The organism is Fastidiosibacter lacustris (assembly GCF_003428155.1).
Classification (GTDB): Bacteria; Pseudomonadota; Gammaproteobacteria; order Francisellales; family Francisellaceae; genus Caedibacter; species Caedibacter lacustris.
The window spans coordinates 57672-256557 of the sequence record NZ_QLIR01000001.1 but is presented as its reverse complement, the minus strand read 5'-3'; the positions used below and the strand labels follow the sequence as shown (position 1 = coordinate 256557).

The 198886-nt window shown below is 37.0% G+C and carries 204 protein-coding genes, 3 tRNA genes and 1 pseudogene (1 of these 208 running past the window's edge); 73 read left to right on the top strand and 135 right to left on the bottom strand.

What is annotated here, in order from left to right; translation table 11 throughout:
- Positions 1-105: 105 nt before the first annotated feature.
- From cas1 to DNJ77_RS01265, 7 genes are all read right to left on the bottom strand, one after another.
- Positions 106-774, bottom strand: a complete 669-nt coding sequence (gene cas1, locus DNJ77_RS01290; protein WP_116963184.1) for a CRISPR-associated endonuclease Cas1 — start codon at positions 772-774, stop codon at positions 106-108.
- A gap of 3 nt (positions 775-777) precedes the next feature.
- Positions 778-1392: a CRISPR-associated protein Cas4 gene (gene cas4 / locus DNJ77_RS01285; RefSeq protein WP_116963183.1), complete on the bottom strand. Its 615-nt coding sequence runs from the start codon at positions 1390-1392 to the stop codon at positions 778-780.
- A 7-nt stretch (positions 1393-1399) separates the two neighbouring features.
- On the bottom strand, positions 1400-2269 hold the full coding sequence (gene cas7c, locus DNJ77_RS01280) for a type I-C CRISPR-associated protein Cas7/Csd2 (RefSeq protein WP_116963182.1): 870 nt from the start codon (positions 2267-2269) through the stop codon (positions 1400-1402).
- Positions 2270-4096: a type I-C CRISPR-associated protein Cas8c/Csd1 gene (gene cas8c, locus DNJ77_RS01275; protein WP_116963181.1), complete on the bottom strand. Its 1827-nt coding sequence runs from the start codon at positions 4094-4096 to the stop codon at positions 2270-2272.
- Positions 4093-4773: a type I-C CRISPR-associated protein Cas5c gene (gene cas5c, locus DNJ77_RS01270; RefSeq protein WP_116963180.1), complete on the bottom strand. Its 681-nt coding sequence runs from the start codon at positions 4771-4773 to the stop codon at positions 4093-4095. Before cas5c ends, cas8c begins: the two co-directional genes overlap by 4 nt.
- Before the next feature lie 356 nt (positions 4774-5129).
- Positions 5130-5801 (bottom strand): hypothetical protein, encoded by a 672-nt coding sequence (locus DNJ77_RS10025; RefSeq protein WP_420810602.1) that lies wholly within the window; start codon positions 5799-5801, stop codon positions 5130-5132.
- On the bottom strand, positions 5797-7407 hold the full coding sequence (locus tag DNJ77_RS01265) for a CRISPR-associated endonuclease Cas3'' (protein WP_204723348.1): 1611 nt from the start codon (positions 7405-7407) through the stop codon (positions 5797-5799). The genes DNJ77_RS10025 and DNJ77_RS01265 overlap by 5 nt, the downstream gene beginning before the upstream one ends.
- Before the next feature lie 225 nt (positions 7408-7632).
- Between DNJ77_RS01265 and DNJ77_RS01260 the strand changes: the two genes are divergently transcribed.
- The 3 genes from DNJ77_RS01260 (at position 7633) to DNJ77_RS01250 (ending at position 11056) form a co-directional block, all read left to right on the top strand.
- The gene (locus DNJ77_RS01260) at positions 7633-8259 is read left to right on the top strand and encodes an IMPACT family protein (protein WP_116963179.1); all 627 of its coding nucleotides are present in this window, start codon (positions 7633-7635) and stop codon (positions 8257-8259) included.
- A 202-nt stretch (positions 8260-8461) separates the two neighbouring features.
- Positions 8462-8761, top strand: coding sequence for an ArsR/SmtB family transcription factor (locus DNJ77_RS01255; protein WP_116963178.1), 300 nt, complete (start codon positions 8462-8464; stop codon positions 8759-8761).
- A gap of 21 nt (positions 8762-8782) precedes the next feature.
- Positions 8783-11056 (top strand): heavy metal translocating P-type ATPase, encoded by a 2274-nt coding sequence (locus DNJ77_RS01250; RefSeq protein ID WP_239986708.1) that lies wholly within the window; start codon positions 8783-8785, stop codon positions 11054-11056.
- 2 nt (positions 11057-11058) lie between these two features.
- Here the strand turns inward: DNJ77_RS01250 and DNJ77_RS01245 are convergent, their stop codons facing one another.
- The 7 genes from DNJ77_RS01245 to DNJ77_RS01215 all read right to left on the bottom strand — a co-directional run bounded on the left by DNJ77_RS01245 (position 11059) and on the right by DNJ77_RS01215 (position 19956).
- Positions 11059-12006 (bottom strand): acetyl-CoA carboxylase carboxyltransferase subunit alpha, encoded by a 948-nt coding sequence (locus DNJ77_RS01245; RefSeq protein ID WP_116963177.1) that lies wholly within the window; start codon positions 12004-12006, stop codon positions 11059-11061.
- 13 nt (positions 12007-12019) lie between these two features.
- Complete coding sequence (locus tag DNJ77_RS01240) at positions 12020-13312, bottom strand: MFS transporter (RefSeq protein ID WP_116963176.1); 1293 nt, start codon at positions 13310-13312, stop codon at positions 12020-12022.
- 86 nt (positions 13313-13398) lie between these two features.
- Positions 13399-14055, bottom strand: coding sequence for a Holliday junction branch migration protein RuvA (gene ruvA, locus DNJ77_RS01235; protein ID WP_116963175.1), 657 nt, complete (start codon positions 14053-14055; stop codon positions 13399-13401).
- The gene (ruvC, locus tag DNJ77_RS01230) at positions 14052-14567 is read right to left on the bottom strand and encodes a crossover junction endodeoxyribonuclease RuvC (protein WP_116963174.1); all 516 of its coding nucleotides are present in this window, start codon (positions 14565-14567) and stop codon (positions 14052-14054) included. The genes ruvA and ruvC overlap by 4 nt, the downstream gene beginning before the upstream one ends.
- Complete coding sequence (locus DNJ77_RS01225; protein WP_116963173.1) at positions 14564-15316, bottom strand: YebC/PmpR family DNA-binding transcriptional regulator; 753 nt, start codon at positions 15314-15316, stop codon at positions 14564-14566. The genes ruvC and DNJ77_RS01225 overlap by 4 nt, the downstream gene beginning before the upstream one ends.
- A gap of 69 nt (positions 15317-15385) precedes the next feature.
- Positions 15386-18868 (bottom strand): DNA polymerase III subunit alpha, encoded by a 3483-nt coding sequence (gene dnaE / locus DNJ77_RS01220; RefSeq protein ID WP_116963172.1) that lies wholly within the window; start codon positions 18866-18868, stop codon positions 15386-15388.
- A gap of 23 nt (positions 18869-18891) precedes the next feature.
- Positions 18892-19956 (bottom strand): aminoglycoside phosphotransferase family protein, encoded by a 1065-nt coding sequence (locus tag DNJ77_RS01215; RefSeq protein WP_116963171.1) that lies wholly within the window; start codon positions 19954-19956, stop codon positions 18892-18894.
- Positions 19957-20061: 105 nt separating this feature from the next.
- Between DNJ77_RS01215 and DNJ77_RS01210 the strand changes: the two genes are divergently transcribed.
- The 10 genes from DNJ77_RS01210 to DNJ77_RS01165 all read left to right on the top strand — a co-directional run bounded on the left by DNJ77_RS01210 (position 20062) and on the right by DNJ77_RS01165 (position 31870).
- A complete protein-coding gene (locus DNJ77_RS01210; RefSeq protein WP_116963170.1) occupies positions 20062-22683 on the top strand; it encodes an LPS-assembly protein LptD in 2622 nt (873 codons plus the stop codon).
- Positions 22684-22759: 76 nt separating this feature from the next.
- On the top strand, positions 22760-24148 hold the full coding sequence (locus DNJ77_RS01205) for a peptidylprolyl isomerase (protein WP_116963169.1): 1389 nt from the start codon (positions 22760-22762) through the stop codon (positions 24146-24148).
- 2 nt (positions 24149-24150) lie between these two features.
- Positions 24151-24942 (top strand): 16S rRNA (adenine(1518)-N(6)/adenine(1519)-N(6))-dimethyltransferase RsmA, encoded by a 792-nt coding sequence (rsmA, locus tag DNJ77_RS01200; RefSeq protein ID WP_116963168.1) that lies wholly within the window; start codon positions 24151-24153, stop codon positions 24940-24942.
- Complete coding sequence (locus DNJ77_RS01195; RefSeq protein WP_116963167.1) at positions 24927-25757, top strand: symmetrical bis(5'-nucleosyl)-tetraphosphatase; 831 nt, start codon at positions 24927-24929, stop codon at positions 25755-25757. The genes rsmA and DNJ77_RS01195 overlap by 16 nt, the downstream gene beginning before the upstream one ends.
- Position 25758: 1 nt before the next feature.
- Positions 25759-26205 (top strand): type II 3-dehydroquinate dehydratase, encoded by a 447-nt coding sequence (gene aroQ / locus DNJ77_RS01190; RefSeq protein WP_116963166.1) that lies wholly within the window; start codon positions 25759-25761, stop codon positions 26203-26205.
- A 144-nt stretch (positions 26206-26349) separates the two neighbouring features.
- Entirely contained in the window at positions 26350-26826 is a 477-nt protein-coding gene (gene accB / locus DNJ77_RS01185) for an acetyl-CoA carboxylase biotin carboxyl carrier protein (RefSeq protein WP_116963165.1), read from the top strand.
- Between the two features lie 110 nt (positions 26827-26936).
- A complete protein-coding gene (accC, locus tag DNJ77_RS01180; RefSeq protein WP_116963164.1) occupies positions 26937-28286 on the top strand; it encodes an acetyl-CoA carboxylase biotin carboxylase subunit in 1350 nt (449 codons plus the stop codon).
- 5 nt (positions 28287-28291) lie between these two features.
- Positions 28292-29182, top strand: coding sequence for a 50S ribosomal protein L11 methyltransferase (gene prmA, locus DNJ77_RS01175; RefSeq protein ID WP_116963163.1), 891 nt, complete (start codon positions 28292-28294; stop codon positions 29180-29182).
- Between the two features lie 258 nt (positions 29183-29440).
- Positions 29441-30922, top strand: a complete 1482-nt coding sequence (locus DNJ77_RS01170) for an oligopeptide:H+ symporter (RefSeq protein ID WP_420810598.1) — start codon at positions 29441-29443, stop codon at positions 30920-30922.
- Positions 30923-31012: 90 nt separating this feature from the next.
- Positions 31013-31870, top strand: a complete 858-nt coding sequence (locus DNJ77_RS01165; protein WP_116963161.1) for a mechanosensitive ion channel family protein — start codon at positions 31013-31015, stop codon at positions 31868-31870.
- Positions 31871-31902: 32 nt separating this feature from the next.
- Here the strand turns inward: DNJ77_RS01165 and DNJ77_RS01160 are convergent, their stop codons facing one another.
- A complete protein-coding gene (locus tag DNJ77_RS01160) occupies positions 31903-32343 on the bottom strand; it encodes a ferritin-like domain-containing protein (protein WP_116963160.1) in 441 nt (146 codons plus the stop codon).
- 802 nt (positions 32344-33145) lie between these two features.
- On the opposite strand from DNJ77_RS01160, the gene DNJ77_RS01155 reads away from it, so the two are divergent.
- Positions 33146-34021 (top strand): LysR family transcriptional regulator, encoded by an 876-nt coding sequence (locus DNJ77_RS01155; protein WP_116963159.1) that lies wholly within the window; start codon positions 33146-33148, stop codon positions 34019-34021.
- A gap of 90 nt (positions 34022-34111) precedes the next feature.
- Here DNJ77_RS01155 and mutT read toward each other — a convergent pair whose 3' ends face one another.
- Positions 34112-34525, bottom strand: coding sequence for an 8-oxo-dGTP diphosphatase MutT (mutT, locus tag DNJ77_RS01150; RefSeq protein WP_116963158.1), 414 nt, complete (start codon positions 34523-34525; stop codon positions 34112-34114).
- 31 nt (positions 34526-34556) lie between these two features.
- Here mutT and DNJ77_RS01145 point away from each other — a divergent pair, with 31 nt between their 5' ends.
- Positions 34557-35129: a YqgE/AlgH family protein gene (locus DNJ77_RS01145; protein WP_157966534.1), complete on the top strand. Its 573-nt coding sequence runs from the start codon at positions 34557-34559 to the stop codon at positions 35127-35129.
- On the top strand, positions 35122-35529 hold the full coding sequence (gene ruvX, locus DNJ77_RS01140) for a Holliday junction resolvase RuvX (RefSeq protein WP_239986705.1): 408 nt from the start codon (positions 35122-35124) through the stop codon (positions 35527-35529). The genes DNJ77_RS01145 and ruvX overlap by 8 nt, the downstream gene beginning before the upstream one ends.
- A 103-nt stretch (positions 35530-35632) precedes the next feature.
- Here ruvX and DNJ77_RS01135 read toward each other — a convergent pair whose 3' ends face one another.
- Entirely contained in the window at positions 35633-35941 is a 309-nt protein-coding gene (locus tag DNJ77_RS01135) for a hypothetical protein (RefSeq protein ID WP_116963155.1), read from the bottom strand.
- A gap of 208 nt (positions 35942-36149) precedes the next feature.
- On the opposite strand from DNJ77_RS01135, the gene purH reads away from it, so the two are divergent.
- The 3 genes from purH to hslR all read left to right on the top strand — a co-directional run bounded on the left by purH (position 36150) and on the right by hslR (position 40009).
- Positions 36150-37721, top strand: coding sequence for a bifunctional phosphoribosylaminoimidazolecarboxamide formyltransferase/IMP cyclohydrolase (gene purH, locus DNJ77_RS01130; protein ID WP_204723347.1), 1572 nt, complete (start codon positions 36150-36152; stop codon positions 37719-37721).
- Positions 37722-38160: 439 nt separating this feature from the next.
- Positions 38161-39522, top strand: a complete 1362-nt coding sequence (gene gorA / locus DNJ77_RS01125) for a glutathione-disulfide reductase (protein ID WP_116963153.1) — start codon at positions 38161-38163, stop codon at positions 39520-39522.
- Positions 39523-39625: 103 nt separating this feature from the next.
- On the top strand, positions 39626-40009 hold the full coding sequence (gene hslR / locus DNJ77_RS01120; RefSeq protein WP_116963152.1) for a ribosome-associated heat shock protein Hsp15: 384 nt from the start codon (positions 39626-39628) through the stop codon (positions 40007-40009).
- Between the two features lie 60 nt (positions 40010-40069).
- Here hslR and DNJ77_RS01115 read toward each other — a convergent pair whose 3' ends face one another.
- The 8 genes from DNJ77_RS01115 to tyrS all read right to left on the bottom strand — a co-directional run bounded on the left by DNJ77_RS01115 (position 40070) and on the right by tyrS (position 47164).
- On the bottom strand, positions 40070-41758 hold the full coding sequence (locus DNJ77_RS01115; RefSeq protein ID WP_239986703.1) for a peptidoglycan D,D-transpeptidase FtsI family protein: 1689 nt from the start codon (positions 41756-41758) through the stop codon (positions 40070-40072).
- Positions 41751-42077: a cell division protein FtsL gene (gene ftsL, locus DNJ77_RS01110; protein ID WP_116963151.1), complete on the bottom strand. Its 327-nt coding sequence runs from the start codon at positions 42075-42077 to the stop codon at positions 41751-41753. The genes DNJ77_RS01115 and ftsL overlap by 8 nt, the downstream gene beginning before the upstream one ends.
- Before the next feature lies 1 nt (position 42078).
- Positions 42079-43014 carry a 16S rRNA (cytosine(1402)-N(4))-methyltransferase RsmH gene (rsmH, locus tag DNJ77_RS01105; protein ID WP_116963150.1) on the bottom strand — a complete coding sequence of 312 codons (936 nt, stop codon included), beginning with the start codon at positions 43012-43014 and terminating at the stop codon, positions 42079-42081.
- Complete coding sequence (gene trpA, locus DNJ77_RS01100; protein WP_116963149.1) at positions 42992-43795, bottom strand: tryptophan synthase subunit alpha; 804 nt, start codon at positions 43793-43795, stop codon at positions 42992-42994. The genes rsmH and trpA overlap by 23 nt, the downstream gene beginning before the upstream one ends.
- Positions 43788-44969 (bottom strand): tryptophan synthase subunit beta, encoded by a 1182-nt coding sequence (gene trpB / locus DNJ77_RS01095; RefSeq protein ID WP_116963148.1) that lies wholly within the window; start codon positions 44967-44969, stop codon positions 43788-43790. The genes trpA and trpB overlap by 8 nt, the downstream gene beginning before the upstream one ends.
- A gap of 124 nt (positions 44970-45093) precedes the next feature.
- Positions 45094-45666 (bottom strand): hypothetical protein, encoded by a 573-nt coding sequence (locus DNJ77_RS01090; protein WP_157966533.1) that lies wholly within the window; start codon positions 45664-45666, stop codon positions 45094-45096.
- A gap of 78 nt (positions 45667-45744) precedes the next feature.
- The gene (locus tag DNJ77_RS01085; RefSeq protein ID WP_116963146.1) at positions 45745-45942 is read right to left on the bottom strand and encodes a hypothetical protein; all 198 of its coding nucleotides are present in this window, start codon (positions 45940-45942) and stop codon (positions 45745-45747) included.
- A 19-nt stretch (positions 45943-45961) separates the two neighbouring features.
- Positions 45962-47164 carry a tyrosine--tRNA ligase gene (gene tyrS / locus DNJ77_RS01080; RefSeq protein ID WP_116963194.1) on the bottom strand — a complete coding sequence of 401 codons (1203 nt, stop codon included), beginning with the start codon at positions 47162-47164 and terminating at the stop codon, positions 45962-45964.
- Between the two features lie 208 nt (positions 47165-47372).
- On the opposite strand from tyrS, the gene DNJ77_RS01075 reads away from it, so the two are divergent.
- Both DNJ77_RS01075 and mutS read left to right on the top strand, forming a co-directional pair.
- Positions 47373-47633, top strand: a complete 261-nt coding sequence (locus DNJ77_RS01075; RefSeq protein ID WP_116963145.1) for a hypothetical protein — start codon at positions 47373-47375, stop codon at positions 47631-47633.
- 131 nt (positions 47634-47764) lie between these two features.
- A complete protein-coding gene (gene mutS / locus DNJ77_RS01070; protein WP_116963144.1) occupies positions 47765-50377 on the top strand; it encodes a DNA mismatch repair protein MutS in 2613 nt (870 codons plus the stop codon).
- An 85-nt stretch (positions 50378-50462) separates the two neighbouring features.
- Here mutS and mdh read toward each other — a convergent pair whose 3' ends face one another.
- A complete protein-coding gene (gene mdh / locus DNJ77_RS01065) occupies positions 50463-51416 on the bottom strand; it encodes a malate dehydrogenase (RefSeq protein WP_116963143.1) in 954 nt (317 codons plus the stop codon).
- Positions 51417-52064: 648 nt separating this feature from the next.
- On the opposite strand from mdh, the gene DNJ77_RS01060 reads away from it, so the two are divergent.
- The 3 genes from DNJ77_RS01060 (at position 52065) to DNJ77_RS01050 (ending at position 54394) form a co-directional block, all read left to right on the top strand.
- The gene (locus DNJ77_RS01060; RefSeq protein WP_116963142.1) at positions 52065-52358 is read left to right on the top strand and encodes a helix-turn-helix domain-containing protein; all 294 of its coding nucleotides are present in this window, start codon (positions 52065-52067) and stop codon (positions 52356-52358) included.
- A gap of 281 nt (positions 52359-52639) precedes the next feature.
- Positions 52640-53230 (top strand): TetR/AcrR family transcriptional regulator, encoded by a 591-nt coding sequence (locus tag DNJ77_RS01055; RefSeq protein ID WP_116963141.1) that lies wholly within the window; start codon positions 52640-52642, stop codon positions 53228-53230.
- A 228-nt stretch (positions 53231-53458) separates the two neighbouring features.
- Positions 53459-54394 (top strand): NmrA family NAD(P)-binding protein, encoded by a 936-nt coding sequence (locus DNJ77_RS01050; protein ID WP_157966532.1) that lies wholly within the window; start codon positions 53459-53461, stop codon positions 54392-54394.
- 386 nt (positions 54395-54780) lie between these two features.
- Here the strand turns inward: DNJ77_RS01050 and ppa are convergent, their stop codons facing one another.
- A complete protein-coding gene (gene ppa / locus DNJ77_RS01045) occupies positions 54781-55308 on the bottom strand; it encodes an inorganic diphosphatase (RefSeq protein ID WP_116963139.1) in 528 nt (175 codons plus the stop codon).
- Between the two features lie 91 nt (positions 55309-55399).
- Between ppa and DNJ77_RS01040 the strand changes: the two genes are divergently transcribed.
- The 3 genes from DNJ77_RS01040 (at position 55400) to DNJ77_RS01030 (ending at position 57545) form a co-directional block, all read left to right on the top strand.
- On the top strand, positions 55400-56212 hold the full coding sequence (locus DNJ77_RS01040) for a sulfite exporter TauE/SafE family protein (RefSeq protein ID WP_116963138.1): 813 nt from the start codon (positions 55400-55402) through the stop codon (positions 56210-56212).
- Between the two features lie 124 nt (positions 56213-56336).
- Entirely contained in the window at positions 56337-56702 is a 366-nt protein-coding gene (locus DNJ77_RS01035; protein WP_116963137.1) for a phosphomannose isomerase type II C-terminal cupin domain, read from the top strand.
- A gap of 87 nt (positions 56703-56789) precedes the next feature.
- Positions 56790-57545, top strand: coding sequence for a CDP-alcohol phosphatidyltransferase family protein (locus tag DNJ77_RS01030; protein ID WP_116963136.1), 756 nt, complete (start codon positions 56790-56792; stop codon positions 57543-57545).
- A 57-nt stretch (positions 57546-57602) separates the two neighbouring features.
- Here DNJ77_RS01030 and argS read toward each other — a convergent pair whose 3' ends face one another.
- Positions 57603-59348, bottom strand: coding sequence for an arginine--tRNA ligase (gene argS, locus DNJ77_RS01025; protein WP_192877920.1), 1746 nt, complete (start codon positions 59346-59348; stop codon positions 57603-57605).
- 246 nt (positions 59349-59594) lie between these two features.
- Between argS and DNJ77_RS01020 the strand changes: the two genes are divergently transcribed.
- Complete coding sequence (locus DNJ77_RS01020; RefSeq protein ID WP_116963134.1) at positions 59595-60326, top strand: tRNA threonylcarbamoyladenosine dehydratase; 732 nt, start codon at positions 59595-59597, stop codon at positions 60324-60326.
- Positions 60327-60376: 50 nt separating this feature from the next.
- Here DNJ77_RS01020 and DNJ77_RS01015 read toward each other — a convergent pair whose 3' ends face one another.
- A complete protein-coding gene (locus DNJ77_RS01015) occupies positions 60377-61855 on the bottom strand; it encodes a peptide MFS transporter (protein ID WP_192877919.1) in 1479 nt (492 codons plus the stop codon).
- A gap of 234 nt (positions 61856-62089) precedes the next feature.
- On the opposite strand from DNJ77_RS01015, the gene DNJ77_RS09890 reads away from it, so the two are divergent.
- Entirely contained in the window at positions 62090-62263 is a 174-nt protein-coding gene (locus tag DNJ77_RS09890; protein WP_157966531.1) for a hypothetical protein, read from the top strand.
- Positions 62264-62900: 637 nt separating this feature from the next.
- Positions 62901-66737: a hypothetical protein gene (locus DNJ77_RS01010; RefSeq protein ID WP_157966530.1), complete on the top strand. Its 3837-nt coding sequence runs from the start codon at positions 62901-62903 to the stop codon at positions 66735-66737.
- 71 nt (positions 66738-66808) lie between these two features.
- On the opposite strand, the gene orn is transcribed toward DNJ77_RS01010, so the two are convergent.
- Both orn and efp read right to left on the bottom strand, forming a co-directional pair.
- Positions 66809-67378, bottom strand: coding sequence for an oligoribonuclease (orn, locus tag DNJ77_RS01005; RefSeq protein WP_275667738.1), 570 nt, complete (start codon positions 67376-67378; stop codon positions 66809-66811).
- A gap of 2 nt (positions 67379-67380) precedes the next feature.
- Entirely contained in the window at positions 67381-67950 is a 570-nt protein-coding gene (gene efp / locus DNJ77_RS01000) for an elongation factor P (RefSeq protein WP_116963131.1), read from the bottom strand.
- A gap of 50 nt (positions 67951-68000) precedes the next feature.
- Between efp and epmB the strand changes: the two genes are divergently transcribed.
- Both epmB and DNJ77_RS00990 read left to right on the top strand, forming a co-directional pair.
- Positions 68001-69023, top strand: coding sequence for an EF-P beta-lysylation protein EpmB (gene epmB, locus DNJ77_RS00995; RefSeq protein WP_239986702.1), 1023 nt, complete (start codon positions 68001-68003; stop codon positions 69021-69023).
- 92 nt (positions 69024-69115) lie between these two features.
- On the top strand, positions 69116-69655 hold the full coding sequence (locus DNJ77_RS00990) for a chorismate mutase (protein ID WP_116963129.1): 540 nt from the start codon (positions 69116-69118) through the stop codon (positions 69653-69655).
- On the opposite strand, the gene waaF is transcribed toward DNJ77_RS00990, so the two are convergent.
- From waaF to rfaD, 5 genes are all read right to left on the bottom strand, one after another.
- Positions 69612-70643: a lipopolysaccharide heptosyltransferase II gene (gene waaF / locus DNJ77_RS00985; protein WP_116963128.1), complete on the bottom strand. Its 1032-nt coding sequence runs from the start codon at positions 70641-70643 to the stop codon at positions 69612-69614. The two genes, DNJ77_RS00990 and waaF, sit on opposite strands and share 44 nt — an antisense overlap.
- Positions 70636-70830 (bottom strand): zinc-finger domain-containing protein, encoded by a 195-nt coding sequence (locus DNJ77_RS00980; protein WP_116963127.1) that lies wholly within the window; start codon positions 70828-70830, stop codon positions 70636-70638. Before DNJ77_RS00980 ends, waaF begins: the two co-directional genes overlap by 8 nt.
- A 98-nt stretch (positions 70831-70928) precedes the next feature.
- The gene (locus tag DNJ77_RS00975) at positions 70929-71813 is read right to left on the bottom strand and encodes a polyprenyl synthetase family protein (RefSeq protein ID WP_116963126.1); all 885 of its coding nucleotides are present in this window, start codon (positions 71811-71813) and stop codon (positions 70929-70931) included.
- The gene (gene waaA / locus DNJ77_RS00970; protein WP_116963125.1) at positions 71807-73084 is read right to left on the bottom strand and encodes a lipid IV(A) 3-deoxy-D-manno-octulosonic acid transferase; all 1278 of its coding nucleotides are present in this window, start codon (positions 73082-73084) and stop codon (positions 71807-71809) included. Before waaA ends, DNJ77_RS00975 begins: the two co-directional genes overlap by 7 nt.
- The gene (rfaD, locus tag DNJ77_RS00965; protein WP_116963124.1) at positions 73081-74067 is read right to left on the bottom strand and encodes an ADP-glyceromanno-heptose 6-epimerase; all 987 of its coding nucleotides are present in this window, start codon (positions 74065-74067) and stop codon (positions 73081-73083) included. The genes waaA and rfaD overlap by 4 nt, the downstream gene beginning before the upstream one ends.
- A gap of 180 nt (positions 74068-74247) precedes the next feature.
- Here rfaD and ppk2 point away from each other — a divergent pair, with 180 nt between their 5' ends.
- Together ppk2 and DNJ77_RS00955 are read left to right on the top strand one after the other, a co-directional pair.
- Entirely contained in the window at positions 74248-75066 is an 819-nt protein-coding gene (ppk2, locus tag DNJ77_RS00960; RefSeq protein ID WP_116963192.1) for a polyphosphate kinase 2, read from the top strand.
- A 56-nt stretch (positions 75067-75122) separates the two neighbouring features.
- Positions 75123-75199, top strand: a tRNA-Ile gene (locus DNJ77_RS00955).
- Between the two features lie 141 nt (positions 75200-75340).
- On the opposite strand, the gene hemB is transcribed toward DNJ77_RS00955, so the two are convergent.
- From hemB to DNJ77_RS00930, 5 genes are read right to left on the bottom strand one after another with little or no spacing between them, the layout of a single operon-like run.
- Positions 75341-76309, bottom strand: coding sequence for a porphobilinogen synthase (gene hemB, locus DNJ77_RS00950; RefSeq protein WP_116963123.1), 969 nt, complete (start codon positions 76307-76309; stop codon positions 75341-75343).
- 12 nt (positions 76310-76321) lie between these two features.
- The gene (yhbY, locus tag DNJ77_RS00945) at positions 76322-76600 is read right to left on the bottom strand and encodes a ribosome assembly RNA-binding protein YhbY (protein WP_116963122.1); all 279 of its coding nucleotides are present in this window, start codon (positions 76598-76600) and stop codon (positions 76322-76324) included.
- Between the two features lie 21 nt (positions 76601-76621).
- Positions 76622-77548 carry a DNA polymerase III subunit delta' C-terminal domain-containing protein gene (locus DNJ77_RS00940; protein WP_116963121.1) on the bottom strand — a complete coding sequence of 309 codons (927 nt, stop codon included), beginning with the start codon at positions 77546-77548 and terminating at the stop codon, positions 76622-76624.
- A 6-nt stretch (positions 77549-77554) separates the two neighbouring features.
- Positions 77555-78553 carry a protease SohB gene (sohB, locus tag DNJ77_RS00935; RefSeq protein WP_116963120.1) on the bottom strand — a complete coding sequence of 333 codons (999 nt, stop codon included), beginning with the start codon at positions 78551-78553 and terminating at the stop codon, positions 77555-77557.
- A gap of 10 nt (positions 78554-78563) precedes the next feature.
- Positions 78564-79175: a glutathione S-transferase N-terminal domain-containing protein gene (locus tag DNJ77_RS00930; protein ID WP_116963119.1), complete on the bottom strand. Its 612-nt coding sequence runs from the start codon at positions 79173-79175 to the stop codon at positions 78564-78566.
- A gap of 178 nt (positions 79176-79353) precedes the next feature.
- Here DNJ77_RS00930 and DNJ77_RS00925 point away from each other — a divergent pair, with 178 nt between their 5' ends.
- From DNJ77_RS00925 to topA, 3 genes are all read left to right on the top strand, one after another.
- Positions 79354-80544, top strand: a complete 1191-nt coding sequence (locus DNJ77_RS00925) for a NupC/NupG family nucleoside CNT transporter (RefSeq protein WP_116963118.1) — start codon at positions 79354-79356, stop codon at positions 80542-80544.
- A gap of 172 nt (positions 80545-80716) precedes the next feature.
- Positions 80717-84052 (top strand): beta-ketoacyl-ACP synthase 3, encoded by a 3336-nt coding sequence (locus tag DNJ77_RS00920; RefSeq protein ID WP_116963117.1) that lies wholly within the window; start codon positions 80717-80719, stop codon positions 84050-84052.
- Between the two features lie 154 nt (positions 84053-84206).
- Positions 84207-86525, top strand: coding sequence for a type I DNA topoisomerase (gene topA, locus DNJ77_RS00915; protein WP_116963116.1), 2319 nt, complete (start codon positions 84207-84209; stop codon positions 86523-86525).
- On the opposite strand, the gene DNJ77_RS00910 is transcribed toward topA, so the two are convergent.
- Both DNJ77_RS00910 and DNJ77_RS10195 read right to left on the bottom strand, forming a co-directional pair.
- The gene (locus DNJ77_RS00910) at positions 86488-86643 is read right to left on the bottom strand and encodes a DNA cytosine methyltransferase (protein ID WP_116963115.1); all 156 of its coding nucleotides are present in this window, start codon (positions 86641-86643) and stop codon (positions 86488-86490) included. The two genes, topA and DNJ77_RS00910, sit on opposite strands and share 38 nt — an antisense overlap.
- Complete coding sequence (locus tag DNJ77_RS10195) at positions 86630-86767, bottom strand: HaeIII family restriction endonuclease (protein ID WP_204723350.1); 138 nt, start codon at positions 86765-86767, stop codon at positions 86630-86632. The genes DNJ77_RS00910 and DNJ77_RS10195 overlap by 14 nt, the downstream gene beginning before the upstream one ends.
- A gap of 314 nt (positions 86768-87081) precedes the next feature.
- On the opposite strand from DNJ77_RS10195, the gene trxA reads away from it, so the two are divergent.
- The 7 genes from trxA to DNJ77_RS00870 all read left to right on the top strand — a co-directional run bounded on the left by trxA (position 87082) and on the right by DNJ77_RS00870 (position 93920).
- Positions 87082-87405 carry a thioredoxin gene (trxA, locus tag DNJ77_RS00900; protein ID WP_116963114.1) on the top strand — a complete coding sequence of 108 codons (324 nt, stop codon included), beginning with the start codon at positions 87082-87084 and terminating at the stop codon, positions 87403-87405.
- A 63-nt stretch (positions 87406-87468) separates the two neighbouring features.
- Positions 87469-88728 carry a transcription termination factor Rho gene (gene rho / locus DNJ77_RS00895; protein WP_116963113.1) on the top strand — a complete coding sequence of 420 codons (1260 nt, stop codon included), beginning with the start codon at positions 87469-87471 and terminating at the stop codon, positions 88726-88728.
- Between the two features lie 151 nt (positions 88729-88879).
- Complete coding sequence (locus DNJ77_RS00890) at positions 88880-90751, top strand: APC family permease (RefSeq protein ID WP_116963112.1); 1872 nt, start codon at positions 88880-88882, stop codon at positions 90749-90751.
- An 86-nt stretch (positions 90752-90837) separates the two neighbouring features.
- Complete coding sequence (locus tag DNJ77_RS00885) at positions 90838-91461, top strand: RnfABCDGE type electron transport complex subunit B (RefSeq protein ID WP_116963111.1); 624 nt, start codon at positions 90838-90840, stop codon at positions 91459-91461.
- Between the two features lie 10 nt (positions 91462-91471).
- Complete coding sequence (nth, locus tag DNJ77_RS00880; protein ID WP_116963110.1) at positions 91472-92110, top strand: endonuclease III; 639 nt, start codon at positions 91472-91474, stop codon at positions 92108-92110.
- The gene (locus tag DNJ77_RS00875; protein ID WP_116963109.1) at positions 92107-92541 is read left to right on the top strand and encodes a DUF1841 family protein; all 435 of its coding nucleotides are present in this window, start codon (positions 92107-92109) and stop codon (positions 92539-92541) included. Before nth ends, DNJ77_RS00875 begins: the two co-directional genes overlap by 4 nt.
- A 251-nt stretch (positions 92542-92792) precedes the next feature.
- Positions 92793-93920: a tyrosine-type recombinase/integrase gene (locus DNJ77_RS00870; RefSeq protein WP_192877918.1), complete on the top strand. Its 1128-nt coding sequence runs from the start codon at positions 92793-92795 to the stop codon at positions 93918-93920.
- A gap of 26 nt (positions 93921-93946) precedes the next feature.
- On the opposite strand, the gene DNJ77_RS00865 is transcribed toward DNJ77_RS00870, so the two are convergent.
- The 15 genes from DNJ77_RS00865 to DNJ77_RS00795 form a co-directional block, all read right to left on the bottom strand.
- Positions 93947-94933: a phage late control D family protein gene (locus tag DNJ77_RS00865; RefSeq protein WP_116963107.1), complete on the bottom strand. Its 987-nt coding sequence runs from the start codon at positions 94931-94933 to the stop codon at positions 93947-93949.
- Positions 94927-95127 (bottom strand): tail protein X, encoded by a 201-nt coding sequence (locus tag DNJ77_RS00860; protein ID WP_116963106.1) that lies wholly within the window; start codon positions 95125-95127, stop codon positions 94927-94929. The genes DNJ77_RS00865 and DNJ77_RS00860 overlap by 7 nt, the downstream gene beginning before the upstream one ends.
- Before the next feature lie 19 nt (positions 95128-95146).
- Positions 95147-96190 carry an STAS-like domain-containing protein gene (locus tag DNJ77_RS00855; RefSeq protein ID WP_192877917.1) on the bottom strand — a complete coding sequence of 348 codons (1044 nt, stop codon included), beginning with the start codon at positions 96188-96190 and terminating at the stop codon, positions 95147-95149.
- A gap of 74 nt (positions 96191-96264) precedes the next feature.
- Positions 96265-96681, bottom strand: coding sequence for a phage tail protein (locus DNJ77_RS00850; protein ID WP_116963104.1), 417 nt, complete (start codon positions 96679-96681; stop codon positions 96265-96267).
- Between the two features lie 2 nt (positions 96682-96683).
- Complete coding sequence (locus tag DNJ77_RS00845) at positions 96684-98543, bottom strand: phage tail tape measure protein (RefSeq protein WP_116963103.1); 1860 nt, start codon at positions 98541-98543, stop codon at positions 96684-96686.
- Between the two features lie 138 nt (positions 98544-98681).
- Positions 98682-98948, bottom strand: a complete 267-nt coding sequence (locus tag DNJ77_RS00840; RefSeq protein WP_116963102.1) for a phage tail assembly protein — start codon at positions 98946-98948, stop codon at positions 98682-98684.
- A 124-nt stretch (positions 98949-99072) separates the two neighbouring features.
- Positions 99073-99570, bottom strand: coding sequence for a phage major tail tube protein (locus tag DNJ77_RS00835; RefSeq protein WP_116963101.1), 498 nt, complete (start codon positions 99568-99570; stop codon positions 99073-99075).
- A 29-nt stretch (positions 99571-99599) separates the two neighbouring features.
- Positions 99600-100748 (bottom strand): phage tail sheath C-terminal domain-containing protein, encoded by a 1149-nt coding sequence (locus DNJ77_RS00830; protein WP_116963100.1) that lies wholly within the window; start codon positions 100746-100748, stop codon positions 99600-99602.
- A 35-nt stretch (positions 100749-100783) separates the two neighbouring features.
- A complete protein-coding gene (locus DNJ77_RS00825) occupies positions 100784-101023 on the bottom strand; it encodes a hypothetical protein (RefSeq protein WP_116963099.1) in 240 nt (79 codons plus the stop codon).
- Positions 101020-101343, bottom strand: a complete 324-nt coding sequence (locus tag DNJ77_RS00820; RefSeq protein WP_116963098.1) for a hypothetical protein — start codon at positions 101341-101343, stop codon at positions 101020-101022. Before DNJ77_RS00820 ends, DNJ77_RS00825 begins: the two co-directional genes overlap by 4 nt.
- An 80-nt stretch (positions 101344-101423) precedes the next feature.
- A complete protein-coding gene (locus tag DNJ77_RS00815) occupies positions 101424-101939 on the bottom strand; it encodes a hypothetical protein (RefSeq protein WP_116963097.1) in 516 nt (171 codons plus the stop codon).
- Positions 101936-103027, bottom strand: a complete 1092-nt coding sequence (locus DNJ77_RS00810) for a hypothetical protein (RefSeq protein ID WP_116963096.1) — start codon at positions 103025-103027, stop codon at positions 101936-101938. The genes DNJ77_RS00815 and DNJ77_RS00810 overlap by 4 nt, the downstream gene beginning before the upstream one ends.
- A gap of 23 nt (positions 103028-103050) precedes the next feature.
- A complete protein-coding gene (locus tag DNJ77_RS00805; protein WP_116963095.1) occupies positions 103051-103620 on the bottom strand; it encodes a phage tail protein I in 570 nt (189 codons plus the stop codon).
- Positions 103617-104465, bottom strand: a complete 849-nt coding sequence (locus DNJ77_RS00800) for a baseplate assembly protein (protein ID WP_116963094.1) — start codon at positions 104463-104465, stop codon at positions 103617-103619. The genes DNJ77_RS00805 and DNJ77_RS00800 overlap by 4 nt, the downstream gene beginning before the upstream one ends.
- Entirely contained in the window at positions 104462-104797 is a 336-nt protein-coding gene (locus tag DNJ77_RS00795) for a GPW/gp25 family protein (RefSeq protein ID WP_116963093.1), read from the bottom strand. The genes DNJ77_RS00800 and DNJ77_RS00795 overlap by 4 nt, the downstream gene beginning before the upstream one ends.
- Before the next feature lie 231 nt (positions 104798-105028).
- On the opposite strand from DNJ77_RS00795, the gene DNJ77_RS00790 reads away from it, so the two are divergent.
- Together DNJ77_RS00790 and DNJ77_RS00785 are read left to right on the top strand one after the other, a co-directional pair.
- Complete coding sequence (locus tag DNJ77_RS00790; RefSeq protein ID WP_116963092.1) at positions 105029-105352, top strand: hypothetical protein; 324 nt, start codon at positions 105029-105031, stop codon at positions 105350-105352.
- Between the two features lie 12 nt (positions 105353-105364).
- Positions 105365-105634: a hypothetical protein gene (locus tag DNJ77_RS00785; RefSeq protein ID WP_116963079.1), complete on the top strand. Its 270-nt coding sequence runs from the start codon at positions 105365-105367 to the stop codon at positions 105632-105634.
- Positions 105635-105816: 182 nt separating this feature from the next.
- On the opposite strand, the gene DNJ77_RS00780 is transcribed toward DNJ77_RS00785, so the two are convergent.
- The 8 genes from DNJ77_RS00780 to DNJ77_RS00745 are packed head-to-tail and all read right to left on the bottom strand — an operon-like array spanning position 105817 to position 111648.
- The gene (locus DNJ77_RS00780) at positions 105817-106524 is read right to left on the bottom strand and encodes a phage baseplate assembly protein V (protein WP_116963091.1); all 708 of its coding nucleotides are present in this window, start codon (positions 106522-106524) and stop codon (positions 105817-105819) included.
- Between the two features lie 2 nt (positions 106525-106526).
- Positions 106527-107009: a hypothetical protein gene (locus DNJ77_RS00775; RefSeq protein WP_116963090.1), complete on the bottom strand. Its 483-nt coding sequence runs from the start codon at positions 107007-107009 to the stop codon at positions 106527-106529.
- The gene (locus tag DNJ77_RS00770; protein WP_116963089.1) at positions 107009-107512 is read right to left on the bottom strand and encodes a hypothetical protein; all 504 of its coding nucleotides are present in this window, start codon (positions 107510-107512) and stop codon (positions 107009-107011) included. The genes DNJ77_RS00775 and DNJ77_RS00770 overlap by 1 nt, the downstream gene beginning before the upstream one ends.
- The gene (locus tag DNJ77_RS00765) at positions 107493-107813 is read right to left on the bottom strand and encodes a hypothetical protein (protein WP_116963088.1); all 321 of its coding nucleotides are present in this window, start codon (positions 107811-107813) and stop codon (positions 107493-107495) included. Before DNJ77_RS00765 ends, DNJ77_RS00770 begins: the two co-directional genes overlap by 20 nt.
- Positions 107814-107816: 3 nt before the next feature.
- Entirely contained in the window at positions 107817-108038 is a 222-nt protein-coding gene (locus DNJ77_RS00760) for a hypothetical protein (RefSeq protein WP_116963087.1), read from the bottom strand.
- 10 nt (positions 108039-108048) lie between these two features.
- Complete coding sequence (locus tag DNJ77_RS00755; RefSeq protein WP_116963086.1) at positions 108049-109950, bottom strand: phage major capsid protein; 1902 nt, start codon at positions 109948-109950, stop codon at positions 108049-108051.
- A complete protein-coding gene (locus DNJ77_RS00750) occupies positions 109925-111400 on the bottom strand; it encodes a phage portal protein (RefSeq protein WP_116963085.1) in 1476 nt (491 codons plus the stop codon). Before DNJ77_RS00750 ends, DNJ77_RS00755 begins: the two co-directional genes overlap by 26 nt.
- Positions 111400-111648 carry a hypothetical protein gene (locus tag DNJ77_RS00745; protein WP_116963084.1) on the bottom strand — a complete coding sequence of 83 codons (249 nt, stop codon included), beginning with the start codon at positions 111646-111648 and terminating at the stop codon, positions 111400-111402. Before DNJ77_RS00745 ends, DNJ77_RS00750 begins: the two co-directional genes overlap by 1 nt.
- A gap of 225 nt (positions 111649-111873) precedes the next feature.
- On the opposite strand from DNJ77_RS00745, the gene DNJ77_RS00740 reads away from it, so the two are divergent.
- From DNJ77_RS00740 to DNJ77_RS00715, 6 genes are all read left to right on the top strand, one after another.
- Positions 111874-112332 carry a hypothetical protein gene (locus DNJ77_RS00740; protein ID WP_116963083.1) on the top strand — a complete coding sequence of 153 codons (459 nt, stop codon included), beginning with the start codon at positions 111874-111876 and terminating at the stop codon, positions 112330-112332.
- Positions 112333-112557: 225 nt separating this feature from the next.
- The gene (locus DNJ77_RS00735; RefSeq protein ID WP_116963082.1) at positions 112558-113070 is read left to right on the top strand and encodes a hypothetical protein; all 513 of its coding nucleotides are present in this window, start codon (positions 112558-112560) and stop codon (positions 113068-113070) included.
- Between the two features lies 1 nt (position 113071).
- The gene (locus tag DNJ77_RS00730) at positions 113072-113320 is read left to right on the top strand and encodes a hypothetical protein (protein ID WP_116963081.1); all 249 of its coding nucleotides are present in this window, start codon (positions 113072-113074) and stop codon (positions 113318-113320) included.
- 183 nt (positions 113321-113503) lie between these two features.
- Positions 113504-113764 (top strand): hypothetical protein, encoded by a 261-nt coding sequence (locus DNJ77_RS00725; protein ID WP_116963080.1) that lies wholly within the window; start codon positions 113504-113506, stop codon positions 113762-113764.
- Positions 113765-113776: 12 nt separating this feature from the next.
- On the top strand, positions 113777-114046 hold the full coding sequence (locus DNJ77_RS00720; RefSeq protein ID WP_116963079.1) for a hypothetical protein: 270 nt from the start codon (positions 113777-113779) through the stop codon (positions 114044-114046).
- Positions 114047-114408: 362 nt separating this feature from the next.
- Positions 114409-114693, top strand: coding sequence for a hypothetical protein (locus tag DNJ77_RS00715; RefSeq protein ID WP_116963078.1), 285 nt, complete (start codon positions 114409-114411; stop codon positions 114691-114693).
- Between the two features lie 33 nt (positions 114694-114726).
- Here DNJ77_RS00715 and DNJ77_RS00710 read toward each other — a convergent pair whose 3' ends face one another.
- From DNJ77_RS00710 to DNJ77_RS00625, 18 genes are all read right to left on the bottom strand, one after another.
- The gene (locus DNJ77_RS00710; protein ID WP_116963077.1) at positions 114727-116568 is read right to left on the bottom strand and encodes a phage terminase large subunit family protein; all 1842 of its coding nucleotides are present in this window, start codon (positions 116566-116568) and stop codon (positions 114727-114729) included.
- Entirely contained in the window at positions 116531-116854 is a 324-nt protein-coding gene (locus DNJ77_RS00705) for a hypothetical protein (protein ID WP_116963076.1), read from the bottom strand. Before DNJ77_RS00705 ends, DNJ77_RS00710 begins: the two co-directional genes overlap by 38 nt.
- Complete coding sequence (locus DNJ77_RS00700; RefSeq protein WP_116963075.1) at positions 116847-117359, bottom strand: hypothetical protein; 513 nt, start codon at positions 117357-117359, stop codon at positions 116847-116849. Before DNJ77_RS00700 ends, DNJ77_RS00705 begins: the two co-directional genes overlap by 8 nt.
- Position 117360: 1 nt before the next feature.
- Positions 117361-118608: a site-specific DNA-methyltransferase gene (locus DNJ77_RS00695; RefSeq protein WP_204723346.1), complete on the bottom strand. Its 1248-nt coding sequence runs from the start codon at positions 118606-118608 to the stop codon at positions 117361-117363.
- A 266-nt stretch (positions 118609-118874) separates the two neighbouring features.
- A complete protein-coding gene (locus tag DNJ77_RS00690) occupies positions 118875-119288 on the bottom strand; it encodes a hypothetical protein (protein WP_116963074.1) in 414 nt (137 codons plus the stop codon).
- Between the two features lie 19 nt (positions 119289-119307).
- Positions 119308-119727: a hypothetical protein gene (locus DNJ77_RS00685; RefSeq protein ID WP_116963073.1), complete on the bottom strand. Its 420-nt coding sequence runs from the start codon at positions 119725-119727 to the stop codon at positions 119308-119310.
- 31 nt (positions 119728-119758) lie between these two features.
- On the bottom strand, positions 119759-120061 hold the full coding sequence (locus DNJ77_RS00680) for a single stranded DNA-binding domain-containing protein (protein ID WP_116963072.1): 303 nt from the start codon (positions 120059-120061) through the stop codon (positions 119759-119761).
- Positions 120048-120221: a hypothetical protein gene (locus DNJ77_RS09885; protein WP_157966529.1), complete on the bottom strand. Its 174-nt coding sequence runs from the start codon at positions 120219-120221 to the stop codon at positions 120048-120050. Before DNJ77_RS09885 ends, DNJ77_RS00680 begins: the two co-directional genes overlap by 14 nt.
- A 3-nt stretch (positions 120222-120224) precedes the next feature.
- On the bottom strand, positions 120225-120590 hold the full coding sequence (locus DNJ77_RS00675) for a RusA family crossover junction endodeoxyribonuclease (protein WP_116963071.1): 366 nt from the start codon (positions 120588-120590) through the stop codon (positions 120225-120227).
- Positions 120591-120596: 6 nt separating this feature from the next.
- On the bottom strand, positions 120597-121085 hold the full coding sequence (locus DNJ77_RS00670; RefSeq protein ID WP_116963070.1) for a siphovirus Gp157 family protein: 489 nt from the start codon (positions 121083-121085) through the stop codon (positions 120597-120599).
- Entirely contained in the window at positions 121072-121803 is a 732-nt protein-coding gene (locus DNJ77_RS00665) for a RecT family recombinase (protein ID WP_116963069.1), read from the bottom strand. Before DNJ77_RS00665 ends, DNJ77_RS00670 begins: the two co-directional genes overlap by 14 nt.
- Positions 121804-121818: 15 nt before the next feature.
- Positions 121819-122010, bottom strand: a complete 192-nt coding sequence (locus DNJ77_RS00660) for a hypothetical protein (RefSeq protein ID WP_116963068.1) — start codon at positions 122008-122010, stop codon at positions 121819-121821.
- A 168-nt stretch (positions 122011-122178) separates the two neighbouring features.
- Positions 122179-122511 carry a hypothetical protein gene (locus DNJ77_RS00655; protein WP_116963067.1) on the bottom strand — a complete coding sequence of 111 codons (333 nt, stop codon included), beginning with the start codon at positions 122509-122511 and terminating at the stop codon, positions 122179-122181.
- Positions 122512-122580: 69 nt separating this feature from the next.
- Positions 122581-122781, bottom strand: a complete 201-nt coding sequence (locus tag DNJ77_RS00650) for a helix-turn-helix domain-containing protein (RefSeq protein WP_116963066.1) — start codon at positions 122779-122781, stop codon at positions 122581-122583.
- Positions 122782-122986: 205 nt separating this feature from the next.
- Complete coding sequence (locus tag DNJ77_RS00645) at positions 122987-123496, bottom strand: hypothetical protein (RefSeq protein WP_116963065.1); 510 nt, start codon at positions 123494-123496, stop codon at positions 122987-122989.
- Positions 123497-123754: 258 nt separating this feature from the next.
- On the bottom strand, positions 123755-124057 hold the full coding sequence (locus DNJ77_RS00635; protein ID WP_116963063.1) for a helix-turn-helix domain-containing protein: 303 nt from the start codon (positions 124055-124057) through the stop codon (positions 123755-123757).
- Complete coding sequence (locus tag DNJ77_RS00630) at positions 124054-124683, bottom strand: DUF6475 domain-containing protein (RefSeq protein ID WP_116963062.1); 630 nt, start codon at positions 124681-124683, stop codon at positions 124054-124056. The genes DNJ77_RS00635 and DNJ77_RS00630 overlap by 4 nt, the downstream gene beginning before the upstream one ends.
- 14 nt (positions 124684-124697) lie before the next feature.
- Complete coding sequence (locus DNJ77_RS00625) at positions 124698-125528, bottom strand: conserved phage C-terminal domain-containing protein (protein ID WP_116963061.1); 831 nt, start codon at positions 125526-125528, stop codon at positions 124698-124700.
- A gap of 504 nt (positions 125529-126032) precedes the next feature.
- Between DNJ77_RS00625 and DNJ77_RS00620 the strand changes: the two genes are divergently transcribed.
- From DNJ77_RS00620 to DNJ77_RS00610, 3 genes are all read left to right on the top strand, one after another.
- Positions 126033-127364, top strand: coding sequence for a sugar porter family MFS transporter (locus tag DNJ77_RS00620; RefSeq protein ID WP_116963060.1), 1332 nt, complete (start codon positions 126033-126035; stop codon positions 127362-127364).
- Positions 127365-127443: 79 nt separating this feature from the next.
- Positions 127444-128232 carry a helix-turn-helix transcriptional regulator gene (locus tag DNJ77_RS00615; RefSeq protein ID WP_116963059.1) on the top strand — a complete coding sequence of 263 codons (789 nt, stop codon included), beginning with the start codon at positions 127444-127446 and terminating at the stop codon, positions 128230-128232.
- Between the two features lie 9 nt (positions 128233-128241).
- Positions 128242-128925, top strand: a complete 684-nt coding sequence (locus tag DNJ77_RS00610) for a transaldolase family protein (protein WP_116963058.1) — start codon at positions 128242-128244, stop codon at positions 128923-128925.
- On the opposite strand, the gene DNJ77_RS00605 is transcribed toward DNJ77_RS00610, so the two are convergent.
- From DNJ77_RS00605 to grpE, 9 genes and pseudogenes are all read right to left on the bottom strand, one after another.
- The gene (locus DNJ77_RS00605) at positions 128894-129166 is read right to left on the bottom strand and encodes a type II toxin-antitoxin system YafQ family toxin (protein WP_116963057.1); all 273 of its coding nucleotides are present in this window, start codon (positions 129164-129166) and stop codon (positions 128894-128896) included. The genes DNJ77_RS00610 and DNJ77_RS00605 overlap by 32 nt on opposite strands.
- Complete coding sequence (locus DNJ77_RS00600; protein WP_116963056.1) at positions 129159-129389, bottom strand: hypothetical protein; 231 nt, start codon at positions 129387-129389, stop codon at positions 129159-129161. The genes DNJ77_RS00605 and DNJ77_RS00600 overlap by 8 nt, the downstream gene beginning before the upstream one ends.
- A 307-nt stretch (positions 129390-129696) precedes the next feature.
- Positions 129697-130452, bottom strand: a complete 756-nt coding sequence (locus DNJ77_RS00595; protein ID WP_157966528.1) for a hypothetical protein — start codon at positions 130450-130452, stop codon at positions 129697-129699.
- Positions 130453-130758: 306 nt separating this feature from the next.
- Positions 130759-131184, bottom strand: coding sequence for a type II toxin-antitoxin system HicB family antitoxin (locus DNJ77_RS00590; RefSeq protein ID WP_116963054.1), 426 nt, complete (start codon positions 131182-131184; stop codon positions 130759-130761).
- An 8-nt stretch (positions 131185-131192) separates the two neighbouring features.
- Positions 131193-131318: pseudogene (locus tag DNJ77_RS10190) on the bottom strand (type II toxin-antitoxin system HicA family toxin); the annotation flags it as partial.
- A gap of 350 nt (positions 131319-131668) precedes the next feature.
- Positions 131669-131745: transfer RNA gene (locus DNJ77_RS00580), tRNA-Arg, on the bottom strand.
- Positions 131746-131838: 93 nt separating this feature from the next.
- Positions 131839-132954, bottom strand: a complete 1116-nt coding sequence (dnaJ, locus tag DNJ77_RS00575) for a molecular chaperone DnaJ (protein WP_116963052.1) — start codon at positions 132952-132954, stop codon at positions 131839-131841.
- Between the two features lie 89 nt (positions 132955-133043).
- The gene (dnaK, locus tag DNJ77_RS00570; RefSeq protein ID WP_116963051.1) at positions 133044-134987 is read right to left on the bottom strand and encodes a molecular chaperone DnaK; all 1944 of its coding nucleotides are present in this window, start codon (positions 134985-134987) and stop codon (positions 133044-133046) included.
- Between the two features lie 85 nt (positions 134988-135072).
- Positions 135073-135651, bottom strand: a complete 579-nt coding sequence (gene grpE / locus DNJ77_RS00565; RefSeq protein ID WP_116963050.1) for a nucleotide exchange factor GrpE — start codon at positions 135649-135651, stop codon at positions 135073-135075.
- A 325-nt stretch (positions 135652-135976) separates the two neighbouring features.
- On the opposite strand from grpE, the gene mltA reads away from it, so the two are divergent.
- A complete protein-coding gene (gene mltA, locus DNJ77_RS00560) occupies positions 135977-137017 on the top strand; it encodes a murein transglycosylase A (protein WP_239986701.1) in 1041 nt (346 codons plus the stop codon).
- 54 nt (positions 137018-137071) lie between these two features.
- On the opposite strand, the gene DNJ77_RS00555 is transcribed toward mltA, so the two are convergent.
- Both DNJ77_RS00555 and DNJ77_RS00550 read right to left on the bottom strand, forming a co-directional pair.
- Complete coding sequence (locus tag DNJ77_RS00555) at positions 137072-137365, bottom strand: hypothetical protein (protein ID WP_116963048.1); 294 nt, start codon at positions 137363-137365, stop codon at positions 137072-137074.
- Positions 137366-137526: 161 nt separating this feature from the next.
- Positions 137527-138270, bottom strand: coding sequence for a helix-turn-helix transcriptional regulator (locus DNJ77_RS00550; protein ID WP_116963047.1), 744 nt, complete (start codon positions 138268-138270; stop codon positions 137527-137529).
- A gap of 246 nt (positions 138271-138516) precedes the next feature.
- Between DNJ77_RS00550 and DNJ77_RS00545 the strand changes: the two genes are divergently transcribed.
- Genes DNJ77_RS00545 through DNJ77_RS00535 form a run of 3 tightly spaced genes read left to right on the top strand, consistent with a single transcriptional unit; the run spans position 138517 to position 140646 of the window.
- Positions 138517-139440, top strand: a complete 924-nt coding sequence (locus DNJ77_RS00545; RefSeq protein WP_116963046.1) for an ATP-grasp domain-containing protein — start codon at positions 138517-138519, stop codon at positions 139438-139440.
- 35 nt (positions 139441-139475) lie between these two features.
- Positions 139476-139784 (top strand): hypothetical protein, encoded by a 309-nt coding sequence (locus DNJ77_RS00540; RefSeq protein WP_116963045.1) that lies wholly within the window; start codon positions 139476-139478, stop codon positions 139782-139784.
- Positions 139774-140646 (top strand): EamA family transporter, encoded by an 873-nt coding sequence (locus DNJ77_RS00535; RefSeq protein ID WP_116963044.1) that lies wholly within the window; start codon positions 139774-139776, stop codon positions 140644-140646. Before DNJ77_RS00540 ends, DNJ77_RS00535 begins: the two co-directional genes overlap by 11 nt.
- 3 nt (positions 140647-140649) lie before the next feature.
- Here the strand turns inward: DNJ77_RS00535 and DNJ77_RS10140 are convergent, their stop codons facing one another.
- Entirely contained in the window at positions 140650-140778 is a 129-nt protein-coding gene (locus tag DNJ77_RS10140; protein WP_275667736.1) for a hypothetical protein, read from the bottom strand.
- Between the two features lie 115 nt (positions 140779-140893).
- On the opposite strand from DNJ77_RS10140, the gene gcvT reads away from it, so the two are divergent.
- The 4 genes from gcvT (at position 140894) to gcvPB (ending at position 145327) form a co-directional block, all read left to right on the top strand.
- On the top strand, positions 140894-142000 hold the full coding sequence (gene gcvT, locus DNJ77_RS00530; protein ID WP_116963043.1) for a glycine cleavage system aminomethyltransferase GcvT: 1107 nt from the start codon (positions 140894-140896) through the stop codon (positions 141998-142000).
- Positions 142001-142024: 24 nt separating this feature from the next.
- Positions 142025-142408: a glycine cleavage system protein GcvH gene (gene gcvH / locus DNJ77_RS00525; RefSeq protein WP_116963042.1), complete on the top strand. Its 384-nt coding sequence runs from the start codon at positions 142025-142027 to the stop codon at positions 142406-142408.
- Positions 142409-142494: 86 nt separating this feature from the next.
- Entirely contained in the window at positions 142495-143871 is a 1377-nt protein-coding gene (gene gcvPA / locus DNJ77_RS00520) for an aminomethyl-transferring glycine dehydrogenase subunit GcvPA (RefSeq protein WP_116963041.1), read from the top strand.
- A 1-nt stretch (position 143872) separates the two neighbouring features.
- A complete protein-coding gene (gene gcvPB / locus DNJ77_RS00515; protein ID WP_116963040.1) occupies positions 143873-145327 on the top strand; it encodes an aminomethyl-transferring glycine dehydrogenase subunit GcvPB in 1455 nt (484 codons plus the stop codon).
- On the opposite strand, the gene DNJ77_RS00510 is transcribed toward gcvPB, so the two are convergent.
- Entirely contained in the window at positions 145324-146211 is an 888-nt protein-coding gene (locus DNJ77_RS00510) for an NAD(+) kinase (RefSeq protein ID WP_116963039.1), read from the bottom strand. The two genes, gcvPB and DNJ77_RS00510, sit on opposite strands and share 4 nt — an antisense overlap.
- 241 nt (positions 146212-146452) lie before the next feature.
- Here DNJ77_RS00510 and glmU point away from each other — a divergent pair, with 241 nt between their 5' ends.
- The 4 genes from glmU (at position 146453) to DNJ77_RS00490 (ending at position 151852) form a co-directional block, all read left to right on the top strand.
- Positions 146453-147820 carry a bifunctional UDP-N-acetylglucosamine diphosphorylase/glucosamine-1-phosphate N-acetyltransferase GlmU gene (gene glmU, locus DNJ77_RS00505; RefSeq protein WP_116963038.1) on the top strand — a complete coding sequence of 456 codons (1368 nt, stop codon included), beginning with the start codon at positions 146453-146455 and terminating at the stop codon, positions 147818-147820.
- Between the two features lie 32 nt (positions 147821-147852).
- Positions 147853-149700 (top strand): glutamine--fructose-6-phosphate transaminase (isomerizing), encoded by a 1848-nt coding sequence (gene glmS / locus DNJ77_RS00500; protein ID WP_116963037.1) that lies wholly within the window; start codon positions 147853-147855, stop codon positions 149698-149700.
- The gene (gene tsaB / locus DNJ77_RS00495) at positions 149700-150368 is read left to right on the top strand and encodes a tRNA (adenosine(37)-N6)-threonylcarbamoyltransferase complex dimerization subunit type 1 TsaB (RefSeq protein WP_116963036.1); all 669 of its coding nucleotides are present in this window, start codon (positions 149700-149702) and stop codon (positions 150366-150368) included. The genes glmS and tsaB overlap by 1 nt, the downstream gene beginning before the upstream one ends.
- Positions 150369-150433: 65 nt before the next feature.
- Positions 150434-151852, top strand: coding sequence for an exodeoxyribonuclease I (locus tag DNJ77_RS00490; RefSeq protein WP_116963035.1), 1419 nt, complete (start codon positions 150434-150436; stop codon positions 151850-151852).
- A 345-nt stretch (positions 151853-152197) separates the two neighbouring features.
- On the opposite strand, the gene DNJ77_RS00485 is transcribed toward DNJ77_RS00490, so the two are convergent.
- The 5 genes from DNJ77_RS00485 to grxD all read right to left on the bottom strand — a co-directional run bounded on the left by DNJ77_RS00485 (position 152198) and on the right by grxD (position 156763).
- Positions 152198-153469: a cation:dicarboxylate symporter family transporter gene (locus DNJ77_RS00485; RefSeq protein ID WP_116963034.1), complete on the bottom strand. Its 1272-nt coding sequence runs from the start codon at positions 153467-153469 to the stop codon at positions 152198-152200.
- Positions 153470-153648: 179 nt separating this feature from the next.
- Positions 153649-153939, bottom strand: a complete 291-nt coding sequence (rplY, locus tag DNJ77_RS00480) for a 50S ribosomal protein L25 (protein ID WP_116963033.1) — start codon at positions 153937-153939, stop codon at positions 153649-153651.
- Positions 153940-154052: 113 nt separating this feature from the next.
- A complete protein-coding gene (locus DNJ77_RS00475) occupies positions 154053-155003 on the bottom strand; it encodes a ribose-phosphate pyrophosphokinase (RefSeq protein WP_116963032.1) in 951 nt (316 codons plus the stop codon).
- A gap of 349 nt (positions 155004-155352) precedes the next feature.
- Complete coding sequence (locus DNJ77_RS00470) at positions 155353-156321, bottom strand: lipoyl protein ligase domain-containing protein (RefSeq protein ID WP_116963031.1); 969 nt, start codon at positions 156319-156321, stop codon at positions 155353-155355.
- Positions 156322-156424: 103 nt separating this feature from the next.
- Positions 156425-156763: a Grx4 family monothiol glutaredoxin gene (gene grxD / locus DNJ77_RS00465; protein WP_116963030.1), complete on the bottom strand. Its 339-nt coding sequence runs from the start codon at positions 156761-156763 to the stop codon at positions 156425-156427.
- Positions 156764-156872: 109 nt separating this feature from the next.
- Between grxD and DNJ77_RS00460 the strand changes: the two genes are divergently transcribed.
- Positions 156873-157469, top strand: coding sequence for a superoxide dismutase (locus DNJ77_RS00460; RefSeq protein ID WP_116963029.1), 597 nt, complete (start codon positions 156873-156875; stop codon positions 157467-157469).
- Here DNJ77_RS00460 and DNJ77_RS00455 read toward each other — a convergent pair.
- The 4 genes from DNJ77_RS00455 to betA all read right to left on the bottom strand — a co-directional run bounded on the left by DNJ77_RS00455 (position 157462) and on the right by betA (position 162247).
- On the bottom strand, positions 157462-158691 hold the full coding sequence (locus DNJ77_RS00455; protein WP_157966526.1) for a linear amide C-N hydrolase: 1230 nt from the start codon (positions 158689-158691) through the stop codon (positions 157462-157464). The two genes, DNJ77_RS00460 and DNJ77_RS00455, sit on opposite strands and share 8 nt — an antisense overlap.
- A 97-nt stretch (positions 158692-158788) precedes the next feature.
- A complete protein-coding gene (gene ubiA / locus DNJ77_RS00450) occupies positions 158789-159622 on the bottom strand; it encodes a 4-hydroxybenzoate octaprenyltransferase (protein WP_116963027.1) in 834 nt (277 codons plus the stop codon).
- A 9-nt stretch (positions 159623-159631) separates the two neighbouring features.
- Positions 159632-160159, bottom strand: a complete 528-nt coding sequence (locus DNJ77_RS00445) for a chorismate--pyruvate lyase family protein (protein WP_116963026.1) — start codon at positions 160157-160159, stop codon at positions 159632-159634.
- A gap of 384 nt (positions 160160-160543) precedes the next feature.
- Positions 160544-162247, bottom strand: coding sequence for a choline dehydrogenase (betA, locus tag DNJ77_RS00440; protein ID WP_116963025.1), 1704 nt, complete (start codon positions 162245-162247; stop codon positions 160544-160546).
- Positions 162248-162603: 356 nt separating this feature from the next.
- Between betA and dtd the strand changes: the two genes are divergently transcribed.
- Together dtd and tyrA are read left to right on the top strand one after the other, a co-directional pair.
- Positions 162604-163041 (top strand): D-aminoacyl-tRNA deacylase, encoded by a 438-nt coding sequence (gene dtd, locus DNJ77_RS00435; RefSeq protein WP_116963024.1) that lies wholly within the window; start codon positions 162604-162606, stop codon positions 163039-163041.
- A gap of 20 nt (positions 163042-163061) precedes the next feature.
- Positions 163062-163919 carry a bifunctional chorismate mutase/prephenate dehydrogenase gene (gene tyrA / locus DNJ77_RS00430; protein ID WP_116963190.1) on the top strand — a complete coding sequence of 286 codons (858 nt, stop codon included), beginning with the start codon at positions 163062-163064 and terminating at the stop codon, positions 163917-163919.
- An 88-nt stretch (positions 163920-164007) separates the two neighbouring features.
- Here the strand turns inward: tyrA and lptB are convergent, their stop codons facing one another.
- From lptB to DNJ77_RS00310, 24 genes are all read right to left on the bottom strand, one after another.
- A complete protein-coding gene (lptB, locus tag DNJ77_RS00425; protein WP_116963023.1) occupies positions 164008-164748 on the bottom strand; it encodes an LPS export ABC transporter ATP-binding protein in 741 nt (246 codons plus the stop codon).
- Positions 164749-164757: 9 nt separating this feature from the next.
- Positions 164758-165495 carry an LptA/OstA family protein gene (locus DNJ77_RS00420; RefSeq protein WP_157966525.1) on the bottom strand — a complete coding sequence of 246 codons (738 nt, stop codon included), beginning with the start codon at positions 165493-165495 and terminating at the stop codon, positions 164758-164760.
- On the bottom strand, positions 165482-166075 hold the full coding sequence (lptC, locus tag DNJ77_RS00415; RefSeq protein WP_116963021.1) for an LPS export ABC transporter periplasmic protein LptC: 594 nt from the start codon (positions 166073-166075) through the stop codon (positions 165482-165484). Before lptC ends, DNJ77_RS00420 begins: the two co-directional genes overlap by 14 nt.
- Positions 166075-166623: an HAD-IIIA family hydrolase gene (locus tag DNJ77_RS00410; protein ID WP_116963020.1), complete on the bottom strand. Its 549-nt coding sequence runs from the start codon at positions 166621-166623 to the stop codon at positions 166075-166077. The genes lptC and DNJ77_RS00410 overlap by 1 nt, the downstream gene beginning before the upstream one ends.
- Before the next feature lie 107 nt (positions 166624-166730).
- Positions 166731-168149, bottom strand: coding sequence for a coniferyl aldehyde dehydrogenase (locus DNJ77_RS00405; protein ID WP_116963019.1), 1419 nt, complete (start codon positions 168147-168149; stop codon positions 166731-166733).
- Between the two features lie 221 nt (positions 168150-168370).
- Positions 168371-170197 carry a polysaccharide biosynthesis protein gene (locus DNJ77_RS00400; protein WP_116963018.1) on the bottom strand — a complete coding sequence of 609 codons (1827 nt, stop codon included), beginning with the start codon at positions 170195-170197 and terminating at the stop codon, positions 168371-168373.
- 57 nt (positions 170198-170254) lie between these two features.
- Entirely contained in the window at positions 170255-171424 is a 1170-nt protein-coding gene (locus DNJ77_RS00395) for a DegT/DnrJ/EryC1/StrS family aminotransferase (RefSeq protein WP_116963017.1), read from the bottom strand.
- 78 nt (positions 171425-171502) lie between these two features.
- A complete protein-coding gene (locus DNJ77_RS00390; RefSeq protein ID WP_116963016.1) occupies positions 171503-172135 on the bottom strand; it encodes an acetyltransferase in 633 nt (210 codons plus the stop codon).
- On the bottom strand, positions 172122-172745 hold the full coding sequence (locus DNJ77_RS00385) for a sugar transferase (RefSeq protein ID WP_116963015.1): 624 nt from the start codon (positions 172743-172745) through the stop codon (positions 172122-172124). Before DNJ77_RS00385 ends, DNJ77_RS00390 begins: the two co-directional genes overlap by 14 nt.
- An 86-nt stretch (positions 172746-172831) precedes the next feature.
- On the bottom strand, positions 172832-173998 hold the full coding sequence (locus DNJ77_RS00380; protein ID WP_157966524.1) for a glycosyltransferase family 4 protein: 1167 nt from the start codon (positions 173996-173998) through the stop codon (positions 172832-172834).
- Positions 173999-174068: 70 nt separating this feature from the next.
- Positions 174069-175892 (bottom strand): glucosamine 6-phosphate synthetase, encoded by a 1824-nt coding sequence (locus tag DNJ77_RS00375; RefSeq protein ID WP_116963013.1) that lies wholly within the window; start codon positions 175890-175892, stop codon positions 174069-174071.
- A 123-nt stretch (positions 175893-176015) separates the two neighbouring features.
- Entirely contained in the window at positions 176016-177116 is a 1101-nt protein-coding gene (locus DNJ77_RS00370) for a glycosyltransferase (protein ID WP_204723345.1), read from the bottom strand.
- Positions 177117-177139: 23 nt separating this feature from the next.
- Positions 177140-178282, bottom strand: a complete 1143-nt coding sequence (locus tag DNJ77_RS00365) for an N-acetyl sugar amidotransferase (RefSeq protein WP_204723344.1) — start codon at positions 178280-178282, stop codon at positions 177140-177142.
- Positions 178283-178284: 2 nt separating this feature from the next.
- Positions 178285-179049 carry an AglZ/HisF2 family acetamidino modification protein gene (locus tag DNJ77_RS00360; protein WP_116963012.1) on the bottom strand — a complete coding sequence of 255 codons (765 nt, stop codon included), beginning with the start codon at positions 179047-179049 and terminating at the stop codon, positions 178285-178287.
- Positions 179031-179672, bottom strand: a complete 642-nt coding sequence (gene hisH, locus DNJ77_RS00355) for an imidazole glycerol phosphate synthase subunit HisH (protein WP_116963011.1) — start codon at positions 179670-179672, stop codon at positions 179031-179033. Before hisH ends, DNJ77_RS00360 begins: the two co-directional genes overlap by 19 nt.
- A 9-nt stretch (positions 179673-179681) precedes the next feature.
- The gene (locus DNJ77_RS00350; protein WP_157966523.1) at positions 179682-180869 is read right to left on the bottom strand and encodes a hypothetical protein; all 1188 of its coding nucleotides are present in this window, start codon (positions 180867-180869) and stop codon (positions 179682-179684) included.
- Positions 180856-182103, bottom strand: coding sequence for an oligosaccharide flippase family protein (locus DNJ77_RS00345; protein WP_116963009.1), 1248 nt, complete (start codon positions 182101-182103; stop codon positions 180856-180858). Before DNJ77_RS00345 ends, DNJ77_RS00350 begins: the two co-directional genes overlap by 14 nt.
- A 5-nt stretch (positions 182104-182108) precedes the next feature.
- Positions 182109-183167: a DegT/DnrJ/EryC1/StrS family aminotransferase gene (locus DNJ77_RS00340; protein WP_116963008.1), complete on the bottom strand. Its 1059-nt coding sequence runs from the start codon at positions 183165-183167 to the stop codon at positions 182109-182111.
- 18 nt (positions 183168-183185) lie between these two features.
- Positions 183186-183527 (bottom strand): SGNH hydrolase domain-containing protein, encoded by a 342-nt coding sequence (locus tag DNJ77_RS00335; RefSeq protein ID WP_116963007.1) that lies wholly within the window; start codon positions 183525-183527, stop codon positions 183186-183188.
- A 33-nt stretch (positions 183528-183560) separates the two neighbouring features.
- Positions 183561-185162, bottom strand: coding sequence for an acyltransferase family protein (locus tag DNJ77_RS00330; protein ID WP_116963006.1), 1602 nt, complete (start codon positions 185160-185162; stop codon positions 183561-183563).
- On the bottom strand, positions 185159-185740 hold the full coding sequence (locus tag DNJ77_RS00325; protein ID WP_116963005.1) for an acyltransferase: 582 nt from the start codon (positions 185738-185740) through the stop codon (positions 185159-185161). Before DNJ77_RS00325 ends, DNJ77_RS00330 begins: the two co-directional genes overlap by 4 nt.
- Positions 185737-186741, bottom strand: coding sequence for a Gfo/Idh/MocA family oxidoreductase (locus DNJ77_RS00320; protein ID WP_116963004.1), 1005 nt, complete (start codon positions 186739-186741; stop codon positions 185737-185739). Before DNJ77_RS00320 ends, DNJ77_RS00325 begins: the two co-directional genes overlap by 4 nt.
- Before the next feature lie 16 nt (positions 186742-186757).
- Complete coding sequence (locus tag DNJ77_RS00315) at positions 186758-188008, bottom strand: nucleotide sugar dehydrogenase (protein ID WP_116963003.1); 1251 nt, start codon at positions 188006-188008, stop codon at positions 186758-186760.
- A gap of 91 nt (positions 188009-188099) precedes the next feature.
- Positions 188100-189422 carry an RNA-binding domain-containing protein gene (locus DNJ77_RS00310; protein ID WP_116963002.1) on the bottom strand — a complete coding sequence of 441 codons (1323 nt, stop codon included), beginning with the start codon at positions 189420-189422 and terminating at the stop codon, positions 188100-188102.
- A 622-nt stretch (positions 189423-190044) separates the two neighbouring features.
- On the opposite strand from DNJ77_RS00310, the gene DNJ77_RS00305 reads away from it, so the two are divergent.
- Both DNJ77_RS00305 and DNJ77_RS00300 read left to right on the top strand, forming a co-directional pair.
- Positions 190045-190803, top strand: coding sequence for a TSUP family transporter (locus tag DNJ77_RS00305; RefSeq protein WP_116963001.1), 759 nt, complete (start codon positions 190045-190047; stop codon positions 190801-190803).
- A gap of 184 nt (positions 190804-190987) precedes the next feature.
- Positions 190988-192229, top strand: a complete 1242-nt coding sequence (locus tag DNJ77_RS00300) for a pyridoxal phosphate-dependent aminotransferase (protein ID WP_116963000.1) — start codon at positions 190988-190990, stop codon at positions 192227-192229.
- Here DNJ77_RS00300 and ettA read toward each other — a convergent pair.
- Positions 192219-193895, bottom strand: coding sequence for an energy-dependent translational throttle protein EttA (gene ettA, locus DNJ77_RS00295; RefSeq protein ID WP_116962999.1), 1677 nt, complete (start codon positions 193893-193895; stop codon positions 192219-192221). The two genes, DNJ77_RS00300 and ettA, sit on opposite strands and share 11 nt — an antisense overlap.
- A 125-nt stretch (positions 193896-194020) precedes the next feature.
- Here ettA and DNJ77_RS00290 point away from each other — a divergent pair.
- Positions 194021-194098: transfer RNA gene (locus DNJ77_RS00290), tRNA-Val, on the top strand.
- 150 nt (positions 194099-194248) lie between these two features.
- Here DNJ77_RS00290 and trhO read toward each other — a convergent pair.
- From trhO to DNJ77_RS00270, 4 genes are all read right to left on the bottom strand, one after another.
- Positions 194249-195244, bottom strand: a complete 996-nt coding sequence (gene trhO / locus DNJ77_RS00285) for an oxygen-dependent tRNA uridine(34) hydroxylase TrhO (RefSeq protein WP_116962998.1) — start codon at positions 195242-195244, stop codon at positions 194249-194251.
- 456 nt (positions 195245-195700) lie between these two features.
- The gene (gene mutL, locus DNJ77_RS00280; protein ID WP_116962997.1) at positions 195701-197653 is read right to left on the bottom strand and encodes a DNA mismatch repair endonuclease MutL; all 1953 of its coding nucleotides are present in this window, start codon (positions 197651-197653) and stop codon (positions 195701-195703) included.
- Positions 197646-198869, bottom strand: a complete 1224-nt coding sequence (gene coaBC / locus DNJ77_RS00275; RefSeq protein ID WP_116962996.1) for a bifunctional phosphopantothenoylcysteine decarboxylase/phosphopantothenate--cysteine ligase CoaBC — start codon at positions 198867-198869, stop codon at positions 197646-197648. The genes mutL and coaBC overlap by 8 nt, the downstream gene beginning before the upstream one ends.
- 15 nt (positions 198870-198884) lie before the next feature.
- On the bottom strand, positions 198885-198886 hold a 2-nt sliver of the coding sequence (locus DNJ77_RS00270; RefSeq protein ID WP_116962995.1) for an SIMPL domain-containing protein. It continues 697 nt past the right edge of the window; a 2-nt sliver of its 699-nt coding sequence is all that appears in the window; its start codon lies off the right edge, out of view — the gene reads right to left on this strand; the stop codon is cut by the window's right edge — 2 of its three bases fall inside, at positions 198885-198886.

Here is a 198886-nt window from a genome sequence, read left to right as displayed (position 1 = left end):
GCTTTTTTACACCTGTTAAACGACGAAACTCATCTGCTGCTAACTTGTTTATCGTTTCCCATCTCATTGATCATATCCACCTTTAATTTTTAAATAGCTATTTTGCTAGATTAAATACGGTTTGGAAGGAACTCTAATATCATTTCCAACGACACTATATAAAAATGATAGCATAGCATTAACAGGATCCAACGGAGGTCTGCGACTACGTATATCGAAAGTAAAATCAGGTTGTACAGCAGATAAAATCAATTCATTAAAAACACTAAAATACACGGAGGCAGCCTCACCTTCTAAACCTAAATTTGCCTCCAAAGTTTCTGTCTTTTGCAAGCGCCTGATAGTATAACTTATTTGCTCAACTGCATTTTCAACCGCTTTATTTTCCCCATGATTGCGTAACCTGCGATATAATACCGCTCGTGAAGAATTAAGCTTTGCCGCAATTATATTTCTGGCAATAGGTACAGGATCAGTTTCTGCAATTTTATATTGTGCTTTCCTTAACAAGATATTACCACTTTGTGTGCCATGTAAACGCCCAAGAAAACGACCATATTCAGTAAAAAATGCCAAATGGACATTATTCTCACCACAAAATCCCAGCAAAAAAGGTGATACCATAACATTACCAAAGCAATAAATCGCCTGAATTGCATGAATAGGCAACTGCATTGCTTTTTCCTTTTCAACTTCAATGACCAGTGTCTCACGTTCCTTGTGCAAATAAGCGCCTTGTTTGGTGATATAGAGTGTGTTTTGTAATTTTTTCAATGCCTATCCCTCCTGAAAAAGCATGTTCACATATACTTTGCTTTTGTCTTTAAACATAAGTTTTGGGTTACACAAATCGTATAATGAACAGGCATCACACTTTTTCTCATATTTGGCTTTAGGAGTCATCCCACTTTCCAGTAACATCCTTGTTTTTTCAATTATAGTCAGCGTTTCATCACGCAAGCTTTGCGTTAATACAACCTCAATGCGATGCTTTGTCTGCCAATACCACATTGCAACATGATTAATGCTCAGTTTAAGCATCTCCTCAAGGCACAATACTTGCGCACATAACTGAATAAGATCGATATGATCTTGTTTTGGCTTGCCACGTTTATATTCCACTGGAAAACAAATACCTGTTTTAATATCCACTTCAATAAGATCAAGCTTACCAACTAAGCCCAGTTTAGGTGCTGAAACACGCACAGCTCGCTCATAACGAATCCCTTTGCGTGTTTCAGGCACGCCACTATCAACACGCTGATGTAATTGCTGCCCTTGAGCGGTCAACCAATTCTCTGACCACACTTGCTCATTGTGAATAAGCGCACATTGCCTAGGACAAAAGGCATAGTGCTGGAGGGCGGAAAGGGAGATTAATATATCCGACATAACACAGTTAAAAAAGCTCTCTCGCTTCAACTCCTAAAGTCTCTAAGCCTGACGTATCCAAATGAATTACATAATCATCAAATGCACTGGCTGGCGTACCTAATTCACCTTTCACACGCTCAACAGTAACACGATTAAATAACTTGTACGCTGGAGCATTCCCTAGCATATCCTGATGTTTAAATACAATCAACTTACGTGCTGACATCTCACCACGAGCAGCAGAATGATCGTGTTCAAACATCATTTCTAAGGCTTTCCACAATTTACTTAAATCACTTTCAGAAAACCCTGTTTTTTCTGCTAGTTTTGCTGAAATAAAACCATGTACACGATATAAACCATAAGGCACAATATGTTTGCGTCCAATCGTACGTTCTTTTTCTAAATCTTTCTCATTCGTCACCGCCATTCGCGTAATAGAGATCTCCAAAGGAATAATTGGATCAATTGATTTTGCAAATGCTAACTGAAATGGTCCGCGCACCTGACCTGAATTCACTTCCGTTGTCATGACTGCACCAAAAGCGCGAACGTCAAAGAAATTAGCACACATCCAATCAGTAATAGCTTTAGCTTTTTCCTGATCTTTTGGTAACTTTTTAGGTTCTGCTTTAATTTCTAAAGCATCATAAGCTTTCTGATTCTGCTGATTTAATATACTTTTTTCTTGCACATAAATGTCATAGCCAGGCTTATTTTCATTACTAAACTGAATGTAGTTACGGATTTTACGTTTTAAACTGACATCCGTCACTAATCCTTTGCTAGATTCAGGATCAAGACGAGGCATATTTCCTGCATCAGGATCGCCATTTGGATTACCATTAGTGACATCAAAAAAATAAACAAATTCATAACGATGTTGGATAGTCATTTATTCTACTCCTTGTGTTTCATCAATAGACTTAGTTGGATCTTCTTTGTCTTTTGGATCTTCTTTTTCTTTAGAGGGGGTGAACTTTTGCTGATAATAGCCAATCGAAAAACGCCCTTGATTTTCGATAGAAAAATGGCGTGGGAATTCTGTTGGTAATTGTGTCATAATTTGACCAAGCCTATTTTCCAAATAGACTGCTAACTTTGGTTTATCTTTGCGAACTTTAGACAAGTGATGTTTGCTTCCTGATAGTAATCGCGGATAAACTGAATATGGCACAGTTGAGGCTGAAGCATAGTATTTATCAGCAATCGTAGCATTCAACTTATCACCCAAAGCTCTTTCCTGTATATTCTCTAACACGGCAAAAAGCCTGCCAAGCAAATACGCTTGATTGGTATTTGACTCATCTAAACTCATAGGGATCTCCTCTGTTATCAAATTTTTCCTAAATTCTCTTTGCAAAACAGCTTTTACCATAGCAATTCTTAAACCCCCAATATCTCCATCAGCTCTAAATCTAGATAAAATTTGTGCAATAATAGATCTTGGATAACGCTGCCCCGTCAAAATAGAACGCATTAACTCTCCAGCCAAATGTACTGGGACATCATCTATCTTACTTTTCTGCCCTTCACGATGAGGACTTAGCTGTAATAAAAGACGCCAAATAGATGGTGGTGTTTTCCAAGGTAAAGGAGCTAAGGCTAAATCTTGAAAATGCTCAGCAAGTCTTTGCTGAATCTGACCAAAACTAGTTTGTAACCAAAAACGAATCGAAAGACGCGCTGCATTAGGCGTCAATCCCAAAATAAAGAACTGGGTGTCAGGATCAAGCTCAGGATCAATCTCTGCCAAGGGTCGACCTTTAGTAAACTTCTCTAACTCAGCATTCAATTGAACTGTTTCACTGTCATCGGTAGGTGATGGCGGATTAAACCCCATCATAAAGAAAGATTCTACTTTTTTTGCCTGTTCTTCTTTTTTAGCTAATGCCCAGAAAACAACGCTAGTATCACCCAAGCTGATAACTTGATTATTTTCGTCGCGTAATAGGTAGTTTAAGGCAGTCGTATAGGCAAAAGCAGCTTGTACAGAAACTGGTGCATTATCACCTTGTTTCTTGCCAAAAGATTCAAATGATTCTTTATTAAAGGAAACAATCGACACTCCGGAGCTTTGTCCACCAGAGACACCTTTAATTGCTGGGTGCAATCTTGAAATAGGCGTTTGAGTACCTGTTATCAGACACATAGCATCATCAGATGCATCATCTGATTTCAGTTGATTCGCCCAAATTGCCTTAGCCAATTGGGACTCGTGAATGTATTGCCTAACACCATCCAATTGAAATATCACGTTGGCATCCAAAATTTCAGGTGTACACAATGAACTTTCAAATTCTTCTGGTTGCCAATTTTGTAAAAAATTGGACAATGCCTTTAGACCTTTCTCTTCTTGATTTTTTAATAATTTGAGATGATAGCTCTTAAAAGCCTCGAAATTAGGTAGCGATAGCTCAAACGTTGATTCACTTTTTTTGTCTTTTGGCAGTGAGACACCTAAAACATATGCCGTTTTATCCCACAAAAAGTTAGGCTTAATACCTGATGTTCTTTTTTCTGGGCATGGTACGCTCATTAATTTTGCTTTGGGCTTTTTTTCATCGGTGAAATTAGGCACAACATCCACTAACTCCCCTGACTCAGACAGCACTAAAATATAGCCGATTTTTTCTTCACTAAATCCATAAGCAGGTACTTTTGCACCTTTTTCCGTATTCGCCAGTCGATTATAATATTGGGTTAAAGCGGTTAGAATCATTGCACCACCCCCAAAGTTCTAAAAGGCGGAACATCAATCACTCCATTTATTAATTTGGCGCGAAAGAATTTTGGGGTCGCGGCATTGGCAAAATCAATATCATGCAACATCCAACCTAAATCTTTAGTCTCTTGACTTAACTCAGAAAGAGGAAAATCCTCATCCGACTCAATCAACGAAAAATAAGCAGGGAATTCACGATTTCCCAAGCAAGGCTGATGAAAATATTGTCCTTTGCGCGCTCTGCGATTAAATATATCAAGATGCTTGCCAACTGAATCTTCATTACCTACTTTATTAGTTAACTCAAAATGTGCTTCAACCACATAACCAACATCACGCAAAAGTGTCGTTGCTCTTTGTTGACGATTATCTCCATCATCAATCAAAAAATATAAATCTTGAGTACTTTTACGCTTCATTGCACCACTGACTTTAGAGGTAGAAATTTTGCAATTCCCTAACTCGTTTCGCCTAATCGTTTCAAAACGCACAGGTTTTAACACATGAATGCGATCAATCACCCAACAAATCGCGGGTTTCCAGTGAATTGCCTCCAAAATCCCTCTGGCCGCAGATGGCGTAATTACATCATAAGATACGCGCTCCACCTTCATTTCGGGTCTGGTAAAACAAGCATACTCTCCCCACACATGCAGCTTAATACCATAAGCCATCTCTGCCTCCTTATCCACGCACCCGCATGGGGTGCGATCTCATCATTTGATAACAAACAAAAGTTTCAATCCACGCATTCACATGAGATGCGACTACAATCGCAATGAATAGGTGAAAATTCAAAAAAAGAACTTTCCCACCACTACAACTAAAAGTGCAGCAAAACTCCATCCTACAGTTTTTACTGGAAAATGCAGCTGTCCACCAAATTTTAATATCAGCTTCCCACTCTCATTTTTTTCAATATGGATCGCCCAACAATTTTTCATGTTTCACTTCCAGCTGCTTAAACTCCTTAAGAAGGATTCTAAATTCAAACATAAGTTAAGTCAAATATTTTTTCTTTTGATTGTTCTCAAAAGATGGAACTCTCAGCCTTCATAAAAGTTGGATTATCCCAACTGATACCACATTCATCATCATATATATCACGATTGATCAGTACCCAAAACTGTTCTTGAAATCGATAAGGCGCCACCGTTTGTACGGCATTAGTAGCTACCAAACTATCAAACCCTTGCTTTGGAATCTGCACTATATAAGGTTGTAGTTTACGTAATATGCGGCTTACATCATCCGTTACCTCCAACTCTTTCAATAAATGCTCCGCTTCATTATCAAACTGGATAAATACTGGCTGCATACAACTTTCAATCATAAGAAAATCTCTTGCAATATTTTGAAATGGAAAACTCAGTTTTTTTGCATGATTGCTACAGTCTTTTAAAAGCTGTTTTTGATCTAACTCAGCACCTTTGCGCCAGTAGACTTCCGAAAAATAAGTCTTAATTGCTTCCTGCCCCAGCAGATTGTCAAAATTTTGACGCAAAGTTGATCGCATACCAGCCGCTAAACTTTTTAGCTCTGGTGGAACTTGCCAATCTGGTGATTTAAAAATCCAAACGTGGCTGTCTTCTTTTGCCCTTTTACGTTCACGATTACAGCGTCCTGCAGCTTGAGCTATGGAGTCTAAACCTGCCTCAGCACGCATTACATAAGGAAAATCAACATCGACCCCTGCTTCAATTAATGAACTTGAGACAACGCGACAGGTTTTTTTTCTCTTTAAGTCTTTTACGAATGATTTCTAACTTTTTTGTGCGATGTATCGCGCACATGAGTGTAGTCAAATGAAAAATACCTTCTACTTGACGCTCTTTCAATGATTGGAACAACGATTGAGCATGACGACGATTATTGACGATTGTTAAAATTTGCTCATTATCTATCATACGAGCTAAAATTTCATCGTCTGTCAATTCACCTAAATGGCTTATACTAACCAAGCTTAAATCGTCAAATAACTTACTTGGATTAGGGGCAATTTCTCTGACATTAACAAATCCCTTGTCAAAATCTGGTTGACATAAAGCAGGTTGTGTTGCCGTACAAAGAACAACTGAACAATGATAATTTCGAGCTAACTCATCAATTACCGCCATCACAGGGCGCAAAAATTTTAGTGGTAGCGTTTGTGCTTCATCCAAGATAATCACACTTTCTGTAATATTATGCAATTTTCGGCAGCGTGAAGGACGATCCGCAAACAGCGATTCAAAAAATTGAACCGCAGTTGTTACTATCACAGACATATCCCAATTTTCCATCGCCAATTTAAGCTTATCTTGAGTTTCTTCATTTGTAATTGTGCGATCATTAAAATTGCTATGGTGTTCCAAAACGGCAGACTCTCCCAAATCACCAAAAACTTCTCTAAAAACTTTTGCATTCTGTTCGATAATACTGGTAAAAGGAATAACATAGATCACTCGGCGCATGTTATGTGCCAAAGCATGGTCTAAAGCAAACGCCATCGATGTCAGTGTTTTACCACCACCTGTCGGCACGGTTAGACTAAATAATCCTGGAGATAATTGTGCTTTTTTTCTAGCGTTTAAAAGAATTTCATGACGCAATTGATTAACAAAAGTATCTTCACACCCCTCCTGTTTTCTTACCAAATAATCATCCAGTTGAATTTTAAGTTCGTTTAAGTGTGGATATTCACCTCTTAACCAAGGTTTATTTTTAAGTTTTTTGTAAAATCTATCTGTATCGATAAAATCAGCATCGACCAAACAAGAAAAAATCATGCGAATCAAAAAAGCATATTGAAAGCCATGAAAGTCAGTATCTGGATGTAGTTTAATCTTTAGTGTAAGAGATTCTCTTGATGGTAGTTGCAATGCACTTTTCCATGCTAACTCATCCAATACACATAATTCTTTGCCAAAGTTTTGACTTAAGCGATCCTTTAAACAGCTTCTACCATCACCCTCATCTATGCCATTAGCAAGCCCTGCATGGTGTCCCGCGATTGCATAGGCAATTAACTTAAAGAAAGGGAAACCGTTCAACAACTTATCTGGCAAAATTTCTGCTGCAATTTTTGCTCCCGCAGTTGCATGATCAACTTTTCTGCTTGAACCTTCCAAACGTGCTTGAAACTCTTTGGTATATTTTCCTAAGTCATGGAGCAAACCAGCCAAAGCAGCAAGTCCTTCGCAACCAGTATAGCGTGCATTATGCCAAGCTATATCAGCCACCGTTTGCAAATGATCAGATAATAGCTGCCAATCTGATTTGTCCATCAAGTTTCCTGAGTGAGCATAATAATTTCTAATATTTTCCATAATAATCGTTCTACCTATCCTTCTTTAATAAATTGTGACAAATAAACCTTTTCATCACAAATACTTATAAATTTTCCCAATTCAGAAAATACCCTATCTCAAAAAAAATGTAAACTTAATTACAAATAACAACATGAAAAAACAAAATAAAATATTTAGGAATACTTTTAAATTAAGCTAAGATAACCCCTAAAATAACCTACCTTAAATCTTAAAGAAAAAACGTTGGCTTACTCCACCATAGCAGAACCCTTTCAATACGAGATTGAACCAATTAAAAAATCGCGATTTATCGCTTCTTTGCATCCGCTTGACAAAACTCATAAATTGCAGGCTTATTTACAACAAGCACAACAACAGTATCCAAATGCCAATCATCACTGTTGGGCTTATCAGATATTGGATAATAATCTTACTCGTTTTAGTGACGATGGCGAACCTTCTGGTTCTGCTGGCAAACCAATCTTAAATCATATTCAAGGCAAAGCTTTATTTAATGTCGTTATTATTGTTAGTCGTATTTTTGGTGGCACAAAGTTAGGCGTTGGGGGCTTGGTACGAGCTTATGGTCAAGCGGCAAGTGAAGTAATTGCTCATGCACAACTCATTCCGCTTATCGTTACAAAAATCTTTAGTATTAACTATCAATATCACGATACGGCAATGATACAACAAGCACTACATACACTTAAACTCACCCCCATAAAAGAATTTTTCAGCGATAGGGTTAGTGCTGTTTTTGAAGTTGCCGTTGATCAATATAAAATCACATGCCAAACACTAACTAAATTGTGTCACAATCGGATTGACATCGTGACAATTGACAATAAGCCTGATAACAACGCACCATAGTAGTTAAGAATACTTAAACATAATAACAAACAAGCTTTACCACTAAAAAAAATAATTATCATATCAACGATAATTAAATAATTGCTGCTAATACAATTTCGATACTGCCAAATGTCATCTTAATTAAACTCTTCTTTACATCACCTAGTTTTTAACTTAAATTATATAAAAAAAATTTTATATAAAAAATAATGGATTGATCATGTCAGCGATAAAAGATAATGTTTTAACTAAAATTTCTGCTGTTTGCCAACTAATGGGAGATGGCAATAGAATGCGCATTTTATTTATGTGTGCTCAAGAACCAACTGCTGTGAAAACATTTGTAGAAATACTTAACTTATCACAACCTTTAATAAGTCATCATTTACGCTTATTAAAAGAGCAACGTTTAATCAAAGGTGAACGCCAAGGGAAGCAAATATTCTACTCGTTATATGACGATCATGTGCACTGTATTTTAAAAGACATGTATCAACATTGGGCAGAGGAAAATCATTAAAGCAGGGGCAAGGTAATTAAAATGAAGGTCAATAAAATGTTTGAATATAAAATTTATGGTATGGACTGTGCAGATGAAATTGCTGTTATTAAGCGTGAGCTTTTACCATACGTACAAGATGAGTCCCTGCTACAATTTAACCTATTAAAAGGTAAGCTTATCATTTATAACCAAGACAACCGCTTTACTAAAAGCGACATAGAAAAAAAACTCAAAGCTACTGGTTATCGTTTTTCGTGCTGGCTGCAATATCAACAAAGTCACAAAAATAACCACCAAGGGTTTTGGCAAAAACAGCAAAAGACAATATTAACCCTCATATGCGCGATATTTCTAGCAATAGGCTATATCATTCATGGCAGTGAACATGGTTTTTTACACGCGCTTCTAGACAACCATTCTTCTCGTTTTGGGCAACCTATTAGCGCTTTAATATTTTATGCCTTAGCACTTATCATTGGTGGGGTTTATATTTACCCCAAAGCTCTTACCTCCTTAAAACGCATGCGTCCTGACATTAACCTATTAATGACTATCGCAGTCATTGGTGCAATTTTATTAGGACAATGGCTGGAAGCTACAATGATTGTATTTTTATTTTCTATTGCAACTTTACTTGAGTCATGGAGTGTTGATAAAGCGCGTAAAGCTATTCAAGCATTATTAGAAATTAGCCCTGATATCGCCAATGTTTATTGCTCACATCATAAAGACATCGACATTAAACCAGTAGAAGAAGTCAATATTGGTGCCACAATCGTTATTAAACCAGGTGAGCGGATCCCCTTAGATGGGATCATCAAAGAAGGGCAAAGCTTTATTAATCAAGCACCTGTTACAGGAGAGTCACTCCTTGTTTTAAAAAAACCAGGAGATTCGGTATTTGCAGGTAGCTTAAATGAAGATGGTGTACTTTATGTCAAAGTCACCAAGCTTGTTACAGATTCAATGCTTGCCAATATCATTCGCCAAGTTGAATTGGCTCAAGTCAACAAGGCGAAATCTGAAATGTGGGTAGAACGATTTGCCAAATATTACACCCCCATTATGATGCTCTTTGCGGTATTAGTTGCATTTGTTCCACCTTTGTTCTTTTCTGGTAGCTGGTATAACTGGATTTACGAGGCTCTAGTGATTCTCGTCATTGCGTGCCCTTGTGCTTTGGTTATCTCAACTCCAGTTACTATTGTCTCTGGTTTAAGTGCTGCTGCAAGTCACGGTATTTTAGTAAAAGGAGGAAGTTTTTTAGAAATCCCAGCAAAACTCAAAGCTATTGCCTTTGATAAAACAGGGACCATCACAAAAGGTAAACCTGTTATTCAGTCTATTATTAATATTTCCAAAGAGCATTCAGATAATGAACTTTTACAATTAGCCGCAGCTTTAGAAAAAGGGAATAATCACCCATTAGCACATGCAATCTTTACTAAACTTGATGTACTTAAACTTAATCAACCATATACAGCCAACAATGTTCAAATCGTAAAAGGCAAAGCTATTTGTGGAAATATTAACGGACATCAATACTGGATTGGAAGCCATCAGTATTTACACGAAAAAACAGAAATCACCGAAGATCTAAATGACTTTCATGATCAGATTTTACAACTTGAAAAATCTGGTCATTCACTTTTGGTTTTTGCCAATAAGAATCATATTTTGGGTTTATTTGCGGTTGCTGACAGCCTCAAAGAAAATGCTAAATCAACTTTAGCTGAACTTAACCAACTAGGAATTAAAACCGTGCTTTTAACAGGTGATAATAAGGGAGCTGCCGCATTTATTGCCCAAAAAGTACAACTAGATGAGGTATATGCTGAGCTGTTACCACAAGATAAGGTCGATAAAATCAAAGTTTTAAAAGCAAAATATCAAACCGTAGCCATGGTTGGGGATGGTATTAATGATGCTCCAGCATTAGCAAGTGCTGATTTAAGTCTGGCAATGGGTAAAGCAGGAAGTGACGTTGCTATTGAAACCGCCGATATTGCACTTATGTCGGATGATTTAGCAAAGCTACCGTGGCTTATCAAGCATGCCAAAGGCGTTAAAAGCATTATTCAACAAAACATCATTTTCTCCCTAGGACTTAAAGTGATGTTTATGATATTAGCCTTGCTAGAATTAGCTAATATTTGGATGGCAATTGGCGCCGATATGGGGGCATCTTTATTGGTTGTCTTTAACAGTCTAAGATTGTTAAAGTCTAAAAACGATAAACAAGAAGATCAAGGCTATCCTGATTATCTGTATTTATCTACTCAACAACAGAATAAGAGATATTTATGGAAATAAAATTAGCCTTCAAATGCACCAAAAGACATAAGTTTTTGATAACGTCTTTGATAACGCTCTTCATTACTTAAAGCAGTAAGCTCAAATAATAGACGCTGTAAAGTTTCTTTGATTTCACTTGCAGCTGCATCAATATTGCGATGCGCACCACCTAACGGTTCTTTAATGACTTCATCGACAATATTGTGCTCTTTTAAGCGCTTAGCGGTAATACCCATAATCTCAGCAGCATCGGCTGCTTTGTCAGCTGTTTTCCATAAAATCGAAGCACATCCTTCTGGTGAAATCGTTGCAAAATAACTGTATTCAAGCATGACAAGCTTATCACCAACGCCAATTCCTAATGCACCACCCGAACAGCCTTCACCAATTACAACGCAGATAATAGGCACATTGAGTTTAGACATCTCAAGTAAATTACGAGCAATGGCTTCACTTTGACCACGCTCTTCTGCTTTAACACCAGGGTAAGCACCAGGCGTATCAATAAAGGTCACTACCGGCATATTAAACTTTTCAGCAAGTTTCATTAGGCGCAAAGCCTTACGGTATCCCTCAGGGTGCATCATTCCAAAGTTATGTCTAAGTTTATCCTTAGTTTTACGCCCTTTTTCTTGACCGATAACCATAACAGGTCTATCTCCAAGCTTAGCCATACCACCAATCACTGCTTTATCATCAGCAAAAGCACGATCTCCATGCAGCTCTTGAAAGTCGGTAAAAATTTTAGCTAACAAATCTAAAAAATAAGGACGTTCAGGATGGCGTGCCAATTGAATAATTTGCCAATCGGTTAATCCACTATAAATTTTTTTCATTAAGTCTGAAGTTTTGGATTGAAGCTTCTCAATCTCCTGCTGAACATCTTGATTATGTGCACTGGATTTTGCTAAAGCCTCAATTTTTGCTTCAAGCTCTGCAATTGGTTTTTCAAATTCAAGAAACTGCATATTTTCCCTTCTTCTAATCGACTTGACGCTTACAATACGTCTCTTTCACTAACAATGCAAATATAATACTAATGATAAAGCCAATTAGCAAAATCCCCATACCAAAATTAAGTCCAGGGGCTGCCATCGCGTCTAAACCTTTTATTGTATTGAAGTGTGTAGTAAGCATACCAAACAATGGCATGGCAATTACCCCACCCCAAAGCAATGAATTGATCGATACTATGCTTGTCGCAATTGCGTTATTTTTCATTGGGTTTGTCTCACCTACCACAGGATAGGCAACCATTTGTGCACTGGTAACAAAACCAAGTAAGAAAAACAATATAGACAACTGGGTTACGCTTACTGTACAAAACATAATAATGAGAATAATCACCACAGAAAGCATACCTCCTATGATAAGGGGTTGTTTACGACGATTCATACTCTCAGTTAACCATCCCCAAAATGGGTAAGCAAAAATCATGCCTAAGAAGATATAGCCAGTAATAGAACGCGCCTCACTCATATCTACACCATGCGTTTTTATTAAATATTCATTCGACCACATTCCACCCAACATCCAAGTGCCAACGTTGATTGAGCCAACATAAAGCCCACAATACCAATTTTGTGGCTTTGCCAGCACTGTTTTGAGTGTATGCACAATAGATTCGGTTTTGACTGCTATTGTTTGTGCATAACGTTCTGATTGTAATGAAGCTGGTGCATCACGCACAATAGTAAAGATCAATACTGCCAAAAACAATCCAAAAAAACCAATAATGTACAAAGTACCATTTAACCCAAAAGCATCTAATAAATAACCAATTGGCGCTTGTGCTGTATAACCACCTAACATCCCAATTGCAATGATAATACCAATCACAAAACCAAGTCGATTTGCTGGAAACCAATTCGTTGCAATACGCACACATCCAATTAGGCAAAAGCTCGCACCTGCTCCTATCAATAACCGTGAGGCACCCATTACATAAACATTATTAGTCAAAGTCATTATAAAAATACTCATTGCACAAACCAATAAAGCAATAGTAATGGCCAGGCGAGGTGAAAAACGATCTAATACATAAGCTGCGGGGATAAGACCAATAATATTGGTATAAAAATATAAACTTGCAATAAAACTCACACTCACTGGTGTCAACTCAGGATAAGCATCTAGAATTGCCGGTGTTAGAGTATTAAAAGCATTACCTAAACCAAACTCAAAAAAGAAAAAGAACGAAATAATAATCACCACAAACCAAGATCGTGTTAGTGGTAATTGTGAAAGTTTATCTTGATAAGATAAAGCACCCATAGACCCTCCCGATTGAATCAATCTCTATTACTATTACTGAGGGCGACAAATATATCAAAAAAATAGAGTTTTTACTGCCAGTATTTTTATTTTTGAGTTGCCTGTAATGCCAAACGAATAAGTGCCTCTACCGTATCTGCTTGAGATTTTACTTTATGCACATATTTTTCTGCTTCTTTGCGCTTATAACCTAATGCTTCTAGTGCATCTAGCGCTTGATGAATAATTGCACTTTGTTGGTACATCGTTTCGGTTTGGTTACTGACTCCACTTTGCTGCACATTTACCTTCTTATTTAAGTTTAAGTTTCCTGTTGTTAAAGCATCTAATTCCAAGGCAAGTTTATTAATTTTATCTTTTATTTCAATTATTATACGCTCTGCGGTTTTTTTGCCTATACCTGGAACAGTACATAATAAGTCGTGATCTTGCGATTCTATACATTTTACTAAAGTCGAACCATCCATTCCTGATAAAATAGCCAATGCCATTTTTGCACCAATTCCATTGACCTTTATTAATTCCTGAAAGAGTCTTCGATCTGATTTTGTTGCAAAACCATAAAGTTGTTGTATATCTTCTCTTACCACAAAATGGGTATATAAAATGACTTCTTGACCTATATCACTCAATTGATAAATTGAGCTCATCGGCACCCATACTTCATAACCCACACCACAAGCTTCAACCAGAACCATAGGTGGTTGCTTTTCTAACAACTCGCCTCTTATGCGACCAATCACCTTAAGCGTCCTCTTACAATTTTTGTGGCACCAGGAATATAGGTAAGACTGTTGTAACTATGAAAATGACAAATCGCAATAGCTAAAGCATCTGCTGCATCTGCTTGCGGTTTGCTACTTAGCTGCAAAAACGTTTGCACCATATGCTGTACTTGATATTTTGAAGCATTGCCATTTCCCACAACTGCTTGCTTGACTTGCTTTGCGGAATACTCATTGATCGGCAAATTATTATTTGCTAATGTGCACATTGCCACCCCTCGAGCTTGTCCAAGCTTTAAGGCTGCACCTGGATTCTGAAACATAAAAATCTGCTCAATTGCCGCTTCTGTTGGTCGATATGCACTAATGATCTCATGAATGCTGTCTTGAATTTGTTTTAAACGCTCACCTGTATTTTCCTTAGTGATCCGAATACAACCACTGGTAAGGTATAAGCAATCTTTTGCCTGTATTTTTAAAACACCAAAGCCTGTGATCCTTGATCCAGGATCAATACCTAAAATAATCACGAACCCAAGACATCCATAACACTATCAGCAAACTCAGCATTCGTATAAACGCTTTGTACATCATCTAAATCTTCTAAACGATCAATCATGCTTAAAACCTTTTGAGCAATTTCTAGGTCATCTATATTTGACTTCATATCAGCATCCATAGTCACTTCTGCTGAAACTGCTTTTAATCCTTTAACCTGTAATGCCTCGTTAACTTCGAAAAAATCATTTGGATCAGTAATAACATCGATTGAGCCATCATCATAAGTAATGATGTCCAGTGCGCCAGACTCCAATGCCACTTCCATAACGAGATCTTCATTGTAATCTGATTCAAAACTGATGATACCTTTTTTATTAAACATATATGATACTGAACCGTCTGTACCTAAATTCCCCCCTGATTTGCTAAACGCATGACGCACTTCTGCAACCGTTCGATTTCGATTGTCTGTCATACAATCTACAATAACAGCAACTCCAGCAGGTCCATAGCCTTCATAACGAATTTCCTCTAGATTTCCACCCTCTTCCCCACCAGCACCTTTTTTAATTGCGCGATCAATAGTGTCTTTAGTCATGTTATTGCTAAACGCTGTTGCCATAGCTGCACGCAAACGTGGATTGGAGTCTTTATCAGCCCCCCCCATGCGTGCCGCAACTGTAATTTCGCGAATGAGTTTAGTGAAAATTTTGCCACGTTTAGCATCCTCTTTTGCTTTTCTATGCTTTATGTTTGCCCATTTACTATGACCAGCCATATCAACCTCTATATTTTATTACTTAGCTTATTTTGTTGTAAAACTTTTGTATTGTAACACAAAGCTCATTTAAGCGAACAGCGTTAGCTCAATTTGATGTTGTGATAACATGTTTATTTTACCTGTTAGAGCATAGGCACTGATTGCTAACTTATCTACCATAGTCATAAGCTGATAATCACTACCTGTAATTGTCAATTTTACTTTTTTCGTCGCTAAGTTTGATTCGCCTTTACCATTACTTGCCAACAACAATATATCATATAGCACTTTTAGCTTATCTATTGGCAGATTGAAATTTAATGTATTGATAGTCAAATCGACATATTGTTCAATCGGTTGAATATCAAGAGCATTAATCCTTAACTGATCATTGTAACCATCAATACTCACTTCTCCCTCAACAATAACTGTTTGATCGACGCTAATCATGTGTTTCACACTATCGTAAAGGTCACTAAATATGACTAACTCTAAACGCTCATAACCATCATCAATCTGCAACGCTCCCATAAGTTTACCTGACTTTGTTTTACGTTGTGCTATCGAAACAACTACACCAGCAAGTAAAATAGATTCTTTACGTGTTGTTGGAGTAATCCTATTTAATGGTGTCACTTTAAAGTAGTTAAGCCAAAAGCGATCTTCATCGATTAAGTGTCCTGACAAAAACATACCAAGCACAGATTTCTCATAGATAAGCTTATCTTTTATCGTCCAATTAGGAATTTCAACCTTACTTAGATCTTTATTAGATTGAAGATCCTCTATCCCAACCTCATCAAAACCAAATAGATCCAACTGTCCACTACTTTGCATTTGCGTTTTTTGGTCAGCTGATTTCATTGCATCTTCTAGAGTTGCAATAAGCGTTTGCCTATTATTCGCAAATCCATCCATTGCGCCAGCATAAATAAGTGCTTCACATACGCGCTTATTCACCTTACGTAAGTCTACTCTCAAACACAAGTCATATAAATTTTTATATACACCATTTTTAACACGCTCTGTTAAAATCCCGTCAATGGCAGCAAAACCAACACCTTTAACCGCACCTAGCCCATATACCAACTGCTCCTTATTATCTACGGTGAAGTAATAATCGCTGATATTGATATGAGGTAAGACAAGACTTAATTTCATCTTCTGACATTCATTAATAAAGTTGACCACCTTTTCGGTATTATCCATATCAGATGACAAAACTGCCGCCATAAACGCCTGCGGATAATGTGCTTTTAAATATGCCGTTTGATATGATACAAGCGCGTAAGCTGCAGAATGGGACTTGTTAAAACCATATTTAGCAAACTCTTCCATTAAATCAAAAATGGAACTAGCGAGCTTGCGATCAATACCATTTTCAAAGGCCCCTTTTTCAAAAGTTTCACGCTGCTTTGCCATTTCCTCTGGATTTTTTTTACCCATTGCTCGACGCAATAAATCCGCTCCACCTAAAGAATAATTTGCCAAAATTTGCGCAATTTGCATGACCTGTTCTTGGTATAAAATCGTTCCATAAGTCTCTTTTAAAACCTCTTCCAAAGCTGGATGTGGGTAACTTACTCGTTGGCGACCATGCTTACGATTAACAAAGTCATCTACCATCCCAGAACCAAGTGGACCGGGTCGATATAAAGCAACCAATGCAATAATATCTTCAAAACAATCTGGTTTAAGACGCTTAATTAGCTCTTTCATTCCTCGAGATTCAAGCTGGAACACACCCGTTGTTTCGCCATTTTGCAATAATTGAAACGTCTTTTTATCGTTCATTGGAATAAGTACGATGTTTAAATCAGCTTCACCTTGCAAACGTCTTTGTTTATTAGCAATTTTTAACGCATTATCAATAATAGTTAAATTTCTAAGTCCTAAAAAATCGAACTTCACGAGTCCGACATCTTCTACATCTTTTTTATCAAACTGAGTTACAAGCTGTTTTGAACCTTCTTCACAGTAAATCGGTGAAAAATCCGTTACCTTTGATGGGGAGATTACAACTCCTGCTGCATGCTTCCCCACACTTCTGGTAAGCCCTTCTAGTTTAAGTGCAATTTTGATAATTTCATCTGCGGTTTCATCTTGCTGACATAGCTCATATAATGGCGTATCTGGCGCACAAGCATCTTTAAGCTTAATCCCTAAATCATTTGGAATAAGCTTCGCGATTTTATCCACAAAACCATAAGGCTGCGCTAATACACGTCCTACATCACGCACTACTGCTTTTGCTGCCATTGAGCCATAAGTAATAATTTGGGACACGCTCTCACTTCCATACTTTTGTGCTACATATTCAATGACGCTATCGCGACCATCCATACAAAAATCAATATCAAAATCTGGCATTGACACACGTTCAGGGTTTAAAAAACGCTCAAACAGCAACCCATATGGGATAGGGTCAATATCAGTAATTTTAAGTGCATAAGCAACTAGCGATCCTGCACCTGATCCTCGTCCTGGTCCCACAGGGATACCATTATCTTTGGACCATTGAATAAAATCAGCAACAATTAAAAAATAACCTGGAAAACCCATCTGACAAATAACATCAACCTCTAATTGCAAACGTGCTTTATACTTTTTTTTAAGCATTTGTTTTTGTTGTTCACTTTTATCGTGCAAAATAAAATCAAAACGCTCTTCTAATCCTTCATAAGAAACTTTGGCAAAATATTCTGCCTCGGTCATGTTTTGTGGGATTTCAAAACGTGGTAAAACCGCACCACCCAATTTAAACGTCACATTTGCATTCTCAGCAATATAAACAGTATTGGATAAACTCTGTGGAATGTCAGCAAAAAGCTCACACATCTCATCGCTAGATCGCAAATATTGCTTAGTCGTATATTGGCTCTTACGGTTTTGATCCAAGAGTGTATAACCCTGGTAAATCCCCACACGTATCTCATGATCAGAATAATTCTCTTCATCTAAGAAGCGTACATCATTAGTTGCGACAACTGCAATATGTTGGTCTTTTGCCAACTCAATTACACTTTGGATATATCGCTCTTCACCGTCAACTCCTAAGCGTTGCAGTTCAATAAAGAAATTATTTCTAGGGAAGATTTGCATATAAGTATCAAGCAAAGCTAGGACTTCTTTATAATCTTGAGTCATAAGTGCATAACCTAGCTCACCTTTTTGTCCACCGCTTAATACAAAAACTTGAGAGAAATTAAAGCTTGCTAGCTCATTTTTGGGTAATATTGGAATGCCATCTTTACGTGTAGCATTTAAATAAGCATATGAAATAAGTTCAACAATCGTTTGATACCCTGCATTGTCTTTTGCGATGAGAGTTAATGGATGAATCCGTTCATCCACCTGAATATAAATCTCACTACCAAATATTGGTTTAATGCCTTGATCTAATGCTGCTTTATAGAATTTTACAGCAGCGAATAGGTTACACATATCTGTTAATGCAATTGCTGGAAGCTTACGCTGCACGCATTCTGACAACATCGGCTTAATGCGAATGATGCTATCCATAAGCGAATATTCGCTGTGCACTTTTAAATGAACAAAACGCACTGACATAATTATATACTCTACCTTTTAACTTAATATGTTAATATGCTATTTGTATCATCAAATTTAATCGGGTTTACTACTCTATTACTGAGTGCCACAACTTTTTCATAATACACAGGTAAAACGTAACGCTGCCAATCTTCATAAAAAAAGTTAAGCTCTGGGTATTTTACTAAAACCTCATTCACATAAAGTATTACTCGCGGCAGATAAATCAGATAATTTTCCCTCTTATGCTGCAAATCTTGACGTGTAAAAATGCCCAAGCACTTCAAATGCCTCTGCAACCCCATCCAATCAAACCACTTAATAAATGTTGCATAAGAAACTTCCTCTGCTAACCTTTTATCACGCTTTGCTTGATAATAAAAACTCGCTAGCGCTTCATCAATAAAACTCTGTGGCAAACTAACGTAGCAGTCTTTTAATATTGAAACCAAATCATAGGTTATCGGACCATTTACGGCATCTTGAAAATCAATCAAACCTAATTTTTTATCCATATACATAATATTTTTACTGTGAAAATCACGATAAACAAAGACTGTTGGTTGTATTATGGCATAATCAACTAACATTTTTTGTAATTTTTCATAAGGACGTTCTAGTTGCTTTAGCGTTTGCTCATCCAAAGCCAGCCACTGCCAAAACCAAATTTTCATGACATCTAACTCGCTCTTGAATTTCGTTTTCTCATAGTTAGGAAACAAGCTTTTCTCGATTTGCCAGAATTTAGGAATAAGCGTCAATACATCTTGGTAAAATGACAGTGAATGTGAATGCACTTTGTAAAGTACATCATAAAACTGAATATCTCCAAAATCGTCTAATAGTAAAAAACCACCTTCTTGATGATAGGCATAACATTGCGGTGCATTCAAATTGAAATATCTTAAAAGACGTGCCACTCGAAAAAAAGCATCTGGTTTTTCTCGATCAAGAGGGGCATCCATGACAACATAGCTTTTAGCTTGAATCTCAACGCGATAATACTGGCGAAAGCTTGCGTCACCAATAATAGGAATTAAAGTTGGTTCCACTTTTGGGAAAAGTACTTCTAACCACTCTATGATCTGTAAAAATCTCGATTGCACGACTTTTTCCTAGAAATATATCAACAACGCGATAGAATAGCAGTAGTTTTGGCTCAAAGAAACCTAGAAATCCTGACAAATGAGCAAAAGGATAATATTTAATCAATGAAAAAAACAATAAAGTTACATAAAAAGGTTTTACCCTTAGCGATAATTTGCACGCTCCCTACTATGGGTAGCAGCAAGATCACCATTGAAAACCCACTACAAAAATCATGGCAATGTACAGCAAATGGAGATACTTGGAAATGTGTCCAAACCAACAATAACAATGCTGATTTATTTAAAAAAAATATCTTACCTAAAGAAAAAAAGCAGATTATTGCTGATGCTTTAGGCTGGTTACCGTCAACGGACCTAAATAATATTTGTGGGGGTTATTATTATCAATATCCGATTATCAAAGGTCCTTCTAATGAAGCAAAGATCAACGCTCAACAATATCAATATGCCCAAAGTGGTACGATTACTGCTGAAGGCGCGGTTGAAGTTAGAAAAGGAAACCAATATCTCTCAGCAGATAAAGCCGTTTTAACACAAAATGAAGATAAAAAAATCAGTAATGTCAGCCTTACTGGTAATGTTAATTTAAGTCAACCTGGACAGCTTGCCATTGGCTCTCAAGGTAATGCAAATATTACCAATAACACAGCAACCTTAGATGATACTTATTACCTTATTCGTGTACGCCAAAAACCAAGTGGCTCAATGGCAAATTTAGCTTCTGATGAGGTAATAGAAAAAGAAAATAACTTCACAGGTTTTGCTCACGGTCATGCTGATAAGATCATTCAAAATAGCAAAACAAATTATACTTTAAAAAATGCTACTTATACCACTGATAGCCCTTATGGCAATGATTGGATACTCAGTGCAACAACACTTGATTTAGACCGAGAATCAGGACTAGGGACTGCATATAACACTTTATTTTACGCCAAAGACATACCAATTTTATACTGGCCTTATATGACTTTTCCAATTGACAATCGCCGACGCAGCGGATTTTTATATCCTACTGCCGGCTATAACAGCAACTCAGATTATTACCTTTCTACGCCCTTTTACTGGAACACGGCACCTAATTATGATCTGTTATTAACACCAACCATCTATAATCATAAAGGCGTTTTAATCGGTAGCAACTTTCGTTATTTAACTCAAACGCACAATGGTAGTTTAGATATGCAATACATGCCACATGATCGCATTGCTAACACTGATCGTAAAGCGCTTTCTATTACAGATAATGGTCAGTATGGTAGGAATTGGTCAAGCTATTTTAATTATCAATATGTGGGTGATAAAGATTTTTATAATGATTTTGATAGTGACAATATGGGTTTATCAACACAAACTTTATTGAATAGACAAGCACAACTAAACTATAACGATGAAAACTGGAATATCAATGCAATCGTTCAATCTTATGATGTAATTGATGATACCATATATCTTGCCAACCGACCTTATTGGATGATGCCGCAAATCAATGTTAATGTGAGTTACCCAAGCTTATTACCTCATATGAACTTTGAGTGGAATAACCAATTTACTTATTTTTATAAACCGGGTTTAAATAATGTATCCCAAGTTCAAGGACAACGTTACTACAGTGCACCAAAACTCAGCTTTCCTTTTCAAAAAAACTGGGGATTTTTTATCCCATCTATAACCCTATCTGAAACTGCTTATAGCTTACAAAGCAGAAATGCTGCAACTGCGCCTAATTTTAGCCAAAACCAATATCCTGATCAAAACATCATTCGCAGCCTTCCGATTATTAATATTGATACAGGATTATACTTTGATCATAATTTTAGTTTTAATCAGCACAACTACACTCAAACCTTAGAACCTAGACTCTTTTACACCTATATCCCCTATCAAAACCAAAGTAACATTCCACTGTTTGACACTTCTTTAAATAATTTCTCTTATACTTCATTGTTTCAGACAAACGTTTTTACTGGTATTGACCGAATTAATAATGCTAACCAACTCGCATATGCTTTAGAAACATCTGTCAATCACCAAGAAACTGGTGTAAATGTTTTAAGCGCTGGAATTGGACAAATTATTTATTTTGCGAATCGTGAAGTATCATTATGCTCAGGTACAAATGCTAATTGTGCCAACCCAAGCTCAAAAATCCCATTTTATAACACAAACACCTCTGATATAGCTGCATTTTTTAATTATCGGTTTCTGCCACATTGGCAACTCATGACCAATGCAACTTATAATCCACAAAACAACAATATAGACTTACAAACCTATCAAATACAATATATACCAAACGAAAGTCATATTTTTAACATTGGTTACCAAAATATTAAAAATAACTATGCAGCACTCACACCAGAGCAAATTCAAGCAGGTAGTTTACCTGACTCACTATCACAAATTACTTTTTCCACTATCTGGAAACTCAATCCTCATTGGTCAATCACAGGATTGTGGAGTTATGCGTTTAATTCACGCCATACGACTAACATGTTTGCTGGCATTCAATATGATGCCTGCAGTTGGGCAATTCGCTTCTTAGCACAAAGATATGTCAATTCATCTAGTGATCCAAACAATCCCTCTCAAATTACAGGACCTTTAACCAATGCTTTCATTATTCAATTTGAGCTAAAAGGGCTAGGTGGTACTAGCGAAAGTTCACTTGATCAAAGGCTCACTATGATTCCAGGCTATACACCAAAAGCTGGATTTAACTAAAGGCTAGAAAAGCTATTCAATACCTTAGTGAGTAGTATATAATGCCCTCACTAATTAACTTGAGCTAATCTATTTCATGCACTTACGTTCCACATTAAAGTTAGTTTTATGTACAAGTAGCTTAGTTTTAAGCACGTACACATTTGCAGACACACCACCTACTTTATTACAAAAAACTAATTTACAAACAGACCCAGCTACAAAACACCCCATAAAAGGCAAGCATTTAATCAACAAAATCGTTGCGATTGTTAATGATCAAGCAATCACACTTGACCAACTAAACATCGAAGTTGCAAAAACGAAGGCACAATTAGAGGGCAACCCAAATGTGCAGATCCCAGATCAATTAAACTTACAAAGGCAGGTTCTGCAACAGCTTATTAACCAAACCATTGCCTTACAAATGGCAAAAAGGCAAGGCATTATGGTAACGGACGATGAAGTTAACACATCAATTGCCGAAGTTACGATGCAAAATGGCATTACAATGGAACAATTAAAACAAAAGTTAAAAGATGCACACCTTGCCTTTAGCGACTATTATCAAACCGTAAAAGATCAATTGATCATTAATAAACTCCAACAACGAGCTATTGCAAACAAGCTCTACATTTCACCAACTGAAATAGATAAATATATCAAAAAGCATTTTAATAACCACCAAACAGAATATGACGTGCAAAATATTGTCTTGTCCTCGCTTGATAATCGAACCTCACAAGATGAAGATCATATTATTATTCAAGCCAACAAAATCGTTCAATCTATTATTGAAGGGAAAATGAGCTTTAGTGAAGCAGCTAAAAAATATTCACAAGCAGGGAATGCAAACAGCGGTGGTGAACTTGGCTGGAAAACGCTAAACGAATTACCTGTGATTTATAGAGATAAAGTAGAAACACTTCAAAAGGGAGAAATTAGTCAACCATTTATTGCCAATGGTAGTGTGCAAATTATAAAGCTTATTGACAGTAGAGTACCTGACAATGCTAAGCATTTTATCGAAAAATATCACGTCAAACAAATCGTGATCAATCTATCACCTGTTGTCAATGACAATGAGGCCAAAGCAAAGCTTATACGTATACTAAATGCTATAGACAATGGTCAATCTTTTGCTGATCTAGCAAAAGCAAACTCAGATGCAACTAATAATATAGAACAAGGCGGTGATATGGGCTGGATAAGCTTAAGTACTCAAGCACCTGCTTTTGCACAAGCCGTCAAAAATGCCACAGTCAATAAAGTATCCCAGCCTTTTAAGGTCAATAATAGCTGGCAAATTATTGAAGTTTTAGGTGAACGTAAAGAGGATGACACTGAAGCCTATCGAAAAGAACAAGCCATGATGGCGCTTTTTAACGAAAATGCACAACAAGCGCTTAAAACTTGGATACTGTCCTTGCGCGATAGTGCTTATGTTGAAATCGTAGAGCATAATCTAAATCTCCCTGAGGAGTAAGCATGCACAAGGCAAAAAAATCATTGGGTCAAAATTTCTTACAGGATGAACAGATTATTGCCAACATTATTCACCAAGCACATATTACAGAAAAGGATCAAGTTATTGAAATTGGTCCGGGTCTTGGTGCACTAACAAGACATATTTTAGCTATTACCAAAGAAATTCAAGTCATAGAGTTTGATACGGATGTAGTATTACCATTAAAAGCAGCGTGTGCAGCCTATGGTAAATTAAACATTCGCCAACAAGATGTTTTAACCGTTAACTTTAATGATTTTTACCAAGGACAAAAAATCAAACTCATTGGCAACTTGCCTTACAACATCTCCTCCCCACTCCTTTTTCACTTGATTGATTATGCGCAATTTTTCAAAGATATGCACTTTATGCTACAAAAAGAAGTTGTTGATCGTATCGTTGCCTATCCATCTGAAAAAAACTACGGTCGCTTGAGCGTCATGCTACAGTACCATTTTAAATGTGAAGGATTATTTGATGTACCTGCACACGCATTTCATCCAAAGCCAAAAGTTGAATCACGTATTTTACGCCTTACTCCTTATGTTAAACCACCCATCATTGCAAAGAATTATCAACTGTTTTCAGAAATCGTAAAACAAACTTTTCAAATGCGCCGCAAAACACTACGCAATACTTTAAAGGTTCTTGTATGCCGTGAAAAAATGCAAAGCTTACCAATTGATGTGAGCCTGCGCCCTGAAAACCTCAGTGTCAGTGATTTTGTCATGCTAAGTAATTATATCGGAGCACACTCATGCCAAGTTATCTAATTGGAGACGTTCAAGGTTGTTACGATGAGCTTTGTGCACTGTTGCAAAAGATTAAATTTAATCCTAAACAAGATAAACTGATTTTCGCTGGCGATTTAGTTAATCGTGGTCCTAAGTCTTTAGAAGTGCTGCGTCTTGTGAAATCTTTTGCTAAATCCGCCAAAGTTATACTTGGCAACCATGACCTTTACCTTCTAGCTGTAGCTTTTGGTTATTTACCCCTAGGCAAAAAAGATACTTTACAGCAAATATTAAATGCTCCTGACAAAGACGAATTAATGAAATGGCTACGTCATCAACGTTTTTTATACTCACATAAAAAACATATTGTTACCCATGCTGGGATTCCACCCATCTGGTCGTTGAAAAAAGCCAAACACTTAGCGCTAGAGCTTGAATTTGTACTACAAACCGACATGTGCTTTCAGCACTTTATGAGTAACTTATTTGGTAATGAACCTAATCAGTGGAACAATGAGCTTGAAGGAATTAATCGCTGGCGTTGTATTGCAAATTATTTTACTCGCATGCGTTTATGTAATGCTGAGGGTCGCTTAGATTTAAATTTTAAGGGTGAGCTTATGCAAAAGCCAAATGGTTTTGATGCTTGGTTTAATTTTCCTAACCCTAAAATCGATAGTGAATATATACTGATTTTTGGTCACTGGGCAGCACTTAACGGTAAAACTAATAATCCCAGATGTATTAACCTTGATACTGGCTGTGTTTGGGGTGGACAGTTGAGTGCTTATTGTATAGATAACAAAGAGTTTTATCGCGTCGATGCAATGAACTTAATTAAGGAAAATCATTAAAATGGCAAAAATTCTTGTAATTCATGGACCAAACCTAAATTTACTTGGTCAACGTGAAACGGATGTATATGGCACTGCAACATTAAATAGTATTAATCAAAAACTTAGCTCTTTAACAGAAGAGAAAAAAATGAATTGTATTTGTTTTCAATCCAACCATGAAGGTGAAATCGTTGATCAAATCCAACAAGCTCAAGGTAACGTTCATTTTATCATCATCAATCCAGCTGCTTATACACATACCAGTGTTGCTATTCGAGATGCACTGTTAGCGATTCATATCCCATTTATTGAAATACATTTATCAAATCTTTATAAACGCGAACTTTTTCGCCATCATTCTTATCTCTCAGACATTGCTTATGGTGTCATATCAGGGATGGGTGCTCAAGGTTATGAGCTAGCCATGATTGCTGCCATCGACTACTGTCAACATAATTGCATTTAGAAGTTAACTCAAGTAAGGTCATCCTGGTATGTGATAATCTCATCTAAAAAGCAAAACAAACGCGTGACATTTTATGCTTTTATCGTAACAATACTGGGCTGGAAAAGTTTAATTATCATTAAAAGAAAAGGTTAATTAACACAAATGGATATTAAAAAAATAGAACAGCTAATCGCACTTATTGAAAAATCAAACGTGAACGAAATTGAAATTAAAGAGGGTGAAACTTCGATCCGTATCACTGGCATTCAGCCACATCATCATATTGCTATGCACACAATGTCTCCACAAATTATTCATCAAACTCCAACGGTGCAAACTACTCCAACTACTTTAGAAGAAAAAGTGGCTAAACAATCCACTCAAACAGCACCAAGCATACCACAAGGACATCAAGTTAAATCACCGATGGTGGGAACTTTCTATCAATCCCCTTCGCCAGGTGCTGCGCCATTTGTCACCGAAGGACAAACAGTTAAAAAAGGGGATACCCTTTGTATCATTGAAGCGATGAAAATTATGAATCAAATTGAAGCGGAAATAACTGGCACGGTACTTAAGATTTTCGTGAGTGATGGCACACCGGTTGAATACGACCAACCATTGTTTGTTATTGGCTAAGTAAACTTATTTTTTATTATTAAAACCTTGAAGCTTAAAGCTCAATAAAAATTAAGAAACTTATAAATTACTTCATATCGATAAGATAAATAGAAATAAATAGGTCTCATATGATTAAAAAACTCCTTATCGCCAATCGCGGCGAAATTGCACTTAGAATTTTACGCGCTTGTCGAGAGCTTGGGATTAGAACCGTTGCGGTTCATTCGACAACTGATCGGGATTTAATGCACGTTAAACTTGCAGATGAAACAATCTGTATTGGTCCTGCAAACCCTACACAAAGTTATTTAAACATTCCAGCAATCATCGCAGCAGCTGAATTATCAGGTGCTGATGCCATACATCCAGGTTATGGCTTTTTGTCTGAAAATGCCGAATTTGCTGAGTCTGTTGAAAAAAGCGGCTTCATTTTTATAGGTCCACGTGCCGAAAGCATTCGCATCATGGGAGACAAGGTTGCTGCAATTCAAAACATGAAAAAAGCGGGAGTTCCATGCGTTCCAGGCTCAAATGGTCCGATTAGTAAAGACCCTCAAAAAAACCTTGCCATGGCAGATGAAATTGGTTATCCCATTATGATCAAAGCAGCTGGAGGCGGTGGCGGTCGTGGTATGCGAGTTGTGCGTAAAAAAGAAGACTTGCTTAAATTTATCGAAATGACACAAGCCGAAGCCAAAATGGCTTTTAATAACGATATGGTCTATATGGAAAAGTTCTTAGAAAATCCACGACATATTGAAATTCAAGTATTTGGTGATGGGCAGGGTAATGCTATTCACTTATTTGAGCGTGATTGTTCAACTCAACGCCGACATCAAAAAGTCATTGAAGAAGCACCAGCACTCGGTTTGACTGATGAACAACGCAAAAAAATTGGTCAACGCTGCGTGGAAGCATGCACAATACTTAAATATCGTGGAGCAGGTACTTTTGAGTTTCTATATGAAAATGGTGAGTTTTACTTCATTGAAATGAACACTCGTATCCAGGTAGAACATCCTGTCACTGAATCTATTACTAATATTGATTTGATTAAAGAGCAAATTCGCATTGCCTCAGGTGGAACATTAAGCTTCAATCAAGAAGACATTAAAATTACAGGGCATGCAATAGAATGCCGTATTAATGCTGAAGACCCTGAGAAAATGCTACCTTGTCCTGGAAAAATTGAAATTTATCATGCCCCTGGTGGTCCTGGAGTTCGAGTCGACTCACATATCTACTCACAATACTTCGTGCCACCTAACTATGACTCGATGATTGCAAAGGTAATCGTTCATGCACGCACTCGTGATATTGCCATTCAGCGCATGCAAAGTGCGTTAGAAGAGATGATTATCAGCGGAATCAAAACTAATATTCCACTTCACCATAAAATTCTTGCTAATCGTGACTTCCAAAATGGTGGAACCAATATTCATTTTCTCGAAAAAATGCTTGAAAAAGAGAAAGCGTAATTATTATGCTTTGGAAAGAACTCTCACTAACTTGTTTACAAGTTCACCTTTCTACATTAGAAAATTTTTTAATAGAAGAAGGTGCTTGCTCTATTAGCTATCAAGATGCTAAAGATCAACCTATCCTTGAGCCAAAAGTAGGTGAAAACCCACTATGGGATGAAGTAGTGTTAGTTGCACTTTTTACTGAAAAGTATGATCATAATAAAGTTACTATCAAACTCAATCAAAGTCGACTGAAACTGTTTATCATTGGTGAAATCAAAGTACGTGAATTTGCTGACCAAGACTGGACACGTGCTTGGATGAACGATTTTCAACCGATGCAATTTGGTCAAAAACTTTGGATTTATCCTAGTTGGTTTGTACCGCCAAGCCACGACCCTAATCAAATAAATGTTTTACTGGACCCAGGTCTAGCATTTGGTACAGGAACACACCAAACAACTGCCTTGTGCTTAAACTGGTTGGATCGCGAAATAAAAGGTGGTGAAAGCGTTATAGACTTTGGCACAGGCTCAGGAATTTTGGGTATTGCAGCAAGAAAACTAGGTGCTAAATCGGTTATTGCGATTGACAATGATCCACAAGCTATCATCGCAAGCAAAGCAAACGCTGATAAAAATACTATCGTTGTTGGTTTTTCACCTTGCTTGCCACAGGATGTACCAATGCCACTTGCAGCTGATATACTTATTGCTAATATTTTAGCTGGCATTTTGATTGAGCTAGCAGCTACCATCGCAAGTTATGTCAAAATGGGTGGCAAGCTTGCACTATCCGGCATTTTGCAAGAGCAAGTTGATGAAGTAAGTGAAATTTTCAGTCAATATTTTACATTGTCAAAGCCAGTGTTTAAAGATGAATGGGCGCTTATCTGTGGTATTCGTAAATGACGTGAGCACCTGTAATAAATTACAACTAAACAGTTGCTTTCACTTTCAAAACAATTTATAACTATTCCAGGATAGGAGGTTTGAAGTTAGTACCTCTAACAGGGAACTGCGCTGACCAATAAAGCAAACTGAGAATACACAATAAGCTTTAGTATTTCCAGCCAAACATACCTATTACCCATCGTGCTTCAAAAAATACTGCGGAATGATGGGCAATGGAAGTTTATATTTTGTTCAACTTTATAATGTTTTAAGGGGATGAATATGTCTAATGAGGTCCTTGCCTCACGTGGCTTGCCTAAACCATTTTGGGTAATCTGGGGAATTGAATTATGGGAACGTTTTGGTTATTATGCCACGCAAGCAATTCTAGCACTTTATTTTGTTAGCTACTTAGGCTTTAGCCAAGAGCTCAGTATTTATACCTTTGGTTCCTTTTCGGCTTTTGTGTATGGCTTTGTTTGGGTGGGGGGCTACGTTGGTGACAAATACTTAGGAGCAAAACGCACGGTTGCTTTAGGTGCAATTATATTACTTATTTCTTATATTGCCTTAGCTTTATCCAATCAAGATACCATTTTTTATGCACTTGGTGGTATCATCGTTGGTAATGCTCTTTTTAAAGCAAATCCCTCTTCATTAATCTCTAAACTTTATGAAAAAGGAGATCCTGCATTAGATGGTGCAATGACTTTATATTACATGGCAATTAACTTAGGTTCGTTTGTTTCTATTCTTATTGCCCCTATTGCCGCTCAACAGTTCGGCTGGGAAGCAGCCTTTTGGATCAGTTCTTTTGGCTTACTGCTTGGACTATTAAATTATTTCGTGTTTTACAAAGTACTTGGTTCAATCTCTACGGAAGCAGGCGCCAAGCCAATGGTTTTTGGACGTTTAATCACTGTAATTGTTACTTCAATTGTTGCCGTTATTGTGTTTGGCAAGTTGTTACCACACACCACAATTTGCTATACCATTGTATACATCGTTGTAGCTGGTGGCTTCTTATACTTCCTAAAAACTGCACTGTCACTTAAAGGCTCTGACCGTACTAGAATGCTGATTGCTTTCTTACTAATCCTAGAAGGAATTGTGTTCTTTGTTTTATACAACCAAATGCCAACTTCACTGACCTTCTTTGCACTTCATAATATTGATAATAATGTTTTTGGCTGGGTAATCCCCGCTGCATCTTATCAAGTTCTAAATCCTCTTGTCATCGTTATTGTTTCACCCATTTTAGCAGTGCTCTATAAAAAAATTCCAGGTACACATGTAACTAAATTCTGTTTTGGTATGACTTTATGTGGTCTTGCTTTCTTAGTTTTATATCTACCACGCTTCACAGCAGCAGAAACAGGTTTAGCCTCTCCTTGGTGGATGGTTTTAACTTATACATTACAATCTATTGGTGAGCTATTGGTATCCGGTCTTGGTATTGCAATGGTTGCGGAACTTTGCCCACGTGCTATGTCAGGATTTGTAATGGGAATATGGTTTCTAACAAGTATGCTTGCAGGACCTTTGGGTGCTTATGTAGGAAACCTAACCTCTCCGCCAACAGGTATAGAATTAACCACACTTGAAAGCTTGCACGTTTATACAAGTGTCTTTGCACAAATTGGAATTGTAACTCTTGTTATTGCATTATTAATGTGGTTATCGCGCCCATTCTTAAATAAATATATACATAGCGCCAGTAAAACAGATAGTCACCAAATCAATGAAGTGATTGATTAAAATAAGCAATTTTCAACTTGCACTATTTCCTACTTCTTGTATCTTTATAAGCCACTACAAAACATAAAATCTTAAATTAGGAATGCATTTATGGAGATGAGCATCCAAAACTTTAATCAATATTTTCAGTGGCTATTAAACTTAATCCTTGAATACTTACCACAAATAGTCATTGCAATTATTATTCTGGTAGTTGGCTTAATTGCTGCCAAAATCATCAAAAATAATACTCAAAAAGTATTGTTTAAGACTCGATTAGATAAAGCTGTAACCATGTTTTTGATGCAAATCATGCACGTCTTTTTGGTTATCTTTGTCATCCTGATTGCCTTAAATACGCTTGGTATTTCTACGACACCTTTCACCGCAGGCATTGCTGCTGTACTTGTTGGTATTGGTATGTCGCTTAGAACATCTGCTAATATTGTCGTCTCTGGTATTATGATCGTTTCTACTCGTCCTTTTAAGATTGGAGAATTTGTTGATCTAGGTGGTACATCTGGCACTGTAGAAAGCATTAGTTTTGTTTTTTGTACACTTAGGACAACAGATGGGAGAGAAATAAAAGTCCCTAATAGCCTTGTCACTTCTCGCATTATTACTAATTTTTCAAACAATGAATTTCGCCGCAATGATTTTATCATTGGTATTGGTTATAGTAGTGATCTATTACTTGCCAAAAAGCTATTGCAACAATTAGTTGATCAAAATGAAAAAATCATTAAAATCGATGATAAACAACCTATCGTACGTGTTGACGCGCTTGGAGATAATAGTGTCAACTTAATTGTTCGCTATTGGACAAACAGAGCTGATTACTTTGAAACAAAATGGCATCTAAATGAGTCTGTTAAACTTTGTTTTGATGAAAACAATATTGAAATTCCCTTTCCACAGCGCACAGTGCATATTGCAAATACCGTAACAACGATGACCACTCAATCATAATTAAAAACTAACCAAAAACCTAATCAGTAAAGCTATACTGGCTTTTTCAGCATCTTCTCTACTTCGCCTATATGTGTTTCCTCTTCAACAATTAAGCCTCTTGCATATTCCTCCAAGAGGATTGACTGACCTTCTGAAAGTTTTAATAACTCACGATAAAGCTTTAAGGCTAGATGTTCATGTTCCAAGCTTTCTTTTAAAATCTCATCAATATTATGCTTATGGGTTTCAGTTAAGGTTGCAATTTTTAACGATGGATGTTGACCAAAATGTGTGATCATTTCCCCTGCCTGTGTCGCATGATTGAGACTTTCTTGTGCTTGTGAACGCATCCAACTCACGATCGGAATTCGACCATGACCAATGATCATTAAAGAATAATGAGTATATCTGACAACACCAGCCATCTCTAATTCTAGGATACGATTAAGTACATCAAAAATTTGAATCTTATTATCTGAATATAATTCCATGTCTATAATTTACTCAATAATTTGTCATCATCTTAAAACCGTAGTCTGAACAAAACTACTCCATATTGCAAGTAAATTTATAAATTCTTATCATTACATGTTTAGTCTTACTTAGATTTGGAGGCTCTTACTAGAATCCCAGTGATCACACTTAGTAATAGAAGAGATGCAGTTAATATAAACAGTAAATTTGACATGTCTACCGTAACATAAGAAATAAGTGCTATAGATAAGTAGTGCATGAAGGAATTCTAGCGAAGTAAATATGATGGTTTGATCTGTAAGTGATAAGGTAGCAACCATATCAGTAGTTGCCACTCGCATTAGTGCCATTATCTATATTTTGATAGATCAAGTTTGGAAATTACAATTTGGTATGCCCTAATTAATATACTGATTAATGTATCTTGATATATCCAAAAATCGCCTTGTAGAGTCAAACAAAATATGTCTTTAGCTACTACTTAAACTCATAACGTCAGTCCTTATTATATGCGTAGATGGGTAAATATAACTGAACTTTAGAGTTCAAGCTTCCAGTCTGTGAGTTTTAAAATAAGCAATTTGGGCAACACTTTTGCTAAAAAGCTAATAAACTCGCTTACAAATTTTGTTGGTTTATCGTTATAATCTTCAATGTGATTGGTTGTGTTGTTTTGTTTGCACTTATAACCTGCCAATCACCAAGCTATTTGGTTCACAGAACATAGTTTAAAATATAATCAAAAATAGCATTTACAAAAACTTCTGCTATGGTTTATATAAAATATAAACTCTAAATAATAGTTCATTGGAGTCATTTATGGATAGTAGTGATTTGATCATTTTACGACATTTACTTATTGAGAAGAACATCAGTGTTACCGCAAAGCTTATGAACGTTTCACAACCAGCTATTACCATGCGCTTAGGCAAACTTAGAATAATGTTTAAAGATGAGCTTTTGGTACGTGATGGTAATAAAATGAGGCTTACACCTAAAGCAAGTGATATGCTGAATCCAATTATCCGCATTACAGATGAAATGCTGGTCTTAATGTCAGATCATGATTTCAACCCCTACACCACACAGACTGTTGTAACAATCCAAATGACTGAAGCATTAACTGAAATTTGCGCTAAAGCGATTATTGAAAAGTTTTTAAACTATAACAATAAGCATAAAATTAATCTCACAACGCTTTCGTATACCGGTCTACAACCCTATGATCACGATTTTAAAAATACTGATGTCATCATAGGTATTCCAACCCATATTGAAGGTTATAACGATGAAGTCTATAGCTATGAGCAAAGTGTGCTCATGCATGATCGCTATTTTGATGATAGCAAAAAATCAATTACCTACGAAGAATATATTAAATTACCACATATCGTCTTTGCAAGTGACAATCTGCTTTTAGACATTATTGGTCGCCCTGAACCACGTAATATCTGCTTAAAAATCAGTAGTTTAAGAACAGCAGTAGAAATGCTACAAGACAGATACGTCATGACAACATCAACGATAATTACTCAAATTTTCAACAAAAAGTACCTTCCCTTACCTTTTGAGATACCTCAGTTCCCATTTAAACTATCTTATCCTGAACGTTTAAAGCATGATAAGAAAAACCGCTGGATTCGCAATGTTTGCAATATCGTCATGCAAGATTTACTTAAACAATATAAGCATTAAAAAACGCTCAAAAATAAATTAATTGGCATTGACAGCTTTTCTGCGATTAAACAGCACAACATCATTCTTAATCGGAATATTGCACGATAATCATATATTACCGCTAGAGTTTAATTGTTGTAATAGCGCTTCAATAATTTCATGATTAGCGCGAGGAACCTTAAGTCTACTTAGCATCTCAATAAGAATCCACTTGCCTTGTTGATTCTCTTTTGGCATAGGGAGATCACTATAGGAGTTTACAATATAACAATTAAGCTCCACTACTTTATCGCCATAGTTATGGGTTTTAACCATAAGAAGTCTAATATTCTTAGCATAGATTCCTACTTCTTCCTTTAATTCACGTATTAATGCAGCTTCGGGACTTTCATTAGGCTTAATTTTTCCACCCGGAAATTCCCATAAACCTGCTAAATGTTGACTTTCTTTGCGTTTTGTTAAAAAAACTTGGTTTTTTTGGTCATTTAATATGACTCCTATCGCAACTTTGATTAAAATCATTAGTCTGAATAACTTAAGTAACTTTAAACATATGTTCTATAGCTTAACAAATCAATTTTTAATTGCTATGCCTAATTTGCAGGATCGTACATTTGAACGTTCTGTTATTGTTATGTATCAAGATGATAAACACAGTGTAGTGGGACTCATGGTTAATAAACCACTTAAACATAAACTAAAAGATTTATTTAAAGAATTACAGATTGATTATAGTCATACCAACCATGATGTGTTAACCAAGTCCATTCATGTTGGTGGACCTGTGAATATTAAAAATGTCTTTGTTTTATATCGCACACCATACTCGCATAGCTATGACTCAAGCATTCAAATTACCGATGAGCTCATTGTTACCACAAGCCCTAATATTTTACTTGACCTTGCGCAGAATATTACACCTAAACAATACCTTATTATTGCAGGTTACAGCAATTGGGCGCATGATCAATTATTAAATGAATTTAAGCAAAATAGCTGGCTTAACACACAGATTAATCATGATATTCTTTTTGCTAAAGAAGATCATTTTAAGTGGGAACAAACTTTTAACCTTGCTGGTTTAAAGGGTCCTGCACAGCTTTACCATGGCTTTGGTCATGCATAAACTTATCGGATTTGATTTTGGTAATTCACGCATTGGCGTTGCAAGTGGTCAAATGATCACCAAAACTGCCACTCCTATTGCCACAATATCTGCTAAAAAAGGTGAGCCTCAATGGAAGGAATTAGATAAAATCATTAAACAATGGCGCCCCACTGACATTGTGATTGGTTTACCAATTGATGCCAAAGATCAAGAAACCAAAATCACAGAACAAACCCGCGCGTTTGCAGAGAAAATTAAACAACGTTATCAAAAACCTGTTCATTTAATTCCAGAAACATTTTCAACACGCGAAGCACGTTGGCGTTTAGAAGAAGTACAAAATAAATCTAACCGCCACTTAAAAGTCGACGCTTTGGCTGCTTGTGTTATACTTGAAACATGGATGAATGAGCATTGAATCTACCATAAATGCCTTCAATAGCAAAATTATATTAATTAATGGCCAGTTATAGTTGCAAGATCTTTGAAAAATTGACGTGAACGCCTGTATTTATAAAACTTTAAATAGAAAAATTAGAATCATGGTTTACTACTTGAGATTGCTGCTGAAGCATTCTTTCTGAGGAGAAAATCTGTTCAAAATCATCTTTTTCGACTAAGTCGCCCAAAGCAGAATTTTTTATTATTGGCTTATATGCCCCATAACCTTTTTTAATGAATGGATCAAAATATTTGCTAAGCAAGCTATCGTAATTTCTTATGCTTTTGGGGTTCACACCATTTAATATGGCAGCTGTCCAAATCGCAACGTGTCTAGTACAATCGCCTTGAAAAGGCGCTTGGCTGGAGAGATAACAGGATTTAATCACAAAATAAAATTATTTTTAACATTACCTTAAGATAAAAAAACAAAACGATAAAAAGTAGAAGTTAATTATGTCTTAAATTCATTAACTTGACATATAAATTGTACAAATACCATTCTCTTGGTAAAAACTATAAATTATAACCGCTTAAAGTATAAATCCATGTTACAATTCAAACGCTTTTAACTCTCACTTTTGGAGAATCAAACCAATGAGATCGATTAAACGCGCTTTGATCAGCGTTTCTGATAAAACCAATATCATTGAATTTGCCCATCAATTACATAAGCTTAATATCGAAATTCTATCCACTGGAGGTACGGCAAAACTATTAAGTGATGCAAACATTCCCGTTATCGAAGTGTCTGATTATACAGGATTTCCTGAAATGATGGATGGTCGAGTGAAAACACTTCATCCGAAAATACACGGAGGATTATTAGGACGACGTAGTATAGATGATCAAGTAATGCAACAACACGATATTCGTTCAATTGATCTTGTTATTGTTAATCTCTATCCTTTCAAACAAACGATTGAGAAACCTAACGTCACTTTTGAAGACACGATTGAAAACATCGACATTGGCGGTCCTACAATGCTTCGCTCTGCTGCTAAAAATCACCAAGATGTAGCTGTTATTTGTGACCCTAACGATTATAGTGAGGTTGCAAATAAACTTGCTACGAACAATGGTGCACTTGATTTTCAGACACGCTTTAAACTTGCGTGCAAGACCTTTGAACATACTGCACAATACGATGGTATGATAGCTAACCATCTTGGTAAATTCAATCCACAAACAGGTAAAAAAGAACAGAATTTTCCAACTACCATTAATCTTCAATATCAAAAAATCGAAGACATGCGTTATGGCGAAAATCCACATCAAAAAGCAGCACTTTACATTGAAAAAGGCTATCTAAATGCTTGTGTTGCTCATGCTAAACAATTACAAGGAAAAGTATTATCTTATAACAACATTGCCGATAGTGACGCTGCTCTTCAATGCGTTAAAAGTTTTGATTTACCCAGCTGCGTTATTGTCAAACATGCTAACCCATGTGGCGTAGCGACAGCCAGCAACTCAACTGAAGCTTATCAAAAAGCATTTCAGTGTGATCCAACCTCAGCCTTTGGCGGAATTATTGCTTTTAATATAATGCTTGATGCTCAAACAGCAACAGCTATTATTGAGCGGCAATTTGTTGAAGTTATTATCGCACCTGAAGTTAGTCACGAAGCACTGATCGTACTTGCTAAAAAGCCTAATGTACGTGTACTTGCCTGTGGTTATAATCAAAGTGTAACATCAAATGAACTTGAGTTTAAAAAAATTGATGGTGGCTTATTGGTGCAGGATAAAGATATACGAACAGTCAGCGCTAATGAGCTAACAATTGTCACCAATAAAAAACCAACACAAGCACAGCTGCAAGATTTATTATTTGCGTGGAAAGTAGTGAAATTTGTTAAATCTAATGCCATCGTTTACGCCAAAGACAATATGACAATTGGCATTGGTGCAGGACAAATGAGCCGGGTATTTAGTTCTAAAATTGCTATTGAAAAAGCTCAAAATGCTAAACTCAACGTTAAAAATTCAGTTATGGCATCAGATGCTTTTTTCCCATTTAGAGATGGTGTTGATGCCGCAGCTCAATCTGGAATTAGTGCCATCATTCAGCCTGGTGGCTCCATGCGTGATCAAGAGGTTATTGATGCTGCCAATCAACACAATATCACAATGGTGTTCACAGGAATAAGACATTTTAGACACTAAGAGTTCGTTGCAAAATTGAAGTTCCGTGAACCCCTTTTTTATACCGTAACGCTATCAAATTTCCTGCAATATATAAAAAACCACTAAAACTGATCGTTGTTTTAAGTACCTTGTTAAAAATTTAGGTCAAAAAATTTATTCGTACCTTTTTGCAATACTATAGTTATTCCAATAAGTGCCAATATTTCTTAATGAGTTCATCAATGGATGCACGTACGCTCCGTATATTTTTCATTTCTTCGTTATAGTAAAACCCTGCTTATTTATCCTCATTTTCTTGTTTTCAATGGAACTTTACTATTACAATTTAAGCATACTTTGGAAATACCTTAAATACTTGTAACAAAAGGTTTTGTCTTGGTTTCAGTTAACTAATGACAACTTTATACTTGATCAGTATACTGAGCCTAATTTTATTAACTCAAACGTTATTTAAATTATGCAACACTTCGATTTAATTTGTATTGGTGGTGGCAGTGGTGGCATTGCCGCAGGTGTACAAGCCGCGCGTCTAGGTAAAAAAGTCGCAATTATTGAAGCCAAAGAACTCGGTGGCACTTGTGTAAACCGGGGTTGTGTACCCAAAAAAGCAATGTGGTATGCCTCTAATCTTGCATCACATTTAAAGCATGACTATCCAGGTTATGGTTTTAATATAGATGTTAAGGGTTTTGACTGGCAATTGCTTAAGCAAAAACGCCACACTTATATCGACAATATCCATAGATTTTATGACAAACTGTTAGATATTCAAAAAATAACCTACTTTAAAGGCTGGGGAAAATTCAAAGATGACCACACTATTATCATTGATGGCAATATTGAAATCAGTGCGGATTACATCTATGTTTGCCCAGGCGCATATCCGCTTACCCCTAGTAATATTTCAGGTGCTCAGTATGGTATTACCTCAGATGATTTCTTTGAGCTTGATACTCAACCTAAAAAAGCCGTTGTCGTAGGTGGTGGCTATATTGGTGTCGAAATTGCAGGGGCTTTTCATGAACTTGGTACAGAAACCCATTTTTTAATACGACGTGACAAGCCACTCAAAGACTTCGATGAAATGCTAAGTGATCAATTGCTTGAAAGCATGCACATGCTTAAGCTCGACGTACGTACTATGACAAATGTCAGTAAAGTAATAAAAAAAGACAATGGGTTATTAGATATTTACACTAATAATAATAAGCAAATTTTTGTCGATGTAGATTGCCTGGTTTGGGCAACAGGACGCGCACCATTTACCAAAAACCTAGGTTTTGAAAACACGACTGTACAATTAAGAAACGATGGCACCATTGTGGTTGATGAGTACCAAAAGACAACTGTTGACCATATTTTTGCTATTGGAGATGCTACGGGTTCAGCACAATTAACACCTGTTGCAATTGCCGCAGGCAGAAGGCTCTCTAGAAGGCTATTCAATAATGAATATGATTTGAAACTAGATACTAAGCTTATTCCAACAGTTGTTTTCTCACATCCTGCTATTGGCACGATTGGGCTGACTGAAAAGGAAGCCATTGAGCAATATGGCAAAGAAAATATAAAAATTTACACCAGTAAATTCACGCCATTATATTCAGCAATCTCTGGCTTTAGGATGCAAACTGCCATGAAACTTATCGTCACTGGCGAGCAAGAAAGTGTCATTGGCTGTCATTTAATTGGTTTAGACGTCGATGAAATATTACAAGGCTTCGCCGTTGCAATTCAAATGGGAGCAACCAAAAAAGACTTAGATAATACGATCGCTATTCATCCAACAAGCGCTGAAGAACTTGTTACCATGCGTTAAGGGATATTTTATGATCATAAAATATCAGACCGTTGATCAGTATAGCATTCCAAAACAAACTCAATAAGTATAAAAATATGACATATTGGATTCGGTAAGCATAATGAGTAATGACGTACGATTAGATAAATGGTTATGGGCAGCACGCTTTTTTAAAACAAGGCAACTAGCAAAAGAAGCAATTGACGGTGGTAAGGTACATTACAATGGTGCTCGCAGCAAAGTCAGTAAAAAAGTTGAAATTGGAGCCACATTAGATATTCGTCAAGGTTTTTATAACAAAACAGTTATTGTAGAAGCTTTATCCAACATACGTGAATCAGCTAGCATTGCTCAAAAGCTTTATATCGAAACACAAGAAAGTATGAATAAGCGTAGCTATGAAGAAGAATTGCGTAAACTCAATCAAGCTAGCATTCCTAATCCAACAAAACCAACAAAAAAAGAACGAAGAAAAATCATCTCATTCAAACATAAAATGGAGTAAGTGAAAGTCATTCAAAAAAAGTAATCTTTTGAATGATTCTTAGATTGATGCTATTCATTATTATTTTTCTTTATCCGCTGGAACCCCCATCACGATTAACACATGTTCTGCAATTTGTGCAAATATAGGTGCCGCCGCTGAACCACCGCCATAAGCTTCCCCTTTTGGATCATCGACAACAACAACTATAACGATCCTAGGGTTGGATGATGGTGTAATGCCAACGAAAGTAACTGTATAACTATCTAAAGCATAACCACCTGCTATTGCCTTACGCACAGTACCAGTTTTACCTGCAACATGATACTGTGAGATTCTTGCTTTTGATGACGTACCACCGACACCTTCGACAACAGAGGTCAACATATCAACCATTTTCTTGGCAATTTCGCTGTTAATTACTTGAAAACCTGAAGCGTCTTCATTCTCATTGCGTTTTAATAAAGTGGGGGAAATAAGTTTGCCACCATTAGCAATTGCACTATACGCATGAGCAATTTGTAATGCTGTTGCATTCATTCCATAACCAAATGACAAGGTTGCTAAAGGGAAATCTCCCCATTTACGTGGACTAGGTACATAACCACTACGTTCTCCAGGAAAACCAATTTTGGTCATTTGCCCAAAACCAAACTTACGTAAGGTATCCGCTAAAGCATTGGCATCAATTGATAGCACAATCCTAGAAATACCGACATTAGAAGATTTCATTAAAATATGACGCAAATCCATTTCTCCATAGTTACGAAAATCTCTTACTGGACTACCATTGAGTTTATAGTAACCAGGAGAAGTATCAACGATGGTATTGACGTCATATTTTCCTGACTCCATGCCTGCAATTGCTGTAAATGGTTTTATTACCGACCCTGGTTCATAAACGTCCGTTAACACTCTGTTTCTACGCTTTTCAGGCGTTGCATCATACATGTTATTAGGATTATAAGAAGGGTAATTGACCATAGCCAAAACCTCACCTGTCTTAACATCAATAATTACCGCTGAACCAGCAACAGCATTATTATTTATCACCCCTTCTTTTAAATACTTATAGGTTATATATTGAATCTTGCAATCAATACTTAAAGTAATGTCATTGCCATGTTCAATAGCAATATCATCATCGTTTTTGCGGGCAACCCCACCTTTTAAATCTCGATGAATCGAGTACTTCCCATCTTTTCCGGTTAAATAGCTGTCATATTGTAGTTCAATCCCTTCTTGTCCCTTGTCATCAATGTTAGTGAACCCAACAACATGAGCCATAACCTCTGCATCTGGATAAAAACGCTTGAACTCACGTTCAACCTTGACCCCTTTAACATCCATCATTTTAACTTGTTGAGCTAAATAAGGTGAAATTTGACGCTTTAGGTAAATAAAACCACTTTTACCCTCTCGTGCTTTAACACGTTCAGTAATAGATGTTCTCTTATCCTGAGATAAGTCTAGTAAGTCAAGGATTTTTAAAAACTTGGGATCGTCAGCCTTAACAAAAAAAGGATCTACCCAAATAGAATCAACAGGTGTACTAATTGCTAAAGGTTTTCCGTTTCTATCGCTGATCATACCACGATAGGCTTTACTAACGACTGTGCGTTCAGAACGATTATCACCTTCTTTTTTAAGCTTATCATATTCGACTGTCTGCATGTGAATTAGTTTGTAAATTAAAAGACTAATCACTGCAACAATGACAAATGTAATAAAATAATAACGCCAACTTTTACTTATAGTTAACTTAGCCATTAACCTGTATCACCCTTGTTTCCTTAACTGTTGGTAAGTGCATATTATTTTCTTTTGCTACTTCTTCCACATGCGAAGGTGAGGCAAGTGTACTATGCTCAATCAGAATTTGTGTCCATTGATCACGCAAGTTTTCTCGTTGAGAAAACAGTCTTTGCTCTTCATCCAAAGCAGTTTTATATTGATATTTCACAATTACAACCATAAAAGCAGATAAAACAAGCAACACGCATAATACAAATGCCAGCACAACTTTAAAGTTAAACGTGCTCTTAATAAAAGATTGAAAAAGCTTAGCACGTACTTCTGCTCTTGTCATATCAAACCTTTTTTATTTTTTCTATCACTCTTAAGATTGCACTTCTTGAGCGCACATTTTTACTTAGCTCATCTTCATTTGATTTACCTTGTTTTATAATCCACTTGGCTTGCGGAATAAAGTTATCAAACACAGGAAAACCTCGCGGAAGGTTTTTATTTTCATGTTTAATCAAATTGGTCATAAAGTGTTTCACAATTCTATCCTCTAACGAATGAAAACTAATCACGGTTAAACGTCCTGTTGACTTTAACAACTCAAACGCATCTATCAAGGTTTTACTAATCTCATTCAACTCCTGATTGACATAGATTCTTAACGCTTGAAAACAGCGAGTAGCTGGATGTTTTTTTTCTCTCTTACCAATCGTTTTTTCAATAAGGCTTGCAAGCTTAAGTGTACGTGTTAAATCTCCACCTGATTGAAGTGCTGTTTTAATTGCTTGTGCTATACGGAAAGCGTGACGCTCTTCACCAAACTCACGGAAAATAAGACTAAGCTCCTCAACGCTGTGACTATTAAGCACGTCAAAAGCCGACACACCATTTGTTTGATCCATGCGCATATCAAGTGGACCATCTTTCATAAAACTAAACCCACGCTCAGCTTGATCTAACTGCGGTGATGACACCCCTAAATCAAGCAAAATTCCATTTATTTTCCCTGTTAATCCGTGTGCATCGATTACTGTTTTCATCGTTGAAAATGGCGCGTGGATGAGTATTAATTTACGATTCTGAATGTAATCAGAAAAGTTATCCTTACCATATTCAATAGCTTCTAAATCACGATCAAAAGCAAACAATTGACCTGTATTGAGTTTTTCTAGAATTGCTTGTGAATGACCACCACGACCAAAGGTAGCATCAATATAGATACCATCTTGTTGAATATCTAAAGCATCAAGTGACTCATTAAGTAGAACAGAATAATGCATAGTTGTGAACGTCTTGTATAAATTGTTTCATTTTATTTATTGCGTTCGTTATATTACCTAAGTTTTGCTCAATAAGAGAAGTAAAATAACTGCCGACGATAGCCGCATTACCTCCTGCTTGCCATACGGCATGGACATGAGCGGGTTTTGAAATACCAAACCCCACCACCATTGGCTTATCAATTAAGCTTCGTACTTGTTTGATTCGCACGAGCGTTTGAGGCGCTATTTCTGCTTTGACACCAGTCGTTCCAAAACCACTTAATACATAATTAAATGCACTACTATGATCAGCTAACACTCTAACACGTATATCATTTGAATTAGGTGCAATCATTTGCACTACGCCAATATTATATTTTTTAAGCAAATCCATGTGTTCTTTAGCTTCTTCTAGTGGTAAATCTGCACACACCACGGCGTCTACACCAACCTGAGAGAGTTTTTGATATGCTATTTCACCGTGACTAAACAATAAGTTGTAATAAATCAAAAGTCCAATAGCCAGTTGTGGGTAGCGTATTCGGATAACGCTTAAAAGTTCAATACAACGGTCAAATTTCATGCCTGATTTTAGTGCGCGTTCCATTGATCTTTGGTTCATAGGACCGTCAGCAATTGGATCAGAAAATGGAAACCCAAGCTCAATTGCCTCAATTCCGGTACTAATGACAGCGTCAATAATTGTTAAACTTCTGTCGAAATCAGGATCCCCCAAAGTGAAAAATGGCATAAATACTTTCTTATTTTTATCCTGAAAAAGCATATTAAATCTATTCATTAATAGTACCTTTATACAAAAAATAGCTTGCTAAGTCTTTGTCCCCACGACCTGATAAATTGACTAATATGGTTTTGGTTTTGAGTTCATTTTTAGCTAATTTCAGCGCTAAAGCCAAAGCATGTGACGATTCAAAAGCTGGAATAATGCCCTCTTTTTTAGATAGCTCTTCAAACGCATTAATAGCCTCGCTATCACTAATAACCATATATTGAGCACGCTTAATTTGTTGTAAATAAACATGCTCAGGTCCTATGCCAGGATAGTCTAACCCCGCTGAGATGGAGTATGGTTCTTTAATCTGACCATCTTCATCTTGTAAAAACAATGAGTGCATACCATGAAAAACACCAACTTTTCCTTTATTCATTGTTGCTGCATGCTCACCTGTTTCAATGCCCTTGCCTGCAGGTTCAGCACCATAAAGCATAACTCTTTCATCTGCCAGAAAACCACTAAATATACCAATAGCATTACTACCTCCACCTATACAAGCAATCACGGCATCTGGGAGTTTATCTGTTTTAAGAAGCATTTGATTTCTTGCTTCGTGTCCTATGACTTGTTGAAAATAACGCACCAAACTTGGAAAAGGATGAGGACCAGCAGCTGTACCAAAGCAATAATAGGTATCCTCTGCATGACTGATCCAATCACGCATAGCATCATTAATAGCATCTTTCAATGTAGCACTACCCGAAGACACACTATGCACTTTTGCTCCAAAAAGCCTCATTCGCTCAACATTGGGCTTTTGCCTTGCAATATCAACCGCACCCATATAGATTTCAACATCAAGACCTAGCATCGCTCCTGTCATAGCTGTTGCTACACCATGTTGCCCAGCTCCAGTCTCGGCAATGACCCGTTTTTTGCCTAAATATTTTGCTAACAGCATCTGACCAATTGTATTATTGGTTTTATGGGCGCCACCATGCAATAAATCCTCGCGCTTTAAATACAGATGAATATTATATTCAGAAGAAAGATTACGCATAAAAGTAATGGGCGTTTCACGTCCAGCATAATCACGTAACATACGTTGAAGCTCATCTTGAAAAGTTTGATCCTTTTGAATTTCGATAAAACCTTGTTCAATCTCAGTTAACGTCGGAATTAAGCTTTCAGGAGCATAACAGCCACCAAACTGACCATATCGTGTTGCTAATTGCATAAAAGAATATTAATCCTTCAAAAAAAAACAGCAAAAACTGTGCGTCTAACATAACATTCCTTTTACGGTGTGACAAAGAAAATTTGCAACTTTGTATCAATATGAAGATGCAACAATATTGATATTAGTTATAAATACTATTCACCGATACCAACACTTTAGCAATACCAATAAGTATATGAGAATCATAAATTGGCATGTAAATAGGCACTACAATTTCAGCAGCACTAGTATCATATTCAATTTCACCGTATAACAACTTGCCTTTGCCATTGTTATAGCTATTTTTCCACCAATCTTCATCTGCCTGATAAAAATCTGTGGTCATGTTTGTTTGACAAACGTTCATCCCAACTAAATTCGTTATAAAAATTTCAGCAAAGGCTGGATGCTCTGCCTGAAACTGCTTTATTTTAATCGCACAAGCATTGTAAAGAAGCAATTGAACATTATAGGTATCACGAGACTTTTGCATATCTTGATCTAAGGCTTGATAATGCACTGGGGATAAGAACCCCTCTTCTGATAAATGCTGATTTGCATATTCTAAAGTTTGAAGAATTCTCTTACTACTAAATAAAAGTTGTAACTGTTCAACTCTTACATCCAAATGCGCACGCAGCTCGTGAGCATATTCACCACTTTGCAAATCTTTTTTACTAATTTGAGGTTGCCGCTGCTCTGAACAACTGCTCATAAACATCACCAATGAAAATGCCCCAATTAGGTGTTTCAAAGAAGCCATCATTTTAAAGCACATATTCGTCTGTAATACCTACAAATCTTCGTGCTCAATCACATTATTCTTTTTAGGTAGGAACAGATTAACAATAAATTTAATAATGCGATAAACAATCGTAATAGCTATCGCAAAAAGCAATATCCAAAATAAAAAAATAAAAACGTGAAATAACACAACGATTGCCGTTATTGCAATAAAAACAACTAGCACTTCCTGAATAAACTTTTCCATATTTTCTCCTATACCCCTTTTATATCAAGTTAATCTTAGCAAACTTTCTTTTCCCAACTTGATAAATATCTGAGGTTTGTTGCTTTAATACCAACTGAGTATCATCAATTCTATCACCATTTATTTTGACAGCACCTTGCTTGATCATGCGAATGGCTTCCGATGTACTAGATACAAGACCTACAAGTTTCAGAAGGTTGGCAATTGGTATTCTGTCTTGAGCGATAGTAATGGTTTCTTCAGGAATATTATCTGGAATTTGATTTTTTTGGAAGCGGTCAATAAAGTCCTGATGCGCTCTATTGGCTTCTTCTTCACTACGGAAACGTGCAATAATTTCTTTTGCGAGCTCAATTTTAACATCACGTGGGTTTTGACCATTTTGAACAGCTTGTTTTAGTGCGTTTATTTCTGCCATTGGTTTAAAACTTAAAAGCTCGTAATAACGCCACATCAGCTCATCTGAAATTGACATGATTTTACCACACATCTCTTGTGCAGACTCTTCAATACCAATGTAATTGTTAGCAGATTTAGACATTTTTTTAACACCATCTAAACCTTCTAACAATGGCATAGTAATAATGATTTGTGGTGGCTGATTTGCTTGCTTTTGTAATTCTCGTCCCATCAACAAATTAAATTTTTGGTCAGTTCCACCTAACTCAATGTCCGCGTGCATTGCAACAGAATCATAACCTTGAACAAGGGGATATAAAAATTCATGAATCGCAATGGTTTGACCTGATTTATAACGTTTAGAAAAATCATCGCGCTCAAGCATTCTTGCAACTGTTTGTTTAGAGGCAAGTTTGATCATATCACTCGCACTCATATTATTAAACCAATCACCATTACGCTTAACAACTGTTTTTTCCTTATCCAGGATCTTAAAAATCTGTGTCTGATAAGTTTTGGCATTTTCTTCTACTTCTTTGGCACTAAGTGGTGGTCGAGTCGTATTCTTTCCCGTTGGATCTCCGATTTGTGCCGTGAAATTGCCAATTAAAAAGTGTATTTCATGTCCTAAATCTTGTAACTGACGTAGTTTGTTGATCACAACGGTATGCCCTAGATGGATATCAGGAGCTGTTGGGTCGCAACCAAATTTTACGATAAGTGGTCTATTTTGCTTTAATTTCTCAATTAAATCTTCTTCAACCAAGACCTCATCGGCGCCACGCTTAATTATTTCTAAAGTTTGTTCAATATGATTACGCATAAATCTAAAATAATGTTTCTTAAAATAAGTTAGGTTATGTATACCAATAATGGCTGCAAAAGGCAATTGCCAACCCACGCGTTTATTTATTTTACTGCTTGGATAACCAGAAATTGTTTGGTATATAATCAAAACTATAATGACACTCTTAGCCAGATTTCGCTACACTTACTACTAGTAGTATAAATTTACAACTATAAAATGCCGAATGCAGCATACATCTTATAAGAAGATTTCATCTAAATCAAAAATAATCATCAACAAGACAAAAAAACGCAAGCATTTTTGGCGCTTTGTTTTTACTTTTTTATTCATTCTGATCGTGTTTTTTGTGCTCATCTACCGTTTATTTTATTTAGAAACTCATGATCGAGCCTTTCTCATTGAGTATGGTCAAAATGAAAGTAATCGCATGATTGATTTAGATAATACATGGGCATTATTTATGATCGAAATGGCGCGCCATTAGCTGAATATGCTTTACTCAACAAAAATAAAAATGGTTGATGCAAATTATCACAGATAACTAAGAACAAAGAGTATAAGCTTACAATAAAACTCGTTATAATTGCTAATAAACTCAGTCAATATTTAAGAGCTATGTCCGCACCCGCAGAATCATTACACACTCCAATGATGCAACAGTATTTGCATATTAAATCACAATATCCTAATACGCTTTTGTTTTATCGCATGGGTGACTTCTATGAATTATTTTATGAAGATGCACATAAAGCAGCAAAACTTTTAGATATTAGTCTAACCACGCGTGGGAAATCCAATGGTGAGTCCATTGCGATGGCAGGTGTGCCACATCACGCGGCTGAAAATTACTTATCGCGCTTAATCAAACAAGGTTTAAGCATTGCTATTTGTGAGCAAATAGGCGATGTCAATGGTAAAGGTCCTGTTGCACGCGAAGTTGTTCGTGTTATAACGCCAGGAACCGTTTCAGAAGAAAGCTTTATTGATAGTTATGATAATAATGTCCTTATGGCTATCTTTCAAAACAAGAGTCGTATTGGGATCGCATATCTTGAGTATACACAAGGTGAAATTCACTTGTTAGAGTTTCCTCAACAACCCACAGCAATATTAGATCAAGTATCGCGTTTAAAAGCTAAAGAAATACTTGTGATAGATGAATTTGCCAGTGATCTACGTAACTTATTTACCAATGAAGATATTTCCATTCAAGCGCGCCCACAATGGGAATTTCAATTAATGAGTGCTAAAAAACTCATCCAAGGCTATTTTGGTCAAAATACACTTACTGATGAATTAGCCAAGCTCCACCTTGCGATTTGTGCAGCTGGTGGACTTTTACACTACCTTGAGATCACACAAAAAGCTACACCCAAACATCTGCAAAGTATTTCAATTGAAGAAAATGACAAACTCTTAAACGTTGATGCGTCAACTCGCAAAAACCTTGAACTTGATAGTTCACTCTCTGGCAAACAGTCGCATACGCTCTTTGCAACTATGAATAAATGTAGAACTGCACTGGGTAATCGTTTATTAAAGCAATGGTTTAAATCACCTACACGTGATCAAGCCTTACTCAAAATAAGGCAAGCCGCAATTAAAGATTTAATGGCAGCAAATGCTATTGAGGGCATTCAAGCTCAGTTAAGTCAAACTCAAGATATTGAGCGAATTGCCTCACGCATAGCACTTAACACTTGTAAACCAAAAGACTTAATTGCGCTGCGTCACACATTAAGCATCTTGCCAAAATTACAATCTATTATTAAATCAACACAACAAGATCCATGTCTTATAAAACTTGCTAATCAGCTAAGCTTATTACCTGAACTTGTTACACTTTTAAATGATGCACTTATCGATGATCCCCCTGTTACGATTCGCGATGGAGGTGTGATCAAAGAAGGATTTGATCCTGAACTTGATGAGCTTAGAAATATTAATAGGAATGCAGGTTCTTATCTCATGAAACTTGAGCAACAAGAACGCAAGCGCACAGGAATTAACAGTCTTAAAGTAAACTTTAATAAAGTCCATGGTTATTATATCGAAATCTCTAAAACTCATAGCATTCAGCTACCAGATGAATACACTAGGAGACAAACCTTAAAAAATGCTGAACGTTATATTACACCTGAACTTAAAGCCTTTGAAGATAAAATTCTAAGCAGTAACGAAAAAGCATTGACATATGAAAAACACCTTTATCAAAGGCTATTACAAAAGATATTAGAGCAATATACACTATTACAACAAACAGCAAAGTCTATTGCACAACTTGATGTTTTAACCAATCTTGCTGAGCGTGCTATAAGCTTAAAATTAAACTGTCCTATACTTTCAAATAATCTAGGCATCAAAATCGAAGAAGGTAGACATTTGGTTATTGAACAACTTTCCAACCAACCCTTTATCGCCAATGATAGTCAATTAGATGAGCACAAGCATCTACAAATTATCACGGGGCCCAACATGGGTGGTAAATCCACTTATATGCGCCAAATTGCACACATTGTCTTTTTAGCACATATTGGTTCGTTTGTGCCTGCCAAAATGGCTCAAATTGGTGAAATTGACGCAATTTTCACACGTATAGGAGCGGCTGATGATATTAGTTCTGGACGTTCTACTTTTATGGTTGAAATGACAGAGTGTGCGCATATTTTACGCAATGCTAGTGATAAAAGCCTAGTGCTTATGGATGAAGTAGGTCGAGGTACGAGCACATTTGATGGGTTGGCATTGGCAATGGCTTGTGCAGAAAAACTTATTAAAATTAAAGCTTACACGCTATTTGCTACACATTATTTTGAATTAACGCATCTAGCAGCACAATACAGCAACGTTGAAAATATTCACTTTGAGGCAACTGAATATCGCGATAATATTGTCTTTTTACATCACGCCAAAGAAGGGGCGGCTTTAAAAAGCTATGGGATACAAGTTGCAAAACTTGCAGGAGTGCCACAAGATGTCTTAAACAATGCTAAAAGCATCCTAAAACGCCTTGAAGCGCGAGATACCGATCCTTATGCTCCAACTCAACAAAGTTTTGATTTTACAATAATACCGATACCAGAAAATCAAAATACTCAACGTGAGTCTCACTATAAAGAGCTGATTGATATACTAGAGTCGATTGATCCAAATAAAATAACGCCGATTGAAGCAATGAGCACTTTGTACAGTTTAAAAAGCTTGTTAGACAATATGACCCAAGGTTAATACGACTAGTGCTACATCGCTTAAATGACTCATATAAATGTTAACGTCAGTATCCGTTATGAATAAAATAGTTTTTTTTCGAAGCTTACATTAATTTATCAGCAGCGCCATTTAGCTCTTTGACCGCATCAATAGAGAGTTGTAGCTGTGCTCTTTCCTTAGTAGTAATTTCCACTTCTAACGCTTGAACACCTTTAGCTGTAATCTTAGTTGGTACGCCAACAAATAGCTCTTCATCTAAACCGTACATGCCTTTTTTCAATTTTGTCGCACATGGCAAAATCATGCCTTTATCGTGTAAGTAGCTCTCCGCCATTTGAATGCCAGAAGCTGCAGGAGCATAATAGGCAGAACCTGTTTTTAATAATCCCACGATTTCACCACCGCCTTTACGTGTACGATCAACAATTTCTTCTAAGCGTTTGGCTGTAATTTTGCCTTCTTGAACTAATTTTTCTAAACTCACACCTGCAATATTACTCATGCCTGTCAATGGCACCATCGTATCACCATGTCCACCCATAACGTAAGCTTGTACTTGATGCAAAGACACATTAAACTCCCAAGCTAAGAATGTTCTAAAACGAGCAGAATCTAAGACCCCTGCCATGCCTACAATTTTATGATCAGCAATACCTGAATAATGTTGCAGCATACGGACCATGATATCCAATGGGTTAGTAATGCAAATAACAAATGCTTGAGGACAATTGTTTTTAATTCCTTCACCTACTGCTTTCATCACTTTAGCATTAATACCTAATAAATCATCACGACTCATACCAGGTTTTCTGGGTACACCTGCCGTTACAATTACAACATCTGCACCTTTAATGTCGACATAATTATTTGTACCAATGATAGTTGCATCAATACCTTCTACAGGACAAGTTTGAGCCAAATCTAGTGCTTTACCTTGTGGTACTCCTTCTGCGATGTCAAATAACACCACATCCCCTAAGTTTTTAATTAAAGCCAAATGCGCTAAGGTTCCACCAATATTCCCTGCACCAATTAATGCAATTTTCTTGCGTGCCATAGATTTTCTCCAGTTCAATTCATTCGGTTGAAATAATCCAAGTAACTATACTTTGCTTGTCTTAATTGTCAAATGAAGTTGAAGCAGAATAAAAAAGTTTTACTTATAGGAGTTAATGCCATAGCTGGACTCGACACGTTAATTGAGGCAAGGACTTTTATCCAGATATTCATAAATTATCCTTCTTAATTTTTAGAAAGCTAACATTTAAACTATTAAAAAATATCATCACAGTCATGCATCTGGCATCTTAGCTTTCAGAGTTTTTAGAAAAAAACAAAATTCTCAGCTTACACGATTATTTCTCAAAGAGGACTTTTTAATTGATATGGTTTAACATAAATACAGCAAAGCTCTCCCCATACAATTCTACAGCACGAAGATCTCCTGAGTTTTCTATCCTGCATTGTTCAAACTGCGCCATAGCCCCTATGATTGCGCCAAATAGATAATAGATTAATACATTTAATGTCTCGTTGTTTAATTTTTTGGCAGCCTTAGCTATTGCTTTTGTTGTAACATATAAACTAATGTAGACAATTGTGTATCAGTCATAATAAGATCTGACAAAACTCTTATATAAAGAGAAGGTTACCCATTTAGATCTCAAACGTTAAAACAAATATAAAAAACAAGAGGCAACTTCACATGAATACTATAAATCAACGTGTTATAAAAAATAAGTTAGGGTTATTAAACTTAAAAGAGGAGATTGGAAATCTCTCCGAGGCATGTAAGGTAATGAGGTTGTCTAGAGATACATTTTATCATTATCAATCCACCGTCGCAGAAGGTCATGTTGAGGCGCTATTGGATAAAAATAGACGTCAGCCCAACATCAAAAAACAGGTAGAAGAGTCCGTTGAGAAAGCGGTGGTTGCTTATGCGATAGATTATCTCACCTATGGTCAGCGAAGAGTCAGTAATGAGCTCAAAAAGTAAGGGGTATTTGTATTGCTGGAAAAGGGGCGCTGTATCTGGTTGCTGAAAAAGCGTTTGAATCAATTAGAGCTCAAAGCGGTTAATGAAGACTGTGGATTGACAAAAAAACAATTGGCAGCCTTTATTTATGCGTGAAGAAGCCAGGCGTACTGGATGAGTCTATATTATCGGGTTATCTTTAAACGTTTTGAATTTCTTATACGAATGCGTTAAAAACAACTTTGAAATTGTCCCGAAACTTTCAAACTAGGGGTTGTCAATTAATAGTTAAAGAGTTATTTATGTCAAGACCAATAAAAGTTACGAATGAACAGATTATTACCACAGCTAGGCGTTGCTTTCTAGAATGCGGTGCAAACATACCAGCCATGAATATCGCGGATAAACTTGGCATTAGCCACACCACTATCTTTAATCGATTTGGTTCGAAAGAAGCACTGATGATAGCCGCCCTTGGACCAGAAGAAAATATATCGTGGCTTGATATACTTGAAACTGGACCGGATGAGCGTCCGATTCAAGAGCAACTCGTTGAACATTGCAAGGTTATATCACACTACTTTCAGGATATGGTAAGGGGTTTTTCCGTATTGGAATCAGCTGGTATTTCAACAAAAAAAATTTTTGCACGGCAAAAAGGAGAATCTCAGCCAATAAAGGCATTTCGCACGCTAGCTAGCTGGCTAAAACGCGCTCAAATCCGCGGTCTTATAACTGAATGCGATATTGATACACTATCAATAACTATTCTTGGCGCATTGCATAATCGAGCCTTTACAAAATATTTTTGTGATACAGAAAAATCGAATGATATCAATGACGAATATATCGAGCTTTTTATTGCTCTTCTATGGAATGGTATTAGGAAATGAGAAATATTTGACCTTAGTACAGATAAACGTACACCATTTTTACATAAGACAAAATTGTGATTTGACAATTAATAAATAGTTTGTTAAATTTTACTTTCTTTCTAGAAAGAAAGTAAAAGAAAGGGTGGAGAATAATATATATTATAAATGGAAGGAATTAAATACGTTCAGTCCACAACACATATATATTCTCTACATATTTTTAGCTCAAATAATTGGAGAAAACTCATGAAAAAAGTCATTGCATTAGTTGGTGGAACAGGCCATGTTGGAAAACTCATTGCAGAGTCATTGCTTGGTAATCCCAATGTGCAACTTCGTCTACTTGTACGTCCAGACAGTCGCCAGAAAGTAAAAGCGCTTGAAGAACGTGGCGCACAGATAATTGAAGGTGAAATTGGAGTGGGTAATGAGGATGCGCTGGCTTCTCTTTGCCAAGGAGCAATGACCGTCATTTCCGCAGTTCAGGGTGGACCAGACATTATTATCGATGGTCAAAAACAATTACTGATTGCCGCGCGGAAAGCAGGAGTCAAGCGTTTTATTCCATCGGATTTTTCACTGAATCTTTTCAAGGTTACACCTGGTCATATTATTACTTCAGATTGGCGTCTTACATTCTCAGACATAGCGGATAAGGAACGTGGTAATATAGAGGTAGTACATATATTGAATGGTGGGTTTCTAGATAGCGGCATAATGTTTGATTTCCTTCGCCTCATCGACGTGAAAGAAAGCGTGGCTTATGTTTGGGGCGATGGTAAGCAAAATATGGATTGGACGACCTATGTCGATGCGGCACAGTACACGGCGGAGGTTGCTATTGATGAGCGCCCTGTACCACGCGCCTTCAAGGTAGCAGGCAATGTTCTTAATTTCCATGAAATTGTCAAGTTGTATGAAGAAGCATCAGGCGACAAGCTAAAAATTGTACAACTGGGGTCAATGGCAGACTTGGACTTACGTATTGAGGAATTGCTAAAAGGAGGTCAGCAAAATTTTCTCTCCTTCTTACCGCTGATGTATTATCGCTCCCTTTTAAATGGTGAAGCTAAGCTCGATTTACTGATGAATGATCGCTACCCATCAATAAAACCTACTACAATGCGCGAGTATATACAGAAGTATGTGAACATTGAAAAGCAGACCAATGAGTCAAGGTAATCACATTTAAAAGTTATTGATTTATTTATCCTGTGTGAAAATCCATGTGAATAGAGTAAGCCAATGACAAAACCTCTGCTAACTTCATTAATTTTTCAACACCTTGAAGCTATCCTCGACCTAAGGGTTAATAGAAGAAAGAAACATCGGTTGAGAATATTCTATTTAGTTGCCTCTGAAAGCTGCATAAACGTATTTGACATCCTATCCTCTCTTCCTAAAGGAGGGGGATGTCAATGGTGTATTTTCCAAATTGCCAATTGTGGTCGTTGATACTAAAAAGAAACTATCATGCAGGCTTTATGATTCTATCTATTGTATTAACTGAACTATAGGCATGAGAACTTATAACAGAAGACGGTGTAAATATTGATCATAGCAACTAGCTAATCTTTTTTATAACGTTTAATACTAGCTTTAATATCTGCCTTTGCAGAATCAACACCTTCAAAGCCATCGACTTTTACCCATTTGTTAGGCTCTAGGTCTTTATAATGCTCAAAAAAGTGCTTAATTTGATCCAATAATAGCTTGGATAAATCCGTTACTTCTCTTACATCATCATAAATCTTAGTAAGCTTGCTGCTGGGAACAGCAATGATTTTAGCATCAACACCTGATTCATCTGCCATTTTTAATACTCCAACAGGACGACAATTAATAATGACACCTGGTCTTAGTGCCACAGGTGCTACAACAAGTACATCTACAGGATCACCATCTTCAGATAGAGTATTTGGGACAAAACCATAATTACAAGGATATTGCATAGTCGTTGACATAAAACGATCTACAATCAGCATATTTGCATCTTTGTCAAACTCATATTTTACTGGCTCGTTATAAGCAGGAATTTCAATCACAACGTTGATGTCGTTTGGTGCGTCTTTGCCAACTTTTATATTTGCAAGCATAGTATTTCCTTTTTTAGACTTGATTTAAACATAATTAACTGGGTTATTTTCTTTCATTCATTATAATTATTCAACCCATTTAACTGATTATATGAATATCATGCTTTATCTTTTTTTACTTCTTATATTATCTGGTTGTTTAACAGGATTTTTGGCAGGTCTTCTTGGTATTGGTGGTGGCATTATTATCGTACCGGTATTGGCATTTGTTTTTCACCAATTACCACAAACGGCAGACTCATACATGCAATTTGCGGCAGGCACATCGCTTGGAATTATGATATTTACTACGTTTTCGTCCATACCCCACAAATTACGTGTACGAGAAGTAAATCTAACTATTGTGAAAATGCTTGTTCCTTGGATTATTAGTATGAATGTATTAGGGGCAATCATCGCACGATTTCTTAACCCTAAAACCCTCAGTATTTTATTTGCGTGCTTAATGCTATTTATGTTCTTTCAGATGCTTTTGCAATCCCATAAAGTTAATGAAACACCAAAGCGTAACGGTAAGCTCAAAAGTGCATTTTGGGGTAGTTTGGTAGGTATTAAATCAGGATTTTTTGGCATAGGTGGAGGTATTGTTACTATTCCTTATATTCACTCTCTTGGTTACTCAATACGCATAGCAATTGGCACTTCTAGCTTATTTACATTGGTTATTGCAATTATAGGCAGTGTTAGTTTTATCGTTACGGGCTATACCGAAAATTTAGATACTCCCTGGAGTCTGGGTTACTTATATTTACCCGCGATTATATGTGTTGCCCCTACAAGTATGATTTTCTCAAAACTTGGCGCAAAGTTTTCAAGTAAAACATCCTCTAAAACGCTTAAAATCACTTTTCTTGCAATACTTCTAATTGTATCTATTAAAATGCTATGGATAGCGCTGTTGTAAAATCAACAGCATCTAATCTCACTATTAAAAAAACTTTGAGTTATAAACTCTATAAAACACAGGAGCTTAGCGCTATAATTTCAATCTCTAAATAAACAGGTTAGATAAAAGAGTATTTTCATTAATGAGCATAAATCTAAATAAAACAGGACAAACCTACTATAGACCTTGGGGTAGCTATAAAACCATAGAGCAAGGTAACGGCTTTCAGGCAAAATTAATTACGGTTAATCCAGGTGGTTGCTTATCGCTACAAAAGCACTCTAAACGTGCTGAACACTGGATTGTTATTCAAGGTACGGCAACGATCACTATTGATAATTCAACAAAAGATTATCAAGTTAATACACACGTTTATATTCCTACACAAGCCGTGCATAGACTGCATAATAAAACCGATGAAACTATCGCCATTATTGAAGTCCAAATAGGAAGTTATTTAGGCGAAGATGATATCATCCGTCTAGATGATATTTATAACCGCAACTAAAAGCCCATCTATTGCACTTTCTCTCTTTAGTTTTTTTTGCTAACCTATGCCAAGTTTATAATTATTGAAGGTATGTGGTATTATTCAATGCTTACTTCTTTTCAGCGTCTTTACGGTTGGCTTGTTCATTTATTTACGGCCAGTGGTGCTGTTTTTTCCGTTTTAGCTTTAACCGCTTCTGCAGAAGCCTATGCTGCTAAACTTGCACACAATCATACAGACTTCATTTTTCATTTAAAACTTTCCTTTGCTTATGTCGTCATTGCTATCATCGTTGATGCTGTAGATGGGACATTAGCTCGACAAATAGATATTAAGAAACTTGCTCCACTTGATGGTAGCCTCATGGATAACATTATTGATTTTACTAATTATGCAGTTATCCCATCGGTTTGGGTGTTTATTACTGATGTCATCCCTGATAACCTAAAAATTATTTCGTTAACCTTGATCATACTTGCTTCATGCTACCAATTTTGTCAATTAGATGCCAAAACTAAAGATCATTTTTTTAAAGGCTTTCCAAGTTATTGGAACCTTGCTATTTATTATTTGATTTACTTTCAATTTTCTGTGACAACTAACTTTATTATCATCATAGCCTTAACCATTCTAACCTTTATTCCAATTAAGTATATTTATCCATCTCGAATGAACTATTTAAGTCGACATAAGTTCATTATTACGCTTATGTTTATTTATACCTTGATTTGGGGGGGCGCCACCATTGCCTCAGCTTTTTTGTGGCCTGTATCCCATGCTTTCTTAACGTGGACGATTGTAAGTTATATTCTTGTGTATTTTATTTTCAGCATTTATCGAACGTTAACCCCCTTGCACTAGTACGACTAGTCAAGTAAGAGTTACGCATTAATAAGAGAATGATTTTGCGATTGATTCCTACATTCTCTCAGGAATTTCAATACCAAGTAACTCTAATACTAAAATCAATTGTTTGAGTGTTAATTGACAAAGTGCAATTCTTGATTTTTGAGTCGTCTCATTTTCTTCAGTTGCAATCGGAGACTCTGAATAAAACTTATTAAACTGTACAGCCACTTGATAAGCATATTCACACAAATGATGTGGCTCACATTTATCATAGGTTCTTTGTAATGCTAATGGTAATTGCGTTAAAGTAAGTTGCAGATTACGCTCAGCGTCATTTGTAGCTTTACTTATTTTATATTGTAATGTACCACTAACTGAGTAGTTTAACTTTCTCAAGATCGATTTAATTCGTACGGCAGAATACAATAAATAAGGTCCTGTTTTACCTTCATACTGCGAAAATTTGTCTAAATCAAAAATGTAGTCAGAGGTGTAAACATTAGAAAGATCAGCAAACTTTACCGTTGCTAATGCTACTTTATTAATAATATCCTCTTTTTCATTTCTACTTAGCCCTTCTTGCTCACGTAAACTAGCCCGTGTTTTTGCTTCGTCAATTAATGTGCTTAAACGCATTACTCCTCCTGAACGGGTTTTAAACGGTTTTCCGTCTTTGCCATTTAAGGTACCAAAACCAATGTGAATAAGCTCTGTATTTGGCGCAATACCAGCTTTTTTAGCCGCAGTAAAGACTTGTTTAAAATGCAGGCTCTGACGCTTGTCCACCACGTAAATGATTTTTTGTGCTTGATAGTCTTGGACACGCTCTAAAATCGTTGCTAAATCGGTTGTACCATACATAACTGCACCATCAGATTTAACTAAAATCAAAGGTGGAGTTTTATCGTCTTCAGCAACTGGAATAATAATTGCACCTTGACTCTCTTTAGCAACGCCGTTATCCAAGCAATTTTTCACCATATCATCGATAAGTGCCTGCACATCACTTTCACCTTTCCAAAGATCAAAATAAATATCTAAATCCGCATAGTCTTTTTTAAGCTCTGCAATAGATACATTAACAAAATGCTGCCATAGTGCACGATAGCCACGTCTGCCTTTTTGGAGCTCTGCTGTAGCAAGGCGCGCCTTTTCCATCTCGTTTTCATTTTCTTTACAACGAACTGAAGAACGTGGATAAATTTCAGATAACTCATCTACAGTAACAGGGGGTTCTATAGGATACGTACCTGTAAAGTTTTCATCAAAGTAAGGCAAATCAGGATACATTTTACGAATTTCTTCAATCAGCATCCCCATCTGTGTCCCCCAATCACCTAGGTGCACATCACTTAACACTTCATCTCCATAAAAGCGATAAACACGTTGTAAACAATCGCCAATTAATGGTGAACGAATATGTCCTATGTGCAGTGGCTTAGCAACGTTAGGACCACCAAAATCCATCATTACTTTTTGTGGAGTTTCTGTTTTAGGACAACCTAAACGTGAGTTAGCTAACATTTGATTCATCCAATCTGCCAAAAAATTGTCATTTAAAGTAATATTGATAAATCCTGGCATAACTCCAGTAACATCCTTGAAGATGAGGTTGTCTTTAACCTGATTAATAATATCATTGGCAATTTGGATAGGTGATTTTTTTAGTTGCTTTGCCAAAGGCATTGCACCATTACATTGAAACTGACCCAATTCAGGGCGTGCTGACATTTGGACCTTAGCTAGTTTTGGTTCTAAGCTTAACTTCTCAAATGCCTGAGAAAAAAGAGTAGTTAAATAGTCTTCAAGTATCAATACATCTACAGGTAACTCACTTTGCACAACAGTCATTTTTAGAAACTCATTTACCATATACTTTATGAGGTTTGGATTATATACTCATAACAACCCATTTTATAGCGTTTATGACTTTAAATTTTGTGATAGGTATATAGCTTTTGATAAAAGATCACCGTGTATAAAAATCTCATAAACAAGAATAATGAATCTATTTACAAAATATGACATACTACACAAAAAATTAAGTTTCCATTTTATTTTATGCAACACACAGGTCTATTTGAGCGCACTTCTATCTTAGTTAATAATACAGGTATTGATAAACTTAAAAATGCACATGTTCTTTTAGCAGGCATTGGTGGTGTTGGCTCTTTTGCTGCTGAAGCACTTGTGCGCAGTGGCGTTGGGGAGATTACTTTAATCGATCATGATACCGTTTCTACATCCAACCTTAATCGTCAACTCGTTGCTCTTCATTCCACTATTGGTATTAAAAAAGCATTGGTCATGAAAAATAGAATTTTGGATATTAACCCTAGCTGCCAAGTCAATATTGTCGAAGACTTTATTCGTACAGAGGATATGAATAATATTCTCAATAAACCTTATGACTTTGTTATTGATGCAATTGATAGCCTTGCTTGTAAAGTTGCGTTTGTTAGTACTGCACATAAAAAAGGCTATAAGGTTATCTCGAGTATGGGTGCCGGTGGCAAACTTGATCCTACTCAAATAAAAGTTGATGACATTTATAAAACACGTGTGTGCAAACTTGCAAAATTCATGCGCATTCGCTTACGTCGTCAACATGTTACAAAAGGAATTCTAGCGGTTTATTCAACTGAAAACTCCTTGCCGCCTTTACCACCAGAACCTGTCATTGGCTCTGGACGTGATCGCGCTGTTAATGGCACCATTAGCTATATGCCTGCTTTATTTGGACTTACCATTGCAGGCATGGTGATTAAGCAAATCGTTGATGGGGCTAAATAACTCATTATATCTAAAAGAAAGACAATTAAAGATTCAAAATCACACAAGAATCAGGACACATCTGTTTTAAACTTTCTGAAGGTAAAAAATATAAAACAAATCACAATCAATACCACACAAGAAATTGCCGAGACCTTAGTAATCATGTCAAATACATTATAGTAGTTTGTGGCGCTGGTGATTAAGAAATCCCCTGCTGTTTTAGCTGCATCGACACTCGTAAGTGTTGCAATCTCGGCTGCCAAATAGTTTGCAATCGATCCCGTAATAAGCATATAAAGTCCTGCTAAGAATCCAACTGATCCCCCTGGATTAAGACGTGTAATTTCAGCTAGTGCCACCGGATCTACAAAAAGCTCAGCAAAACCAATCATAATCAGACCAACCATTACCCACAGCATAGAAACGTGTCCATCATTTGCTGCTGCAATTTTAGCACCTAACATAATCATAAAAAAACCAAAGGTGAGAAACAATAAGCCAAAAGTAATTTTAACTAGTGCCCTAAAGTGCACACCTGCCTTTAATAACCAATACCAAACTTGCGACATAATGACTCCACCAATTAAAATCGCAAATGGGTTAATCGATTGAAAAGCTGCTGCTGGAATTATAAAGCCATCAAATTCACGTATAACATTACGCTCAACAAACAAACTAATCGAGCTACCACCTTGCTGATTAAATGCCCAGAAAATCAAACCAAAAATCATAAAGAAGCAAATAGCAAATAGCGCTTTTTTATCTTTCCGATCAAGCTTCAAAAACAAAAAGAATAAGAAATATAAACTCCCTGCCACACATAAAAATAAGATCCAACCCGCAAACAAATAATAAAGCGCAAAGCTAAAAAAAACAGCACTTAATACAATCAATATCACAATAGACGGTAACACTTTAATATTAATTAACCCCTTCTCTTTTAACGATTGCCATTGTGGATCATTGCCCGCTTTAAAATGTTTACGACCACTAATGAAAATAACAAGCCCAATTGCCATACCAATTGCAGCTAATAAAAACCCATAATGCCACCCCCATGTTTGCGCTGCCCATGCGCACAAAATAGGAGAAACAAAAGCGCCAACATTGCCACCAACATACATTAAGGCAAATCCGCTGTCACGCTTTGAGTGTTCACGTGAGTAAGTGGCTCCTAATAAACAAGATATATTTGTTTTGAATAAGCCATAGCCACAGATAACAAGTGCCAAACCAAAATAAAGCCCACTACCATCTAGCCCCAAAACCAAATGACCTGCAACCATCGTTGCCGCCCCCAGTAAAGTCGCCCAATAATAACCTAAATACCGATCCGCGATCATACCCCCTACAATTGGTGTAACATATACAAGTGCGGTATACGCGCCATATAGTGCATAAGCATGGTTATCGGTAAATAACAGCTTCTGTGTTAAATACAAAACCAATAACGCACGCATACCGTAATAACTAAAATACTCCCACACATTGACCGCAATAGTGTAATACAGCGATTTAGGCTGAGACTCCTTTGTTTGATTCATCATAAAGTTCCTTTAATGAAATAAACTTGAACCCTTATCATAACGAAATATTGGCAAAAGGATATGATAAAATATATTCTAATCAATAAAAAATAGGTAAGTACAAGCAAAATCAAAGCTATATCGTACCCTGTAGCGAGATTCTAGCGATTTTATAACAAATTATATACTTAATACTTAAAACAAGTGACTAAATCGAAAATTTATACAAAGCTGGTCAAAAAAGGAGTAGACAAAATGGATGATACAAAATTACTATCACATGATTTTCTTAAAAATTCAATTTTCAAAGAATGTATCGACTTATTTTATGATGCCATTTTAGTTTTTGACGATAAACAGCATGTTGTTGAAGCAAATAAACCTGCTGAAAATTTTCTTAAGTTATTCACGACAAGAGTTGTTAGATAAAACACTAGATCAGTTTGTGTCACATGAGTATAAGAAAAAACATCAAATATTATTTACAAAGACCAGAAAAGAAAAGTATGGGACAAAGAACCGCTACTTTACAGATTACCGATAAATTTATGAATACAACACCTGTAGATATATCTCTTACACCTATTACCTATACTTTGTGCTAGTAATCGTGCGCCAATAGATTGTTTATATAATACTCCTTATTACAATATTGCTGCTATGATCAATATCTATTCCTTTCTCTAGTACCTGTCTTACCAAATCCACAGCAATATTATAGAGTTTATCGACTGACTCTTGATTGAGAATCAAATTCAATTGCCAACTGACTTAAAACTTAAATTGGATTGCTATTATCCGGTAAGTTCACGCTGTCACCACCATCAGTGGTAAAGGTATAAGCATGTGCAATTGACTCTGTACAACATTATATAATGGCTTAACCATGATAGGAATCCTTTTTCTTTTTTTAAATCCATGGAAATAACTTTATTTCTACTGCCAAACGTATCCTATACCCAAAAATGATTCTGCTAAGGGGGAGGAAATTACTTTGAAGGTTATCTTGTTTTATGTTGAGACGATATCTATAATTCAAACAATTCAAAAAACCGGGGGAAAAGAAATGAAAAGAAACAAAATAGAAAGTGGAATGAAAAAAATTACCTTACTGTGTTTAGCAGGAATATTAACTGCTTGTGGTGGTAGCCCAACTGCAAACGATGATAAAAAAGTATCTGGGATAGTGGCATCAGATAATAAAGGAGGGACTATTTTTCCAGAATATATTGCAAAGGATAAGGAGGCATTAGGCTCTTTATCTATCGGCAGCTCAAACCTTTCAAGTACATTGAAAGTAGGTAGTAAACACGTAAGCACGTATCAAATTAAAGCTATTGACATTTTTCCTAAAAATGTTGAGATTGACCTTGATAATCTTCCTCCAATTAATAGTTGTATAAATGCAAGCCCACAATCATTTAATTCGTTTACAGAGTTTTGTATTCTTCCATTAAAGGCAAAGTTTGATACTTTAGGCTTAAAAAATATAAATATTGTGATTGACTTATCAAATGGAGAAAAAATTTCGTATAACCGCATTATTAATGTTGTAAATAAACATTCACATCTTTTGTCTCAACCAATATTGATGAATTCATTGGATGCGTTGGATAATAAAATCTATATTTCTGGCGATAAAAAGGTTAGTTTGTACAATCCTTTTAATTATGCGATTAACAATATTAATCTGTTATTGAATGGTGAAGTTATCGGTAAAATCGCTCACCTTGAAGGCAAGTCAAGTGTTGTTTTAAATGATGAAATAAGTGCAAAAATAAATGCTGTACGTAACAAAGGAGCAGCTAATCAAGCTGGCTTACTTACAGCAGCTAATATAGGTGGAGAGTTGACTATTCAATTTATTGATGATCGTCAAGCTTTAGCAGAAATTGAGAACTTATTTATTCAAGATACAGGGGAAAACACCGTTAAGTTAATTACTTATCGTCCAAATTTAAAGATCACAAAAGTTGAATTTAACAAAAATACATTAAGCGGAGTTGACTGGGGTAATGAAAATGATTTTACACAAAATCATAATTTAAATAATGAACAAATATACGAGCTTAAATTTAATGTCAATTCTAATGCTAAAGGTAAAGGCACCGTTGAGATCACACTACTAGATGAAAGTAATAAAGAACATCCACAGGAAATCGTGTTAACAAGTCATATAACGGTAGCACCTGTCACGCTCGAAATACAATCTAACAGCATTGTAAACGATGACAACTATGCTCAAGATAATATAATTGTAATAACCAATAACTCAAAGTTTAATTGGGCTCAAGTCGATTTATCTAGCTTTTCTTTAGATGGACTATCTTTAGTTAATAACGGTCAAATAATCAACAGCACACCTTCTTGTCTTTCACTAACCAATAATATTTTAAATACAAACGCTTCTTGCTACCTTAAAGTTGACGAAAATAGCGATACAAAATCGGGCTGGCATAATTTAACCATTAAAAAAGGCGATACAAATTTACTAGAAGATATCACTGTAGCTATTAAATCTATTAAATCCAATCGATCTGCATTTGTATATGAACCAGTAAGAATAGGTGAAAACCTTTACACATTAGACGTTTATAATAATAATACGAATGAAGATCAAAAACTCACGTTAAGTACTGAAAATATTAAAATTGAAATGGGTCAAGATTGCCTAAACCAAAATATCAGTAGTAAAAGCTCATGTTCAATCACTTTCAGCAAAGAAGATGTAACTAAAGAAGCAAATATTCAATATGACATTCAATTTGCAAATAGTGGTCAAGGCGACACTGACCTAAAAGCCATAGAACAAGGGAGGTATAATATACTTCCATCAGAACGACTATATTATATTGATAATAATACTGAGCTTAATTTTTATGATTTAAATCAAGGTGAAAATAAAGAAGTAAAAAAATTAAATGAAACCGACAAAATTACCACTCCAATTCCATTTAACCAGGACTTCTTAAAAAGAAATGGTTATGTAAATAGACTTGAAATAAGTCAAAATGGAACCTTATATGGAAGCGGGAGGCTAAACAGTGGTTTTCCTTTGGCGCGTCTAAACAACAATATATTAAATCTTCAAACAACTCCGAACTATATTCGTAGCTTTGTTGGCTCCAAAGATGCAGTGTATTACAGTTTTGAAGAACATCAGGAAAATGCCAACAATGAGAATTATATAGGACGTTGGCTTGATGCTGACAGCACACTTGATAATTTAAGGTTAAAAACAATAAATTTGGTTGATAAGCTAGGAATTCAAAATTTAGAAAATATTACAGATAATCTATTCTTTGTCAAGGTGCCTAAATCTATTGAGGTTACAGAGCATAAAACAGGAAAAATTTCCTTAGCATTATCAAGGTCAAGATTATTAAAAGAAATACCTCATTATGAGTGGAGTGGTTTAAGCGGTTATTATGATGATGAGAATGCAACATATACTTTTACAGCGCCTTATTATAATCCTACAGGGAACAATACCCATCAAATAACACTTAAAGCAACTTCAGGTGAGAGTGTTCAAACATCAATTATCTTAGTTGAAGTTGAGAAAAATGATGATTTAAAGGGAATAGTTTCAGTTCAAGCGAATGATGAAGTAATTGAGAATGAGAAGATAGCTTTAAAAGCAATATTTGACAACTCTAATGTGCCACAACGTCAGGTAAAGGCGTATAAATGGACTATTCCAGACAATTGGGAATTTGATGAGACACGTTCAGATGATAATCAAAAGCAGATTACCGTTATTGCTCCAGCATGGGCTAGTATTCCTAAGGCTGTATTTACCGTAACAGCAACAGATAATGCGGACATTACAACGCTCGCATTTGAGCATGCGGTAACACTGAAGGCTAATCCGAACTTACAAGGCACGGCAAGGATTAGTGGAGGAAATGAGGCTACAGAGAATGACACAATTCAGTTGACTGCAAACTATGATTTACCGGATGATTCGCCTAATAGAAAGGCTGAGAGCTACACATGGACGATTCCACTTGACTGGGGAGTAGTAGCACCATCAAACTTAACCTTAATAGCGAATACAAGTAACCAACAATTAATTGTACCCGCTAATGTTTCTAATACTATTACAGTAAAAGCACCGCACTGGAATTTAAATGAAGTGGGGTTATTTACCGTTAAAGTGACGGATGCTGCTGGTATTACAACGGATAACTTAGCTATACATAATGTAACGGTGAAGGCTAATACGAGCTTAGGAGGCGAGGTCAATATAGAAAGTAGTACTAATTCTGTTATTGAGAATATGGAAATTACGTTGCATGCAAACTATATTACACCGCCAAATTCGCCAAACCGTCAACCGAAAGAGGATGGATATACCTGGAATATCCCAGATGACTGGAGCATGGTGTCAAGCGAAATAAATAAAGCGACACTTACAGTAAGAGCACCAGACTGGACTACAAATAAAATAGGATCATTTACCGTAACAGCACTGGATAATGCCGATGTAATAGCGTTAGCTATTCCATATGAAATCTCTGTTAAGAAAGATATGAACGTTACTGTTATGCTACAGAATACTATAGGTGATAAAATCCACGAGTTTCATATTGATTTAAAGGATATAACAACACTACCTGCTCCCCCTCCTGACTTATATTCAAAGGATGTAAATGTTGTTAGTTTGTTGTTTAACAAAGGAGAAGCGAGTAGAAATGAGTATCAGGCGTGCTGGGAGAGAACACAAACTAACGGGGGAAATTATGCATTTGAGTGTACTCAGGACGTGTTGCCTGAAATCACTGATAACCACTATATTTGGAAAGTTGTTAGCTTTTCTCCCAACAGAGAATACAATATTTATCTTATACCTACAACAACAGGCTCACGAACTAAAATACTACACCTTCTGTCAAGCTAATCATAGTGACATGGATGTTGAGAACCACTTATTTCATCGAATTTTGTAAATCAATCTAATAGAAAAAAAGTTTATTGAGTACTGAGAAGTTGTAAAAAATGCTGCTGATAGAATTTCATTTCTTCAATCGACTCCTTAATATCATCTAATGCAAGATGTACACTTTGTTTGTTAAATTGCTTTAAGAGATCTGGTCTCCACAAAGATGCTGCAATTTTAAATGAACTGACGTCGAGTAAGCGATAATGAAAATAGTCTTCTAACGTAGGCATGTATTTGGCTAAAAACCTGCGATCTTGCCAAATGGAATTGCCACATAAAGGTGATTGCCCCTTATGTACGTGTGGCTTAATAAATTCAAGAATCTGCCACTCAGCCTCTGTAACTGAAACTTTACTGTGGCGCACACGCTCAGTTAAACCTGAGGCCTGATGAGTTTTAATACACCATGAATTCATATTTTGCAAAACTTCATCGCTTTGATGAATAGCGATTGCTGGCGATTCTGCAACGATATTGAGATTAGAGTCAGTGATAATGGTAGCAATCTCAAGAATATAACAGCTGTCTATTTCAAGACCTGTCATTTCAAGATCAAGCCAAATAAGGTTGCTCTTTGTTTCAGTGTTTTCGGTTGTCACAATTACTCCTTGGCACGAGAAACGTATTCACCTGTACGTGTATCAACTTTAATGATTTCATCAATTTGTACAAATAACGGAACACGAACCACAGCACCTGTTTCTAGTGTTGCAGGTTTCCCTCCACTACCAGCTGTATCCCCCTTTAAGGCAGGGTCAGTTTCAGTGATCCTCAATTGCACAAAGTTGGGTGGTGTAACGCTGATTGGCTCACCATTGAAAAGGGTAATAGAACATTGATCTTGTTCCTTGATCCATTTCTTACTGTCGGCTAAGGCAACCTCACTGATATTGTATTGCTCAAACGTTTCATCGTGCATAAAAACGTAGAATTCCCCATCAAAATAAGAATAGCTTGCAGAAACTTCTTGTACATCAGCAGCATCAACACTTTCACCAGATTTAAATGTTTTTTCAATCACGCGACCGTTTTTCAAGTTACGGAGTTTAACGCGATTAAATGCTTGACCTTTTCCAGGTTTCACAAATTCATTTTCAACAATAACCATTGGGTTGCCATCAATTAAAAGTTTAAGACCATTTTTAAATTCGTTTGTACTAAAACTTGCCATCTTTATCCTCTTTAGTATATTAACGCTACTTTAATTGCAAAATGCTGATCATGATACACCAAAACAAAAGCACACAACAGACTGATGTAATACGAAGTTGGAAAAAATCCTTACAACAAGGTTTTTCTAATTGGCTTGAGCTTGCACAATTTTTACAGCTTAATCCAGATGAATATTCTGTTGTATCTATCAAGCATTTCCCGATGCGCGTACCACTGAGTTTTGCTCAAAAAATGGAAAAGGGGAATATCAATGACCCTTTGTTAAGACAAGTATTACCAATCAGTGAAGAACTTCAAACTGCTGATGGTTATGTTTTGGATCCTTTAAATGAGATGGCATTTAATCCTATCAAAGGTCTTTTACATAAATATCACAATCGTGCACTATTGATGCTACATCCAGCTTGTGCCATTCACTGTCGATATTGCTTTCGCCGAGAGTTTGATTACAAAGCACAAACACAAGCCAAAGAAAGCTGGCAATATGTATTTGAATATCTTAAAACACATTCTGAGTTAGATGAAGTTATCTTCAGTGGTGGCGATCCACTTATGCACAATGATGAAACTTTAGATTGGTTTATACAGCATTTGGAGGAGATTTCTCATATCAAGCGCTTACGCATTCATACACGTATTCCTGTTGTTTTACCTGATCGTATAACAGAAGGTTTGGTCAAAGTATTCAATAAAACGCGCTTACAAAAAATCATGGTCATTCATGCAAATCATCCTAATGAAATTGCACAGGATGTGACTATTGGACTTAAAAAATTACAACAGATTGGTTTTACGTTATTAAATCAATCGACCTTGTTAAAAGGTGTAAATGATCATCCAGAAACTCTAAAAGCACTTTCAGAAGCGCTTTTTGAAGCTGGCGTGATACCATATTATTTGCATCTATTGGATAAGGTTAAAGGTGCTATACATTTTGATATAGAAGAAAATAAAGCCAAAGAGATCCATGCACAATTAAAATCAATTACTTCAGGTTTTTTAGTTCCTAAGTTGGTACGTGAAATTGCACATCAAAGGTCAAAGACATGGATAGGTTCAGAAAAGTTTTGATAATAAGATGTCATTACGGCTCATAATATGTAACACTAAAAAAACTAAAAAATGGATGAATTATGCTATAAATAATAAAAAAGGTATTACTTATGACAGCAGTGTCAACGAGTACAACATTTGCCTCAGATGGTGATATTAGTACGCTTCATAAGGTATTTGATTTAATTGCAAAACGTGCACAAATCATGCAAAGTATCGCAGCAGATAAATATGTTAAAAAGTCTAGTATATACGCATCAGAACGTGAGTTAGAAGTCCTCAAACATGTAAAAGATGTGGTCCATCAGCAAGGTTTGCCAGTCTACCCTATGTTGGTTTTTACCCAAATTCAAATGGATATGTCGAAATTTATTGAACAGTATTGGCTAAATGTCTGGATAAAAACACCCGATTATTTTCAGCAACACAATCTTGATTTAGAGCTATTAAGGAATGAAATCACCAAAATTGACGATCAACTTTATCCTGCAATTAAAGAATCCCTATCTTCATTTAAACGCTGTTCGATGACAACGAGCATTACGTTGTTTAGTAAAGCAATGGAAAATGTAAAAGGAATTCCAACTGACCCTGATTATACTAGTCTCATGCTGGCAAGCTTGGTGGCAGTGTCTCAAGTGCAGCAATAACTTTTTGAGGTGTCAATTTATTCAAGCAATCCATATGGCCTAACGGACATTCGCGTTTAAAACAAGGACGACAGCTTAAATCATCAAGATAAATGCTTTTTGCACGTTGATTTAATGGCGGAGTAAATTTATCCGAGGTTGAGCCATAAATAACAAGCGTCGGGATATTTAGTGCGCAGGCAATGTGCATAAGACCTGAATCGTTACTTATAACTTTCTCACACGCTGCTAATAAATAAACCGCATCTGTTAAACTTGTTTTTCCTGCTAAATTGAATAAATAAGCGTGATGATTACAACTTTTACTGATATCTGAACAGGTATCCTGATCTTTAATACCACCTAATAACAGCACTTGATAGTTTTTGTTGAGTAAATACTGCGTAAGTTCAAGGTAATAAGCTGTAGGCCATTTTTTTGCTGGACCAAATTCAGCACCTGGACACAGTGCAATAGTCGGTTTGATGAATGCTAAACGATACTTTTGTTGAGCTTGAGTAATAAGTGATTGTTCTAGAGTGAACTTAGGGTAAGGGAGTTTAGCTATTAATTTTTCTTTGTTAGCAATACCTAACGCGCAAAAGCGTTCAATCATGAGTGGGTATTTGTTTTTATCTAGGCGCCTTCTATCATTAAGTAAGAAAAATCGGGCTTCTCCATGCCACCCAATACGTGTTTTAATTTTAGCAAAATAGGGAATAAGGGCAGATTTCCATGAATTAGGCAAAACGATAGAGTGGGTATAGCCTTTGTTTAAGAATTCTTTTGCTTTTTGTTTACGTGCTTTAAGTCCAAACTCACCATGTTTAAATTCAAGTGTAAATGTCGCATTTACTTGAGGCATAAAATAAGCTAACTCACAACAATGTTTGGGTGCTGCAATATCAATCACACAATCAGGATAAAGCACTTTCAGATAGCGATAAAGTGATTGTGACATCACCATATCTCCCACCCAGCTAGGTGCAATAATTAAATATTTACGCATGTGTACTACTTTTGCTGTTAATCACAACAAAGCGCGTACTGCAATATGGGCAAATGCCTTCATCTTGATCTTTTAAGTCGATATAAACGCGAGGATGTTGATTCCATGAAGCATGTTCAGGCGTTGGACAGCAAATACGTTGACCTTTTTTTACTTCAACTATCAGGATATTTTTTTTGACGGACATAAATCATTAACTGTAGTTAGTAATATTGAAGTTAGTTTAGCATAGAAAAGTATTGGCTTTAAGACTGATTAGCACTATATCTTTGAGTGTGATATTAACTAATACTCTCGCTTAATAATATATTCAGCCAATTGCTTTAAGTTTTCGGTATTAAATTGAGAGAGTCTGTCTAAATGTAGATACGCTTCTTTTATTAATGTATAAAGAAGCATTTTTGTTTTTTCTATTCCAAGTAAGCTCGGGTAAGTGGATTTGTTGAGTTTAAGATCACTCATATTAGATTTACCAAGAATTTTGGTATCGGATGTTGCTTCTAATAAATCGTCTTTAACTTGAAACGCAAGACCAATACATTCGCTAAATTTAATAAGGTGCTGCTCAATGTGCTTATCTAAATAATAACTTGATGCTAAAAATGGCAACACAACAGAAGCTGTTAGAAGTTTCCCTGTTTTGAGTTTATGAATTGTCTCCAACGTTTTAATTGTTTGAGTATTCCCCTCAGCATCAATATCCAACTGTTGACCAGCAACCATGCCTTTTGCTCCTGTATGTGTCGCTAAAACAAATAGAATATTTTTTAGCTGATCGATATTAATTTCTTTAAGTTCACTTAGAACCTGAAACGCGATACTTTGCAAAGCATCAGCCGCTAAAATTGCCGTTGCCTCATTATATTGGATATGACAAGTTGGTTTGCCACGGCGAAGTGCATCATCATCCATAGCAGGTAAATCGTCGTGGATAAGCGAGTAGGCATGCATCGCTTCTAAGGCAAAGGCTATATAGTGTTTGTTATCGGTATGACAACCAAAACAATCAGCACTTAAATAAGATAAAATAGCACGAATGCGCTTGCCGCCATCTAAAAAGCTATAAGCCATAGCAGATTGTAAACGCTCGCTCGGTATCCTCTGCTGGTAAAAGTAGTCTCTAGCAAACATTTCAAATTGTTGTCTAATAGATTCAAATTTAGCTAGCATAAATAACGCTTAATTAGGGTTAGTTGTTTGTTCAGTGCACCTTGATTCTCTTTAAAGCATTTAAAGGCAGCAATTCCCATTTCATCGGCTTGATGAGGTTGTTCAATAAGCATTTTTATCTCGTAAGATAAGTCATGTGCATTAGAAACAATTTTCAAAGCACCTTTATCAATAAGCCGTTGTGCAACCACCATAAAGTTAAATACAGATGGTCCAGATAATATAGGTTTTGAAAGTGCGGCAGGTTCAAGCATATTGTGTCCACCTGTACCAGAAAAACTCCCTCCGACAAAACTAATATCACTTGCTGCATAAAAAAGCATCATCTCACCCATTGTATCAGCAAGATAGACATTAATATTCTGAAGTTTCTGATTTTGTGTTGTTCTCCGTACATACCTTAATCCTTGACCAGCAATGAGCTTGGCAACTTGATCAAAGCGCTCAGGGTGGCGTGGAATTAATATCAATAACGCATTAGGATAGGATTTTAATATGTTTTGATGAGCATTTAAAACAACCTCATCTTCCCCTTGGTGAGTGCTAGCAGCAATCCAAACAACCTTATTTTGTAGTGAAGCTCTAAATGTTTTGGCTTGATTCAAGATCCCATCATCGATCGTAAAGTCATATTTTAAATTACCATCAACGGTTATTTTATCACGTGCAACCCCCAGTTTAATAAACCGCTTATAATCATCTTGGGTTTGTGTACTGATATGAGCTATTTGGCTTAGCATTTTACGGGTGATAAAGCCAAGCTTAGCATAACCTTGAGCAGATTTTTCTGACAGACGTGCATTTATTAAAATAATTGGGATATGCCTTTTTTTACAAACAGCAAGTAAGTTTGGCCATATTTCGGTTTCCATAATAATACAAAGCTTAGGATCAATTTTGTTTATGAAGCGCTTTAAAAAAAATGCTATATCATAAGGAATATAACAATGATGAATGTTGGTAAAATTTGCATATAGTTTTATAACCTGCGAACTTCCTGTTGGCGTCATCGTTGTGACGATGAAATCACGTACTGGATAATCAATCGCAAGCCTTTTAACCAAGGGGGCAATTGCAATGCTCTCACCCATTGAAACAGAATGAATCCAAATGCTATTTTTTAAAGAAAAGGGAGTGTTGCCAAAACGCTCTAACAAACGTTGACGATAGCCCTTATTATTGCGGCTTCTGATAAGTTTTTTAAGGACAATAAATGGGAGACCTAAAATAAAAAGACTATTATAAATGCACCTTATAGTCGTATAAATCATATATTGTGTTTTTCTAACCAATTCATATATTCAGTAACACCAGTTTTAACATTTTTAAAATGAACATCACAACCAATTTCGCGTAGCTGATCTAAGTTGGCTTCAGTGTAACTTTGATAATGACCTTTTAAATGTTCAGGAAATTCAATATATTGAATCTCACCTTCACCATAGTAATCTAAAATGCTATTGGCAATGTTATTAAAAGGCTCAGCTTTGCCCGTCCCACAGTTAAAAATCCCAGAGATTTGAGGATGATCTAAAAACCATAAATTGACTTTGGCAGCATCTTCAACATAAACAAAATCACGCAACTGTTCACCTGGTTTAAAACCATCGTACGCACCAAAAAGCTTAACTGTTTTATGTTGTTTGAATTGTTTATAGTGATGAAAAGCAACACTAGCCATTGAGCCTTTGTGCATTTCATGTGGACCATAAACGTTAAAATATTTCAAGCCAACAATTTGACTTTGTACTTTTGGTAATTGTTTTCTTACATATTGATCAAATAAAAACTTTGAATAACCATAAACATTAACAGGTCGCTCGTATTGACGCTCTTCGATGAAAGTGGTGTTATTACCATAAGTTGCTGCACTTGAAGCATAAATAAATGGAATTTTATGGCGTATGCAAAAATGCAGTAAAGTTTTACTATATTGATAATTATTGTTCATCATATATTGACCGTCCCACTCTGTTGTAACAGAACAAGCACCTTGATGAATAATCGCCTCAATATTTTCCACTTTAAGCTGTCCTACTCCAGAGCCAAAAGGTAAATACAATAAATCCGATTGAATGGCTTGTAAAAACTCAGCTTGATCACAGTAATCACGAATTTCATAATCAACAAGGTTAGTGAATTTATGACCATCTTTTAAGTCGTCAACAACTAAAATATCATCCCGTCCACAAATATTCAGTTGTTTGATAATATTGGCACCAATAAACCCTGCTCCACCGGTTACAACAATCATTTCTTTCTCGCTTGATTAAAAATATCAAGCGATTTTAACAAAAAAATGTGCCCTATGCTCGAATTTTCTAAATCAAACTTTAGTTTTCGCAGAATTTATATGGGCTTTGCTAAGCTTCGATTTGTCGAAAAATTAAAAATTGCTACAATAAAAAAATGGAATATACGAGTGTGGCTGAAGATGACAAAACCACCCTTAGACTTGCTAAATAGGCGTAAGTTTTTTACGGAAAATATTTATCCTTATCAGGAAAGAATGCCGCGTAAAGTCTATGAGCAGCAAAAAACACAGTTACAGATTGAACTGTTAAAAATGCAGCAATGGGTTAAATCAACAGGTCAAAAGATTTTGATCATTTTTGAAGGGCGTGATGCTGCGGGTAAAGGAGGAACAATTAAGCGCATGATGGAACATCTAAATCCACGTGGGGCAAGTGTTGTCGCCTTAGAAAAGCCTTCTGAACGAGAACAAGGACAATGGTATTTTCAGCGTTATATCCGTCATTTACCCACTGCAGGTGAAATTGTGATGTTTGATCGCTCATGGTATAACCGTGCTGGTGTTGAAAGAGTGATGGGATTTTGTACCCCTGAACAATATGAATTATTTTTAAAGCAGGCGCCTGAACTTGAAAAAATGTTAATACAAAGTGGAATACACCTTTTTAAGCTTTGGTTTTCAGTTAGTCAAAAGGAGCAAAAGATACGTTTTCAATCGCGCGCGGTTCATCCACTTAAACAGTGGAAGCTAAGTCCTATTGATAAAGCAAGTTTGGATAAATGGGATGATTATACAGAAGCTAAGGAAAATATGTTTTTACATACAGATACCGAATTTTCACCTTGGACCGTAATTAAATCTGATGATAAAAGACGAGCAAGAATCAATGCCATGCGTTTTATTTTATCAAAGCTAGATTATAAAAATAAAGATCCTAACATTGCGATCAAACCTGATCCACTTATTGTGGGGCTAGCAGGTGAGATTTATCCTGAATAAACTGCATAAACGCACTTGCAAAACCAAAATGTTTGGTTAAAATACACGAAGTTTAAGGGCTCTTAGCTCAGTTGGTTAGAGCAGCGGACTCATAATCCGTTGGTCGCAGGTTCAAGTCCTGCAGGGCCCACCATCTTCAAACCATCTATTTTCAAACATTCTCAGACGTTGTTATACCTGTTTTGTGACAATCAACTCGTAAACGATTAGGTAAAACACTTATTAAAATAAAATATAAAGTTTAATTATACGGAATGAAGCTAAAAGCGAAACGTTAGAGCCACTTACTCACATCTAATGCACTATAGGTTAAAATAACCTTGGCTCCTGCCCGCTTGATTGCAGTTAATGCTTCAAGGGTTACAGCCCTCTCGTCTAGCCAGCCTTTTTCAAAGGCGGCTTTCACCATCGCATACTCGCCACTAACATGATAGGCTGCAATAGGAAGTGTTGTTGATGATGAGACATCTTGAATAATATCAAGGTAACTCAACGCGGGTTTAACCATAAGAAAATCAGCCCCCTCTTCTTCATCCATTTTGGCTTCTTTTAAGGCTTCTTTTTTATTGCGAAAATCCATTTGATAACTCTTTCGATCCCCCTTTAGTGCACAGTCACACGCACTTCTAAAAGGTCCATAAAATGCTGAAGCATATTTAACTGCATAAGACATAATCGCAACTTGGTTAAAATCGTTTTGATCAAGTGCATAACGCATAGCTTGAATCATCCCATCCATCATCCCGCTAGGTGCGACAATATCTGCTCCTGCTTGTGCATGACAAACGACTGTTTTTTGTAAAATATCAAGCGTTTGATCATTATCAACCTCATCATTGTGTACAATCCCACAATGACCATCGTTAGTATAGGCACATAAGCATACATCTGTGGCAACAATTAATTCTGGGTGTAACATCTTAATATTACGGATTGCTTGTTGCACAATCCCATTACTATCATAGTTTTCAGTTGCATACTTGTCTTTTGTTTTAGGGATACCAAACAACATGACTGACAGGATCCCTGCTTCTTTTATGGCCTTAATAAGCTCAGGCAACCGATCAATCGACCAGTGATATTGATTGGGCATACCGTTTATTTCACGTTTGATACTTTGTCCATGCACAACAAAAATAGGATACATAAGATCAGTAATATTAAGTTTAACCTCAGCAATCTGTTCTCTTAACATTGCTGTACGACGTAACCTTCTTGGTCTTGTGACCGGAAAAAAACTCATTCTAGCTATACCCTATTGTTTTTTTGGTTTCTTACGATATAAAACCGAAATATTACCAATCATTTGTACAAGTTCACATTTAACTTTAATGCAAATTTCTTGTGTTGTGGCTTGACGTGTTTCTTTTTCGATCCCCGCAATTTTGACTTTGATAAGTTCATGAGCGGCTAACGCGTGATCAACTTCAATAAGTACATTTTCAGTTAATCCTTTTTCACCAATAAACACAACTGGATTTAAGCTGTGTGCTTGGGCTTTGAATTGTTGTTTTTGTTGTGACGATAATGCCATATGTTTTCCTTAATTTATCCTTTATTTTGCAAGGGATGATAGTTCAGCGAGTAATGCTTCAATCGCCAATTGCTTATTTACATTAAAATGTTTGCCTTCATAATCTTTTAGTTTTAATAAACGTTGATAATACTTATAAATCTCAATATGAGTATGTTGGTTACAAAATAGAGCCAGTAACTCAATCTGGTCAATAAAAGATACTTTATCAATTTTAAGCTTATAATAAAAAGCATCAATCATAAAACTCGTTAGCCAATATAAAGCATCCTGATATTGTAGATTTAAATCAATTGTCATAGCTAAAACAGGCAACTGTCTTGATAACACTTTGATCAACTCGCGACGTATATTCCAAAAATCTTTATTCGCTTTAATTCTATCAATAATGGCAAGCTGTAATTGACTCATTTGCAATGCTTTCAACGCTTCGTTTTGTTTCATCTGATATTTAAGCATCAAGTATTGGCATTTCTGCTCAAAGTCCAAACCAATATTAAACACTTGAACACGTGATCGTAAGGTTGGAATCACCCATTGTAAATTGTTACTTGTCATTACAAAATAAGTATTTTGCGGAGGTTCTTCCAAACTCTTTAATAACGCATTAGCCGCTGAAGTATTAAGTGCTTCTATTGGTGCAATGATTACCACTTTTGCATGAGATTGATAGCTACTTAAATAAATTCCTTGTAACATACTTTTTACTTGTTCCAGTTTAATCTGTGTTTCATCTGGTTTTAAGTAAAAAATATCAGGAAATGCAGTTAAATCAGTAATGTGTTGTTGATTTAACAATGAGGCACACATATCAATTAATAAGCCATCTAAATCAAGCTTGTCAATATTATGCAATAATATAGCATGTGCAAGGCTTTTATTTTTCTCTAATTGCTTTATTTGATCTAAAAAACCTTGGTAATAAGTGCTGATGTTAACTTCTACCATATCGTGTTATGGACCAACGCGCTGGAATAGATTTAGAGTACTGTGACATAGTGCTGCAAATTTTGACTTTTTGATCTGGTATTCAACTTGGAATAAATTGTATTGACCTGTTTGATATTTCTCTAACAAATAAGCATCACTAGTCATAAGCGCATCAACTAAATTGAGCTCTAAAGCAGACTGACCAAACCAATACTCACCCGTTGCAACCTTTTCTATCTCTACTTTATTTCTAAAGTGTGTAATATGTTCCTTAAAGAGTCTATGCACGACTTCTAGCTCTTCTTTAAATTTTTGACGCCCTTCTTCTGTATTTTCGCCTAACATGGTTAAAGTGCGTTTATATTTGCCAGCAGTATGCAATTCAACATCAACCCCCTTATCAGACAAGAGGCGATGAATATTAGGTAATTGTGCAACCACTCCAATTGAACCAACAATCGCAAATGGTGAAGCAATAATTTGATCCGCAACAGATGCCATCATATATCCACCACTTGCTGCAACCTGATCAATAACAGCTGTTAGTTTTAAGTTAGCTTGTTTAACGCGTGCTAATTGCGCTGCAGCTAAGCCATAACCATTAACTGCTCCTCCTGGACTTTCAAGCTTAACTACTACCTCATCATCAGGCTTAGCTACTTGTAAAATTGCACTGACTTCTTCTGCCAAACTTTCTGCTTGCGAGGCCTTAATATCTCCATTAAAGTTGATAACAAAAACGTTGCTAAGTGCAGCTTTATTTTTATGTAGCAACTTTTGTGCCTGTTGGTGCTGTTTTTGTAGTTTTTTAAACTCTGTCTTATTAAATATTTCATGTGCCAATTGCTGCTGACTGTTTTGATATGCTTTATTTAGCGATTTAATGTTTAATTGCCCTTTTTTTGCGCGCTTAGCTTTTGCCGATAAGCCAACAATAAGTGCAAAAACTATTACAATAGCAAGTGCAACTGTCACCACTTCTAGTATAAAAAACAAATAATTGACGGCATGATTTACCCACATTTTTCTACTCCTAATGTCGGCGATAGATTTTTTTCATTTGCTTTGGTAAAGTGCGCTGAAACGACTCACGTGCAAAAATACGCTCTGCATACTTACTAATTTCTCCTAATGATTCATCTAGTGCAATGCCCTGCTTGGGTAAAGCATGTAACAGTGCAGCCAAAGAGCAATCTGCAAGTGTCATCGTATCAGACATAAAAAACTCATTTTCTGAAAAAATAGGTTCAATTGCACGAAAACTATCCACCAATGCTGCTTTGGCCTCTTCTACCTTTGCTTTATCTATAGCAGCTAAGATAAAGTTAAGTAACAAATACCACTCCCGATCGATACGCTTCATTGCCAAACGTGTCCGAGCACGCTCAACAGGGTAATTAGGTAACAATGAAGGTGCTGGATAACGCTCGTCAATATATAACATGACAACTTCAGGATCATAAATCACATAGTCACGTTCTTTCAAAATAGGTAGAATGCCTTCTGGATTAAGTGTAAAAATTTGTTCTTTATCTTTTTTCTCATCAAGCTCTACTACCTTGAAATTCATACGTTTTTCTTCTAATGCAATACATGCACTGTGTGAGTAAGGACAGTCTTTTTTAACATAAAGTGTGATATACATGAAATGCTTTTATCTACAAAAAAATGATCCGACAATGTTAAATGGTTTAACTGGCATGGTCAATTGCTTCGCATTTGAAAATCAAAATATAAAGTATCACATGACAATTCTAACTAAAAGTATTAAGATGCGCGCGTTTTGATTTTAAATCAACCTTTTAAACAACGAGGATCGGGGAATGTTAAAAATATTACACTTCTTGCTTGCTATTACTGTTATTGGTATTGTACTTTATCTTGCCAGCATGAATCGTAAAAATATTAAAATTCGTTTTATTATTCAACTTATCATCATTGAAATCATTGTAGCTTATTTTTTATTAGCTTCTAACGGTGGAAAAGAAATCGTTCAAGTCATATCCCTTGGATTTGATTATATTATGCAATATGCAACTGAAGGCACAAAGTTTGTATTTGGATCAGTCGTACCAAACGATAAATTTGTCTTTTTCTTCAACGTCTTAATGCCAATTGTATTGGTCTCCGCTTTAATCGGTATTTTACAATATTTCAAGATTCTACCGCTTATTATTTGTGGTGGTGGTTGGTTACTGTCCAAAATCAATGGCATGGGTAGACTAGAGTCCTTTAATGCACTTAGCTCTTTGATCCTTGGTCAATCTGAGAACTTTATTGCTTATAAAAATATCCTCTCACAAATCTCTGAGCAACGCATGTACACAATGGCTGCTACTGCAATGTCTACTGTATCTTTGGCGATTGTTGGTTCCTACATGCAAATCCTAGATGCACAATATATTATTGCTGCATTGATATTAAATATGCTTAGCACCTTCATTGTACTGCATGTCTTAAACCCCTATAACCAAGAACAAGAAAGAAGTTTTGAAGAAATGTCTCTACAAAGCCAACACAAACAATCCTTCTTTGAAATGCTAAGTGAATACATACTCGATGGTTTCAAAATTGCCATTATCGTTGGTGCAATGCTGATTGGTTTTATTGCCTTACTTGCAATGCTCAACGGCATTTTTAATGCTGTTTTTGGTATAAGCTTTCAAGCACTTTTAGGCTATATTTTTTCCCCTTTTGCATGGATTTTAGGTATCCCTGCAAGTGATATGGTACAAGCTGGTGGCATTATAGCAACTAAACTCGTCTCAAATGAGTTTGTGGCTATGCTTTATCTCAAAGATCACCTTACAGATTTTTCTTCACACAGCATAACTGTGCTTTCTGTTTTCCTTGTTTCATTTGCCAACTTTGGTTCAATTGGGATTATTGTTGGTGCCGTACAAGCGCTAGATACAGAACGTGCTAAATTCGTTTCTCGTCATGGCTGGCGCTTGGTCTTTGGTGCCACAATGGTAAGCTTTTTATCCGCTTTAATTGCAGGATTTGTTGTTTAAACGATAATTCCACTTCATGTTTTACTATCAAATTTCAACAAATTAAAAAACCAAGATTTATATAATTTGCAGGATTTACATTTGACATTAGCAATTAACTTTACCAATATTTCTCTTAATTTAAATCCTAAAGACTTTAATTGTGGGTACATTAATTAAGGAACTACCATTCATGAGCGCAACAACTGCGAAGCTTAATACACTGATCCACTGCTATCAAAAAATGTATAGCATCCGCCAAATTGATAATACTGAAGCCGAACTTGTCAATAGCGGCAAGGCTAACTTTTTAGCTTCATCCAAAGGTCATGAGGGTGCTGCGATTTTTGCTGAATACCTTAAACCCTCTGATTGGTTGCATTGCCACTATCGTGACAAGCCTTTGATGCACGCTCGTGGCGTCGAGGCAACAATGTTCTTCTATAGCTCATTGTGCAAAGCCGAAGGTGTGTCAAATGGGCGCCAAATGGTGATTGGCATCAGCGAACGCAAACTTAATATTGTGAGCATTGTTACTCCAGTTGGCAATCAGGCTTTACCTGCGGCAGGTATTGCACAAAGCATTAAAGGTCTGATAGATCAACCAATTGTTTATTGTGGAATGGGTGATGGTACTACTCAACAAGGTGAGGTAATGGAAGCATTTGCTGAGACAAAGCGTCGCAACCTTCCTGTACTATTTGTTGTTCAAGACAATGAATATGCAATTTCAACTCGCACTCAAGGTAAAACATTTTTCTCTCTACCAAATAATAAAAAACCAACTGAATTTTATGATATTCCTATTACTCATATTGATGGTAGCAGACCATTTGAATATCATGAGCAAATTGAAAGCATCATTGCTCAAATGCGTAAAGATCGTGCACCTCATATCATTATCTTTAAAGTAGAACGTCTAAAAAGTCACAGTAATGCTGATGATCAGCGTATTTATCGCGATGAAAAAGAGCTTGTTCGTATTGAGCAAAACGATCCTGTTACTTTAAGTCGCCAATATCTTTTAAATGCAGGCGTTAAAGAAAACTTCCTACAACAATTAGAGAACGATACAAAAAAAGCGGTTAAAGACGCGGTAGAACTTGCTTTACAAGGCACCACACCTAAAGCGTGTTTTAATGCTGAACGCTCCTTGCCAGCACATTTATTACCACATGCTTATGAGTATCGTGGTGATTTTTCACAACAAACTCGTATTGGAATGGGTGCTGCAATGCGTGAAGTATTTCGCCAACGTTTATTGCATGATGATCGTGTTTATCTTTTGGGTGAAGACATCGAAGATGAAAAAGGTGATGTTTTTGGTGTAACCAAAGGTTTATCCACTCAGTTTCCAGGTCGAGTTATCAACAGTCCATTAGCCGAAGCCACCATCTTGGGCGTGTCTATCGGGATGGCACTAACTGGTAAGCGCCCCGTTGCCTTTATTCAGTTTGCTGATTTTATGCCACCCGCTTACAACTTACTGTTTACTGAGCTTGCAACCATGTATTGGCGCTCAAACGGTGACTGGGAGTGTCCTGTAATTGTGTTTGCAGCTTGTGGTGGTTATCGCCCAGGTCTTGGTCCTTTTCACGCTCAAACTAATGAAGGTACATTTGCTCACATTCCTGGAGTTGATGTTTATATGCCCTCTAATGCTTCAGATGCAGCAGGCATGCTTAATGCTGCTTTTGAGTCTAATCGACCCAGTGTATTTTTATATCCTAAAAAGCTCTTAAACAATACAAGTATTGAAGATACGACTTCAACTGATGTCAATAAACAAATCGTGCCCGTTGGCAAAGCACGGATTGTTAAAGCAGGTTCAGATATTACATTTGTTGGCTGGGGAAATACAGTATCATTGTGCCAAGAAGTTGCAGACACTTTAGCAACCGTTGGTATAGATAGTGAAATTATTGATCTACGCACAATTAAACCGTATGACTTAAGCACAGTTTTAGCTTCAGCTGAGAAAACTGGATACTTAATCGTCACTCATGAAGATAATTTCACATGTGGGGTTGGTGGCGATATTATTGCCTCTGTCGTAGAACAGGCAAAAAGATTGATTAAAGTAAAACGTATCACCCGTGCCGATACTTATGTGCCTTGCAATTTTGACAATCAAATGGAAGTATTGCCCTCTTACGAACGTATTTTAACCGCTGCGACCCAATTGCTTGACCTGTCATTAGAATGGGAAGTGACAAATCATAACGATGTGGGCTTTTATAATATTGAAGTTATTGGTGCAAGTCCTTCAGATGAAAGCGTTTTGATTACCGAGCTTCACGTTAAGGTTGGTGATTATATTAAAGTCGGGGATAAACTGGTTGATTTAGAAGCCAGTAAATCTGCAGGCGAAATACTCTCTCCAAGTAATGGGGTAGTGGAGGAAATCTATGTTAATGAATCTGAACGCGCAACTGTTGGTGAGAATTTATTAAAACTTAGATTGCCTGAGGGAAGTCTAAATGATCAAAAAATTCAAAAACGCCCTATTTTAATACGTAAAATCCAAGAAGAAATAGCAAGACAGAACAAACCACATAGTATCTATCCTGTTGGAATTAGTACACCTTGTTTTAAAACAGGCTCAAGGCTTGTGACCAATGATGAGTTACTGACGAACTTTCCTGATCATCAATCTGAGGATATTATTAATCGTACCGGTATTGAATCACGCTTTTGGCTGGCGAAAGATGAGAATATTATCGATCTTGCAGCGAGCGTTGCTAAAGATGCTTTAAAACAAAGCAATTTAAGCTTAAGTGATATTGACATGGTCATTTGCTCAACCTGCACCCCAGATCAGTATCTCTCACCTTCTATGTCATGTTTGATTTTAGAGAAACTTTATCATACTTATGGCGAGCAAAACATTCCTGCTTATGATATTAATGCTGCCTGTAGCGGTTATTTGTATGCTTTACAAAGCGCACGTGATTACTTACAAACAAGACCTAATAAACGCGTCCTTTTGATTAGTGCTGAATATATGACTAAGCGTTTAGATCAAACTGACTTTGATACTGCATTTCTATTTGGTGACGCAGCGACTGCTACGATTATCAATGGTGATGCTTACAAAAATGACTCAAAAGCGATAATCGACGAAATCTCATTGACTGCAACAGCTGAAAATGGCGATATCCTAAATGTCCCAACTGCCAAAGATGCCTTTACACAATTACAAGGTAAAAAATTATTCACATTTGCGGTTAAAACCATGTCAATGATTATGCACAAATGTTGTCAACAAGCCAACATTACACTCAACAGCGTGGACTTAGTAATTCCACATCAAGCCAACCAGCGCATTTCCAATGCCGTTGAAAAACGTTTAAAAATGCTCCCGGGAACACTTTATAGTAATATCGCACGCTATGGAAACACCTCTTCATGCACGATACCAATTGCTTTAGCTGAAACGTTAAATCAGCGACCAGTAGGTAATAAAGTTGCCCTTTGTGCTTTTGGCTCAGGTTTTACCGCTGCTGCTGCGCTTTTAAGCACGAAATAGTTTGCAATTTGACTTAAAATCGTTAGATTTAGCAAATGATAATAGCTGGAAGATATAACAAATTCTTATATGACCAACAAAAAGTACGCTAGCAATATAAATCGAACATTGCTTAATTAAAATGAAAGAAAAAATTAAAAACTAAGAATAAACCATGACGAAAAACCTTGTAATTGTAGAGTCTCCTGCAAAGTCTAAAACAATTAAAAAATACCTTGGCAGTGATTTTGAAATCCTTGCTTCTTATGGACACGTTCGTGATTTAGAGCCTAAAGAAGCTTCCATTGACGTTGAAGATAACTTTAAAATGAAGTATCAGCTCATTGAACGCAACAAGCGTCATATTGATGTCATAAAAAAAGCGGCAAAAACAGCAAACCATATTTATTTAGCAACAGACCCTGATCGTGAAGGTGAGGCAATTTCTTGGCATATTTATGAGCTTCTAAACGATGCAAATCTATTGAAAAATAAAATTGTGCATCGAATTGCTTTTAATGAAATAACGAAATCTGCAGTAACCGCAGCCGTTGCCAATCCACGTACACTTGCCATGGAGCTTGTTAACGCTCAGCAAGCAAGACGGGCACTTGATTTTTTGGTTGGCTTTAAGCTTTCTCCACTCTTGTGGAAAAAAGTGCGTCGCGGTCTTTCAGCTGGACGTGTGCAAAGCCCAGCTCTTAGGATGATCGTAGAGCGTGAACTTGAAATCGAAGGCTTTCAATCACAAGAGTATTGGAGCATTACTGCTGAGCTTAAAAAACGTAAAAAGTTCTTTGCTAAATTAAGCCAATTTAATTATCAAAAATGCGAGCAGTTTAGTTTTACAAATGAAACTCAAGCTATACAGGCACTTGATATTATTAAAAAAGATACCAATGATGAGCTTATCGTTCACAGCATCGACAAAAAGCAAAAACGACGCAATCCGCTGCCTCCTTTCATTACATCAACCTTGCAGCAAGATGCTGTTAGAAAATTGGGCTTTACCACTAAAAAAACGATGATGTTAGCCCAACAGTTGTATGAAGGCATAGATTTAGGTGCTCAAGGTGCCGTGGGTTTAATTACTTATATGCGTACAGATTCAACCAGTTTGTCACAAGATGCAATCAGTGAAATCAGAACCTTTATCGCTAAAGAATATGATCAAGACCATTTGCCGAGTAAAGAACAGATCTACAAAACAAAAAGCCAAAATGCTCAAGAAGCACATGAAGCGATTCGTCCTACTTCCGTATTACATAAGCCACAAGATTTAAAGACTTTCCTAACGAATGATCAACTTAAGCTATATGATCTTATTTGGAAGCGTACGGTTGCTTGCCAAATGATCCATGCATTAATGGATACTGTTGCTATTGAGTTTATGACTGAAAACAAAGCACATGCTTTTAAGGCGACAGGTTCTGTGATTGCCAAGCCTGGCTTTTTAGCAGTTTATCAAGAAGCAAAAGATGAAGACGCATCAGTTGATAGCGACGAAGGCTTGATTTTACCTACAGTTAAAGAAGGTGAAAAAATTCCAGTCATCGACATCATTGGGAAGCAACATTTTACGGAGCCACCGCCTCGCTATAGTGAAGCTTCTCTTGTTAAAGCATTAGAAGAATACGGTATTGGTCGACCTTCTACTTATGCCACCATTATTTCTACTTTACAACAACGTGACTATGTTATTTTAGAGAAAAAACGCTTTAAACCAACGGATGTAGGGCGGATTGTTAATAGCTTTTTAACCAATTATTTCCATCACTATGTTGAATATAGTTTCACTGCAAAACTTGAGGATGAGCTAGATAATATTGCAGAAGGTAAAATTGACTGGATTCCGGTTTTAAAACAATTCTGGGAGCCTTTTATCAACCAAATTACCTCCATTGATGAAAGCATTAAAAAAAGTGATGTCACCCATGAAAAAATGGATGAAGATTGCCCCGAATGTGGTCATAAGCTTTCGATTCGCCTTGGTCGCAGTGGACGCTTTATCGGTTGCACCAATTACCCAGCATGTACTTATACACGTGCTATTGTCAAAGATAATGAGGAGTCCGTTGAAAAGGAGGCACCTGAGATTGTCCCAGATCGAAAATGTCCTGAATGCGAGTCGGATCTGTTGATCAAACAAGGTCGATATGGCAAGTTTATTGGCTGCTCGGGGTATCCTAAATGTAAACACATGGAACCATTGGAAAAGCCAAAAGACTTAGGAATTCAATGCCCGAAATGCAAAAAAAATAACTTTGTTGAAAAAAAATCACGTAAAGGCAAGGTATTTTATGCGTGTGCAGGATTTCCAAAGTGTAAGAACTCATTTTGGTATCCGCCCATTCAGGAAGAATGTCCTAAATGTCACTCCCCTATTTTGTTGCACAAGACAACAAAAAAAGACGGTGAGCAAAAAGTTTGCCCTAATACAGAATGCGATTACAGCATTAACTTAAATCAAACCGAACAACCCACAATGGAATAGCAGTATAGGTTTCCCAGATTGTCTTATCGTATTCATTCGCCCACATGCACTCAAACCCAGCTTGTTTGAAGCCCAAGTTCAGTCCCCCAGCACCAGAAAACAAGCTAACTACTTTCATTTTTACCCTTGCTTTGGATGCTTAATTTATTTTTAAATAAGGTTTTTGGTGAACTCAAAAGCTGAATGTCAAACTTTAATGATGGTTCAACTTTTGAACTTGCATTATGGATTCTAAATGATATTTTTCAATCATGATCCATTAATAAAATCAAGGTATTTTTGCTGCCATTCTTAAATGATATATCTAAGATTTCAGTTGAAAGCTTCACCAAAGGTGTTTGAAACTTAGGTAGAACTATTCTGAAACAATTTCCAGCTTTTAGCTATAAGGACTATTTTGAGTAAGATATCAAAATAGTTAACAGCTTTATGATTTTACCGTTAATCCAAATTAAAAAATTTAGCAGGGATTTGCGTTCACCTTATGCACCTTTTCTGTTAGAATCGGCGAGCAATATTTTTTAATGACAATACAAAAACTTAAAGGAACACAATAATGTCTCAATGTCTTAATATCACTGATCATCAATTTGATGCTGAAGTCATCAACAGTGAACGACCCGTCCTTGTTGATTTTTGGGCGCCTTGGTGTGGCCCATGTAAAATGATTGCGCCTGTTCTTGACCAAATTGCAGAACACTACGGTGATAAGTTAAAAGTGGTTAAAATCAATGTTGATGATAACCAAGAAGTTCCTGCCAAATTTGGTGTACGTGGCATTCCTACACTTATGGTCTTCAAAGATGGTGAAAACGTTGAAACCAAAGTAGGCGCTGTGCAAAAATCTCAGCTTATTCAAATCCTTGATAAACACATTTAAAAAAATATTCCGTTCAACTCGAAGGGGTTCCCCTTCTTCACTTAACTAACAAAGAGTTTCCTAATGAATTTAACTGATTTAAAAAATAGATCTATTCCCGAGCTTATGGAGCTTTCACGCGCACTTGGACTCGAAGCAACAGGTCGTGCACGCAAACAAGAAATTATTTTCAATATCTTAAAAGAACATGCCGATAAAGGTGAAGATATATATGGTGAAGGTGTACTAGAAGTATTACAAGATGGTTATGGCTTTTTACGTTCATCTGACACTTCTTATTTTGCCTCGCCTGATGATATTTATGTCTCCCCTACTTTTATCCGTAAGCTAAACTTGCGTACAGGCGATAGCATTATTGGTAAAATTCGTCCCCCTAAAGATAATGAACGCTATTTTGCAGTTAAACATATCGATAGCGTTAACTTTGACTCCCCTGAATTAGCTCGTACCAAGGTGTTATTTGAAAATTTAACACCAGAATATGCAAAAGAACGTTTATCAATGGAGCTTGGAAATGGCTCAAGTGAGGATATTACCGCGCGTATTATTGATTTAGCCGCACCTTTTGGTAAAGGTCAGCGTGGTTTGATCGTTGCTCCCCCAAAAACTGGTAAGACGATCATGATGCAAAATATTGCATCCTCAATTGCTAAAAAATATCCAGAATGTTATTTGATCGTGCTCTTAATCGATGAGCGTCCAGAAGAGGTAACAGAAATGCAACGCTCAGTTCGTGGTGAAGTCGTTGCAAGCACCTTTGATGAACCTGCTGCACGCCATGTTCAATTAGCCGAAATTGTGATCGAAAAAGCAAAGCGTTTGGTTGAGCATAAACAAGATGTGGTGATTCTTTTAGATTCAATTACTCGCCTTGCACGCGCTTATAACACCGTCTCGCCTGCTTCAGGACGTGTGTTATCTGGTGGTGTTGAAGCTAATGCACTACAAAAACCAAAGCGTTTTTTTGGTGCAGCACGTAACACTGCTGAAGGTGGCAGCTTAACGATCATTGCAACTGCCCTTGTCGAAACAGGTTCTAAAATGGATGAGGTGATCTTTGAAGAGTTCAAAGGGACAGGTAACATGGAACTACATCTTGATCGTAAAATTGCAGAAAAACGTGTTTACCCTGCGATTAGCTTTGCGCGCTCTGGTACACGTCGTGAAGAACTACTCACCACCCAAGAGGAGCTACAGAAACTCTGGATTTTGCGTAAAATTCTACATGAAATGGAAGATATCCAAGCTATGGAGTTCTTGACTGAGCGCTTGAAAAAAACACAAACTAATGAAGAATTTTTCAACATTATGAAACGTGGTTAAAAAAGAAGATGCTTATATTTAAAGGGTTTGATAAATAGGTACTGATCAAGTTAGATCTAAATTTATATAGTCTGTTAAAATTGTACAAGTTGCCTAAAAAATAAAAATCGTGTAAATTCACTCAATTGATGAGAAAAAATGGACTTTAACCATGAAATTAGAGCGCATCATTTTTGGTGATCCAATCCCTAAAACGCAAGCTGAAGAACAAGCCCTACCAAAAAAGCATGCTTTAGCAATTTTTTCCTCCGATGCACTATCATCTGTTGCCTATGCAACGGGTGAGATTTTAACCGTTTTAATCGTAGCTGGCGTTGCAGCACTTAGCATGTCTCTGCACATTGCGATATTTATTGCAATCTTAATTGTTATTGTCGGGGTCTCTTATAAGCAAGCTATTGATGCTTATCCTGAAGGTGGTGGTGCTTATATCGTTGCACGTGAAAATCTTGGCACTTTTATGGGGCTATTGGCAGCAGGAGCACTTATGCTTGACTATATCCTTACAGTTGCAGTAAGTGTATCAGCTGGGATTCTTGCCATTACCTCAGCACTTCCTTCTTTACAATCATATGCAGAGTTATTAGCTATTATTGCTATTATTGGCATTATGTGGATGAACCTTCGCGGCATGAAGGAATCAGCTACTGCATTTATGTGGCCAACTTATGCGTTTGTAGTAGTGATTCTTGTCATGATTGGAATAGGATTATATCGCTATTTTACCAATGATTTAGCACCTGTTGACTACAGTCATGCAATAGATTTAATGGAACCCATTACAGGTGTATTAACACTAACCGTTATTCTTCGCGCATTCTCTTCTGGATGTTCTGCCATGACAGGAATTGAAGCAGTAGCTAATGGTGTAATGTCTTTTAAGCAACCACGTGCAAAAAACGCATCAATTACGCTTATGATTTTAATCGTACTCCTGATATCTATGTTCTTAGGAATTTCATTTCTTGTGGCAAACTTAGAGCTACGTCCTTTAACTAATCAAAGCTTACTATCTCAAGTTGGACATAGTATTTATGGCAATGGTTTCTTTTATTATCTTTTACAAACCGTAACCTGTTTGATTTTATTATTGGCAGCAAATACATCTTTTGCAGGCTTTCCATTACTGACTTCAATGATCAGCAAAGACGGCTTTTTGCCACGCCAATTACAGAATATTGGTGATAGACTTGCATTTAGTAATGGTATTATTGCCTTAGCTATTTTTGCTTGTGTTTTGATTATCGTTTTTGCGGCCAACACAAGTGCCTTAATTCCCCTTTACTCTATCGGTGTATTTTTAGCTTTTACTTTATGCCAAGCTGGTTTGGTACGTGTCTGGTATAGTCGCCGTCGTCATGTGAAAACCTGGTGGGTTAAAGCCATTATTAATAGCTTTGGTTGCATTTGTACCTTTATTGCCGTACTTGTGGTTGTTGAATCAAAGTTCTTTGAAGGTGCTTGGATTATCATCGTCGCTTTGCCACTATTAATCCTTATGTTCTACCGTATTCACCACCATTATTGTTTAGCTGACCAAGAGCTTTCTTTAAGTGCTGATACTGGACTTATTGAAACCTTTTTACAAAAAGATTTTCATTCAAAAGTGATTGTACCCATTTCTAAATTGCATAAAGGTACAATAGCTGCCTTAAACTTTGCCCGTCAAATTTCACCTGATGTTACTCCTGTGATTATCAATATCAATCCTGATAAAACTGAAAGACTACAAAAAAAGTGGCGTGATCTCAACTTTCCTGAAGAGCTTATCGTCCTTGAATCTCAATATCAATCACTTACCAAACCACTTATCAAATTTATTCGTAGACGCGATTTAACTGAACCTGAGCGTGGCTTGTCTGTATTAGTGCTACCAAAAGCTGAAACCACTAAACTCTGGCATACCTTACTTCACAATCAAAAAACAGCCCTTTTACGCTGGGGCTTAAAGTCTGTTAGCAAAACTGAAACAAAGGGGCAGGCACGAGTCATTGTTGAAGTACCTTATCAATTGACTGTATAGATAAACAAAAGACTTCAGAGAAATTTCTTATTTCTAAAATTTACGTTACAATACCCAACCATGAAACTTAAGTTGATTTTAGTCAAATGATTATTTCAATTGATGACATTGACGCACTTTTACCACAAACTCAGTGTACAAAATGCGGCTACAAAGATTGCTATAACTATGCACAAGCCATTACCAATGGTGAAAAACATAATCGCTGCCCTCCAGGTGGACAAGAAGGCGCCGATAGATTAGCAAAACTATTGCAACGCGAAAAGCTTCCACTTGATACTAGTTGCGGCATCCATCAACCCAAAAAAGTGGCAATTATCAATGAAGATCTGTGTATTGGCTGTACCAAATGTATTTTAGCGTGTCCAGTTGATGCCATCGTTGGCGCTAAAAAGCTCATGCACACTGTTCTAAGTAATGAATGCACAGGATGTGATTTATGTGTTGTACCATGTCCAATGGACTGCATTGAAATGCAAATTTTACCAGACGAGTTACAACCTGAAAGGTTAAACTTAACTCAAAAAGAAGCTCAAAAAAATTACTATCGTTTACGCCATAATGAAAGGACAAAAAGGCTTGAAACAAAACAAAAGAAAGAAACCAAAAATCACAAGCAAAATATTGTGCTAAGCAAACTAAATATTGATAAAAAAGCTTACATTCAACAAGCACTTACCGAATTTAAAAATAGAAAAAACTTAAATTAAGCATAAACAAATGAACAAAACGAAGTGCCGACAGATTTTTGAAATTTTTGCTCACAATAATCCTCATCCAACCACTGAACTCAACTATAGTTCAACGTTTGAATTATTAATTTCAGTCATTTTATCTGCTCAGGCAACTGATATCAGCGTCAATAAAGCGACTGATAAGCTTTTCTTAATAGCAAATACACCAGAGAAAATTTTACACATCGGAGAGGAGGAACTCATTCCATATATTCAAGCCATTGGACTATATAAAACTAAGGCTAAGAATATTATTAAAACCTGCCAAATGCTTATTGAACTTTATAATGGTGAAGTTCCCAATAATCGTAAAGCACTAGAGACTTTACCTGGCGTTGGGCGTAAAACCGCAAACGTAGTGCTTAATACCGCTTTTGGTGAACCTACGATAGCTGTAGATACACATATTTTTCGGATCGCTAACCGCATGAACCTAGCTCCTGGAAAAAGTGTCAATGAAGTTGAACACAAGCTATTGTACATTATTCCAAAAAAGTTCTTAAAAGATGCACATCACTGGCTCATTTTACATGGTCGCTATATTTGTACAGCGAAAAAACCCAAATGTAGTAAATGCCCCATCTATGATTTATGTGAATTCAAACAAAAAGAAGTTTATTTATGATTTTTAACCCAACCCGACTTGAACTTAGAAAACTTTATTTTGATAGTTGGTATAAACACTTAAATAAACAGCTTTTAACGGACCTAGAAATACAAATTGTACGTGTAATCGAGTATCATCCAGAATACCAAAATTTTTTGTCTAACCTTTACAATCTTGACAAAGATTTTCCACCTGAGCTTGGTGAAACCAATCCATTTTTGCATATGAGCTTACATTTAGCACTTATTGAACAAGTTATTACTAATCGACCACAAGGAATTAGTGATATCTATCACGCCTTATGTAAAGCACACTTGAACGATGAACACACCGTTCACCATAAAATGATGAATTATCTTGCTGAATCAATCTGGAGTGCACAGAAAAATAGCACCGTTGCAGATCAAGAAGTTTATCTGTCACAGCTAAGAAACTTACTTGTGAAGTAGCTTAATCATATGGTGCACCCGAGGCGATTCGAACGCCTGACCTTTGGCTCCGGAGGGGGGTGCAGGTCATTTTCGCTGATTTTTTACATGCAGCTCAAGATGGGGAAACCATTTATTTTAATGACTTTTAGTAACATTTTTTATTTTCGGAGAAAGAAGTTTTTCCTCTCGGTTTTATTATTTTTTGTTACCTATATGTTACCTGTAAATGCTATACTATGACCATTGGTCTACCTAAAACCAGGAATAAAATGCCCAAATTAAAATTAACTAAAACAAACATTTCTGAACTAGAACCAACCAATAAAATAATAGACTATTTCGACTCAGAAGTTAATTGCTTAGTTTTAAGAGTATTTCCATCTGGTGCTAAAACTTTTTCAATAATTTATCGGAATTCTGAAAAGAAGCAAAAGCGTTATACCATTGGCAAATTTCCTACAATCCCCTTGCCGGTTGCCAAAAAAGAAGCGCAACGACTGTTGCTTTTAGTGTCACAAGGTCAAGACATACAAAAAGAAAAAGCACAACATGATAAATTAACATTAAAAAACTATCTTGACCGTTTCTATTTAGATTGGAGTAAAAAAAACCATAGAAGTTATAAGCAAACGCATCATAGGCTTTTGGTTGTATCCAAGTCATTGCATAATATGTTACTAAATGAGATTGATTTAAAAATTCTAAATAATTTCTTATTTCAATATAAAAGCGAGTCGAATGTTTCAGATTCAACCTTGAATAAAACTGCTACCGTTTTAAAAGGGGCAATAAGTAGGGCTGTAGAGTTTGGTTATTTGCAAGCAAATAAGTTAACTGGATTTAAAAAATTCAAGGAGTCTTCTGGTAAAATACGTTATTTATCTAGTCGTGAATCTGAGGCGTTATTAACTGCATTAGATGGTGCTGACAAATTGATTCGTAACATAGTCACTCTCGCTTATTATACAGGGATGCGCAGAGGTGAAATATTTACACTTAAATGGAGTGATATTGATTTAAAAACTAATCAAATTACTTTAGATAAAGATAACACTAAATCAGGTCATGCTCGCAGTATTCCCATGCACAAAAATGTCCGGCAAATGTTTCTTGATATTTGCAGTAATGGTAATCAGAGCGGGCTTGTTTTTAAGTCACCAATAACGGGTGGCAAGTTGGATAATATTAATAAGTCGTGGATTACATTAATGAAAAAAACAGAAATAGATAATTTCCGTTTCCATGATTTACGACATAACTTTGCCAGCCAGCTTATAATGAAGGGCGAAAGTTTATCAGTAGTTAGAGAGCTGCTTGGTCACAGTGATTTTAAAATGACACTTAGATATGCGCATTTAGCCCCGGAACATAGACAAAAGGCAGTTGATTTGTTATGAAATTATCTTATTTTAGGATTCGCAATCTACTCGTTTAACTGTTTAAGCGTCAACTGAGCACTGGTTTGATACCCTTGTTTACTAAGGGAGTGTGTTGCTGTTTTAACATACCAGTCCTGCGGTATATCCTCACGCAACCCTTTTATTATAATTGGCGCCCCCGCAATAATGTCAGGATTGCCGATGGTTGTAATATTCAAGGAGTCAATATCAAGCGCGTACCCTTTTAATTCTCTGTTAGCTGCTGCTTTTGCCGCTGCTTCGTTTTCGTATGTCCAGGATAGGGCGAATTCAGGTTGCCCACTCCCTACAGTTACTTTTTTTGTTTCGGCGCTATCAACATCGTGATATTTCGCATTCACACTTCTAAACTTTGCTTCTTTTTTACTGCTATAGCTTAGCTGTGATATTTGTTTTAGGTCGAGTGTAAGTGTTAAGATGTCCTCGTCTTTGGCGTTTTTGCCTTTCTCATCAAGCACGACTAATTTAGTGTGCGTAGGTTTTAATGTGCAACCATGCTGCCTAACTACTCGATACAAAAAACCGATATTGCCCTCATCGGTTTGGTCGATGTGCTCAATTTGTATTTTACCTAGCCCTGGTATAACAGATGACTCTAGCCCATGCTCTTTTGCAATTATATCCACTAAACTTGCAAGCGTTATATTGTCAAAAGAGCGTGTTTGTTGGGTCTGCATCGCCTTGTATGTATTTGATGCCGCAAAGGGCACGCTATTAGCATTTAAACTTAATACGCTTGGCGGATAACGGTAGCTCATCGTATCAACAAAGAAAAAACCAAAATCATGCAGATTGTCTTTGTAGCCAAGATGTACATTAAGCTTCGCACTAGACTCAGGAAATTTAAGTGAATCCGTGTAGTCTGCCAAATGCAAACTTAATCCATCGGCATGGTCTCCTGTTGTATCGGTAATCGTTAAACTAACCAACGCTGCTTTTATCTTTGCGGTGATGTCTTTATCATCGGCTAAGATTTGATAGTCAATTACCATAAGGTTACTCTTCTTTTAGCTGTTGGCTTTTCAATCTCTGGTAATTCAATGGTAATACCAGATGGGAGTACTGCACCTAATTTTGCCAGCTCACGATTTGCCTCAAGCACTTTGTTAGTAACTTCTGTCGTGCCGTAATACTTGTAGCAAATATAATCGAGCATATCTCCGTCTTTCGTGGTGTATTTAGCCATAATACAAAAATCCTTAAAATTAACTTTTTTTATTGATCTTAGCAGTGCCAACTGCGCGCTTAATCATGAAATCAACATCTGGTTCAGCATTAACATACGTTAATTTTACATCAGGATAACGTGTTGTAAAAACACGAAAAACTTCATCGGCAAAGCCCTGCCCAATCAACCGAATTCCCGCAAAATCAATCACTGCTTCTTTAAACTCATTAACTCGTGTCAGCAAACGCTTGGCTTGTGAACGTGAAACTAGTGCTTCATTTTCATATTGAATTAATTTTGCCTTTATAATTGTCTTTGAAAACATATATTCTCCCTCCTCATCTATAACTGTATATTGCTTGAATATTGCAGTGACAGATTTAGGGGTAAATTTATTTATTTTAAAAACAACTTTTGTCCCTTCATACATACTTCTTCTGGCCATGCCCTCAAGCTCAGAAAGACTATTAACATCAAGCTCATGATGAAAAATTAAACCATGTGAAATTATGGAAAATTCATCACTAATTTTAGAAGAAAAGAAGATACCCTCTCCAGAGTGAGCTTCTGGCATTGTTGTTAGGCGCCCTTTTGATAACTCAAACATAGCATGCTGCTCATCTTTCAAATTCTTATATCTACAGATTTTTTTAAAAATACCCACCCCGTTATCAGTAATCGATACCAAATATCCATATGCACTTTCAAATAAAGCAATCCTTATAGTATCACCTTCAGAATGTTCTATTGCATTGTTTAACATTTCTGTAAAGACATGAAACATTGAGTCTTTAAGCTCGATATCATTTTTAATAAGGGACAGAATATGTTTAATCCAAATATCGTATTCACTAGCTTCTTTTGTAATATCTTTTAGTTTAAAATTCTGAGCAAATAAGCGTTTTTGCAATAAATGGAGGTATCCCTTACTGCACTCAAAAATTTGCATTGGCTTCTCTAATTTTTTCAGATGTTGGTACACGTTTTGGACAGTTACACCATGCTTTTCCGCTATGTTTTTTGCCACTTCTGATTTTTTACGATTTCCTGAATCAATCATTTTCAAAATTTCAATAAGCACATCCGACATTTTAAACAACCATTTATTTTTTATTAAATTATACTCAATTTTTTTATAAACTCCAATGGTGAATTTTAGATCGCATTTTTTACATAAGCTTTCGCTTGGTCAATTGCCGTGGTTTCTGGATAGCGTGATAAACTCACCGAGTAACTTGTGTTGCTGTTGTTGGTGTTCTCTTGCTGGATATTGGTTATTGCCCATTTGCCGTAAATAAAGCCATCTAAATCAAATAAAAAATTACTGTCTTGACTGGCTGCGAGCTCTCTTAATGCTACAAGAGCGCCTTTTGCCCCTAGATTGTCACACGGAAAGGTCACCCCTGAGATAGTCATGGTTTCTGACTGGTCCCCCGTATTTTGCAGAGCTGGGCTATTATTAACCCGCTCTTGCGTTGCCCAGTTACTTGAGTAGCTTTTGCTTATCTTATTGTAAGTTGCAGTATTAACACTAAATGGCAACTTGCCAAGTACTAACGGAATAAACGCCATTTTTAAACGCCTCCATAATTAAAGTCATATAGTGCCTTTTGCGTGGCTTCTTCAACCCCTTGCATAATCGATAATTTATCGCCATTGCCTTGTACCGTAACTTGATTGGTGATTGTCACATTATTGGTTTTATTGCTGTTGTTGATTTGCTGATTAGCTGCTTTAACTTGCTGTTGCAATTGACTGAAATCCTCCGTTTGCAACGGCTTATAGTTATTCCAGCTGATTTTATTTTCAGCATTTGCACTTTTTTCTGCTTTATCACTGCCACCAAGCCCAAAGAACTTAGCCACTGAGGTCGCCTTCTCCGCTACCCATTTAATCATTTTTACCTGTGGCTCAAACAGCTTTGCAATAAAATCAATCGCGCTGTTGAATATGTTTTTTATGCCGTCCCACAAGCCTGCAAAGAAGTCTTTAATAGGCTCCCAATATTTGTATATGAGTAATGCCGCTGCGGCAATTCCTGTGATTGCCAAACCAATGGGATTCGTCAAAAAAAGTCGACTCACCAGCTTAAATGTAGTGCCAAGCCCTTTGATGACTGAGCCTAGATTCATAATTTTATTGACCATGCTAAACGCCATTGTCCCGCCGACTATTTTGAAGGCATTATCTAGTCCAATGGTTGATTGAATAAAGCTCCCAACTGCCTTTACACCACTAAACACTGAGCTAATCATACTACTAAAGGATTTCACCCATTCGCCTATTTGCCCGCGATTTGCCGCAATCCATTCGGTCATATTCGTAAATAAAATTGTCATTTTCGGCATAAGCTCATTGGCAACTGAAAAAGCTACGCTCTGTAAGCTTAGTGTCATTCTCCCATAAGCATCGGTATTGAGCTCTGCTGCACGTAATGATTTTTCTTCAAACACAGCACCCGTTTCATGCGCTTCTTTACCCAGTTCTTTTAAGCCTTTGGAGCCATTCTTAAGCATATTCACCATGTCAGCACCTTCACGTCCAAATATCCGTGTGGCAATGCGCAAGCGTTCTTGGTTATTTGCCACCCCATTCATAGCATCGGCAATAAGCCCTAATGCCTGGTCTGGCTTTAATGATTTAAGTTCCTCAGCACTTAAGCCCAGTTGATTTAGAGCATCTTTTGCTTCACCTGTCCCATTGGCGGCATCCACCACATTTTTTTGCATAAACTCTAATGACTTGTCGAGCTTTTCGGTTGATATGCCCGCAAGACCAGCGGCATAACGCAGTTCTTGCAATGCGTCTGTACTCAGATTAAGCTTGTCGGCGGTTTTGGCAATATTGTCAGCATGTCCAGCAAAGCTACCCACTAATTTCATCGTAGCAGCTCCTATTGCACCAACGGCAGCTGTAACACCTAAAGCGACATATTTGAGCTTACTTATGCCAGCGCCAAGCGTTGATAATGTGTTGCCTTTAATCCTTGCCTGTCTTTGCGTTTTTTCTAACTGCATTTGCAAACGTTTTTCTTCTGACGTTAAGTTAGCGGTGTCAATACCTGCTTTTTTAAGTGAGGTGCCAAGCTCCTTTAATCCTTTTTTTTGAGATTGGAGTGCTGCATTCGTTTTATTTACCTGCTGCTGTTTTTTGGATATTTTTGCCGATAATTTATCATCTTGTCCGCCTGCCGCATTGTACGCGCGCTGCAAGGCTTTAAGCTCAGCAACTTGTGATTTATAGCTTGTGTTTGTTTTAGCAATTGCAGCTTGATCAGCTTGTAATTTACCAATAAGCGCCTGATTATCTTTTAATGACTTCTCTTTTCTGCCCAGATAATCCAGGCTCTTTATCGCGCTGTCGGTTACTTTACTAAAGCTTGGGTTAATACTGCCACCCAACTCAAGACTAACTTTTTTGTTCCAGTTTGCCATCGTTTACTCACTATTTATCTAAGCCACTTTTGGCTTTTATCCAATCCACTGCAAGTTTGTAATATTTAATCAGCTCAGACAATGGTAAATTATCTAACTCACTGATTTGCCAGCCTGTTTGTGTTGCTATGACAAAGATTAATTCATTATATGCTTTGGGTCGTAATTAGCATCCGTGATCTCACTTAATGCCTGTTGCAGCTTAGCACTGTCTGCCATTACCACATCATCAAGTGACGCTAGTGATATGCCAGTTAAACGACTGATCAGCATATCTTCTTTGGCAATATCATTCTCAATATTAGCAACGGCTTTTAAATCACCTCGCGTGGGCTCTCGAAAATTGATGACATTGGTATGCTCACCACTGGTTAATTTGACCTGATTGCGTAAGGTTACTCTCATTATTTTTACACCCTCCCCTGATGGTATAGATCAAGAATGGGGCTAAATATGAGTTAAGATTGTGCGGGATTATGGTGAGATACACTTGACATGTACTCATTTACTGATTACAAAGCAATTTTTATTAGTTTGAAATATTGGCTAATACGCCCTCTAATTGATTACTACCATTGATATTGCGGACATTGTTAATCGGGTCGATTTCAATCAAGTCCTCACCATCGGCATTAAAGCGATAATAACTGACTGACAGGGTGACACTCGTCTCACCCAATGACTCAGCATTAATGGTGCCATTGTCATAGTCTTTAACAAGCCCTCTCATTTCAATTGTAAGTTTCTTTTCTGTGCCGTCTTTATTACGCAAACTGCCACGGATAATTAATGGCGCTTCTTTGTTACCAATCAGTTTGATTGGGTCTGTTTGTAAGCCCTTAAACTTAATTACCGACTCCATCTTTTCAACCTTGCCCGTATCCACATCAACCGTGCCTGACATGCCAGCAGCTGTCCATTCTTCCGTTTTGACCGTAACTTTTGGCAGCTGTACTTCGCTAGCGGTGCCAAGATAAGCAATGCCGTCCAGATACACACCAAAGTTAATTAAAATATTGTTAAACATGCTTTTTGCTCCCTATTACTCTTTTTTAATTAAAAGATTTCCGAAATATAATCATTTACTAAATGGCTATTAAATGTAATATGTTGGGCGGGATAAACAGGCGTAAAATCAAAACTAAATGTCACATGCCCATTAGCAATCTCATTCTCACTGTTTAACTCTGGGTCCGCCCAGCATTTACCACCCAAGATGCGTCCTTGAGCAACGAGTGATCTAAGATAACCATTGACGCTCATCACAATATCATCGACAAAGGTCTTGCTAATACCCCTATCAACTGCCCAGTTATGTGCATATAGCAGCGACTCGTTCAACATATCAGCGGTGCGTCTCACACTTAAAAACTGCCACTTAGGATCATTTGAGCACGTTAAGTTGCCCCATAACCTAAAACCATTTTGATTAATAATGGTTGCTATCTTATTTTCGTTTAAGTAATTCGCACGACATTCGCCATTTAATTCAAAGTCAATAGCGCGCTCTGTCGCCGTTACGCCATAAATCTCATGATTTGATGGGGAGTAATGCCAACCATACGCTTTATCAATACGCGCCATTAAACCTGCAATACGTGGCGAGCTTGGCTTGGCAACCTCCACGCCACTGGCTAAAACCATTACGCGCGGGTCAATTACATACACACGTGCCGAACCAAAGTTTTTCCGATAAGCAATAGCAGCCGTATCGGTGGTGCTCGGTGCCTCGGCAATAATCACCGCTTTTAAGCGCTCGGCAATGCTCATTAACTCCTGTACAATCCCCGCCTCATTGCTAAAATTTGGCGCAATTAAAATGCGGGGGATTAAACCCAATGTGGACCCCGCATCCAAAAATGCCTGCACACCCGTGCGCTGCCCTGTATCACTGTCAATACCTCCTTGCACATTGGCTAACATTTGTGCGTTATCATCGGCATGGTCAACGCGTACTACTACCACCATTGCCCCAACTTGGTCAAAGATGCCATCGATTGCATCTGGCAATGTCCCATTACTGCCCAACTTTGCCGCTTCGGTTCTGTTGCCCGCAATTAGCACAGGCGCATTGAGTGGAAATACCGCATTATCGGCATCTGGAGCGGTCCCAATTAATCCAATCACACTGGATTTAACCGTGCGAATTGGACGCGCACCGCCATCAATTTCAACAACTTCCACCCCATGGTAAAATGCACTCATTATACTTTCCCCTCTTTCTCATTAATATTCATCAATCATTTGCTCCAAATACGCTCTAGCTCTGCCAGGTCCTGCTTATCTTGATTCGCCAAATACAATGCTTCTCGCGTTTTTAAATAACAGCTTGCAAGCTTGAGTTCATTTTGTATTGTGGCACAGCCGTGTACTAACCTTTGCTCCATTAGCTCAGGCGGGATATGCCCAGAGACTTGCGCGCGCGGCAATAAGCTGCAACCGCCTAACAATAAAAACGTTAACGATAAAACAATTTTCATTTAACATCTTCTTGGGTTTTGAGCCCCTTCGGTGGCGTGTACAACATCTCCTGGACATTCAAACTGTAAGTCTCCAGCCATTGACTGCGCTCATCTTGTGGTAATGCATGGATGTAATTGGTAAATGTATCCATCTGCTTACCAAAAGCCTTATTGATTTTAATTTGCTCGTTTTGGTTTTTGACTGTTACTTGATTGGCTGATAGCCACATATCATTCATTTTGTTAAGCTTACTGTCTAAATAATAAGCTCCTCCTAAAACAAACAGTAAAATAATCATGCTTGGTAATATACTTAATATTGCCCTAATCACATTCACACGGATACCCCCCCCCTTAGTCTGATTAACGGTGTAAAGTCTTAAATGTATAAAGTTTGTGCGAATTAATACTAGTTTTATCAAGCACCCCTATACATCTTAATATTTTTAAGGCTCCTCTCCGCATCTTGCTTAAACTGCTCAAACAGCCCGTCCACTTGAGCAATACTTGTCGCGTGTTGGACCCCATCAACTGCTTTAATCTCTAAACCATCTAATTCAGCATTTTGCAATGCTAAAATATCCGCCAGTTCAATTTGTCTTTGCGCTAATTGTTCAATCGTCTCACCAAACCCGCGCTTGGTTGCTTCAATCGTTAGTTGCTGTTTATCTACATCCGTAGCTGCACCCGCCAATACCCGCCTTGCCCGTTTTTCTTTTTCTACCCAGCCCACCATGCGCTCAGCTTCCGAGTGACCATATAAGTATTGACGTATTCGCTTTGTAAAATTCAGCACCCTTATTTTTGCTGCATCTTGCGCATCAACAAGCAATAACTGCTGTATATGCGCTTCATCAAGTCCCAAACTATATAATTCATTCGCGGGCACATTTATTAATATTCGCCCATTCGGCAGTTTTACTTCTTTAATCATAAATATACTCCCTCACGTCCATCATAATTAGTATTACCAAAATTTGCTTCTGCCACAGGGATAGGTAAAGCAGTCCATCTCACATTGGAAGTGGCATTCGAAGATTCACGAACAATGTAAGGTTTAGTGTGTACATTAAACTCGATGCTCTGGTTGCATATAATGTGATACATTAACCCACCTCTAAGATAAAAACCCGATGAATTATAGTTTTTATTGAATCCATCCCCATTAATATATCTGGTGGGTGTATTGTGTGCTGTATCATTGCCGTTTTCATCTAGCTTTTCAGTTTTCAATAATAATTTCCAAGATATATCTGAAACTACATTCCGATAAACCTGAATATTGTTTACTAATTTCAGCATGAGTTGTGGCACGCCCCATGGGTAACTTGAAAGTGTAAAACAAATATTTACAGCTGATACACTTGGATCTCCAGACACTTTGTCGCCATCTAAATCGCTCTGACTATTCCAGTGCCCTTCACGAAATATTTGCACCTCTGTTCTTGCAGGATATCCACCACCACAAAAAGGCACTGGATACATCATATCAAATGGCAGATCACTTAAATCGATCTCTGTCACATAACGCCTTGCAAAGGTCTGTATATCGCCATGATATTGCACTTTATTAACATAGCGCTCATCGTGTTGATGCTCATTAAACGTTTTAAAATCGACAAAACTATCTGATGGCACGATAAGCGATACACTAGCCATGTCGCTATCACTAAAGGTCAAGTAAATATTAATTTCAGCCTCAATATTTGCATCTTGTGTGTATTTAAAACTGTTAATCGGTCCGTAGGCAAATACGTCACCTTGTTCATCGTACAAATAGCATTTTTGTACCACATCATTGATTGCGAGTCCTGCTGGCATTAAACATTTAACGCGCAAGGTGGTCGCATTCTCGTTGCTAATACTTGATATCCCTCCCTTATATAGATTGTTGCCTTTTATCTCAAGTGTAGCATCTGCGCTGTTGGTTAATTCAAACTGGCTCAGTTTTACCTGTACCCCTGTTTGTTGTGCGTTGGCAAGTTTTGCCAGTGCGTTTTGTGTTAATATTAATTGTGGCATTTTACCCCCTTTTTTTAATACTTTTACTTAAATCTCAATCGCATCATTACCCCACATCCAACAAAAGCGATAACTTTATTAGTTGGGATGCCTTGGCGCAAGATTGCTCTCGTCTTATTGCCTGCTTTGATAGTGTTGTATGCATGAGTTTTAACTGATAATACACACACAGTTTGTACATTTTTATTAGCGTTTATTGTGTTACTAATTAAATCTGTGTTAAACGCCCCCGGTGATTGTTTAGTAATATTGACCTTAATCGTGTGCGGCGTGCCGTTGTATTCGTACCATTCCTCTACAGCAATATCATAGTCGGTAATATTAAGCGCTTTTTTAAGCGCCCCGAGTGTGCCCTTTTGGCGGTGTATTTCAATCGATTTTTTGATATATTCACGCTTTTCTGCTTCGGTTAAATTATTATAAATCGCAAAATCAACACTCAAGGCACTTGCCAAATAAGGCAAAAACTCATACGGGCATAAGTCCGCATTCCAAAGCTTATTAATTAGCCAATCTTTTCCATTTAACACCCCTTCAAAAGCGCCAATCATCGCTTTTTCTAAATCAGTACTATTGGGCGGCAATAAACTCATGCGCTTGCCTCAATAATGTTAATTGCAGTACAATAAGGCGTTTGATGTTTACCTGCTTTAATATTTACCTTAGGCTCGTTTAATTGCTCAACAACAGCAACTCCTTCAATATTGAGTTTGGCATATATTTCAGATAGGGCAACGGTAGCCCCGATTCTGTGCTTTTGTGCGACAAGCTCATTGATTGCATTGAGCATATGTTTTTTAACCGTTTCAATATCTGCCGAGCGCTCAAACTTGACCACCGCATCGATAGTATAATTTAGTACCTGTACACTGTTCACAATGACTTGCGCCCCTAGTGGCTTTCTATCTTCGTGGTTTAAATAGTTTGTAACCACAGTAATCAGGTTGCTATCCGCTTCGCCGTTATCACTCGCATTTGATTGTATTGTGACAAAGGCTTTGGCTGGCTGTGCTATATCATCATATGCTTTAACATCCGACACGCGTCTATCTGCCTCGAGACTGAGCGCTTCATATGCGCGTGCTACGCCTGCCGTGCTCACCTTATCAAGCGCTGTTAATATCCGTACTCTAAAGCGCTCATCTTCTTCATTTTCTTGTCGAGTTTCGGCAAGTAAGGCACCTAAATTATCTAAATCAGCACCTTTGGCAAAGGCAATTAAGACTGCCTTAATTTGATCGTTGCGCTCTTGGTCTTTAAGTGTTAACAAGTAAGCACATGCCTCAAAAGTCTTAATCACTGGGTCTGATTCTAAATATGCATCGTAATCTGGCGTTAGCTTTTTAAATTGCTCAAGCAATGCAGTAAAGTTCGCTTCATAATCTACAGTTCTGATAGATACAGGTAATGGTAATTTGGCAAGATTAAACGCACTCATAACACCACCCCGCGCAACTGAGCAGGTTTGCCATTAGGTTGATAAGTAAAATCAACGTCGATAGTTAAGCGACCGCTATTGGTAATCGTTGGCACAACGCGCGTAAGTTTGACCCTTGGCTCCCATGTATCAATAGCTTGCGCTGCTGCTAATATCACTTGTACAATCGTTTGGTTATTCATCGGTTTGTCAATAAAATCAAACAAACGACTGCCATAGTTACGCAGCATTACACGCGTCCCAATTGGCGTGGTTAAAATATCTCTAATTGATTGCTGGACGTGCTCAATATCATCAATGGCACGTCCTGTAAAACGGTCTACCCCTCTCATTATTTTTAGACCCTCCCCCGATGGTATAGATCAAGAATGGGGCTAAATATGAGTTAAGATTGTGCGGGATTATTTGATTGACTACTAACCATCATTATCCAAAAAAACTTAATATTTTTTTAAAAACCACTTGCTTTACATGGCGTAACGCCATATAATAACAAACATACCAGGACGGACCTGGTAGCGGAAAGCCTCACGTGAGCAGGCAATAAAAATAGGAGTTAAAAAATGAGAACAATATTTGAAGAGCAGCTAATAATCGAAACGAAAGAAATCGAAACTTTTTTTGGAGTGATTAGATTAGTCAAACTTAAAGACAATCAAGATGATGTCCCTGCTTTTGGATTATTCCCAGCCAAACTATACGATTACCCAGAGCAATGGGTAGCCGAGTTTGTTGGCGGGGATTATGCAGGTATTAATGTCATGCCTACAGTGCGAGACAGACATGAATGGTGCCTCACAGAAAGAGATGCGCTTAGGGAAATTTTAAAACTTGCCGTGTCTATTAAGTATGTTGACAAATTGGAGCACAAGATGATTTGGGGATAAGAGTAGAAAAATATGAAAATCAATGAATTGACACAAGATGAAATAGAAATAATTCAATCGCGGCGTGAAAAACTAGCACAATATGATGCAGCGAAAGCATTTCAGAGCAAAGCAATTGCTATTGCGCATGCCTTTAGCAAATGGTCAACTAAGACAGGAGATGAGCTTACCTTTTCAACCTTTGTTAATTCGTTTGGCTATCAGGGTAAAGATAGTAATTTAATGTACGAAACTGTTAAGCGAATCATCGAGGCAGCATGGAATGATCTACGTCGGTTCTAAAATAGTTACAATAGCACCGAAAGGCTAAAAAAAACTTGCAAAAAAAAATAAATAATGTTTAATGATTTGGTCGCTATATTAACAGTTAATATAGTGTTGGATTGAAACTTTCGTTTGTTATTAAAATTTAATATAAGTCGCTGTTTTAATAAACAGCGTGGTTTTTAATAAGTAATTGTTTTTTATTTTGGTGCTGACGTACTACCGCCACTATCCCCAGTATGCATATGCCCTTTAAGTGAGATGCCACCAGCGACCACATCATCAGTTACATTAATCGCCCCTTGAATGGTTGCCGTTTTACCACCGCCTTGGTTGTAGCCTGTCATGCCTTGCATATACGTTAAACCACCTTGTACTAACAAGTTGCCCGTGCAAATCATATTAGGCGCATCAATTTTGACTTGCGTGGGTGTTTTGATGTCAATATTGCCCGCAAAATCAATGCTGAGTGTCTTAGCACCTTTAATGGTTACCGAGTCTGTAATATCGGCAGTGAGCATCTTAGCGGCTGTGATTTCAATATCACCAACGCAATTTACAGATAGCTTCTTTTGCGCATAATCATAGCTAATACGAGTGCCATCTTTGTAAACCGTTGTGTGCTCATTTTGGTTTAGTGTTGGTTGATTTTTAGTGTAAATGGCAGGTAGCACAATACCATTATTTAACTCACCAGAGGGACTTAAAACAAGCACCTGTTCACCAACGGACGGCTTCCACCATGTGACGCAATCCCCTGTTCTTTGTGTCACCCACGGCAGCCACCCCGTGCTATTATCGCCCAACTTTACCTTTAAGCGTGTGTCATTTGTCTCAATAACTGTACCCACGCGAACCAAATTATTTAAACGCCGTTGCATGTCTGTTAAGTATTGCATCACGTCCATCGCTAATCCAGATTGCTATTTACTTCAACATCAGGCGAGGCGCCATTTTCTTCGTATACCGAATCACCATAGTAAAAACGGATTAAAAACAGGATTTCCCAACTGATATAACCGTCCACTTCTGGCGCAAAAAAGTCCTGTTGGTTGGCAATGACTTGCGCAGCCTCTAATTGTTCGCTTTTAAAATAATTACCATCAATAAATGTACTGAGTGCAAGCGCTGCATCACGAATATTAAGCTGCCCAAGGGACGTGTCATTAAACAACAAACGCAATGCAAAAGTGCATTCAACGGTATTTAAATCCGTGGTGATTTTTGGCGTTAAGTCAAAGCTTTGTAGCTCTAAATGCGCCAGTGGTAACTTAACCCCATTAAGTGTTTGCACATCAGGATATAATTGCCAATCAATGCGCGGTTCATGTGTTTGTAATGTGTTTAATATATGCTCGCTTAATGCGCGCGTATTTCGTATGCTGTTTTTCATCAATTGCCACCAAACTTAAATTTAACCAACCGGGTGAACTCTTTCTCAAAGTAATAATAAAAGTAGTAAGGCAATAGCTTCTGTAGCAAATCTTCTGCTGCTTCATCAATTGGCAGCACTGCTAGTTCACTTGTACCACGCAAGCGCACACGTCCTGCTTTTGTGATATAGGCATTGCTTGCTGTAATACCTTTCACAATCACGTCAGCACCACTTTTTCTCGGTTTGCCGAGAGCATCTAATGGCAAATCATTTAAACCTGCCCAAACCTTGTAAGTGCGATTTTGGTCCGCTTGCTTAAAAACAAACAGTCGTTTTCTTAATAACTTTAACGGAATATCTAAACGGCTGGCTATTTCATGCGTTACGCGCTTATTGGTATAATTCACCGCACGCCCTATGGATTGGTGATAAGCATTAGCAAGCTCTTTCTCAGTTGCTTGTATGCCACCTATCGCATCAGCAATAGCAAATGCCTCTGACTTAGAAATCGATATACTCATTATTTACCGCATCACTTAAAATCAGTTTGACCAGTCCACCGCCCTCTAGCATCTTATGCTCGACGCGATACGTCTGTGCACTGTTTAATAATGTCAGCATGTCATGCCGCTCGATTTTGTTTTTGTCAATAAATTTAAGCCATGCCACACCTGAGCAGTTTTTATATTTAGCCAAACTCAAATCGTGCAGGCTTTCTATCAGTTCATGCTTAATAATTAACTCGTCCCCTGTACGCTCAACGCGTACAGGCTCACCAAAATCATTAAACAGACAATCAAAGCTGTCCAGATAAACTGCCATCGTTTATTTGTCCGCCTTTTTGCTGCTTGCTTTACGTGATACAAGCTTTTTATCCTCCTCCACATCTTGAGGTCGCTCTTCATCGTTTAGTAAATTTTTAGCAACCTCCTTAACAAGTCCGCGACTAGCTAAAAAATCAAACTCATGCGCACTTAATTCCACCACATCCCCCACCTTACGCGCTTGACCTGCAGCAACAATGGATCGCAACAACTCTACCTTCATTTTTAGCCCCTTATACTATTTTTTTGTTGGCAATCGCAAACGACTCAGGGCGGCGCACGGCAAAATCCACGCTTTGCATCACGACCAAACGAATACCACCTGATTTGTCCAAGCTATAAGGGTTTACGGTCAAACGCAAACCATCCCACAGCCCAATAATTAACTGACTAAAATCACCAAAAATAACCTGCTTGGCTTTAATCTGATTAGTAACCTCTACCGTATAACCGTTAATAGTGTTACCTGGCTCCCACACCGTCATTTCACTGCCTGGTAATCTTGGCGTGGTTTTAGCTGCGCCCCTTAGTGCAGGGTTCAAGAGATAACGCATGTTAGCAACATCGGCATTTTGTAACGCAATACTGGTTTCTAAGCCGATATAATCCGCTAAAGACGGACTGTCCCCAGTGTATTCAACTGCCGTGATGCCGCTAACCCCCGTCAAACCTAACGGTTGATGATTGCTGCCTGTGCCATATAATGCTGCCGTATCAATCCCCAATGCCACAGCTGCCAACAAGTCATTGCGCACCATGGTTTCAGCATCTAGTGAGCTATTAATCATCAGCATACGCGAGACTTCTAGGTAAGCTCCCAGAGTTTTAGGCGTTAAATGAATCTGGTCAGTGGTGACCTTACCTTCGCCAACATCCTGATTCTCACCCACCCAGTAAATATTAGACCCTTCCACTTGGCGCGGAATATCTATATTGCCTCGCAAGCCCGATAATCTCCGTGCAATGCTCAGCATAATCGATTTATTGCGTAACATATCAATAAAACTAGACGCCTGTAGTTGCGTTGGGACTAATGCATTACCGCCAGTGGCAATACTAAAATCACGCTGTAACACATCTGGCGGGATCATAAGCGAATCATCATTAATGCCAAGCTTACGCTTTGCGGCATCGGACGCCTCAAACTCAAAACTGGCAGCCTCACGCGCTTTTATATCAAATGGATTCACCAATGCACGCACTGCACGTGAGAGACTAAACTCTCGCGTTTCTTTGTCATTCATCCCGATATTATTAGCACAGGATTGCACCGCATTGACTTGTGGGCTTTGACTTTCCAACATTTTTAATCGTTCTCTTTGTGTGGACTGTACATGTAAGAGTAAATCTTTCTGAAATGTCTCAAAGCCTGTACCATTATCGATGTAGCTTCGGGCAAAGTCCGCTTGCTTAAACTCGCGCGCCAGTGCATCAATTTTTGCTATACGCTCACGCTCATTTTTAACTCCATCTTTTAACCCCTCATCAAATGAGCGTGTGACTTGTGGCTCTGTTTTAACTTCTCTTGCTTCTTGGTTCATTCTCTCCCCCTCTGGATTGATATTATTTACGTTTTGGTTTACTTGATTTAAAGCCGATTTTAGTTCAGCAACGTCATTGTTGTTATTTTGTGCAAGATTGCGTCCAATGCCGACCGTAACATCGGCAGGCACACTAACCAATGAAATTTCAAACGGCTGCCAGCGAGTAACTCTCACCGCTTTGTTGGTATGGTCAGGCTCCGCTCTGTCGACTTTATAGCCAACGGAAACATTGGCAATAATCCCATCTTGGACATCCTGGAAAAAATCCTGTGCCTCTTGACGCTTGGAAAATTTAACCACCGCGCGCGCTTTATCCCCATCTATATAAGCATGCTCCACCACCCCTATTTGACGATTCCAATCATGATTAACGAGCAGAGCGCCTTTGTTGTTTAAACGCGATAAATCAATTGCTCCCGCGCGATGCTCTAATACCTCATTGGCATCTTGCCAGCGCTGATAAGGCGTATTGCTCGAGAAACTGAGCTCAACCGTGCGCTCATCCACGTCAATCTTGCTATGCGTGGCGTTAAATGTGTAATCACGTGTCAAAACTTCCGCTTCTTTAATCGTCTTGATATAGCCCTGCATTATTTACCCCCTCCTCTACTTGTTTTTTAATGTCCCCCTCAGTGCTTATTTGATTAACGATACCTAACTCTTTTAAGCGCGCTAAATCAGCGGCAATCTGGTTTAAGGTATCCTCAGGGTCGCCACCTGCATCTAAAATCGCTTGTGACAAGCTCATCGTGTGATTGTTAATGCTTTCCGAGGTGCCTTTGGCATCTTTTAGCGGGTCAATCCACGCCCATGAGCGAGTTTGGAAGCGTACTGTGTCAATTAAATTATCAAAGCTTAATACGCTGATATTCCCCAATCTGCTACTTGCGTACTCAACCTCAAGCCAACTTTCAAAAATTGGGCGCATCAGCGCGTCAATAACAAGTGTTTGCAGCATGCGCCACGCATCACGCTCGCTTAATAGCCCTTGTCTTGCGCTTGAGTAACTCACTCCACTTAAGTCATTGCCTAGATTGATGTAATTCACTCCATAGCCTAAACTTGAGCTAATCGCTTTTAAAATTGATTCTTTAAAAGGGGCGTAGTTGGAGCTTGGAAACTGCCCGTCAAACTTTTCAAGCTTGTAACCTGATTTGATGACGTGAAATTGCGCGCGATCATCCAATGTTTGGATGTCAAAGCTATTATCTGCGCCCCCATCTCTATCGATTAATGCGCTATAATCAACCTCTGTTTCTGCTTGATTAAAAAAGCCCATCGATTTAGCGTTACATCTGGCATTATCCACCGCAGCCGTTTCAAACTCTTTTAGTAGACCCAATCGAATTAACGCCGTAGCAATCGTCGAAATGCCGCGCTTTTGCCCAACAAATTCGTGAATAAAGCCGTGAATCATGTTATTAGCCGCAATGCGTTGTGTATCCGCACCATCATCAGCCACTAAATAATATGCTTGAGGCTTACCAAATTGGTTCAGCTCAATACCGTTAATAATTCTATTGCGATTGCTTAAGCTTGCGCGTTTAGTGACATCGATGCGCGAGTTGTCAATTAATTGCAATTGTAACTGCCCGTCAATGACATGTTTTAGCACAAAAAACTCGCCATCCCTTAATAATGACCGCACACACGCCAATTGCACATCAATAAGCGATAGTTGCCCCGTAACATCACACTTGCCTCGACGCGTCCAGCGATTAAAACCAAGCTCAACTTTGTCGTTTAATATCTCGCTTTTAGTTTTGCATTGGATACGGATGCCTTTGTGCCCGATGATATTAGTGCATGCCATTGATATATAGCCTTTCACATAATCATTATTGGCATAAGCTTCACGGGCGCGCCTTACAATTGCACTGGCTTGAGACTCGATAATCTCATCAATATCCCCACCACTAAAAATATCACGTATCAATTGTGATCGAGCCGACTCATACATTCTTTGATGTGAGACAACTGCCCACTTTTGCCCTATGTGCCCAGAGGGTTTTGAGCGTCTAAAAAGTGACAATAATCCCATCAGCGCCACCTAAAACTTGTGGTTACAATGCCATACGGATTTTTACCTATTTTGATTAATTCCAACTGTTTAACTGCAAACGCAAGTTGCGATTCTTCCACACGCAAGTTTTTTAAATCACGATAGTTTGCCGTATTACCAGCTGCACCATATGACGCAATATGCGCATTAGCCAACGCTTTGTTAATCGATGCGCGTATCGACTGCAATTCAGCTTTCTTCTGTTGTAATTCTTCGTCTATATCCATATCCCCTCCCCCGATGGTATAGATCAAGAATGGGGCTAAATATGAGTTAAGATTGTGCGGGATTATTTGATTGACTACTAACCATCATTATCCAAAAAAAACTTAATATTTTTTTAAAAACCACTTGCTTTACATGGCGTAACGCCATATAATAACAAACATACCAGGACGGACCTGGTAGCGGAAAGCCTCACGTGAGCAGGCAATAAAAATAGGAAATAAAAAATGGCTAATTATACAGTGACACACGCATGCGGACATACCAAAGAGCATAACATCACCGGTACAAATGTGCGTAACGAGAGGGAGCACAAAGCCGCATGGTTAGCAGAGCTAATTTGCTCTGACTGCAAGGACAAAGCAAAACAAGACAAAATAAATACCACAAATGCAACTCTAGTCCAATTAAGCGGGTCCCCTAAGCAAATAGATTGGGCAAACGCAATACGCGCCAATGCAATCCAACACATCAAAAAGGTAAAAGAGCAAGTGGACGAGACTTATGCAAAAGCTGAGGATCGAGAGCAGCAATCTAGGCTAGAGTGTGCACTGCAAGCAATTGACGATCTGATAAATGCTCCTAATAGCAAGACTTGGATTGATGCAAAAGATAGTTTTGCTAGCCTGCTCAAAACATATAGGTACCTAGAGGGCAAGGCGCTTGAGATATACAAAAATAAATAATACGTATCATAGTGCTGGGTATGCCAGCACACAACATACATAGGCGAATATGTTAAAATTTTAATAACAAACGAAAGTTTCAATCCAACACTATATTAATAACAGTTAATATAGCGACCAAATCATTAAACATTATTTATTTTTTTTTGCAAGTTTTTTAGTATGTATCAACCACAAGAGAAATTGGAATGATTGATAAAATTAACAAGATTAAAGGAGATAATATTGAGCAATAACTATCTAACACATTTAACCTTGCCAACTGGTGATAAAGATAGATGCTATCGCGACACCATAAACGATAAAACAATAAAATTATTAAAACCGTGGCTCAAAAAGTGTATTGACTCTCGTATCGCACAGCCTCTGCCTGTCCCCGATTTAGCACACTACTCTGCAAAAATACTAACAGATCACAGTGTATTAATTGTTACTGTTTATGGTCCTGCCGCTCCTCATGAGCAAGCTCAGGCAAGTAGTGCTGGCATCCCACTGACAACAAGCTATATAGTCCAAAGATCAAGGCAAGCAGTGCGAGCGTGGATGTTGATTAAAGAGCATTTTAGATTTTTGACAGCAAAAGTAAACGCGCAGCAAATACCTAATGCTCCGTCGATCACAACGGTTATACATGACTGTGGAGCGTTGTATCTTGATGCATTTTTGTGGCTTGCCGATTTTGAGCGTTGCATTGCCTGGACATGGATAACTGACAAACCACAACTTGAGGTTGTTTAATATGCAAAGTAATAATCAATTAGCTACTCCAGCGCTCGTTAAATCCGTGCGCAAAAAATTTGGATTAAATCAAACGCAACTTGAGGTTATATTGCTTGGTCACGACCGCAGCAAAGGCAGACATGTAAACCGATGGGAAAATGGGAAAATGAATCTATCTTATTTAGCCGAGCAGATATTGTTGTACTTGCATAATAATGATAGGGCTTTGGATGATGATTTCATAAAAATTTTATTCAAAAATATTTAATATTTTTTTAAAAACCACTTGCTTTACATGGCGTAACGCCATATAATAACAAACATACCAGGACGGACCTGGTAGCGGAAAGCCTCACGTGAGCAGGCAATAAAAATAGGAGTTAAAAAATGAGAACAATATTTGAAGAGCAGCTAATAATCGAAACGAAAGAAATCGAAACTTTTTTTTGGAGTGATTAGATTAGTCAAACTTAAAGACAATCAAGATGATGTCCCTGCTTTTGGATTATTCCCAGCCAAACTATACGATTACCCAGAGCAATGGGTAGCCGAGTTTGTTGGCGGGGATTATGCAGGTATTAATGTCATGCCTACAGTGCGAGACAGACATGAATGGTGCCTCACAGAAAGAGATGCGCTTAGGGAAATTTTAAAACTTGCCGTGTCTATTAAGTATGTTGACAAATTGGAGCACAAGATGATTTGGGGATAAGAGTAGAAAAATATGAAAATCAATGAATTGACACAAGATGAAATAGAAATAATTCAATCGCGGCGTGAAAAACTAGCACAATATGATGCAGCGAAAGCATTTCAGAGCAAAGCAATTGCTATTGCGCATGCCTTTAGCAAATGGTCAACTAAGACAGGAGATGAGCTTACCTTTTCAACCTTTGTTAATTCGTTTGGCTATCAGGGTAAAGATAGTAATTTAATGTACGAAACTGTTAAGCGAATCATCGAGGCAGCATGGAATGATCTACGTCGGTTCTAAAATAGTTACAATAGCACCGAAAGGCTAAAAAAAACTTGCAAAAAAAAATAAATAATGTTTAATGATTTGGTCGCTATATTAACAGTTAATATAGTGTTGGATTGAAACTTTTATTTGTTATTAAAATTTAATATAAAGAAAATATTAGTCGCTATTTAAAATATTTAAATAGCGTTGGATTGAAACTTTTGTTTGTTATCAAAATTTAATATAAGTCGCTGTTTTAATAAACAGCGTGGTTTTTAATAAGTAATTGTTTTTTATTAAAGATTTTAATAAGTAATTGTTATTTATTAAAAAAGATGTTTGCTACCGTTGTCGTTGGCAATATAAATCACATAACTGGTTTAAGGACAAAAACTATGCGCCGGAGAAAAATAGATAGAGCTTGGCATATCTCAAAGATTAACCCAACTCCCTCTCAACAAGATCACATTGAAAAAGCTATTTTTACACATGTTGATCATGATGTATTAGAGTCCATGACAGCAAAACAAATAGCCCAGCTATTTATTATCCATAATATCAGTTGGCATGATGCAAAAGCTCATGCAGGAGCGGAATATTTAAAAGGAGATGACTGCGTTTGGATTGGTAGAGATGTACAAAAATTAATCTCAGTTAGCGCTCTAAAAGAAATAGCATAACAGGTGACTAATGGCTACACACCGACAGAAAAATCAAAGTTTAAAACTTTTGTTGTTTGCTATTTTTTGCGGTTTTGTTTTTGCTTCCTGCTTTAGCTGCTGCCGCTTTAAGCTCAAATCAATATTAGTAATCCTTAATGCCGCTAGAGCATAGATATAAGTATCCAATGCCTCATTACGCTTATCAGCGGCAACGTTATGCCATTCATATTTTGGGAAACCTTTTTGATAGCGTAAGAGACGCTTCTCAGCGGTTAATTGTCCAAAGTAACGGGCATCACATACATTAGCGTCAAAGTGGATGACGCTGGCACCCTTCTCTTCTTCAAGCTTCAAGCGATTGTATAAAATACTTTTACCTTCATCGGTGCCAATCATGTACAGGTCAAATGCCTTTTTATTGGGCACCCTCTTGCGATTGGGGGCGGCAACAAACGGATACTCACCACCACGCCCTTTAATCGCAAAGGGTAAGCCAATGCGACTGCGTCTGACATAATCGTACGCCTTAGAGGTCATGTTATTGGTGCCGCCAGTATCTAAACAGGCAAAGGCAATTGGCAGCTGTTTCCCAGACTCATGCTGATAACGCTTATGCAGGAGGTATTGCGTCAACTCGCGCCAAACCTCATCCTCACTTGTCTCGCCGTGAAAGATTTTATAATCAATCACCCAGCTTTCTTCATCCACTCCCCAGCCAACTGCTTGGAGCTCAATTCTATCCTGCTGCACATCAATACCTGCAGTGATTAACACGATTCCCTCTGGTAATACCTCCCAATGCTCAACACGGGCAAGTAAACTGCCTGCTTCGACCTGCTCACCTTCTTCCTCCCACGTTTCAGCAAGGGATACATTGACAAAGGTTTTTAAATCACCTGTTTGTTTCTTCTCCAAAAACGATTGCACAATATCAGCAAAGGTTCTAAATGGACTGTATAACTCATTTAAATGAAAGCTTGCATGTCCATTAAATGGCATTCTTGCCTGCCATTCACCTTTACGTATCATTGCAAGTTTCTGTCCATCGTTGATTAAGCTGCCACAGTGCTCACACGTATAATACGCGCTTTGTGTGTCATGCTTGCCTTTGTCACTATGCCAAGTGACGTTTTTCCACTGCAACACCTGATATTCCTCACAATGCGGGCAAGGTACATAGTATTGACGCTGATCGCCTGACAGATAACTCATCTCAACAAAAGATGCACCTTTGTGCGTGGGTGTGCTCGTGATTAATAGCTTACGCTTACTGCCAAAGGTTGCCGCACGTTGCCATAACAAATTAACTGGATGCCCCTCGCTGGTGCGTTCATAACCGTCCACCTCATCGGCATAAATCTTAGGTGCTGAACGACCTCGCATGGTGTTGGGGGACCCAGACCAAGAAAGCATTAAAAAACCACCGTGATAAGACTTCATCTTTTGGTTATTGACTCCCTCACGCCCGCGTGGCTTTGCCAAGCAATCACGGATGCTTGGGCAATTATCCACCATCGGGTTAAACTTAGTTTCTAACCACGTTTTAACATCTGATTCAGACGGCTGCATCACAATCTGCGACTCGGGTTGATGCTGAATATAGTAGCCAAGGCTGTTGTTTAAAATTGATGTTTTGCCCAATTGTGCCCCGAACATCAGCGTAATCTTGTTGGTTTTTGGAGATTCAATCGCTTCAAACACGCCTTTTTGATAGGCAATCGTGCGCCACCTGCCTGGCACTGCTGAGGTCCCCGCAGGTAAGTACACATGCGATTCTGACCAATCGCTTATCCCCAGGTCTTTAACGGGCTTGAAGTGCTGCTCAAAGGTTTGTTTGATTAGTTTAGATAGCACGTTAGTCAAAAATAATACTTTCAAGATTTTGGTATTCATCGTGTGTAATATCTTCTTTCACAAGCAAATCACCAATAATCATCACGGCAACATCTCGCGGCAGCGTTTCAACATAGTCCACTAGAATCTCTCTATCAGCGTCTTTTTCAGATAATATTGATCTAAATAGCTCTGCAAATTTAGTTGTTGTCGTATATAGTTGCTCACTAAGGGACGCATACCTTAAGCCAGAAAGATGCAACGCATCAACATACGCTCGTTCTTTTATTTGGGCAGTGTTTGGGATCAAGTCATTTTCTTCATTCATATCAATCATATTAATCATTGCTCTGTTCTCCTATTGTTAATTTATCTAATGTATCGTCAACACCATCGCATGCGGCATACATCGCATCTTTAAGCTCGGCAGTGAGGATTTTTTTGAATACGTCTTTATCAGTTTCGCCCACTAACGTGGTTTCAACACGTTCGGGAATACTGAGTAACTTGTTGCGCATCATACCTAACACTTCTGCTAACGCATGCTCTAACTGCTCGGCATCGATTGCTTTGTTTGATGCAAGCCGCGCTTTGATTTCTTCGTTATCGGCTTGGGCTTTTATCAATCGCAATTTTTCTTCCTTCAATGCCACATTTAAATCAATATCACTGTCATCGTTCTTTGCTCGCACACCAATGTAATCAATATAACGATGAATATTTTCAATCATCGGATACTGTCCATTTTTTTCTTTTGTCAAAACTCCTTCTTTAACAAGTTGCTGAACTCTTCGTTCTGATAACTTTAGTAATTTTGCAAGGACTCTCGCGGTGACAATGTTTGCCGCCATATCATGCGCTTATTTTCTCATCTGCTGCATTGAGTAATTGATTAAAAGTTTTGCCAGATTCCAGATGTATTGCTTCTTTGCCTGTCAAATTTTGCCAACGTTTAACAATTACATCGCAATACTTCGTATCAAGCTCAATTAATCTTGCTTTTCTTGATGTTTTTTCAGCAGCAATAAGCGTCGTCCCAGACCCACCAAATAAGTCGAGCACAATTTCATTTTTTCGGCTACTGTTTTCGATTTGGTATTGTATCAAATCGACTGGTTTCATGGTCGGGTGCTCCGCGTTGCGTACAGGTTTGTTAAACTCAAGTATGGTCGTCTGCTTTCTATCGCTTCCCCAGTAATGCTTTCCACTTTTCCAACCATATAAACATGGCTCATGTTTCCAATGATAATCCTGCCGCCCAAGTACAATATTGTTTTTAGACCAGATTAAGGACTGCTTAATATCCCAACCAACATCTATTGCTGCCCCATAAAAGTTGTAACTCTCTGATGCAGCATGCCAGATATAAAAAACAGCCCCGCTTTTCATTACAACATTAGCATTGCTATAAGCATCGCTTAAAAACTGTCTAAAGGCTGTTTCACTCATTGAGTCATTTTGTATTTTAAGTTTTTTTGATGTCTTACCCTCATAATTCACATTATAAGGAGGGTCAGTAATCAGTAAATCTGCTTGTTCCCCATCCATTAATTTTTCTACGTCACCCAAAATTGTGCTGTCACCACACAATAATTTATGCTCACCAATCTGCCAAATGTCACCTTTAACTGTAACAATATGGACATCATTAGCATCTGGGCAATCGTCCTCATCTGTTAAAAATGCATCTTCTTCATCTTCAAAAATAAGATTGTTTAACTCTTCATCTTCAAAACCAGTAATCGCTAAATCAAACTCGAGCTCATTGAGCTCACTAAGCTCAATTTTTAATAGCTCATCATCCCACCCTGCATCATCGGCAATGCGATTATCTGCCAATATATAAGCACGCTGCTGTGCCTGAGTTAAATGCACAACACGCACGACAGGGACTCTTTGCAACCCTATCTGTTTTGCCGCAATTAGACGACCATGACCAGCCAAAATCATATTTTCATCGTTAATAACAACTGGTGCTATAAAGCTAAACTCTTTCATGCTTGCAGCAATCTTTTTGATTTGACTTTCACTGTGTGTGCGTGCGTTATTTTTGTATGGCATTAAGTCATCAACGCCTAAATATTCAATCTTATTTTCCAAACCCCAGCCCCTTTTAACTTCGCCATTGATTTCGTTTTTTAGGCATTTTTCCCATTTACATATGTATATAAAGCGAAACGAAGTCATTTTTTTAATTCACGCAGAAAGTGCTTTTTGCGCGTATCAAACCCGCTTTGATTTATCCTTTTAAAAGTACCTAAAAACATTTTGCTTACCGCATCCTATCAACCAACCATCAGATAGATTGTGCAACTTTGGCTTATATTATTTAATGAAGAAGAAAATACGCAAGAACAAAACATTACTTAAAACAAACACAACTGCCGTTGCACACTCTTGTCAACAGGCTTCCGCGGCTGCTCAGTATAACAATTCAAAACCGTCTTTTCTTTTACACCAAGCAGTTGTGCTACTTCATGCGGTGATGCACCTGCTTCGCTTAACTTCCTAGCTGCCCATTCTTTAAGTTTTGAGTCGCTTATCTTAACGTTTTCCTTATGTATGGGCAGTCTTTGACCACCAAGATTCTGGACCAATTTCTTAAACACGGCTTCTGGCAATGCTTTTTTAAGATAGCCAGTCGATTTATCGGCATAAAGCGGGATATTGACCATATTGCGCGCATTTGTACATGCAATATTGTACACTATCTCAGCGTATTGCTCTCCGATTGCATTTTTAACCAGCTTGTAACCTGTTGACAATATTAAAGTTTCCATCCCCCCCCTCCTATTTACTTTAATGGTAAACAAAATTCGTCGTTGGTAATCTTAATTGTAAAAATTTGGCGGCAAATGAGTTTTTATAAGCCAATTGTTGTTTTACAAATGGCAACTCCAGTGCCTGTAAAACAGCTTGCTCCACCGTTATTTTGTTTTTTACTTTAATGACCGATAATGTGCCCTGTGGTAGGTCATATTGCTCTTCAAATTCGCGCATATTTTTATAGCGCATGCCATTAATTTCAAAAGATTTTTTTGAAATTTTGTTGGTTTTATAATTTTGCTTAACATAAGCAATCGTCTCAATAACGTTAAAATCATTCTCTGCAAGCGCTCTAATAAAGTACTTTTCTGCGCATGTAGTCAGGTTATTATCTTTAACATAACGAAACAGCGCTTTTTTTGTTTTAAATGCCTTGTCATTAAATATATACATTTAATCTAACCTCTTAATTATTGTAGCAGGCTCAAAACGGTATCTCATCATCTTGAAAGTCATTAACCTGTTGCATTGTCGGCGGTGCGTACGGCTGCGCACGTGGTCTTTGATGTGTTTGCTCAGGTTGTTGCTCTTTAGGTGGGAATACAGCTAACCACACACTACCATCAGCAGTTTGCTCAAGTGCCGCTAAATTAAAGCTGGCATCGAGCTTTAGCTTAACGCCGCTTTTCGTCTCAAATACTTTGCCAACTGTTTTATTTAGATATCTTTTTTGACCATCTTGTCCGATGTAGGTGCCTGTTGTAGCAACAATATTATAATTGTGCATGTTTATTTTTCCTGTTTTCTTTGTTAATAGTCATGTAATATTTTTTGATTACTGCATTTGGAATCTTAAGCCAATGCAATGGCTGTATTTCGCCTTTTTTAGCCATATTTGCTATGATTCGTGCAGCTCTCCACTCTTGATGTTTTGCAATCTCAATCATTAACTAATCTCCTATTGATTTAATTTTAACTGTGCAGCTACCGCCACGCTTTTTAGCTAACATGCGCACATAGAGCGTTTTAATTTGACTGTCATCGTTGATAATACGGGCTTGCTTAATCCCATCAAATAGTGACTTAAGCGCGTTATCAACATCACGGACGCGATTATCTGGCGGACTAAGCAAAACGACTAACTTGGCATCTCCAGTAATAGGTTTAATAACACGCCCGCATTGCTCAATCGCATCAAAATACAGCTGATTTCTGAATTTAATATGCCTCTTTGATAAGCATTTTTTGCCACTCTTGGTCGTCATATAGAGGTTATTGACGCTTGGTGGGTATATTGTTGTAAATTCGTACTGCATTATTATTTACCTAATCAACACACCTGGCTCACCGTACTGCAAATAAGCGCCAGTAATTGCTTCGCCATTTTTAATTGCTTTTTTAAGCTCAACTTTGTCGGGCTCGACGGTAATTCGTTTGTATTTTTCGGGAATCATATTAACGTTAGACACATGTACCTGTTCGCCAGGCATACGCCAACTCACCATGATTTGCGCGTCTTTAAACTTCTCGCCCTCAGCCATGTTTTTAGCCAAATAAGTTTTAATCGATTCAATGCGTTTTTTGAGTGATTGTTCCCACTTAACAAATTTTGCTTTTTCATTACTTACTGCAGTTAATTCAGCATCTAAGTTTTTAATGTATTTCCCGAGATTAAGCACCTTTTCCTCACGCGCTATCTTGAGATTTGTTAGCTTTTCCGTATCAAGCTCAGCAATCACTTCACCCGTTTCAACGTCAACCGCTTCACAAATGACCTGCATAATTTCCTGATTAATGTCATAAAGTTTCATGGTCAATTACCTTGGATGCTTTGTACTGTTTGACCAAGTCCATAAAGTTATTCAATGCCAACTGGCAACTGTCTAAATCATCCGACTTAAACTGTGCAAATTTGGCAAAATCCTTAACATCAAGTCCCGCCTCTTGAATTTTAAATAGCAATTGATTTACAACTGGATGTGCTGGCTCTTTCTTGGGGGGCTCTTGCTTTGGTGTAACGTCTATTGGTTCGCTTGGCGGTAACTCGTCTTGCGTGTAGGGAATTCCGCCTAGCTCTACGCTAAACGCCATTCTAAACCCTTGTGCAATCGCCACTTTTTTAAGCATGGTACGCGGCTTAGATTTCCACATTTGATTGTTTTGCGCGTACTCATCAAAATAAACCTCGTGATAAAAAGGTTCAGACCAGTCCTTGCGCTTAATTTCAATACAAGCTTTTAAATTTGGCGCGACACCTTCCGTCCACGCTTTCCAGCCGGCTAACTGACCGCTGCGTTCAGCACGTTGAATATAAACCTCATAACCGACCACGATGTTAAAATTGTCACCATACGCAATGCCATGAATTTGCCTTAAAAACGGATTTAAATTAAACGCCTTGGCAAGCTCAACAAATTGCGTTCTATGAACTGGGTTTAGGTTATTCCCCATTGACTCCAAATACTTGCCAATTTGTTCATCAGTGACCATCGGCACCTGATTATTTGCTGTTTGTATTTCTTGACTCATTCCTCCCCCCAGGTTTTAAATGAATAGATTACCCTCGTTATCAAGCCAATACTGAAATGCGTCAAAAGATGAAAAGGTAAACTTCCCATTTAAGACGCACTCAGCCCCCACCTCCCCACTTGCGTATAATGTAATGCTAGATAAACTTTGGCTTTGTAATAGCTGTCGCTGTGCTTTTAAAATTGCTGCGTTTTTTGACTCGCTCATGACTAAATATTCATTACTGCTATAAGTCCAATATTACCAATCTGTATTAACTGCTTTGTGAAAGTTAATTTCAATTCCCTTGTGCGTTCCCTTAATTTAGCCACCATTTAATTCAGCCCTTGTTAAATCAGCATCAACCAAATCCGCTTTTCTGAACTGTTTTCTCGTTTACATCCATAATTTCCACCACTCTTCGTCTTTTTTCTCTAGCTGAAAAACCTTCATAATACACTTATTACCAACATCTATATTTATGTATTTTTTGTAACATCGACCTTCCATGAATCTTCGATCTATGTTTATTTTTTTGTCATACTTTTTAGCCAAAACATCAATGCCGTTGTACATGTGTATTTCCTGAAAATTATCCATATCATCGCATAGCCGAATATCATGATGTAAATTATCAAGTTTTCTTGCGCATAGTATCATCTTAGTTTTTAATTTTATTAACTGATCAAATATTTTAAGCTGTTCATCTATTGTATATTTTTCTTTCATCTTAATTTATCCATTAAAGTTGTTATCGACATCACCCATATACCAAACGCTGATTGAAGTTGAGATTGCTCATAACTCCCCCTCCATCAATTTATAAATTGCGTACTTCTTATTGCTCTTTAAAATCTCCGTTTTAATCGGATAACCCTTGCTACGTAAGTCAAAAATACGGGCACCAAGACGCATACAGCCGTAGCGGTTTAATGCTTCAAGCGGCGTTATGCTGCCGTTATCTTTTAAGTGATTTAATATCTCTAATGATTGGTGCATCTATTTTTCTCCCTCATACCAGAACACCCACGCCTCACGCTAACGCCAATTAACTGCAAGGATTGTTATGCAGTGAGCGCTCTGGTAAACTTTTCTTGCCAATTAACAAACCATAAGGATGTTTACATGTTTGACTTAAACCCGCGCCAACCAGTTCCTGACAGAGTCCCATACAAGCCTGGAGACAACGACAGACGAAGAGACTTCAACTCGTCACGATAAAACTTAAGGCAGCAAGAACAACTGTTGCCAGTGCAGTACACAATCCAGCGTTGAACAACTTTGATTTCCAGGCAAGTTTGGTTGAATCATCGCTAATGCTTTTTTCTATGCCAATAATGATGCACTGTTTAAAATACAACATCTTGTGCTTGTAAGTGTGGCTGTGCAGTAGTCTTGACGGTCTGACTCCACCGCTTAAGCCCACTGTTTTGATTGCAGCTAGAAATATCAGTATTGACAGAATGAACCCAACTACCATGATGACCACAAACTTGTGCGGCAACCAGTTTTGCAGTGTCATCAATGCTGATACCGCGGAAATCAGTAGCGCCAATAAAGTTGTTGTTTTTTTGTGAGTTTCTGTAATATCCTCCGCTAAACTTTGCAGTAACTGATTACCCTGGTCTATCACATAATCTGCTATTGCATCATCAACTTTATCCCACTCCACGTCCCACGTTTCTTCTTCAGTTTGTTTTTTATTGAAAATCATTTCCTTATCCCTTGTTTAGCTTTTAATTAAAAGATGTTGCCATTAAAGCTGTACTGCCTTAATTTAAACCCCCGCATTTCGCCGTAAATATGGTGCCAATGAACGAACGACATCACGGTAATACCTTTCTATAGGTTTTTGAAAAAAGTTGCATGAAGGCAATTTATGCGCATTTTTATCGCTTGCAATTTCCTCTCTGTCCATCTGGATTATTCTCTGTGTACGATATTTCAACATCTTGCTAGTTATTTTCATGGCTTAGCCCTCCTTGGTTTTTGTGATGCTTGAAGCCACATATTTTTGCTTAAATGCTTCAATTTCAGCTAAAGTAAAACTTTTATATCTTGCACTAGGGTCAACTGGTGTAAGCTTCCCATGTTCAACATAGTTATGGATTGTTTCAGGTGTCTTACCAAGTATTCTTGCTGCTTCTGCCGATGTTATTTGCACCTCTTGGTATTTTTTTACTTGCGTCATCACATCAATACACTGGTTTAACCGACTTAGAACCGGCTGCAACGCTTCCTGCACTTGCGCATAAATTAACTTATCAAAACTCATGCTGCACCTCCTTGAACTTCCTTAAATGCAATCTTGTTTTTTATCTCTGCCATGATTTGCTTGGCACTGCCTTTATTGCCCGCAACATAGGCTAGTTGTTTGTTGCTCTCTGATTCGCTTAGGTAATTGCAGCCAATTCGGTTAATCATTACCGAGCCGTTTTGTTGGTCACAAATTCCTGCAAAATATGGTTTTGTCTCCATCGGCGTAAACGAATAACTCACGTATGCCTTGGCAAAATCTTTCTTCAAAAACTCCAACTGCTGAATTGTGCTCGTACACAAACGATGCCAACCACCAACAGCCTCCAGCGCCATATGTATCACCTTGTCACCGAATGCTACTGTGCCATAAGCTCCATAACGTGATATTGCATCATAAACCGCCTGCCACGCCATAATTGCACGACTATCAACATCAACTAGGCAAGCGTTTCTAATTTCTGCAATCGTTGGAAACGAGTTATATACCCTTTGACTTAAAAGCTTTTTAACGCCCGCTTTAAAGTCGCCTGTTTCGATGTCATTCAACATCTCAAAATAAATCTCTTTAAAACTCTGGTCTTTTTGACCGTACTGGTTTTCGATAAACGTAAACCAAGAGCTAAAAATGTTTTTATCTAACATATTCAATCCCCCTCCTAAAACATGTCTTTGATGTTAAAAGTGCCTTCTTCCATTCCTCGAGCAATTGCCACCCCCACTTTGCCCTGTGCCACGGCTATCTGCTCAGGTGTTACGTTTGCATTGGCATAACTATCCATTTTCGGACCAAAAAGTGTATCGGGTCGTAAGTACTGACGAAATTTAAAATCATGCCACCAAAGTGCGACTTGATTATCGACTGCTCGTTTAAACGCATCGACATCATGACCATCGGCAAAACGTGCACGAATGAGCTCACGTGTTTTTTTGCAGGTTGACTGGTAATTGCTACCTGTTTTCTGGTTGAGGTAATTTACAATCTCGGCATAAGGGTAGCTTTTTGGATTTGTATCGTCGGGGTTGCCCGACAAAGATACTTCGTTAGAAGTATCTATATCCTTACCTAACTCTAACCTAACCTTACCTGGGTTTCCATTTGGTATACGACTGGTATCCATATGGTTGTCGTTTGGTATACCATTTACACCCAAAGAGTAAGAATTGTTACTGTCAATACTCAGTTTTGTAAACTCATGAGGATAATTCGTTGGCTTGTATCTATCACTACGGATGTAATTATGGATGCGCCAATGTTTGATGACTATAACCCCAGTTTCAAAGGCAATTAAAAATTTCTTGGCAAGTAGAATCTTGATTTCATCATCCCCTGCGCCAATCATTCGTATGATTTTTTTAGCGTTGTTTATGAAGCCATCATCATCTGCACGCATACATAAATGAAAATATAATGCTTGTGTGGACAATGACATATCGAGAAAAGCATCACTATCAATGATACTTTTTGCAAACATTCGTCTTTCTGCCATAGCTAGACTCCTTATGATTTTTTTCGAAAGTTGCATCGGGTGGTTCGAAACGTATCACAAGCTACGCGCATATGCTTTCCCATTGCTGGTGTTGTATGGCATACGCCCACCCGAAATTTGAAAAAACTTCGGAGTTTGTTTAGAAAGATTAATAACGTAATCCATCCGCTTATGATCTGGGTTTCGAAGCCCGACACTAGCGATTGTAGCAAGTCGAATATATTAATCAAGGTCATATCTAATCCTTTTTAGTATTTTCTCATGAATAATCTCAAAAACTAAGCGCTTAGTTTGTACTTAATAGCAATCCATCTTGGCTGCCATGTGTTTAGTATTTTCATGTATCAACACGTAAAAATCATTCATCGAAATCCCCTAAATATTTCGGATTTTTAGGGGAAACCCCCTAAATATTGCTGATGTATATAAAAAATTGTTGTGCTTTATGCAAATTTAGTTACATTTTGTCATAAGTCTCTACTACAAAAATAAGGGAGTTTTAAAATGAGGAATTTGAAGTTTATTCTATTTGTGTGCTCAATATCAGGACTGCTGTTCGGTTTTGATGCTGGTATCATTTCAGGGGCAATGATTTATTTAAAAAACGACTTTCATTTAACACCGTTGGCTGAGGGTATTATTGTAAGCGGAGTACCTATAGGCGCCCTAGTTTCAGCTGTATTGTCAGGCAGAGTTATAGACTATTTTGGCAGAAAAAAAGCCTTAGTGATAACTGGTTTACTATTCTTAACTGGGAGTATTTTTTGCACCATAGGCATGAATATTGACTGGATAATCATTGGTCGACTATTTATGGGATTAGGTGTTGGATTAAGCTCAACTATTACACCTCTATATCTTAGCGAGTTGTCACCTGCTCAGCATAGAGGTAAAATTGTGACATACTATCTCATATCAGTTAATGCAGGAATATTCTTATGCTATGTAAGCAATGCGCTACTTGCAGGCTTTGAATCTTGGCAGTTAATGTTTTTAATCACCGCGATTCCTGCAATTATATTCACTTTATGTTTAAAAGTATTACCAGAGTCTCCACGATGGCTTTATACAAAAGGACGCGAAGCACAAGCTAATAGGGTTATTAAAGAGTTATATTCCATCGTTGACCAAAATACTGAACTTGAGTTTGTTCGCAAAAACAAGCATGTCCAAGTGACAAAATTAAGCAAACTTACGTGGACACATAAACGACTTTTGCTAATTGGCATTGCCATTGGCATATTTACGCAAGCGGTTGGAATTAATGCTGTGATTTACTATGCTCCAACCATTTTGATGGATGCAGGGTTTAGAAATGGGAATATAGCTATATTTGCATCCATATTTATAGGTTTTGCAGTTATGTTTGCTGCAATTATAGCTAGCAGAAAGTTAGATAAACTTGGCAGAAGAAGAATGCTGCTAACTGGATTGGTTGGCATTATCACGTGCCTTGTTTTGATGAGTGCCTCATATGCATTGATAAATAACCCTATAATCCTTGCAAGCGTCATTCTGATACTATCTGTTATATTTGTATTGTGCCAAGGGTTAAGCGTTGGACCAGCATGCTTTTTGCTACCAGCTGAAATTTTCCCAATTGATATTCGCGGATTGGGCATGAGCTTATCAATTGCAGCTAATTGGTTTACAAACATAATTGTTGCAATGTTTTTCCCGACAATGATAAGTTTGCTGGGCACATCAGCAACATTTCTTACATTTGCCATAATATCAATAATTGGGTTTATATTTTTTACTTATTGCATTACTGAAACCAAGCAAAAGTCCCTTGAGGAAATAACTCAAGGAGGTGAAATTCTAGTGCATGTATAACGAACCGCTGGGACTGGGGAATGGGGTATCAAGATAAGAATTGTTTTCACAACAGAAATAATATTGAGGTACTTAATAAATGGAGCAAAATTTAATTCAAAACAGAGTAATGGAACGCAACGTGCATGATATCAAACTACTTGTAAAACCATTGGAACGAATCGGCTTAAACTACTTTACATTTGACGCGAATTATTTAGATGGCTCACATGTCAGATTAACTACCCACTCAGACTGGATTCAGCATTATTATGATCATAAGCTGTATAATGTTGCTATCTTTGAAAAAGGATTTCAACACATGCAAGATGGTCACATTCTTTGGGAATGGGTTCAATCCCCAGTGTATCGTGAGGCTAGTGATTTCGGCATAGAAAATGGTATTACAATCATTAAAAAGCATACAACTAAAACCAAATTTTATCACTTTGGTTTTCACCGCCATGTATCTTTAGAGCACAATGATTTAGGTAAAATACTGTCCGCACTGCATGCATTTATCAATTATTTTAATGACAAAGCATCACATATTATTACAGAAGCAGAAAATCAAAAAATCATTATTCCAGACTTTGTTATTAAGCCTTCAAGTGTCTCAATATCTGATCAAATTATTAATGAGCTTGTGACAGTGCTTGATAAGAGCACTAGCAAAATATATATTGATTCACAATCAGGTCAATATATCACAAGACAAGAACGCAGAATTTTAAATTTTCTTAAAGGAGGATTAAATTTAAAAGAAACAGCAAGCAAACGCTGTCGATCAGTAAAAACGGTTGACAATCAACTATCAACATTAAAAGCAAAATTTGAATGCAATACATTGTATGAGCTCGCTGCAAAAGCGACAAAAATTAATTTATAAGGAAACAACATGGAAATATGGCTAGACAGCTCAAACTTAAGTGATGCTAGATACTTTGATCATGTCGGACTTACAAGTGGCATTACTACTAATCCTAAAATCTTAGCTAGTAGCCAAAATAGTCCCTTGCAGACTCTTCAACGATTGCTTGAAATAAACGATCAGCCTATCTGCGTTCAAGTTACTGCACAGGATACTCTCGGGATCATTGCTCAAGCACGTCATCTGAGAACAATTTCTACCCGATTTATAGTAAAAATCCAAGCCAATAAGCAAGGATTCAAGGCAATGAAAGAGCTTGTTAGTGAGAATATTCCCGTGTTATCGACAGCCATATTCACTGCTGGACAGGTGCTTACATCTTGTCAACTAAATGTTGACTATATTGCCCCTTATTTTGATCATATAAAACAATCTAATATAAACTGGGAAAACGAAATCAGGAGGATGGCTGACATCGTCAAAAGCGTCAACTGCAAGAGCAAATTAATGATGGCAAGCATTAAAAACATTGAGGATATTTACTACAGCATGGACATTGGCGCGCAAGCGGTGACTGCACCGAGTGACATTTTAAGAAAGCTCGCTGAAGAACCATTACAAACATCTGACGCTTTGCAAATGTTCAGCACCAGCTGGGCAACTGTTGAGGATGATTTGTTTAACCAAACAACTCAGCATGACTGCCTATAGCAACCAATGTAATGCTTTCCTTTTCAATCTTAACATACATCAAAAGGTCATCTGAAAATAAGTGCAATTCTCTAATTCCTTTAAAATTTCCCGATAATTCATGATCTCTATATTTCACGGGCAAAACCTTCTCATGTATTAACAATTCGACGACTTTCTCTAATTCATTAAGTACCTTTTGCTTATGACGATATTTTTTAAGCGATTTCTTGAACTCTTTCTTTTGATATAATTTAAGCACCTCTCAGCGCCTTAATTTGTTCTTTAAAAGCAGCCAAACTAATTTCCTTGCTCTCAGATTCCAGCGCCTTTTCCAGTAGTGTCTTCTTCGACTTATTTCGCTCCATAAAATCCTTAATGGCATACCTTGCATAAGAACTAACAGACAACCCCATTTTTTGTGCCTGAACATGAATAGCCTTATTTAAACTTTCATCGACTGTAACTTGAATTTTTCCACTCATCACAACGCCTTTAGATTCAATAAAACATCATTATGAATCATTTTAGCATATTTTTGACATTCAAAAAGAAAAAATTGATATAAAAACATTACACCATTGGCTAAAAGAATGCTATTGGTGTAAGAATATACCTTTAAATATTGTACAAAAGGCAATACAAAACTCTTTATGTGCAGCCATATTTTTTAATGATGAAATTATTGGATTTGCAAGGGTAATAACTGATAAGTGTAGGTTTGCCTATAAGTGAATAAGAGTAAACCAACCAAACATCAGGTTTAGCTTACGATCATATAAAGTGTTATTTTTAGTTATTTTTTGATTTATCAAAAACCTGTCCCACAATTTGAGCTGAAAAAATATCTCTATGCCTTTCGCTCCAATCTTTTAATTTATCATCCCAAAGTTGCTCTCCATTAGCTATTTCTTCACTACAAATAGTAGAGACAAACACATTAGAGGCTAATACACTACCTTCAGCAGTTTCAAGAGTGTATCTATCTGGCACTACTACCGTATTAATCTCGGTTACTGACAACATGTCACCATTAGATGCCAACAAATTATCACCAAGAACTAAGTTTTTTGCTATATCAATCGTTTTATTGTTGTCAACAAGCATTACCACACCATGACTTGGAGTAATTTCAAGTTCTATCGTTTGTTGATTTGATGATGAATTAGCCTTAATTCGGATAAATTCAAATAATCCTTCAGTTTTAATATTTTTTGTTACTGTCGTCCAAAATGGTTTTCCATTTTTAATGGTTTTAACTTGGTCGCCAGGATGTATATTAGCTATTTCTTTTTCTATTTCTACTCCATTTTCTTTGGTGATTAATTTTGTTGAGGGAGAAAAACATGACGCAACACATGATGCTCCACAACCCTCAACGCAAGGAGGCAAACATGCAACAGCAGCAGGTCCTGTAAGCGCAGCGCAAATTGCTTCACATCCAGCGACACATGACATAAAACATAGCAAGTAAAAAGGTCCTCCATATGCTACAGAAAAACCAAATCCTATAGCAAAAACTAAACTACCAAATAATTTTTTCATCATGAGTCTCCCTAATAAAGTTACTGAAAATTGCTCATAAAGCATTTAAAGCAAAATTGATTATCCAAGTTATAATTTTTTTAACAAGATATTTTATGTAACAAATAGAACCTAAGATGTTATATAGTGAAAAGAAATAAAGCTTTATATTAAAAATAATATATTTATTAAACCTAACAATCTCATATATTATCTATCTGTTAACTCATAAAAATGTAGAAAAACATTATGTCTCAACAAAATAATGAACTTAACGTAAAAAGATTAAAGAAGGACGGAATCGCTCGCTCGCAAAGCGTTGAGGATGATTTAACCAAGCTGTAATCTTGCTTGGCAACCGATTGCAGCAAATGCTTTTTTGAGCGTGATGAGAGTCAAATTCTTGCGTTTACCAGATTCAATTGCTTGATAATTCTGGTAGGCAATATCCATTGCATTTGCCATCTGTATCATCGTCATATTATGGTCTTCACGACAAAAACGCAGTAAGAGAGGCACAGATACCTCAACTGATGGGAAAAATTCTGTTTCATCATCAAGTTTTACTGATGGGCGATTCACTTTAATTCCTTCCTGCAAGCAAGCTTCAAGATAGCAATCTAATGCTTCTTGCGCCATAGCACGTGCTTCCTCCAAAGTATCACCAAAAGTATGACATCCCTCTAAATCACGGAAAAGCACAATATAAGCCTCATCCTCTTGGGTGATTTTTGCGGGATAACGTAGTGTTTCCATAATCTACCTCATTTTTTCAACAATTTTACACTTGTTTGTTTTTCAATCATTTTAACAGTTGGATAAGGAACGTCTCTACCTTTATGAAATGGAATTGTTGTCAATTTACCATCTTTTATATATTGCCTATGCGAACCCTTGCCTTTTCTTAAGCTCTATCCATCCATTTTGTTTTAGGATTTTAGCAATTTCTTCTGGCTTTATCGGCATATTGCTTCCGTCATCCAAAATTTTATCAAATTATGGCTTTGCATATTATATTATGCAATAAAAACATTAAAACTTTGTGCATTAAAAACTAAAACTTTACACAAACTCAATTTTTTTAATTGATATCCTGGCTGTACCTGAGTGAATTGTACAACCAACATCACACCTCATAACAGATTTTCCTTGTTACCTATATGTTACCTTTAGTTTTAATCATTACCTTTTATTGCTTTTTTATTTATTTGATAAAATATTATTTTGTAAGGCTTTCATATGGTGCACCCGAGGCGATTCGAACGCCTGACCTTTGGCTCCGGAGGCCAACGCTCTATCCAACTGAGCTACGGGTGCCTAATTCTAATCGTTTGCAGATTGTGAAAGTATCAAAAAAAAGCAATCAAAATCTCGGATTTATAATCACGTTTTTCTATAACGCCTGAAATTTTAGGAACCTGCAAAAAACTCTTTAACGTTATCAAACCAAGATTTTGACTTTGGCGAGTGCGTATGTTGTTCGCCTAAAGAGGCAGCAAACTCCTCTAATAAAGCACGCTGTTTGGTATTTAAATTAACGGGTGTTTCAACGGTTACTTTACACATTAAGTCTCCCATGCTATTACCTCGCAACGCTTTAACGCCTTTACCACGTAACCTAAATAATTTACCTGTTTGCGTTTCAGGTGGAATTTTAAGCTTCACCTTACCATCAATAGTAGGCACATCTAACTCACCACCTAAACATGCTATGATGAAAGTAATAGGTACTTCACAATAAAGATCCGAACCATTACGCTCAAAAATAGCATGCTCTCTTACACGTACTTGCACATATAAATCTCCAGAAGAGGCACCATATTCACCAGCTTCCCCTTCACCTGCAAGCCTAATTCTATCCCCTGTATCCACACCTGCTGGGATTTTAACCGATAATGATTTGGTATCCTGTTTTCTACCTTGTCCATGACAAGATCGACACGGATCTTTAATTATTGAACCTGTTCCATGACAAGTTGGGCATGTCTGCTCAACGGAAAAAAAACCTTGTGACATTCTCACAGCTCCAGCCCCATGACACATGCTACAGGTCTGTTTACCAGTTCCCCCTGTTCCATGACAGCTACCACAGCTGACATAAGTTGGAACTTTAATTTCCTTTGTTGTACCATGAATTGCTTCTTCTAGGGTAATTTCAAGGTTATATTGTAAATCGTTACCACGACGAGCATAAGTACGAGAGCTTCTTCCGCCCCGCGCCCCACCACCGAAAATATCACTAAAAATATCACCAAAAACATCATTAAAGTTACCACCGCTAAACCCACCATGTCCTGAGCCTTGTTGGACACCAGCATGACCAAATTGGTCATATGCTGCACGCTTTTGCGGATCGCTTAATATTTCATAAGCTTCTGAAGCTTCTTTGAATTTAGTCTCGGCATCTTTATCATTTGGGTTTCGATCAGGGTGATACTTCATCGCCATTTTACGATAAGCACGTTTGAGTTCCTGTTCTGTTGCACTCTTGGATACGCCTAATATTTCGTAATAATCTCTGGGCATGTCTTTTTACCATTATTCTCGTCTGCATTTAAAACGCTATAAAAAATGCGGAACATGCCCGCATTTTTCAAGTTAAAAGTTAGCTTTTATTATTTCTTATCGTCATCTTTCACTTCTTCAAATTCAGCGTCAACGACATTACTATCTGCTTTCTTAGCATTTGAGTCATCAGATGAAGTATGATTTTGTGTTGCATCTGCTTTACCTTGTGCATACTCATAGGCCTTTTGTGAAATCGGCGCAAATGCTTCTTCTAGTGCTTTTGTCTTCAACTCAATGTTATCTTTATCATCTGTTTTTAACACAGCCTCTAGTTCATTACATGCAGTTTCTACTTTTGTTTTTTCTTCATCAGTAATTTTATTTGCTAAGTCTTTTATTGATTTACGTGCACTGTGTAATAAATTATCACCTGCATTTCTTGCATTTACCAACCCATGGAATTTCTTATCTGTTTCTGCATTTGCTTCAGCATCTTGCACCATTTTATTAATATCATCTTCAGATAAGCCACTTGATGCTTTAATCACAATATTTTGTTCTTTACCTGTCGCCTTGTCTTTTGCTGATACGTTCAAAATACCATTGGCATCAATATCAAAAGTTACTTCGATTTGTGGCATTCCACGTGGTGCTGGAGGAATATCAGATAAGTCAAAGCGCCCTAAGGACTTATTTGCTGACGCCATCTCACGCTCTCCTTGTAGTACATGAATGGTCACAGCAGGTTGATTATCTTCTGCAGTTGAAAAGACTTGTGATTTCTTAGTTGGGATAGTGGTATTCCGCTCAATCAGCTTGGTCATTACACCTCCCATTGTTTCAATACCCAAAGATAAAGGCGTTACATCTAATAACAACACATCTTTAACGTCTCCTGCTAATACTCCACCTTGGATTGCAGCACCAATTGCTACTGCTTCATCTGGGTTAACATCACGGCGTGGTTCTTTGTTAAAAAAGCTTTTGACTTCCTCTTGTACTTTAGGCATACGCGTTTGACCACCAACTAATAATACATCGGTAATATCGGATACTTTTAAGCCTGCATCTGCTAACGCTTTTCTACAAGGTTCAATTGAACGTTTAATCAAATCTTCAACTAAAGACTCAAATTTAGCACGTGTTACTTTAATGTTTAAATGCTTAGGACCTGTTGCATCTGCTGTAATATAAGGCAAATTCACATCGGTTTGCTGTGTAGACGATAGTTCAATTTTTGCTTTTTCTGCGGCTTCACGTAAGCGTTGAAGTGCTAATGTATCATTATGTAGATCAATACCACTTTCTTTTTTGAACTCATTGATCAAATAATTCATTAAAGCCACATCAAAATCTTCACCACCTAAGAAAGTATCTCCATTTGTTGCCAGTACTTCAATTTGACTGTCTCCATCAACGTTTGCAATCTCAATAATAGACACATCAAACGTACCACCTCCTAAATCATAAACAGCAATAGTTTGATCTGATTTTTGTTTATCCATACCATAGGCAAGCGCTGCCGCTGTTGGTTCGTTAATAATACGCTTAACATCCAAACCTGCAATGCGTCCTGCATCTTTAGTTGCTTGACGTTGTGCATCGTTGAAATAAGCAGGAACAGTAATAACTGCTTCTGTTACTTTCTCACCTAAAAAGTCTTCTGCTGTTTTTTTCATTTTACGCAACACTTCAGCTGAAACTTGAGGTGACGCCATTTTTTTATCTTTTAATACTTCAACCCAAGCATCACCATTATCTGCCTTAATGACTTTATATGGCACTTTTTTAACGATGTCGTGTTGCACAACTTTTTCATCAAACTTGCGACCAATTAAACGTTTAACAGCAAATAACGTATTATGCGGATTCGTCACCGCCTGGCGTTTAGCTGCTTGACCAACGAGAATCTCACCCCCTTCTGTATAAGCAACAATTGAAGGAGTTGTCCGCGCACCTTCTGCGTTTTCAATTACGCGCGCATTCTTACCATCCATAACAGCAACACATGAATTCGTTGTCCCCAAATCTATACCAATAATTTTACCCATTGTTGTTATCTCCTTTTAATTTAACGCCAAGGAATATGCCGACGCGTTTTTATTTTTCAAGTTTTATTTTCAGCTTCTTTTAAATCTAGTTTTTCACAACCAAGACACGGGCAGGTCGAATTACACGATTATTGAGCTCATAACCTTTTTGGAAAACGTTCATTACCATATTATCATCCATTTCAGGATTAGGTGACATCGCCATTGCTTCATGCTTATTTGGATCAAATACCTCACCAATTGGATCAATCTGTATCACACCAAATTTCTCTAATGTATCAACTAACATTTTCATGGTAAGTGTTACGCCTTGTGCCATTACCTTTACTTCATCTGACTCACCAGAAACTTCAACCGCCTTTTCTAGGCTATCTAGCACTGGTAATAACGCATTAGCAAATCTCTCTAGTGCAAATTTATGTGCATTTTCCACATCTTTTTGCGCACGACGACGAATATTCTCCATTTCAGCATGCGCACGCAGAACTTTATCATCCGCAGTAGCAACGGTTTCTTGCATATTTGCGATTGTAGTTTGCAATTCATTATTCTCTTTTTTAAGTACTAATACTTCATCAATCATTTGGGATACTGATTCTATCTGATCTTCACCCTGCTCAAGTTCAATTTCATTTGTGGATTCTTTATGATGTTTTTTTGACATTGATACACCTATTTTGATTTATCTGTTTTTATTACGGCGTATCAATTGCGGGCGCTTTTTTGCATTTCAAGAAAATATCTTACTTTTTATCTCTATAGCTTAAGGCTTTAGCTATTTATCATTATTCATCATCAAACTATGTAAATATAATTTATATTCAGAACAAAAAATAGCCTTGACTTCCATCGAATCCTCGCCAAAATACCAGCATGAAAAATATATCTCTTACAATATGAGCCTTATTCCCAAAGCCCTAAAAATAAACCTTTTAAGCCTTTTTCTACCTATTAGTTCTTTTGCTAACACGAGTATTAGCTTTGAACCTGTGAGCTATCAAATTTTACCTAACTGGGACTGTGGTGATCAAATGTACGCTTATCAAGCCTTACAAATTTCATGTAAAGCCATTCTAACTAATAAAAACTATAACCAAAACTGGATAACTAGCTGCAACAACGTTCTTGCTACTTATGCCCATACAGATCGTAAAGCACGAGAGATAATAGAGCAAAACTTTTCTCCCTATCTTGTTCGTTATGATGACAAAGTCGAAGGTCTTTTTACAGGATATTATGCTCCAGCCATCTCTGGTAGCTTATACCGTAATGAGGAGTATTCTGTGCCTATTTATAAGACACCCAACAACTTAGTGCAAAAGAAAACAAAATCAGGCACACAATATGGCAGAATTGTAAAAGGTAAACTTGTACCTTATTACACACGTGAAGAAATTTCTAATAACAATTATCTCAGTAAAAAAGATGTGATTGCTTGGGTAGGCTCTCGTATTGAGCGCACATTTTTACAAATTCAAGGATCTGGCAGAATAGAACTTACAAATGGCGAGACCATTCTTGTCGGATATGACAGTCAAAACGGGCATCCTTACCGACCTATTGGTCGTTATTTATTGGAAAACAAGCTGATACCTCGTGAAGAAATTACGATGCAATCGATCAAAAAATGGTTATATGATCATCCGCAACATGCAAACAAAGTATTGAACTATGATCCTTCTTTTGTTTTTTTCAGAGTATTAAGCCACTCCAATCCGATTGGTGCTCAAGGTGTACCATTAACACCTAGTTATTCTATTGCAATCGATAATAACTATTATCAATATGGCACCCCTGTGTGGCTAAGCACCAGTTATCAAACACCCGAACAAAAATTTCAAAAACTAGATAGGCTCCTAATTGCGCAAGATACAGGCGGTGCGATTAATGGTCCCATTCGTGGTGATATTTTTTGGGGCAATGGAGAACTTGCCGAATATTACGCAGGTCATATGAAGCATCCTGGCACGATGTTTGTACTCTTGCCAAAATCAAATGAATTTAGACTTACTCAAACCAACATAACTTAGAAACCATAGCAGTTCTATTGTCAATCTAAATACATAGTGTAAATCTATCTTCCTCTAATGCAACGCCACCCATTTTCGGCTTAATATATTGTATTTATTGAGTGCTTGCTCATGAAACTTGTTCATAAACTCTCGGTTACTGTTACTCTCTATCAGTTCTTTTTGAGCAAGGCTAATACCATAGCGTCGACACCAACGTTTAACCGTCCAAACTTGATAACCCATCATCTCAGAAGCTTTCACATACGAAACCCCTTGATCATGTAAGTCACTCAACACTTGTTCGGCTGACTTACCATATTTTTTCAATACATTTAACTCAAAATTATCGCTATATTGATTAGGCATTTTAAAACTCCTGTTCAACTACTGCTGTAGACAGCGGCATTTTCACATAGAACAATTGATCAGTCTAGGTTCCATAAAGCAATTTTTTAGCCAAGTCCTTGACTCTTCACATAGCAGCAAAAATGGATTAGCTATGGTCAATGCAAAGCTGCATTTGTGGTCTAGTCAGGTTTTAAGCCTAAAAACCACAATTCTGCAATTAACGCAGTCTTGCTTTGGCAATTGAGTTTTCTTTTCATATTCTGAATATGGGTTTCAACAGTGCGATATGAACCACCAATCTGCAAGGCTATGCACTTGGCACTTCCGCCTAGTAGCAGCTTTTTGGCAACAATTAACTCGCGTGCCGACAAAATGTCGAGTCTGAACGTCGCTCGCTGAACCGCATCCTGCTGAGGTAGAATGACTTTTTGCGATTCAGCTTGTGCGATCATATGTTCGGCCTTGCATGTAAATTGCTGTGAAAAATTGGCCACAAAACTTAAATTATTAATCACTCGATTAATCACCAAGGAGTTATCGCTTGGAGCACCCATAAAAAACAACTCCCTATAACCTTGTCGCGGATTGATATATGTTAAACCATGGTCAATATTAAACTTAACTGCGTGCGATACTGCTTTGTGTGACTTTGCAATACTCTGCCATAGCACGAACTCTGGATGGGATTTCTTCTCTATTTCAAATTGGCTGCCAAGGTAAAGTTCATGCTGGTAGTAGTAAGCCAGCCAATCAGGACGATTAGAGACTCTTATTTCCTCTCCATTGTCATATTTCCGCTGGTAGACTAATGTGGTTAAACCAAGCTTGTCGCTAAGCGGTTGCATTAGCGTTTGCATCTGATCTTTCAACTGAGTAAAAATATGGCAATTAAGATCAATATTTTTAATATTTTGTGCTTCCATCTGAATCTACGTATTTTATGCGGATAGAACTTAATTTCCGGTCAGTCTACACTAACTCGAAACCAAAAAGTGAGCTTTTTACTACAAATTGCACATAAAAAGTGGGGCTTCCACGTTTGTATTTAAGTTACTCAAATAATGGCGATAAATTAAGGAGCATACGCGGCTATCATGGAAAATAGCTTTTCAGGTACTCAGAAAAAATACATGTTGGCATAAAGTTTAATTTTGAGAGGTAGCTTACTTATGAGTCAGAAGACAATAATTTTCATAAACTTTAGATTTGGTAGTTTCTATTCTGCTGATCTTTTATCCCGAGTAAAGCAGCTTGGTGACCATCGAATAGTGGCAGTTCTGGACGACTACTTCAAAGAAAATATTCCCCATGAGTTTGAACAGCAGTTGGATCACATTTACAACACATCAACACAACTGAAATACGACTTCTTATACGAATTTAATTATGATGAACTAAAACGTATTATCTTGAATGAGATGCAGCAGTTTGCACAAAATGAAATTGTCTTAATTTGCACAGATGAGTTCAATTTATTAGCGATTGGCAAATTACGTGATGAATTTGACTTATGGGGTGCCAAATATGATGACCTGGTTAAGTGTCGCGATAAACTTATGATGAAAGATCTTCTACACAGTAAAGGTATTCGCGTACCTAAATGTATGCACTTCAATCAAATACGAGATCTAACATCAAAGGAAGCATATGAAGTTATCTGTCATCAAATCAGCTCCAACATCATCGTCAAACCAATCGACAGTTGCGGTAGTCAGGGAGTTTACCATATTCAAACCCTTGATGAATTTGCAGCGTTTCACCGTAAAAATGAGTGGCAAGCTAGCACCTATGAAATAGAGGAATATATTCAAGGCAAACTCTATCACATAGACTCTGTTACCGAAAATGGCGAAACAGTTTTTCTTGAGGCATCAGTATATTCATGTCCAAACCATGAATTGACACAGGGGAAAGTGCTCGCAAGCAAACCTGTTATTCGTGATCAGTATTTAAAAAACAGATTGCACGAATTTGCACAAAAGACTTTAGAGGCGCTAAATATCAGGCACTGTGTAAACCACATGGAGGTGTTTGAGCAAAATGGAGAGTTGGTGTTTTGGAAATTGCGGCAAGACCGCCTGGCGCCATTTTAAACGAAATGCACCAGTATAACTTTGGTGTTAATCTTATGGATTGGGATTTCAAGCTTCAATCTGGCATTGATATTCCGTTGCCATCTTATGCTATTAGACCAGCATTTTGGGCGTTTTTCCCATTGCTTACAGGAAAAATCGTTGACCTAAACACACCACAAATCAAAAGTGAGTATTTAATTCAATGGAGCGTTACAAAAGGGCAGGTCATTTGTAACAATGCCACAAATATTGTTGATAAAGCCGCAGTACTTAGAGTGTTCGCAGACTCTTACAAAACTTTGGTAGAAGATTTTGACTATATTGCACAATTCCAGGCGATGGAGGTGATCCATGCAAACTAAAGCCTATATTTCGCATTTGGCAATGATACTGTTTGGTATATCCACGAGTGCAGGAATGATGCTTATACATGTCAAAGTGCAGTCCACACCACCCATGGTGCTGGCATTTTATACCTTTGTCTTTTTTATTTTATTCTTTCTAGCATTTTCACTGCATGGCTTGACCAAGAAACGCCACCATTTGAAAAAGGCATTCCCGACAATCTTCAATCTAAACTGGACCTCTCTTGTCTGTTGGAGCGCCACAACTATTGCACTCTTATATTTACCGACATCGCTTTTTTTACTGCTTTACCTTTCGAGCATGATGATAGCTGGATTATTTATCGGTAAAAAACTAAATCGATTTGATATTGCATGTATGGCAATTGTAATTACTGGATGCATTCTTGCGATGACCGATCAACACGCTGATCTTCGGCAATGGCTCATGGCTGTTTTTGCTGCCATTGGTGGTGTTACTGGTGCAATTTACTCGCGTTATTCAAAGACATTAGTCAATGAATTTAGCACCTTTGAAATCTTAGCGCTGCGCTTTCTCTTACTCGTTCTGATTACAGGAATCATCGCCTTTTATTCAGGTGGTATAAAATTTGAATCTCCCTCATTTTATAGCACTTTTATACTGATCTCATTATTAACCATTTGTTTGCCACTTTACCTATTTCAAGTTGGTTTAAAGTATATCAGTGTTTATGCTGCGCTTGCTTATATGCCGCTTGCTCCTTGCATTTGTCTAGTAACTGAAACACTTTTTATGTCAAATACCTCAATCCATGGATTGTCACTATTAGCGGTATTCTTTGTTGCCGCCACAATGCTTGCTATTTGCCTAAAGCAATCACAAGCCGCACGTGCATAATGGCTATTGAATGTCATAAATAGGTGGGTATATATTTTCTGGCAAATTGAGGTAGTGTTTTACTTTGTCATTCATATACTCCGTCCCCCATTCAATACGGTTAATGTAAATCCCGATAACGGTATCGTGCATTAACTCACATTTCTGTTGTTTTGTAATTTTCTGCCGATTTGAGATTTATTCAATATTTTGTTTTAGCTATAATGAGCGCACACTAAATAAGGATGAGTGCTTAAGAGCTTTTATTATGGGATTCAAAACACCTTTATATGAAAAACATCTACGAGAGCATGCAAGAATGGTTGATTTTGCTGGGTGGGACATGCCCATTCAGTATGTAGGTGTAATAGAAGAACATCATGCCGTTAGAAAAGATGCAGGCATGTTTGACGTTAGTCATATGTTAACGGTGGATATTATTGGTCGTGATGCAAAAGCATTTATACAATACTTATTAGCAAATGATATTAACAAACTTGCTAAAGGTAAGGCGATGTATTCTTGTATGTTGAACCAAGAAGCAGGTATTGTGGATGATTTAATTGCCTACTATTTTGAAGATGATTTTATTCGTTTAGTGATTAATGCAGGTAACAGAACCTCCGATGTCAAGTGGATAAAAAAGCATGGGATAAGCTTTGCTATTGAGATTAAATTACGAGATGATTTGGCTATTATTGCAATTCAGGGACCTCAATCGCGTGAAAAAACAAATCAAATACTTAAAGATCTAGCAACTGAAGAAGTAAAAAATTTAAAACCCTTTGCGATGTATAAAAAGGGTGAGTGGATGATTGCACGTACTGGCTACACAGGTGAAGATGGTTATGAGATTTCAATGCCGCATACTGAAGCCTTAGCGTTTTGGGATGCGTTAAAACAACAAGGCGTTCAACCTTGTGGTCTAGCTGCACGTGACACGCTTCGCCTAGAAGCAGGGATGAATTTATATTCACAGGATATGGATGAGTCGACAACACCTGTTGAATCGGCTTTAATGTGGACAGTGTCACTCTCAGGTGAACGTGATTTTATTGGTAAAAAGGCATTGTTGTCTAAAAAAGATAAGATTAATGAAAAGCTTGTTGGGTTAGTGCTTTTGGATCGTGGTGTTTTGAGACATGACCAAAAGGTGTTAATAGCAAATAGTGATAAAACAGGTATTATTACAAGTGGGACTTTCTCACCAACCTTAGGAGAAAGTATTGCTTTGGCTCGCATTCCAGCTGATGCGGAAGAAGTATTTGTAGAAATTCGAAATAAAAAAATTCCTGCCAAAATCGTGCAATTTCCATTTGTACGCAAAGGTGAAAAAGTATATAAAGAATGCCAGAAAAATCTGGTAACTCATTAGCATCAATAAACTTAGGAGTCAATTATGGCAGAGATAAGACAAGAGTGTCATTACACGAAATCACATGAATGGGTGAGGTTGGAAGGTGATATTGCGGTGTGTGGTATTGATGATTTCGCACAGTCAAGCTCAGGCGAGTTAGTATTTATTGAGTTACCTGAAGTTGATGAAGAAGTAAGGGCAGGTGATGATGTGTGTGTAGTTGAGTCAGTAAAAGCCGCATCCGATGTTTATGCACCTGTTTCGGGGGTAATCATTGAAGTAAACGAAGCACTTTTAGATAAACCATCGATCGTTAATGAATCTTGCTATGATGATGGTTGGTTGTTTAAGATCAAGATGGATGATCTATCTGAGATTGATGATTTACTTTCAGCCGAAGAGTATGCTGAAGAGTTTGATGCTTGATGCAAATTAAATGAAAAGCGCTCAATGCTTATGTGTTGGGCGCTTTTATTTGTAATAAAAAGTCAAATACTACGTGAGGAGCGTTTATGCCATTTGTTCCACATACCGACAAAGATATTAAGCTCATGTTAGATGAGATTGGTGTCAATACTATTGAAGCATTATTTGATGAGATACCTCAATCGATAAAAAGTAAAAGCCATCTAGCTTTAACCGATGGTTTAAACGAATGCCAAATGTACCGTTTATTTAGCGATAAGTGTGCTAAAAACATTCCACAAACGAACTTTATTGGTGCTGGGGCCTATCAACATTATACCCCTGCTATCGTCACAGATATTATCAGTCGTGGAGAGTTTTATACATCCTATACTCCATATCAGGCTGAAGCCTCTCAGGGTACATTACAAGTGATTTATGAATACCAAACGATGATCGCATCGCTTACTTCAATGGATGTGTCAAATGCGTCTATGTACGATGGTGCAACGGCACTTGCTGAAAGTGCTTTAATGGCTGTGCGTGCCAATAAATTAACAAAAAGTAAGAAAGTGTTGGTTGCGGATATTATTTTCCCTCATTACATTGATGTAGTAAAAACGATGACACACGCTCAAGGTATTGAAGTCGAGTTTGTATACCCTCAGCCACAAGAAGGGCGTACAAATATAAAACGCTTGCCTGAGTGTGAAGTTGGTCAATATGCTGCGGTTATTGTATCTCAAGTAAATTTTTATGGTCAGATTACTGAGTTTGAAGCATTAACAAACTGGGCACATGCTAAAAATGCAATGGTTGTAGCAGTTGTTAATCCAACGGTATTAGGTATATTAAAAGCTCCAGGTAACTGGGGCGAAAGTGGTGCGGATATCGCTTGTGGAGATGGTCAAACATTGGGCCTTCCGCTTAGCTGTGGTGGACCATACTTTGGATTTATTACAACTAAAGAAAAACTTTCACGTCAAATGCCTGGGCGTATTGTTGGTAGAACGGTTGATAAAGATGGCAAAGAAGCATTTTGTTTAACTCTTCAAGCGCGTGAGCAACATATTCGTAGAGCAAAAGCAACATCTAACATCTGCTCAAACCAAGGGTTACTTGTGACAGCAGCAACGGTTTATATGTCTTTAATGGGCGCTAAAGGCATAAAAGAAATAGCCTTGGAATCACATCAAAATGTCACAAAACTTGCTAAAAAGTTAAGCCAAATTGTAGGGGTTAACGTACGTTTTTTACATAACTATGTATACGAGATAGTTGTTGATTTACCAGTTAGTGCAAAAGAAGCAAAAAGCTTAGCAACTCAACACAACGTTCAGCTTGGTTATGATTTATCTTTATTGGACCCATCACAACAAAATAGCCTACTTGTTTGTGCCACTGAAATTCATAATGAATCAGATTTAGATAAATATGTTGAAGTGTTGGAAACCGTATTAACTCAGCTTGCTGTTGGAGCATAAGATGACAGTTATTTTTGAAAAATCAGTAGCAGGACGTAGAGCAAATTCACAAAGATGGAAACTTAATGGTGAAACCCATTTCGATACTCAATACTTGCGTGAAGACAAACCCTTGTTGCCGGAGCTAGGCGAACTTGAAGTATTACGTCACTTTACCAAGTTATCACAAAAGAACTTCTCAATTGATACTCAATTTTATCCACTTGGTTCTTGTACAATGAAATACAATCCACGCATAGCTTTAAAATGTGCGTTCAATCCATCTGTACTCAATATTCATCCCTTTCAAGATGAGTATACACAGCAAGGTTTATTGGAAATGCTGTATGAGCTTCAAGAAATCTTGATTGAAGTTACTGGAATGGATGCAGTATCTCTTGTACCTTGTGCTGGAGCCCAAGGAGAATTTGCAGGAGTACAGATGATTCGTGCCTATCACATTGCTAACAATGAACCACATAGAAATGAGATTATTGTGCCAGATGCAGCACATGGCACAAACCCTGCAACAGCTGTAATGGCAGGATGTAAAGTCATTGAAATCCCAACTTCCCTTAAAACGGGGGATATCGATATTGAAACGCTAAAGAAAGTATTAGGACCAAACACTGCGGGCATTATGCTTACAAACCCATCGACAATGGGGGTGTTTGAGCGTGATATTGAAGAAGTAGCAAAATTAGTGCATACAGCAGGTGGTTTACTCTATTATGATGGAGCCAACTTAAATGCGATTATGGGCAAAGCAAAACCTGGTAAAATGGGGTTTGATGTTATGCATATGAACGTACATAAAACTTTTGCTACACCACATGGTGGTGGGGGTCCAGGCGGCGGTCCCATTGCAGTGAATAAGCGCTTAAAGCCATTTTTACCCGTACCTACAATTACAAAAGAGAAAGGTGTCTATCATATTAGATCAAAAGGTGCTATTCCAGCAACCATTGGTGCTATACACGCTTTTATGGGAAATGTGGGGGTATTGATTCGAGCTTATGTTTATCTGAAAACTCTAGGCGGTAATGGTTTGACAAAAGCATCAGAAATCGCGACCCTAAATGCAAACTATATGATGGCAAGGTTGAAAAAAGCAGGCTTTATCATTGCATTACCAGATCGACGTGCTTCACACGAGTTTATCGTTTCACTTGCAGCTGAGAAAAAGGCATACGGCGTTACTGCAAATGATTTTGCCAAGCAGCTATTGGATTATGATATGCACGCACCAACAATCTATTTCCCATTACTTGTCCCAGAATGTTTACTGATTGAACCAACTGAAACTGAAACACGCGAGCAAATGGATACTTTTGTTGATGCAATGATTGAAATTCGTAAACTTGCAGCATCATATCCAGAAAAGGTAAAACAAGCGCCCATCGCTCAATCTGTAAAACGAGTAGATGATGTGAAAGCCGTGCGTGAGTTAGATGTAATCTTTGGGCAATGCTGTTAAGGAAAAAGCATTTTCCCCCAATGCAACTTAGAGCGAAGTGAATGGAAATAATCATAGTCTAATGGATGTAATATGCTGACAGATTTTTTACAGCGATGTAGTTTGATAGTGTCAGCTGGGCGAAGCTGAAGCTTCATATGCCCATCAAAGCTTAAACTTGGCTCAGGGTTGTTATATTCCCCAATCGTGATTTCAATTTGGCTGTTAGCATTAAGCACAATCGGACGACTATTAAGCGAATGTGAAAACATTGGCACAAGTACGATTGCATCTAAGCCTGGGTGCATAATCGGACCTCCTGCTGATAGTGCATGAGCAGTAGAACCTGTGGGAGTGGCAATAATCATGCCATCAGCGCGCTGATCAAAAGCATAACGACCATCGATATGAACGTGCATTTGGAAAAGTCTACTATGTTGTCCAGCTGCAATAACAATATCGTTTAAAGCAACAGTTTGCTCAGTTGGGTGATGCTCACTTGTGATGGATGCTTGTAGCATAAAGCGCTGTTCTTGTTGGTAACGACCGCACAAAACATCAAATAAGCGCGTGGTAATTTGATCAGGATTAATGTCTGTTAAAAATCCCAGTTTTCCTCGGTTGATCCCCACAATCGGAATATCACTAATGAGCGACAGATTTCTGCCAGCATTAAGAAAGTTACCATCTCCACCTACAACAATGGCTATTTCACAATGTTTAGCAATCGCTTTCAAGCTGTAGCCTTCACCAAACCTATCATCTAGACTAGCAGCCGTCTCAGCTTCTAAATAAACGCGAAGTGATTGCTCGATTAAACTATGCATCAAATATTCTACTGTTTCAGCAACAGCAGGATTGTCATGTGTGCCAATAATAGCGACTTTATTAAAAATGAAGGTCATTGGTAAATGCTATCCTTATGTCATGAGTTCTCTAGTTTTAAGCAAAATCCCATTTATCATACTGTATAATCGTTTAAGTTACTATGTTTGGATAGGTTAACAGTTTATTGTTAGCAATTAATCGTTATACTATCTAAATCATTTCTAAAACAAGATATTCAATAGTGCCAAGATCAATCAGATTAACTTTAGAGAGTCTTGGGCAATATATCTTATGTGATGAGTTGACAAAGGAGTAATAATGGCTTTATCAGTAGTGATTCTTGCCGCTGGGCAAGGATCTCGTATGTGCTCAAAAAAATCAAAAGTACTGCAAACGCTAGCAGGAAAAACGCTTATTCGTCATGTTGTCGAAACTGTTGAGTCGTTGCAGGCAGATAATATTATCATTGTCCAGGGGCATTTAGGGCAGCAAGTACAATCTGCGCTGGAAGATAAAAAAATTATTTGGGTCGAGCAAAGGGACCGCTTAGGAACAGGACATGCTGTTTTACAAGCACTTCCTCACATTAAAAAGAAAGATAAGGTGCTGATTTTGTATGGTGATGTACCATTGGTGTCCTTTGACACCTTAAACCATTTGATTGATGTAACGCGTGATGATGATTTAGGTATTTTAACGGCACATGTCGAGAACCCAGGAGGACTTGGTAGAATTATACGCAACCGTTTTGGTGAAATTGAGTTGATCGTTGAAGAAAAAGATGCCAGTGACATTCAAAAGCAAATCAAGGAAATTAACACTGGAATTTACTGTGTTTCTGGTAAAAACTTGCACCACTGGATTCCAAAAATTGAAAATAAAAATGCACAAAAAGAATATTATTTGACGGATATTGTAGCTTTTGCTTGTCAAGACAGGATAAATATTCGTGCAGCACATCCTGCGTATAATTTTGAAATTTTAGGTGTTAATACGAGGTCACAGCTTGCTGAGCTTGAACGAATGTGGCAAAAGGCTGTTGCAGAGCGAGTTATGGCAAAAGGTGTCTCCCTTGCAGATCCAAATCGATTTGATGTAAGAGGTTCAGTTGAAATTGGTGCAGATACCTGGATTGATATTAACGTGCTTATTAAGGGTCATGTGATCATTGGTGAAGATTGTGTGATTGGCGCCAATTGCATTTTAAAAGATTGTGTTATTGGTAATAACGTTAAGGTCAAGCCAAACACTATTATTGATGGTGCTGATATTAAGTCAAGTGTTACTGTAGGTCCTTTTGCACGGATTCGACCAGGTACAATTTTGGAAGAAGCATCGCAAATTGGTAATTTTGTTGAAGTGAAAAAGTCAACTATTGGCAAACACTCCAAAGTGAATCATTTAAGTTATATCGGGGACAGCACAATTGGCTTTGACTCTAATATTGGTGCAGGGGTAATTACCTGTAATTATGACGGGGTGAATAAACACCAAACCATCATTGGTAATGACGTGTTTATTGGTTCAGATTGCCAATTGATTGCTCCTGTGAGTGTGGGCGATGGTGCTAACATTGCAGCTGGTTCAACCATTACTAAAAATGTACCTAGTGGTAAATTGACAATTAACCGTATGAATAAACAAGTGGTGGTCCCAGACTGGAAGCGACCCACCAAAAAAGAGTAACAATCGTAAACAAAATAAATTAGGAAAACAAAATGTGTGGAATCATTGGCGCTGTTTCTGAGCGAAATGTATTGGCTATTTTATTAGAAGGTTTAAAGCGTTTAGAGTATCGTGGCTATGACTCAGCAGGTGTAGCATTAATCGTTGCAGATGGCAAGATCAAGCGCAAAAGAGCGTTGGGAAAAGTTCAAGTCTTAGTGGATAAAACAACTCAAGATAAAAATTTAAAAGGCATAACAGGTATAGCACACACACGTTGGGCAACACACGGTGAACCATCTGAGAATAATGCACACCCACATCTGAGCGGATCCGGTAAAATTGCAATTGTGCACAACGGCATTATTGAAAATTTTATGCAGTTAAAAACTGAGCTTATTGCACAAGGTGTGCAGTTTCAATCGCAAACTGATACTGAAGTCATAGTGCATTTACTTGAAAAAAGTTGGGATAAAAATAAGGACTTTATCACAAATGTTCATGCTGTAATTAAAAAACTAAAAGGGGCATATGGACTTGCGGTGATGCACGTGGATTTTCCACATAGCCTAGTAGCTGTTCGTTCAGGTTCACCCATTGTAATTGGTTATGGCATTGGTGAAAACTTTATTTCTTCTGACACTTTATCTTTGCTTCCTGTTACTAACCGTTTTGCCTTTTTAGACGAAGGAGATATGGTACTTATTGAGCAAGGGAAAATAGAGATCTATGATCATAGTGGCGTTTCAAAGCAACTTGAAATAAAAGAACTGGATCAAATACAAGATGCTGCGTCAAAAGGAAGATACAAGCATTATATGCAAAAAGAGATTTTTGAACAGCCGCAAGTGATTGCAAATACTTTTTCAAACTGCATTAGTTTTGATAATGAGATAATTGTTGATAAGTTTGGTATTGAGTCAAATTTGCTTTTTTCCCAAGTAGAGCATGTGAAAATCGTTGCTTGTGGTACCAGTTTTCATGCAGGACTTGTTGCTAAATATTGGATCGAAGAATATGCTAAGGTAAGCGTTGACATTGAAATTGCAAGTGAGTTTAGATATCGAAATTCCGTTGTGACTAAAAATAGTTTATTTATAACTGTTTCCCAATCTGGAGAAACTGCTGATACATTAGCTGCACTTCGTCAGGCAAAGACATGTGGTTACCTTAAAACATTAGCAATTTGTAATATGCCAAATAGTTCAATGGTGCGAGAAGCGGACTTGGTGTTTATGACCCAAGCGGGTATTGAAATGGGGGTTGCTTCGACTAAGGCGTTTACCACTCAACTTGTTGCTTTTATCTTGTTTGCAGTCGCTTTAGGAAAGGCAAAACAAACACTCACAAAAACAAAAGAACAAGAGATATTAAAAGCATTAAAAAAAGTACCAGAGATTATAAAAAAAGTATTGTCACTTGATAAAGAGATTGAACAATTATCGTATAATTTTGTTGAGAAGCAGCATGCTTTATTTTTGGGTAGAGGCATGCAATATCCCGTGGCACTGGAAGGTGCATTAAAGTTAAAAGAGATCTCCTATATTCATGCTGAAGCCTATCCTGCTGGTGAGTTAAAGCATGGGCCTTTAGCTTTAGTTGATAAAGAAATGCCCATTATTGCGGTAGCACCTAATGATGCGTTATTAGAGAAACTAGAAAGTAATCTACAAGAAGTGCAAGCTAGAGGCGGTGAATTGTATGTGTTTGCTGACCATGCCATTAGTCAATCATTACAGATTGACTCTAAGCATACATTTGTTATCGATTCAATACCAGAAGTCCTTGCACCTATTGTATTTACAATTCCACTTCAACTGTTTTCGTATCACGTTGCCGTACAAAAAGGTACTGATGTCGATCAGCCGCGCAATTTGGCTAAGTCAGTTACGGTGGAATAATGAATATTCTTGCAATTGATACATCAAGCTCTTTTTGTTCGGTGACATTATTTGTGAAAGATGCACTCTTTACTCAAACGAGAAATATTCCTCGTGAACATAATGAGTACCTGTTACCAATGATTAATGAGTTAATTAGTCAAGCAAAGATTCAAAAAACGGCAATTGATCTATTGGCATATGGTGTAGGGCCTGGCAGTTTTGTTGGTGTCAGATTGTCAGCAGCTGTTATGCAAGCGATGTCATTAGCACTAGATAAACCTGTTGTTGGCTTTTCTTCTATGTATGCTATAGCATTAGATGCGTATCATAAGACAAAAGCACATTTAATTTCCGTTATTTTAGATGCGCGTATGGCAGACGTATATTGTGGTCAGTATTCCTTTAATAAACTAAAAAACATTTTAGAAATTAAATCTGAAGATTGCTTTAAACAGGATGTACTTAAGGCAATGTCTACTGATAAACCGTTAAGCTTAGTGGTAGGTGATTGTATTGAAGGTTTGGGAATTAAACCCGATATTCAAGGTTACTGCCCAGATACTCAGCATTTGTATGAAGCAATACTGACTGAATATCAAAGTAAAAAAGATGAAAATCGCTTAAATCAACAGGTGATGCCTATTTATTTGCAAGGTACATCACAATGGAAGAAAATCCATGTGTAAACGCTGACATCGTTTTATAAAGCGATTACACTCTTTAGCTATCCTGAGAAGAAGTGAAAACATAAATGGCTAAAACCTACCTTTTTTATGATTTAGAAACAACAGGCATTAATAAATGCTTTGATCAAATTCTCCAATTTGCCGCTATCCGTACCGATGAATCACTTAATGAGCTAGAGCGTTATGATTTTTTTGTTAGGCTCAATCCAGATACAATCCCAACTCCAGAGGCTTCAATTACTCATCATATTTCAATTGAAAAGTCAAATAGTGGTATGTATGAGTATGAAGCTATTAAGAAAATACACTCGCTTTTTAATACGCCTGATACGATTAGTTTAGGCTATAACACTTTAACATTTGACGATGAGTTTTTACGGTTTGCATTTTTTAAAAACCTGTTTTCTGCTTATGACCATCAGTATAAAAATGGTTGTGTGCGAGTGGATTTATACCCTATTGCCACAGCTTATTATCTGTTTGCACAAAATGTATTAAGTTGGCCTTTAGATAAAGAAGGTAAGGTATCACTTAAGCTCGAGAATTTAAATACACAAAATAGCTTGTATAAAGAAGGACGTGCCCATGATGCAATTACCGATGTGATCGTAACTTTAGAATTAGCTCGAAGATTCAAATTACATCAGCCTAAGGTGTGGGAGTATTTAATTGAGCACTTTAATAAAACAGAAGATCAAAAAATTTTGTCTTTATTAGATATTGGTTTAGAAGTTGCACATGAATCATACCAGCAAGCCCTTATGGTTTCAGGGAGATTTGGTTACAATGAACGTTTTATTTTGCCAGTGTTAAACTTGGGACAACATTGGCACTACAAGAATCAGTGGTGTTTTTTGCGTTTAGATTATACTGATTTGCAAGAGGTGACCACACAAAACATACACGAACATTTTCTTACCATTAATAAGAAATGGGGTGATTTGCCGTTAATATTACCTGCTAAAAAGCGATTTTTAGCTCACCTATCGGATGAGCGTATTCAAAAAATAAAGGAAAATAAAGCATTCTTACAACAAAATCCAAGGATTTTGACTGAAATAAGAGACTACACTTTAGACTTTAAATATCCTGAAATAGAAAATGTTGACGTTGATGCTTCTTTATATCAAGCAGGTTTTATGAACTATGCAGAACAGAATTTATGTGAATATTTTCATAAATGTGATATTGAACAAAAGATCAAACTTATGCCAAAAATGAATCGCTCTTATTATGAACGCGCTTTACGAATAATTGGACGCATGAATCCAGAAAAGTTACCACTAGCAATGCAAGAAGAGTTTCAAATGTACCTTGAACGGATTGCCAGTTATGATATAGAAAATATGCCTATTGACTACAAAGGTGAACGCAAAGTGTCTATACCAGAAATCTATGAGCGTATACAAACATTGCAAGAAGAGAATTTGACTGAGGAGCAATTCAGTTTATTGGCTGAGCTAGAGTCATATTTGTCCTTGTGATAAGGAAAGCTTTAAAAAGAAACATGAACAGAGTAACAAACCAAATGCTTAGCAGAGCATTAAATAGAGTATTGCAAGGTGATGTGTTAATTTAACGTATCAAGAACCATACACAGTGAAACATAGCTGAAACTGCTTTTTATAAATGCTTAGTTATAATGTAAATTGATCGAAAGATCAAAAAGTTGAAAATAATAGGAGATACGATTATGACCAAGCAGGTAAGAAAAACAGCAGGAAAAAGATCAACGTGGCAAACGTTTAAAACAGAATATAAGAAGTTTTGCGCATTACAGGCTCAAGCTTCTTTGTACTTATAATTTAATTAACTTATAAATTTATCTTTCATGAACGCGTTGTTTTATCGGTAATAACAGCGGTTGTCATAACACCATTCACATTGGTTGCTGTCCTCCCCATATCAATAATGGGGTCAATCCCTTGAACTAAAGCTATGATATTAAAAGGTAGTCCTAATGTAGAAAAGGTCACACCTGCTGCAATAAATGCGGTACCAGGAATACCAGATACACCAAAGGATGCAATCATGTTAATTGCGCCCACTAATAGAATAACTTGCCAAGTAACGGGTTGCCCCATAATTGCTAAAGTCATCACGACAAGCATGGCAGGATAAATCCCAGCACAAGCATTCATCCCAATTGTCGCACCAATGCTGGGGGTAAAGTTTGACACGCTTTCAGAGAGTTTCAAACGATTGCCAAGTGCATCCATGGTGACCGGAAGCGTACCAAAGCTTGAGCGAGTGGTAAATGCAACAAGTAGCGCACGCCAAACGTTCTTATAGTAATGAATCGGATTGACCCCACACAAGCTGATGAGTATCGTGTGGAGGAGCATCACAATACTCATCGCGATATACATAGCAGTAATAAAGTTGAGCATTTCTAATAAAGTACTTAGACCATAATTAAGCATCATTGAACTCATAAGCGCAAATACACCGTAAGGTGTTAATGCGATAATCATACTAGCTAGTTTTTTTGCAACGAAAAATGCGGAGTGAATAAAATTGATGAAAGCTAAGGCTATTTCTTTTTCTTGTTGGTGTAATTTTAAAGTTGCAAAGCCAAGTAAAGCAGCAAAAATAACAACTGCAATCACATTATTGTTTGCCATCGCTGTAACTGGGTTGCTTGGTAACATACCTGTAATTGTACTAACTATACTGTGAGACTCAGAAGTTTCAAGTACACCTAAAAAAGCCACTCCAGAGCCTATGTGCATCAGTGAGCCAATAAAACCACCAATAACTGCACTAATGCCCGTTAAAAGTAGAATTACAACAACGGTCTTCGTAACGATCTTGATTAAATAGCTGCCTTGATGGTGGCGCAGATTAACAATCGCATTGATGATTGCCGTAAATACTAAAGGAATGATCAGCATTTTTAAGAGGCTGATATAAGTATCACTAATAAGGTCAAGCAAACTATGTAAGTTGTCACCGGAATACGAGTCATTAAATTGCTGTAACACAAGCCCAAAAATTATACCAACGATAAGAGACCCCAAGACTCGAATATTAAAGCTGACTTTATAGGTCTGTGCTAAACCCAATATACCTAAGATGGTAAAAAAGACAATAATTGACACTTAAAATATGCTCCATTGGCTGTGAATTATGAATAGACTCATTGTGAAACATAATAAAAAAATTAAACAGATAATCGTTCATTTTTTTATTATGTCTTTTTAGATAGTCAGAGAAATAACTTTATTCCAGTTACCAAACAATAAATAAAGATGGCATAGATCCATCACGGTATCAATAACTATACGCGTATAAAATCTGCGTGAAGAATTTTTGGTTTAAATGGATGCCTTTGTAAGGCTTGAATTTTAACGTTTTCGTTTTTACCATCGACATGTATTGTTACTATTCCATCATAAAATGCTTTGTTCTTAGCAGCATGTAAAACTTTGTCGTGTTCAAGTGTAATCAAAAGTGCTTCAGCGCCTTTCCCATAGATAATAGCAGGAATTTTATCTGCTTTACGTAGGCGGCGGCTCGCACCTGTACCTTTTTCAGTTTTTAATTCCGCTTGGAATGTAAATTCAGTCATGTTATTTTCCTTAAATAAAATAATTCGTTTAACTCAAAATACGTGCATACGTCATGCGACCCTAACGAATACAGCCGCAGCATTGTAACAGAGAAGGATATAAATGTTAACAATTAAATGAGGTCAGAGAACATTAAGCTAATCGATTCTTCATTATTTGTACGACGAATCGCTTCAGATAGCATTGGTGCTAATGATAGTGTCTTGATTTTTTTACATTTTGCAGCAGCACAATGTAGTGGAATAGAGTTGGTAACAACTAACTCCTCTAATACCGAACTCTCAATGTTCTCAATAGCGTTACCAGATAGAACGGGATGGACACAGTAAGCCGAAACTTTGTGAGCACCATGCTCAATTAAAGCGTGAGCTGCTTTACATAAGGTGCCCGCAGTATCAACGATATCATCAACTATCAAACAATGACGGTCTGTAATATCACCAATTATATTCATAACCTCAGATTCATTGGCTTTTTGGCGACGCTTGTCAATAATGGCAAGGTCGGTGTTAAGTGCCTTAGCTAATGCTCTTGCTCTTACTACCCCTCCAATATCAGGTGACACAACTATAGGATTCTCTAAACGACGTGAGCGGATATAATCGAGTAAAATAGGTGTGCCATATACGTTATCCAATGGAATATTAAAAAAACCTTGAATCTGCTCAGCATGAATATCAACTGTTAATAAACGATCAATGCCAACCCCTGTTAGCATATCAGCAACGACACGAGCCGAAATAGGGACACGTGAAGAACGTACACGTCGATCTTGCCTTGCGTAGCCAAAATATGGCAACACTGCTGTGATGCGTCCTGCTGATGAGCGACGCAGTGCATCAGTTAAAAACATAAGCTCCATGATATGGTCGTTAGTAGGTGGGCAAGTTGATTGAACAATAAAAACATCACGACCACGGACATTATCGATAATTTCAATATGACTTTCACCATCGCTAAAGGCAGAAACTGTAGCTCGTCCTACTTGTACACCTAAAAAATGAGAGATTTCTTCAGTAAGTTGTTTGCTTGCGCGACCACTAAAAAGCATCAAATCCGACATGGATAAAACCTTAAAATAAGCTTGGCTTGAGTTTGCTTAGAGCAATATACCCAATTTTTGGAAAATATAAAGATTTTTTTCAGAAATTTACCTTGGCGTTATGTTAATGCCAAACATAAATCTTTGTCATACCACCATAAGCTAAGCTCATGTAAATTTGACATACACTCCCTTCCTTATAAGGAAGGTTCTTTACGGCACATTTTGATAAAAAAACCACCATAAAGAAATGAAAGTGATAACCTTTAAAGTAAATCAAATAATGGTATAACACACTTGATAGCTTTTTGAAAAATAAGGGATAAGCACGAGAATAAATAGCCTACATCACTTATGTATATTTAATTCATTACATGCTTCCGAATACAGTCGGTATATTATCGTATAGAAACTGTAATAATAGTCTCTCTTGTGCAGTAAAGTCCATATTGGATGTTGGTTTAAAGCTTTGTTTAGTATAGGATGGCTTACCTTGACTCACCCAGGTGACGAGATTTGAATAGGACTGCATATCACTTGTTTTAATTGAGATTAATTGACCATTTTTAACCTCAAGTGTGAAGTGATTACCATTTAATGTCATACTATGATTAAAAGGAAGTGTTTTACCAAAACGCCACTCCCAAGTGTGTAATTTTTCCATTTCCTCTGCAATAAGCATCTGATTTAAGTTATTAGGCAGATATGTAATATGGGTATTAAAGCGAGTTAAGAAAGCTTCACATATACGCTTAGGACATATGTTATTATCTATCTCCTTTAAGTTAATAACCATTGAGCGTTTAGAGTATACGCCTTTTGTGATAAGCGCATCATCAATTTTGTGATGAAGATACTGATATAATTTCGAGGTGTCAGTATTGATCAATAAAGTGCCATGATGAAACGATCGATCTTTTGTTTCGCGAAAAGCACTACCCGATATTTTATAGTCATGGTTGTGATGATGGACAAAAATATCATTGCGTGGAGAGATATATGCCTTAACGTTGAAGGCTGCTAATATACTCACAATAAGCTGTAAATTTGCGTGTTTATCATAGTGATTGGCAGGTGCCATAATTGTGTAATTTAAATTGCCTAAGTCATGATAAACCGTGCCGCCACCACTTTGACGGCGAATAATTGGGATGTGATCTTCATTAAGTGCATCAATATTACACTCACGCCATGGATTTTGTGCACGACCAATCACAACACAGGGTTTATTTTGCCACAAATACAGAATAGCCGAGTCAGTTAACATTTCGCGGAAAAGCCAATTTTCAACAGCCAAGTTGTAAAAAGGGTCATAACTTGTTGCAACATATACGTTCATATAATGAGTAAGTATCTTTTATGTATTTTATAAGTTATAGATTGTAGGAAAAATGACTGAATAAAACTAATAGTTTATGATAGGTATCTTGAACACACTAACCTTATTTAGCTTGATTTAGTACTTGTTGCAATTCACCAGCTTCGTGCATTTCTAGAATGATGTCACAACCGCCAATTAATTCACCATTGACATATAATTGTGGGAAAGTTGGCCAGTTGGCATATTTTGGCAAAACAGCACGAATATCTGGATTCTCTAGTATATTGACAAAGGCAAAAGGTTTACCACAAGCTTGAATTGCAGCGACAGCGTGTGCTGAAAAGCCGCATTGAGGCATTTTAGGTGTGCCTTTCATATATAACAAAATACTGTTTTCAGTAATTTGTGATTTGATAGTTTCGATTACTTTTTGTTCATCAAAATCTTGATATGTATTCATTTGGCTATCCTTTGGTTATCTAAACTTGAAAAGGTACAAGATTAGTATTATATTGCCCGTACATCATATCATTTTCCGACTTTCGGTCAATAAACTTAAGGAGCAATAAATGTTTGAATTACCAACGTTACCTTATAAAAAAAATGCATTAGCACCTATCATTTCAGAAGAAACAATTGAATATCATTATGGTAAACACCATCAAGCATATGTAACTAATTTAAATAACTTACTTACCACAGACGAACATAAGGCATTGGTGAATAAATCATTAGAAGAGATTATAGTAAGCTCAAAAGGTGCTGTATTTAATAATGCAGCGCAGATCTGGAATCATACGTTTTATTGGAACTGTTTGACACCTAATGCTAAAGCAAAGCCAGAAGGTAAATTACTTACTGCAATTGAGAAGAAATTTGGCAGCTTTGATGGATTTAAAGAAGCATTTAACAAAACAGCAATTACTACTTTTGGCTCTGGATGGGCGTGGTTAGTTAAAACTAAAGCTGGTGAGCTTGAACTTGTAAGCACAAGTAATGCAGGTTGTCCATTAACAGAAGGTCACGTTCCAATTTTAACCTGTGATGTTTGGGAGCATGCGTATTATATTGATTATCGTAACGCACGTCCTAAGTATGTAGATGAGTTTTGGAAAATTATTAATTGGGACTTTGTTGCTAAGCAATTTGCAAAATCAGTTAATTAAATCCAAGATTTTTAGCATTATTTAAATATGGGATAGCGTTGATTGATAATACACCTAATATATCCTGCTTATCGGTAGGTGTGATCCCACTGTTTTTTTCTTCAGCAGTTTGAGCAATAAAACTCATCGATTTTAAATCGTATTCAACAAAACCGTTATTAAGTGTATTCGGTTTAATTTCATCACCTTCATAGTACAAAATATCTCGATAGTATATGAGTGTGTGATCTAGATCTTTAATAGATTGCCATAACGTTGCGGTTGCTTCGTAATAGGGAACAGTAATGGTTGCAAGGATAGCATCAGCATGATAGAGCGCGTCATTACTGTTTTTAGGTATAGGTAATTGGTTGATTAGAGTTGTAGCTCGCACAAAGCGTGAAGCAGAAGTGTAGTCTCCTGGTAAGCCGAGAAGTCCTGCATCTTCAGGTTGAGCATTTTCAAAAATAGTACGGTATTGTGGAATGTATTGTGCAAATATATTGTTTTGCTGATCTCCTTGATCATTTAAGCTTTGATAATGTTCAAGATGTTTGAGGTGCCATTCATAGTCAGGAGCATTTGTTAGCACATTCTGGGCATGATCATAGACCATTGTTTTACCATCTAAAAACTCAATGACTGCACTGTGCCCTGTTTTATCACGAATAACCATATGTAATGGTATATCTTTAATATATAAACCATTTATGGCTAACATTGCAGACTCTACTAATTGATAGTGACGAATAAGGGTTAAAGCTTCAGCAGTTGAATCTGCCATACCTAAAACAAAGTTAGACAGATCATAAATGCCCAATGCAGGGCGTTTGTCATTCGGATTGTATTTGGGTTGTATGCTACCTGGTAAGTAAAGTGCAGAAACAGCAACACCTTGAGTATTGATACCATCTGTCAATGTATTGCCAATAAAACCAAGTCGACCAAAGTAGCCATATTTATTATACCAATAAGCTAATTTGTCCTTGGGAATATTATCGATGTTAACAATGATATTCGTCGTATTTTCAACATCAATATAACCTTTATAATAGCTAAAAGCACGGTGAATAATTTTTGTTAAATTGATATCGGTTTGAAAAATTTTTTGATACCAACTGTAGGCATTGAAATTCTTAGCATAAAGTTTAAGTGGAAAATCAAGCGTGCGTGCAGTGATGTGATAAGGTTCTTTATTAATAAATATATCGGTGCATGTAATTGCTGGAGTACTTATAAGCATTGTAATTAATACACTGAGTTTGCACATCACATATTAACGTCCTGTTTTGGTGCCTTATTAGCTATTTAGTATAGCGTCTTAAACTGAAAAATAGGAGTTATTGGATTAGAATTGCGATAAAAATAATCATCCCAACCCAATGATTATCAGAAAAGGCTTTTATACAATTATGGATGCCACCTTTGTGCCAAGTTTGGTGTTGATAAAAAAATAATATCATCACAATTACTAATGCTAAGTAAAACAATATATTAAAGTCGTTGAAATAGCTAAATAGGCTTAGACATATGAGCATTAAAAGTTGAGCCAGAATGACAGCCATTAGATTATGTTTACCAAAGGTAATGGCTGAGGATTTTAAATTAAGTGCAAGGTCGTAAGTCTTATCAGCAAACGCATACATTGTGTCGTAAGCAATTGTCCAAAAAATAGAGGCAAAGTATAAAAGCCAAGCAGTGGGAGGAATACTATTTTGAACAGCCGTATAGGTCATGATAATGCCAAAGTTAAAAGCAAATCCCAGGGCAAGTTGTGGTAAGGCAAAAAATCGTTTAAACAAGGGATAGGTTAAGGCAAGTGCAACGGCAACAAAAGAAAGTAAAATGGTTAGAAAATTAAGTTGTAAAACTAAAACAAAAGCAAAGATCAATAAAAACAAACCAAGAAAAGAAGCACGCTTAACAGAAATTAGACCTGTTGCAATTGGACGCATAGCAGTACGCTCAACTGCACCATCAAAATTGCGATCAGCAATATCATTAAAAACACAACCAGCAGTTCGCATTGTAATGGCTCCTAGTATAAAAATAACAATAAGTTTAAGCGGAGGTAACCCATGAGTAACAGAAAATAAACCCCATAAGGTGGGGTATAAAATAATCAGGATTGGAAGAGGACGATGAAATCGCATTAAATAAAAATAAGCCTTCATTTACTTACCCTAATTGAGCTTAAAAAGCTCAATAAAAAACTCTTCGATCAGAAGTTTTTGCTTATTGGGGAGCTCAAAAATTGAAGCTCGTACCCATAATGGCGTATCAATAGTATTCGTTGGCAATTGGAGCTTGTGTTTAACAATATCAGCTGGACAATACCAAGCATAGAAATCACTGCGTTTGATATTGGATTCACGAAATAAAAAATGCTCACCAATTGAGTTATTACCTAGTGTATCAAATAGGTTTTGATAACTAAGGTAGGTTTCTTTCGGTATGACGGTACGCCCAAAAACAAGAACTTCATTATTTCGATGATGTTTGATTAAGCGAATACGACAATTTTTATCGTGTTGATTCAGGAGTAAAAGCTCATCATCATCGATTTTGCCATCATATTCATTAATACAGCTTAACTCTAAGAATGGTGCATAGTGTGCCAAGGTGGATCCTAGCCTTTTAACACTAAAGAGCCAATATTCAAGATTAGGATCAAGCTCCAAGTCTTGTTTTGTTTTCCAGGTGTTTATCATTAACCTAAATATAACTAAGAAAAAATTTGTGCTAAGAATACCATATAATATTAATTATGACCAATAGCAATAAAGGAAATTTTGATCTAACCCATGAATTTGGGACACTTTTGAATTTTCGATATCTTCAAACTGTTTTGGAGTCATGTAATTTATCGTTAAATGCTTTCTTTTTGTTTTGTAATAAGCATCTATATATTTAAATATTGATGTTTTAGCTTACTCTCTTGTTTTGTAGTTTTCATTATGCATCAACTCAACTTTTTTAATATGCCAAAAAAGCTTTCACAAGCAATATTATCATAACAACAACCTTTGTCACTCATGCTTCATATTAAGTAAGCTTTGTTGAATAAGCTTTTGAAACTCATAAAAAAATATTACCTAATATATGAATGGTCTAACAGGTGTGTTCTCACGTTGTTGTAACTCCCAGTCTTGAGCATACCAAACAGCCGCATTCACTTGTCCCAACTGTTTCTTGCCAAGAATAAGGTCGGCTGCTTTCTCAGCTACCATGATCGTTGGCGCATTTAAATTGCCATTTGTTAACGTTGGAAAAATTGAAGAATCTACAACACGCAATCGCTTTATACCTATCACTTTACAATCTGGATCGACAACAGTTAGTTCATCCGTGTGTTTCCCCATTTTGCAAGTACCACATAGGTGATAGGCACTTTCAACATTTTGTTGTACCCATTGATCGATTTCTTTATTCAACGACAAATCAATACTTGGCTGTATGACATCTCCTCTATAATTGTCCATAGCTGGCTGCATCATAATTTCATGAGTTAAACGAATGCAAGCGCGCCAATCCTTAATATCATCTTCGTGCTGTAAGTAGTTAAAGAGAATTTTTGGTGGGACTTTGGGGTTACTCGATTTTATAGCAACCTGACCTCTACTTTTTGGTTTGTTTGGTCCAACATGCACTTGAAAACCGTGGTCATTAAAGGCTTTTTTTCCATCATAGCGGATAGCTGCTGGCAAAAAATGATACTGAATGTCTGGCGCTATTAGCCCTGACCGCGACCGTATAAAAGCGCAAGATTCAAAATGATTGGTTGCTCCAAGTCCACTTTTAAAAAGTAGCCATTGTGCACCAATCATTAGTTTGCTAATCCTATCTAATTTTGCATTAAGAGTAATCGACCTTAAGCATTGATATTGAAAATATACTTCTAAATGATCTTGCAAATTTTTCCCAACGCCAGGAAGTCCATGAACCAGCTTGACATTCGCAGCAGCAAGTATATTTTTGTCACCAATTCCAGATCTTTGCAAAATTGCAGGGGAATTGATCGGACCTGCGCTTAAAATGACTTCTTTTTTTGCTAAACAACAGATTATTCTGTCATAATGATAAAATTGCACACCAGTAGCGGAACCGTTTTCAATCAATACCTTATCGACGAGAGCATTTTTAATTACTGTTAAATTTTTACGTTTTATCACAGGATTTAAATAAGCTTTGGCAGTAGAGTTGCGAACCCCCTTTTTTACCGTCATTTGCATAGGAGAAAAACCTTCTTGTTTATACCCATTGTAGTCCGTGGTGTATGAATATCCAGCCTCAATTCCAGCTTGGATAAAAGCTTGATACATAGGATTCTTCAGCATATTATTGCCCATATTAACATGTAGGGGACCTTCTTTCCCTCTATATAAATCACTTTGACCAAACCAATTCTCAGCACGACGAAAATAAGGTAAGCAGTTGGCATAACTCCAGTTGGAAGCACCTAACTGTTCCCATTCATCAAAATCGCGAGCATGACCTCGAACGTAAACCATCCCATTGATAGCCGATGATCCCCCTAGACCCTTTCCCTGTGGGCAATTAATGGTTCGACCATTTAAATATGGCTCACTTACTGAGGAAAACCCCCAATTATATTTGGACATATTTGGCAGATAAAATAAAGCGGAAGGCATGTCAATCAACAAGCTTTTATTTTTACCTCCATATTCAATCAACAACACCTTTATCGATGGCTCAATGCTTAATCGCATGGCAAGAACACATCCTGCAGAACCTGCACCAACAATTATATAATCAAAATATGCACTATTTTTCACCATTTCGAAGTTTCCTAAATTTTTTAGACAAGGCTTTCAATCATCACCTGCATCTATAAATTTTACGACCTCTTGACTTGAGTTTGCGACTAAACCTTATTACAGGCTATAGTTAAAATTTTTGATTTTGTAAGTTCTATCCATAACTATAACAATTTTCTAATTTGCTTATAGTTTGATATATTGCTCTACATTACTAACATGTTCATCCATACATTTTAAGCTCTAACATGCTATAAAACCATTATTTTTCTCTTCTAAGACTATGTACATGATAATTTTTTGGTTCTGATTGCTGATGACATAAAACGATTTAATCGTTATGCTAACGTTCATAAAATAAATACACTCTCAACATTATGCTTGCACTCATCCAACGCGTGACAGATGCTCAGGTAGATATCAACAGCAACACTATTGCTCGTATTCTCACAGGGATATTAGCATTCATTTGTGTAGAAGATAAAGACAATATCACGCATTTTGAAAAAATGGCACATAAACTTTTAAAACAACGTATTTTTGAAGATGAAAATGGCAAAATGAATAAAAGCCTAATCGACATTAAAGGTGGTCTATTACTGGTACCACAGTTTACTTTAGTCGCCAATACTGATCGAGGTTTGCGCCCTAGTTTTTCAAATGCATGTCCCCCTCAACTGGCCAAACAAAAATTTGAATTTTTTTGCGCGTTTTTACAGCAACAATATGATCAAATTCAACAAGGTCAATTTGGTGCAAATATGCAAGTGACACTCATAAATGATGGTCCTGTGACATTATGGCTTAAGGTATAAACATGAACATGGTTTATCGTATGCAAAATAAAAAACCTAACTCCACGCGAAAGATATGTATCATCGGCGGTTATGGGGCAATGGGACAATTACTTATGCGATTCTTACAAACTTTACCACACTATGAAATTAGCTTATTTGGTGAACAGGATTGGGATAGTCCTAAACATAAGCTAAACAACCAGGATATTGTGCTAATCTCTACCCCTATTGCTGTTACATCTACCGTCATTCAAAAAGTAAGTACTTATTTAAACGAATATACTATTTTGGCAGATCTCACCAGCATTAAAGAAGAGCCCTTAAATATAATGCTTACTGCTCACAGAGGTCCAGTTGTTGGCTTACATCCAATTTTTGGTCCTACAATTAACAAAGCAGCTAAACGAGTCATCATCTATTGTCATGGTCGCCATCATGAAGCTTATCAATGGTTTATTGATGATTTAATTCATCTAGATTTCACACTTAAACAGATGAGTGCCAGGGCACATGATGATGCCATGACCTTTATTCAAGGAATTGAACATTTCTCTGTTTTTTGCATGGGTCTATTCCTTAAAAAGCATAATATCGATTTGATAGAATTACGCTCACTCTCAAGTCCTGTTTATAGAATGGAGCTTAATATTATTGGTAGGTTATTCAATCAAGATCCTCACCTTTATGCCAATATTATTGTCTCAGACAACAAACGCCTCGATATGATTGCTGAATATGCCAAATTGATTACCGAGCAAGCTAGTTACTTAAAAAACGATGATGGGAAAGAACAGTTTGTGAATCACTTTAATGAAGTAAAAAACTGGATGGGTGAATTTAGCAATAAGGCTTACCACGAAAGCGATCGCTTATTGGGTATTGTTTCACCTACATAATAAGCTGTTTTTGGATTCGTAAAAACCAAAAAGTTTGAAAACTGCCTTATAGTTTTGTAAAAAATGTAAATAAAATATGAGCTAAATCTTACATTCTAAACTGCTCACCTAGGTAAACTTTTCTAACTTGATCATTACTTAAGATCTCACTTGGCTTACCAGAGGCAATCATTTTACCAGCATTTACAATATAGGCACGTTCACAAATATCTAACGTTTCACGCACGTTATGGTCAGTAATAAGAACACCAATGCCACGATTTTTAAGGTGAGTGATAATTTTTTTAATATCAATTACTGAAATCGGATCGACACCAGCAAATGGCTCATCTAAGAGAATAAATCGCGGCGACATTGCAAGTGCTCTGGCAATTTCTACACGCCTTCTCTCCCCACCTGATAAACTCATGCCCAAATTTGCACGAATGTGCTGAATGCTAAATTCATCCAACAACGATTCTAACTCATCTTTACGCTGTTCTTTTGAAAGTTCTTTGCGCGTTTCTAAAATCGCCATAACATTATTCTCAACACTAAGCTTCCTGAAAACAGATGCTTCTTGCGGCAAATAACCAATGCCTTGACGTGCACGCCAATGAATAGGAAGCTTAGTGATATCCTGAGCATCCAATATTACCGTACCACGGTTGGGGCGAACAAGACCCACAATCATATAGAAAGAAGTCGTTTTCCCAGCACCATTTGGTCCTAAGAGTCCTACAATTTCACCACTATTGACTTCCATGGACACATCAACGACAACCCATCGGGAACGATAGGCTTTACCCAAATGTGTTGCAACAAGTTTATGTCTATTCGTATCTGTCATTTTTTCGAGCTAATTCTTTGTGTTTAAATTATTTAAAATAACCGTTGCCCTTTGTCCAGTGTCTGGCACGGTAACCAATCCACTCTTAGTGTCGTATAGCACCTTATCACCAGAAAAACGATTCCCTGCTCGATCAACGTAAGCCTCTTTTTCAATCGTTAATATACTGGTCTGTAAATTAAAATTCATCTTACGCCCTTCAGCATACATGGTTTGCTGATCGGACTGAGGTTGTGTTTTCTCACCTCCCTTAGGAAAAGGTAATGAGTAAAATTTTGCCGTATAAGGGGTATTTGTTGTCAGCAATATATCGGTTAGTTGATTGTTTTGTTGATCAAACGATATGGTTAACGTTTGACCTGTCAAGAATCTGCACCCTTTTTGCTTTTGGCAAATTTGCTTTGCCATTTCAAGTGCTTGTTTTTGGGATTGTAGATAGTCATTCACTTGTACTGGAAACTGATAAGAAGGTACATTTTGTTTATCTCCAGGGACACTATAGGCACTACATTGGATGGTGGCATCTTTTGTTTGCATTACCAGCACATTACCTTGATAAATCATTTTATGTGCAGTTTGGCTATACGATAAGCTATCACTACAAATGGTAATGGGACCATCATTTGTTGCGTCTTTACCAAACATGCTAGCTGCATCCATTGTACGTTCTTGTGCTGCGTAAGTCGTACCTAAACCTAAGAAACTCCCCATACTTAATATGATTAACAATGATTTAATTCTTAGCATTTTGTCCTGCATAATAACTTCTCACGTTTTTCAATAATGTAAAATTACCCTTTTTAGGAGCGCCACTTAAACCTAAACCTACTGTGTTATTGGGGGTCCCTGGTTCAGTAAAGGTAACTAACTTATCTGTATTTAAGTCATCTTTATTATTGTCATAATCAATCATTTCTGTTGTTATTTTAATCGCAGGTGAACTGTTACCATTTGCTTGTCTTTGCATAATGACGTTACCATATAGGCGAATATTGTTATTATTATTCGTTACATCCGCATTGTTTGCCGTAATATACCAAGGTTTATCATTTTGATCTTTAGAAAAAAACTCGGCATTAACCTCACTAAGCACTGCATCTTGATTGTAAAACCGTTTACCTTGTTTAGCATAGAGGCTGTACTGCAACCATCCTTTTTGATCATATTTTTCATAACGTAATCCTTCTGCCGTATTCTCAATAAAATGGGCAGGCAACTCACCATGACTGATTTGCTCTTGCGCTGATTTAACCACAAGCCAACCACTTGAGCCAACCACAACAGATAAACCAATCGTGCTAAAGAAGACACGTTTACTGAAAAACATTAAAATTTTGCCTCACCATGTACAATATAATCTGCTATGACTTTGTCATATTTGTCATGTGCCTGTAAGAATAAATCACATATTTCTCTTACTGCACCGTGCCCTCCTCTATGCGTACAAATGTAATCTACCTTTTCTTTTACTATATGGACTGCATCATGTGGTGCAAAAGACACACATACTTTGTCAATAATAGATAAATCAGGTAAATCGTCACCCATATAAGCTGCTTCAGCCGTGCTCAAATGATACTTTTCTAGCAAATCTGAAAATGCAGTAACCTTATTTTTTTGCCCTTGATAAACATCTTGAACACCCAACGCTGTTAAGCGATTGTGTACAATTTGCGAGCTTTTCCCAGTAATAACAGCTATTTTTATGCCCAACTTCTGCAACAACACCATACCTAAGCCATCTTTAACATCAAAACTTTTGGTCTCATTGCCATCATTACTTAAGATAATTTTACCATCGCTTAATACACCATCTACATCTAGAACAAGTAATTTCACGCTACGTATCTTTTGGTTTAAATGATCAGTTAACATCGTTAAGATTATTAATTACAAAATTTGTCGCAAAGTATAACAGCTTTTTGATTAGCTCAACAAACGCTTTTAGCTGTTTTGCATTACACCTCAAGACTAATTGTTATTTAACGACTAAATAATGACTGAAACCATCTAAACACTCTGCCATATGGTGGATAGAGCAACATAGACAAGTTTATTCTACCGCGCTCACAAATGGCTTTTTCATTAGAAAAAGTTTTAAACCCTTCGATACCATGATAACGCCCCATACCAGAGCCACCCACACCACCAAAAGGTAAGTCATGTTGAGCAATATGACTTAAAACGTCGTTAATACACATCCCACCACTTGCTACATGTGTGATAATATATTCTTGCAAAGCTTTATCATAACTAAATAAATAACTCGCTAATGGCTTATCACGATGGCTAATAGTATCCACAACCTCTTCAATAGCCGTGTAAGTAACGATGGGTAAGATAGGACCAAAAATCTCTTCTTGCATGAGATTTGAAATAAAACTAGGATTCACAACCAAAACAATGGGTAGTTTACGCACATCGTTTGCTCGACGACCATGATAATCTGAAAGGAACAAAATTTTCACTCCAGCTTCTTCTGCCTCGATTAGATATCCCTGCAATCGCTCATAGTGTTTTTGATTAATAATAGAGCTGTATTGTTGATTCTTATCCAACTCTGGATACACTTCGTTGAACGCTTTCTGCATCTTTACAATAAATTGATCAAGCATTTTTTCATGCACAAAAACGTAATCTGGTGCAATACAGGTTTGTCCTGCATTTAACCCTTTAGCAAAACAAATCATTTTTACTGCTTTCTCTAATGGAAAATCCTTATCGATAATAAGTGGTGATTTTCCTCCTAACTCTAAAGTGACAGGTGTCAAATTTGCTGATGCAGATTGCATCACTTTTTTACCTGTTTGGGTTGAGCCTGTAAAAAACAAATGATCAAATGCCAAACGACTAAAGGCTTGAGCCATATCTGCCTCTCCCGTTATCACTGCCACTTCGTCACTGTTAAAACAGGATTGGCAAATGAGTTTGATAACCTCGTTGGTGTGTGGGGTATATTCTGAAAGTTTAATACAAACTTTATTACCCGCAGCAATAGCATATATCAAAGGAGAGAAGGCTAACAAAATAGGGTAATTCCAAGGCACAATAATGCCCACTACTCCCAAAGGCTGATAATAAATATAATTTTTAGCAGGTTTAAAAATAATCGAAGTGCGACGTTTATGTTTTTTCATCCATTTTTTTAAGTTCGCAAGTACATATTTGATCGTACTGGTTGTTTGAAAAATCTCACTTAACCAAGTCTCTTCAAGACTCCTAAATCCAAAGTCTTTACTGACTGCTTCCATCAATTGCTGTTGATGAGATAAAATACGAGCATAAAGTCGCTTTAGCCTTTGCTTACGAAATGCCAACTCTGGATAGGGCTGTAATAAAAATGCTTGTTGTTGCAGTTTCAGTAACGTTTGAAGATTTTCTGATTGGTAAACACCTAGCATTTTTGATCAATCCATAGGAAAACTCAGGTAATACGCTAGTATATCCCACCTACGAATCATTTTATACCTTCCTCGCTTTGCATTTTGCGCGCTTTTGGCTTTTGATAAGTCTGTCATTAAAAATATAAAGTTATAAAATGTCTTTTACAGAACATTTATCTCTCAGCATATTAGCTGCAGTTTCCCAATTAACCAACTCATTATAGGTTTGTTGTTTATTTTTATGATTCATATAGCGTCTGCGTTGTAAGCAAATCACAACTATTCAAAGACTCAATAACTTTCAGTAACCCTTCCTTACTTTCATCTGTACAAAGCGTTTTCAGGATCCCATTTATTTTTTCACGCTCTAAATGAATAGATCGACCAATTAATAATTTATCAAAACCTGAGCTTTTCAATTCCTCTTTTGTGTAGAATAGTTCTTCATACATTTTTTCACCAGGTCGCAAACCTGTAAATTGGATATCAATGTCCACATATGGTTTTTTGCCCGATAGCTTGATCATTTGCTCAGCAAGTTCAACTATTTTCACAGGCTGCCCCATTTCCAACACGAAGGTTTCACCCCCTGTTCCAATAGCACAAGACAAAACAACCAATAAAGAAGCTTCAGGAATGGTCATAAAATAACGTTCAATATCCTTGTGCGTCACGGTAATCGGTCCCCCTTTTTTCAGCTGCTCTTTAAAGAGAGGGACAACGCTTCCAGCAGAGCCTAAAACATTGCCAAAACGTGTCACCATAAACTTAGTATGCTCATTTTTTTGTGCATTGACATATAACTCAGCAATTCGTTTTGTCGCTCCCATGACATTAGTAGGATTAACTGCCTTATCCGTTGAAACTAGAAGAAACCGTTCCACTTTGTGCTTAAGACTCAAATCAACCATATTTTTTGTTCCGATGATATTGTTTTGAATCGCTATTTTCGGTTGATCTTCCAATAATGGTACATGCTTATAGGCTGCTGCATGAAAAATAATATCAATTTTATTTGATTGAAATAGGTGAGATAGACCGCACTGATCCATAACACTAGTTAAACTAAATTTAAGCTTTGTCTGGCGGGAAATTAAGCTTAGCTCCCTCTCAATCAAATAGAGATTGTATTCGCTATGATCTAAAATAATCAATACTTTTGGAGGAGAGTTTGTTAACAGCTGCCGACAGATTTCTGAACCAATAGATCCTGCACCTCCCGTTACTAATACTGTTTTTTCTAAATAGGCTTTTGCTAATTTTTCATAATTAATAATAACTTGATCACGCCCCAAAAGATCCTCAATCTTAATTTCTTTAAGATCCGTAAATTTTGCACCATGCGTTAACTCCATTAAGGAAGGTAGTATTTTGATGGGCAAACCAAGCTTTGCTACTTTCTGGTATATCTCTTGCAGTTTAATTTTATCCAGTGAAGGAATAGCAATTAAAACTTCATCGGCTGGATACTTATACAAAAAATTTTCCTTAGCTAGAAAATCAATTGGACCGACAATCATATTATTTCGAAGCAACTTGCCATGCAATGCCTTGTTATCATCAAATATCCCTAAAATATTATATGGTCTGTTGAGTGCATCGTTTTCACGTAAAAATAAGCTTGCACCATCACCACCCCCAATGATAATCATTTTTTTTGCATTTCTTTTTCTTAAGCCCAGCAAGTATTGCCTATAAAAAAATCGTCCAGCAAGTGTAATGAGCAATGTCAAAGCAGGGTAGAAAACAGCCTCAGAACGCGCCACATAAGCCATTCTATTGGCAATAAACTCCAGCCCCAAAAGAATGATTGAGCCAAAAAGTACTGAATAAATATTTCTTTTCAAATCCTCTGCAGATACTGTTTTCCACAATGAGGCATAAGTGCGAAAGATTTTTGTTGATATAGTAAAAGCAATGGCAACGAACAAAAATTGCCTTACGCTAAAGCCACTTACTTTTCCCCAAATAAGCGCATGCACAATAGTCCACGCAAATAAGGCAGAGCCTACATCATAGGCAAATACAATCCACGCACTTTTGTTTTTTATTAGGCTTGTTTTCATAACTTATTATTCTCTAAAACCATATCAAGTCAGCACCAAGTTGTGCATCCTAAATAACTAGATACTTGCCATCTTTAACACTTGAGCAACTGTGCTAGCAATATGATTAATATCATCATTAGATAATGTTGGATGACATAATAACATAAGGCTTCGATTCCCTATTCGTTTCGTCTCATATAAGGGTTCACTGACTGCATACTCACTTGTAAGAAAAGCTTTTTCCTTATAAATTTCAGAACAGCTGCCACTAAAGCAGGCAACACCCAGTTTATTGATTTCAATTATGATGCGATCTCTACTCCAATCTGATCTTACATGCGTTTCATTTAATAGGAGATAATATTTATAAAACGCGTGATATACACCTGCCTCAACTGTTGGAACATCAACAATTGGCAAATCTTTAAACACCTCACTATAGCATCGTGCAATTTTGTTTCGCCGCTTAAGCCAGGTTGGTAATTTCTCTAACTGCTTACGCCCTATGGTTGCCTGCATTTCTGTCATCCGCATATTCGTCCCAAAGGAATCATGTAGCCACCTAAAACCATACTCATGCTTGGTATGAAAAACAGCGTCATAACCTTTGCCATGATCTTTATAACTCCAAGCCTTTTTATATAACTCAGGATCATAACACACTAACATACCACCCTCCCCTCCAGTGGTCATAATTTTATCCTGACAGAAGGAGAAAGAACCGAAGTGTCCCCAGGCTCCAACCTTTTTGCCTTTATACTCAGCACCATGCGCTTGCGCACAATCCTCAACAACATAAAGCTTATATTCGGTCGCAAGCTGCATAATTTTATCCATTTCACATGGGTAGCCAGCAAGGTGGACAGGAATAATCGCTCGTGTCTTCTTGGTTATTTTGGTTAAAATATTCTCTGCTGTGATGTTCCCAGTGTAAGGGTCAACATCCGCTAAAACAGGAGTTGCACCAACGGCAACAATAGCGCTTGCTGAAGCAATAAATGTTCTCGGTGTTGTAATTACCTCATCACCTTCACTAATATTACAAGCTCGTAGTGCTAATTCTAAACTTACGGTTCCATTCGACAACGAAATGGCATAATCAGTACCAATAAATGCAGCAAACTCTTTCTCAAATAGTTTACATTCATCTCCAGTCCAGTAATTTACCCTACCACGTTTTAAAACCTGTTCAACTGCTAAAATTTCATCTTCTGCAAAATATGGCCATGTGTTGTTTATTGCCATTTAATTATCCTCTATAAACTTCAAATGACGTGCTTTCTCTATAAGAGAAGTGAGTATACAACAAGGGTTTTAAATCCTCTACACCTTTATTTTAGCTGGAACACCAACATATACTCCAGACTCTGTAATATTGTTAATGACACTTGCTCCACAACCTATAATTGAATTATCTGCTATTCTAAGACATTGACGAATAACTGAATTGGCACCTAGATAAACCTTTTTACCTATACTACATCCTCCACATACAATTGATCCTGGCGATAGTTGTGAATGATCAGAAATGACCACTTCATGCTCTATAACGACTCTTGTATTGATAATGACGTTCGAGCCAATTTTAGCCTCTGGGTTGATGATGGCTCCAGCCATAATTACATTCCCCTCGCCCATCTTAGCCGATGGAGAGATGATTGCACTTGGATGAATAATATTCGCGGGGAGATAGTCTTGCTTCTTATATTTGACAAACTGCTCCGCTCTAATAAAATTCTCCCCAATTGCAACAATGAAATATTCTGCCTGGAAGACCTTTAGCTCCGAGGAATGGGAAACCTTGTATCCTAATAACGTTTTTCCCTCAGCTGGAATGTTCACATCTTGAATCACGGCTTCAATGGAGTATACACCTTGGGCTATGACAGCATCTGCAACAACCTTGGCATGCCCGCCAGCACCCACTATTAACAATTTTTTCTTAGTCTTGCCCATGATTTTTTGAACCTGAAAATTTATACATTGTTACATGAGATTCATTATTTACGTCAGTACGCCTTATGACCTTGATAAAAGTCATCCACAATATTTTCATATCAAGCCAAAAAGTTCTGTTCTCGACATACCAGACATCCAACTCAAATTTATCCTCCCAACTAATTGCATTACGCCCATTTACTTGCGCCCAACCGGTAATCCCAGGCTTTACTATATGCCTTTTAGCTTGTCTATTACTATATAAAGGCAAATATTCAACTAATAAAGCTCGAGGTCCCACAAAACTCATATCCCCCTTGAGTACATTAAATAACTGTGGCAATTCATCTAAACTTGTACTTCTTAAAAACTTACCAAACTTAGTTAGCCTTTGTTCATCTGCAAGTAATTCACCATATTTATCAGTGTTATTATTCATTGTGCGAAATTTATAAATTGTGAATATTTTGCCATCTTTTCCTGGGCGCTTTTGTTTGAAAAAAATCGGTGATCCTAACTTGACTTTAATTAAGACACCCACTATCAAGATAATTGGAAAAAAAATAGCTAGAATGACAACTGCAAATATTTTATCTGACAAGACCTTCACTTCTCTAATTGACCTCATTCTTGTACATATTGATAACGGAACAATGCACTGACCAAAGCAAAAAATCCGTAGCAGTAGGATATAATTGAACCCTGCATAGTCATCTATCCTAATTTCTTTTTTTGAACTAACCTTTCAAGTTGCTCTAGATACTCACTTGCAAGCTTATCATAAGACCGATGCTCCAGAATCCACTTTCTCCCCCTCTCACCCATTTTGGACTTTTCTCCCTCAGTTAGCTCGCAAAATTTTAAAATTTCTTGCTTCAACCTTTCAGGATCATCTGTTTTAATAAAATATCCGCAGTTTGCTTCATTTATCATCGATTGGTAACCCGAGTATGAGGCCAAGATTGGCTTAGCTGCAAGCATATACTCAACCACCTTGTTCATCGACTGACCATATGACCAAATTTTAGATGGTATCGTTGACAGATATACCAAATCACATTTAGCTAGAAAAAATTTAACTTGTTCCTGAGGCAGTCTACCAACAAAGATAACATTATCACAACCTTTAAGCTCTTTTTCAAACTGCTCTTTCAAATCCCCATAACCTACAAGCGCAAAAAACATATCCCCATTATTTTTCAAAAGCTTTATTGTTTTAATCAAAGGCTCTAAATTATTTGTTACTCCCATGCTCCCCGCATAGCCAATAATTGTTTTCTTTTTGGGGAGCTGTGCAAAATACATATTTTCATAATCATTCAATCTATCATAATCATAACTTTTTTTATCAAATCCTAACGGGGAACAAAAATAAGGGCGTTTATACCCTAAAACTTCTTCAACATGCTTATCCAGTTTAGGCATTGTCCCCACAATAAGATCAGCATGCTTATAGCCAAATTTCTCAATCCAGCCAATTATCTTAACAAGCGGGTGCCACTTAGAGAAACCGCCCTCTTCTGTCATCGTTAATGGCCATATATCCCGCACTTCAAAAACTAATGGAACTTTATACTTTTTTTTCAAATAAAAACCATAGATCACCGTGAATATAGATAAAGATGAGACAAGTACAATATTAGGGCTATCTAGGTTATTTTTTTTTAATCTAAACAATTTTATTTCAAAGTCCAGCCAGCTCAGTATGCGGGAAAGTGAGGCTGTTTTTTTATATTTTTTGGTTTTTATCCAACAAACATCAATACCTTGTATATGCTCAAAATTATAAACTTTTTCAGTTTCTGGATATTGCGCTAAATGATTAGCATCTGAGGTAATTAAAAACACTTTATTTCCTTTTTCAGCAAACTCTTTTGACAACAGAAAAGTTCGCGCTAACCTGCCATACTTAGGAATAGTTGCGTATTTAGAGATGTACCAAACGTTCACTTTATTTTACCTTATATAATTTTTGTATTGAATTCACCACTTTTATAACTTCTTTAAAGTCCATACCTAAAACATCAAGATACCAACGAATATTTGAATAACGAGGTCTATTCTCATCTTTAACTAACTGCAATGCACGCTCTCGTGAAATTTCACCTTCGCGGATTTGATTACTTCTAAAAGTGTCATGCTCTGTAAATCCCGCAACCGTATAGTAAACATAATTATAAAAAGCCGCTGTTCCATCGCCAATACGCCAGGTTGTATTTGTATCTACTGCTTTTTCCCAGTCGTAACAGGACATTAAGGTTTCATCAATGATTTTTTCATCCCAACGCCAATAATCAAATATATGAAAATAATCTTTTTTCTCGGTGAAACTTCTGTAATACTCCCCCAAAAGTGTATCCCATAGTGAGCTATTAAAATACCCTGGACTTTTGAGCATGGCTCGTAAACGTAAAGACTGATAACGCAACTGTTTTATCATACCATGCGAATAAACTCGCTTTTCCTCAAAATCAGGCTTAACGCCAAGAAAACCCGATTTAAAGTGTGTAACCTCTAAAGGATTCACCCCCCATAAATTTAAATTGATCCCAGTCTGCTGTTTAACTGACTCAACATATTTAAAAAAATGTTTATCTCCCGCTGTTAATATACTAATCATCCCAAGATGAGGAGACTTTAACCATGCCTTTAAATTCATAGCAATATTCTTACGTTTCTTATCAATATCAGCAGCAACAATAATATTTTCAACACCAAGTTCTGCACACATTCTACTGATGTTTCGCCTTCCTAGATCAGTCACCATCCCCCAGTCATAGGTGTAAGTAACTGGTTTCATTTTAAGCTCATTTACAATTAAGTGAAGACCATAACAACTATCTCTTCCTCCTGAAAAAGGAACAATACAATCATTTCCATGCGCACGGCGATAAGGCTCTACAATCTTAAACAGTTCTTCTTTTGGACGTGGTTTATTCCGTATTTTATAATCATGACAATAATTACATACACCCTCTGAGTCAAAATGAATAAATGGCATCGTTTCAGGCAAAATACACTTACTACATCTTTTTAATTCAGGAGTCTCATACTGTAAAAGTGCTTCCTCTTCAACATTTGTAATAAGTGTGGGAATTACATTATGTTGGCGAATATTCTCATCGAGAATTTTGGGAGACTCATGAGATTTTGGGATATCAATACAAACAGCAGATTTTACCTGTTTGATATTATTACAGCCAGTCTCTCTCAAGGGAAAGCTTTCTGAAGAAAAATAAATATCTTTGCCTTTTTCCCCAATGTATAAACTGCCATTATTGGAAAATAAAATAAGCTTACCATGTTCTACCAACACAAGTGCACATGCAATAACTCCTTTACAAAGACTCAATATTTTTCCCGGAATAGCTTCGACTGCACCTCCATTTAAAAGATGTTCTTCAGCAATTGCTACGAGAACCTCTGAATCTATCTTGAGGCTTCTAGCAATTGAAAGCTCATGCCAAACCTCTTCATCGTTAACAATAATCCCATTGTGGATTGCCATAATATTTCCACGCACAACTGGCTGGTTGTCAGATAGACCATTTGTAATGAGTCGGCTATGACCCATAGCCAAGGATGCACCATTGAGCTTCACTTTACGAATCAACTTTTCAACAGCATAGTCAGCTCGCTTAATCTTATAATGACCATACTCATAACAAATTATCCCACTAGAGTCCATACCGCGTTGTTCAGCATGCTTAGCTAATTTCTCAAAATCACTCTTATTTACAACTGATGTTGAAATAACACCAAAAATTCCGCACATAGATACTCCAAAACTAACTTTTCAGAAACAACTCTTTATCTTTCAGTTTTTCATTTTTACTAAAATTTTGATACTAATGCTACGTTCACAAACTGTAGACGTATAACTAAGCCACTACAATTTTTATCCTAACTCAATACTCTTATAAAACTTTAACAATTTTTCTGACTCATTTCCCCAATTATATTTTTCTTCGATAGCTATTCTGCCATTATTACCCATTTCTTCTGCTTTATCTAAATTTGCAATTAAGAAATTGATTGCTTGGACAATTTCTTCTGGTTTCATCGGGTCAACACAAATCCCACAATTATTACCCTCAATAATCTCTCTCCATAAAGCAAAATTAGAGGCAATAACCGGAATTCCAGCTGACATATATTCAAACATTTTGACTGGTAATGCATCTACGTAATTAATTATTGGATGCAAAGTAACAAAACCTGCGATACTTTTTTCATAAACTTCCCTGACTCCTTCTCTGCAAAGCCACCCAATAAGTTCGATTTTCTTCGACAATCCCTTCCTAACTTCCTGTTCAAATTTTGGGCTTTCAAAACCACCTACAATATAAGCTTTAGATAACCGTGATAAATTTACCGCTTGAATAATTTCTACTATCCCTCTTACTTTAGATACCCCTCCAACATAACAAAAACTACCATCTTTTAAATTCCAATTAATCAACTGTCCAACTTCATCCAAAATAGGATAATTATTAATATCTACTGTTTTTTTATTTATTTTTAGGAACTTATCTCTAATAAATGGAGTTGCAGCTACTACTCCATCAGTCTTTGAACATACCATTTTCTCATACTTAGCTGCCATATATGAAAGCAACCGCGCTTTCCAAACCGTTAGATATGGCTTTGACAATAGCTGTGCAGGAAGATCTTCATGCGCATCAAAAATCACCTTTTTACCCGCTTTTTTCAGTTTTTTTGCAATAAGCAATAACTCAGGGTCATGCAAGTGATAGATATCAGCATCCAACTCCAAGGCTTTTTTCAATACTTTTTTCGTTGTTTTAAAAATACGATTAACACGCCCGTGAAGTTTACCCACATCATAAATGTTGACAGCATTTTTTACTTCATCACCTTTGCTGTCTGCAACTACCAAAGAAACGTTATATTTTTTTGCAAGAGATACACACTCTTTTAAAAAAACTCTGACATCATATCGAGAGTGGACAGACGTTAAATGTGCAACTTTAATCACAAGGTATACTCCATAACAAAAAATTAACTGTAAATCTTAACATTTTTATTGGTGATTTTTTCAACCACTCGTTGAATATGCTTAGCCAACTTTTGCAAATGATCCCAATTTTTATATTCCTGATAGCTATGACCAGTTGATTGCGTTACTTCCATCAGGTTTTCAATAGATATGCCAAGTTTTTTCGCAATATAAGCAAAATCCTCCTTTAATTCGATTGCATCATATAGCGGTTTTTCTAACTCAATAAGTGCTTGGTCACGCGTAATCAACCCAGAAAGAATTTCGCTTGATAAATGTGCTCTACGTTTATCTATATTAAACTTAGTTGGTAAGTAATGGTTTTGAAAAAATTTGGTAAATCTAGATTCTCCATGTTTTCTACCATACTCTTTGTAGCCAACAACCGCTTTAAGCTCTTGCAATGCATGCACTTTATCATAGTTCATATAATTCAGCGGTCTAATCGTTTTCATCTTTTTAACAAATGGGTAATAAAAGTAATACTGAAAAAATGAAATCGTTTCATAATCTTTTAATTTGCATTGACCAAATTTTTTGTGTATGGCTCTTAAATTTATTGCATCCATGGCTGAATGGTGCCAACTTTCGGGAAAAACTGACTCAGTTGCAATATTACCACCACTAATCACATACTTAATTTTATTCTTTGTTGTGTAATGATAAAGAGAGGCAAAGAATGCGTGATCTTGCACAACATCTTGATTTGCAACTCCTGACTTTAAATAAGCAACCTGTAAATCTTTTATTTCCTGCCAATCTATTACTCTAGTATGTAACTCATAGCCACAATATTTCACAATTTGCTCGATATTCCACACTGCTAATTCACTATTCCACCCAGCATCAACATGAATAACTAAAGGTCTCAAACCGTAATCTTTAATCTTTAAAGCCAAATATGAACTATCGACTCCACCACTTAACCCAATAATACAATCATACTCTTTACCTTGACCATCTTTTTTTATTTGCTCTATGATAGATTCCAAAAGCTTTTGACCTACTTCATTAGGAAACCAACGCTTTGAAGTGATTTCTTCAAACTCATGACAATGATTACAAACACCATTTTCATCAAAAATGATATGGGGGTCACTTGTATCCATGACACATTGGATACACATTTGATAAGCTTCAGCCAACTTTAGTTCTCCTGCAAAGCTTGTTCTAGTTTTTCATAACTGGGGTATGTTATCAAAACAGCACGATGCTTGCCATGGAAAACGAACATACTACCCGCTGAAACGGCTGACACATGAGCCTTTGATACAGCTTGAGCAAAATCATCAATAGAGTTCGCACCTCCTGAAGCAACAATAGGAATTTCAACTGCCGAAGATATTTGAGAAAGTAGCTCAAGATCATAACCACTACCAGTACCTTCACGATTAATAGAAGTCACGATGACTTCCCCAGCGCCTAGATCTTGAATTTTTTTAGCATATTCTATAGGGGCTTGCTTTGTTCTAGTTTTTCCATTGTTAACGTATACTTCATACCTACCCATAAGACTCTTTTTAACATCTATTGACACAACAATACTCTGACTACCAGCAAGTTTGCTTGCCTGAGTGATTAATTCTGGGTAATAGAATGCAGCAGTATTTATAATAACCTTTTCAACACCCAGATGGAAAAGCTTCTCTATCTGTTGTACTTGGGAAATTCCTCCACCATAAGCAAAAGGCATAAACGTCTCAGCAGAAATATCAGCAATCAATTCATAATTAATACGCTTATTATCAGTTGCTGAGATATCTAAAAAAACAAGCTCATCAACTTCTTTCTCATTAAAAATTTTCACCGCATTAATTGGATCTCCGACATATTGGTGGTTTTTAAACTGTATGCCTTTATATAATCCCACTTCTTTTAACAATAATGTAGGGATTACGCGTGTTCTGAGCATTTCACAATCTCCAAAAAATTCCTAAATAGTTGCATACCAAATTTGTGACTCTTTTCAGGATGAAACTGAACCCCATAAATATTATCCTTACGTACAGCACAGGTAAATGGATGCCCATAATGACAACAGGCTAGAGCATTAGCTTCATCTAAACAATTAACATAATATGAATGCACAAAGTAGAATCTAGCGTTTTCCGTTAACCCTCTAAATAGCAAGTCATCTTTCGCTGATATTTCATTCCATCCCATATGCGGCACACGCAATTTTTTTTGTTGCTCTCGCCGTTCAAAAAAATTAAATCTTGTGACACTTCCCGAAATATACCCTAGCCCCATTTCCTCACCTTCCTCGCTTGTTTCAAACAATAGTTGCATACCTAAACAAACACCTAAAAATGGAATTTTATCTTGCAATATTTTCTTCTTTAAAGTCTCTAAGATACCTAATTGCCTTAGCCTTATTACACCATTATCAAAAGAGCCTACCCCTGGGAGTATGATTGCTGTTGCAGCATTAATATCCTGAACACTGGATGATAAGATTGCCTCTCCACCGACCTTTCGAATCATATTCAATATAGAAGCGGGGTTCCCCATACCATAATCAATAATTGCAATCACTAAATACTCCTACGTTTTCTCTTTAATACTTAAACATCTTAAAGCGGCTCCCACAATAAAAGCTACTGTTGCATTTTCATAATTTTGAGAGAAAGTCAAACCCACAATTATTGCAATTGCATAAAATAATACTATTTCTACTGAGGAGCTTTTCCTTGCATAAATAAACAAAGCACTAAAGGATCTCATAATGACATATACATATACTAAGAAAACAAAAACTCCAAACTGCCTCCAAACACTAAGAGCATTATGGATATAGCTACCCAAATCATCAAAATAATAAACTTGCCCACCATATACTCCCAAAATAGGGTGATTTATAATATCTTGGATACCTGCATCAAACATTTGGATTCTTGCTTTAAACGATGTGTCATGAGCTAAATGGAACAAATTAAAAATTCTACTATCATGCATGAGCAAGATCTCAGGATAAAAACATAATGAAATGCCTCCTATAAACATGAGAATAAAAGTAAATTTAGGATGATATTTAAACAACATTAAAGTAAAAATCATTGCTCCCATAACAAACTGAGTTCTAGCGCCAATAAAAAAAAGAGCTACCATGCCCACAAATGCAAATAGCAGTTTTACATCCTTTCGCCTAGTTGCAACTAACAACAAAATCAATAGCATCAAATAGCTACTAGCCATACCTTGGTAACTTGCAATTAAGTTACTATCAGCTGAGTATCCATACGTAAAAATCAAGTAATTGTAATCTATGTTAGAAAATATTAAGCAAGAGAGTAAAACAAAAGAATATAAAATAACTTTTCTCATTCTTCCTACTTTTACAAAATAAGCTGCAAACAGCAACGAAGTATATTGGATAATAAATTTTAGATTTGCAGTAAACAAACTCAAACTATAGTTTGAGGAAGGAAGATCAAACAGATAATAAACAATCGTCAGTAAAAAGACTGAAAAAATAAATATTGTGACCCAAAATAATAATAAATCAAACCGTATTTTCCCCAGATCATACCGGTATAGATACCCCATGCAGCACAAATAGAATAATGATGAAAAACTATAAAGACCAACATGACCTGCAGGTAGATAGTTATTTCCAATAAGGTAGTTATAGAGAAAGAACCCTGCACTAATCATCCAAAGATAAAAGTTTGATAGTCTTTCCTTAGCTACTAAACAGTTTGATGAAAAGGATAAATCACTAGACTGAGACACGACCACTTAACCTTTTTTCATATAGAACAACAAAAATAAATATAACTACCCAATATAGAATATACATAAATGTCCAGAGATATGTAACAGAACCTAGTAACTCAAAAAAATCGAAATGCTTACACAAATATAATGCCAATAAAGTACCGATAAAAAATAGAGATTGCCACATTGTCAAGTATCTATTTTTATTTAAGGTGTTTAGTAGCGTTGAAAGTGGTGACGCAACTAGCATACATGCAATTGGTAGCGAAATTAACTCAATCACTTCTTTCAAGCCCTGCCAATGAGCACCAAATATTAATAAAGCATATTGAGCTAAAATAATAGCAACAAGATAATACAAAAGAGCACACAGCACTAAAAGAAAACTCGTCATCAAGAAGCGCTTTAGTATTTTTTTCTTATAAATCACTCTATCTGCAAAATCTTTTAGCATCACCTGAGATATGGCTAATCCTAAAAGGCTTAAAGGAGCACTAAAAACACTATAAGCAAAAAAGTATAAGCCAACGGTTTTTGCTCCAAAATAACTGGTGAAAAAGAAGACTGGCAAATTTGACGTTAGCGAGTTTAACAAATCTCCCCAACTCATCAATAATGGTAATCGCTTAAACTTAGACAGTAAAAGCAACGCATGAGATTTTTTTGGCACATGGCAAGAAGTAGTCAAAACCTTTGAAACATAACGTAAATACACAAGATTAACTAACTGTCCTATTAGCAAAGCCAAGATTAAACCTGTCCCTATTCCCATGATCAAAAGCGCTAACAAAAATTGAGCCACGACTAACACAATATTTTGATAGATTTTGCCAACCGTCATCTTTGTAGTAAGCCCATATGAAATTAAATATAGATTGCTTGCTTGAACATTACCTTGAGTAAATAGAATCACCCCCATGATGAGTAATTGAATCACAGACATTTCATGGAAATTAAAAAGTAAATTTAGCAATAGGTATCCAAAGATTGCAACAACACTTATTACAGCAACTAGCTTTTGGCAGATTTTTAAAAGAGATAGTTTACTGTGAGCCGTTTTTACCAAAGGCATTGCGTATTCATAACGTAAGCTTAAAATTGGTAGCATTACACCAGCAAAAGCCATAACAAAGCCTAACAAGCCAAAAGCCGACTGGTCATACAATCTTGATAACAATGGAGAGGATGCAAAGAGAATTCCCTGAGCTAACGCATACCCAAAGAAAACAATAGAGATTTTTTTAAACATTAGTTCTATTCACTGTACAAACACATCGGTAAACTTAACACTTCATCAGATAGTCTATCTGACACAGGACAAAAGGCATACTTATCCTCAAATGCTGGCTGCTTATTTAATGGTACCGGATAATGAATGGTGGTTGGAATACCTTGCAATTTCAATCGCTCTTGAAAACTCTCTCTATCTTTTACTCGCACCGTATACTGACCATAAACATGCTTTCTACCCTGCAATTCAATTGGTGTTACTATTTCTGTACCTTGATATTGCTTAAAGTATTCTTGTGCTCGCTTGCGGCGTATTTCAATTTCTTGATCGAAATATCTTAGCTTCACCAATAAGACTGCTGCTTGAATGGTATCTAAACGTGAGTTCACCCCCACACTCGTATGATAATAACGTTTACTTTGACCATGAACTCGAATTTCGCGCATCTTTTGCGCTATTTCATCATTCGATGTAAATATTGCACCACCATCGCCATAACAACCTAATGGTTTTGTTGGAAAAAAACTTGTTGTAGCGATGTCTGATACATTACAAGATTTGTTACCTTTATACTCTGCACCAAAGCTTTGAGCAGCATCTTCAATGACATAAATTTTATGCCCCAATTTATGTGAATGCTCTTTAGCCATTTTGTTAATTGCATCCATATCAGCAACCTGCCCATATAATGACACAGGGATAATTGCTTTAGTTCTGGGGGTGATTTTTTCTGCAATTAAATCAGCATCAATTAAAAAGCTACTTTCTTCAATATCCACAAATACAGGCTTAGCGCCCAAAAGCGCTATTGTTTCTGCTGTTGCAATAAAAGTAAATGGCGTTGTGATCACTTCATCACCTGGTTTTATGCCTATTGCCATCATTGCAATTTGTAGCGCATCAGTGCCATTGGCGCATGTCACACAATGCTTAGCACCCGTATAGCTTTCTAACTCACTCTCAAGCATTTTAACTTGTAGCCCCATAATAAAATTACCTGAATCCAACACTTCTTGAATTGCTTGGTTAATTTCTTCTTTGTACATTTGATACTGTGCTTGAATATCAAAAAATGGTTTCATATAACTCTCTTAATTTATTTAGCTAATCTTTAGATCAAAAGGGTTTCCAACTTTGTTCAAATATAACTTACCAATCAAGGTTGAACCTGCATAGCTTAAATGGCTATTTTCTCCATCAGTATAATACAACGGAACTTTATTAATGGAAGTGACACATTTTTTATTTTCACAAATAATTTTGTTAGGATCAATAAATATCAAGGTAGGGTAAAGTTTCTTTAATCCCAAGATCTTTTGTCTCACGTTCATTAAATTTGCTTTATCATAATCATTGACACATTTAGCCGTAGGAATTTTTGTTAAGCCACAAGTTTTCTTTAAACTCAGGGTCGTCGCATTATCTAAAACAATAACTGGCATAGCCCCACTCGATACAATTGCTTTAAGCGCACTCTATAAACCATACATCAACCCTTGCCAAGGTTTAGTGTTTTTTTGATCTTGAATTTGAATATTTTCCAAATAAACATCATTCCAAGAACCACCGATTATAACATACTTATACTTACTTTCTTGTATATCTCGTAATAATAAATTGTTTCTCTTCATTGGAAAATATTGATTCCAATCTTTAAGTTTACCAATTAAAAATGGCCCGCTAGATTTAGTTGCCACATATGCTTTAAGTCCTGCATTCTTAAGCATTACATCTAGCATACCAGTTTCAGCCATTGCATGTGAATCCCCAACAACTAGAACTTTTATTTGTTTCTTACTACGATCACCTATTAGACACTTATTCTTTGAGGGGAGTGACACGTCAGTGCCAGAATTATGACATCCATCGTCCTCTTTAATTACACCGTAATATGTTGATGATAATTGTTGAACATCCTTATAATACTGGTTATACCCAAATTGTGAATTAATCCGCACAACTAGCGCAAATATAGAGAACAAAAACAAAGGCAGCAAAATAAAGGTGAAAAAAGTTTTTCCAAAAGGGAAAATAACTTTATAGCGCAATGGTTTTTCTACAAGGAAATAACTTAAGCTTGCCATCAAAATTGATGCTAGAATGACCGCAATTCCAGTGTATGGAGTTATTGATATACTAAGATAATTCAAATATGCAATAATCGGCCAATGCCACAAATACAGCGAATAGGAAATCAAACCAACATTGACCAAAGGTTTAAGCGCCAGTACTTTATTAACATAAGGGGTATAGCTCTTCTGCAAGCCACCAGTAAAGATTATCAATACAACACCTACGCAAGGAACTACAGCCCAAAAACTAGGGAAGTCACTTTTAGAAAGCATGATTGCTGGTAACAAAATAATCACTATTCCTACAAGTGAAAGTACATTTGCAATCAATATACTTTTTACTAGCTTTATCTGCTTTGAAAATAATGCAAGTATCGCACCAAACAATAGCTCAAATGCTCTGGTAAAGGGCATATAATACGCCATATTCGAATCTATAGTTATATACAAAAACAATGACAGAAAAAGAATTATAGAAGCCATAACTGATAACATCAAATATGAGCTCTTAACCCTAAAGCAAACAAGTAATAATAAAGGCCATATTATATAAAATTGTTCTTCAACACCAAGCGACCATGTGTGAAGCAATGAAATAACAGAAGCGTCGGTGGCAAAGTACCCAAAATTGAAAGAGTTATAAAAGTAAATATTTGAAAAAGACAATAACGCCGCCAACAACGACTTAGTATAACCCAACAAAGCATCTGGTAATAAAAACAACCATGCGAAAAAGCTCGTTACAACAAGCAAAAAAAGCAGAGCTGGCAAGATCCTTCGCATTCGTTTTAAATAGAACTGCTTCAAAGAAAACTTCTCTAAAAACAGACTCTGAGAAATATGCAAAGTAATCAGATAACCTGAAATTACAAAAAACACATCTACACCTAAAAAACCTGCTGAAAAAAACGACCATTGCAAATGATAAAAGATAACCAATAGAACTGCTATTGCTCTTAATCCATCTATATCTGCCCTGTATAAGTTTAAATTAGATTTATTCACCGAATTCCTCTGAGCAAGCTAACAAATTCATTTTGCAAAATATAAGCATTACCTTGTCCATCAAGTGCCTGGTTGCTCTTGCCAAAATTAATTCTCTCTCCAAGCATATCAACCCAACCAATTTGCCTAGCAGGAATTCCCACCATCAATGCAAACGGTTTAACATCTTTTGTTACTACCGAGCCCGCTCCAATCAAAGCATATTCACCAATCGTTACACCACAAACAATTGTGGCATTAGCACCTACTGTCGAACCCTTCTTTATCAAGGTTTTTTTAAATTCATGCTTACGATTGACATGGCTTCTTGGATTAATGACATTTGTAAATACCATTGAAGGTCCAAGAAAAACATCGTCTTCGCATTCTACACCATCGTAGATAGAAATATTGTTCTGTACTTTAACATTGTTACCAATTTTCACATTGGGACCAACAACACAATTTTGCCCAAATGAGCAATCGTTACCAATATTGGTATTACGCATGATATGGCAAAAATGCCAAATTTTGGTATTTTCCCCAATACTAACACCTTCATCAATATAACTGCTTTCGTGAACGAAAAAATCACTCACACCAACTTCTCCAAATATTTCCCAATCATGTCTTTAGAAAATCCCAAAAACGGTGTTTGAATCGCTTTTTGACAAAATGGATGACTGTCTTTAGTAATACCTTTTGGCGTCTTATGCCTTAGAGAAAACACGATTTCAATCGCAGTTTTTGCATGAGACACTCGATAACCGTTACCATCCAATATATCTCTGTAGACCACAGTATGAAGATCCGTAAAACCATCACTGAATTCAAACTCCTCACCATCAATCTTAATAGAGCGAAAAGTTCTAACCCCTTTGCTTAAGGCTTGCTGAGGCAGCATTTCCGGATTGATACTTAAAAACCAACGCACTCTTGCACGTTCAAACTCTAAATACCCGGCCGCTTTATCAATTTCATCAAGATGAGAGTCATTCCTTTTAACATCTCCAAAAATCCAGGCTAACATATCGAAAAAATGCACACCAATATTAGTTGCAATTCCACCTGACTTGTTTTGGTCCGCTTTCCATGTACTGTAATACCATGTTCCACGGCTTGTTAGGTAGGTTAAATCGATATTATATACCTTGTCTTTCGGACCATGAAGCACTTTCTCTCTTAAAGCAATAATAGATGGGTGAAGGCGTAGCTGCAAAATATTATATACATTTTTACCAGTTTCTTTTTCCAAACTCTCGAGATTTTCTAGAACCCATGGATTTAAAACCAAAGGTTTTTCCGAGATAGCATGCGCCCCATTATTTAACGCGAAGCGAATATGACTGTCATGTAAGTAATTCGGGGAACATATTGAGACGAAGTCCACTCGTTTATTGCCCCCTTTGCGCAATTGAACATTACGTTCAAAGCGTTCAAACTCTTTAAAAAAATCAGCTTGAGGGAAATAACTATCCAAGATTCCAACTGAATCAAAAGTGTCCATTGCAACCACAAGTTCATTATCAGTATCTTTGATTGCCTTCATATGCCTTGGTGCAATATAACCAGCAGCTCCAATCAATGCAAAACGTTTCATCAAATATTCCTTAAATTCACAGTCTAAATTTAGATTTTTTCTTATCATAAATTGATTTGACGTCAATTAGTATATCATGTTCAGGCAGTCTTTCATTACGATAGTCATCATGCCCTACTGCAACCACGATAACATCATAACGTTTTCCTTCCAGTTCAGTCCAATCAATAAGTTTTATGCCACACTCATGCTCAACCTCATTGACATCAGCCACTGGATCATGAACGTCAACGTTGAGATTATATTCTCTCAACTCCTGAATCACATCAAAAATCTTAGAATTTCTAATATCTGGGCAATTTTCTTTAAACGTCACACCCAATAGCGCAACCTTGGCATTTTTGATTAGCTTTCCCTCGTGAATCATAGTCTTGACAACCTGTTCAGCCACATATTTCGCCATACCATCATTAATTCTGCGCCCTGCCAATAAAACTTCAGGATGATAGCCTAATCTCTCCGCTTTATATGTCAAATAATATGGATCTACCCCAATACAATGCCCGCCAACAAGACCTGGATTAAGTCGCACAAAATTCCACTTAGTAGCTGCGGCATCTAAAACCTCTTGCGTATCTATTCCCATTAAATGGAAAATTTTTGATAACTCATTGACAAAAGCGATCCCTAAATCCCGTTGTGAGTTTTCAATTACTTTACTCGCTTCTGCCACTTTAATGGAGCTTGCCTTATATACACCAGCTTTAACAACAGAAGCATAAACTTCGGCAACAATATCGCAAATCTCGGGAGTTTGCCCTGAAACCACCTTAAGAATTTTGGTAAACGTATGCTCTTTATCACCTGGATTAATCCGCTCAGGTGAGTAGCCTACAAAGAAATCAATGCCACATTTTAACCCTGATTCTTTTTCCAAAATAGGGACACAGTCCTCCTCTGTCGCCCCTGGATAAACTGTAGATTCGTAAACGACAATATCGCCTTTTTTAAGTGCCTTTCCCACCGTTTTTGATGCGCTTAAAAGTGGGCTTAAATCAGGTTTGTTCGCATCATCAATTGGCGTTGGGACTGCCAGAATATGAAAATCTGCTTTTTTAAGCTCTCCAATATCATCTGTCAACAGTAAGTTCGCTGATTGTAACTCACCATCTGCTACCTCTAAGGTGTAATCATGTCCTGCTTTTAACGCTTTTATTCTATTTCGATTAATATCAAATGCGACCACTTGTTGCTTTTGACCAAAGGCAACCGCTACGGGTAAACCAACATACCCCAAACCAATAACTGAAATTTTTCTTTTTATCATCTTACGAGCCTTATAGGAATTACGCACGTTGAATTTTAAATTGTGAATTAATCATAAGCAAACCATAATTTTTAATTTTTAATTCAACCTTCTATTTAACATAATACCCACCTGTCTTTGATGCCCCTCTAAATTCAACTTTATGTGCCTCTTTTAAGGTTTTAAGATGTCTTTCCAGTGTACGAAGCGCAACATGCAATATTTCACTCATTTGCTTTGAGTTCAAACCTGGGTTCTGCCTAATAAATTCATATAGCTTATTTGCTCCGCCACTTGCTCCGCCACTTGCTCCGCCACTTGCTCCGCCACTTGCTGCATTGGAATAAAAGGTCACCTTTATTGATAAGCCATCATATTCAAAGTCAGGCTTAGGTAACTTATGGTCATGAAAAGCTTGAATAATATCCAGCGTACCTTTTCCCCAACTCTCAATTAACCCTGCTTTATAAAACACATTGGCGATTACTGGATTATGCGGCATGGATGGGTGTGGTTTTGCTAATGTGGAAACGTTCATATTTTCTGGTAACGTTGCTCCGTTAAATATAACGAATTTGTTATCATACACCCTAATTTGCAGATTCACACTGATCATATAATCACGATGCACTAATGCATTAATAATGGCTTCTCGTAAAGCGGAATATGGATATTGAAGCTTTTCTCGGCGATAAATCCCTTCATAAGAAATATACGATTTTAAATATTTGCTTCTAAGCACGTCTAAAATTTTATCAACCTGATCAATTAAGTTACCCTCAATAATATCACTCGTTTGTATATCTGATTCAGTCAAAAAACGCCCTATTTTTGAATGCGATTGTATAAAGTATTTTTGTGGATTTTTAGCAAACAATAAGATAGCTGCTCTTTTGAAAAATTTACCGTCATGCAAATTCAACTTGGACAATAACTGTATAACATCTTTTTCCTGATCAATACGGGGAATCCGATCTTTAGCTAAACTTTTAAATTTCTCTATTGCGCTTAAATCTATCTCATCAAGTCCAAAACCTTCTACAGCCACATCATCCCAGGTTTTTCCATACTTTTTAAGTAAAAAATTAGTAAGGTTACCGCCATTTAACTCAATAGTATTGGCGCCACTTCTTTGATAAAATTTGCCACCATATGAAACTGGAGCGTATATTTTGGGCACCATAATTTCAAGATACTGTTTATCATCAGCTTCTTTAATTACAACATCGACAAGAAGTCCAAGCCTACTGTTTATTTTATTTGGCAAAACCTCTGTAAACTCCGCAGCCTTACTTATCCCCACAATCGTTGCATTATCATCGACACCAATATAAAGCATTCCGCCATCTGTATTGGCAAAAGCACAAATCGTTTTGAGATATTCATCCTTCCATATCTCTTTAAATTCCAGTGTCTGCGATTCCTGTAATTTCATATCAACTCAGCTTCCTTTAATTTTGAATGCCTAATTTTAAATTTAGAATGAATCATGCACAAACCATAATTCATAATCATTACTTTTTGTCCACTTCCCCCTGTACAAAGCTGGATCCATCATCAATCTCAATAACAAGTTCTGGATAGTCTTGCATAATAGAATGAGGCGCGCTTCCAGTTTTGTTATCCAAATTAAAAACTAAAGCTTTTCCTCATGCTATGCAATCTCTACCTCCCAGCTTCGACCTCAAAAAGGTAAACATGGCGTTATATTAACACTAACACAAAGCCGCTTGATCAATTTTTTTGTTTCACCAATTAGCCGAAACGCTTGGGTAGTCTCTTTCTTGATAAATTTTACCTACACAAACCTCGATTCATCATCAATTTCAACTTCTCATACAATAAAGATTGCCATTTCACATCATGTTAGCGAACTCTGATTATTAGCTATCGTCTTTTAATAACTTAATCTTATGATGAGGAAATATACACCCATTCGACGAAAATTAGCATTCAACGTTAATTAATTCTTTATGTCCAAGCTTAAAAAACAATAGCTTAGACTAACGATAACAAGTACATTATAGCTTTTAATATTTACTGTTTAAGCAGCTGAAATGGAGCATATTTCGTTTTTATCCGGTGCATTTGTTTTTATCATGATTTTTTTTGCTGGCTTTGTAGATTGTATTGCAGGTGGCGGCGGGATGATTACGATTCCAACTTACTTGAGTATAGGCGTACCTCCTCACTTAGTATTAGGGACAAACAAAATGGTAATGTCAATGGGCACTTTATCGGCTGTTATACGCCTTATTTATTCAGTTAAAATCTATTGGAAAACGATTATATTTGGCATTTTATTTGCGTTTTTAGGTTCACTCCTTGGAGCTAAACTTATCAGCCACTTGGTAAATTATCAATTGATGACTATTCTTCTTTTAATTGTTATCCCAACAATTTTGATTATTGGAACATTTAAAAACTATCGTGCTGAAAGTAGCTACCTACCTACAACCTTATTTTATGTGCGTTTAGTTTTGGTATGTTTTACTGTGGGCGCTTATGATGGTTTTTTTGGTCCAGGCACTGGAACTTTCTTATTTTTAAGTTTTATGTATCTTTTATCAATGTCAGCCAAGGAGTCAGTCACCAATGCCAAAATTGTCAATTTATCTGCTAATATTGGGGCGTTAATTTATTTTCTATCGATAGGCACAATTGATTGGTGTATTGTTATGATTGCTTTGCCCGCAGCAATAATGGGGTATTTGTTAGGAGCACAGTTCGTATTAAAAGCCAATGTCAAGTGGTTAAAGAAAATTGTGACATTTGTATTGCTTGGTTTAATGATTAAATTAGTATTCTTTAACTAAAAAAATAATATCTATTGACTTACTGTGTTGGCGGTTTTAAGTAAAAATAAACAACAGCCTTGCAACGCATAGCAAGCTTTTTTATAAATTCCACAGGTCATGAAAATTAAGTTATTGGTTCAAAGGCGTTAGTAAGTATATACTAGTTCATATTAATTAAGCAGCGTCAACTTAGTATTTAAACATGGAAAATAGTTTTAAGCGTGTTCCTAAAACAGGCGTTATTTATGTTATGTCTAAAGCCCAAGCACATGGGTTTTATTATGGTAATCCAGAATGGGCAAATTTAGGGCAAGGGGCGCCTGAAACCGGAAATATGCCAACAAGCCCAAAACGGTTAACAACTATCTTACTTGATCAAAATTCTTCAGAATATAGCCCTGTTTCAGGCGACGTTGAGTTAAGAAAAGCTGTAGCAGAATTATATAATCATCGTTATCGTTTTGATAAAAAATCACAATACACTTATGAGAACGTTGCCATTTCCTCTGGTGGGCGTCCTGCTTTATGTCGAATTGCAGCAACAATGAATAACATTAACCTTGGACATTTTTTACCTGATTATACGGCTTATGAAGAATTATTAAATGTGTTTGGTGGATTTGTTTCTATTCCCATCTCCTATAGAATAGCCAATGGTTTTAAGCCAGATATTGCCGAAATGGAAAGGTTAATGGTCAATATGGGCTTAGGTGCAATGCTTTTATCAAACCCTTGTAATCCTACAGGGCAGATCATTATAGGTAATGAGCTCAAGCAATTGATCGATGCAGCTAAGAAAATCGGTTGTGCGATGATTTTTGATGAATTCTATTCGCATTATTTATATGAACAGTCACAAAAAACGCTAAGTGCTGCATCCTATGTAAAAGACGTTGATAAAGATAATGTTCTGATTGTAGATGGCTTAACTAAAAATTGGCGCTACCCTGGTCTAAGAATTTCATGGACCCTTGGGCCAAAAGAAGTGATCGATGCAATTTCATCGGCTGGCTCATTTTTGGATGGTGGTGCGGTACACTCTATTCAAAAAGCAATTATTCCTCTTTTACAACCAAATCATGCTGATCAAGAGGCAGAATCGATTCAAAAGGAATTTGATAAAAAACGTAAATACATGATCCAGCGCTTAAAAGAAATGGGCTTTGTGCTACCTGGAATTCCAGAAGGCGGTTTTTATTGCTTTGCCTCACTTGAGAACTTACCAGAAACACTTGCAGATGGGATGAAATTCTTTAAAGCGTTATTACAATACAAAGTCATTTGTGTACCGGGTGAGTTCTTTGATGTCAATCCAGGGCAAAGGCGTAAGATGATCAATACGCGTTTGAAAAAGTATGTAAGGCTAAGCTTTGGACCAAGATTTGATGAAATTAAGCTTGGATTAGATAAAATACAGCAAATGTTAATAGACATTAACTTATGAGTTTCTTGTATTTGATACGATGTGGATCGACTGAATCATCACCTAAGCGTTTTTTCTTATCTTCAACATAGGCTCCATAGTTGCCTTCAAACCAAACAACCTGGCTCTCCCCTTCAAAAGCAAGGATATGAGTGGCTACACGGTCTAAGAACCATCTATCGTGTGATATAATCATCACACATCCAGGAAAGGCAAGAATTGCTTCTTCTAATGCACGCAAAGTTTCAACGTCAAGGTCATTTGTTGGTTCATCCAATAGGATAACGTTCCCACCTTTGCGTAAGAGTTTTGCTAAATGGACGCGATTTCGCTCACCACCAGATAACTCTTTAATAAATTTTTGTTGATCGGAACCTTTGAAGTTAAAGCGACCAACATATTGGCGTGATGGAATGGTATATTTGCCAACGGTGATGATATCTAAACCATCAGAGATTTCTTCCCATACAGTCTTATTGTCATCTAGCACATCGCGCGATTGATTCACATAAGCAAGCTCAACGGTTTCACCAAAACTTACGTTACCTTGATCAGGGGTTTCAAGATCTGCGATCATCTTAAAGAAAGTAGACTTCCCAGCACCATTTGGTCCAATAATCCCGACAATTGAACCCGCAGGAACTTCAAAATTAAGCTTATCTATTAATAAGCGATCCCCAAAACCTTTGCTAATTTCATTGATATGGATGACTTTGTTGCCCAAACGTGGCCCAGGTGGAATGTATAAGTCTTGTGTGGCATTAAGCTCCTGGAACTCTTGTGAGCTTAATTCTTCAAAACGTGCTAAACGTGCCTTTGATTTAGCTTGACGACCTTTTGCATTTTGGCGTACCCATTCAAGTTCTTGTTGCAATGCTTTTCTATGAGCGGTTTGTTTTTTATCTTCTTGAGCTAAGCGAGCTTCTTTTTGTTCAAGCCAGCTTGAATAATTACCTTTAAATGGAATACCTTCTCCACGATCAAGCTCTAAAATCCACTCAGCAACGTTATCTAAAAAGTAACGATCATGCGTAATCGCAACCACGGTTCCTTTATACTCTTGCAAAAACCGCTCAAGCCATGCCACACTTTCGGCATCTAAATGGTTAGTTGGCTCATCCAACAGTAATATGTCAGGTGAAGATAGTAGAAGTTTGCAAAGTGCAACGCGACGCACTTCACCACCAGAGAGTTTAGTGATATCCGCATCCCATTCAGGCAAACGCAAAGCATCCGCAGCAATTTCAAGTTTTCGCTCAATTTCCCAAGCACCTGTGGCATCAATTTTATTTTGTAATTCTCCTTGTTCAACTAAAAGCTTATTCATCTCATCATCAGACATTGGTTCGCAAAACTTCATACTGATTTCATCAAAACGTGTCAGCATTGCTTTTAGGTCAGCAAGTGCTTCTTCAACATTGCCTTTGACATTTTTTTTAGGATCAAGCCTAGGTTCCTGTGGTAGATAGCCAATTTTGACACCTTTTCGAGGAGCGGCTTCGCCAACAATTTCAGTATCCAAGCCAGCCATGATTCTAAGCAAGGTTGATTTCCCCGAGCCATTTAATCCTAAAACGCCAATTTTTGCACCATCAAAAAACGATAGTGAAATATCTTTTAAAATGTAGCGATTAGGTGGGACAACTTTGCCCACTCGGTGCATGGAGTAAATATATTGTTCAGACATGGTGATTTTAGTCCTGCGTTTGTTTATCTTAATTTAAATGGAATTTAATTTGCGTGATGATTTTAACAAAAAAACCTTAAATCCCCTTGTGCTTTTTGCTAAAAAATTTATAATCAGCCGTGATTGGTCGCTTAGCTCAGCTTGGTTAGAGTACTACCTTGACATGGTAGGGGTCACTGGTTCGAGTCCAGTAGCGACCACCAATTCAGCGCATTTCACAACGTTTTAAAAAGTCCAAAAATTCTTTTAAAAATACTGGATAGTCGAGTAAAGCAGAGAAAATTTCACTCTAGCTTTCACAAAACCGTATGCGACATATATCTATGCCTTTTCCTCGTAGTACCCTGCCTCACTTATTGTGTTTCTTGCAAGTTAACTTGACGATTATGGTCACGTTTTTTCTGTTTTTGTTCCTTTCGAAACATAGCCGCTTGCTTAGCGTCTTCACCAAGATGCGTCTCACCACGTTTATAGGCGAGTTGAGTTTGCTTTTCACGCTCTAAAAAACGCTTACGTTGCTTAGAAGTATGCTGAGCATAACATTGATGGCATGAGATGCCTTTCTCATACTCAGGTTTTAACTTATCTTCTTCAGTAATTGGCTTACGACAAGCATAACACTGATCATATTGACCTTTTTCTAGAGCATGATTAACGGCAACACGTGAGTCAAAAACAAAACACTCGCCTTCCCACATACTTTCTTCTTTTGGTACTTCTTCTAAATATTTTAAGATTCCACCCTCAAGATGGTATACCTCTTCAAAACCTTTTTCTTTCAAAAAGGCAGTTGATTTTTCACAGCGAATACCACCTGTGCAAAACATTGCAACTTTTTTGTGTTTATTTTTATCCAAATTTTTTTCAACGTACTCAGGAAATTGACGAAATGTTTCTGTATGTGGATTAATTGCATTTTTAAATGTACCAATTCCAATCTCATAGTCATTACGAGTATCAATAACTAACACATCAGGATCTGAAATAAGAGCATTCCAATCTTTTGGTTTAACATAAGTACCACATACTTTACGTGGATTAAGCCCCTCTACACCTAAAGTCACGATTTCTTTTTTAAGTTTAACTTTGGCATGGTTAAATGGGATATGATCATCATACGACTCTTTAGATGAGATATCGGCTAAGCGCTGATCGGATTTCAAATACGTAAGTACGGCTTCAATACCTTCTTTAGTGCCAGCAATCGTCCCATTAATACCTTCTTTAGCAAGCAATAGTGTGCCACGTACAAGGTTGTTTTCCATCACCTTTAACAAAGGTTCTCTAAGTTCTTCAAAATCATCTAATGCGACAAATTTATACATCGCAGACACAACGTAGTTTGGCATAGCTATTCTTCATTTCCAAATTATTCAAAACTAAGCAACTGTATCCATCACAAATTTTTTTGGCATAAAACCTACAAAATCATTCGCAAAGGGACATAGCGCGTGAATATTTTGCATCACACCAGCAAAAGTGTACGCATTATACACCATTTAATCCGATCACCAAACACCTTAACTAGATTTGTTCAAGAATCTTGATTTAAAGCAAGTTTTTTGAGTGCTTTTACTACCCAAAAATCTTGCCAATTCTTTCTTTATTTTTACTTTTAATGATTTTGATATTGAGGAGTACTTTAATCTTAAAATAATCACGCCGCTTTTTTCAAAAAGCAAGTTAGTGCACGATAATGTAATTGGTCTTTACATAAATTCTATTTCAAACTTTCTACCCACACACTTATTTTTCAAAATATCACTCGTATTTTTCAGATTTTGATTACGTTCAATAAAACTAAATCACTGTCCACGCATAAAAAGCTTATCTAAATCTGCAACGCTTACTTTAACCCACGTAGGACGACCGTGATTACATTGATCCGCACGTGCAGTTTGCTCCATCTCACGTAATAAATGATTCATTTCTTGCAAAGTCAAATTATCATTTGCACGCACGGCTTTATGACACGACATCGTAGCTAAAATTTGATTAATGTAGTCATCTATCTCTTTAGATTGGGTACTCAACTCCAGACTTTTGGCAATGTTAAGCAATAAGTCCTCTATATGGCTACTTTTTAAATAAACAGGGATTTCACGCACCACCAACGTTTTCTCACCCAAAGGAGCATACACAAACCCCAGTTTACTTAACATTTTTTCATGTTGAAGAAGAACATCTAATAATATTGTACTTAACTCAAAAGTAATAGGTAACAGCAGTTGCTGAGAAACCACCTTGTTATTTGCCCATAATGCTTTTACTTTTTCATATAATACACGCTCATGTGCGGCGTGCATGTCAACAACAATTAAGCCATCTTCGGTTTGGGATAAGATAAAAATGCCATGCACTTGTGCTACAGCAAATCCTAATGGGTACTTTTTATCTTCTAGTTGCAACTGTGGAACTGTTTGTATTTCTTTTGTAGCTATCTCATGGTCGATATCTAACTCATCTAATGGCATACTCAACTGGGTTGCAGATTGCCATTTATCTTTTTTTATGGTTGTGTTTGAGGCAAGCTCTTCTGTTGATGAAAATTGATTTGCAGCTTTACCTATCAATCTTTCATACAACCTCAAATCTTGATTATGGCTTTGAGCAAGCTGGCTGTTTGAATAATTAGGTCGATTTGAATCATCTTGCCAATAAAGCCTTTTGTTATCAAGTTCATTTTTCTCCATTGGCTTTAAACTTGGTGCTTGATACGTCAGACTTTGCTCTTCTTCTATTTCTTCTTCATATAATGTTGGTCTTGTATGGGAAAGGGCATGATGAATCTTAGCAAATAGAAAATCATGCACCAAACGCGACTCTCTAAATCTCAGTTCATGTTTAGTTGGATGCACATTGACATCTACTGTGGCAGGATTGATGTTAAAGAATAAAATAAAAGCAGGATAACGTAAATGATGCAGCACATCTTTATATGCTTGTTTAATAGCATGTGCAATTAACTTATCTTTGATAATGCGTCCATTAACATAAAAATATTGTAAATCCGCACGTGATTTCGAAAACTGCGGTTTGGCAATCCAACCTTGCAGTGTCAAATCCATAGATGCCTCTTGGACTATAATCGCATTTTCAATAAATTCTTCCCCACAAATTTGTGCAATTCGAGCTTGTTGCTTTTGTGGTGTATCAGCAACTGGAAAGCTTTTCACTTCCTTGCCATTATGCAAAATTGTAAGCGCAATATCAAAATGACATAACATAAATTTCTTTATCAGATCATCAATATGTGCATATTCAGTACGCTCTGCTTTTAAAAACTTACGCCGTGCTGGTGTGTTATAAAAAACTTGAGCAACCTCTATTGATGTGCCTATTGGATGCGAAGCTGGAATAAGCTCATTACCCAACTGATTATTGATACTCCAAGCATGTGGTGCATTAGCTACTTTTGAAGTAATTTTAACTTTGGCAATTGAACCAATACTCGCTAACGCCTCACCTCTAAAGCCCATGCTTTGAATAGCTTCGAGCTCTTCTAAAGAATAGATCTTACTTGTAGCATGAGGTGTTAGTGCTAATATTAAGTCGTCTTTCTCTATTCCAAAGCCATTATCACGGAGCAATATTTTCTCTTTTCCACCATGCTCTAACTCAAGCATAATTTGAGTTGCACCTGCATCAATTGCATTTTCAAACAGTTCTTTCACAATCGAAGAGGGACGCTCGATGACCTCTCCTGCTGCAATTTGATTAGATAGCTCCATGGAGAGCAGTTTGATTCTTCTAGCCATAATTTAGCTCTACCTGTTCTTCCTTTTTTGCCAAGCGATTACACAGCATATGTGCAATCTGATATGCCACATCTAACTTTGACATTAAAGTCAATTCAAGCACTAAACGTCCTTTTCTATCGTATATTTGTACTTGATTTTGATCACTATAAAATGGAAAGCCCGTTTTATTATCCACTTGATTCAACACTAAATAATCAAGGTTTTTAGCACTTATCTTCTGTAAAGCATAAACTTTAGCATTGTCTGTTTCTGCGGCAAAGCCAACAACACATAATGGTCTATTCTTTTGCAAATTAGCAACGCTTTTGACGATATCTTCGTTTTTACTCAATTTGAGTATTAGCTCATCATCAACATCATTCATTTTCTTAATCTTATGAGTTGCATAACTTTGAGGTCTATAATCGGCCACTGCTGCCGCTCCAATAAATAGCTCTGCTTTGTCCACATATTCATGCACTGCATCATACATTTCTTTTGCACTTTTAACATAAATTGTATGAATACCATACGACGCACTAAGCTCCGTGGGACCTGATATCAAAACTACGCGCCAACCCAGATTATAAAAGGCATCCGCTAAAGCGTAACCCATTTTACCTGAGCTGTAATTTGAGAGATAACGAACAGGATCTAGCGCTTCGACTGTGGGACCTGCTGTAATCACAACGGTTTTATCAATTTTTGATATATTTTGCAATACCATTTTCGCAATAAGTTCAGGTTCCATTAATCGACCCTCACCTATCTCTCCACATGCCTGTTCACCTGTATCAGGTGCTAATAAGGTAAATTGACGTGCTACAAGCCTTGCAACATTTTCCTTTACAATGCTATTGTGCCACATCTGTTTGTTCATTGCAGGTGCAACATATATCGGCTTCTTTGTTGCCAATATAATATTTCCTAATAAATCATCTGCTATACCGTATGCTAACTTTGCCAAGGTATTAGCTGTAGCAGGCGCAATCAAGATTTTATCTGCCCAGCGCGCAAGTTCAATATGTTCAATCGGAGTTTCACTATATTCAAATAAATCCTGATAGCTTTTTTGTTTGCATAAGGCCTCAAAACTTAAAGGTGTTACAAACTCAAGTGCAGAGCGACTTAACACAACCTTAACATCACAACCAGCTTTGACCAACAACCTGGTTAACTCAAGCGCTTTATAAGCAGCAATACTTCCTGTTACACATAATAGGATTTTGTTCATTGAAAATACTCTCCATT

What these genes read in the sequence shown, in the direction of transcription:
- cas4 (WP_116963183.1), bottom strand. Translation starts at nt 1,392, where the DNA reads ATGTCGGATATATTAATCTCCCTTTCCGCCCTCCAGCACTATGCCTTT.
- cas7c (WP_116963182.1), bottom strand. Translation starts at nt 2,269, where the DNA reads ATGACTATCCAACATCGTTATGAATTTGTTTATTTTTTTGATGTCACT.
- cas8c (WP_116963181.1), bottom strand. Translation starts at nt 4,096, where the DNA reads ATGATTCTAACCGCTTTAACCCAATATTATAATCGACTGGCGAATACG.
- cas5c (WP_116963180.1), bottom strand. Translation starts at nt 4,773, where the DNA reads ATGGCTTATGGTATTAAGCTGCATGTGTGGGGAGAGTATGCTTGTTTT.
- DNJ77_RS01265 (WP_204723348.1), bottom strand. Translation starts at nt 7,407, where the DNA reads ATGGAAAATATTAGAAATTATTATGCTCACTCAGGAAACTTGATGGAC.
- DNJ77_RS01255 (WP_116963178.1), top strand. Translation starts at nt 8,462, where the DNA reads ATGTCAGCGATAAAAGATAATGTTTTAACTAAAATTTCTGCTGTTTGC.
- DNJ77_RS01250 (WP_239986708.1), top strand. Translation starts at nt 8,783, where the DNA reads ATGAAGGTCAATAAAATGTTTGAATATAAAATTTATGGTATGGACTGT.
- DNJ77_RS01245 (WP_116963177.1), bottom strand. Translation starts at nt 12,006, where the DNA reads ATGCAGTTTCTTGAATTTGAAAAACCAATTGCAGAGCTTGAAGCAAAA.
- DNJ77_RS01240 (WP_116963176.1), bottom strand. Translation starts at nt 13,312, where the DNA reads ATGGGTGCTTTATCTTATCAAGATAAACTTTCACAATTACCACTAACA.
- DNJ77_RS01225 (WP_116963173.1), bottom strand. Translation starts at nt 15,316, where the DNA reads ATGGCTGGTCATAGTAAATGGGCAAACATAAAGCATAGAAAAGCAAAA.
- dnaE (WP_116963172.1), bottom strand. Translation starts at nt 18,868, where the DNA reads ATGTCAGTGCGTTTTGTTCATTTAAAAGTGCACAGCGAATATTCGCTT.
- DNJ77_RS01210 (WP_116963170.1), top strand. Translation starts at nt 20,062, where the DNA reads ATGAAAAAAACAATAAAGTTACATAAAAAGGTTTTACCCTTAGCGATA.
- DNJ77_RS01205 (WP_116963169.1), top strand. Translation starts at nt 22,760, where the DNA reads ATGCACTTACGTTCCACATTAAAGTTAGTTTTATGTACAAGTAGCTTA.
- rsmA (WP_116963168.1), top strand. Translation starts at nt 24,151, where the DNA reads ATGCACAAGGCAAAAAAATCATTGGGTCAAAATTTCTTACAGGATGAA.
- DNJ77_RS01195 (WP_116963167.1), top strand. Translation starts at nt 24,927, where the DNA reads ATGCCAAGTTATCTAATTGGAGACGTTCAAGGTTGTTACGATGAGCTT.
- aroQ (WP_116963166.1), top strand. Translation starts at nt 25,759, where the DNA reads ATGGCAAAAATTCTTGTAATTCATGGACCAAACCTAAATTTACTTGGT.
- accB (WP_116963165.1), top strand. Translation starts at nt 26,350, where the DNA reads ATGGATATTAAAAAAATAGAACAGCTAATCGCACTTATTGAAAAATCA.
- accC (WP_116963164.1), top strand. Translation starts at nt 26,937, where the DNA reads ATGATTAAAAAACTCCTTATCGCCAATCGCGGCGAAATTGCACTTAGA.
- prmA (WP_116963163.1), top strand. Translation starts at nt 28,292, where the DNA reads ATGCTTTGGAAAGAACTCTCACTAACTTGTTTACAAGTTCACCTTTCT.
- DNJ77_RS01170 (WP_420810598.1), top strand. Translation starts at nt 29,441, where the DNA reads ATGAATATGTCTAATGAGGTCCTTGCCTCACGTGGCTTGCCTAAACCA.
- DNJ77_RS01165 (WP_116963161.1), top strand. Translation starts at nt 31,013, where the DNA reads ATGGAGATGAGCATCCAAAACTTTAATCAATATTTTCAGTGGCTATTA.
- DNJ77_RS01160 (WP_116963160.1), bottom strand. Translation starts at nt 32,343, where the DNA reads ATGGAATTATATTCAGATAATAAGATTCAAATTTTTGATGTACTTAAT.
- DNJ77_RS01155 (WP_116963159.1), top strand. Translation starts at nt 33,146, where the DNA reads ATGGATAGTAGTGATTTGATCATTTTACGACATTTACTTATTGAGAAG.
- mutT (WP_116963158.1), bottom strand. Translation starts at nt 34,525, where the DNA reads ATGATTTTAATCAAAGTTGCGATAGGAGTCATATTAAATGACCAAAAA.
- DNJ77_RS01145 (WP_157966534.1), top strand. Translation starts at nt 34,557, where the DNA reads ATGTTCTATAGCTTAACAAATCAATTTTTAATTGCTATGCCTAATTTG.
- ruvX (WP_239986705.1), top strand. Translation starts at nt 35,122, where the DNA reads ATGCATAAACTTATCGGATTTGATTTTGGTAATTCACGCATTGGCGTT.
- purH (WP_204723347.1), top strand. Translation starts at nt 36,150, where the DNA reads ATGAGATCGATTAAACGCGCTTTGATCAGCGTTTCTGATAAAACCAAT.
- gorA (WP_116963153.1), top strand. Translation starts at nt 38,161, where the DNA reads ATGCAACACTTCGATTTAATTTGTATTGGTGGTGGCAGTGGTGGCATT.
- hslR (WP_116963152.1), top strand. Translation starts at nt 39,626, where the DNA reads ATGAGTAATGACGTACGATTAGATAAATGGTTATGGGCAGCACGCTTT.
- DNJ77_RS01115 (WP_239986703.1), bottom strand. Translation starts at nt 41,758, where the DNA reads ATGGCTAAGTTAACTATAAGTAAAAGTTGGCGTTATTATTTTATTACA.
- ftsL (WP_116963151.1), bottom strand. Translation starts at nt 42,077, where the DNA reads ATGACAAGAGCAGAAGTACGTGCTAAGCTTTTTCAATCTTTTATTAAG.
- rsmH (WP_116963150.1), bottom strand. Translation starts at nt 43,014, where the DNA reads ATGCATTATTCTGTTCTACTTAATGAGTCACTTGATGCTTTAGATATT.
- trpA (WP_116963149.1), bottom strand. Translation starts at nt 43,795, where the DNA reads ATGAATAGATTTAATATGCTTTTTCAGGATAAAAATAAGAAAGTATTT.
- trpB (WP_116963148.1), bottom strand. Translation starts at nt 44,969, where the DNA reads ATGCAATTAGCAACACGATATGGTCAGTTTGGTGGCTGTTATGCTCCT.
- DNJ77_RS01090 (WP_157966533.1), bottom strand. Translation starts at nt 45,666, where the DNA reads ATGAGCAGTTGTTCAGAGCAGCGGCAACCTCAAATTAGTAAAAAAGAT.
- DNJ77_RS01085 (WP_116963146.1), bottom strand. Translation starts at nt 45,942, where the DNA reads ATGGAAAAGTTTATTCAGGAAGTGCTAGTTGTTTTTATTGCAATAACG.
- tyrS (WP_116963194.1), bottom strand. Translation starts at nt 47,164, where the DNA reads ATGCGTAATCATATTGAACAAACTTTAGAAATAATTAAGCGTGGCGCC.
- DNJ77_RS01075 (WP_116963145.1), top strand. Translation starts at nt 47,373, where the DNA reads ATGCAGCATACATCTTATAAGAAGATTTCATCTAAATCAAAAATAATC.
- mutS (WP_116963144.1), top strand. Translation starts at nt 47,765, where the DNA reads ATGTCCGCACCCGCAGAATCATTACACACTCCAATGATGCAACAGTAT.
- mdh (WP_116963143.1), bottom strand. Translation starts at nt 51,416, where the DNA reads ATGGCACGCAAGAAAATTGCATTAATTGGTGCAGGGAATATTGGTGGA.
- DNJ77_RS01060 (WP_116963142.1), top strand. Translation starts at nt 52,065, where the DNA reads ATGAATACTATAAATCAACGTGTTATAAAAAATAAGTTAGGGTTATTA.
- DNJ77_RS01055 (WP_116963141.1), top strand. Translation starts at nt 52,640, where the DNA reads ATGTCAAGACCAATAAAAGTTACGAATGAACAGATTATTACCACAGCT.
- DNJ77_RS01050 (WP_157966532.1), top strand. Translation starts at nt 53,459, where the DNA reads ATGAAAAAAGTCATTGCATTAGTTGGTGGAACAGGCCATGTTGGAAAA.
- ppa (WP_116963139.1), bottom strand. Translation starts at nt 55,308, where the DNA reads ATGCTTGCAAATATAAAAGTTGGCAAAGACGCACCAAACGACATCAAC.
- DNJ77_RS01040 (WP_116963138.1), top strand. Translation starts at nt 55,400, where the DNA reads ATGAATATCATGCTTTATCTTTTTTTACTTCTTATATTATCTGGTTGT.
- DNJ77_RS01035 (WP_116963137.1), top strand. Translation starts at nt 56,337, where the DNA reads ATGAGCATAAATCTAAATAAAACAGGACAAACCTACTATAGACCTTGG.
- DNJ77_RS01030 (WP_116963136.1), top strand. Translation starts at nt 56,790, where the DNA reads ATGCTTACTTCTTTTCAGCGTCTTTACGGTTGGCTTGTTCATTTATTT.
- DNJ77_RS01020 (WP_116963134.1), top strand. Translation starts at nt 59,595, where the DNA reads ATGCAACACACAGGTCTATTTGAGCGCACTTCTATCTTAGTTAATAAT.
- DNJ77_RS01015 (WP_192877919.1), bottom strand. Translation starts at nt 61,855, where the DNA reads ATGATGAATCAAACAAAGGAGTCTCAGCCTAAATCGCTGTATTACACT.
- DNJ77_RS09890 (WP_157966531.1), top strand. Translation starts at nt 62,090, where the DNA reads ATGGATGATACAAAATTACTATCACATGATTTTCTTAAAAATTCAATT.
- DNJ77_RS01010 (WP_157966530.1), top strand. Translation starts at nt 62,901, where the DNA reads ATGAAAAGAAACAAAATAGAAAGTGGAATGAAAAAAATTACCTTACTG.
- efp (WP_116963131.1), bottom strand. Translation starts at nt 67,950, where the DNA reads ATGGCAAGTTTTAGTACAAACGAATTTAAAAATGGTCTTAAACTTTTA.
- epmB (WP_239986702.1), top strand. Translation starts at nt 68,001, where the DNA reads ATGATACACCAAAACAAAAGCACACAACAGACTGATGTAATACGAAGT.
- DNJ77_RS00990 (WP_116963129.1), top strand. Translation starts at nt 69,116, where the DNA reads ATGACAGCAGTGTCAACGAGTACAACATTTGCCTCAGATGGTGATATT.
- waaF (WP_116963128.1), bottom strand. Translation starts at nt 70,643, where the DNA reads ATGCGTAAATATTTAATTATTGCACCTAGCTGGGTGGGAGATATGGTG.
- DNJ77_RS00980 (WP_116963127.1), bottom strand. Translation starts at nt 70,830, where the DNA reads ATGTCCGTCAAAAAAAATATCCTGATAGTTGAAGTAAAAAAAGGTCAA.
- DNJ77_RS00975 (WP_116963126.1), bottom strand. Translation starts at nt 71,813, where the DNA reads ATGCTAGCTAAATTTGAATCTATTAGACAACAATTTGAAATGTTTGCT.
- waaA (WP_116963125.1), bottom strand. Translation starts at nt 73,084, where the DNA reads ATGATTTATACGACTATAAGGTGCATTTATAATAGTCTTTTTATTTTA.
- rfaD (WP_116963124.1), bottom strand. Translation starts at nt 74,067, where the DNA reads ATGATTGTTGTAACCGGTGGAGCAGGGTTTATTGGTGCCAATATTATC.
- ppk2 (WP_116963192.1), top strand. Translation starts at nt 74,248, where the DNA reads ATGACAAAACCACCCTTAGACTTGCTAAATAGGCGTAAGTTTTTTACG.
- hemB (WP_116963123.1), bottom strand. Translation starts at nt 76,309, where the DNA reads ATGAGTTTTTTTCCGGTCACAAGACCAAGAAGGTTACGTCGTACAGCA.
- yhbY (WP_116963122.1), bottom strand. Translation starts at nt 76,600, where the DNA reads ATGGCATTATCGTCACAACAAAAACAACAATTCAAAGCCCAAGCACAC.
- DNJ77_RS00940 (WP_116963121.1), bottom strand. Translation starts at nt 77,548, where the DNA reads ATGGTAGAAGTTAACATCAGCACTTATTACCAAGGTTTTTTAGATCAA.
- sohB (WP_116963120.1), bottom strand. Translation starts at nt 78,553, where the DNA reads ATGTGGGTAAATCATGCCGTCAATTATTTGTTTTTTATACTAGAAGTG.
- DNJ77_RS00930 (WP_116963119.1), bottom strand. Translation starts at nt 79,175, where the DNA reads ATGTATATCACACTTTATGTTAAAAAAGACTGTCCTTACTCACACAGT.
- DNJ77_RS00925 (WP_116963118.1), top strand. Translation starts at nt 79,354, where the DNA reads ATGTTAAAAATATTACACTTCTTGCTTGCTATTACTGTTATTGGTATT.
- DNJ77_RS00920 (WP_116963117.1), top strand. Translation starts at nt 80,717, where the DNA reads ATGAGCGCAACAACTGCGAAGCTTAATACACTGATCCACTGCTATCAA.
- topA (WP_116963116.1), top strand. Translation starts at nt 84,207, where the DNA reads ATGACGAAAAACCTTGTAATTGTAGAGTCTCCTGCAAAGTCTAAAACA.
- DNJ77_RS00910 (WP_116963115.1), bottom strand. Translation starts at nt 86,643, where the DNA reads ATGAAAGTAGTTAGCTTGTTTTCTGGTGCTGGGGGACTGAACTTGGGC.
- trxA (WP_116963114.1), top strand. Translation starts at nt 87,082, where the DNA reads ATGTCTCAATGTCTTAATATCACTGATCATCAATTTGATGCTGAAGTC.
- rho (WP_116963113.1), top strand. Translation starts at nt 87,469, where the DNA reads ATGAATTTAACTGATTTAAAAAATAGATCTATTCCCGAGCTTATGGAG.
- DNJ77_RS00890 (WP_116963112.1), top strand. Translation starts at nt 88,880, where the DNA reads ATGAAATTAGAGCGCATCATTTTTGGTGATCCAATCCCTAAAACGCAA.
- DNJ77_RS00885 (WP_116963111.1), top strand. Translation starts at nt 90,838, where the DNA reads ATGATTATTTCAATTGATGACATTGACGCACTTTTACCACAAACTCAG.
- nth (WP_116963110.1), top strand. Translation starts at nt 91,472, where the DNA reads ATGAACAAAACGAAGTGCCGACAGATTTTTGAAATTTTTGCTCACAAT.
- DNJ77_RS00875 (WP_116963109.1), top strand. Translation starts at nt 92,107, where the DNA reads ATGATTTTTAACCCAACCCGACTTGAACTTAGAAAACTTTATTTTGAT.
- DNJ77_RS00870 (WP_192877918.1), top strand. Translation starts at nt 92,793, where the DNA reads ATGCCCAAATTAAAATTAACTAAAACAAACATTTCTGAACTAGAACCA.
- DNJ77_RS00865 (WP_116963107.1), bottom strand. Translation starts at nt 94,933, where the DNA reads ATGGTAATTGACTATCAAATCTTAGCCGATGATAAAGACATCACCGCA.
- DNJ77_RS00860 (WP_116963106.1), bottom strand. Translation starts at nt 95,127, where the DNA reads ATGGCTAAATACACCACGAAAGACGGAGATATGCTCGATTATATTTGC.
- DNJ77_RS00850 (WP_116963104.1), bottom strand. Translation starts at nt 96,681, where the DNA reads ATGGCGTTTATTCCGTTAGTACTTGGCAAGTTGCCATTTAGTGTTAAT.
- DNJ77_RS00845 (WP_116963103.1), bottom strand. Translation starts at nt 98,543, where the DNA reads ATGGCAAACTGGAACAAAAAAGTTAGTCTTGAGTTGGGTGGCAGTATT.
- DNJ77_RS00840 (WP_116963102.1), bottom strand. Translation starts at nt 98,948, where the DNA reads ATGAGAGTAACCTTACGCAATCAGGTCAAATTAACCAGTGGTGAGCAT.
- DNJ77_RS00835 (WP_116963101.1), bottom strand. Translation starts at nt 99,570, where the DNA reads ATGTTTAACAATATTTTAATTAACTTTGGTGTGTATCTGGACGGCATT.
- DNJ77_RS00830 (WP_116963100.1), bottom strand. Translation starts at nt 100,748, where the DNA reads ATGAGTGCATTTTACCATGGGGTGGAAGTTGTTGAAATTGATGGCGGT.
- DNJ77_RS00825 (WP_116963099.1), bottom strand. Translation starts at nt 101,023, where the DNA reads ATGAAAATTGTTTTATCGTTAACGTTTTTATTGTTAGGCGGTTGCAGC.
- DNJ77_RS00815 (WP_116963097.1), bottom strand. Translation starts at nt 101,939, where the DNA reads ATGATTAAAGAAGTAAAACTGCCGAATGGGCGAATATTAATAAATGTG.
- DNJ77_RS00810 (WP_116963096.1), bottom strand. Translation starts at nt 103,027, where the DNA reads ATGCCACAATTAATATTAACACAAAACGCACTGGCAAAACTTGCCAAC.
- DNJ77_RS00805 (WP_116963095.1), bottom strand. Translation starts at nt 103,620, where the DNA reads ATGAGTTTATTGCCGCCCAATAGTACTGATTTAGAAAAAGCGATGATT.
- DNJ77_RS00800 (WP_116963094.1), bottom strand. Translation starts at nt 104,465, where the DNA reads ATGAGTGCGTTTAATCTTGCCAAATTACCATTACCTGTATCTATCAGA.
- DNJ77_RS00795 (WP_116963093.1), bottom strand. Translation starts at nt 104,797, where the DNA reads ATGAGAGGGGTAGACCGTTTTACAGGACGTGCCATTGATGATATTGAG.
- DNJ77_RS00790 (WP_116963092.1), top strand. Translation starts at nt 105,029, where the DNA reads ATGAGAACAATATTTGAAGAGCAGCTAATAATCGAAACGAAAGAAATC.
- DNJ77_RS00785 (WP_116963079.1), top strand. Translation starts at nt 105,365, where the DNA reads ATGAAAATCAATGAATTGACACAAGATGAAATAGAAATAATTCAATCG.
- DNJ77_RS00780 (WP_116963091.1), bottom strand. Translation starts at nt 106,524, where the DNA reads ATGGACGTGATGCAATACTTAACAGACATGCAACGGCGTTTAAATAAT.
- DNJ77_RS00775 (WP_116963090.1), bottom strand. Translation starts at nt 107,009, where the DNA reads ATGAAAAACAGCATACGAAATACGCGCGCATTAAGCGAGCATATATTA.
- DNJ77_RS00770 (WP_116963089.1), bottom strand. Translation starts at nt 107,512, where the DNA reads ATGAGTATATCGATTTCTAAGTCAGAGGCATTTGCTATTGCTGATGCG.
- DNJ77_RS00765 (WP_116963088.1), bottom strand. Translation starts at nt 107,813, where the DNA reads ATGGCAGTTTATCTGGACAGCTTTGATTGTCTGTTTAATGATTTTGGT.
- DNJ77_RS00760 (WP_116963087.1), bottom strand. Translation starts at nt 108,038, where the DNA reads ATGAAGGTAGAGTTGTTGCGATCCATTGTTGCTGCAGGTCAAGCGCGT.
- DNJ77_RS00755 (WP_116963086.1), bottom strand. Translation starts at nt 109,950, where the DNA reads ATGCAGGGCTATATCAAGACGATTAAAGAAGCGGAAGTTTTGACACGT.
- DNJ77_RS00750 (WP_116963085.1), bottom strand. Translation starts at nt 111,400, where the DNA reads ATGGGATTATTGTCACTTTTTAGACGCTCAAAACCCTCTGGGCACATA.
- DNJ77_RS00745 (WP_116963084.1), bottom strand. Translation starts at nt 111,648, where the DNA reads ATGGATATAGACGAAGAATTACAACAGAAGAAAGCTGAATTGCAGTCG.
- DNJ77_RS00740 (WP_116963083.1), top strand. Translation starts at nt 111,874, where the DNA reads ATGGCTAATTATACAGTGACACACGCATGCGGACATACCAAAGAGCAT.
- DNJ77_RS00730 (WP_116963081.1), top strand. Translation starts at nt 113,072, where the DNA reads ATGCAAAGTAATAATCAATTAGCTACTCCAGCGCTCGTTAAATCCGTG.
- DNJ77_RS00720 (WP_116963079.1), top strand. Translation starts at nt 113,777, where the DNA reads ATGAAAATCAATGAATTGACACAAGATGAAATAGAAATAATTCAATCG.
- DNJ77_RS00715 (WP_116963078.1), top strand. Translation starts at nt 114,409, where the DNA reads ATGCGCCGGAGAAAAATAGATAGAGCTTGGCATATCTCAAAGATTAAC.
- DNJ77_RS00710 (WP_116963077.1), bottom strand. Translation starts at nt 116,568, where the DNA reads ATGAATACCAAAATCTTGAAAGTATTATTTTTGACTAACGTGCTATCT.
- DNJ77_RS00705 (WP_116963076.1), bottom strand. Translation starts at nt 116,854, where the DNA reads ATGATTAATATGATTGATATGAATGAAGAAAATGACTTGATCCCAAAC.
- DNJ77_RS00700 (WP_116963075.1), bottom strand. Translation starts at nt 117,359, where the DNA reads ATGGCGGCAAACATTGTCACCGCGAGAGTCCTTGCAAAATTACTAAAG.
- DNJ77_RS00690 (WP_116963074.1), bottom strand. Translation starts at nt 119,288, where the DNA reads ATGGAAACTTTAATATTGTCAACAGGTTACAAGCTGGTTAAAAATGCA.
- DNJ77_RS00685 (WP_116963073.1), bottom strand. Translation starts at nt 119,727, where the DNA reads ATGTATATATTTAATGACAAGGCATTTAAAACAAAAAAAGCGCTGTTT.
- DNJ77_RS00680 (WP_116963072.1), bottom strand. Translation starts at nt 120,061, where the DNA reads ATGCACAATTATAATATTGTTGCTACAACAGGCACCTACATCGGACAA.
- DNJ77_RS09885 (WP_157966529.1), bottom strand. Translation starts at nt 120,221, where the DNA reads ATGATTGAGATTGCAAAACATCAAGAGTGGAGAGCTGCACGAATCATA.
- DNJ77_RS00675 (WP_116963071.1), bottom strand. Translation starts at nt 120,590, where the DNA reads ATGCAGTACGAATTTACAACAATATACCCACCAAGCGTCAATAACCTC.
- DNJ77_RS00670 (WP_116963070.1), bottom strand. Translation starts at nt 121,085, where the DNA reads ATGAAACTTTATGACATTAATCAGGAAATTATGCAGGTCATTTGTGAA.
- DNJ77_RS00665 (WP_116963069.1), bottom strand. Translation starts at nt 121,803, where the DNA reads ATGAGTCAAGAAATACAAACAGCAAATAATCAGGTGCCGATGGTCACT.
- DNJ77_RS00660 (WP_116963068.1), bottom strand. Translation starts at nt 122,010, where the DNA reads ATGAGCGAGTCAAAAAACGCAGCAATTTTAAAAGCACAGCGACAGCTA.
- DNJ77_RS00655 (WP_116963067.1), bottom strand. Translation starts at nt 122,511, where the DNA reads ATGAAAGAAAAATATACAATAGATGAACAGCTTAAAATATTTGATCAG.
- DNJ77_RS00650 (WP_116963066.1), bottom strand. Translation starts at nt 122,781, where the DNA reads ATGCACCAATCATTAGAGATATTAAATCACTTAAAAGATAACGGCAGC.
- DNJ77_RS00645 (WP_116963065.1), bottom strand. Translation starts at nt 123,496, where the DNA reads ATGATTTTCAATAAAAAACAAACTGAAGAAGAAACGTGGGACGTGGAG.
- DNJ77_RS00635 (WP_116963063.1), bottom strand. Translation starts at nt 124,057, where the DNA reads ATGAGTTTTGATAAGTTAATTTATGCGCAAGTGCAGGAAGCGTTGCAG.
- DNJ77_RS00630 (WP_116963062.1), bottom strand. Translation starts at nt 124,683, where the DNA reads ATGTTAGATAAAAACATTTTTAGCTCTTGGTTTACGTTTATCGAAAAC.
- DNJ77_RS00625 (WP_116963061.1), bottom strand. Translation starts at nt 125,528, where the DNA reads ATGGCAGAAAGACGAATGTTTGCAAAAAGTATCATTGATAGTGATGCT.
- DNJ77_RS00620 (WP_116963060.1), top strand. Translation starts at nt 126,033, where the DNA reads ATGAGGAATTTGAAGTTTATTCTATTTGTGTGCTCAATATCAGGACTG.
- DNJ77_RS00615 (WP_116963059.1), top strand. Translation starts at nt 127,444, where the DNA reads ATGGAGCAAAATTTAATTCAAAACAGAGTAATGGAACGCAACGTGCAT.
- DNJ77_RS00610 (WP_116963058.1), top strand. Translation starts at nt 128,242, where the DNA reads ATGGAAATATGGCTAGACAGCTCAAACTTAAGTGATGCTAGATACTTT.
- DNJ77_RS00600 (WP_116963056.1), bottom strand. Translation starts at nt 129,389, where the DNA reads ATGAGTGGAAAAATTCAAGTTACAGTCGATGAAAGTTTAAATAAGGCT.
- DNJ77_RS00595 (WP_157966528.1), bottom strand. Translation starts at nt 130,452, where the DNA reads ATGATGAAAAAATTATTTGGTAGTTTAGTTTTTGCTATAGGATTTGGT.
- DNJ77_RS00590 (WP_116963054.1), bottom strand. Translation starts at nt 131,184, where the DNA reads ATGGAAACACTACGTTATCCCGCAAAAATCACCCAAGAGGATGAGGCT.
- dnaJ (WP_116963052.1), bottom strand. Translation starts at nt 132,954, where the DNA reads ATGCCCAGAGATTATTACGAAATATTAGGCGTATCCAAGAGTGCAACA.
- dnaK (WP_116963051.1), bottom strand. Translation starts at nt 134,987, where the DNA reads ATGGGTAAAATTATTGGTATAGATTTGGGGACAACGAATTCATGTGTT.
- grpE (WP_116963050.1), bottom strand. Translation starts at nt 135,651, where the DNA reads ATGTCAAAAAAACATCATAAAGAATCCACAAATGAAATTGAACTTGAG.
- DNJ77_RS00555 (WP_116963048.1), bottom strand. Translation starts at nt 137,365, where the DNA reads ATGCCTAATCAATATAGCGATAATTTTGAGTTAAATGTATTGAAAAAA.
- DNJ77_RS00550 (WP_116963047.1), bottom strand. Translation starts at nt 138,270, where the DNA reads ATGGAAGCACAAAATATTAAAAATATTGATCTTAATTGCCATATTTTT.
- DNJ77_RS00545 (WP_116963046.1), top strand. Translation starts at nt 138,517, where the DNA reads ATGAGTCAGAAGACAATAATTTTCATAAACTTTAGATTTGGTAGTTTC.
- DNJ77_RS00540 (WP_116963045.1), top strand. Translation starts at nt 139,476, where the DNA reads ATGGATTGGGATTTCAAGCTTCAATCTGGCATTGATATTCCGTTGCCA.
- DNJ77_RS00535 (WP_116963044.1), top strand. Translation starts at nt 139,774, where the DNA reads ATGCAAACTAAAGCCTATATTTCGCATTTGGCAATGATACTGTTTGGT.
- DNJ77_RS10140 (WP_275667736.1), bottom strand. Translation starts at nt 140,778, where the DNA reads ATGCACGATACCGTTATCGGGATTTACATTAACCGTATTGAATGGGGG.
- gcvT (WP_116963043.1), top strand. Translation starts at nt 140,894, where the DNA reads ATGGGATTCAAAACACCTTTATATGAAAAACATCTACGAGAGCATGCA.
- gcvH (WP_116963042.1), top strand. Translation starts at nt 142,025, where the DNA reads ATGGCAGAGATAAGACAAGAGTGTCATTACACGAAATCACATGAATGG.
- gcvPA (WP_116963041.1), top strand. Translation starts at nt 142,495, where the DNA reads ATGCCATTTGTTCCACATACCGACAAAGATATTAAGCTCATGTTAGAT.
- gcvPB (WP_116963040.1), top strand. Translation starts at nt 143,873, where the DNA reads ATGACAGTTATTTTTGAAAAATCAGTAGCAGGACGTAGAGCAAATTCA.
- DNJ77_RS00510 (WP_116963039.1), bottom strand. Translation starts at nt 146,211, where the DNA reads ATGACCTTCATTTTTAATAAAGTCGCTATTATTGGCACACATGACAAT.
- glmU (WP_116963038.1), top strand. Translation starts at nt 146,453, where the DNA reads ATGGCTTTATCAGTAGTGATTCTTGCCGCTGGGCAAGGATCTCGTATG.
- glmS (WP_116963037.1), top strand. Translation starts at nt 147,853, where the DNA reads ATGTGTGGAATCATTGGCGCTGTTTCTGAGCGAAATGTATTGGCTATT.
- tsaB (WP_116963036.1), top strand. Translation starts at nt 149,700, where the DNA reads ATGAATATTCTTGCAATTGATACATCAAGCTCTTTTTGTTCGGTGACA.
- DNJ77_RS00490 (WP_116963035.1), top strand. Translation starts at nt 150,434, where the DNA reads ATGGCTAAAACCTACCTTTTTTATGATTTAGAAACAACAGGCATTAAT.
- rplY (WP_116963033.1), bottom strand. Translation starts at nt 153,939, where the DNA reads ATGACTGAATTTACATTCCAAGCGGAATTAAAAACTGAAAAAGGTACA.
- DNJ77_RS00475 (WP_116963032.1), bottom strand. Translation starts at nt 155,003, where the DNA reads ATGTCGGATTTGATGCTTTTTAGTGGTCGCGCAAGCAAACAACTTACT.
- DNJ77_RS00470 (WP_116963031.1), bottom strand. Translation starts at nt 156,321, where the DNA reads ATGAACGTATATGTTGCAACAAGTTATGACCCTTTTTACAACTTGGCT.
- grxD (WP_116963030.1), bottom strand. Translation starts at nt 156,763, where the DNA reads ATGAATACATATCAAGATTTTGATGAACAAAAAGTAATCGAAACTATC.
- DNJ77_RS00460 (WP_116963029.1), top strand. Translation starts at nt 156,873, where the DNA reads ATGTTTGAATTACCAACGTTACCTTATAAAAAAAATGCATTAGCACCT.
- DNJ77_RS00455 (WP_157966526.1), bottom strand. Translation starts at nt 158,691, where the DNA reads ATGCTTATAAGTACTCCAGCAATTACATGCACCGATATATTTATTAAT.
- ubiA (WP_116963027.1), bottom strand. Translation starts at nt 159,622, where the DNA reads ATGAAGGCTTATTTTTATTTAATGCGATTTCATCGTCCTCTTCCAATC.
- DNJ77_RS00445 (WP_116963026.1), bottom strand. Translation starts at nt 160,159, where the DNA reads ATGATAAACACCTGGAAAACAAAACAAGACTTGGAGCTTGATCCTAAT.
- betA (WP_116963025.1), bottom strand. Translation starts at nt 162,247, where the DNA reads ATGGTGAAAAATAGTGCATATTTTGATTATATAATTGTTGGTGCAGGT.
- dtd (WP_116963024.1), top strand. Translation starts at nt 162,604, where the DNA reads ATGCTTGCACTCATCCAACGCGTGACAGATGCTCAGGTAGATATCAAC.
- tyrA (WP_116963190.1), top strand. Translation starts at nt 163,062, where the DNA reads ATGCAAAATAAAAAACCTAACTCCACGCGAAAGATATGTATCATCGGC.
- lptB (WP_116963023.1), bottom strand. Translation starts at nt 164,748, where the DNA reads ATGACAGATACGAATAGACATAAACTTGTTGCAACACATTTGGGTAAA.
- DNJ77_RS00420 (WP_157966525.1), bottom strand. Translation starts at nt 165,495, where the DNA reads ATGCTAAGAATTAAATCATTGTTAATCATATTAAGTATGGGGAGTTTC.
- lptC (WP_116963021.1), bottom strand. Translation starts at nt 166,075, where the DNA reads ATGTTTTTCAGTAAACGTGTCTTCTTTAGCACGATTGGTTTATCTGTT.
- DNJ77_RS00410 (WP_116963020.1), bottom strand. Translation starts at nt 166,623, where the DNA reads ATGTTAACTGATCATTTAAACCAAAAGATACGTAGCGTGAAATTACTT.
- DNJ77_RS00405 (WP_116963019.1), bottom strand. Translation starts at nt 168,149, where the DNA reads ATGCTAGGTGTTTACCAATCAGAAAATCTTCAAACGTTACTGAAACTG.
- DNJ77_RS00400 (WP_116963018.1), bottom strand. Translation starts at nt 170,197, where the DNA reads ATGAAAACAAGCCTAATAAAAAACAAAAGTGCGTGGATTGTATTTGCC.
- DNJ77_RS00395 (WP_116963017.1), bottom strand. Translation starts at nt 171,424, where the DNA reads ATGGCAATAAACAACACATGGCCATATTTTGCAGAAGATGAAATTTTA.
- DNJ77_RS00390 (WP_116963016.1), bottom strand. Translation starts at nt 172,135, where the DNA reads ATGGGCAAGACTAAGAAAAAATTGTTAATAGTGGGTGCTGGCGGGCAT.
- DNJ77_RS00385 (WP_116963015.1), bottom strand. Translation starts at nt 172,745, where the DNA reads ATGAGGTCAATTAGAGAAGTGAAGGTCTTGTCAGATAAAATATTTGCA.
- DNJ77_RS00375 (WP_116963013.1), bottom strand. Translation starts at nt 175,892, where the DNA reads ATGTGCGGAATTTTTGGTGTTATTTCAACATCAGTTGTAAATAAGAGT.
- DNJ77_RS00360 (WP_116963012.1), bottom strand. Translation starts at nt 179,049, where the DNA reads ATGCTCAGAACACGCGTAATCCCTACATTATTGTTAAAAGAAGTGGGA.
- DNJ77_RS00345 (WP_116963009.1), bottom strand. Translation starts at nt 182,103, where the DNA reads ATGTTTAAAAAAATCTCTATTGTTTTCTTTGGGTATGCGTTAGCTCAG.
- DNJ77_RS00340 (WP_116963008.1), bottom strand. Translation starts at nt 183,167, where the DNA reads ATGAAACCATTTTTTGATATTCAAGCACAGTATCAAATGTACAAAGAA.
- DNJ77_RS00335 (WP_116963007.1), bottom strand. Translation starts at nt 183,527, where the DNA reads ATGCCAGTTATTGTTTTAGATAATGCGACGACCCTGAGTTTAAAGAAA.
- DNJ77_RS00320 (WP_116963004.1), bottom strand. Translation starts at nt 186,741, where the DNA reads ATGAAACGTTTTGCATTGATTGGAGCTGCTGGTTATATTGCACCAAGG.
- DNJ77_RS00315 (WP_116963003.1), bottom strand. Translation starts at nt 188,008, where the DNA reads ATGATAAAAAGAAAAATTTCAGTTATTGGTTTGGGGTATGTTGGTTTA.
- DNJ77_RS00310 (WP_116963002.1), bottom strand. Translation starts at nt 189,422, where the DNA reads ATGAAATTACAGGAATCGCAGACACTGGAATTTAAAGAGATATGGAAG.
- DNJ77_RS00305 (WP_116963001.1), top strand. Translation starts at nt 190,045, where the DNA reads ATGGAGCATATTTCGTTTTTATCCGGTGCATTTGTTTTTATCATGATT.
- DNJ77_RS00300 (WP_116963000.1), top strand. Translation starts at nt 190,988, where the DNA reads ATGGAAAATAGTTTTAAGCGTGTTCCTAAAACAGGCGTTATTTATGTT.
- ettA (WP_116962999.1), bottom strand. Translation starts at nt 193,895, where the DNA reads ATGTCTGAACAATATATTTACTCCATGCACCGAGTGGGCAAAGTTGTC.
- trhO (WP_116962998.1), bottom strand. Translation starts at nt 195,244, where the DNA reads ATGCCAAACTACGTTGTGTCTGCGATGTATAAATTTGTCGCATTAGAT.
- mutL (WP_116962997.1), bottom strand. Translation starts at nt 197,653, where the DNA reads ATGGCTAGAAGAATCAAACTGCTCTCCATGGAGCTATCTAATCAAATT.
- coaBC (WP_116962996.1), bottom strand. Translation starts at nt 198,869, where the DNA reads ATGAACAAAATCCTATTATGTGTAACAGGAAGTATTGCTGCTTATAAA.